The sequence below is a fragment of the Roseicyclus sediminis genome (genome assembly GCF_025515305.1).
GTDB lineage: Bacteria > Pseudomonadota > Alphaproteobacteria > Rhodobacterales > Rhodobacteraceae > Roseibacterium > Roseibacterium sediminis.
In genome coordinates this window covers 57,672-279,338 of the sequence record NZ_JAOPHT010000001.1, presented here as the reverse complement: position 1 = coordinate 279,338, position 221,667 = coordinate 57,672, and the positions used below count along the sequence as shown (strand labels likewise).

General features: G+C 67.8%; 230 protein-coding genes and 1 riboswitch. Of the genes, 126 read left to right on the top strand and 104 right to left on the bottom strand.

The window, feature by feature from the left end:
- The first annotated feature begins 15 nt into the window (after positions 1–15).
- Positions 16–375, top strand: coding sequence for a SpoIIAA family protein (locus tag N8I71_RS01390; RefSeq protein ID WP_262876132.1), 360 nt, complete (start codon positions 16–18; stop codon positions 373–375).
- 6 nt (positions 376–381) lie between these two features.
- Here N8I71_RS01390 and N8I71_RS01385 read toward each other — a convergent pair whose 3' ends face one another.
- The 11 genes from N8I71_RS01385 to N8I71_RS01335 all read right to left on the bottom strand — a co-directional run bounded on the left by N8I71_RS01385 (position 382) and on the right by N8I71_RS01335 (position 9,028).
- On the bottom strand, positions 382–1,209 hold the full coding sequence (locus tag N8I71_RS01385) for a F0F1 ATP synthase subunit gamma (RefSeq protein WP_262876131.1): 828 nt from the start codon (positions 1,207–1,209) through the stop codon (positions 382–384).
- Positions 1,209–2,735, bottom strand: a complete 1,527-nt coding sequence (locus N8I71_RS01380) for a F0F1 ATP synthase subunit alpha (RefSeq protein ID WP_262876130.1) — start codon at positions 2,733–2,735, stop codon at positions 1,209–1,211. Before N8I71_RS01380 ends, N8I71_RS01385 begins: the two co-directional genes overlap by 1 nt.
- Positions 2,725–3,465: a F0F1 ATP synthase subunit delta gene (locus tag N8I71_RS01375; protein WP_262876129.1), complete on the bottom strand. Its 741-nt coding sequence runs from the start codon at positions 3,463–3,465 to the stop codon at positions 2,725–2,727. The genes N8I71_RS01380 and N8I71_RS01375 overlap by 11 nt, the downstream gene beginning before the upstream one ends.
- 4 nt (positions 3,466–3,469) lie before the next feature.
- Entirely contained in the window at positions 3,470–3,718 is a 249-nt protein-coding gene (locus N8I71_RS01370) for a F0F1 ATP synthase subunit C (protein WP_262876128.1), read from the bottom strand.
- Positions 3,719–3,731: 13 nt separating this feature from the next.
- Positions 3,732–4,397 (bottom strand): F0F1 ATP synthase subunit A, encoded by a 666-nt coding sequence (gene atpB, locus N8I71_RS01365; RefSeq protein ID WP_262876127.1) that lies wholly within the window; start codon positions 4,395–4,397, stop codon positions 3,732–3,734.
- Between the two features lie 2 nt (positions 4,398–4,399).
- Positions 4,400–4,672 (bottom strand): N-ATPase subunit AtpR, encoded by a 273-nt coding sequence (locus N8I71_RS01360; protein WP_262876126.1) that lies wholly within the window; start codon positions 4,670–4,672, stop codon positions 4,400–4,402.
- Complete coding sequence (locus N8I71_RS01355; protein WP_262876125.1) at positions 4,669–4,956, bottom strand: AtpZ/AtpI family protein; 288 nt, start codon at positions 4,954–4,956, stop codon at positions 4,669–4,671. Before N8I71_RS01355 ends, N8I71_RS01360 begins: the two co-directional genes overlap by 4 nt.
- Positions 4,953–5,393 (bottom strand): F0F1 ATP synthase subunit epsilon, encoded by a 441-nt coding sequence (locus N8I71_RS01350; RefSeq protein WP_262876124.1) that lies wholly within the window; start codon positions 5,391–5,393, stop codon positions 4,953–4,955. The genes N8I71_RS01355 and N8I71_RS01350 overlap by 4 nt, the downstream gene beginning before the upstream one ends.
- Positions 5,394–5,401: 8 nt before the next feature.
- Positions 5,402–6,844, bottom strand: coding sequence for a F0F1 ATP synthase subunit beta (gene atpD, locus N8I71_RS01345; protein ID WP_262876123.1), 1,443 nt, complete (start codon positions 6,842–6,844; stop codon positions 5,402–5,404).
- A gap of 4 nt (positions 6,845–6,848) precedes the next feature.
- Entirely contained in the window at positions 6,849–7,724 is an 876-nt protein-coding gene (locus tag N8I71_RS01340) for a universal stress protein (RefSeq protein WP_262876122.1), read from the bottom strand.
- Positions 7,725–8,059: 335 nt separating this feature from the next.
- Positions 8,060–9,028: a LysR family transcriptional regulator gene (locus tag N8I71_RS01335; protein ID WP_262876121.1), complete on the bottom strand. Its 969-nt coding sequence runs from the start codon at positions 9,026–9,028 to the stop codon at positions 8,060–8,062.
- A gap of 154 nt (positions 9,029–9,182) precedes the next feature.
- Between N8I71_RS01335 and N8I71_RS01330 the strand changes: the two genes are divergently transcribed.
- The 11 genes from N8I71_RS01330 to N8I71_RS01280 all read left to right on the top strand — a co-directional run bounded on the left by N8I71_RS01330 (position 9,183) and on the right by N8I71_RS01280 (position 18,602).
- The gene (locus N8I71_RS01330; protein WP_262876120.1) at positions 9,183–9,947 is read left to right on the top strand and encodes a transporter substrate-binding domain-containing protein; all 765 of its coding nucleotides are present in this window, start codon (positions 9,183–9,185) and stop codon (positions 9,945–9,947) included.
- A gap of 66 nt (positions 9,948–10,013) precedes the next feature.
- A complete protein-coding gene (locus N8I71_RS01325; RefSeq protein ID WP_262876119.1) occupies positions 10,014–10,805 on the top strand; it encodes a creatininase family protein in 792 nt (263 codons plus the stop codon).
- A gap of 15 nt (positions 10,806–10,820) precedes the next feature.
- Positions 10,821–11,468 carry an amino acid ABC transporter permease gene (locus N8I71_RS01320; protein ID WP_262876118.1) on the top strand — a complete coding sequence of 216 codons (648 nt, stop codon included), beginning with the start codon at positions 10,821–10,823 and terminating at the stop codon, positions 11,466–11,468.
- Positions 11,469–11,493: 25 nt separating this feature from the next.
- Complete coding sequence (locus N8I71_RS01315) at positions 11,494–12,150, top strand: amino acid ABC transporter permease (protein ID WP_262876117.1); 657 nt, start codon at positions 11,494–11,496, stop codon at positions 12,148–12,150.
- Between the two features lie 20 nt (positions 12,151–12,170).
- Positions 12,171–12,944 (top strand): amino acid ABC transporter ATP-binding protein, encoded by a 774-nt coding sequence (locus N8I71_RS01310; RefSeq protein ID WP_316249076.1) that lies wholly within the window; start codon positions 12,171–12,173, stop codon positions 12,942–12,944.
- A gap of 6 nt (positions 12,945–12,950) precedes the next feature.
- The gene (locus N8I71_RS01305; RefSeq protein WP_262876116.1) at positions 12,951–14,285 is read left to right on the top strand and encodes an aminotransferase family protein; all 1,335 of its coding nucleotides are present in this window, start codon (positions 12,951–12,953) and stop codon (positions 14,283–14,285) included.
- Positions 14,282–14,782: a GNAT family N-acetyltransferase gene (locus N8I71_RS01300; protein WP_262876115.1), complete on the top strand. Its 501-nt coding sequence runs from the start codon at positions 14,282–14,284 to the stop codon at positions 14,780–14,782. The genes N8I71_RS01305 and N8I71_RS01300 overlap by 4 nt, the downstream gene beginning before the upstream one ends.
- On the top strand, positions 14,779–15,471 hold the full coding sequence (locus N8I71_RS01295; protein ID WP_262876114.1) for a CoA transferase subunit A: 693 nt from the start codon (positions 14,779–14,781) through the stop codon (positions 15,469–15,471). The genes N8I71_RS01300 and N8I71_RS01295 overlap by 4 nt, the downstream gene beginning before the upstream one ends.
- 7 nt (positions 15,472–15,478) lie before the next feature.
- Entirely contained in the window at positions 15,479–16,111 is a 633-nt protein-coding gene (locus tag N8I71_RS01290) for a CoA-transferase subunit beta (protein WP_262876113.1), read from the top strand.
- A gap of 5 nt (positions 16,112–16,116) precedes the next feature.
- Positions 16,117–17,412 (top strand): ArgE/DapE family deacylase, encoded by a 1,296-nt coding sequence (locus N8I71_RS01285; RefSeq protein WP_262876112.1) that lies wholly within the window; start codon positions 16,117–16,119, stop codon positions 17,410–17,412.
- A gap of 14 nt (positions 17,413–17,426) precedes the next feature.
- On the top strand, positions 17,427–18,602 hold the full coding sequence (locus N8I71_RS01280; protein ID WP_262876111.1) for an acetyl-CoA C-acyltransferase: 1,176 nt from the start codon (positions 17,427–17,429) through the stop codon (positions 18,600–18,602).
- A 299-nt stretch (positions 18,603–18,901) separates the two neighbouring features.
- On the opposite strand, the gene N8I71_RS01275 is transcribed toward N8I71_RS01280, so the two are convergent.
- The gene (locus N8I71_RS01275; RefSeq protein ID WP_262876110.1) at positions 18,902–20,242 is read right to left on the bottom strand and encodes an ATP-binding protein; all 1,341 of its coding nucleotides are present in this window, start codon (positions 20,240–20,242) and stop codon (positions 18,902–18,904) included.
- A complete protein-coding gene (locus N8I71_RS01270; protein ID WP_262876109.1) occupies positions 20,239–20,898 on the bottom strand; it encodes a response regulator transcription factor in 660 nt (219 codons plus the stop codon). Before N8I71_RS01270 ends, N8I71_RS01275 begins: the two co-directional genes overlap by 4 nt.
- 145 nt (positions 20,899–21,043) lie before the next feature.
- Here N8I71_RS01270 and N8I71_RS01265 point away from each other — a divergent pair, with 145 nt between their 5' ends.
- The 6 genes from N8I71_RS01265 to N8I71_RS01240 all read left to right on the top strand — a co-directional run bounded on the left by N8I71_RS01265 (position 21,044) and on the right by N8I71_RS01240 (position 26,297).
- Complete coding sequence (locus N8I71_RS01265; protein ID WP_262876108.1) at positions 21,044–21,373, top strand: PepSY domain-containing protein; 330 nt, start codon at positions 21,044–21,046, stop codon at positions 21,371–21,373.
- Entirely contained in the window at positions 21,366–22,037 is a 672-nt protein-coding gene (locus tag N8I71_RS01260; RefSeq protein ID WP_262876107.1) for a cytochrome b/b6 domain-containing protein, read from the top strand. The genes N8I71_RS01265 and N8I71_RS01260 overlap by 8 nt, the downstream gene beginning before the upstream one ends.
- Before the next feature lie 184 nt (positions 22,038–22,221).
- A complete protein-coding gene (locus N8I71_RS01255; RefSeq protein WP_262876106.1) occupies positions 22,222–22,608 on the top strand; it encodes a hypothetical protein in 387 nt (128 codons plus the stop codon).
- A 38-nt stretch (positions 22,609–22,646) separates the two neighbouring features.
- The gene (locus tag N8I71_RS01250) at positions 22,647–23,117 is read left to right on the top strand and encodes a DUF2271 domain-containing protein (RefSeq protein ID WP_262876105.1); all 471 of its coding nucleotides are present in this window, start codon (positions 22,647–22,649) and stop codon (positions 23,115–23,117) included.
- 11 nt (positions 23,118–23,128) lie between these two features.
- On the top strand, positions 23,129–25,336 hold the full coding sequence (locus N8I71_RS01245; RefSeq protein WP_262876104.1) for a PepSY domain-containing protein: 2,208 nt from the start codon (positions 23,129–23,131) through the stop codon (positions 25,334–25,336).
- Positions 25,317–26,297, top strand: coding sequence for an FAD:protein FMN transferase (locus N8I71_RS01240; protein ID WP_262876103.1), 981 nt, complete (start codon positions 25,317–25,319; stop codon positions 26,295–26,297). The genes N8I71_RS01245 and N8I71_RS01240 overlap by 20 nt, the downstream gene beginning before the upstream one ends.
- A gap of 799 nt (positions 26,298–27,096) precedes the next feature.
- Here N8I71_RS01240 and N8I71_RS01235 read toward each other — a convergent pair.
- Both N8I71_RS01235 and N8I71_RS01230 read right to left on the bottom strand, forming a co-directional pair.
- Entirely contained in the window at positions 27,097–27,912 is an 816-nt protein-coding gene (locus N8I71_RS01235) for a citryl-CoA lyase (protein WP_262876102.1), read from the bottom strand.
- Complete coding sequence (locus tag N8I71_RS01230; RefSeq protein ID WP_262876101.1) at positions 27,909–29,102, bottom strand: CaiB/BaiF CoA transferase family protein; 1,194 nt, start codon at positions 29,100–29,102, stop codon at positions 27,909–27,911. Before N8I71_RS01230 ends, N8I71_RS01235 begins: the two co-directional genes overlap by 4 nt.
- A gap of 106 nt (positions 29,103–29,208) precedes the next feature.
- Here N8I71_RS01230 and N8I71_RS01225 point away from each other — a divergent pair, with 106 nt between their 5' ends.
- Positions 29,209–29,910 (top strand): IclR family transcriptional regulator, encoded by a 702-nt coding sequence (locus N8I71_RS01225; protein WP_262876100.1) that lies wholly within the window; start codon positions 29,209–29,211, stop codon positions 29,908–29,910.
- Positions 29,911–29,925: 15 nt separating this feature from the next.
- Here the strand turns inward: N8I71_RS01225 and N8I71_RS01220 are convergent, their stop codons facing one another.
- The 4 genes from N8I71_RS01220 to N8I71_RS01205 all read right to left on the bottom strand — a co-directional run bounded on the left by N8I71_RS01220 (position 29,926) and on the right by N8I71_RS01205 (position 34,343).
- Positions 29,926–31,011, bottom strand: a complete 1,086-nt coding sequence (locus N8I71_RS01220; RefSeq protein ID WP_262876099.1) for a cellulase family glycosylhydrolase — start codon at positions 31,009–31,011, stop codon at positions 29,926–29,928.
- A gap of 74 nt (positions 31,012–31,085) precedes the next feature.
- A complete protein-coding gene (locus tag N8I71_RS01215; protein ID WP_262876098.1) occupies positions 31,086–32,372 on the bottom strand; it encodes an extracellular solute-binding protein in 1,287 nt (428 codons plus the stop codon).
- 40 nt (positions 32,373–32,412) lie between these two features.
- Positions 32,413–33,249: a carbohydrate ABC transporter permease gene (locus N8I71_RS01210; RefSeq protein WP_262876097.1), complete on the bottom strand. Its 837-nt coding sequence runs from the start codon at positions 33,247–33,249 to the stop codon at positions 32,413–32,415.
- Entirely contained in the window at positions 33,249–34,343 is a 1,095-nt protein-coding gene (locus N8I71_RS01205) for a carbohydrate ABC transporter permease (RefSeq protein ID WP_262876096.1), read from the bottom strand. The genes N8I71_RS01210 and N8I71_RS01205 overlap by 1 nt, the downstream gene beginning before the upstream one ends.
- A gap of 92 nt (positions 34,344–34,435) precedes the next feature.
- On the opposite strand from N8I71_RS01205, the gene N8I71_RS01200 reads away from it, so the two are divergent.
- Positions 34,436–35,494: a LacI family DNA-binding transcriptional regulator gene (locus N8I71_RS01200; RefSeq protein ID WP_262876095.1), complete on the top strand. Its 1,059-nt coding sequence runs from the start codon at positions 34,436–34,438 to the stop codon at positions 35,492–35,494.
- On the opposite strand, the gene N8I71_RS01195 is transcribed toward N8I71_RS01200, so the two are convergent.
- Positions 35,491–36,303 carry a hypothetical protein gene (locus N8I71_RS01195; protein WP_262876094.1) on the bottom strand — a complete coding sequence of 271 codons (813 nt, stop codon included), beginning with the start codon at positions 36,301–36,303 and terminating at the stop codon, positions 35,491–35,493. The two genes, N8I71_RS01200 and N8I71_RS01195, sit on opposite strands and share 4 nt — an antisense overlap.
- Before the next feature lie 93 nt (positions 36,304–36,396).
- Here N8I71_RS01195 and N8I71_RS01190 point away from each other — a divergent pair, with 93 nt between their 5' ends.
- The 12 genes from N8I71_RS01190 (at position 36,397) to N8I71_RS01135 (ending at position 49,975) form a co-directional block, all read left to right on the top strand.
- Positions 36,397–37,179 carry an IclR family transcriptional regulator gene (locus N8I71_RS01190; RefSeq protein WP_262876093.1) on the top strand — a complete coding sequence of 261 codons (783 nt, stop codon included), beginning with the start codon at positions 36,397–36,399 and terminating at the stop codon, positions 37,177–37,179.
- Positions 37,176–38,174 (top strand): thiamine pyrophosphate-dependent dehydrogenase E1 component subunit alpha, encoded by a 999-nt coding sequence (locus N8I71_RS01185; RefSeq protein ID WP_262876092.1) that lies wholly within the window; start codon positions 37,176–37,178, stop codon positions 38,172–38,174. The genes N8I71_RS01190 and N8I71_RS01185 overlap by 4 nt, the downstream gene beginning before the upstream one ends.
- A complete protein-coding gene (locus N8I71_RS01180) occupies positions 38,174–39,136 on the top strand; it encodes an alpha-ketoacid dehydrogenase subunit beta (RefSeq protein ID WP_262876091.1) in 963 nt (320 codons plus the stop codon). Before N8I71_RS01185 ends, N8I71_RS01180 begins: the two co-directional genes overlap by 1 nt.
- Positions 39,133–40,863 carry a thiamine pyrophosphate-binding protein gene (locus N8I71_RS01175; RefSeq protein ID WP_262876090.1) on the top strand — a complete coding sequence of 577 codons (1,731 nt, stop codon included), beginning with the start codon at positions 39,133–39,135 and terminating at the stop codon, positions 40,861–40,863. Before N8I71_RS01180 ends, N8I71_RS01175 begins: the two co-directional genes overlap by 4 nt.
- A complete protein-coding gene (locus N8I71_RS01170; protein WP_262876089.1) occupies positions 40,860–41,597 on the top strand; it encodes an SDR family NAD(P)-dependent oxidoreductase in 738 nt (245 codons plus the stop codon). Before N8I71_RS01175 ends, N8I71_RS01170 begins: the two co-directional genes overlap by 4 nt.
- A 125-nt stretch (positions 41,598–41,722) precedes the next feature.
- Complete coding sequence (locus N8I71_RS01165; RefSeq protein ID WP_262876088.1) at positions 41,723–42,751, top strand: TRAP transporter substrate-binding protein; 1,029 nt, start codon at positions 41,723–41,725, stop codon at positions 42,749–42,751.
- Between the two features lie 72 nt (positions 42,752–42,823).
- Entirely contained in the window at positions 42,824–43,360 is a 537-nt protein-coding gene (locus N8I71_RS01160; RefSeq protein WP_262876087.1) for a TRAP transporter small permease subunit, read from the top strand.
- Positions 43,360–44,724, top strand: a complete 1,365-nt coding sequence (locus tag N8I71_RS01155) for a TRAP transporter large permease (RefSeq protein ID WP_262876086.1) — start codon at positions 43,360–43,362, stop codon at positions 44,722–44,724. Before N8I71_RS01160 ends, N8I71_RS01155 begins: the two co-directional genes overlap by 1 nt.
- Positions 44,721–45,497, top strand: coding sequence for an SDR family NAD(P)-dependent oxidoreductase (locus N8I71_RS01150; RefSeq protein WP_262876085.1), 777 nt, complete (start codon positions 44,721–44,723; stop codon positions 45,495–45,497). Before N8I71_RS01155 ends, N8I71_RS01150 begins: the two co-directional genes overlap by 4 nt.
- 106 nt (positions 45,498–45,603) lie before the next feature.
- Positions 45,604–47,040: a glucuronate isomerase gene (gene uxaC, locus N8I71_RS01145; protein WP_262876084.1), complete on the top strand. Its 1,437-nt coding sequence runs from the start codon at positions 45,604–45,606 to the stop codon at positions 47,038–47,040.
- Positions 47,037–48,461, top strand: a complete 1,425-nt coding sequence (locus N8I71_RS01140; RefSeq protein ID WP_262876083.1) for a mannitol dehydrogenase family protein — start codon at positions 47,037–47,039, stop codon at positions 48,459–48,461. The genes uxaC and N8I71_RS01140 overlap by 4 nt, the downstream gene beginning before the upstream one ends.
- Positions 48,458–49,975 (top strand): UxaA family hydrolase, encoded by a 1,518-nt coding sequence (locus tag N8I71_RS01135; protein WP_262876082.1) that lies wholly within the window; start codon positions 48,458–48,460, stop codon positions 49,973–49,975. Before N8I71_RS01140 ends, N8I71_RS01135 begins: the two co-directional genes overlap by 4 nt.
- Before the next feature lie 12 nt (positions 49,976–49,987).
- Here N8I71_RS01135 and N8I71_RS01130 read toward each other — a convergent pair whose 3' ends face one another.
- From N8I71_RS01130 to N8I71_RS01110, 5 genes are all read right to left on the bottom strand, one after another.
- Positions 49,988–50,884 (bottom strand): sugar kinase, encoded by an 897-nt coding sequence (locus tag N8I71_RS01130; protein ID WP_262876081.1) that lies wholly within the window; start codon positions 50,882–50,884, stop codon positions 49,988–49,990.
- Positions 50,885–50,896: 12 nt separating this feature from the next.
- The gene (locus N8I71_RS01125; RefSeq protein WP_262876080.1) at positions 50,897–51,730 is read right to left on the bottom strand and encodes a BKACE family enzyme; all 834 of its coding nucleotides are present in this window, start codon (positions 51,728–51,730) and stop codon (positions 50,897–50,899) included.
- Positions 51,731–51,797: 67 nt separating this feature from the next.
- On the bottom strand, positions 51,798–52,850 hold the full coding sequence (locus tag N8I71_RS01120; protein WP_262876079.1) for a YeeE/YedE family protein: 1,053 nt from the start codon (positions 52,848–52,850) through the stop codon (positions 51,798–51,800).
- Between the two features lie 40 nt (positions 52,851–52,890).
- The gene (locus tag N8I71_RS01115; RefSeq protein WP_262876351.1) at positions 52,891–53,193 is read right to left on the bottom strand and encodes an ArsR/SmtB family transcription factor; all 303 of its coding nucleotides are present in this window, start codon (positions 53,191–53,193) and stop codon (positions 52,891–52,893) included.
- Between the two features lie 175 nt (positions 53,194–53,368).
- Complete coding sequence (locus tag N8I71_RS01110) at positions 53,369–53,707, bottom strand: thioredoxin family protein (protein WP_262876078.1); 339 nt, start codon at positions 53,705–53,707, stop codon at positions 53,369–53,371.
- A 98-nt stretch (positions 53,708–53,805) separates the two neighbouring features.
- Here N8I71_RS01110 and N8I71_RS01105 point away from each other — a divergent pair, with 98 nt between their 5' ends.
- From N8I71_RS01105 to N8I71_RS01045, 13 genes are all read left to right on the top strand, one after another.
- A complete protein-coding gene (locus N8I71_RS01105) occupies positions 53,806–54,546 on the top strand; it encodes a cytochrome c biogenesis CcdA family protein (RefSeq protein WP_262876077.1) in 741 nt (246 codons plus the stop codon).
- Positions 54,547–54,577: 31 nt separating this feature from the next.
- Positions 54,578–55,150 carry a thioredoxin family protein gene (locus N8I71_RS01100; protein WP_262876076.1) on the top strand — a complete coding sequence of 191 codons (573 nt, stop codon included), beginning with the start codon at positions 54,578–54,580 and terminating at the stop codon, positions 55,148–55,150.
- A gap of 141 nt (positions 55,151–55,291) precedes the next feature.
- Positions 55,292–55,753, top strand: coding sequence for a sulfur oxidation c-type cytochrome SoxX (gene soxX, locus N8I71_RS01095; protein ID WP_262876350.1), 462 nt, complete (start codon positions 55,292–55,294; stop codon positions 55,751–55,753).
- Positions 55,754–55,787: 34 nt separating this feature from the next.
- A complete protein-coding gene (gene soxY / locus N8I71_RS01090) occupies positions 55,788–56,210 on the top strand; it encodes a thiosulfate oxidation carrier protein SoxY (protein ID WP_262876075.1) in 423 nt (140 codons plus the stop codon).
- 21 nt (positions 56,211–56,231) lie between these two features.
- Positions 56,232–56,561, top strand: a complete 330-nt coding sequence (soxZ, locus tag N8I71_RS01085; protein WP_262876074.1) for a thiosulfate oxidation carrier complex protein SoxZ — start codon at positions 56,232–56,234, stop codon at positions 56,559–56,561.
- 55 nt (positions 56,562–56,616) lie between these two features.
- On the top strand, positions 56,617–57,480 hold the full coding sequence (gene soxA / locus N8I71_RS01080; protein WP_262876073.1) for a sulfur oxidation c-type cytochrome SoxA: 864 nt from the start codon (positions 56,617–56,619) through the stop codon (positions 57,478–57,480).
- Positions 57,481–57,566: 86 nt separating this feature from the next.
- A complete protein-coding gene (gene soxB, locus N8I71_RS01075) occupies positions 57,567–59,264 on the top strand; it encodes a thiosulfohydrolase SoxB (protein ID WP_262876072.1) in 1,698 nt (565 codons plus the stop codon).
- 37 nt (positions 59,265–59,301) lie between these two features.
- Positions 59,302–60,573, top strand: coding sequence for a sulfite dehydrogenase (gene soxC / locus N8I71_RS01070; protein WP_262876071.1), 1,272 nt, complete (start codon positions 59,302–59,304; stop codon positions 60,571–60,573).
- Between the two features lie 3 nt (positions 60,574–60,576).
- Positions 60,577–61,632, top strand: coding sequence for a c-type cytochrome (locus N8I71_RS01065; protein WP_262876070.1), 1,056 nt, complete (start codon positions 60,577–60,579; stop codon positions 61,630–61,632).
- A 1-nt stretch (position 61,633) separates the two neighbouring features.
- Positions 61,634–62,317 carry a c-type cytochrome gene (locus tag N8I71_RS01060; protein ID WP_262876069.1) on the top strand — a complete coding sequence of 228 codons (684 nt, stop codon included), beginning with the start codon at positions 61,634–61,636 and terminating at the stop codon, positions 62,315–62,317.
- A gap of 78 nt (positions 62,318–62,395) precedes the next feature.
- On the top strand, positions 62,396–63,661 hold the full coding sequence (locus tag N8I71_RS01055; RefSeq protein ID WP_262876068.1) for an NAD(P)/FAD-dependent oxidoreductase: 1,266 nt from the start codon (positions 62,396–62,398) through the stop codon (positions 63,659–63,661).
- A gap of 82 nt (positions 63,662–63,743) precedes the next feature.
- Entirely contained in the window at positions 63,744–64,184 is a 441-nt protein-coding gene (locus tag N8I71_RS01050) for a DUF302 domain-containing protein (protein ID WP_262876067.1), read from the top strand.
- A 98-nt stretch (positions 64,185–64,282) separates the two neighbouring features.
- Positions 64,283–65,347, top strand: coding sequence for a YeeE/YedE family protein (locus N8I71_RS01045; protein WP_262876066.1), 1,065 nt, complete (start codon positions 64,283–64,285; stop codon positions 65,345–65,347).
- Positions 65,348–65,357: 10 nt separating this feature from the next.
- Here N8I71_RS01045 and N8I71_RS01040 read toward each other — a convergent pair whose 3' ends face one another.
- The 12 genes from N8I71_RS01040 to N8I71_RS00985 all read right to left on the bottom strand — a co-directional run bounded on the left by N8I71_RS01040 (position 65,358) and on the right by N8I71_RS00985 (position 78,260).
- Positions 65,358–66,263: a hypothetical protein gene (locus tag N8I71_RS01040; protein WP_262876065.1), complete on the bottom strand. Its 906-nt coding sequence runs from the start codon at positions 66,261–66,263 to the stop codon at positions 65,358–65,360.
- Between the two features lie 92 nt (positions 66,264–66,355).
- Entirely contained in the window at positions 66,356–66,658 is a 303-nt protein-coding gene (locus N8I71_RS01035; RefSeq protein WP_262876064.1) for a Dabb family protein, read from the bottom strand.
- Positions 66,659–66,662: 4 nt separating this feature from the next.
- The gene (locus tag N8I71_RS01030) at positions 66,663–67,901 is read right to left on the bottom strand and encodes a glycerate kinase type-2 family protein (protein ID WP_262876063.1); all 1,239 of its coding nucleotides are present in this window, start codon (positions 67,899–67,901) and stop codon (positions 66,663–66,665) included.
- Position 67,902: 1 nt separating this feature from the next.
- On the bottom strand, positions 67,903–68,910 hold the full coding sequence (locus N8I71_RS01025; protein ID WP_262876062.1) for a LacI family DNA-binding transcriptional regulator: 1,008 nt from the start codon (positions 68,908–68,910) through the stop codon (positions 67,903–67,905).
- A gap of 9 nt (positions 68,911–68,919) precedes the next feature.
- Positions 68,920–70,083 (bottom strand): dihydrodipicolinate synthase family protein, encoded by a 1,164-nt coding sequence (locus N8I71_RS01020; RefSeq protein WP_262876061.1) that lies wholly within the window; start codon positions 70,081–70,083, stop codon positions 68,920–68,922.
- 3 nt (positions 70,084–70,086) lie between these two features.
- Positions 70,087–71,673, bottom strand: a complete 1,587-nt coding sequence (locus N8I71_RS01015; RefSeq protein WP_262876060.1) for a GMC family oxidoreductase — start codon at positions 71,671–71,673, stop codon at positions 70,087–70,089.
- A 10-nt stretch (positions 71,674–71,683) separates the two neighbouring features.
- Positions 71,684–72,439 carry a 3-ketoacyl-ACP reductase gene (locus N8I71_RS01010; RefSeq protein WP_262876059.1) on the bottom strand — a complete coding sequence of 252 codons (756 nt, stop codon included), beginning with the start codon at positions 72,437–72,439 and terminating at the stop codon, positions 71,684–71,686.
- The gene (locus N8I71_RS01005; protein WP_262876349.1) at positions 72,436–73,917 is read right to left on the bottom strand and encodes an FAD-dependent oxidoreductase; all 1,482 of its coding nucleotides are present in this window, start codon (positions 73,915–73,917) and stop codon (positions 72,436–72,438) included. Before N8I71_RS01005 ends, N8I71_RS01010 begins: the two co-directional genes overlap by 4 nt.
- Positions 73,918–74,020: 103 nt before the next feature.
- Positions 74,021–75,136, bottom strand: a complete 1,116-nt coding sequence (locus tag N8I71_RS01000; RefSeq protein WP_262876058.1) for an ABC transporter ATP-binding protein — start codon at positions 75,134–75,136, stop codon at positions 74,021–74,023.
- Positions 75,137–75,141: 5 nt separating this feature from the next.
- Positions 75,142–76,023, bottom strand: coding sequence for a carbohydrate ABC transporter permease (locus N8I71_RS00995; RefSeq protein WP_262876057.1), 882 nt, complete (start codon positions 76,021–76,023; stop codon positions 75,142–75,144).
- Positions 76,023–76,931 (bottom strand): carbohydrate ABC transporter permease, encoded by a 909-nt coding sequence (locus N8I71_RS00990; protein WP_262876056.1) that lies wholly within the window; start codon positions 76,929–76,931, stop codon positions 76,023–76,025. Before N8I71_RS00990 ends, N8I71_RS00995 begins: the two co-directional genes overlap by 1 nt.
- Before the next feature lie 87 nt (positions 76,932–77,018).
- The gene (locus N8I71_RS00985; RefSeq protein ID WP_406676061.1) at positions 77,019–78,260 is read right to left on the bottom strand and encodes an ABC transporter substrate-binding protein; all 1,242 of its coding nucleotides are present in this window, start codon (positions 78,258–78,260) and stop codon (positions 77,019–77,021) included.
- 245 nt (positions 78,261–78,505) lie between these two features.
- Between N8I71_RS00985 and N8I71_RS00980 the strand changes: the two genes are divergently transcribed.
- A complete protein-coding gene (locus N8I71_RS00980; protein WP_262876054.1) occupies positions 78,506–79,540 on the top strand; it encodes a LacI family DNA-binding transcriptional regulator in 1,035 nt (344 codons plus the stop codon).
- A gap of 2 nt (positions 79,541–79,542) precedes the next feature.
- Here N8I71_RS00980 and N8I71_RS00975 read toward each other — a convergent pair whose 3' ends face one another.
- The 4 genes from N8I71_RS00975 to N8I71_RS00960 are packed head-to-tail and all read right to left on the bottom strand — an operon-like array spanning position 79,543 to position 84,404.
- Positions 79,543–81,066, bottom strand: coding sequence for an aldehyde dehydrogenase family protein (locus N8I71_RS00975; RefSeq protein WP_262876053.1), 1,524 nt, complete (start codon positions 81,064–81,066; stop codon positions 79,543–79,545).
- A gap of 3 nt (positions 81,067–81,069) precedes the next feature.
- Positions 81,070–81,837 (bottom strand): enoyl-CoA hydratase/isomerase family protein, encoded by a 768-nt coding sequence (locus N8I71_RS00970; protein WP_262876052.1) that lies wholly within the window; start codon positions 81,835–81,837, stop codon positions 81,070–81,072.
- A complete protein-coding gene (locus N8I71_RS00965) occupies positions 81,834–83,405 on the bottom strand; it encodes an acyl CoA:acetate/3-ketoacid CoA transferase (RefSeq protein ID WP_262876051.1) in 1,572 nt (523 codons plus the stop codon). The genes N8I71_RS00970 and N8I71_RS00965 overlap by 4 nt, the downstream gene beginning before the upstream one ends.
- A gap of 3 nt (positions 83,406–83,408) precedes the next feature.
- Positions 83,409–84,404 (bottom strand): Gfo/Idh/MocA family protein, encoded by a 996-nt coding sequence (locus N8I71_RS00960; protein ID WP_262876050.1) that lies wholly within the window; start codon positions 84,402–84,404, stop codon positions 83,409–83,411.
- A gap of 218 nt (positions 84,405–84,622) precedes the next feature.
- Between N8I71_RS00960 and N8I71_RS00955 the strand changes: the two genes are divergently transcribed.
- The 15 genes from N8I71_RS00955 (at position 84,623) to N8I71_RS00880 (ending at position 97,279) form a co-directional block, all read left to right on the top strand.
- Positions 84,623–85,042, top strand: coding sequence for a hypothetical protein (locus N8I71_RS00955; RefSeq protein WP_262876049.1), 420 nt, complete (start codon positions 84,623–84,625; stop codon positions 85,040–85,042).
- Positions 85,023–85,673: a MotA/TolQ/ExbB proton channel family protein gene (locus N8I71_RS00950; protein WP_262876048.1), complete on the top strand. Its 651-nt coding sequence runs from the start codon at positions 85,023–85,025 to the stop codon at positions 85,671–85,673. Before N8I71_RS00955 ends, N8I71_RS00950 begins: the two co-directional genes overlap by 20 nt.
- A complete protein-coding gene (locus N8I71_RS00945) occupies positions 85,663–86,049 on the top strand; it encodes a biopolymer transporter ExbD (protein WP_262876047.1) in 387 nt (128 codons plus the stop codon). Before N8I71_RS00950 ends, N8I71_RS00945 begins: the two co-directional genes overlap by 11 nt.
- A 46-nt stretch (positions 86,050–86,095) precedes the next feature.
- On the top strand, positions 86,096–86,443 hold the full coding sequence (locus N8I71_RS00940; protein ID WP_262876046.1) for an ExbD/TolR family protein: 348 nt from the start codon (positions 86,096–86,098) through the stop codon (positions 86,441–86,443).
- The gene (locus N8I71_RS00935; protein WP_262876045.1) at positions 86,440–87,300 is read left to right on the top strand and encodes a TonB family protein; all 861 of its coding nucleotides are present in this window, start codon (positions 86,440–86,442) and stop codon (positions 87,298–87,300) included. The genes N8I71_RS00940 and N8I71_RS00935 overlap by 4 nt, the downstream gene beginning before the upstream one ends.
- Before the next feature lie 93 nt (positions 87,301–87,393).
- Positions 87,394–88,308, top strand: a complete 915-nt coding sequence (locus N8I71_RS00930; RefSeq protein ID WP_262876044.1) for an MBL fold metallo-hydrolase — start codon at positions 87,394–87,396, stop codon at positions 88,306–88,308.
- A 58-nt stretch (positions 88,309–88,366) separates the two neighbouring features.
- A complete protein-coding gene (locus N8I71_RS00925; protein ID WP_262876043.1) occupies positions 88,367–89,884 on the top strand; it encodes a class I adenylate-forming enzyme family protein in 1,518 nt (505 codons plus the stop codon).
- Entirely contained in the window at positions 89,881–90,684 is an 804-nt protein-coding gene (locus tag N8I71_RS00920) for a 3-hydroxybutyrate dehydrogenase (protein ID WP_262876042.1), read from the top strand. The genes N8I71_RS00925 and N8I71_RS00920 overlap by 4 nt, the downstream gene beginning before the upstream one ends.
- A gap of 100 nt (positions 90,685–90,784) precedes the next feature.
- A complete protein-coding gene (locus N8I71_RS00915; protein ID WP_262876041.1) occupies positions 90,785–91,588 on the top strand; it encodes a S49 family peptidase in 804 nt (267 codons plus the stop codon).
- A 182-nt stretch (positions 91,589–91,770) separates the two neighbouring features.
- Entirely contained in the window at positions 91,771–92,733 is a 963-nt protein-coding gene (locus N8I71_RS00905) for a calcium/sodium antiporter (RefSeq protein WP_262876039.1), read from the top strand.
- Positions 92,734–92,745: 12 nt separating this feature from the next.
- Positions 92,746–93,522, top strand: a complete 777-nt coding sequence (locus N8I71_RS00900; protein ID WP_262876038.1) for an SDR family oxidoreductase — start codon at positions 92,746–92,748, stop codon at positions 93,520–93,522.
- A 300-nt stretch (positions 93,523–93,822) separates the two neighbouring features.
- The gene (gene uvrC / locus N8I71_RS00895) at positions 93,823–95,691 is read left to right on the top strand and encodes an excinuclease ABC subunit UvrC (protein ID WP_262876037.1); all 1,869 of its coding nucleotides are present in this window, start codon (positions 93,823–93,825) and stop codon (positions 95,689–95,691) included.
- Positions 95,692–95,913: 222 nt separating this feature from the next.
- Positions 95,914–96,579, top strand: a complete 666-nt coding sequence (gene pgsA / locus N8I71_RS00890) for a CDP-diacylglycerol--glycerol-3-phosphate 3-phosphatidyltransferase (protein WP_262876036.1) — start codon at positions 95,914–95,916, stop codon at positions 96,577–96,579.
- A complete protein-coding gene (gene moaD, locus N8I71_RS00885; RefSeq protein ID WP_262876035.1) occupies positions 96,576–96,827 on the top strand; it encodes a molybdopterin converting factor subunit 1 in 252 nt (83 codons plus the stop codon). Before pgsA ends, moaD begins: the two co-directional genes overlap by 4 nt.
- Positions 96,828–96,832: 5 nt before the next feature.
- Positions 96,833–97,279 (top strand): molybdenum cofactor biosynthesis protein MoaE, encoded by a 447-nt coding sequence (locus tag N8I71_RS00880; protein ID WP_262876034.1) that lies wholly within the window; start codon positions 96,833–96,835, stop codon positions 97,277–97,279.
- 19 nt (positions 97,280–97,298) lie between these two features.
- Here the strand turns inward: N8I71_RS00880 and N8I71_RS00875 are convergent, their stop codons facing one another.
- From N8I71_RS00875 to ubiA, 3 genes are all read right to left on the bottom strand, one after another.
- Positions 97,299–97,631: a hypothetical protein gene (locus N8I71_RS00875; RefSeq protein ID WP_262876033.1), complete on the bottom strand. Its 333-nt coding sequence runs from the start codon at positions 97,629–97,631 to the stop codon at positions 97,299–97,301.
- 6 nt (positions 97,632–97,637) lie between these two features.
- Positions 97,638–99,575: an OmpA family protein gene (locus N8I71_RS00870; RefSeq protein WP_262876032.1), complete on the bottom strand. Its 1,938-nt coding sequence runs from the start codon at positions 99,573–99,575 to the stop codon at positions 97,638–97,640.
- A gap of 80 nt (positions 99,576–99,655) precedes the next feature.
- Positions 99,656–100,621: a 4-hydroxybenzoate octaprenyltransferase gene (gene ubiA / locus N8I71_RS00865; protein WP_262876031.1), complete on the bottom strand. Its 966-nt coding sequence runs from the start codon at positions 100,619–100,621 to the stop codon at positions 99,656–99,658.
- 12 nt (positions 100,622–100,633) lie between these two features.
- Between ubiA and N8I71_RS00860 the strand changes: the two genes are divergently transcribed.
- Genes N8I71_RS00860 through N8I71_RS00845 form a run of 4 tightly spaced genes read left to right on the top strand, consistent with a single transcriptional unit; the run spans position 100,634 to position 103,607 of the window.
- A complete protein-coding gene (locus N8I71_RS00860; RefSeq protein WP_262876030.1) occupies positions 100,634–101,362 on the top strand; it encodes a 16S rRNA (uracil(1498)-N(3))-methyltransferase in 729 nt (242 codons plus the stop codon).
- Positions 101,359–101,658 carry a hypothetical protein gene (locus N8I71_RS00855; protein ID WP_262876029.1) on the top strand — a complete coding sequence of 100 codons (300 nt, stop codon included), beginning with the start codon at positions 101,359–101,361 and terminating at the stop codon, positions 101,656–101,658. The genes N8I71_RS00860 and N8I71_RS00855 overlap by 4 nt, the downstream gene beginning before the upstream one ends.
- Positions 101,651–102,184, top strand: a complete 534-nt coding sequence (locus tag N8I71_RS00850; protein WP_262876028.1) for a hypothetical protein — start codon at positions 101,651–101,653, stop codon at positions 102,182–102,184. Before N8I71_RS00855 ends, N8I71_RS00850 begins: the two co-directional genes overlap by 8 nt.
- Before the next feature lie 52 nt (positions 102,185–102,236).
- Positions 102,237–103,607, top strand: coding sequence for a glutamate--cysteine ligase (locus tag N8I71_RS00845; RefSeq protein WP_262876027.1), 1,371 nt, complete (start codon positions 102,237–102,239; stop codon positions 103,605–103,607).
- A gap of 7 nt (positions 103,608–103,614) precedes the next feature.
- On the opposite strand, the gene N8I71_RS00840 is transcribed toward N8I71_RS00845, so the two are convergent.
- Positions 103,615–104,307, bottom strand: a complete 693-nt coding sequence (locus N8I71_RS00840; protein ID WP_262876026.1) for a DUF805 domain-containing protein — start codon at positions 104,305–104,307, stop codon at positions 103,615–103,617.
- Positions 104,308–104,516: 209 nt separating this feature from the next.
- Between N8I71_RS00840 and N8I71_RS00835 the strand changes: the two genes are divergently transcribed.
- Positions 104,517–104,780, top strand: coding sequence for a hypothetical protein (locus N8I71_RS00835; protein WP_262876025.1), 264 nt, complete (start codon positions 104,517–104,519; stop codon positions 104,778–104,780).
- Here the strand turns inward: N8I71_RS00835 and plsY are convergent.
- Genes plsY through N8I71_RS00805 form a run of 6 tightly spaced genes read right to left on the bottom strand, consistent with a single transcriptional unit; the run spans position 104,777 to position 109,169 of the window.
- Positions 104,777–105,388, bottom strand: coding sequence for a glycerol-3-phosphate 1-O-acyltransferase PlsY (plsY, locus tag N8I71_RS00830; RefSeq protein WP_262876024.1), 612 nt, complete (start codon positions 105,386–105,388; stop codon positions 104,777–104,779). The two genes, N8I71_RS00835 and plsY, sit on opposite strands and share 4 nt — an antisense overlap.
- On the bottom strand, positions 105,385–106,665 hold the full coding sequence (pyrC, locus tag N8I71_RS00825) for a dihydroorotase (RefSeq protein ID WP_262876023.1): 1,281 nt from the start codon (positions 106,663–106,665) through the stop codon (positions 105,385–105,387). The genes plsY and pyrC overlap by 4 nt, the downstream gene beginning before the upstream one ends.
- A complete protein-coding gene (locus N8I71_RS00820; protein WP_262876022.1) occupies positions 106,662–107,231 on the bottom strand; it encodes an aspartate carbamoyltransferase catalytic subunit in 570 nt (189 codons plus the stop codon). The genes pyrC and N8I71_RS00820 overlap by 4 nt, the downstream gene beginning before the upstream one ends.
- Positions 107,228–107,683, bottom strand: coding sequence for a hypothetical protein (locus tag N8I71_RS00815; protein ID WP_262876021.1), 456 nt, complete (start codon positions 107,681–107,683; stop codon positions 107,228–107,230). The genes N8I71_RS00820 and N8I71_RS00815 overlap by 4 nt, the downstream gene beginning before the upstream one ends.
- A complete protein-coding gene (locus N8I71_RS00810; RefSeq protein ID WP_262876020.1) occupies positions 107,683–108,207 on the bottom strand; it encodes a hypothetical protein in 525 nt (174 codons plus the stop codon). Before N8I71_RS00810 ends, N8I71_RS00815 begins: the two co-directional genes overlap by 1 nt.
- Positions 108,204–109,169, bottom strand: coding sequence for an aspartate carbamoyltransferase catalytic subunit (locus N8I71_RS00805; protein WP_262876019.1), 966 nt, complete (start codon positions 109,167–109,169; stop codon positions 108,204–108,206). The genes N8I71_RS00810 and N8I71_RS00805 overlap by 4 nt, the downstream gene beginning before the upstream one ends.
- Before the next feature lie 116 nt (positions 109,170–109,285).
- Between N8I71_RS00805 and N8I71_RS00800 the strand changes: the two genes are divergently transcribed.
- The 4 genes from N8I71_RS00800 (at position 109,286) to N8I71_RS00785 (ending at position 115,588) form a co-directional block, all read left to right on the top strand.
- The gene (locus tag N8I71_RS00800) at positions 109,286–110,098 is read left to right on the top strand and encodes a uracil-DNA glycosylase (protein ID WP_262876018.1); all 813 of its coding nucleotides are present in this window, start codon (positions 109,286–109,288) and stop codon (positions 110,096–110,098) included.
- Complete coding sequence (gene moaB / locus N8I71_RS00795) at positions 110,095–110,637, top strand: molybdenum cofactor biosynthesis protein B (RefSeq protein WP_262876017.1); 543 nt, start codon at positions 110,095–110,097, stop codon at positions 110,635–110,637. Before N8I71_RS00800 ends, moaB begins: the two co-directional genes overlap by 4 nt.
- Positions 110,638–110,733: 96 nt before the next feature.
- Entirely contained in the window at positions 110,734–112,200 is a 1,467-nt protein-coding gene (locus N8I71_RS00790) for an efflux RND transporter periplasmic adaptor subunit (RefSeq protein ID WP_262876016.1), read from the top strand.
- A 4-nt stretch (positions 112,201–112,204) separates the two neighbouring features.
- Entirely contained in the window at positions 112,205–115,588 is a 3,384-nt protein-coding gene (locus N8I71_RS00785; protein ID WP_262876015.1) for an efflux RND transporter permease subunit, read from the top strand.
- A 4-nt stretch (positions 115,589–115,592) separates the two neighbouring features.
- On the opposite strand, the gene N8I71_RS00780 is transcribed toward N8I71_RS00785, so the two are convergent.
- Positions 115,593–116,420 (bottom strand): protein-disulfide reductase DsbD domain-containing protein, encoded by an 828-nt coding sequence (locus tag N8I71_RS00780; protein WP_262876014.1) that lies wholly within the window; start codon positions 116,418–116,420, stop codon positions 115,593–115,595.
- Positions 116,421–116,517: 97 nt separating this feature from the next.
- On the opposite strand from N8I71_RS00780, the gene N8I71_RS00775 reads away from it, so the two are divergent.
- The gene (locus tag N8I71_RS00775) at positions 116,518–117,096 is read left to right on the top strand and encodes a YqgE/AlgH family protein (protein WP_262876013.1); all 579 of its coding nucleotides are present in this window, start codon (positions 116,518–116,520) and stop codon (positions 117,094–117,096) included.
- A 36-nt stretch (positions 117,097–117,132) separates the two neighbouring features.
- Here N8I71_RS00775 and N8I71_RS00770 read toward each other — a convergent pair whose 3' ends face one another.
- The gene (locus N8I71_RS00770) at positions 117,133–118,110 is read right to left on the bottom strand and encodes an L-threonylcarbamoyladenylate synthase (RefSeq protein ID WP_262876348.1); all 978 of its coding nucleotides are present in this window, start codon (positions 118,108–118,110) and stop codon (positions 117,133–117,135) included.
- A gap of 149 nt (positions 118,111–118,259) precedes the next feature.
- Here N8I71_RS00770 and N8I71_RS00765 point away from each other — a divergent pair, with 149 nt between their 5' ends.
- The 4 genes from N8I71_RS00765 (at position 118,260) to N8I71_RS00750 (ending at position 121,899) form a co-directional block, all read left to right on the top strand.
- Positions 118,260–119,954 (top strand): acyl-CoA dehydrogenase, encoded by a 1,695-nt coding sequence (locus tag N8I71_RS00765; protein ID WP_262876012.1) that lies wholly within the window; start codon positions 118,260–118,262, stop codon positions 119,952–119,954.
- A complete protein-coding gene (locus N8I71_RS00760) occupies positions 119,951–120,991 on the top strand; it encodes an MBL fold metallo-hydrolase (RefSeq protein ID WP_262876011.1) in 1,041 nt (346 codons plus the stop codon). Before N8I71_RS00765 ends, N8I71_RS00760 begins: the two co-directional genes overlap by 4 nt.
- A 99-nt stretch (positions 120,992–121,090) precedes the next feature.
- Positions 121,091–121,231, top strand: coding sequence for an aa3-type cytochrome c oxidase subunit IV (locus N8I71_RS00755; RefSeq protein ID WP_262876010.1), 141 nt, complete (start codon positions 121,091–121,093; stop codon positions 121,229–121,231).
- Positions 121,232–121,263: 32 nt separating this feature from the next.
- Positions 121,264–121,899 carry a hypothetical protein gene (locus N8I71_RS00750; RefSeq protein WP_262876009.1) on the top strand — a complete coding sequence of 212 codons (636 nt, stop codon included), beginning with the start codon at positions 121,264–121,266 and terminating at the stop codon, positions 121,897–121,899.
- A gap of 24 nt (positions 121,900–121,923) precedes the next feature.
- Here the strand turns inward: N8I71_RS00750 and N8I71_RS00745 are convergent, their stop codons facing one another.
- Positions 121,924–122,475, bottom strand: coding sequence for a DUF1285 domain-containing protein (locus tag N8I71_RS00745; protein ID WP_406676060.1), 552 nt, complete (start codon positions 122,473–122,475; stop codon positions 121,924–121,926).
- Between the two features lie 147 nt (positions 122,476–122,622).
- On the opposite strand from N8I71_RS00745, the gene N8I71_RS00740 reads away from it, so the two are divergent.
- From N8I71_RS00740 to N8I71_RS00725, 4 genes are all read left to right on the top strand, one after another.
- Complete coding sequence (locus N8I71_RS00740) at positions 122,623–123,630, top strand: AAA family ATPase (RefSeq protein WP_262876007.1); 1,008 nt, start codon at positions 122,623–122,625, stop codon at positions 123,628–123,630.
- The gene (locus N8I71_RS00735; RefSeq protein WP_262876006.1) at positions 123,627–124,520 is read left to right on the top strand and encodes a DUF58 domain-containing protein; all 894 of its coding nucleotides are present in this window, start codon (positions 123,627–123,629) and stop codon (positions 124,518–124,520) included. Before N8I71_RS00740 ends, N8I71_RS00735 begins: the two co-directional genes overlap by 4 nt.
- Before the next feature lie 61 nt (positions 124,521–124,581).
- On the top strand, positions 124,582–127,365 hold the full coding sequence (locus N8I71_RS00730) for a DUF4159 domain-containing protein (protein ID WP_262876005.1): 2,784 nt from the start codon (positions 124,582–124,584) through the stop codon (positions 127,363–127,365).
- A 2-nt stretch (positions 127,366–127,367) separates the two neighbouring features.
- On the top strand, positions 127,368–129,434 hold the full coding sequence (locus N8I71_RS00725) for a hypothetical protein (protein WP_262876004.1): 2,067 nt from the start codon (positions 127,368–127,370) through the stop codon (positions 129,432–129,434).
- 323 nt (positions 129,435–129,757) lie between these two features.
- On the opposite strand, the gene N8I71_RS00720 is transcribed toward N8I71_RS00725, so the two are convergent.
- The 3 genes from N8I71_RS00720 to N8I71_RS00710 are packed head-to-tail and all read right to left on the bottom strand — an operon-like array spanning position 129,758 to position 131,088.
- Positions 129,758–130,132 (bottom strand): hypothetical protein, encoded by a 375-nt coding sequence (locus N8I71_RS00720; RefSeq protein WP_262876003.1) that lies wholly within the window; start codon positions 130,130–130,132, stop codon positions 129,758–129,760.
- A gap of 58 nt (positions 130,133–130,190) precedes the next feature.
- A complete protein-coding gene (locus N8I71_RS00715) occupies positions 130,191–130,634 on the bottom strand; it encodes a hypothetical protein (RefSeq protein WP_262876002.1) in 444 nt (147 codons plus the stop codon).
- 43 nt (positions 130,635–130,677) lie between these two features.
- Complete coding sequence (locus N8I71_RS00710; RefSeq protein WP_262876001.1) at positions 130,678–131,088, bottom strand: CopD family protein; 411 nt, start codon at positions 131,086–131,088, stop codon at positions 130,678–130,680.
- A gap of 145 nt (positions 131,089–131,233) precedes the next feature.
- Between N8I71_RS00710 and N8I71_RS00705 the strand changes: the two genes are divergently transcribed.
- The 6 genes from N8I71_RS00705 to N8I71_RS00680 all read left to right on the top strand — a co-directional run bounded on the left by N8I71_RS00705 (position 131,234) and on the right by N8I71_RS00680 (position 137,118).
- On the top strand, positions 131,234–132,679 hold the full coding sequence (locus N8I71_RS00705; protein ID WP_262876000.1) for an FAD-linked oxidase C-terminal domain-containing protein: 1,446 nt from the start codon (positions 131,234–131,236) through the stop codon (positions 132,677–132,679).
- Between the two features lie 83 nt (positions 132,680–132,762).
- Complete coding sequence (locus tag N8I71_RS00700; protein WP_262876347.1) at positions 132,763–133,890, top strand: FAD-binding protein; 1,128 nt, start codon at positions 132,763–132,765, stop codon at positions 133,888–133,890.
- A gap of 1 nt (position 133,891) precedes the next feature.
- The gene (locus tag N8I71_RS00695) at positions 133,892–134,245 is read left to right on the top strand and encodes a hypothetical protein (RefSeq protein ID WP_262875999.1); all 354 of its coding nucleotides are present in this window, start codon (positions 133,892–133,894) and stop codon (positions 134,243–134,245) included.
- A 10-nt stretch (positions 134,246–134,255) separates the two neighbouring features.
- Positions 134,256–135,578, top strand: a complete 1,323-nt coding sequence (gene glcF, locus N8I71_RS00690; RefSeq protein ID WP_262875998.1) for a glycolate oxidase subunit GlcF — start codon at positions 134,256–134,258, stop codon at positions 135,576–135,578.
- A gap of 107 nt (positions 135,579–135,685) precedes the next feature.
- Positions 135,686–136,519, top strand: coding sequence for a trypsin-like serine peptidase (locus N8I71_RS00685; RefSeq protein ID WP_262875997.1), 834 nt, complete (start codon positions 135,686–135,688; stop codon positions 136,517–136,519).
- 137 nt (positions 136,520–136,656) lie between these two features.
- Complete coding sequence (locus tag N8I71_RS00680) at positions 136,657–137,118, top strand: Hsp20 family protein (protein WP_262875996.1); 462 nt, start codon at positions 136,657–136,659, stop codon at positions 137,116–137,118.
- A 51-nt stretch (positions 137,119–137,169) separates the two neighbouring features.
- Here the strand turns inward: N8I71_RS00680 and N8I71_RS00675 are convergent, their stop codons facing one another.
- Positions 137,170–138,333, bottom strand: coding sequence for an MFS transporter (locus N8I71_RS00675; RefSeq protein ID WP_262875995.1), 1,164 nt, complete (start codon positions 138,331–138,333; stop codon positions 137,170–137,172).
- 8 nt (positions 138,334–138,341) lie between these two features.
- Positions 138,342–139,211 (bottom strand): glycosyltransferase family 2 protein, encoded by an 870-nt coding sequence (locus tag N8I71_RS00670; RefSeq protein WP_262875994.1) that lies wholly within the window; start codon positions 139,209–139,211, stop codon positions 138,342–138,344.
- 169 nt (positions 139,212–139,380) lie between these two features.
- Between N8I71_RS00670 and miaB the strand changes: the two genes are divergently transcribed.
- The 6 genes from miaB (at position 139,381) to metK (ending at position 146,268) form a co-directional block, all read left to right on the top strand.
- Complete coding sequence (gene miaB / locus N8I71_RS00665) at positions 139,381–140,703, top strand: tRNA (N6-isopentenyl adenosine(37)-C2)-methylthiotransferase MiaB (protein ID WP_262875993.1); 1,323 nt, start codon at positions 139,381–139,383, stop codon at positions 140,701–140,703.
- Positions 140,704–140,843: 140 nt separating this feature from the next.
- Entirely contained in the window at positions 140,844–141,848 is a 1,005-nt protein-coding gene (locus tag N8I71_RS00660; RefSeq protein WP_262875992.1) for a PhoH family protein, read from the top strand.
- Positions 141,849–142,003: 155 nt separating this feature from the next.
- Positions 142,004–142,501 carry an rRNA maturation RNase YbeY gene (gene ybeY, locus N8I71_RS00655; protein WP_262875991.1) on the top strand — a complete coding sequence of 166 codons (498 nt, stop codon included), beginning with the start codon at positions 142,004–142,006 and terminating at the stop codon, positions 142,499–142,501.
- A gap of 47 nt (positions 142,502–142,548) precedes the next feature.
- Positions 142,549–143,448, top strand: a complete 900-nt coding sequence (locus N8I71_RS00650) for a hemolysin family protein (RefSeq protein WP_262875990.1) — start codon at positions 142,549–142,551, stop codon at positions 143,446–143,448.
- Positions 143,449–143,516: 68 nt separating this feature from the next.
- Complete coding sequence (gene lnt / locus N8I71_RS00645) at positions 143,517–145,019, top strand: apolipoprotein N-acyltransferase (protein WP_262875989.1); 1,503 nt, start codon at positions 143,517–143,519, stop codon at positions 145,017–145,019.
- 28 nt (positions 145,020–145,047) lie between these two features.
- Positions 145,048–145,096: riboswitch (SAM-SAH riboswitch) on the top strand.
- 5 nt (positions 145,097–145,101) lie between these two features.
- Positions 145,102–146,268, top strand: a complete 1,167-nt coding sequence (gene metK, locus N8I71_RS00640; protein ID WP_262875988.1) for a methionine adenosyltransferase — start codon at positions 145,102–145,104, stop codon at positions 146,266–146,268.
- A 21-nt stretch (positions 146,269–146,289) separates the two neighbouring features.
- Here metK and N8I71_RS00635 read toward each other — a convergent pair whose 3' ends face one another.
- Complete coding sequence (locus N8I71_RS00635) at positions 146,290–147,420, bottom strand: site-2 protease family protein (RefSeq protein WP_262875987.1); 1,131 nt, start codon at positions 147,418–147,420, stop codon at positions 146,290–146,292.
- Positions 147,421–147,603: 183 nt separating this feature from the next.
- Between N8I71_RS00635 and trmB the strand changes: the two genes are divergently transcribed.
- From trmB to N8I71_RS00585, 10 genes are all read left to right on the top strand, one after another.
- Positions 147,604–148,305, top strand: a complete 702-nt coding sequence (gene trmB / locus N8I71_RS00630) for a tRNA (guanine(46)-N(7))-methyltransferase TrmB (protein WP_262875986.1) — start codon at positions 147,604–147,606, stop codon at positions 148,303–148,305.
- 75 nt (positions 148,306–148,380) lie between these two features.
- On the top strand, positions 148,381–149,478 hold the full coding sequence (locus N8I71_RS00625) for an amidohydrolase family protein (protein ID WP_262875985.1): 1,098 nt from the start codon (positions 148,381–148,383) through the stop codon (positions 149,476–149,478).
- Positions 149,479–149,545: 67 nt separating this feature from the next.
- Positions 149,546–150,901, top strand: coding sequence for a 3-phosphoshikimate 1-carboxyvinyltransferase (aroA, locus tag N8I71_RS00620; RefSeq protein WP_262875984.1), 1,356 nt, complete (start codon positions 149,546–149,548; stop codon positions 150,899–150,901).
- Between the two features lie 66 nt (positions 150,902–150,967).
- Complete coding sequence (locus N8I71_RS00615) at positions 150,968–151,582, top strand: (d)CMP kinase (protein ID WP_262875983.1); 615 nt, start codon at positions 150,968–150,970, stop codon at positions 151,580–151,582.
- Positions 151,583–151,674: 92 nt separating this feature from the next.
- On the top strand, positions 151,675–152,208 hold the full coding sequence (locus N8I71_RS00610) for a type III secretion system chaperone family protein (RefSeq protein WP_262875982.1): 534 nt from the start codon (positions 151,675–151,677) through the stop codon (positions 152,206–152,208).
- Between the two features lie 208 nt (positions 152,209–152,416).
- Positions 152,417–154,102, top strand: a complete 1,686-nt coding sequence (gene rpsA / locus N8I71_RS00605) for a 30S ribosomal protein S1 (protein ID WP_262875981.1) — start codon at positions 152,417–152,419, stop codon at positions 154,100–154,102.
- A gap of 318 nt (positions 154,103–154,420) precedes the next feature.
- Positions 154,421–155,923, top strand: a complete 1,503-nt coding sequence (locus tag N8I71_RS00600; protein ID WP_262875980.1) for a winged helix-turn-helix domain-containing protein — start codon at positions 154,421–154,423, stop codon at positions 155,921–155,923.
- A 123-nt stretch (positions 155,924–156,046) separates the two neighbouring features.
- Positions 156,047–156,598, top strand: coding sequence for a GbsR/MarR family transcriptional regulator (locus N8I71_RS00595; protein WP_262875979.1), 552 nt, complete (start codon positions 156,047–156,049; stop codon positions 156,596–156,598).
- 12 nt (positions 156,599–156,610) lie between these two features.
- Entirely contained in the window at positions 156,611–158,047 is a 1,437-nt protein-coding gene (locus N8I71_RS00590; protein WP_262875978.1) for a cytochrome ubiquinol oxidase subunit I, read from the top strand.
- A gap of 4 nt (positions 158,048–158,051) precedes the next feature.
- Positions 158,052–159,065, top strand: coding sequence for a cytochrome d ubiquinol oxidase subunit II (locus N8I71_RS00585; RefSeq protein ID WP_262875977.1), 1,014 nt, complete (start codon positions 158,052–158,054; stop codon positions 159,063–159,065).
- Here the strand turns inward: N8I71_RS00585 and N8I71_RS00580 are convergent.
- Entirely contained in the window at positions 159,056–159,733 is a 678-nt protein-coding gene (locus tag N8I71_RS00580) for a methyltransferase domain-containing protein (RefSeq protein ID WP_262875976.1), read from the bottom strand. The genes N8I71_RS00585 and N8I71_RS00580 overlap by 10 nt on opposite strands.
- A gap of 64 nt (positions 159,734–159,797) precedes the next feature.
- The gene (locus tag N8I71_RS00575; RefSeq protein WP_262875975.1) at positions 159,798–160,607 is read right to left on the bottom strand and encodes a division plane positioning ATPase MipZ; all 810 of its coding nucleotides are present in this window, start codon (positions 160,605–160,607) and stop codon (positions 159,798–159,800) included.
- Between the two features lie 166 nt (positions 160,608–160,773).
- Between N8I71_RS00575 and N8I71_RS00570 the strand changes: the two genes are divergently transcribed.
- Positions 160,774–162,051, top strand: a complete 1,278-nt coding sequence (locus N8I71_RS00570; RefSeq protein WP_262875974.1) for a tetratricopeptide repeat protein — start codon at positions 160,774–160,776, stop codon at positions 162,049–162,051.
- A gap of 73 nt (positions 162,052–162,124) precedes the next feature.
- On the opposite strand, the gene rpmE is transcribed toward N8I71_RS00570, so the two are convergent.
- The 4 genes from rpmE to trmD all read right to left on the bottom strand — a co-directional run bounded on the left by rpmE (position 162,125) and on the right by trmD (position 164,068).
- Positions 162,125–162,346 (bottom strand): 50S ribosomal protein L31, encoded by a 222-nt coding sequence (gene rpmE, locus N8I71_RS00565; protein WP_262875973.1) that lies wholly within the window; start codon positions 162,344–162,346, stop codon positions 162,125–162,127.
- Positions 162,347–162,358: 12 nt separating this feature from the next.
- Positions 162,359–162,742 carry a 50S ribosomal protein L19 gene (gene rplS / locus N8I71_RS00560; protein WP_262875972.1) on the bottom strand — a complete coding sequence of 128 codons (384 nt, stop codon included), beginning with the start codon at positions 162,740–162,742 and terminating at the stop codon, positions 162,359–162,361.
- A 273-nt stretch (positions 162,743–163,015) separates the two neighbouring features.
- A complete protein-coding gene (locus N8I71_RS00555; RefSeq protein ID WP_262875971.1) occupies positions 163,016–163,207 on the bottom strand; it encodes a hypothetical protein in 192 nt (63 codons plus the stop codon).
- A gap of 27 nt (positions 163,208–163,234) precedes the next feature.
- Positions 163,235–164,068: a tRNA (guanosine(37)-N1)-methyltransferase TrmD gene (gene trmD / locus N8I71_RS00550; RefSeq protein WP_262875970.1), complete on the bottom strand. Its 834-nt coding sequence runs from the start codon at positions 164,066–164,068 to the stop codon at positions 163,235–163,237.
- 176 nt (positions 164,069–164,244) lie between these two features.
- On the opposite strand from trmD, the gene N8I71_RS00545 reads away from it, so the two are divergent.
- Positions 164,245–165,195, top strand: coding sequence for an ABC transporter ATP-binding protein (locus tag N8I71_RS00545; protein ID WP_262875969.1), 951 nt, complete (start codon positions 164,245–164,247; stop codon positions 165,193–165,195).
- Positions 165,192–165,953: an ABC transporter permease gene (locus N8I71_RS00540; protein ID WP_262875968.1), complete on the top strand. Its 762-nt coding sequence runs from the start codon at positions 165,192–165,194 to the stop codon at positions 165,951–165,953. Before N8I71_RS00545 ends, N8I71_RS00540 begins: the two co-directional genes overlap by 4 nt.
- Before the next feature lie 92 nt (positions 165,954–166,045).
- On the opposite strand, the gene rimM is transcribed toward N8I71_RS00540, so the two are convergent.
- The 11 genes from rimM to N8I71_RS00485 form a co-directional block, all read right to left on the bottom strand.
- On the bottom strand, positions 166,046–166,555 hold the full coding sequence (gene rimM, locus N8I71_RS00535; RefSeq protein ID WP_262875967.1) for a ribosome maturation factor RimM: 510 nt from the start codon (positions 166,553–166,555) through the stop codon (positions 166,046–166,048).
- On the bottom strand, positions 166,548–166,742 hold the full coding sequence (locus N8I71_RS00530) for a hypothetical protein (protein WP_262875966.1): 195 nt from the start codon (positions 166,740–166,742) through the stop codon (positions 166,548–166,550). Before N8I71_RS00530 ends, rimM begins: the two co-directional genes overlap by 8 nt.
- A 124-nt stretch (positions 166,743–166,866) precedes the next feature.
- Positions 166,867–167,289: a 30S ribosomal protein S16 gene (gene rpsP, locus N8I71_RS00525; protein WP_262875965.1), complete on the bottom strand. Its 423-nt coding sequence runs from the start codon at positions 167,287–167,289 to the stop codon at positions 166,867–166,869.
- A 39-nt stretch (positions 167,290–167,328) separates the two neighbouring features.
- Positions 167,329–167,625, bottom strand: a complete 297-nt coding sequence (locus N8I71_RS00520) for a chorismate mutase (RefSeq protein WP_262875964.1) — start codon at positions 167,623–167,625, stop codon at positions 167,329–167,331.
- Entirely contained in the window at positions 167,622–168,215 is a 594-nt protein-coding gene (locus tag N8I71_RS00515) for a GNAT family N-acetyltransferase (protein ID WP_262875963.1), read from the bottom strand. The genes N8I71_RS00520 and N8I71_RS00515 overlap by 4 nt, the downstream gene beginning before the upstream one ends.
- A complete protein-coding gene (locus N8I71_RS00510) occupies positions 168,212–168,760 on the bottom strand; it encodes a GNAT family N-acetyltransferase (protein ID WP_262875962.1) in 549 nt (182 codons plus the stop codon). Before N8I71_RS00510 ends, N8I71_RS00515 begins: the two co-directional genes overlap by 4 nt.
- On the bottom strand, positions 168,757–169,263 hold the full coding sequence (locus tag N8I71_RS00505; protein ID WP_262875961.1) for a GNAT family N-acetyltransferase: 507 nt from the start codon (positions 169,261–169,263) through the stop codon (positions 168,757–168,759). The genes N8I71_RS00510 and N8I71_RS00505 overlap by 4 nt, the downstream gene beginning before the upstream one ends.
- Complete coding sequence (locus N8I71_RS00500; RefSeq protein WP_262875960.1) at positions 169,260–169,727, bottom strand: GNAT family N-acetyltransferase; 468 nt, start codon at positions 169,725–169,727, stop codon at positions 169,260–169,262. The genes N8I71_RS00505 and N8I71_RS00500 overlap by 4 nt, the downstream gene beginning before the upstream one ends.
- Before the next feature lie 44 nt (positions 169,728–169,771).
- Positions 169,772–171,274 (bottom strand): signal recognition particle protein, encoded by a 1,503-nt coding sequence (ffh, locus tag N8I71_RS00495; RefSeq protein ID WP_262875959.1) that lies wholly within the window; start codon positions 171,272–171,274, stop codon positions 169,772–169,774.
- 234 nt (positions 171,275–171,508) lie between these two features.
- Positions 171,509–172,030, bottom strand: a complete 522-nt coding sequence (locus N8I71_RS00490; RefSeq protein ID WP_262875958.1) for a hypothetical protein — start codon at positions 172,028–172,030, stop codon at positions 171,509–171,511.
- 69 nt (positions 172,031–172,099) lie between these two features.
- Entirely contained in the window at positions 172,100–172,690 is a 591-nt protein-coding gene (locus N8I71_RS00485; protein WP_262875957.1) for an FMN-dependent NADH-azoreductase, read from the bottom strand.
- 206 nt (positions 172,691–172,896) lie between these two features.
- Between N8I71_RS00485 and N8I71_RS00480 the strand changes: the two genes are divergently transcribed.
- Positions 172,897–173,778 (top strand): LysR family transcriptional regulator, encoded by an 882-nt coding sequence (locus N8I71_RS00480; protein ID WP_262875956.1) that lies wholly within the window; start codon positions 172,897–172,899, stop codon positions 173,776–173,778.
- A 53-nt stretch (positions 173,779–173,831) separates the two neighbouring features.
- A complete protein-coding gene (locus N8I71_RS00475) occupies positions 173,832–174,677 on the top strand; it encodes a DMT family transporter (protein ID WP_454824043.1) in 846 nt (281 codons plus the stop codon).
- 26 nt (positions 174,678–174,703) lie between these two features.
- On the opposite strand, the gene N8I71_RS00470 is transcribed toward N8I71_RS00475, so the two are convergent.
- Complete coding sequence (locus N8I71_RS00470) at positions 174,704–175,045, bottom strand: ArsR/SmtB family transcription factor (protein WP_262875954.1); 342 nt, start codon at positions 175,043–175,045, stop codon at positions 174,704–174,706.
- A 229-nt stretch (positions 175,046–175,274) separates the two neighbouring features.
- Between N8I71_RS00470 and N8I71_RS00465 the strand changes: the two genes are divergently transcribed.
- The 5 genes from N8I71_RS00465 to N8I71_RS00445 all read left to right on the top strand — a co-directional run bounded on the left by N8I71_RS00465 (position 175,275) and on the right by N8I71_RS00445 (position 178,001).
- Positions 175,275–175,613 (top strand): AtpZ/AtpI family protein, encoded by a 339-nt coding sequence (locus N8I71_RS00465; RefSeq protein WP_262875953.1) that lies wholly within the window; start codon positions 175,275–175,277, stop codon positions 175,611–175,613.
- A gap of 121 nt (positions 175,614–175,734) precedes the next feature.
- Positions 175,735–176,469: a F0F1 ATP synthase subunit A gene (locus tag N8I71_RS00460; RefSeq protein WP_262876346.1), complete on the top strand. Its 735-nt coding sequence runs from the start codon at positions 175,735–175,737 to the stop codon at positions 176,467–176,469.
- 59 nt (positions 176,470–176,528) lie between these two features.
- On the top strand, positions 176,529–176,765 hold the full coding sequence (locus N8I71_RS00455) for a F0F1 ATP synthase subunit C (protein ID WP_011453893.1): 237 nt from the start codon (positions 176,529–176,531) through the stop codon (positions 176,763–176,765).
- Between the two features lie 86 nt (positions 176,766–176,851).
- A complete protein-coding gene (locus N8I71_RS00450; RefSeq protein WP_262875952.1) occupies positions 176,852–177,418 on the top strand; it encodes a F0F1 ATP synthase subunit B' in 567 nt (188 codons plus the stop codon).
- 4 nt (positions 177,419–177,422) lie between these two features.
- Complete coding sequence (locus N8I71_RS00445) at positions 177,423–178,001, top strand: F0F1 ATP synthase subunit B (protein ID WP_262875951.1); 579 nt, start codon at positions 177,423–177,425, stop codon at positions 177,999–178,001.
- A 57-nt stretch (positions 178,002–178,058) separates the two neighbouring features.
- On the opposite strand, the gene N8I71_RS00440 is transcribed toward N8I71_RS00445, so the two are convergent.
- The 10 genes from N8I71_RS00440 to N8I71_RS00395 all read right to left on the bottom strand — a co-directional run bounded on the left by N8I71_RS00440 (position 178,059) and on the right by N8I71_RS00395 (position 186,656).
- Positions 178,059–178,622, bottom strand: a complete 564-nt coding sequence (locus N8I71_RS00440; protein WP_262875950.1) for a hypothetical protein — start codon at positions 178,620–178,622, stop codon at positions 178,059–178,061.
- A gap of 84 nt (positions 178,623–178,706) precedes the next feature.
- Entirely contained in the window at positions 178,707–179,693 is a 987-nt protein-coding gene (locus N8I71_RS00435) for a P1 family peptidase (RefSeq protein WP_262876345.1), read from the bottom strand.
- Positions 179,693–180,058, bottom strand: coding sequence for a hypothetical protein (locus N8I71_RS00430; protein WP_262875949.1), 366 nt, complete (start codon positions 180,056–180,058; stop codon positions 179,693–179,695). The genes N8I71_RS00435 and N8I71_RS00430 overlap by 1 nt, the downstream gene beginning before the upstream one ends.
- On the bottom strand, positions 180,058–180,798 hold the full coding sequence (locus N8I71_RS00425; RefSeq protein WP_262875948.1) for a glucose 1-dehydrogenase: 741 nt from the start codon (positions 180,796–180,798) through the stop codon (positions 180,058–180,060). Before N8I71_RS00425 ends, N8I71_RS00430 begins: the two co-directional genes overlap by 1 nt.
- A complete protein-coding gene (locus tag N8I71_RS00420) occupies positions 180,788–181,231 on the bottom strand; it encodes an acyl-CoA thioesterase (RefSeq protein WP_262875947.1) in 444 nt (147 codons plus the stop codon). The genes N8I71_RS00425 and N8I71_RS00420 overlap by 11 nt, the downstream gene beginning before the upstream one ends.
- The gene (locus tag N8I71_RS00415) at positions 181,228–181,785 is read right to left on the bottom strand and encodes a hypothetical protein (RefSeq protein ID WP_262875946.1); all 558 of its coding nucleotides are present in this window, start codon (positions 181,783–181,785) and stop codon (positions 181,228–181,230) included. Before N8I71_RS00415 ends, N8I71_RS00420 begins: the two co-directional genes overlap by 4 nt.
- Before the next feature lie 73 nt (positions 181,786–181,858).
- A complete protein-coding gene (locus N8I71_RS00410; protein ID WP_262875945.1) occupies positions 181,859–183,304 on the bottom strand; it encodes an aldehyde dehydrogenase family protein in 1,446 nt (481 codons plus the stop codon).
- A 27-nt stretch (positions 183,305–183,331) separates the two neighbouring features.
- The gene (locus N8I71_RS00405; protein WP_262875944.1) at positions 183,332–184,897 is read right to left on the bottom strand and encodes an ABC transporter ATP-binding protein; all 1,566 of its coding nucleotides are present in this window, start codon (positions 184,895–184,897) and stop codon (positions 183,332–183,334) included.
- Positions 184,894–185,718: an ABC transporter permease gene (locus N8I71_RS00400; protein ID WP_262875943.1), complete on the bottom strand. Its 825-nt coding sequence runs from the start codon at positions 185,716–185,718 to the stop codon at positions 184,894–184,896. Before N8I71_RS00400 ends, N8I71_RS00405 begins: the two co-directional genes overlap by 4 nt.
- The gene (locus N8I71_RS00395; protein ID WP_262875942.1) at positions 185,715–186,656 is read right to left on the bottom strand and encodes an ABC transporter permease; all 942 of its coding nucleotides are present in this window, start codon (positions 186,654–186,656) and stop codon (positions 185,715–185,717) included. The genes N8I71_RS00400 and N8I71_RS00395 overlap by 4 nt, the downstream gene beginning before the upstream one ends.
- A gap of 161 nt (positions 186,657–186,817) precedes the next feature.
- Here N8I71_RS00395 and N8I71_RS00390 point away from each other — a divergent pair, with 161 nt between their 5' ends.
- From N8I71_RS00390 to N8I71_RS00380, 3 genes are all read left to right on the top strand, one after another.
- Positions 186,818–188,029, top strand: a complete 1,212-nt coding sequence (locus N8I71_RS00390; RefSeq protein WP_262875941.1) for an aminopeptidase P family protein — start codon at positions 186,818–186,820, stop codon at positions 188,027–188,029.
- Between the two features lie 127 nt (positions 188,030–188,156).
- Complete coding sequence (locus N8I71_RS00385; protein ID WP_262875940.1) at positions 188,157–188,753, top strand: VPLPA-CTERM sorting domain-containing protein; 597 nt, start codon at positions 188,157–188,159, stop codon at positions 188,751–188,753.
- Between the two features lie 191 nt (positions 188,754–188,944).
- Entirely contained in the window at positions 188,945–191,095 is a 2,151-nt protein-coding gene (locus N8I71_RS00380) for an esterase-like activity of phytase family protein (protein ID WP_262875939.1), read from the top strand.
- A 109-nt stretch (positions 191,096–191,204) separates the two neighbouring features.
- Here the strand turns inward: N8I71_RS00380 and N8I71_RS00375 are convergent, their stop codons facing one another.
- Positions 191,205–192,119, bottom strand: a complete 915-nt coding sequence (locus N8I71_RS00375) for a LysR family transcriptional regulator (RefSeq protein ID WP_262875938.1) — start codon at positions 192,117–192,119, stop codon at positions 191,205–191,207.
- Between the two features lie 102 nt (positions 192,120–192,221).
- Between N8I71_RS00375 and N8I71_RS00370 the strand changes: the two genes are divergently transcribed.
- A complete protein-coding gene (locus N8I71_RS00370) occupies positions 192,222–193,217 on the top strand; it encodes an NAD(P)-dependent alcohol dehydrogenase (protein WP_262875937.1) in 996 nt (331 codons plus the stop codon).
- 5 nt (positions 193,218–193,222) lie between these two features.
- On the opposite strand, the gene N8I71_RS00365 is transcribed toward N8I71_RS00370, so the two are convergent.
- Both N8I71_RS00365 and N8I71_RS00360 read right to left on the bottom strand, forming a co-directional pair.
- On the bottom strand, positions 193,223–194,131 hold the full coding sequence (locus N8I71_RS00365; protein ID WP_262875936.1) for a DMT family transporter: 909 nt from the start codon (positions 194,129–194,131) through the stop codon (positions 193,223–193,225).
- An 89-nt stretch (positions 194,132–194,220) separates the two neighbouring features.
- Positions 194,221–195,693 carry an ABC transporter substrate-binding protein gene (locus tag N8I71_RS00360; RefSeq protein ID WP_262875935.1) on the bottom strand — a complete coding sequence of 491 codons (1,473 nt, stop codon included), beginning with the start codon at positions 195,691–195,693 and terminating at the stop codon, positions 194,221–194,223.
- Between the two features lie 315 nt (positions 195,694–196,008).
- On the opposite strand from N8I71_RS00360, the gene N8I71_RS00355 reads away from it, so the two are divergent.
- Positions 196,009–196,206 carry a hypothetical protein gene (locus tag N8I71_RS00355; protein ID WP_262875934.1) on the top strand — a complete coding sequence of 66 codons (198 nt, stop codon included), beginning with the start codon at positions 196,009–196,011 and terminating at the stop codon, positions 196,204–196,206.
- A gap of 16 nt (positions 196,207–196,222) precedes the next feature.
- Here the strand turns inward: N8I71_RS00355 and N8I71_RS00350 are convergent, their stop codons facing one another.
- Positions 196,223–197,500, bottom strand: coding sequence for an acetylornithine deacetylase/succinyl-diaminopimelate desuccinylase family protein (locus N8I71_RS00350; protein ID WP_262875933.1), 1,278 nt, complete (start codon positions 197,498–197,500; stop codon positions 196,223–196,225).
- A gap of 122 nt (positions 197,501–197,622) precedes the next feature.
- Here N8I71_RS00350 and N8I71_RS00345 point away from each other — a divergent pair, with 122 nt between their 5' ends.
- Together N8I71_RS00345 and N8I71_RS00340 are read left to right on the top strand one after the other, a co-directional pair.
- The gene (locus N8I71_RS00345; protein WP_262875932.1) at positions 197,623–197,886 is read left to right on the top strand and encodes a hypothetical protein; all 264 of its coding nucleotides are present in this window, start codon (positions 197,623–197,625) and stop codon (positions 197,884–197,886) included.
- A gap of 11 nt (positions 197,887–197,897) precedes the next feature.
- Entirely contained in the window at positions 197,898–198,506 is a 609-nt protein-coding gene (locus N8I71_RS00340; RefSeq protein WP_262875931.1) for a DUF1523 family protein, read from the top strand.
- Between the two features lie 74 nt (positions 198,507–198,580).
- Here the strand turns inward: N8I71_RS00340 and N8I71_RS00335 are convergent, their stop codons facing one another.
- From N8I71_RS00335 to N8I71_RS00325, 3 genes are all read right to left on the bottom strand, one after another.
- The gene (locus N8I71_RS00335) at positions 198,581–200,935 is read right to left on the bottom strand and encodes an aldehyde dehydrogenase family protein (RefSeq protein ID WP_262875930.1); all 2,355 of its coding nucleotides are present in this window, start codon (positions 200,933–200,935) and stop codon (positions 198,581–198,583) included.
- Positions 200,936–201,041: 106 nt separating this feature from the next.
- Complete coding sequence (gene deoC, locus N8I71_RS00330) at positions 201,042–202,052, bottom strand: deoxyribose-phosphate aldolase (RefSeq protein WP_262875929.1); 1,011 nt, start codon at positions 202,050–202,052, stop codon at positions 201,042–201,044.
- 82 nt (positions 202,053–202,134) lie between these two features.
- On the bottom strand, positions 202,135–202,581 hold the full coding sequence (locus tag N8I71_RS00325; protein ID WP_262875928.1) for a DMT family transporter: 447 nt from the start codon (positions 202,579–202,581) through the stop codon (positions 202,135–202,137).
- A gap of 117 nt (positions 202,582–202,698) precedes the next feature.
- On the opposite strand from N8I71_RS00325, the gene rpe reads away from it, so the two are divergent.
- On the top strand, positions 202,699–203,379 hold the full coding sequence (gene rpe, locus N8I71_RS00320; RefSeq protein ID WP_262875926.1) for a ribulose-phosphate 3-epimerase: 681 nt from the start codon (positions 202,699–202,701) through the stop codon (positions 203,377–203,379).
- Between the two features lie 48 nt (positions 203,380–203,427).
- On the opposite strand, the gene N8I71_RS00315 is transcribed toward rpe, so the two are convergent.
- A complete protein-coding gene (locus tag N8I71_RS00315; protein WP_262875925.1) occupies positions 203,428–204,717 on the bottom strand; it encodes an NAD(P)H-dependent oxidoreductase in 1,290 nt (429 codons plus the stop codon).
- 128 nt (positions 204,718–204,845) lie between these two features.
- Here N8I71_RS00315 and N8I71_RS00310 point away from each other — a divergent pair, with 128 nt between their 5' ends.
- Positions 204,846–205,841, top strand: coding sequence for a zinc transporter ZntB (locus tag N8I71_RS00310; RefSeq protein WP_262875924.1), 996 nt, complete (start codon positions 204,846–204,848; stop codon positions 205,839–205,841).
- A gap of 96 nt (positions 205,842–205,937) precedes the next feature.
- Here N8I71_RS00310 and ccrA read toward each other — a convergent pair whose 3' ends face one another.
- On the bottom strand, positions 205,938–207,233 hold the full coding sequence (gene ccrA / locus N8I71_RS00305) for a crotonyl-CoA carboxylase/reductase (RefSeq protein WP_262875923.1): 1,296 nt from the start codon (positions 207,231–207,233) through the stop codon (positions 205,938–205,940).
- Positions 207,234–207,363: 130 nt separating this feature from the next.
- On the bottom strand, positions 207,364–208,782 hold the full coding sequence (locus N8I71_RS00300) for a 1-acyl-sn-glycerol-3-phosphate acyltransferase (RefSeq protein WP_262875922.1): 1,419 nt from the start codon (positions 208,780–208,782) through the stop codon (positions 207,364–207,366).
- Positions 208,783–208,845: 63 nt separating this feature from the next.
- Here N8I71_RS00300 and N8I71_RS00295 point away from each other — a divergent pair, with 63 nt between their 5' ends.
- The 5 genes from N8I71_RS00295 (at position 208,846) to N8I71_RS00275 (ending at position 213,695) form a co-directional block, all read left to right on the top strand.
- Positions 208,846–209,463 carry a class I SAM-dependent DNA methyltransferase gene (locus tag N8I71_RS00295; RefSeq protein WP_262875921.1) on the top strand — a complete coding sequence of 206 codons (618 nt, stop codon included), beginning with the start codon at positions 208,846–208,848 and terminating at the stop codon, positions 209,461–209,463.
- Positions 209,464–209,597: 134 nt separating this feature from the next.
- Positions 209,598–211,565: a protein meaA gene (locus N8I71_RS00290; RefSeq protein ID WP_262875920.1), complete on the top strand. Its 1,968-nt coding sequence runs from the start codon at positions 209,598–209,600 to the stop codon at positions 211,563–211,565.
- A gap of 124 nt (positions 211,566–211,689) precedes the next feature.
- Positions 211,690–211,995: an H-NS histone family protein gene (locus N8I71_RS00285; RefSeq protein WP_262875919.1), complete on the top strand. Its 306-nt coding sequence runs from the start codon at positions 211,690–211,692 to the stop codon at positions 211,993–211,995.
- A gap of 3 nt (positions 211,996–211,998) precedes the next feature.
- Entirely contained in the window at positions 211,999–212,718 is a 720-nt protein-coding gene (gene deoD, locus N8I71_RS00280; RefSeq protein ID WP_262875918.1) for a purine-nucleoside phosphorylase, read from the top strand.
- A complete protein-coding gene (locus tag N8I71_RS00275) occupies positions 212,715–213,695 on the top strand; it encodes an aldo/keto reductase (protein ID WP_262875917.1) in 981 nt (326 codons plus the stop codon). Before deoD ends, N8I71_RS00275 begins: the two co-directional genes overlap by 4 nt.
- Before the next feature lie 29 nt (positions 213,696–213,724).
- On the opposite strand, the gene N8I71_RS00270 is transcribed toward N8I71_RS00275, so the two are convergent.
- The 4 genes from N8I71_RS00270 to N8I71_RS00255 all read right to left on the bottom strand — a co-directional run bounded on the left by N8I71_RS00270 (position 213,725) and on the right by N8I71_RS00255 (position 219,124).
- Entirely contained in the window at positions 213,725–214,915 is a 1,191-nt protein-coding gene (locus N8I71_RS00270) for a type III PLP-dependent enzyme (RefSeq protein WP_262875916.1), read from the bottom strand.
- Between the two features lie 230 nt (positions 214,916–215,145).
- Entirely contained in the window at positions 215,146–216,003 is an 858-nt protein-coding gene (locus tag N8I71_RS00265; RefSeq protein WP_262875915.1) for an urea carboxylase-associated family protein, read from the bottom strand.
- Positions 215,966–217,369, bottom strand: a complete 1,404-nt coding sequence (gene creD, locus N8I71_RS00260; protein WP_262875914.1) for a cell envelope integrity protein CreD — start codon at positions 217,367–217,369, stop codon at positions 215,966–215,968. The genes N8I71_RS00265 and creD overlap by 38 nt, the downstream gene beginning before the upstream one ends.
- Before the next feature lie 120 nt (positions 217,370–217,489).
- The gene (locus N8I71_RS00255; RefSeq protein ID WP_262875913.1) at positions 217,490–219,124 is read right to left on the bottom strand and encodes an FAD-binding dehydrogenase; all 1,635 of its coding nucleotides are present in this window, start codon (positions 219,122–219,124) and stop codon (positions 217,490–217,492) included.
- 141 nt (positions 219,125–219,265) lie between these two features.
- Here N8I71_RS00255 and N8I71_RS00250 point away from each other — a divergent pair, with 141 nt between their 5' ends.
- Positions 219,266–220,237 carry an alpha/beta fold hydrolase gene (locus tag N8I71_RS00250; RefSeq protein ID WP_262875912.1) on the top strand — a complete coding sequence of 324 codons (972 nt, stop codon included), beginning with the start codon at positions 219,266–219,268 and terminating at the stop codon, positions 220,235–220,237.
- On the opposite strand, the gene N8I71_RS00245 is transcribed toward N8I71_RS00250, so the two are convergent.
- Positions 220,234–220,389 carry a hypothetical protein gene (locus tag N8I71_RS00245; RefSeq protein ID WP_262875911.1) on the bottom strand — a complete coding sequence of 52 codons (156 nt, stop codon included), beginning with the start codon at positions 220,387–220,389 and terminating at the stop codon, positions 220,234–220,236. The genes N8I71_RS00250 and N8I71_RS00245 overlap by 4 nt on opposite strands.
- Positions 220,390–220,496: 107 nt before the next feature.
- Positions 220,497–221,663: a WD40/YVTN/BNR-like repeat-containing protein gene (locus N8I71_RS00240; RefSeq protein WP_262875910.1), complete on the bottom strand. Its 1,167-nt coding sequence runs from the start codon at positions 221,661–221,663 to the stop codon at positions 220,497–220,499.
- Positions 221,664–221,667: the final 4 nt, after the last annotated feature.

Sequence of the window (221,667 nt, the reverse complement as noted above, 5' to 3'; positions counted from 1 at the left end):
GAGGAGGGGACCGCAATGCTGCAGATCATGGAGGGAAGCGAAGGAAAGGTTGTCGGCGTTCGCGCCGGGGGCAAGCTGACCGAGGCCGATTACAAGGACCTCCTGCCGAAGCTCCAGGAGAGGTTCAGCGAGTTCGGCAGGCTCAATGTCCTGTTCTACGCGGACGAGACTTTCGAGGGCTGGAACATGGAGGCGGCGTGGGAGGACGCGTCCTTCGGCTTCGCCCACATCGCGGATTTCGAGCGGCTGGCACTCGTGGGCGCGCCCGAGTGGGTGGTCTGGTGCGTGAAGCTGAGCGCCTTCCTGTTCAAGGGCGAGGTGCGGATCTTCGACGCGGGCGCGCTCGACGCCGCCTGGGCCTGGGTGCGCGGCTGACCCGGATCAGCCGTTGAAGATCGCCTCGGCACCGGTGACGACATCCAGCATGTCGGCTGTCATCTCCTCCTGACGCGCTACGTGGGCGTCGCGCCGCAGCCGCTCCAGCCTGTCGTCGATGTTGCGCGAAGCGGCGTCCATCGTCCGGAGCCGCGCGGCGTTCTCGCTGGCGAGACTGTCCATCAGGGCGTCGGCCACCTCGGCGAACAGGAACTCCGAGGCGAGCGCCTCCATCAGCCGCCGCGCGGGCAGGTGATGGAGTGGAACGTCCCCGTCCTTCGCCCGATCCTTGTGCGGCAGGGGAAGAACCCGCCGCACCTGCGGATCATAACCCGCGCCGCCCGTGTGATGTGCATGGACGATGCGCGCCGAAGACAGTCCGGCAAGCCGGTTGGAAACGCGGCGGGCCAACTGCGTCACGCCGGCGGCCCGGGAGGTCATCGCGTAAGCCCGATCGGGCGTGATGCCGCGTTCGGCCAGCGCGATCTCGCCGCGCCGTCCGACGACGATCAGACGCTCGTCCGGCCGCCGCTCGGCCATGGCGACATCGGCCAGCCGTTCGTTGAAGCCGCCGGCGAAGCCGTTCTGCGAGGTGATCACGAGAAGCAGGCCGGCCTCCTGCCGGTCTCGGGCCTCACGCATCTCGGGCCATGCCACGACCGGGGCGATCTCGCCGATCGCGCGCTCGACAACGGCGCGGAAGGCCTGCGTTCCGCCGAGAGCCTCCGTCGCCTCCCGCACGCGGGAGGCCGCCATGGACCGCAGCGCGCCGACAAGATCGCCCAGTTCTCCGAGGCTTGCCAGCCTGGCCTCGATGCGGGCGAGCTGTTCCATCAGTCGTCGGCCTCGGGCGCGAGCCCGGAAAGGCAATCCCGGATGAGCGTCAGAAGCTGTCCGCGCACCTCTTCGGAAAGTGCCCCGGTCTCGTCGATTGCCTGCGCCGCGCGCGGCAGCTCCTGCGGCAGCCGCTCGGCCAGACGCTTGCGGAAGTCCGGCATGACGGAGAGCGGCAGATCGTCGAGGCACCCTTCCGCGACCGCCAGCAACAGCGTGACCTGAAGCGACAGGGGCAGCGGCGCGTATTCCGGCTGCGCGAGGATCGACCGGAGCCGGCGGCCATGGGCGATCTTCTTCTCCGTGCGCTCGTCGACCATCGATCCGAAGCGGGTGAAGACCTCGAGCTCGAGGAACTGCGCGTAGTCGAGTTTCAGGGAATCCGCGAGCGACTTGATCGCCTTGGCCTGCGTCTTGCCGCCGACGCGGCTGACGCTCATGCCCACGTTCACGGCCGGCTTCTGGCCCTCGTAGAACAGCTTGGGTTCGAGATAGACCTGCCCGTCGGTGATCGAGATGAGGTTCGTCGGAATGAAGGCCGTGAGGTTGCCAGCCTGCGTCTCGGCGATGGGCAAGGCGGTGAGCGAGCCGCCGCCGTTCGCGTCCGAAAGCTTCGCGGCGCGTTCCAGAAGCCGGGCGTGGAGGTAGAAGACGTCGCCCGGATAGGCCTCGCGCCCCGGTGGATTGCGCAAGAGAAGCGACAGCTGGCGGTAGGTGATGGCATGCTTGGTCAGGTCATCGAGGATCAGGAGCGCGTGCTGCCCGCGGTCCCGGAAATACTCGGCGATGGAACAGGCTGCGTAGGGCGTGAGCCATTGCGCCCCCGGCGATGCGTCGGCCGAGCCCACCACGAAGACGCAGCGTTCCATCGCCCCATGCCTGCGGACGGCGTCCACGACCCGTGCCACGGTCGAGGCCTTCTGGCCGATCGCGGCATAGATACAGATCACGTCGCTGTCGCGCTGGTTGATGATCGTGTCGATCGCCAGCGTGGTCTTGCCCGTCTTGCGGTCGCCGATGATGAGCTGGCGTTGTCCGCGGCCCAGCGGGATCATCGCGTCGATGACGGTTATGCCGGTCAGGAGGGGCTCCGTCACGAGTTCGCGCTCGACGATGCCCGGCGCTGGGCGCTCCACCGGATCGTTCCGCTCCGCCTCGATGGGCGCGCCGCCGTCGAGAGGGGCGCCGATCGGTGAGACGACGCGCCCCAGAAGGCCGGGCCCCACAGGCACGCGCGCGATGTCGCCCGTGCCCTCCACCGCGCCGCCGGCCCGGATGCCTGCGCCCTCGGACAGAAGGATGCAGCCCAGCTCCGTCTCACCGATCCGGATGGCAAGCCCGAGAGTGCCGTCGTCAAAGCGGAGCAGTTCGTCGAGACGTGTCTTCGGCAGGCCGGAGACGTGTGCGACGCCGTCGCCCACCTCCTCCACCCGTCCGACCTGTCGCAGACGCGGGTGCAGATCCGCCTTTTCGAGGCGCCCCCTGGCCCGTGCGATGAAGGCCGCCGCGTCCCGGTCAAGCGTCATGTTCGCCTCCCGCCATGGCCATGGCCGCCGTGGCGAGGCGTCCGGCGACGGACGCGTCCAGCACACCATGCGGCAGGCGCAGGCGCAGGCCACCAAGAAGGTTCGGGTCGGTCTCGAAGGCAAGGTCCGGGCTTTCGCCCAACGCATCGGTAAGCGCCCCGCGCATCCGCTCGCGGATATCTTCGGAAAGCTCCGCCACGGTCACGACCGTCAACGTCCCGCCCGTGGCGAGATCCTGCCGCATCCGTTCGAGGTCGGTCGCCTCCCGGCGCGCAAGCTCGGCCTCAAGACAGGCGAGCGGATCGGCGGGCGCGCCCGACAGCGCCTTCTCCGCGAGGTCTCGCGCCAGTGCAGCGATCTCCTCCCGCAGATCGGCCACCGCGCGTTTCCTCGCCTCGTCGATCTCGCTGCGGACCTTGGCGCGGAGTTCCTCGGCATCCTTGCGCGCGTCGGCAAGCGTCTGCTCGCGCTCGCGCTGCATCGCCTCGTGCAATTCGGCCTCGCGGTTGCGCATCTGCTCGTCGAACTCCGCGAGCTTCCGCTGATACTCCGCGCGCAGAGTGTCGGCCTCATCGGCCTTTTTCTGCGCGTCTTCGGCAGCGGCCCGGTCCGAGGCTTCGCGGGCCTCGATCATGCGCCGGACCGGCCGGTAAAGGAACCGGCTCAGAAGCCAGACGACGACCAGGAAGTTGATCGTCTGTAGCGCCAGTGTCCACCAGTCGATTTCCATGGCCTCAGCCAGTGAACGGGTTTGCGTAGAGCAGCAGGAGCGCGATGACGAGGCAGTAGATCGCCATCGTCTCGATCATCGCCAGACCGACAAAGAGCGTCCGTGACAGGGTGCCGGCCGCCTCGGGCTGGCGCGCGATCGCCTCCATCGCGGCGGCGACGGCACGTCCCTCGCTGTAGGCGGGCATGATGGCGCCGAAGGATACGGCAACCACCGCGCCGATGATGCTCACGATCTCCAGATAATTGTCCATGGATGGTCCTTTCTCATGTGTCGACGGCACCGACCGCGGCGCCGATGTAGACGGTCGCGAGGACGGTGAAGATGTAGGCCTGGATGATTCCGATCAGCACGCCGAGCAGCAGGAACGGGATCGGCAGCAACAGCCCCGCCAGCAGCACGACAATCGCGATGACGAACTCGTGGCTCATCATGTTCCCGAAGAGCCGGATCATCAGCGAGAAGGTCCGGGTGAGTTCCGACAGGACGTTGAGAGGCAGGAGGAACGGATTGGGTTCCAGGTAATGGCGCAGATACTCGCGCAGACCCTTCGCCCTGATGCCAAAGTAGTGCACCGAGAGGAACACGATCAGGGCGAGTGCCGCCGGCGTCTCGATGTGACCTGTGGGCGGCGTCGCCCCGGGCAGGACGGCGGCGAGATTGGCCAGCACGATGAAGATGAAGAGTGAGCCGAGGAGCGGAAGAAACGGTCGCGGATCGCGCCCGAGGATATCCTCGATCTGGTCCGCGAGCGTGGTCACGAGGATCTCGAGTGCAGTGGCAAGCGCGCCGCCGCTCCGCACGAGGCGGAAGGCCGCGGCGAGACCCGCCCCGAGCAGGGCCATAATGACCCAGGTGGTCATCACCGCCCGGCTGATCGGTACGGGTCCGATCTGGAACAGGATATCGGGACTGAGCGGACTTCCTTCCATGCTCAGCCCCTGCCTGCGCGGCGTATGGCGATGCTCCGCGAGAGCAGGAACCCTGCTAGAACGGCCAGAAGCGGTCCGGCACCTTGAATCGCGGCCAGGCTCAGCACGGCAGCGGCCATGGAGAACCTGAGCAGCACCCAGGCGATTGCCCCGCGATTGGACGCGGATGGGTCGAGGGCCGCGACGGTGCGGGCGATGAGGTGCATGTAGACGGCCCCGAGGACCATGCCGCCGAGTAGCCAGGGCGCAAGCAGCGCGAGCGTGTCTGTCGTCATTCCTCGTTCATCCTCTTCCATGCCAGCCAGAAGCCGAGACAGGCCCCCAGAAATGTCAGCGCCCCGCTGAACGTGACGCCCGTGTCCAGCAACGCGTCGAGCCAGCGGCCCGCGAAAACGCCGATCAGCGTGGGCGTCACGATCAGCCAGCCCAGCGCGCCCACCATGGAAAGGTTCTTCCACAGCGGCCGTTCGCCCTCTCGTTCCCATTGTTCACGACGCGATTGCCGGCGTTCGACGGCATCCTCGATCATCCGGCGCCCCTCGTGGTTCGGCTCGGTCATGCCTCGCCCTCCGGCCCGGTCGGCTGCAGCGATGGCAGCGCGGAGCCATCGCGGCGCCCGGCTTCGAGGACGCGCTCGATCTGTCGCATCGTGGCCAGGTGCAGCCGCGTGTCGGAGATCCGTGAGATGTCCTCCATCTCGTCGGCCCGTTCGAGGTCACGGATCGCCTCTTCTCCGAGCGAGGCGAGATCGTCCCGGCTGAAAGCGCCGCGGGCGGCGATCTCCACCAGCGCGCCGTCATGGACGGTCAGGATGCCGCCCCGGACCAGGACGAAACCCTCCGACGCGTCGCCGCAATCCCAGGTCAAGACGGAGACCGGCAGCACCGTCAGAAAGTCGGCGTGACCCTCCATGATGCCGAAGGCGCCGGTCTCGTCCTCGGCCCGGACGTGGCGCACATCCCGGACATCGGCGACGATCGCGGTCGGTGTGGACACGAACAGCCTCATGCCACGTCGCCCTTGGTTTGCGCTTCTTCCTTGCGCCGCGCGTCTTCCAGCGTTCCGACCATGTAGAGGGAGCTTTCCTCCCAATCGTCGGTCTCGCCGCCGAGGATCGCCTCGCAACCGTCGAGCGTGTCCGAGAGATCGACCGACACACCCTTGTGGCCGGTGAATTGCGACGTCACGGCGAAAGGCTGTGTGAGAAAGCGGATCATGCGGCGTGCGCGGCCGACGGTCTTGCGGTCCGACGCGCTGAGCTCCTCGAGACCGAGGAGCGATATGATCTCCTGCAACTCGCGGTATTGTTCGATGACCCGGCGAACCTCCTCGGCGATGGCGTAGTGCCGCTCCCCGATCACGGCGGGGTCCTGTAGCGTCGAACTGGAGGCCAGCGGATCGACCGCCGGGTAAAGGCCCTCCGAGGCCATCTCGCGGCTGAGCACGATGGAACTGTCGAGATGGGTGAAGGTCTCGGCCACGGCGGGGTCGGTGAAGTCGTCGGCCGGCACGTAGACCGCCTGGATCGAGGTCACGGACGCGCCCCGCACCGAGGTGATCCGCTCCTGCAGCTCGGCGATCTCGCTGGCGAGCGTGGGCTGGTAGCCGACGCGTGACGGCAGGCGTCCCAGAAGTCCCGAGACCTCCGAGCCCGCCTGCACGAAGCGGAACACGTTGTCGATGAGGAAGAGAACGTCCTTGCCCGCCTCGTCCCGGAAATGTTCGGCGACCGTCAGAGCGCTCAGCGCCACGCGCCAGCGCGCGCCGGGCGGTTCGTTCATCTGGCCGAAGACCAGGACCGTGCGGTCGATCACGCCGGACTTCTTCAGGTCGAGCCATAGCTCGTGCCCCTCGCGCGAGCGTTCGCCCACCCCCGCGAAGACCGACAGGCCCTTGTACCGGTCGGCGATGGTGCGGATGAGTTCCATCACCAGAACCGTCTTGCCGACGCCCGCGCCGCCGAACATCGCCGCCTTCCCGCCCTGCGCCAGCGGCGCGAGGAGGTCTATCACCTTGATGCCGCTCAGAAAGACCTTTTGCTCGTTTTGCTGCGCCGAAAGGTTTGGCGACGGGTGGTGGATCGGGCGGCGCGGCACATCGGCGGCCAGTGCGGCACCATGATCGATCGGCCGGCCGACCACGTCGAGAAGCCGGCCGACCACGCTGTCGCCGACGGGCATCGTGATCGGGGCACCGGTGTCAACGACCTCGGTCCCGCATGCGAGCCCCGAGGTTTCCTGAATGGCGACGCAGCGCGCGGTGTGGCGGTCGGCATGATGCTGCACCTCGAGCGTCAGCCTGCGCGGCTCGGACCAGGCGACCTCGAGCGCCGTGTTGATGCGTGGCAGCTCTCCGTCGAAGCGCACATCCACGACCGAACCCGAGATCTGCGAGACCACGCCGCGGCGGGGCTCGCTCCTGGTGGGGTATGCTGGCTCCTGCGTCATCGGATCAGTGGGCCATCAGGACCGGCAGGCGGGCATGGCGGAGCACGAAGCGGGTGACACCGCCGATGAGCGCCTCGCGATAGCGCGCATGGCCATAGCCGCCCATGACGAGGAGATCCGCGCCGCCCGCGGCTGCGACATCGAGGAGCGTGGCCCCGACGCTCCGGAACCCGCGCGGCTCGATCATCGCTTCCGCCGACATGCCGTGCCATCCGACATGCGCGATCACGTCGGCCATGTCGGGCGTCTCGCCGGAGGTCTCTTCGGTGACGTGGAGAACGGTCGCGCCCGCGTCCACGTCCGCCAGCCCAATCAGGGCCGAGACGGCCCGCGCCGCGCCGCTCAGGCCGTCCCAGGCCACGAGCGGCCGCCGGAACCGCGCGACCGTGGCGCCTTCGGGCACATAGAGCACGGGGCGCCCCGATCGCAGAAGCGTCACCTCCAACAGGTTTTCGAACAGCGGGGTGTAGCGCGCGGATGACGCGGTGAAGAGTGTGAGATCTCCGCGGCGAGCGGCGGTCGGCAGGATGTCGATCGGCTCGCCCTTCAATGTCCTCCAGTCTGCCGATGCGGCAGGTTCGGGATTTGGCCGATGGGCCTTCGGAACACCGGCCTTCCGGCAGAGCGTGCCGAAGCGGCGGCGGTGGCGCTGGGCGTCCGCCCGACCGGTCGTGTCGATGCGCTGGCGCATCTGACGCTCCAGCGCATCCCGGTCTGTCGCGCCGAACCCCGCATATTCAAACGCCGCCTCCGGGTCGGGTCGGATGAACACCGCCTCCAGATGCGCCGAGAACGCCCGGGCAAGGGCGACCCCGACCGACAACTCGGCCGGACCCTGCCCATCGCCGACCACCGGCATCAGGATGGCGCGGGTCGTCATCGCGCAGAGACCGGTGTGATCGCGACGGTGCGGCTACCGATACGCACGCAGCTCCCCTTCCATTTTCAACTTGGTGAGACATTAGGCCCAAGGACGCGGCCAACCTTGATCTTCGTCAATCTCACAAGTCTGGGGGCTTTTCTCGACGCCGTTGCAGCTGTCCGCCGGGCCATTTTCCACCTGCAATTCAGGCCATTGGGCTCCGTCTGCCTGCGGCGTCCGGAAAAGCGTGCAGAGCGGTGAAATACCCACGGCGCGCTTTCCGCCACGCAAGCCAACGGGATTCCGTTTTCGATGGGGCCTGCGCATCCGCCCGCGGATTGTCGCGCCGCCGCTCACTCTCCGTAGGTGCGATCGGTGATCGGCGTGTCTTCAATCATGGAGTGGAACCGCTCGAGCAGCACGCCCTCGGCCGCCGTCGGCTTGCGCCGCGGATTGGACAGCAGGAAGATATCGATCACCGCGGCCGACCCCTTCGTCGGAACCCGGCGGAGAAGGCCCAGGGTCACATCGCGTTCAGCGACATGGACGGGAAGGGCGCCGATGCCGATATTGGCTATGATCATGCGCCGGACCTCCGGAAGGTTGGCCGATATGCCGCGCGGGCCCGGCGCCAGGTGCGCGCGCTCGCGCAGCTTCCGGACGCTATCCAGCGGCCCTCCCTCCTGCTCGGTCTGGAACGATACCGACCCCTCGCCGCGCATGTCGTCGAGTGTGACGACGTCCTTGCCGAACAGCCGGTTACGCTTTCCGCAATAGAGCGCGAAATGCTCGCGGAAGAGCACGCGTGCGTCGAGCGTCCTCGGCATCGATCCAAGCAGGCAGATGCCGAAGCTTGCACGGTTCTGCTCGATCAGCGCCACGACCTCTGCACTGTCGGCCACGACCACCGAAAACGTCACCTTGGGGTAATCCTGCGCGAAGGTGGCCAGCACGGCGTCGACGTGGGGAGAGACGACATGGCTGGTCGCCACGATACTGACGTGGCCGGTGAGTTCCGCCTCGCCGGCCTCGAGAAGCGAGGGGATCTGCGAGATCGAGCCGAAGACCGCGGTGCACTCCTGGTAAAGCGCCCGACCCGCCCGCGTAACGCGGAAACTGTTCGGGTTCCGAACGATCAGGCGATAGCCGACACTCTCTTCCAGCCGCTTCAGCGCGCTGGAAATCGTGGGCTGCTTGAGGCCCAGGACCGTGGCGGCCTTGGTGACACCGCCTTGCTGGACGATCACCATGAAGGTGCGCAGGAGGTTCCAGTCGAGGGTCCATGGGAAGCGTTGCTCGTAGGGCCGCATCATAAATCCCATCTATAATCGAAATTGGCATTATTTATTTGTCGGATGGTGGCGCCTGTGCAAGCTCTTTCTCCGGGCGAGGCGGCGTGACCCGGTCGGGCGCGTCAGGCCTCATCATGCCGACGTTTCCAGCGGGGAGATGCAGATGACGATGCGACGGACTTTCATGAAAACCGCAATGGCGATGGGGATCGCGGGGATGAGCCTTGGCGTGGCCTCGACGGCCGTTGCCGAGGAACTCGACACCATCCGCGAGGCGGGTGTGATCCGCATTGCGATGAGCGGGGCCTACCCGCCCTTCAACTTCGTCAACGACCAGAACCAGGTGGTGGGCTTCGACCCGGCCATCGGGACCGAGATCGCCCGGCGCATGGGACTTGAGGTCGAGATCGTCACCACCGCGTGGGACGGGATCATCGCGGGCCTTCTGACCAACCGTTACGACGCCATCGTGGGGTCCATGTCGATCACGCCCGAGCGTGACGAGGTTCTCGACTTCGTCGGCCCCTACTACACCACGAAGCGCGCCATCTTCACGCTGCCCGATTCCGGGATCACGAGCGTGAGCCAGATCAACGACGACGTGACGCTGGGCGTGACGCTGGGCGAGACGCACGAGGAGTGGGCGCGCGAGCAGGGCTACAACATCCGCACCTATCGTGGGCTTCCGGAACTGATCCTCGAACTGCAGAACGGTAGGGTCGATGCCATCGTGAACGACTCGATCGCGGCGATCCTCGCCATGGGCGAGCGGGACATCGACTACGTCATGCTGGACGACCTCGAGACGGACGTGATCGGGGCAGGCATCGCCATCCGCGAGGGCAATCCGATGCTCGCCGCCGAGATGCAGGCCGCGCTCGACGCCATGATGGAGGACGGTACCTACCTGGAAATCGCCGAGGAATGGGTCGGCGGCGACATCCGCTGATCCCGCCTTCATATGGCCCGCCGCAAACGCGCGGCGGGCCTTTTCCTCTGCTGACATGGCGGCCCGATGACCCCTCATTACGGCAAACTGACCTGGGAAGACGTGCGCGACGCCGACAAGGACCGGGTCGTGATCCTCAACGTCTCCGCGACCGAGGATCACGGGCCGCACATGCCTCTCGACACCGACACGGTGCTGGGCATGGCTGTGGCCAATGGCGTGGCCGAGGCCGCGCCGGACGAGGTCTTCGTGATGCCGCCGATCCCCTATGGATTCAACGAGCATCACAAGGATTTTCCGGGCGTGATCTGGATTCAGCCCGAGACGCTCATCGCCTTCGTCACCGATGTCACGAAGTCGTTGGCGCATCACGGGTTCCGGCGGATGCTGCTTCTGAACTCGCATGGCTCGAACCACCCGGTGCTCGACCTCGCCGCGCGCAAGACGGTGATCGAGACGGGGGTGATCTGTGTTTCGGCGTCCTACTGGAACCTCTGCGCCGACCGGATAAACGAGCACAGGAAGTCCGAGATCGGCGGCATTGCGCATGCCGGCGAGTTCGAGGCGGCGATGTATGCCCACCTGCATCCCGAGCATGTCGACCTCTCAAGGGCCGCGACCCAGAACCTGCACAATCCCGACAGCCGTTTCTTCAACCTCGATCTCGCCAAGGGCGGCGGCAAGGCCATGCTGATGCGCTGGTGGTCCGAGGTTTCGCCCGACGGCACCATGGGCGACCCGACCGTCGCCGATCCCGAGACCGGGCGGGAATTCCTGCGCGCGGCCATAGAGGAAACCACGGCGCTTGTCCGCGAGATCCGGGCGCTGCCGATCCTGGCGCGCAAGGACCATCACTGAGAGGGCGATCGGCGCATGGATTTCGACCTTATCCTCCGGGTCTATCCCTTCTTCATCGAAGCGGCCTGGGTCACCGTGCAGCTGTCGGTTCTGACCACGCTGCTGGGTCTGGCGTGCGGGACGCTGGGCGCAATGGCGCGGCTGTCGCGGCTCCGCGTCTTCCGCATGATCGGCGCGGTCTATGTCAGCGTGTTCCGTGGCACGCCCGCGCTGATTCAGCTCTTCATCCTCTATTTCGGGGGGCCGCAGTTCGGCCTTCATCTCGACGCGTTCACCGCCGGTGTCATCGGGCTGGGGGTCAATATCGGGGCCTACATGACCGAGACCATTCGGGGCGCGATCATCGCCATCGACAAGGGCCAGACCGAGGCCGCGCGCACCGTCGGTCTCAGCCGCTTCCAGACCATGCGTTACGTTATCCTGCCCCAGGCCGCGCGGCTGATGATCCGGCCCCTCGGCGTCAACATCAACGCGCTGATCAAGGGGACCGCGCTGGTCGCGGCGATCTCGGTCGTCGAGCTGACCTACACCGCGCAACGGTTCATCGGATCGACCTACAAACCCTTCGAGATGTTCATGATTTCGGGCGCCCTTTACATGATCATCATCTACGCCACGGGACGCGGCATCACCTGGCTGGACCGCAAGGCCCGGATCGTCTGACGACCCTGAGGATGGATCTGCCCACATGAACCTCGATTTCAGCGTGATCCCCGCCTACCTCGACGTGGTGCTGCTCGGTGCGGTCTGGACGATCGCAATCACGGTCGCGGCCGCCCTTCTCAGCTTCGTCGGCGGGATCATCCTTGCGGTTATCGCGCTTTACGCGCCCCTTGTCGTGCGCCTGCCGTTCCGGCTTTTTGCATGGCTCTTCATGGGCACGCCGCTTCTGCTCCAGCTGTTCCTGATCTATTTCGGCCTTGTGCAGATCGGTATCGACCTCCCGGCATTCGTGGCCGGCGTGGTGGGCCTGGGCCTGCATTTCGCGGTTTACAATTCCGAGCTGATCCAGACGAGCATTCTTGCCGTCGACCGCGGCCAGATGGAGGCGGCGCGCACACTTGGCCTCAGCCGGGGGCAGGCGCTGCGCAAGGTGGTGGTCCCGCAGGCGGTGCGTGACGTGATCCCGCCCATCGGCAACAACATGATCGCACTTCTGAAGGATTCCGCGCTGGTCTCCGTCATCGGGGTGTCGGAGCTGACGCTGTCGGCGCAGCTCGCGATCGGCCGCACCTACCGTCCGTTCGAGTTCTACCTTCTCGCCGCCGTGGTCTACTACGTCATCAACCTCGGCATGGAAGCCGTGCAGCGCCGGATCGAGCGCCGCATCGCGGCCGCCCGCTGATACCAGGAGGACCGCATCCCGTGACCGAGCCGAAACCCTTCGTCAATATCCGGAACGCGCAGAAAAGCTATGGCACGCTCGAGGTTCTGAAGGACATCAGCCTCCAGGTCGCGAGGGGCGAGATCGTGGCGATCATCGGCCCCTCGGGGTCGGGCAAGAGCACGCTTCTGCGCGCGATCAACGACCTCGATCCGCTGACCGGCGGCGAGGTGTGGCTGGAAGACACCCAGATCAACAAGAAGCTGCCGCACCGGCAGTACGAAAAGCACATAAACCAGGTGCGGCAGGACATCGGCATGGTGTTCCAGCACTTCAACCTCTTCCCCCACCTCTCGGTCCGCGAGAACGTGACGTTGGCGCCGAAGCTCCTGAAGGGGCTGTCGGACGACGCGGCGGAGGCGCTCGCGCGGGAACAGCTGGACAAGGTCGGGCTTCTCGACCGGATCGACTACTACCCCTCGCGGCTGTCGGGCGGGCAGAAACAGCGCGTCGCCATCGCCCGCGCGCTCGCCATGAAGCCCAAGGTCATGCTTTTCGACGAGGCGACCTCGGCGCTCGACCCCGAGCTTGTCGAGGAAGTGAACCTCGTGATGAAGAAACTCGCCGAGGAGCACATGACGATGATCATCGTCACCCACGAGATGGGTTTCGCCGAAACGGTTTGCGACCGCGTCATATTCATGGACAAGGGGGTCGTCGTGGAGGAAGGGCCGCCCTCGAAGATCTTTCGCAACCCCGACAACGAACGCACGCAGAACTTCCTGCGAAAACACCTGGCAAACGCCAACAGGTAGGCCCCGATGTCGAACCTTTTCTACCAGTCGCGCCAGCTCCGTCCGTTCCTCGACCGGGCCGAAGGCATCTACATGTACGACACCGAAGGCAGGCGCTACATCGACGGCTCGTCCGGGGCGATGGTGTCCAACATCGGCCACTCGAACCCGAACGTCCTGGCCGCGATGCGCGCGCAGATGGAGAAATCCACCTTCGGCTACCGGCTTCATTTCCGCACCGCGCCGTCCGAGGACCTGGCGGCGAAAACGGCGTCGCTCATGCCGCCAGGCCTCGACCGGGTGTTCTTCGTCTCGGGCGGCTCCGAGGCCGTGGAAAGCGCCATCAAGCTCGCGCGGCAATACGCGGTGACGCAGGGACAGGAGAGCCGCTGGAAGGTGATCTCGCGCTTCCCGTCGTATCACGGCTGCACGCTGGGCGCGCTTGCGTTGACCGGATACGATCCGCTGACGCGCCCCTTCGACCCGATGATGCGCGGGATGCCGAAGATCGCCGCGCCCACCGCCTATCTCGACCGCGACAACCTGAGCGACGAACAGCGCGGCCTGAAATACGCCGAGCTTCTGCGGGACGAGATCCTCGCGCAGGGGCCCGAGACGGTTCTGGCCTTCATCATGGAGCCCGTCGGCGGCGCCTCGACCGGCGCGCTGGTGGCGCCCGACAGCTATTACGGGCGCGTCCGGGAGATCTGCGACGAGTTCGGCATCCTGCTCATCTACGACGAGGTGATGACCGGCGCCGGGCGCACCGGCCGCTTTCTCGCCGCGGAGCACTGGGGCATCACGCCCGACCTCGTGGCCCTGTCCAAGGGGTTCGGCGGGGGCTACGCGCCGCTCGGCGCGATGGTGGCCCGCGGCGACATGGTGGAGGCGGTGCTGGACGCGGGCGGGTTCCTGCACGGCTTCACCTCCGCCGGCAACCCGCTGTCCTGTGCCGCAGGGCTTGCCGTCCTCCTCGAGATCGAGCGGCTGGACCTGGTGGGCAACGCCGCTCGGATGGGGGACATCCTGAAGGCGCGGCTGACCGCACTCATGGATCGCTTCGAGTTCATCGGCGACGTCCGGGGCAAGGGCCTGCTCCTCGCCTTCGAGATGATGGCCGATCGCGAAAGCAAGGCGCCCCTGCCCAAGGCGCTCAATGCCCATTCCCGCCTCGTGGAACTGGCTTATGAGCGGGGTCTGATCCTGTATTCGCGCCGAACCCGTGGCGGCTACGAGGGGGACCATTTCATCGTCGCCCCGCCGCTCATCATCACCGAGGCGCAGATCGACGAGATGATGGAGATCCTCGTCGCCGCGCTCGACGCCTTCGCGCAAGAGGCGGGGCTGGCGGTGCCGGCATGACGGACGGGGTCCGTATCCGCGCGGCGGTGCCCGGGGATGCCGGGGCGGTGGCGAGGATGCTCGCCGCGCTGGCGGACGAGCTTGGCTATGCCGGGCGCTTCGCCAGCACCGAGGCGACGATCGCGACCTATGGGCATGGGGAGCGGCCCCTGTTCGCGACCTTCATCGCCGAGGCCGAAACGCCGGTGGGCTTCGCGCTCAGCTTTCCGCATTTCTCGACCATGCGCGCCCTGCCGGGTGTCTACGTCCAGGACCTGTGGACCGCGCCGGAAGTGCGGGGCCAGGGCCTTGGCGCAGCGCTTCTGGCAGAGGTCGCCGAGGTCGCGGCCCGGGACTGGAATGCGGCCTACATGGCGCTCTCGGTTCATGCCCACAACGCCGCCGCCAACAGGTTCTACGCCGGTCTCGGCTTCGGGGAGGTCCCGGACGAGAGGGCGATGGTCCTCGATGGACCGGGTTTCGCGGCGCTGGCCGATCCGCGGAGGTTCATCCCGTGAAACTGCCCGACAAGACCTGCCCCATCGAGGAGGCGATCGCCCGGATCCCGGACGGTGCCACGGTCATGGTCGGCGGCTTCGGGGTTCCCGGCACGCCCTTCACACTGATCCGGGAGCTGGTGCGGCAGGGCCAGCGCGGCCTCACCGTCATCAAGAACGACGCCAACGAGCGCGGTCTCGGCATCGACCACCTGCTGGCCAATGGGCAGGTGGCGCGGCTGATCACGACCCATATCGGCCTCAACCCCCGCGCCATCGCGATGCTGAACGCGGAAGAGGTGGAGGTCGAGTTCAATGCCCAGGGGATCCTGGCCGAGCGGGTGCGGGCCGGCGGCGCGGGACTGGCGGCGATCCTCACGGATATCGGCCTCGACACGGAACTGGCGCAGGGCAAGCAGCAGATCGAGATCGGGGGCAAGACGAAACTGGTCGAGACCGCGCTTCGGGCCGATGTCGCCCTCATCCATGCCGACCGGTCGGACGTGTTCGGAAATCTCGCCTACGTCGCGACCGCGCGGAACTTCAACCCGTTGATGGCGATGGCCGCCGACCTTGTCATCGCCGAGGCGGAGACGGTCCTGCCCCTTGGCGGGCTGACCCCCGACGCCGTGCACACTCCCGGCCCGTTTGTGGATCATGTCGTGGGTCTGGCCGCGCTCAGCGAGGAATATGCCGTTGTCAGACGCTAGGAAAAGGATGGTCGCCCGCGCCGCGCGCGAGATCGTGCCGGGCATGGTCGTCAATCTCGGGATCGGGTTGCCGACGCAAGTGGTCGACCATCTGCCCGCCGATTTCCCGGTCTGCCTGCATACCGAGAACGGCCTTTCGGGGATCGGCCCGACGCTGCAACCGGGCGCCGCCGACCGCAACCTGATCGATGCGGGCGGCGCCTATGTCTCGACCGTTCCCGGCTCGGCCTTCTTCGACAGCGCGGTCAGCTTCGCGCTGGTGCGGTCGGGACGGCTCGACCTGACGATGCTGGGCGCCTTCGAAGTGGCCGCGACCGGGGACCTCGCGAACTGGAAGATCCCGGGCCGCTTCTCGCCGGGCGCAGGCGGCGGCATCGAGCTGGCGCAGAAGGCGCGGCGGGTCGTCGTCCTGACCAGCCATACCGACCGCGCGGGCAATCCCAAGCTCAAGGCCGCCTGCAGCCTGCCGCTCACCGCGCGCGGATGCGTGGCCCGGGTCTTCACGGACATGGCGGTGATCGACGTGGGTCCCGGCGGGTTCGTCCTGCGCGAACTGGCCGAAGGCGTCAGCCTGTCCGAGGTGACGGAGGCGACCGCCGCGCCACTTGCCTGCCCCGACGCCGATATCGCGAGGTTCTGAGGGCAATGACGGACGGCGAGACCGCAACGAGGATCCTCCGCGCCGTCGACGCGGCGTTCGACGCGCAAACCGGCTTTCTTGCGGAACTCACATCGCACGCCTCGACCCGGGGACGTGAACAGTCTGCGCAGGACTTCATGGCCGCCGAGATCGCCGCGCGCGGGCTTGTGGTGGACCGCTGGCAGATCGACCTCGACGAGATCCGCGGCCTGCCCGGTTTCTCGCCCGTGCTGGGACCCTATGACGATGCGATCAACGTGGTCGGAACCCACCGCAGCACCACCCGCAAGGGACGATCCCTGATCCTCAACGGCCATGTCGACGTGGTTCCGGAAGGCCCGCACGACATGTGGGACAGCCCGCCCTTCGCGCCGCGGATCGACGATGGCTGGATGTACGGGCGCGGCGCGGGCGACATGAAGGCGGGGCTCGCCGGGAACCTTTTTGCGCTCGACGCCCTGCGCGCCTGCGGGATGGCGCCGGCGGCCGATGTCTTCGTCCAGTCGGTGGTGGAGGAGGAATGCACCGGCAACGGCGCGCTCGCCTGCCTCGCGCGGGGCTACCGGGCCGATGCGGCGCTGATCCCCGAGCCTTTTCACGAATGCCTTGTCACGGCGCAGGTCGGCGTACTGTGGTTCCGCGTACACCTGCGGGGATTGCCGACGCATGTGGCCTATGCCGGGTCGGGCGCGAACGCGATCGAGGCGGCCATTCCCCTGATCGAGGCCCTGCATGGGCTTGAGGCGCGCTGGAACGCCGAGGATCGCCGCCACCCGGCCTATGCCCATGTTCCCCATCCGCTGAACCTCAACATCGGCCGGATCGAAGGCGGCGACTGGACCAGTTCGGTCCCCGCCTGGTGCGTGTTCGACGTGCGCATGGGCCTGTTCCCCGGCCAGGATATCGCCGGGGCCAAGGCCGAGATCGAGGATACGCTGGTCGAGGCCGCGCGGCAGAACGATTTCCTGCGCAACAGCCTGCCCGAGATCGTCTATCACGGCTTCGAGGCCGAGGGATACGCGCTGGCGGAGGATGACGGCCCTGCCGCCCGCGCGGCCATTGAGGCGCTCGACACGGCGCACCGAACGGTGACCGGCGCGACGCTCGACCACCTGTCGATCACCGCCACCACGGATGCGCGTTTCTTCGGCCTCTACGCCGATACGCCGGCCCTCGTCTACGGTCCCGAGGCCGAGGCGATCCACGGTTTCAATGAGCGCGTGTCACTCGAGAGCATGCGGCGCGTGACGCAGGCCACGGCGCTTTTCATCGCCGATTGGTGCGGTCTCGAAGCCATCTGACAAGGGAGCAGACCATGCGTGACGCGGTCATCGTCTCAACCGCCCGCACCCCGATCGGCAAGGCCTATCGCGGCGCGTTCAACAATCTCGAATGCCCCTCGCTGGGGGCGGCGGCGGTCCGGGCCGCAGTCGCGCGGGCCGGTCTCGACGGCCCCGAGATCGAGGAGGTCGTCTTCGGCTCCGCCCTGACGCAGGGCTCCTCCGGCGTGAACGTGGCCCGGCACATCGCCCTGGCGGCCGGGCTGCCGGTGAGTGTCGCGGCAGCGACGGTGGACAGGCAATGCGCATCGGGCCTCAATGCGCTGGCCATGGCCAGCCATATGGTGCGCAGTGAAGGGGTCGATGTCGCGCTGGCCGGGGGGATCGAGTCCATCTCGCTGGTGCAGAACGCCCATTGGAATGGCCATCGCTACCGGGATCCGTCCGTCGCGGACGCCTATTACCTTTCGATGATCGAAACCGCCGAGATCGTGGCTGAGCGCCACGGCGTCCCGCGAGAGATCCAGGATCACTACGCACTCCAGAGCCAGGCGCGGACCGCGGCGGCGCAGCACGCCGGGCGGTTCGACGAGGAAATCGTGCCCGTTGAGTGCCTGCGCGCAGTCACCGACAAGGCCAGCGGCGAGACACGTCTGGAGCCGGTGCGCATCGAAGCCGATGAATGCAACCGACCGGGAACGACGCCGGAGGGTCTCGCGGGCCTTTCCCCGGTGCTTGGCGAGGGCAAGACGGTCACGGCCGGCAACGCCTCGCAACTTTCGGACGGGGCCGCCGCACTCGTGGTGATGGAGGCCGGGACCGCCGCGCGCCGGGGTCTGGCTCCGCTCGGACGCCTCCGCGGCTTCGCCGTTGCGGGCATCGCCCCGGAGGAGATGGGACTAGGCCCGGTCGCGGCGATCCCCAGGCTTCTCGCGCGCCACGGGCTCAAGGTCGACGATATCGACCTGTGGGAGATCAACGAGGCCTTCGCCGCGCAACTCGTGCCCTGTCGCGATGCCCTGCGCATTCCCGACAACCGGCTCAACGTCAATGGCGGCGCGATCTCCATTGGCCATCCCTACGGAATGTCGGGGGCCCGGATGGCGGGGCATCTTCTGCTAGAAGGCCGCCGGCGCGGCGCGAAACTGGGCGTTGTCGGAATGTGCGTGGGCGGAGGGCAAGGAGCCTGCGGGCTGTTCGAGGTCTTCTGAACGACCGCCCCCGAGACTCGGATGTCGCCCGGACATTTCGATTTGCACAGGGTGTTTGCGACGCTTGCCCTCCGCGGCTCGAGGCCGTCCATTCTCTGCTTCAGGCCGGGATGATGAAGGCGCTCTTTGCATCCTTCGGCAGGTTCCGTGAGGAGCTGACCAGAGGGGTCAGGCTGCGCGGTGCGAATTCCGTCTTCGCGCATGAAGCTGTGCGGACCGTCATATGCCTTCCCCTATTCGAGTTCCCGGCCGGTCGAGGGTCGCCACACGATCACCAGGTGTGCCATCGCCCGGCAGGATCAGGCCGCGGAGGGCGTCATGGGCAATTGGAACCGCGCTTCGAATCCGTCCGGCGCACCCGGCCTCGGCGATGCCAATGTCAGCTCGCTCCCCGTGCGTTGCGCGATCGAGGCGACGATGGTGAGCCCGAGGCCGGTGCCGTCCGACTTCTGCGGGTCGCGCTGGAAACGGTCGGTCAGGCGGGCGAGACGATCCCTATCCACGACAGGCCCGCCGTTCGAGACGATCAGGACACCGCTCGGCGAAAGGGTAACCGCAACCTCACCGTGGGTGGCGCCATGCCGAAGCGCGTTCTCGACGAGGTTGCGGCAGACGATGCCGAGCGCGTCCGCGTCGATGGTCGACAGAACCGGGGTGTCGGGAAGGTCGAGCGCAATCGCCGGCGACTGCGGGCCGCGCGCCATGTCCTCCACGACGATGCGCAGGGCCGCGCGTGCGTCATACGGTGTTTCAGAAGTCAGGCGACCGCCCTCGGCCCGCGCCAGCTGCATCAGGCGTTCGGTCCGGCGCGTCAGCCGCTTGAGCGTCTCCTCGATATCCGTCGCACGCTGCGCGGCGGCCTTGTCCTGGGTTTCCGACCGCAGCCGTTGTGCCTGTGCGATGGCGCCCGCCAACGGCGTCCGCAGCTCGTGAGCCGCATTCGCCGCAAAGCTGCGCTCGGCCTCGAAAGCATCGCGCAGCCGGGTCAGAAGCCCGTTCAGCGTGGCTGCAAGCGGGGCGATTTCCCCCGGCATGTCGTCCGCGGGCACCTCTGACAGGTCTCGCGCTCCGCGCGCTTCGAGCCGGGTGCGGAACCGGCGGAGAGGGGTGAGGCTGAAGCGGACGGCGAGAATGATCGCCGCAAGCGCCAAGGGCAGCACGACCAACAGCGGCAGGCCGAGGCCCATCTGGATTTCGCGCGCGACCGATGTGCGGTGCGCCAGTGGCTCGGCCACCGTGATGCGGATTGTCCCCTGCAGCGCCGCGTCGCTGTAGATGCGATGGGTTGCGGTCTGGCCAAATCCCGGCCCGTCGTACGGAGGGAACACCGAAGGATGGGCCGCGTGGGATTGCAGCAGGATATGCCCCTCGGCGTCCCGCACGATGTAGGTGAAGAACTCGCGGTGTTCCCGGATCGGCGCGAGCCGCTGGGTCACGCCCTGGACTTCCCGTCCGACGATATCGGTCACGGCCAGGGGCAGGATGCGCTCAGCCGTCTCGCGCAGGGCGCTGTCGAAAACCTCGTCCATCTCGTTTCGGACGATCAGCGCCGTAACCGTCGCGGCGGCAAGCCAGAGGACCGTCAGCACGAGGCCGATTGACAGGCCGAGCCGTGCCTGAAGGCTGCCGGGCCCCCTCATGGCCTGCCCAGGCGGTAGCCCATGCCGCGTTCGGTCTCGATGACCGCGCTTCCCAGTTTCTTGCGCAGGCGGCTCACGTGGACCTCGATGGTGTTGCTTTCGACCTCGGCGTCGAAGGCATAGAGCTTCGCTTCCAGTTGCGCCTTGGACAGGAGCTGTCCGGGGCGCGCGAGGAAAGCCTCGAACAGCGCCCATTCGCGCGCCGTCAGCGCGACGGGCTTGCCGTCCCGATGCACGCTGCGCGCCGCCAGGTCGATATCCAGCGACCCATGGGTGACGATGGGGTTCGGGTTGCCGCTGTAGCGCCGGGCGACCGAGCCGATCCGGGCCGACAGTTCGGCGAGGTCGAAGGGCTTCACGAGGTAATCGTCGGCGCCCGCGTTCAACCCCTCGATCCGGTCCGAGACCTGGTCGAGTGCCGTCAGGATGATGACCGGCGTCACGTCGCCCCGCGCGCGCAGGACCTTGAGGAACCCGATGCCACGGCCGTCCGGCAGCATGAGGTCGAGCAGGATCAGATCGTAGGACGTCGCGCCCATTGCGTCGCCCGCCGCGTCCAGCCGCGTGACCCAGTCCACCGACTGGCCATCGGCCGCGATCTGGTCGCGCACGGCCGCGCCGAGCGTCGTGTCGTCCTCGATCAGCAGAATGCGCATGGTCGTCCCCGTTCTTTCCCGATGACCCTCCATGATCCGCCTGGCTGACGCGAAACTGAAGCCGCGGGCCAAGGCCTCTTCAGGCTGCCGTCAGCTTCGCCGCGCATGAAGTGCATCAAGAGGCGAGCGACGAGGAGTTTGGCCCATGAAGAAGACATTCACAATTCTCGGCTTTCTCGCGGTCTTCCCGGCCGGTGTCGCGCTGGCGGACGACGACTGCTTCGTGCCGATGGCCGATTGGCAGCCGCGCGATGCCGTCGCCCGGCTGGCCGAGGAGAACGGCTGGACGGTGCGCCGCATCAAGATCGACGACGGCTGCTACGAGATCGACGGCCGGGATGCCGAGGGGCGGCGGATCGAGGTGACGGTCCATCCGGCCACGCTGGAGGTGATCGAGTTCGAATACGAGGACGACCAGGACGATCGGCGCGAGCAGGATCGGGACCAGGATCGCGACGGAGGCGACAATGACTGACGCGAGCACGCATGACGCACCTGCGGCGAATGCCGGGCCGACCGGCAAGATCCGGGTCTGGGATCCGCTGGTCCGGGTGTTCCATTGGGGTCTCGTCGCGGCCTTCGCGACGGCCTGGCTGACCGCGGACGAGTTGCAGCCGGTCCACGAGGTCGCAGGCTACACCGTCGCCGGTCTGGTGGCTTTCCGGCTGGTCTGGGGTCTTGTCGGCGGCCGCTATGCGCGCTTCGCCCAGTTCCTGAAGGGGCCCGGCGAAACGCTTGCCTATCTCGGGGACATGGCCCGGGGGCGCGAACGGCGTTACCTCGGCCACAACCCGGCGGGTGCGGCGATGGTCGTGGCGCTGCTCGTCACGCTGTCGGGCACAGCCTTCACCGGATGGCTGATGGCGGAGCCGGAGCGGGTGGCGATGCTGCCCTCCATGCCTGCCATCGTGGCGCCCGCATGGGCCGACGACGACGGTGACGAGCGCGAATACGCCTCGGGGCAAGAGGTCGAGGGACCGCTGAAGGAAGTCCACGAGACCCTTGCCAACCTGATGCTGCTGCTGGCCGCGCTGCATGTGGGCGGGGTGGTGCTGGCCTCGTTCCGGCATCATGAGCACCTCGCCCGCGCCATGGTCACAGGTGACAAGCGCGGACCCGGTCCCGGCGACATCGCCTGACCGCCAAGACCCCCAAGACCGACGTCCCTTCGGTCCCGCCTGGCCCCACCTTCACGGGTGGGGCCTTTTTTTCTCCGACGAGGCCTTTTCCTGACAGCAAGCTGAAGCGGGAATCGCGCCGCCGTCAGGAAGCGCTCAGGTCGGGTCACCAGATAGTTCCCAGCAGACGAAAGGAGACCCTGCCATGAAAAAGACCCTGACCCTTCTCGTCGCGTCCACGGCGCTGACCGCCGCGATCGGTGTCCCCGCCTGGAGCGCGATGCTTTCCCCTTCCGACGGCGTACTCCGGCCCGTCGCCGCACTCTTCGATGACGCCCGGCAGACGATGCCGCTCGTTCTCGCAAGCGACGATGACGACGACGACGAGCGCGGCTGGCGCGATGGGGCGCGGCGCGGCCACGACGACGACGATGATGATGATGACGACTGTGATGATGATGACGACGACGATGACGACGACGATGACGATTGCCGCGGCGGCGCGCGCAATCCCGCGCCCGCCGGCACCGTCGCGCCGCCGCAGAACGGCCTCTTCGGGAACGGCGCTCCGCCGCAGGTTCAAATGAACTGAGCCGCCCCGAGGCACCCTTCCGAACAAGGATCCATCCGATGAAATCGCTACTCGCAACGCTTGCGCTCACGACAGCGCTGACGCTCCCCGGTCTCGCCATGGCACGGCCCGTGACGCTGACCACGACGCTTACCAACTACGGCGGCGACGGCGCCTATCTCGCGCTCTACGTCACCGACTCCTCGGGCACCTATGTCGGCAGTCTCTGGATGGCCGGCGACAAGTCCCGCTACTACGAGCACCTGAGCGACTGGTACCGCGCCACGGCTGGCGACCCCGCGCAGGTAAACGGCATCACCGGCGCCAGTGTCGGCGCCGGCCGCACGCTGGAGATCACGCTCGACCTTGCCGACACGCTTTTCGACGCGGGCTATACCCTGCACATCGACGCGGCGGTCGAGGACATGCGCGACAGCCCGAACGAGGTGGCGGTACCGTTGACGTCCGAGGGCGCCGGGACGCCGGTGCAGGGCCGCCGCTACATCGCCAGCTTCAGCTACGACATGTGAGGAGCTGGGCCATGATCCGTGCACTCCACCGCTGGCCGGGTCTTCTGGCCCTCGCGCTCCTGACCGTTCTCGCGCTGAGCGGCGCGGCGCTGTCGGTCTTCCCCGCGGCCGAGCGGCTCGCCGCGCCGCAGGCGGAGGAGGGGCTGACGGTCGCCGCGCTCGCGGACCGTATCCAGGCGGTCTATCCGGGCGTCGAGCAGATCCGCCGGTCGCCCTCGGGCCGGATCACCGCGTACTGGTTCGATCAGGGCACGCCGGGTGCGGCCGTGATCGATCCGGCGACGGGCGAGGGCGTGGCCTCGGCGGACCCGAACCAGGTCGAACGTTGGCTGACGAACCTGCACCGTTCTCTGTTCCTCGGGGATGGCGGGCGTATCGCCATGGCCGCCGGGGCCGCCGCCATGCTTGTCCTTTCGCTTTCGGGCGCGGCGCTTGTCGCGCGGCGGACGGGCGGCTGGCGGCGCTGGTTCGCTCCTCTGCGCGGTCCGCTCGCGGGGAGGCTGCACGTGGAGATTGCCCGGATCGCCGTGGTCGGCCTCGTCCTGTCCGCCACGACCGCCCTCTGGATGACGGCGTCCACCTTCGATCTGCTCCCCGACGGCGGCGCCACGCCGACCATCCCGGCCGAGGTGAGCGGGGAGACGGGGTTCCCACTCGATCAGATGGCGAGGTTGCAGCAGACCCCCGTCGCCGAGTTGCGCGAGTTGAGCTTTCCCTATCCCGGCGACACGACGGACGTCTTCACGCTGAAGACCGACCAGGGGACGGGATATCTCGATCAGGGCACGGGCGCGTTCCTGGCATGGGCTGACCTGACCGGCTGGGAGCGGGTATCGGAGACGATTTACATGCTGCACACGGGGCAGGGTGCGGCCGTGCTGGGGCTGGTGCTCGGGTTCATGGCGCTGGGCGTGCCGGCGATGGGCGCGACGGGTGTTCTGGTCTGGCTCGCCGGGCGGCGCGGTCGGCCGCGCATCCGGGGCAATCAGCCCGCCGGGCGCGCCGAGACGATCCTGCTCGTCGGTAGCGAGGGCGGCACCACCTGGGGCTTCGCCGCGACCCTTCACGCCGCGCTGACCGAGGCCGGCCAGACCGTGCATGTCGGCCCGATGTCGGGCTTCGCCCCGGAACGCTACACACGTGCCGAGCGGGTCATCATTCTCGCCGCGACCTATGGCGACGGGGCCGCGCCCGCCTCGGCGGCGGGGTTTCTCGACCGCCTGAGCGCCCTCGACAGCGTGCCGGACATCCCTCTGGCCGTGCTGGGCTTCGGGGACCGCAGCTTTCCCGCCTATTGCGCCTTCGCGAATGCCGTCGATCAAGCGGCCCGAGCGAAGGGCTGGCCCGAACTCACGCCGCTCGACACCATCGACCGCCAGTCGCCGCAGGACTTCGCCCGCTGGGGCCGCGCGCTCGGGACGGCTCTCGGCCTGAACCTCGAACTGTCGCACCAGCCCGTGCTGCCCAAGACCGAAACGCTGACCCTCATCTCGCGGCGGGACTACGGGGCCGAGGTGCAGGCAGGGGCATCGATCCTGCGTTTCGCGCTTCCGCGGGCGACGCTTTGGCAGCGGCTGCGAGGGGACAGGTTCGCGCGGTTCATGGCCGGTGACCTGATCGGCGTCCTGCCCGCGGGCAGCCCCGTGCCGCGGCTATATTCGCTCGCCTCCGGGCGGCGTGACGGCTTCGTCGAGATCGTGGTCAGGAAACATCCAGGCGGGCTTGCCTCCTCCCAACTGACGGCGCTTGAGCCGGGCGACACCATCGCCGCCTTCCTGCGCCGCAACCCCGGTTTCCGTCCGGGTCGGGGCCAGACGCCGCTGATCCTTATCGGCGCCGGGACAGGCATCGGGCCGCTCGCGGGTTTCGTGCGCGGCAACGCACGGCGGAGGCCTGTTCACCTGTTCTTCGGCATGCGCCATCCCGACAGCGACTTCTTCTACGGGAACGATTTCCCCGCCTGGCAGGAGGAGGGGCGTCTGACCCGGCTGGTCACCGCCGTCTCGCGCGGGGCGCGGCCCCACTACGTGCAGGACGCGTTGCGCGATGACGCGGCGCAGGTGGCGCGGCTGATCCGCGAAGGGGCGCGTGTCATGGTCTGCGGCGGGCGCGACATGGCTGCGGGCGTGACCGATGCACTTGCCGAGATCCTTGCACCCTCCGGGCTTACGCCCGCGGCGCTGAAGGCGGAGGGGCGGTATGTCGAAGATGTCTACTGATCTTGCGCGCATCGCCTTGAACGGCCCGACGATGGGAACGCGCTGGACGGCGCTGTTCCACGCAGAGCCGGGCGTCGACCCCGATCCGATCCGCGCGGCACTGCAGGCGGCCGTCGATGAAGTGGACGGACAGATGTCGACCTGGAAGCCCGACAGCGACCTGATGCGGCTCAACGCGGCGCCGGTGGGCCAATGGGTGGCGGTGCCCGAGCGCCTTCGACACGTCCTTGGCCTCGGTCTCGAGATCGGCCGCGCCTCGGGCGGTGCCTTCGACGTCGGCATGGGCGACGCGGTAACCGCCTGGGGCTTTGGGCCGGAGGCCGCCGCGCCCGATGGCATCCGTGCCGCGATGGAAGTGCCGCGCCGCCCGGCACATGAGGTGCTGGAGTTCGAGGGTATGAGGCTGCGCAAGACGGCGCCCGTCGCGCTCGATCTCAACGGCGTCGCCAAGGGCTACGGGGTCGACCGGCTGGCCGAGACCTTGCGCGACCACGGGATCGACGACGCCCTCGTCGGGATCGACGGGGAGCTCCGCGCCACAGGCCTCCGCCCGGACGGAGAGGCCTGGACCATCGCGGTGGAAGCCCCAGACACGGAGCGCCGGACGCCACACTCGGTCCTCGCGCTGCAGGACGCCGCCGTGGCCACCTCGGGCGACTACCGCCACTGGGTCGAGGTTCAGGGGCGCCGCCTGTCGCATACGATGGACCCAAGGCGCGGTGCGCCGCTGATCGCCTCGCCGGCCTCTGTCACCGTGGTGGCCCGCACCTGTGCCGAGGCCGATGCCTGGGCGACGGCGCTGATGGTGCTTGGCGCGGAGAGGGGCGCGGATCTGGCTCGGGAGCGCGGGATCGACGCGCTGTTTCTTCTGCGTGGTGATGACGGGAGGGCACGGGCTTCAGCTGTCGGCCACCTGTTTTCCGTGGCGCCCGGGGCAGGCGACCAGACCGGAGCAAGATGAGCGGCATGGGACGGCCCCGGGCCGATCGCCTGAAGTCCGCGATCCTTCTGTTGGCCATGACGGGTCTGGTCGCCGGAGTTGCGGCCCGATCTCGCGTCCCTCGTCCGGGCCGCCGGCGACATTCCCGCTCTGTCCATGTCGGCGGCGCTCGCCGCGGTGATGTAGTCGTGTGCCACCTTCCTCGAACCCTTCGCGGAGGGCCGCGCCCGGCGGATCTCCGGCAGGAGTTTCCCGACCACGTTCCTTCCATTTGCGCATGACGATCCGCGCCGCCACGTGCCGAGGTGCGTGTTCCCATGTCAACCAAGCGACGCGGGCCGCGGGTTTTCCGAACGACCCCGCGCTTTAGGGGAGGGCGATACAGTGATCGAGACCGTTGCCGGTTCTCGCCTCGAGGAGCGGTGGCTGTCTCGGCTGGGCTCAGTCCCATTGCCTCGCCGCACGTGACCTGCGAGGCGAAGGACCTGCATGTGTTGGGAAACCGAGGGCGGCGCGATGGCCGTTTGGACCGCCAGGCAGCCGACGGGGCGCGCCTCTGCAAGCATGGGGGGGCGCGTCTTCCGGCGATTGGAGGCGGCGATTGCCCGGAACCGAAACTGGTTCGGAAATCCCTGTTTTGTTTGGCCCCGCCGGCACTGTCAGGACAATACTTAGGTGAATGCCTATCAAATCAATGGTGAGCGCGACATCACAAGTTGCCGACCCACGAGCCGAATTTTTCCACGTGATCGAGGTTGCGACCGCCGACCTCCAGGACGCGGTTGCGTTCCTCGCTCCCTCTGCATGGCAGTGTCGGAGCTCATTCCTCGATCGGGTTCGGCCCGGTGTAGGTCCAGCGGTAGGCCGGTGGCGTCGGCCCCTTGTTGCGACCGCCTTGCTGCATCTGTTCCCAGGCATGCGCGACGATGCCCACCGAACGGGACAGGCAGAACAGACCGCGCGCCAGCGGCGCCGCGAAGCCGAGCTCGGCATAGATGACGGCGGTGGCCCCATCGATATTCATCGGCACCGGGCTGCCTTTGCGAGCGTTCAGCTCCGCCTGCAATGCCCGACCGATGGCGGCAAAGCGGCCGTCGACAACGCCGTCGCGCGCCGCTTCATCGACGAGGGACAGCAAGCGCGGCGCACGCGGGTCTTCGGGTTTATGGAACCGGTGGCCAAAACCGGGAATATAGCGGCTCCGCTTCGCCTGCCACTCATCGATGGCCTTTGGCACCGCCTCGCCAAGCGGCGTTCCGCAAGCGGTGTCGTCATCGATCGCCCGCAACATCTCGACCGTCTGTTCCCCGGCGCCGCCATGCACATCGTCGAGCATGTTGACCGCCGAGGAAATCGCGCCGTTCAGGCCGAGGCCACAGGTGACGGCCATGCGCGCGGCGGCGATGGATGGCGCCTGGGGCCCGTGATCGACGGCGGCGACGAGTGCGTGCTCAAGCAGACGCGCCTGTCCTTCGGATGGAAGGTCGCCCCGTGTCATCAGCCAGATCATCTGCGGGAATGTAACGGCGCCGACGAGTTCCTCGATGGTATGGCCGCGCAGCCGGATTTGCCCCGGCGCCATGTCGATGATGGCGGTGGACCACCAGTCCGAGACATCGCTTCCGTTCCCGCTCATATCGCGCCCCTTTCCCTCAGATCGTCGATCTCGTCCGGCCCGAGCCCCAAGCTGGTCCAGATTTCGGTCGCGTGCTGACCCAGTTCGGGCGGAGGGGTCGACACGCTCGGCGCCCGGCCGTCGAGTTTCACGCCGGTCGTCACCACCGCGATGTCGCGGCCGACGCCGGGAACCTTCTCGAAGCGTTCGAGAAATCCGCGTCCGGCGATCTGCTCGCTTTCGAGAACTTCGGGCACCGTCATCACCGCGCCCGCCGGCACGCCGATTGCGTTCAGTTCCCGCGCCCAGTCGTGCGCCGGCCGTGTTCGCAGCACGGTTTCCAACTCCTCCCTGAGCGCGTGGCGGTTCGCCTTGCGATCCTCGCGCGTTGCGTAGTCGGGATGCACCAGCAGGTCCTCGCGCCCGAGATGGCGGGCCAGCGCCTGCCATTGCTCGTCCTTGTTCGCGGCGATGTTGATGGGCCCGCCTGCGGCCTCGAACGTGCCGGACGGCGCGGAGGTCGGGTTCTCGTTCCCGTTCGCCTGGGGGGTGACGCCCGCGATGAGGTGGTTCGACACGACCCAGCCCATCGTCGCCAGAACGGATTCCAGCATGGACACGTCGATGAATCCTCCGCGCGGCCGGGCGTTTAGCGCGGCGGCGACTGCGAAGGCGGCGGTCATTCCACCCACGGTGTCGGCGATCGGATAGCCGACCCGTAGAGGCGCACTTTTGGCGTCTCCGGTGATCGACATGACGCCCGAGATGCCCTGGATGATCTGGTCGTATGCCGGCCGCTTCACCCAGGGCCCGTCCTGGCCGAAGCCCGAGATCGCGCAATAGACGAGGTCCCGTCGGACCTCGCGCAACACGCCGTAGCCGACGCCCAGCCGGTCCATCACGCCGGGGCGAAAGTTCTCGACGACAACATCGGCGGTTCCCACCAGGCGGAGGAACAGCGCGCGGCCCTCGGGGTGTTTCAGGTTCACCGTCACCGACTTCTTCCCGGCATTCTGCGCGAGAAAGGAGACGCCCATGTCCCGGGCATTCAATTCGGGGTCGGCCCCGAGTTGGCGGGCGAGATCGCCGCGGCCAACGGCCTCCACCTTGATCACCTCGGCGCCCAGATGCGCCAGCTGATGGCAACAGAAGGGTCCGGCAAGGACGTTGGTCAGATCAAGGACGCGGATGCCCGAGAGCGGATCCTGCATTGAGTGGCCTGTGTATTGCGTTCTGTTAGGTAGAACAATATTCTATTTAGTGAAACATCAGTGCCATTGGCGCTGCCCCGAGTCAACGCAAGCCGAGGCGGAACCCATGACCGAACCGAAAGGCGTCGAGGCGGTGGAGCGCGCGCTTGGCCTGCTCGAATGCTTCACGCCCGAGACCCCGACGCTCGCGCTTGCCGACCTGTCGCGCGCAAGCGGGCTCTACAAGAGCACGATCCTGCGCCTGGCGGTGTCGCTGCAGCGTTTCGGCTACCTCGTGCGTGGCGAGGATGGGCGCTTTCGGCTCGGGCCAGCTGCCTGGCGGCTGGGCGCGGTCTACCGCGAGGCCTTCGAGCTGGCGGATATCCTTCGGCCCGAGTTGCACCGGCTGGCCGCCCGCACGGGCGAAACTGCGTCGTGTTACGTGCGCGAAGGAGATCGGCGGGTCTGCCTCGTCCGGGAAGAGCCCGACCGCGCCATACGCCACGCGGTACGCGAAGGAACCATTCTGCCGCTCGACAAGGGCGCGGCCGGCCGTGTGCTTCTGGCCCATGGCGGCGGCGGGACGGAAGCCGATCGGGCCATCCGGGCCGCGGGCCATGCCGTTTCCCTGGGCGAGCGTGACCCGGAAGTGGCGTCCATCGCCGTGCCGCTTCTTGCCTCGACGGGGAAGGTCGACGCCGCGCTTGCGCTCTCGGGGCTGGTCACGCGGTTCGGCGAGGAACGGCAGCCGGCGCTCCTTGCCGCGTTGAAGGAGGCACAGGGCCGCCTTACGCCGTTCATCGTACCGGCCCCCGCAAACGGCCGCTGAGGGGGCAGGCGTAACTCAGAGGTTGCGCTGCCCCGATGTCACCGCGCGCAGCACTGCGATCTCTGCGGGGTCATACGCGGTCCCGTCGGTGTCGAGCAGGTCGTGAAACCACTCGCCAGTCTCTGTGGAGCCACCATGGGCCGCCACGAGGTCCTGCGGCCATGGCAGCCAGGTCTGGCTTCTTCCCCTGACGAGCCCCCACTGAATGCAACCCACGCCCCGCGCACGGAACAGCGCGAGCTGGTCGTCGATGCGGCTGCCGACCGGCCGCGCCATCCACTCGGTGCAGAGCATCGGCCGCCGGCGTGCGGCGAGCGTGTCGATGATCGCGGCGACCTTCGGTGTGGAGAGGTAGGCGTGGAAGGTCACGACATCCGAATTGTCGAGCGCGAACTGGTCGGCTGCCGTCTGGTATGAGGGGTCTTCCGAACCCACGGGCGCGGTGCTCCAGGCGCCGGCCGTGACAGGCTGCGCGGGGCCGATGGTGCGGGCTATGGCAAAGCTGTCCCGCAACAGCGCGAGGCTCCGCCCGGTGAAATCGGGAAGGTGCTCCGCCGCGCCCTCACGCCCGAAGATCATCCTGTTGCCAGGCTCGTTGTAGAGATCCCAAAGGAGCACGCGGGGGTCTTCGCGGAATTGCGCCAGGACATCCGTGAGATAGGCGCGGACCTGCGCGTCCTCGGTTTCGTCGGCGAGGCGGGCGCGGCCCGGGCTCGCCACGGCGCGGCTGTTGTGGACACCGGGCACCGGGTCGGGCTGTGGGCCATGGACCGGCTCCTCCCCGCCGAAGCCGCAATCGTCGAACGGGACGGGGATCGTGGAGATGCCGGCGCGGTGCGCCATGCCCATCACCCGGTCGAGCCTGTCGATCAGGCCGTCACGGTCATGTTTCCAAAGAAGGTAATGAAGGTTGATGCGGAAGGCGTTGAAACCGACGGCTGCGGCCCATCCCAGTTCCCGTTCGATGGTGGCCGGGTCGAAGCTGTCTCGGTGCCACATCTCGAGGAAGTTGACCGCCGTGGATGGCAGGTAGTTGAAGCCGCAGACCCAGGGCCGTTTCGCCCACCACGCCTGTGCCTCTGCCTCGGTCCAGCGGGACATGGCCTCGTCTTCCTCTGGCAATTCGGTCTCGGGACGCGCTCCGGCCCGGGGACGCCGGGCCGGAGCATCTCGGCTCAGCCGTCGAGCAGGTCCTGCACTTCGAGTTCGGCATCGGACAGCGCGTCGTCGAGCGACTTGCCGGTGAGCCAGATCGCCTGAAGCTCGCGGTTCAGGACGTCCTGGATCGCGCCATAGCTGTCCGAGGCGGGCGTGTCGCGCGCGATGGCGGCGGTTCCGGCATACTCGTCGCGGTGGGGCAGTCCGGCATAGGCGTCGGACGCGAGGACCGAGTTCCGCACCGCCATGTGGCCGGTCCGCGCCCAGTCGATGTTGTGGTCGTTGATGAAGGCGAGCACCCGCAGCGCGGCCTGGTAGGTTTCGGGATCGTCCCGCTGAAGCGAGGCGGGGATCGCCCACATGTGGCTGTCGGCCCAGGTCGCACCCTCATCGAAGAGGGTGGGGAAATCGGCGACGTAGTAGTCGGACAGAGCCACGTCGGGGTTGGCGGCCTCCGCGTCGTAGAAGTCGACGACCCAGGTGCCGTTCACCAGAACGGCCGCCTCGCCGTTCAGGAACGCCTGCTGGCTGTCGGCGTAGTTCAACTGGGGATCGGCATGGCCGGCATCGAAGAGTTGCGTGATCGCGGTGACGGCGTTGCGCGCGGCCTCGGTGTCGATGGTCGCGGTCCCGTCCTCGGTGAAGATGTTCTCGCCCTGCTGCCACATCAGGGCGAGGACCAGACGGACACCGATGGGGAACTGCGCGAAGTCGGCGGCGAGGTAGTCATGGCCGGTCGCTTCCTCGACCATCGCGGCATGGGCCAGCAGCTCTTCCGGCGAGGTCGGAAGGATCGGCGTTCCGTCATCGTTCACGAGGCCGGCGGCCTCCATGATCTCCATGTTGACGTGCCAGAGGTTGGCGTGGAAATCCATCGGCACGCCGTAGATGCCGCCCTCGTAACTGACCGCGTCGAGCGCGGCGGGTGCCCAGTCGTTCACGTCGATGCCGGCCGCCGCGAGATCGCCCGACAGTTCCGCCAATGCGCCGAGGCCCGCGAATTGCGGCACGCGGTGGCGATGCATGACGTGGATGTCCGGCGGCTCGCCGCCCGCATAGGCGGCGATGATCTGGTCATAGTAGTTGCCCCAGTCCGTTGGCAGGGTGTTGACGGAGATCCCGTCAAGTTCTGCGTCCGCCGCGTTGATGATCGACTGGATGATGCAGGCTTCGCCCACGCTTGTCGTCGTGTCGGTGCCCGCATCCTCGCAGGCGCCGAAGAACCGGCCGAGCGAGACCTCCTGCGCGGATGCCCCGGTCACGGCCATGGCGGCCAGAGCGGTGCCGATCAGAACATGTTTCATGTCTTTCCTCCCTTGGATTGGGGCGCGGTTCCGCCCCGGTTCAGCCCTTGGTCCCCCCGGCCGTCATGGCCTGGACCACGTAGCGTTGGAAAATCAGGAACAGGATCACGACCGGCGCCGAGGCGATGACGCCCGAGGCCATGACCCGGCCCAGCCCCTCGGACTGCGCGAAGTTCGACTGGATCGAGGCGAGGCCCAGAGTGATCGTGAAGCGCTCGGGCTCGCGCGCCGAGACGAGCGGCCAGAGATAGTCGTTCCAGGCATAGAGGAACGTCAGGATCGCGAGCGTCATCATCGCCGGCCGCGCCAGCGGCAGCATGATGTACCAGAAGATCTGCAACCACCCGACGCCGTCGATCCGCGCCGCTTCCTCGATGTCCTTCGGGATGGCGCGGAAAAACTGCATCATCAGGAAGACGCCGATCGGCACCGCCATGCGCGGCAGGATCAGCGCGTGGTACGAATTGTGCCAGCCGAAGTCGGCGAACATCGTGTAGAGCGGGATGAACACGGCCTGTTCCGGCACCATCAGCCCGATCAGGCACAGAAGCGTCACCGCCCCCTTTCCGGGAAACTCCAGCCGAGCAAGCGCGTATCCCGCCGTGGTCGAGACCGCGAGAACTCCCAGCGTCATGCCGCCGGCCACCACCATCGAGTTGAAGAACCAGCGCGGCGTCTGTCCGAAGCTGAAGAGCGCGGCGTAGTTCTCGGCGGTGAAGGGGATTGGGACGAGGCCGAAGGCCGTGGTCGAGGTCGTCCTTGCCAGCACGTCGTTGGGCTGGAACGACAGCGAGATCATCCAGATCGTCGGGATAAGCCACAGGAAGGCCGGAACCGATAACGCCAGGATCAGCCAGTAGTAGGAGCGGTTGAGCATCACTCCTCCTCCCGCCCGACGACGAACTGCACGACCGAGAAGGCGCCCATGATCACGAAGAGGAACACCGCCATGGCCGAGGCCTTCCCGAGCTCGCTGTCGCGGAAGGCGGTCTGGTAGATGTAGCGCACGAGGACCTGCGTGCTGTCGTTCGGCCCGCCTTGCGTCATCAAATGAGCCTGACCGAAGACCTGGAAATGCAGGATGATCTGAAGGACCACGACCAGCGTGACCGTCCGCTTCAGGTTCGGCAGGGTGATGTACCAGAAGGCCTTGATGCCGGTTGCATCATCGATGGCGGCCGCCTCGTAGATGTCCTTCGAAATGTCTTGGATGCCGGCTAGAAACAGGATCATCGCGATCCCGAGCGACCACCAGATCGTGGTGATGACGATGGCCGCCATGGCGAACTGCTCGTTCGTGAGCCAGGTCACGGGCGTGCCGCCGAGGGCCTCTGTCACGTTCGCGATCAGGCCCTGCCGGGGCGAGAACATGATCTGCCAGATCAGCGTGACGACCGTCACCGACAGGACCTGGCTGAGGAAAAACAGCGTCCGGAGCACGGCCTTCGCCCGGGTCTCGCCGTCGAGAGCCGCGGCGAGGATCAGGGCGGTGACCGTGACGCCGGGCACGGCCAGAGCGACGAAGAGGATCGTGTTGCCCACCGTCGGCCAGAACCTCCGGTCGTACCAGCGACCGTCCTCGCCGGGATGGAAGCCCGGCAGCAGGAAGAACAGCGCACCCGCGATCCCGAGCGCGAGCGCCGTCGACCGCGTCAGTCGTCCCGCCCTGTATCCCAAAAGGGCCAGCCCGATCCCGAGGACACCAACGGTTTGCATGACCGGGCTGGCAAAGAGTCCCCATTCCATGTTCCGCCCCCACATGGTGCGGACGTAATTCTCGGCGCCGACGAATTCCCTGGCGTCGGGGTTGAACGCCACGGCGAGAAGATTCCAGTCGTGCAGGCTGATCCAGACACCTCGGAAGAACGGGTAGACGAGAAAGGCCGCGTAGACTGCGAGGAATGGCAACAGAAGGATCGCCGCAGCCTGCGTCTGCGTGAGACCACGCTTCCCGCGTCTTTGGTTGGTCATCTGGCGCGCCCTCCCAAACGGGCCGATTCTGCGCTCATTGTGACTTGTGCTAATAAGTTTAGCAATATTTATTAGCTTCTCGGAGGTTCAGCATGGACAACGGGGCGCAGGACGGGCCGACACGCGTGACGATGAAGGAGGTCGCGCTCAGGGCAGGCGTGTCGCAGTCGACCGTGTCCTTCGTGCTGAACGGCAACGACGACATGCGCATCAGTGCCGAGACGCGGCGGCGTGTCCTGAAGGCGGTGGCCGAGCTCGGCTATCGTCCGCGCGGCGCGGGCCGGCCGCCGAAGGCCGCCGGCAGCCGGGTGATCGGCATCATGTTCGACGAGGTCGCCACCAGCCCCTTTGCCGCGATCTCGATCGAAGGGTTGCAGGAAGAGGCGTGGAAGGCGGGCGTTCTCGTCGAGGTCGTGATGACCGGCGGGGACCGGGGCTACGAGGCCGCGGTGCTGCGGAAATGGGCCGCCGACCGGGTCGAAGGTGTGGTCTACGCCTCGATCCTGACGCGCAGGGTCGAGCCGCCCGACGCGCTGTCGCGGCACCGCGCGGTATTGCTGAACTGCTATGACGCCGAGGGTCGTTTCGCGTCCGTCGTTCCGGCCGAGCGCAGGGGCGGGGAAACGGCGACACGTCTTCTTCTCGAGGCAGGGCACCGGCGCATCGCCTTCATCTCGGGCGAGAGCTGGATGGACGCGTCCGACCAACGGATGGAAGGCTACGAACGCGCCCTGCGCGCGGCGGGTCTCACCGTCGATCCGTCCCTGATCGAGGAGGGGAACTTCCTTCCCTCCGGCGGTCATGCCGCGACCCACAGGCTTTTGGATCGGACCCGGCCCGACGCGATCTTCTGTGCCAACGACCTGATGGCCGTTGGCTGTTACGAGGCCCTGAAGGAACGCGGCGAGACGGTCGGGCAGAGCATCGCCGTGATGGGCTACGACGACCAGGAGATCGCCCAGCACCTGAACCCGCCGTTGACGACGGTCCTGCTTCCGCATCGCGAAATGGGTCAGTGGTGCGCCGCCCACATCCTCGGGGCACCCGATGCCGGCGCGACCATGCTGCGGATGGAATGTCCGGCCGTTGTGCGCGGTTCGCACTTCGGGCGGTCCGGAGGGTCTTTCGCCGAGGTGCCGGGCGCCCGTTAGTCGGTTGCAACGGGCGGCAGGCCGGCGATCCAGTCGCGCAGTGGCAGTCCCACCTCGGCCCCGAGCGCGGCTGCGAGCCTGTTGCACGCCGAGATCCGGCCCGTCGCCAGCGCCGAGGCCGCCTCGCCGATCCGCGCGCTGTCATGCGCCACCGTCACGGCCGCGACGCCGCGTGCGTCGAGTGCCGGAAGCCGGGTGAAGCCGATCCCGTTCCGGCCCCCGCCCGCGTCGTTGAAGACCGCCACGCGCGCCTGCGCCTTCAGGGCCCTGGCCGGGTCGCCGCCGATCAATCCGCCGTGCGAGCCCGTGACGACGATCCCGCCCGCATCGCCGGGTCCGACGAGTGAGGCCGAGTCGAGCAGCCGTACGATGTGACGGTGGGGGCCGATGGTTTCCGTGCGTGCGGCCTCCTCCACCGGGGGGAGCACTGCGGCAGGGTTCACGGCATCCGCCAGTCTGGCCGCCGCGTCCGCGACACTCATGCCCGGTGTGACACCAAGGGCCATGGCAGTGGCGTTCGCAGTGCCGATCCGCCCCCGCTCCATCATGTCGCGCGCCGAGCCGATCTCGCAGCTCATGCAATCCGCGGCGGCGGCGGCCATGCCCACGCGATCCAGCGCCATGATCCCAGCGATGCCGGCACCGTCCAGCCCCTTGCCGGCGTCGTTCAGGATCACCGCCCTCAGGCCGGCCCGACTGGCGATCGCGGCAGGATAGAGGCCGCCATGGGAGCCGGACACGGCGATCTGACCGGCATGGTGCGGGGCCACGTCGGTGATCGAGTCGAGAAGGAGCGGCGCGCCTTTCATGGGCAGACGTCTATAGCCCTTGACGGAATCAAACAATCCAGTTTCACTAATCGGCAATAAGCGTTCCGATAATCGGAACAAAGGGGAGGAGACATGCCGAACGACGAGGCCGCCGTGGGGTCTATCGCCCGCGCCGCGCGTGTGCTCGACGCACTTGTCGACATGCCCGAAGGCGCCGCCCTGGCCGACGTCGTCGCCCGCACGTCCTTTTCCAAGACCACCGCGCATCGCGTCCTCGCGGCGCTTCAGGATGTCGACTACGTCGCGCAGGACCCCGAAGCCCGGACCTATCGTCTGGGGGCCCGGCTTGGCGCGCTCGCACGCTCGGCGGCGGCCATCGACATGGCCGGGATCGCCTATCGCGGGATGCGGCGGCTGGCCGAAGCGACGGGCGACACCGTCTTCCTTTCGGTGCCTGAGGGTCCCTCCGCCGTATGTGTCGCCCGAGAAGTCGGGGCCTATCCGATCCGGACGCTGACCCTCGACCGGGGCGACCGGCGGCCGCTCGGCGTCGGAGGGGGGGCGCTTGCGCTCTATTGCGCGATGCCGGCCTCGACCCGCGCCGCGGTCAATCGCGCCAACGCGGGCTGGCTTGCCGAATACGGATTCGATGCCGAACGGCTGGAGCGCGCGAAGGCGGAGTACGACCGCGTGGGCTATGCCATGAACGCCGGCGGCGTGGTCGCCGCGATGAGTGCCGTCGGCTTGCCGGTGGTGACGGCGGGCGGGCGTCTCGCCGCCGCGCTCGCGGTCGGCGCGATCAACGAGCGCATGGACCAGGCGCGGCTGGAGCAGGTGGTCCTGCCCGCGTTGCGGGAAGAGGCGGCGCGCCTTGCCGCACGACTGAGCGTACGCGAACCGGAGGCCGACACGTGACGCAACCGAACTACGACCGGACGCGGGGCCTTGCGCTCCTGACCATGATGGAACGCATTCGCGCCTTCGAAAGACAGGCCGAGCTTGCGGCGACCCGCGACCAGCTGGTGCTCGGCGCGATACATCTCTCCATCGGACAGGAGGCCTGCGCGGCAGGGATCATCGCGGCACTCCGGCGCGACGACCTGCTTCTATCCACCCATCGCGGTCACGGCCACACGCTCGCCAAGGGCGCCGATCCCACCGCGATGATGGAGGAGCTTCTGGGTCGCGCGGGCGGCTGCTGCGGCGGCAAGGGCGGCTCGATGCACATCGCGGATTTCGGGGTCGGCATGCTGGGCGCGAACGGCGTGGTTTCGGCCAATATCCCGATCGGTGCGGGGGCAGCCCACGGCATCAAGCTTCTGGGCGACGACAGGATCGTGGTCGACATCTTCGGCGACGGCGCGATCAACCGCGGCCCCTTCCTGGAAGGGCTCAACTGGGCCGCGGTCTTCGGCCTGCCGGTACTCTTCGTCTGCGAGGACAACGAATGGTCGGCGACGACCCGCACGTCGGACATGACGGCGGGCGAGGGGGCGGCTGCCCGGGCGAAGTCCTTCGGCATCCGCACCGAGGTCGTCGACGGCAACGACGTGGAGGCGGTTGCCGACATCGCGCGCGACCTCGTCGCCGCCATCCGCCGCGACCGCCAGCCCGCGTTCCTGCATGCCCGCACCTTCCGGCAGGGCGGCCACACCTATTTCGACCCCGCGACCTACCGCGCGAAGGAAGAGGCCGCGGCACGGATCGCCAGCGACGATCCCATCGCGCGGCAGCGCGAGATCCTGTTGGGCGCCGGCGTGGCCGAGGCGGATCTCGACCGGATTGCGTCCGACGCCTGGGCCGAGATGGAGGCCGCGCTTGCCGCCGCCGCCGCCGCGCCCTTCCCGGAAGACGGATCGGTCTTCGCGGACGTTCAGGACATCGGCTCGCCCGAGTTGGAGGCCTACTGATGGGTGTGATGACCTATGGCGGCGCGGCGCTCGAGGCGCTCCGGCAGGCGATGGCCGCGGACCCGACCGTGTGGTGCGTGGGCGAAGATCTCGGCCGCGGCGGCGTCTTCGGCCAGTACAAGGGCCTGCGCGAGGAGTTCGGACCGGACCGCGTGTCGGATGCCCCGATCTCGGAGGCCGCGATCATGGCCGCCGCCTTCGGCGCGGCGATGGTCGGCACACGCCCCGTGGTCGAGATGCGGTTCGCTGACTTCGCGCTCTGCGCCACGGACGAGCTGATCAACCAGATCGCCAAGGCGCGTTTCATGTTCGGCGGCCAGTCGCGCGCTCCCATGGTGATCCGCAAGCCGATGGGCATGTGGCGATCCTCGGCCGCGCAGCACTCGCAGTCGCTCGAAAGCTGGTATGCCCATATCCCCGGCCTCGTCGTCGCCGTGCCGTCGACGGCGCAGGACAATTTCTCGATGATGAAGGCGGCGATCGAGGCGGACGATCCCGTCGTCTACCTCGAGCACAAGAACATCTGGGCGAACGAGGGCGAGGTCGACCAGGCCGCGCCCTACCAATGGGGCACGGCGCGCGTGCGTCTGAAGGGTGGCGACGTCACCATCGTCAGCTGGTCCGACTGCGCCAACCGCGCGGAACAGGCGGGCCGGACCCTCGCCGCCGAGGGTATCGGCGCGGAGGTGATCGACCTGCGAAGCCTCTGGCCCTGGGACCGGACAGCGGTGATCGAGAGCGCGGCGCGGACCGGGCGGCTTCTCGTGGCGCATGAAAGCGTCGCGGTGGGCGGTTTCGGTGCCGAAGTCGTGGCGACCGTCGTGCAGGAGGCGGATCTCAAGGCCCGGCCCCGGCGGATCGGCGCGCCCCGCGCGCTCATCCCCTACGCGCCGAACCTCGAGGACCAGTTGAGGGTCACGGCCGACATGATCGCCGACGCCGCAAGGGAGCTATGCGCATGAGCACGAACGAGATGACCGGTGGCGAGGCCCTCGTGCGGATGCTTCTGGCGCACGGCGCCGGGCCGATGTTCGGGATGGGGGGCTTCCAGCTTCTGCCATTCTACGACGCGGCGCGGCGGCTTGGCCTGAACCATCACCTCATCAACGACGAACGCTGCGCGACGTTCGCGGCGGACGCCTATGCCAAGGTCTCGGGCCGCGTTGGCCTTGTCGACGCGACGCTTGGGCCGGGGGCGACGAACCTCGTGACGGGCCTCGTCGAGGCGCTGAACGCCGGCAGTCCGCTTGTCGCCATCGTCGGCGACGCGCAGCGCGACCATGCCGGCAAGAACATGACGCAGGAGACCGACCAGGTCGCCATCCTGCGCCCGGCGTGCAAGGAACTCATCCGCGTCGAGGCCGTGCACCGCATCCCCGAAGCGATCCGCCGCGCCTTCGCGGTCGCGACCTCCGGGCGACCGGGCCCCGTGGTCGTGGACGTGCCCGAGGACGTGGCCCACGGGCTTCACGGTTTCGCCGAGGACGACTTCGAAGCCGATCCGGCCCACCAGTCGGCCCCCGCGCTTCGATGCCGCCCCGATGCCGAGGCGCTGTCGCGTGCCGCAGCACTCCTGGCCGGTGCCGAACGTCCCCTGATGCTCTGCGGTGGCGGCGTGCATATCTCGCGCGCAACCGCGGAGGTCACGGCACTGGCCGAGGCCTGCGGCATACCGGTCGCGCACACGATGACCGGCAAGGGTGCGATCTCCTGCCAGTCGCCCCTGAACGCGGGGCTCTTCGGCCGCTACGACCGGATCGCGAACAAACTTATAGAAGAAAGCGACTGCCTGCTTGTCGTCGGCTGCAAGCTGGGCGAGATCGCGACGAAGCGGTTCACCGTGCCCGCCCCGGGAAAGACGCTGATCCATCTCGAGATCGTGGCCGAGGAAATGGGGCGCACCTACAAGCCGACCGTGAAGCTCTGGGGCGATGCGAAGGCCGGTCTCCAGGACTTGCGCCACGCGCTCGAAGGGACGGCGGCGCAGCAGCGCGAGATGCGGGCGCATTACCTGGCCCAGGTGCCCGCCCGGATGGAGTCCTGGCGCGAGGAGACCGTCGAGAAGCGGCTGTCGGACGAGACTCCGGTGCATATGGGCCGGCTCATCACGGAGTTGAACCGGCTCCTGCCGGAGGACGGTTATCTCATCGCGGACGGCGGGTTCGCCGCGCATTGGGGCGGGCTTCTCTTCGACACGCGCCGCGCCGGGCGGCATTTCGTGCCGGATCGCGGATTTGCCTCGATCGGCTACGGCCTTCCGGGGGCGATGGGCGCACAGCTTGCCGCGCCCGAGGCAGTGGTCGTGGGCCTTACCGGGGATGGCGGCTTCAACATGGTGCTGGGCGAACTGGAAACAGCGCGGCGCATGGGGCTCGGCATCACGGTCATCGTGGTGAACAACGCCGCCTCCGGCTACGTGAAGGCGCTTCAGCACCTGATGTACGGCCAGGGCGCCTACCAGTCCTCGGACCTTGCCGAGACGGATTATGCCGCCGTGGCCAACGCCATGGGCTGCCACGGGCAGCGGGTGGAACGGCCGGAGGACCTGGAGGCCGCGCTGCTCGCCGCCTTCGCCGAACGCGGCCGGCCCAGCGTCATCGACGTGATGGTGACGCGCGATCCTTCGCGGATGCTTCCGGCGGTCGACAGCCGCACGGTGCAGGTGAAGAAGGGGGACCGCGTGGCATGAGCCGGGGAACCGCCATCGTCACCGGAGGCGCCGGCACGCTGGGCCGGGCCATTGGCGACGCCCTGGCGGAGGCGGGACTGCGCGTGATCCTTGCCGATCTGCAACCGGTGGAGGCCACGGGGCGGGCGCAATCGGGCTATGTCACCGACATCACCGATGCCGAAGGCCGCCGCGCGCTGCTGGAGGCCGCAGGGGAGATATCGGTGCTGGTGAACTGCGCCGGAACCGGGCGGATCGTGCCGTTTCTCGATACCTCGGCGGATGTCTGGGACCGGATCATCGGCCTGAACCTGACCGCGGCCTTCCACATGAGCCGGGAGGCGGTGCAGGCGATGCGCGGCGGCGGGGCCATCGTCAACATCGCCTCGGTCTCGGCCTTCCGCGCGGGTTACGGACGTACGGCCTACGGCGTGTCGAAGGCGGGTCTGGTGCAGCTGACCCGGCAGATGGCCGTCGAACTCGCCCCGCGCGGCATCACCGTGAACGCCGTTGCGCCGGGGCCGGTGGAGGGGCCGCTCGCGCAGGGTTCTCACCCCGCGAGCCAGGTCGCCGACTACCTCGCGACGATCCCGCAGGGCCGCTATGCTCAGGCCGCCGAGGTGGCGGATGCCGTGGCGTTCCTCGCCGGGCCGCGTGCCCGGCACGTGACGGGACAATGCCTTGCGGTCGATGGCGGGTTTCTCGCCGCGGGCGTAGGCGTGAAGGACGCGCAGATGGCGCTTCAAGGCCAATAGGTTTCCCGGCCGGGAGGAGGGCCAGAGACTTCGGGAGAGCGAAACCAAGAAAAGAAAAAAGGAGGCCTTCGGGCAAATCCGGGCCAAGGCCCGACGAACGACATCACAGAAGGGAGGACGAAACCATGAAACTGACACCCCTCGCCGCCGCGGCGGTACTGGGCCTTTCGGCGACCGCCGTGCAGGCCAACGACGTAGAGATGCAGTCGATCTACCAGGGGACCCTGCCGCTCCTGGGCGACAGCGGCCAGAATATCGGGCCGCGCATTTCGGCACTGACGGGCGGATCGCTGAACCTGATCTTCCGCAACCCCGGCGAGATCGTGGGCGGCAACGAGATCTGGGATGCAATCTCCACCGGCGCAATCGAGGCCGCGTGGTATTCGCCCGGTTTCGCGGAAAGCGTCGTGCCGTCCGCCGCGCTCTTCACCGCGTTCCCGTTCGGGCCGGACGTCCGCGAATACACCGCTTGGTGGTACAATGGCGGAGGCTATGAGCTCTACAACGAGGTCATCGCGCCCTTCAACGTCCATGGCGAGCTCTGCGCGATCCTCTCGCCCGAGGCCTCGGGATGGTTCCGCGAGCCGATCGAAAGCGTCGAGGATCTGCAGGGTCTTCGGATGCGGATCTTCGGCCTCGGCGCCGCCGTGATGCAGGAGCTTGGCGTCCAGGCGCAGAACCTGCCGCCCGCCGACACGATGACGGCGCTGAACCTCGGCACGATCGACGCCGCCGAAATCAGCTTCCCGGCCATCGACAACGCTCTGGGCATGTACGAGCACGCCGGCCACTACTACTTCCCCGGCTGGCACCAGCAGACGTCGCTCATCGTATTCCTGATGAACGGCGACAGCTGGAACGGGCTCACCGACCAGGAACGCGCCGCCGTCCAGGAAGTCTGCGCCGCCAACGTCGCGCTGACGACCGCACAGGGCGAGGCGATCCAGCTCGAGCCGCTGGCGACCATGGTCAACGAGCATGGCGTGACGGTCCACCGCTGGTCCGACGAGATGCTGGCCGCCTTCGAAGGCGCCTGGGAGCGCGTCGTGGCACAGAAGGTGGCCGAGAGCGAAGAGTTCGCCCGGGTCTGGAACCACATCCAGGACTTCCGCGCGCAATACGCCGACTGGGCAGCGCTCGCCTACGTCGACTGATCGCGTGAAGCGACCAGGCCGGGACCGCTCAGGCGGTCCCGGCGGACCCAAGACCGCAAGGATTCGGCCGACATGACCACGCTTCTGCACATCGCGCGCGCCTTCGCGCTGCCTTGCCATCTCTTTGCCAAGGCGGCGGGGCTGATGCTCCTGATCCTGACCGCCGTCATCATGTACGACGTGATCGGACGGCGTTTCTTCAACACCGGGTCCTTCGTTGTCTCCGATCTCGAATGGCACCTGCACGGGGCGATCGCCGTGTTGTGCTTCGGATACGCCTATATCCGCGACGCCCATGTGCGGATCGACATCTTCGCCCACCGCATGAGCCGTAGGCTGAAGCTGGAACTGGAATTCTGGGCGATCCTCGTGTTCCTCATCCCTTTCATGTGCCTCCTGATCTGGTTCGGCTGGGATTTCGCGGCGCGCGCCTTCGAGAGGAACGAGGGGCCTGTCGGCGGCATGGGCCTGCCGAACCGCTGGATCATCAAGGCAGCGATCCCGCTCTCGGCCTTCCTGACGATCCTTGGCGCGCTGTCGGTGGCGCTGCGCATCCGCGTTGCGGTGGCGCGCCCCGACCTCGTCGACAGCCCGTTCGAGGCCGAGTGATGGAAGCGCTCATCGACATCCTTCCCGGCCTCATGTTCCTCGCGCTGATCGCGGGGCTGTTCTCGACGCTTCCCGTCGGCATCGTCCTGATGGGTGTCACGCTGATCTTCGGCGGGCTCGCGCTTGCCCTCGGCGAGATGCGTTTCGCGCAGGTCACGCTGATGCCCAACCGCATCTTCGGGGGCATCATCGAGAACCCGGTTCTCGTGGCCGCGCCCATGTTCATCTTCATGGGCCTGGTGATGGAGCGAACGCGGATCGCGGAGGACCTGCTTATCTCGTTACAGAAGCTCCTGCGCGCGGTGCCCGGTGGCCTTGCGCTCGCGGTGACGCTGATGGGCACGATCCTCGCCGCGGCGACGGGCATCATCGGGGCCTCGGTGGTCATGCTGACGGTGCTCGCGCTGCCGACGATGATCTCCAAGGGCTATTCCCCGTCGCTCGCGGCCGGCACGGTGGCGAGCGCCGGGACCCTCGGCATCCTGATACCGCCCTCTGTCATGCTCGTCTTCATGGGCGACCTCCTGACGCTGAACCTCGCCAAGCTCTTCGTCGCCGCCTTCATCCCGGGACTGGTCCTCGCGGGGGCCTACCTCGTCTACATCGTGGTGACCTCGGCGCTGAACCCGTCGAGCGCGCCCAAGGCGCCGCCGATCCCGCCGGAAGAACGCGCCGGCCTGATGCGGGAATTCCTGATCTCGCTCGCCCTGCCGCTCCTGATCATCGTGGCGGTTCTGGGCTCGATCATCGGCGGCTTTGCGACACCGACCGAGGCCTCGGGCGTCGGCGCCTTCGCGGCACTGCTTCTCGGGTTCATCCGCGGCCGTCTGAACTGGCCGACGCTGTCGGGCGCGATGGACGGATCGGTGCGCACCATCGCCATGCTGTTCTTCATCTTCGTCGGCGCCACCGCCTTCGCCTATGTCTTCCGCCACATCGGCGGCGAGCACTTCATCGTCGACACCGCGCGCAGCCTGGCGCTGGGCGACTGGGGGCTGCTGGCGATGATGATGGTCATGGTCTTCATCATGGGCTTCTTCTTCGACTGGATCGAGATCACGCTCATCGTGCTGCCGATCTTCGCGCCCATCGTTCAGATCATGGACCTCGGCGATCACGTGGCGCGCGCGGACCTGATCTACTGGTTCGCGGTGCTGGTGGCGGTGAACCTGCAGACCTCGTTCCTGACGCCGCCCTTCGGCTTCGCGCTCTTCTATCTGAAGGGCGCGGCGGGTGGAGCCGTGACAATGGCGCAGGTTTATCGCGGGATCATCCCCTTCGTCCTGTTGCAGGTCGGCGTCCTCGGCCTCCTGATCTGGCAGCCGTGGATCGTCCTGGCCCTGCCCGAGGCGGTGCTTCGGTGACGCGTTTCGCGGGGCGGCGCGTTCTGCTGGCCGGCGGCGGATCGATCGGGCCCGGTGTGGGCAACGGCAAGGCCGCCGCGATCCTCTATGCCCGGGAAGGGGCCGAGGTCTTCGTGATCGACCGCAACCCGGATGCGGCGGCCGAAACGGTGTCCATCATCGAGGCCGAAGGCGGCAGGGCGCTTGCCCACACCGCCGATCTCACCCGGCCGGAGGAGGCGCAGGGCGCCGTGACGCGGATGCTCGCCGGGGGCGGCATCGACGTTCTGCACTACAATCTCGGCACGAGCGTGAAGGGCGGCGTCGTCGAGACCGCGCCCGAGGACTGGACCCGCGTCTTCGACGTGAACCTCAACGCCGCCTATCACCTGTCGCGTGCCGTCCTTCCGGCGATGGAGGCCGAGGGGAAGGGCGCGCTTGTCTACGTTTCCTCGCTCGCGGGGCTCCGCTCGGGGCCGTATTCCTACGTTGCCTACGAGGCGTCGAAGGCGGCATTGCAGCGGATGGCGCAGTCCATCGCGCGTGTCTACGCGGAAAAGGGCATCCGCGCCAACGTCGTGCTTCCGGGACCGATCGACACGCCGCACGTGACCGCGATCGTCGCGCCCGACGCCGACCCGGAGGAGCTTGCCGCCGCACGTGCGCGGCTTGTGCCCATGGGCCGGCAGGGGACCCCCTGGGAAGTGGCGGAGGTTGCACTGTTTCTGGCCTCCGACGCGGCCTCGTTCGTCACCGGTGTCCTCCTGCCGGTGGACGGGGGCATGTCGCTCTGACGACGACGTCTGAGCGCCGGCCCTTGCGATGCCGGGGTCCACTGCCCCGACTTGACTTGGCATGGCCCGTGGGACCAGACCGGCAGCGGACACGGGGAGTTCCAGAATGCTGACGAGCGCGACGTTGCTGCTGGGTGACGAGGGCCGCGAGGCGGGTCTGGCGCGCGCGCTCTACCAAACGGTGCGCGGTCTGCCGATCATCAGCCCGCACGGTCATACCGATCCGGCGTGGTACGCCGCAAACGATCCCTTCCCCGATCCCGCGCGCCTGCTGATCGTGCCCGATCACTACATCTTCCGCATGCTCGTCAGCCAGGGCGTGCGGCTCGAGGATCTCGGCGTGCCGCGTCTCGACGGTGGCCCTGTCGAGGAGGATCCGCGCGCAATCTGGCGCCGTTTCGCGGAACGCTACTACCTCTTCCGGGGTACGCCCACGCGGCTCTGGCTGGACTACACGTTCCAGCACCTCTTCGGCATCGACGAGCCGCTCTGCGCCGATACCGCGGACACGCAGTACGACCACATCGAGGCGTGCTTGAAGCGCGATGAGTTCCGTCCCCGCGCGCTCTACGAGCGGTTCAACATCGAGGTCATCGCCACGACCGAGGGCGCGCTCGATCCGCTCGACCACCACAAGTCGATCAGGGCCAGCGGCTGGAACGGACGGGTTCTGACAACCTATCGTCCCGATGCGGTGATCGACCCGGACTTCGAGGGCTTCGCGGACGCACTGGACGCGCTGGGCGACCTGACCGGCTGCGACACCGGCACATGGGCCGGGTATCTCGACGCCCACCGCGCGCGCCGCGCCTATTTCCGCGAGGTCGGCGCGACGGCAACGGACCACGGGCTGTCCTCGGCCGAGACCGCGGACCTTTCGGCGCAGGAGGCCGCGGCACTGTTCGATCGCATCCGGACCGGGCGCGGCGATGGGAACGACGCGCGCGCCTTCCGGGCGCAGATGCTGACCGAGATGGCGAAGATGAGCGTCGAGGACGGGATGGTGATGCAGATCCATCCCGGGTCTTTCCGGAACCACAACATCGCGGTGTTCCACGCCTTCGGGCGGGACAGGGGCTTCGACATCCCGACGCGCACCGACTACGTCCATGCGCTCCGCCCGTTGCTGGAGGCCGTGGGGATGGAGCCCGGCCTTACGCTCATCCTCTTCACGCTCGACGAGACGTCCTACGCGAGGGAGCTTGCGCCTCTCGCCGGGGCCTATCCCTGCCTGCGGCTCGGGCCCGCCTGGTGGTTCCATGACAGCGCGGAGGGGATGCGCCGGTTCCGCGAGATGACGACCGAGACGGCGGGCTTCTACAACACCGTCGGGTTCAACGACGACACCCGCGCCTTCCCCTCGATCCCCGCGCGGCACGACATCGCCCGGCGCGTCGACTGCGCCTATCTCGCGCGGCTTGTCGGCGACCATCGCCTGCGCGAGGGCGAGGCCTTCACGCTGGCTCGCGAACTGACCGTCGACCTGCCGCGCCGTGCCTACAAGCTGGACCTTCCGGCGGAGCTGGGGACCGGCCAGACATGACGCGGCTTTCCCTCGGGACCCTTGCCGGAACACGTGCCCGGGTGCCTGCCTACGAGCGGGCCGCCGTCACGCCCGGCATCGTGCATCTGGGCCTCGGCAACTTCCATCGGGCGCACCAGGCGGTCTTCGTGGATGACTGCCTTTGCGCGGACCCCTCCTGGGGCATTCGCGGCGTTTCGCTCCGCCGGCCGGACATGGGCCGCGCCCTCACCCCGCAGGACGGCCTTTACACGCTTGCGGTGAAGGACGGGGACGGGACGCGGGCGCGGGTGGTCGGGTCGGTCCTCGACGTGCTGGTGGCGCCCGGGGCCAGGGACGCGGTGCTGGCGGCCCTGGCCGATCCCGCCATCCGCATCGTAAGCCTGACCGTCACCGAGAAGGGATATTGCCACGATCCGGCTTCGGGCGATCTCGACCCGGGCAATCCCGGCATCCGCAGCGATCTTGCCGATCCCTCGGCCCCCTCCACGGCGCCGGGATTGCTGGCCGAGGCGCTGCGGATGCGCCGGGCGGCCGGTGTCGCCCCCTTCACGGTCCTGTCCTGCGACAACCTTCCCTCGAACGGACGGACACTTGCACGGATCGTGGCGCAATATGCCGAGCTTCGGGACGCGGACCTCGCGCGTTTCATCGCGGGCGACGTGGCCTTCCCTTCGACCATGGTCGACCGGATCGTGCCCGCCACGACCGAGGCGGACCGGGCCGTGGTCGCCGCGCTTATCGGCCGCGAGGATGCCTGGCCCGTCTTGACCGAACCCTTCAGCCAATGGGTGATCGAGGATCGCTTTCCGACGGGCCGTCCCGATTTCGCCGCCGCCGGGGCGGAGCTCGTCGCGGATGTCGAGCCCTATGAGCGCATGAAGCTTCGCATGCTGAACGGCGCGCATTCGACGCTCGCGTATTTCGGCCAACTCCTCGGCCACGAGACGGTGGCGGATGCCATGGGCGATCCGGGCCTTGCCCGTCTGGTGGCGCGCGTGATGCGACAGGCGGCGGCAACGCTGTACTTGCCCGGCGGCGATCTTGCGCGCTATGCCGAAGCGCTCGAGGCGCGTTTCCGCAACCCTGCGCTGAAGCATCGGACGGGACAGATCGCCATGGATGGCAGCCAGAAGATACCCCAGCGCTTTCTCGATACGATCCGCCATGCGCGGGCCGCCGGCCTCGCATGGGACGCGCCCGCGCTCGGTGTCGCGGCGTGGATCGCCTGTCTGCGGCGGGGCCCGGTCGAGGACCCCATGGCCGAACGGTTTGCGGCGCTGGCCGGCGCACATCCCGATCCCGTGGCCTTTGCCCGCGCCGTGCTGGACCAGCGCGACGTCTTCGGTGACCTTGCGGAGGCGGAGTGGTTCGGCGGCGCCGTCACCGACGCCGTCGCCACCATCGCCGGCGCGGGTGCCGGCCGGGTGCTTGCAGCATGAGCGCGCTTGCAGACACGCTTCTGCTGCACCCCGGTGACACGGTGCGCATCGCCGTGCGACGCCTGGCCGAGGGGGCGGAGGCCGGGGGCCTCATCGCCCGCCAATCCGTACCATCAGGCCACAAGATCGCCGTCCGCGACGTGGCCGAAGGTGAGATTGTCCTGAAATACGGCCAACCCATCGGCATCGCCCGCGCGCACATCGCGGCCGGCGACTGGGTGCACGAGCACAACCTCGCCCCGATGCCGGAGCAAGCGGGCGAGATCCCGGAAACCGGGCAGGGCAAGATACGCATGGCCCCCGATCCCGCCCCCGTCTTCCAGGGATACCTCCGCGACAACGGTCGGACCGGCACGCGGAACTACATCGGCGTCCTGACCTCGGTGAACTGCTCGGCGTCGGTCGCCGACTTCATCGCGGAGGAGGCGCGGCGGCGCGGCCTTCTCGACGCCTATCCCAACGTCGACGGCATCGTGCCGCTGACCCATGGGACGGGCTGCGGGCTCGCGCCTTCCGGCGAAGGCTACGACATCCTCGAGCGCACGCTCTGGGGTCATGCCGCGCACCCGAACTTCGCGGGCATCCTGATGGTCGGGCTCGGCTGCGAGGTGTTCCGGACGGAAGGCATGCTCGACCGCTACGGGCTGCGCGACAGCGCGCGGTTCCGGCGCATGACGATCCAGGGCGAGGGCGGGACGCGGGCGACAGTGGAACGGGGCCTTTCGATCCTGGCGGAAATGTTGCCCACGGCGAACGAGGCGCGGCGCAGCCCGCGACCGGCGAGCGAGTTGGTCCTTGCCCTGCAATGCGGCGGATCGGATGCGTGGTCGGGTGTGACGGCGAACCCTGCGCTTGGCGTCGCGTCCGACATGCTGGTGGCGGCCGGAGGCACGTCGATCCTTGCCGAAACGCCCGAGATCTTCGGCGCCGAGGCCGGCCTGATGCGCCGCGCCGTCAGCCGCGAGGTGGCCGAGGCCCTGCGCGACCGCGTGGCATGGTGGGCGGACTACGCCGCGCGGCACGGGGCGCGGTTCGACAACAACCCGACGCCGGGCAATCGCAACGGTGGGCTGACGACGATCTCCGAGAAATCGCTCGGCGCGGTGGCCAAGGGCGGTCAGGCGCCGCTGTCGGGCGTCCTTCGCTATGCCGAACCCGCCGCGACGCGCGGATTTCTCTTCATGGACAGCCCCGGCTATGACCCTGTTTCCGTCACGGGGCAGGTCGCCTCGGGCGCGACCCTCGTCGCCTTCACCACCGGTCGAGGCTCGGCCTTCGGGAACCAGCCGGTGCCGTCGCTGAAGCTTGCCACCAATGCCCGACTGATGGCGAAGATGGGCGAGGACATGGACATCGGCTGTGGCGAGGTGCTGGAGGGAACCAGCCTCGAGGAGAAGGGCCGCGAGATCTTCGAGCGGCTCCTTGCCGTGGCCAGCGGATCGAGCACACGATCCGAAGATCTCGGCTACGGTCGCCGCGAGTTCGTGCCCTGGCAGATCGGGGCGGTGCTGTAGCCGCCTCGAAACTCAGTCCGGCAGAAGCGCTCCGGAATGCATGATGACCCGCCCGGCGAGGTCGTGCGCCGCGCGGGCGGCGTCAGGCTCGGCCAGGCCCTGAAGGCGCGCGGCGATGTAGGCCGCGTTGAAGCTGTCGCCGGCGCCGGTCGTATCGACGGGCGCGAGCGGCCGGGTGGGGCCGATGCGCCATGTTCCCTTGTCGCTGACAACCACCGCGGGGTCGGGACCCGCCTTCACGACGACCTCGCGTGCCCCGGCGGCGCGGTATCTTTCCACCACGGCGTCCGGGCTTCGGTCGAGCCCAAGCTGCCCCTCGTCCGGCCAGGTCGGCAAGGCAAGGCTCGCGGCGGTCGCGGCCTCTGCCAGGACGGCGCGCATCGTGGCCTCGTTCTCCCAAAGGCGGGGGCGGAGGTTGCTGTCGAAGGCGACGAGGCGGCCCGACGCCCGCGCCCCGGACAACAGCGACAGGAGCGTGCTCTGTCCCTCCGGCGGCAGTATGGCCAGCGTGATCCCCGAGAAGAAGACCGCGTCCGCCGCGGCGATGGCGTCGGCCAGCCTTGCGGCATCTTCCGCCAGCCGTCGGGCAGCCGACTGTCCGCGCCAGTAGGTGAAGCTCCGCTCGCCGTTCTCGACCCGGATCATGTAGAGGCCGGGGGTCGCGTCAGGCAGGCGGGTGACGGTGTCCGTGACGATTCCCTGGCTGTCCATGAAGGATACCATCGCGTCCGAGACCGGGTCCGTTCCGACGCAGGTCAGATAGGCGACCTCCCATTCCGGGGGCAGGGCGCGCCTTGCATGCCAGGCGGTATTGAAGGTGTCCCCGGCAAAGCCCTGCCGGAAAAGGCCACCCTCGGCCGGGGCGAGTTCCACCATGCATTCGCCGATGCAGAGAAGGCGTTTCGCCATGGGGACGCCGCCTCAGGCGGCCGCGCGCAGGCCGAGAAGCGCGCGCGCCTCGGCGGGCGTGGCGACAGGGCGCTCATGGGCGTCGCAGAGCTCGACCACCCGGCGCACCAGCGCCGCGTTCGACGGCGCCAGCGTGTCGCGGTCGAGGCGGATGTTGTCCTCGAGGCCGGTGCGCGCATGGCCGCCGTTCGCGACGCACCATTCGTTGACCACGATCTGGTTCCGCCCGATCCCGGCCGCGCACCACTCCGACCCCGGCAGAAGCCGCGCCATCGTGCGCAGGTAGTAGTCGAACACGTCCCGATCCGTCGGCATCGCGTTCTTCACGCCCATGACGAACTGCACGTATGGCTTCCTGGGCAGTCGGCCGTCGCGGTGCATCAGCGCGGCATGATGGATGTGACTGAGATCGAAGGCCTCGATCTCGGGAAGGATGTCGTAGCGGTCCATTTCGGCGGCCAGCCAATCGACCAGATCCGGCGGGTTCTCGTAGACGCGGGTCGGGAAGTTGTTCGATCCGACGGTGAGCGAGGCCATGTCGGGCCTGAGCGGCAGCATCCCGCCCCGTTCCCTCCCGGCGCCCGAGCGTCCGCCGGTGGAAAACTGGACGATCATGCCCGGGCAATGCGTCTCCAGCCCTTCCTTGAGCCGCGCGAATTTCTCGGGGTCCGCGCTGGGCGAGCCGTCGTCGTTGCGCACATGGGCATGACAGATCGCGGCCCCGGCCTCGAAGGCCTCCTGCGTGCTTTCGATCTGCTCCGCGACGGTGATGGGAACGGCGGGATTGTCGGACTTGCGGGGAACCGAACCGGTGATTGCCACGCAGATGATGCAGGGTTTCGTCATGGGTCTCGTCCGGTTGTGGCGGTTGTCGCAGTCGGTTTAGGACGCGGCCGGCCTGCAGGCAACGCGCTCAGACCGCTTCGAGGCCGGCGATGAGATGCCTGAGTCCGATCCACGCGCCGACCCAGATGCTTGCGGCGACGACGGGCGCGGTCACAGACAGCAGCGAGAGCGCGGACATGCCCTGACCGACACTACACCCGGCGGCGAGAACCGCGCCGAGGCCCATTGCCACCGCGCCCCCCATCTGCCGGCGCAACTCGCGCGGGTCCTCGCAGGCCTCCCAGCGGAAGCCGTCCTGGATCAGGCTGCCGATCACGCTTCCGACGATGACGCCGACCACGGAGCCCATGCCGAACTTGGGCGCGAGACCAGAGGAGAACATGGCATAGTGGATCGTCTCGCCGATGGGCGCGGTAAAGCTGTGCGAGGCGATGGGCCATGCCTCGAAACCGCTGGTCGCGACCCAGTAGGTTCCGAGGAAGCCCGAACTGATCGCCGCGCCGGCGACCATGCCCCAGAAGACCCGTACGCCTCGCTTGCCGCGGGTCTGGAAGCGGATCGAGGCCAGCAGCGCCGCCGCGCCGAGCGCGAGGCCCACGGAGGTATGCGACAGGCCTGTCAGCGCCTCGAGCTGGTGTGCGAGCCCATTGGGCACCGGCCCGGCGTCGTCGATGGGAAAGAGCATCGGGCGCAGGCCGCCGAGAACGCCGAAGATCGCCGCGCTGGCCGTGACGCCCATGACGATGGCGATCATCAGGGCGCGGATGTCTCCTCCCCCCAGACGCGCCAGCACGCCGTAGCCGCAATTCCCCGCCTGGGCCATGCCGTAGCCGAACAGGAGCCCGCCAAGGATGGCGCCGAGAAGAGAATAGCGGTGGCTGAGATAGAGCGTCTGGGAAAGGTCCACGAACCCAAGCGCCCCGGCGCCGAAATTCAGGATCAGCGCCGTTCCGAGCGCCGTGACCCACATCCACATGCGCCCGTAATCCCGGCCGTAGTGGACATCCTCGATCATGCCGAGCGTGCAGAGCTTGCCCAGCCGCGCGGCAAGTCCAAGCGCGAGGCCTCCGGCCGCGCCGATCAGAAGGACGGTTCCCTCTTCGCCGATGAGATCGAGCATGTTCCCTCCCTGACACCCGGTGCGCGGCGAGGCGGCATGCTCAGGTGCAGAACAACTCGTAGACTTGCTCGATGATCCGGCGCGCGCGGTCGTCTGTCAAACTGTAATAGATCTGCTTGCCGTCCCGCCGGGCGGTGATCAGTTTTTCCTGGCGGAGGCGGGCGAGTTGCTGAGACACGGCGGCCTGCCGGGACGAGAGCATCTGTTCGAGTTCGGTCACCGACTTCTCGCCGTGAGCGAGCGAACAGAGGATCATCAATCGCCCTTCGTGGCTCAGTGCTTTCAGGAAGTCCGACGCCCCTTGCGCGTTGTTCTTGACGCGCTTCCAAACCTCTTCTTCCATCGGCTTGCCCGGATCGGGCAGGATGGATCGGGCGTATGTATGGTCATCCGGCATGGTGGGGTCGGAGAAATTATGTCTGGTTTCCGTCTGCTGCACTACTTAGCCAATCCTCATGCGCCGCGCCACCTTTCGAAGGGAACGATGGCGGCTCTGTGGCATCTGACGAACTCCCTGCTCAACTTTCCGGCGTCGCGCGTTCGAGAATGCGCCCCAGAAGGCCCCAGAAGAAGTCCTCGCCGGGATACCCCTCGATACGGCCAAGCTCGATTCCGTTCTCGACGACGACGAAGGTCGGCGAATATCGGGCCGGCGATACCAGCGTCACACCTTCGGGTGGCTGGTCGCGGAGGTCGATGCGCACCAGGGGTGCCGCCATTCCCTCGGGAGTGATGGGGTATTCCCCGCCGACGTCCTCGGTCCACCGCGCGCACCAGACGCAACCGGGTTCCTCGAACATCAGGAGAATCATGTCCGCGCGCGCGGAGGTCGCCGAAATCGAGGCGAGCGCAACCATGAGCGGAATTGACAGGCGTGGTATCAACGAGGCGATTGACCAGCGCATCAACTTGTCAATAATATGAATTTGTGAATGTGTCGGCATCCGGAGGATCCATGTTCGACGTCAGCATGACCGGCGCGTTCCTTGCGGGGCTCCTGTCTTTTCTTTCGCCCTGCGTCCTGCCGATGGTACCATTCTACCTGAGTTATCTGGCCGGCGTAAGTGCGAACACCATGGCCGTGGATGGCGGTGTGTCTTCTGCCGTGCGCCGGAGGGCGATCATCGGCGCGCTGTTCTTCGCGGCGGGAATGCTCACGGTCTTCGTCAGCCTCGGCGCATCCGCTTCTGCCGTCGGGCAGCTTGTCCGGGATTGGTTCGACGTCCTGCGCTGGGTGGCCGCGGCGCTCATCATCGTGATGGGGCTGCACTTCCTCGGGATCTTCCGCATCGGCTTTCTCAATCGCCAGTGGCGCAGCGAGATGGGCGACACGAAGAACCTCGGCTTTGGCGGCGCCTACCTCATCGGTCTGGCTTTCGCCTTTGGCTGGACGCCCTGCGTGGGCCCGATCCTCGCCGCGATCCTGTTCACGGCCGCGGGCACGGACACCGCCAGTCAGGGGGCGCTGCTGCTCACGGCCTACGGCGTCGGCATGACGCTGCCCTTCGTGCTCGCGGCCGCTTTCGTCGGCCCGTTCATGGCCTTCATGTCCCGCTTCCGCCGGCACCTCGGCGTGGTCGAGAAGGTCACTGGCGCCGCGCTTGTGGTGTTCGGCGTTCTCATCGCAACCAACGCGATGAATTACATCGGGCAATGGATGCTGCAGAATTTCGAGGTGTTCCAGAGCATCGGCTGAGTCGCGGCCGGGGAACGAGAGGGAGGTAATGATGATCAGACGCTTTATGGCAATCGCCGCGGTCGCCGTTTGCATGACGGGGCCGGCGATGGCCGAGCTGGACGACAACGGGCTGCACGTCGCGCCCTGGCTGCACGAGACATTCAAGGACCTGCGCGAGGACCTCGCGGAGGCCACGGCGAACGGACAGCGATTCGCCGTCATCATCGAGCAGCGCGGCTGCATCTACTGCCGGGAAATGCACGAGGAGGTCTTCGTCGACCCCGAGATCCTGGAGATGCTGAACGACGACTACTTCTTCGTCCGCCTCGACATGTACGGCGGCACCGAGGTCACCGATTTCGACGGCGAGACCATGCGCGAGAGCGAAGTTGTCCGTCGCTGGCGCACGCTGTTCACGCCGACGATTCTTTTCTTCCCCGAAGAGGTGCCCGAAGGCATGACGGGACTTGAGGCGGCGGTGGCGACGATGCCCGGTGCCTTCAGCCGGGGAATGACCCGCAACATGATGACCTGGGTCCTGGGCGAAGGATACAACTCCGATGAGAGTTTCCAGGCGTATCACGCAAGGATTCTGCGCGAGTCCGGCGTGATATCGGAGTGAATTCCGAAGCTTCGTCAGGCTCTTCCCGGCATCATATGCAAAAAACAAAATGTATGGTTGAAATGATTGCCGTGATGAGTCTACGGTATACCAAGGGCCACAAACTCGCCCTAGGGAGGAACAACCTTGACGCGCCACTTGATGTTGGCGGCCGGCTTTGCTTTGGCCGCGACGACCCTTCATGCCGATGTCATCCTTCCGGATGACGTGGTGACGAACGAATACGGTGACATTGCTCAATCGCTGACCGGCGTGCCGGGAGACGCCGCGGCCGGACGCGATGTGATGGTGAACCGTGGTCTCGGCAACTGCATTGCCTGCCACCAGGTCACCGCGCTGGAAGATGAGCAGTTCCATGGCGAGGTCGGGCCGTCGCTCGACGGTGTCGGGGCCAGATGGGACGAGGCCGCGCTTCGCGGCATCGTTGCCAATGCGAAGATGGCCTTCCCGGACTCGATCATGCCGTCCTTCTACCGGGTGTCCGGCTTCACGCGCCCCGGAAACGCTTTCACGGGCCGGGCCGCCGAAGGCCCCCTCGAGCCGCTGCTTACGGCGCAGCAAGTCGAGGACGTCGTGGCCTATCTGATGACGCTGACAGAGTAGCGATCGGCTGCACTTGAACGAGGAGATGTAACTCATGGATCTATCACGCAGGCAGTTCGTCGGCACGGGTCTCGTGGCCGCCGCCGCCTTCTTCGGGCTTCCGAGCATCGTATCGGCCGCGACCCTGGAGGAGGCGATCGCAGCCTTCACCGGTGGCGCCGAGGCCGGTTCGGACGGGATCACCCTTATCGCGCCCGAGATCGCCGAGAACGGGAACACCGTTCCGATCGAGGTCGATGCACCCGGTGCGGAGGCCATCATGGTGCTCGCCGCAGGCAACCCGAACCCGGACGTCTGCACCTTCAACTTCGGTCCGCTGGCCGGCCGCCAGGGATGCGCGACCCGCATCCGTCTCGCCGGTGAGCAGGACGTCATCGCCATCGCGCGCATGCCCGACGGCACCTTCAAGCAGGCGCGCCAGAACGTGCGCGTCACCATCGGCGGCTGCGGCGGCTGAGCCCATCGGAGGATAGGACAAATGGCAGATAACGTTACCCCCCGCGTCCGCGTTCCCCGCGATGCATCGGCCGGAGATTCGGTCTCGGTCCGGACGCTCATCAGCCACCCGATGGAAAGCGGCCAGCGCCGTGACGGGGACGGCAACCTGATCCCGCGGTCGATCATCAACCGCTTCACCTGCGACTTCAACGGTCAGAACGTCATCGACGTGACGCTCGAGCCGGCGATTTCGACCAACCCCTATTTCCAGTTCGACGCGACCGTTCCGGAAAGCGGGACGTTCCAGTTCACGTGGTACGACGACGACGGCTCGGTCTACGAGGAGACCGCCGAGATCACGGTCACCTGAACCGGACCCGGAACCAACCGGGGCCCAGCCGTCGCAAGGGAGGAATAGTACGGCCATGAGGAAGACATCACTGTTCGGAGGCGCCGCCGTGGCGGCCGTGGCGATTGCCCTCGCGGGTGCCACGAGCGCCGATATCGGCGACGACGAGGAACTTATCGTCAACGGCGAGATCGAGATGATCATCGAGACAGCGGCCCCGGAGCATCTCCAGGACAGGCTCTCGACGATCTACTCGGGCTGGGTGTTCCGTTCCGACGAGACGCAGGCCATGCAGGCGGACGATTTCGACAATCCCGGCATGATCTTCGTCGACCAGGGTCTGGAGGCGTTCGAAACCGTAATGGGGACCGAGGGGCAGAGCTGCGCCTCGTGCCACGAGAATGCCGAAAGCCTGTCCGAGGTCCGCTCCACCTATCCCAAGTGGGACGAGGAGCGCGGGCTGGTTCAGACCGTGGAAATGCAGATCATCGAGTGCCAGACGGAGCGGATGGGCGCCGAGCCCTACGGCTACGACAGCCAGGATATGCGCAACATGACGGCGCTGATCTCGTCGGTCGGCCGTGGCATCCCGGTCAACGTCGCGATCGATGGTCCGGCGCAGGAAACGTGGGAGCAGGGCCGGGAAATCTACTACACCCGGTTCGGTCAGTTGGAACTCAGCTGCGCCAACTGCCACGAGGACAACTACGGCAACCTGATCCGGGCCGACCATCTCAGCCAGGGCCAGATCAACGGGTTCCCGACTTACCGTCTTCGGAACGCCGGACTTGTCTCGATCCACAACCGCTTCCGCGGCTGCATCCGGGACACCCGCGGCGAGACCTTCTCGGTCGGCAGCCCGGAGTTCGTGGCGCTCGAGCTCTACGTCGCCTCGCGCGGCAACGGCCTGACGGTCGAGGGACCCTCGGTCCGCAACTGACAAACCGAAAACCGCCCTGGTGCAAACCGGGGCGGTTTTGCACTTCCAAACATTCAAAATTCTGAATAACTCCTGAGGTTGAACCGATGATCTCCCGCCGCCACTTCGTTCAGGCCGCAATGGCGACCACGGCGCTCTATGGGGCGTCCGGTTTCGGGAACTGGTCGCGGCTCGCCGCGCAACAGGTGCTGAGCCAGGACGACCTGATCGGATCCAGCAATTTCGGCAACGTGACGCTGATCCACATCACCGACATCCATGCGCAGACGCAGCCGATCTACTTCCGCGAGCCGGAGTTCAACATCGGCGTCGGCGCGGCCGCGGGCCAGCCGCCGCATCTCGTCGGCGACGAATTCCGCGCGGCCTACGGGATCGAGCGCGGATCGGCCCTCGACTACGCGCTGACCTTCGACGATTTCACCTCGCTCGCCCGCACCTATGGCAGGATGGGCGGCCTCGACCGCATCGCGACGGTCGTCAAGGCGATCAAGGCCGAGCGTCCCGACGCGCTCCTGCTCGATGGCGGCGACACCTGGCAGGGCTCGCTGCCGGCGCTTCGCACCGCGGGGCAGGACATGGTCGACCTCTTCAACGCCCTGGGCGTCGAGGCGATGACCTCGCACTGGGAGTTCACGCTGGGTTCCGAACGGGTGCGCGAGATCGTCGAGGGTGGCGGCCTCAACCCCGCCTTCCTCGGCGCGAACATCTTCGACATCGAATGGGACGAGCCGGTCTTCGACGACTACCGGATGTTCGAGCGGGGCGGCACCCAGATCGCCGTCATCGGCCAGGCCTTCCCCTACATGCCCATCGCCAACCCTGGCTGGATGTTCCCCGAATACTCCTTCGGCCTCCGCCGCGAGCGTATCGCGGAAGTGGTCGAAGAAGTGCGGGCGGCCGGCGCCGAGGTCGTTGTCCTTCTCTCCCACAACGGCTTTGACGTGGATCGCCAGTTCGCCCGCGACATTCCCGGCATCGACGTGATCCTGACGGGTCACACCCACGATGCCCTGCCCGAGCCGCTGCAGGTCGGAAACACGTTCCTGATCGCCTCCGGCTCCCACGGGAAGTTCGTCAGCCGCGTGGATCTCGACGTCCGCGACGGCGGACTTCAGGGGATCGCGCATCGGCTGATCCCGATCTTCTCGGACGTCATCGCGCCCGACCCGGAGATGGCGGCGCTCGTCGCTCAGACCCGCGCTCCCTTCGAGGCGGAAATGTCCGAAGTCATCGGTACGTCCGGCTCGCTCCTTTTCCGGCGTGGCAACTTCAACGGCACCTGGGACGACGTGATCTGCAACGCGCTCATCTCGCAGCGGGACGCGCAGATCGCGCTTTCCCCCGGTTTCCGCTGGGGCGCGGCGATCCTCCCGGGCCAGGAGATCACGCGGGAAGACATCTACAACGTCACCGCCATGACCTACCCCAACGCCTACCGCACCGAGATGTCGGGCGAGATGTTGCACACGATCTTCGAGGACGTGGCCGCGAACATCTTCAACCCGGACGCCTACTACCAGCAGGGCGGCGACATGGTGCGGATCGGCGGCCTCGGCTACCGGATCGACATCCACCAGGACCAGGGCAGCCGCATCACCGACATGACGCTGCTTTCCACCGGCGAGGCGATCGAGCCCGACCGGAACTACGTGGTCGCCGGCTGGGCGTCCGTGAACGAAGGAACCGAGGGACCTCCGATCTGGGAGGTGGTGGAAAACCACATCCGCGCCGAAGGTACCGTCGAGATCCAACCCAACAACAGCGTGGATGTGGTCGGCGGCTGAGGCCGCCCCCGACACGCCAGAGACGAAAGGAAAGCCCATGTCCGACGACACGAATTTCTCATCGTCCCGCCGCAAGTTCCTCGGTGGCGCCGCAGTCGCCACGGGCGCACTGGCAACGGGCAAGCTTGTCCACGCGCAGGCGATGCCCGATCCGCTCATCACCGAGATGCAGCCGTGGCAGCAGTACCTCGGCGACGGTGTCGATGCGCGGCCCTACGGGATGCCGTCGCAATACGAGGCACACGTGGTGCGGCGCAACGTGCCCTGGCTTACGGCCGACAGTGTGAGTTCGGTCAACTTCACGCCGCTGCACGAGCTTGACGGGATCATCACGCCGAACGGCCTGTGCTTCGAGCGGCACCATGCCGGCATCGCGGAAATCGATCCGGGCATGCACCGGCTGATGATCAACGGCCTCGTGGACAACCCTCTGGTGTTCACGATGGAAGACCTGATGCGCTTCCCGCGGGAGAACCGCACCTACTTCCTCGAATGCGCGGCGAACACCGGCATGGAATGGCGCGGCGCGCAGCTGAACGGCTGCCAGTTCACGCACGGAATGATCCACAACGTTGTCTATACCGGCGTGCCGCTGCGGCTTCTTTTGGAAGAAGCGGGCGTGCGCACGAATGCCGCGTGGATCCTGCCCGAAGGCGCCGATGCCTCGGCGATGACGCGGTCGATCCCGCTGGAGAAGGCGCTCGACGACTGCCTTGTCGCCACGCACATGAACGGCGAGCGGCTGCGGCCCGAGCAGGGCTACCCGATCCGTCTGGTCGTGCCCGGTTGGGAGGGCAACATGTGGGTGAAGTGGCTGCGCCGGATCGAGGTCGGCGATCAGCCCTGGCATCACCGCGAGGAGACGTCGAAGTATACCGACCTGCTGGAGCACGGCGAAGCCCGGCGCTTCACCTGGGTGATGGACGCGAAGTCCGTCATCACGAACCCCAGCCCCCAGGCGCCGATCACCCATGGCCCGGGTCCGACCGTCATCACCGGTGTTGCGTGGTCGGGGCGTGGCACGATCCCCCGTGTGGACGTCACGCTGGACGGCGGCGCGAACTGGCACCAGGCGCGGATGTCCGGGCCGAGCTTGGACAAGTCGATGCACCGCTTCTACTACGAGTTCAACTGGGACGGCTCTCCGCTTCTGCTGCAGAGCCGGGCGCACGACTCAACGGGCTACGTGCAACCCACCAAGGAGCAGCTTCGCGAGATCCGCGGCGAGAACTCCATCTACCACAACAACGGAATTCAGACCTGGTTCGTCGACGAGAACGGCCAGGCGGAAAACGTGGAGGTCGGCTGAGCCATGAAGAAGATCGCATTTGCCGCTGGCGCACTGCTCGTCACGACCTCGATCGTCGCAATCGCACAGGAGGCCCCCGCGCCCTCCCGCGAGGGCGGCTACGGACTGGGGCGCACCGCCCTTCCCGAAGAGATCGCCGCATGGGACATTGATGTGCGTCCTGACGGCGTTGGCCTTCCGGTCGGCTCGGGCGATGTCTGGACCGGAGAGGAACTGTTCGTCGACTATTGCTCGGTCTGCCATGGCGACTTCGGTGAGGCGGTTGGCCGCTGGCCGGTGCTGGCGGGTGGCTTCGGCACGCTCGACGGAGAGGACCCTGTGAAGACCATCGGCTCCTACTGGCCGTATCTCTCGACCGTCTGGGACTACGTGCACCGGGCGATGCCCTACGGCGCGGCGCAGTCCCTGACCGACGACGAGGTCTACGCGATCACGGCTTACCTCCTCTACGTCAACAACCTTGTCGAGGACGACTTCGAGCTGTCGAACGAAAACTTCTCCGAGGTCGTGATGCCGAACGAGCAGGCGTTCTTCATGGACGACCGCGATGCCGTGGAACTTCCGCTGTTCAGCCAGGACCCCTGCATGACCGACTGCGCCGAGACGGTGGAGATCACCATGCGCGCCGCGGTCCTGGACGTGACCCCGGACACCGAAGAGGACAACGCCGTCGAGGAGGTCTCGGCACCCGCCGAGGCCGCGCCTCAGGAAACCGCGCCCGCGGGGCCCGACCCGGCGCTGGTCGCCCAGGGCGAGCAGGTCTTCCGTGCATGCGCCGCCTGCCACCAGATCGGCGAAGGCGCCGTGAACCGTGTGGGTCCGCATCTGAACGGTGTCTTTGGGCAGCCGGTCGCCGCGCACGAAGACTTCCGCTATTCCCCGGCGTTGCGCGGTGCTGGGGACTCGGGCATGATCTGGGACGAGGAGACGCTGGCCGGCTATCTCGCTGATCCGCGTGGCTTTATCCGCGGCAACCGGATGGCGTTCCAGGGCCTGCGGTCGGAGGAGGAGATCGCCGCCGTGATTGCCTATATCCAGGCCACCGGGGTCTCGAACTGACATGGGCCCGGGCCTGCGCATCTCCGCGCTGGCCCTCGCCCTCGGCGTATCGGCCGGGGGCGCTGTGGCTGAGGGCGACGCCGCGCGCGGCGAGACGCTCTACCGGCCCTGCATGGCCTGTCACATGATCGGGGAGGGGGCGATCCACCGGATCGGCCCGCATCTCAACGGAATTGTCGGGCGCGGCATCGGCTCCGCCGAAGGCTTCTCGTTCTCCGATGCGCTGCAAGAGGCCGCGGCACGCGGGGACGCGTGGGACGAAGACGCGCTGGACAGCTTCCTGGCAAATCCGCGCGGCTACCTGCCCGGGACGGCGATGGTGTTCCGCGGCATCCGCTCGGCCGAGGACCGGGCCGACCTCATCGCCTATCTTGCAGAAGAAGGTAACGCCCCTGCCGTGGCCGCCGCCGCTGCGACCTCGCCGGCGGTGTTGGCGATTCTCGAGATCGAGGGCGACGTGGCCTACGGGCAATACCTCTCGTCCGAATGCACCTCCTGCCATATCGGTGAAGGCGGGAACGACATCCCCTCGATCCAGGGGCTGCCGCCGCAGATCTTCATCGCGGCGCTGGACGCCTACCGGACCGGACACCGGCACCACCAGGTGATGAATACCCTCGCCTCCCGTCTCGGCGACGAGGAGATCGCGGCGCTTGCGGCATATTTTGAATCTATCGCGCAATAGGGGCGATCCAATTACCGGAATCCGCTATCCTCTTCGCACGAACAGGCGCGAAACGCGCAGTCAGGGAGGAGAGTAACGATGAGTTTCAACAGACGGACATTCCTGGGAACGGCCGCGGCGCTGTCGGCGACGCTCGCAGCGCCGATGATCGCCCGGGCGCAGGCCCGGCCCCGTGTCGTGGTGGTCGGTGGCGGTGCCGGTGGCGCCACTGCGGCCCGCTACATCGCGCGCGACAGCCAGGGTGCGATCGACGTCACGCTGATCGAGCCGACGCGGGCCTACTACACCTGTTTCTTCTCGAACCTTTATCTGGGTGGCTTCTACGAGTTCGACGATCTCGGCCACACCTATGGCAACCTCGCCTCGAGCTACGGGATCAACGTGGTCCACGACTGGGCCACCGGTGTCGACAGGGACGCCAAGACCGTGAGCCTCGCCGGCGGCGGGTCGGTTCCCTATGACCGGCTGGTGCTGAGCCCGGGCATCGACTTCATCGAGGACAGCGTTCCGGGCTGGTCGCTCGCCGCCCAGAACAAGATGCCCCATTCCTACAAGGGCGGCAGCCAGACCCAGCTCCTGAAGGCGCAGATCGAGGCGATGCCCGAGGGCGGCACCTTCGCGATGGTCGCCCCGCCGAACCCCTATCGCTGCCCGCCGGGACCCTACGAGCGGATCTCGATGGTCGCGCACATGCTGAAGAACATCAATCCGACGGCAAAGATCCTTGTCGCCGACCCGAAAGAGAACTTCTCGAAACAGGGGCTCTTCGAGGATGGATGGGAACGGCATTATCCGGGAATGATCACCCGCATCGGTCCCGATTTCGGCGGTGGCAATGTCGAGGTCGACCCCGAAGCGATGACCATCACGATCGACGGCATGGTCGAGAATGTCGATGTCTGCAACGTCATCCCGGCGCAGCGCGCGGGCACCATCGCCTTCGCCGCAGGCATCACCGACGGGAACTGGGCACCGGTGTCTGCCTACGACCTTTCGAGCCGGATCGACCCCGAGATCCACGTCCTCGGCGATAGCGCCGAGCAGGGCGCGATGCCCAAATCCGGCTTCTCGGCCAACAGCCAGGCGAAGGTCTGCGCCAACGCGATCATCGCGGCGCTGACCGATGCGCGCGCCTTCCCGCCGCGCTTCGCCAATACCTGCTGGTCGCTCATCGACACCGATGACGGCGTGAAGGTCGGCGCGACCTACGAAGCCTCGGACGAGGGGATCGTCTCGACCTCCAGCTTCATCAGCCAGGTGGACGAAACCGCCGAAGTCCGGGCCGAAACCTACCGCGAGAGCCTCGGCTGGTACGACGCCATCGTGGACGACATGTTCGGGTGATCCGAACCTCGACCCGGGGGGCGGTCCTGCTTCCCCCCGGGCTGCAACTGACGGCCAATATCTTCTAGAAGGACCTCAGGCCATGAAGACCAAGATCGCTTCCCTCCTTTTCAGTGCGTCCGTGGCGCTTGCAGGAACGGCCCATGCCCAGGACGTGATCACCTACAACTTCGACGGCAGCTTCGGGGATGCGACCTTCGCCGTCGAAAACGCCATCGTCGACCGGGGCCTCGTCATCGACTACGTCAGCCATGTCGGCGAGATGCTGGCGCGCACCGGCGCCGATGTCGGATCGTCCGCGATGATCTTCGATAATGCAGACATCTTCCTCTTCTGCTCGGCGGCCGTGTCCCGCCGCGTGATGGAGGCGGATCCGATGAACATCGTGCATTGTCCCTATTCGATCTTCGTGGAGGAGCGGGACGGTGGCGTGACGATCGGCCACCGCGCCTATCCCGATGGGCCGATGCAGGAGGTCGAGGCATTGCTCGACTCGATCATCCTCGACGCGATGGGGCGCTGATCGGCAACGGTCCCGCGCGGCCTGCAACTTGACCTGCATCAACGCGGGCCGAGGGCATCGCTCCTAAGCGTTTTCGAAACGCTTTCGAGGGACGTCACGTGATCGAAACCCTGCTCGAGACTTACGGCGACGGCATGGTGCTGTTGCTCGCGGGTCTGCTGACCGGCCTTGTCTTCGGCGTTGCGGCCCAGCGGTCGCAATTCTGCCTGCGCGCATCGACGGTGGAACTTTCGCGGGGCCAGATCGGGCCGCGCATGTCGATCTGGCTCATCGTTTTCGCGACTGCCGTTGCGGCCACCCAGGGCGCGATCATGGCCGGTTGGCTCGATGTCGCCGACGCGCGGCAATTGTCGGGTGCCGGGAGCATGTCGGGGGCGATCATCGGCGGGCTGATGTTCGGGATCGGGATGGTCTTGGCCCGAGGGTGCGCAAGCCGTCTTCTTGTCCTCTCGGCGACCGGCAACCTCCGGGCGCTTGTTACCGGTCTCGTCCTGACGCTGGTCGCGCAATCGGCGCTGAGCGGCGTGCTTGCGCCGCTCCGCGAGGGGATCTCGCAGCTGTGGCTCATCAACGGGCCGGAACGGGACCTGATGCAGGGCCTCGGTCTGTCTCGGGTCGCGGTCTTCGTCATGGCGTTGGCGGGCCTCGCTGCGTCGCTCGCGCTGGCGCATGCCCGGGGGGTCCGTCCGATGGCGGCCCTGGCCGGTGTCGGCGTGGGCCTGTCGATCACGCTCGGCTGGTTCCTGACCTACACGATCGCCCAGGCCTCCTTCGAGATCGTGTCCATCTCGAGCGTCACGTTCACCGGCCCGGCGACCGACACGCTCATGGCGCTGGTGACAGAGCGCAGCGTGCCGCTCTCGTTCGGGATCGGCCTCGTGCCCGGCGTTTTCATGGGCGCGGGACTGGCGGCCATTCTGGCGGCCGAATGGAAGATCCAGCGCTTCGGCGCGGACACACCCATGGAACGCTACATCGTGGGCGCGGTTCTGATGGGGTTCGGCGCGATGCTGGCTGGCGGCTGCGCCGTGGGCGCGGCGGTGTCAGGCGGCTCGATCATGTCCCTGACGGCCTGGGTCGCGGGCGCGTCGATCTGGGCGGGCGGCATGGCGACCTCGGTCCTGTTGGATCGGGTGTCTCCGGCGAATCCTGCGGCGGCCTGACCAACGGACCTCAGGAAAGCAGTTCGGCGTCGCGGAAGGCGGCCTGCGCCGCTGCGTGGTGCCGTGCGGGAAGCCTGTCCCAGAAGTCCTCGATCAGTGCCGGCCATTGTGGCGCCTTCACGAGAAATCGATAGCGGTGATAGTGCAGCACATGCGCATCGGGCGTCGCGGAATAATCCTTTCGCCGGGTCAGCGCGTAGTTCCACGAATGCGTCAGCACCTCGGTCCGATAGCCGAACCGGGCCAAGGCCAGCGGCAGGCTGATCTGGTCGAGCCAGGGCCGCTTGCCGCCCACCGGGCAATCGTGATCGACGGCCAGCGCCGTCTCGATCCAGCGATCGGCGAAACGCGTCTCACCTGTCGCGGCGCGGTCCGGAAACGCCACGAAACCGGCGTTGTAATAGGGCACGAACTCCCGCCCGCGCCCGCGCAGGAGGCGCACACGTTCTTCCGGCATCGGCAGGCCGAAATGGGCATAGGCCCGTTCCCAGCGGTCGTCGTCGGCGCCCCAGGTCGGCACGCCTTCGGGCGCGGCGGCGACGGTATCCGGCGGCAATTGGGCCATCTCCAGCAGTGGGCGAAGCACGACCATGTCCGTGTCCAGGAACACCGCGCGCGACGTCTCGCGCCGGTCGGAGGCCGCGACCATCTTGTTGCCGTGCGGGTAGGGCGCCCGCCAGTCCGGCGGCGGCGGAAGCGGGCGAAGCTCCACTCCGCAGGCGTCATAGAGATCGCGCGTCAGGGGCGAGACATTGGCCATTCGCCCCGGCGTGACATAGGCGTAGAGATGCGGGGCCGGACCGCCCTCATGGGCACGGGCGAGCGAGCCGGCCAGGAGCCAGCTCTGCATTTCCAGCCTATCCCCGTCGGCGACGAAGAGGATCGACAGGTCGGCCTGACCTTCGGAGGGTCCCATCGCGCTGCCCCGGCGCTCCGCCTTGTTCTGCCCGTTCGTCCCACCTTGCCCTGAAACGTACTGCGTTTCCAGACACGCCGGAGGGGCGCGGTTCAGACCTCGAGATCGGAGACGAAGATGCCGTCATGACCGCCGCGGCTGTTCTCGACCAGCATGCCGCCCGCGCGGACGTGGTCGGGATGCGCCTCGTAGGCGAGGTGCACGTCGCGGTTCTCGAAGAACACGGCAAAGCCGTAGGTGTAGCGCGCCGATTTCCCCTCGAAGTCGCGGTTGGGTCCGTGGTGGAAGCCCGACATGCCCGGGATCGACAGCCCTGCGAGGATCTCGCATGCCTCGCGGATGCGGGCCTCGGCCTCGGGCGAGGCGGGGTCGAACAGGACGGTATGGATCAGCATTGGCTCACTCCGGGGGCTGGATCAGGATCGCGCGGAAATCGTTCACGTTGGTAAGGGTCGGGCCGGTCACGACCTGCGCGCCTATCTTGTAAAAGAATGAATGGGCGTCGTTGATGTCGAGCGCCGCTTGCGGGTCGACGCCTGCGTCGCGGGCGGCCTTGAGCGTGCCCGGCCCGATCACGGCACCGGCCACTTCGGCCGCGCCGTCGACTCCGTCGGTGTCGCAGGCGATGGCGTGGATGCCGGGCGCGCCGTCCAGCGCGAGGGCCAGGGCCAGCGCGTATTCCGCGTTCGGCCCACCGACCCCGTCGCCGCGCCGGGTCACGGTCAGTTCGCCACCCGAGAGGATGACGTGGGGCCCCCTGGCCTTCCTCGCGATCTCCGCATGGGCGCGCGCGACCTCGCGTGCCTCGCCTTCGATCGCGTCGCCGAGGATCTCGACGGTGTAGCCTTGAGCTTCCGCCGTCTCGGCCGCGGCGGCGAGCGACTGCGACGGTGCGGCGACGATCAGGTTCTCGACGAGTGACAGGCGCGGATCATCGGGTGTCACGGGGTCCCCGCCGCCGTCGAGGAAGCTCGCGATGGACGCGGGCGGTGTCACGCCCCAACGCTCCAGCGCTGCGCGCGCGCGGGCGGCATCGCCGCTGTGGCCGACGGTCGGACCGCTTGCGATATCGCCGGGCCGGTCGCCGGGGACATCGGAAATCATCAGGGCCAGCATGCGTGCCGGGTAGGCAGCGACGGCCAGACGCCCCCCCTTCACCGCAGAGATCTCCTTGCGGATGCCATTGATCTCCCCGATCGGCGCACCGGAGGCCAGCAGCGCCTGTGTCAGCGCCTGTTTCTCGGCCAGCGTGATCCCGTCCGCCGGTCGGATCAGCAGTGCCGATCCCCCGCCCGAGATCAGCGCGAGCACGAAATCCTCCTCGCCGCACGTGGCCAGCAGGTCCAGCATCCGTCCCGTCGCCGCCACGCCCGCCGCGTCCGGCACAGGATGCGCGGCCTCGACGATCTCGATGCCCCGGCAGGGACGCGCATAGCCGTAACGCGTGATGACCAGGCCTTCACAGGGCCCCCATTCTGCCTCGACGGCCTCGGCCATCCGCGCGCTCGCCTTGCCCGCGCCGATCACGACGACCCGGCCTTCGGGCTTCGGCGGCAGGAACCGCGCAAGGCTGCGCATCGGGTCGGCGACCTCGACGGCACGCGCGAACATCTCTCGGAGGAGGTCTTCGGGGCTCATGTCAGTTCCCAAGGCTGGAGGCGCGAGGGACGAGGTGCACCGCCGCGCGTTGTTCGGGCGGCGGTATCTGCCCGTCCGAAAGCCATCCGAGCAATGCCGCCGCCGTGTCCCGCGCAAAGACCGCGATATCGCAGGAGACCGATGAGAGTTGCGGCCAACTCAGGGCGCATTCCTCGATGTCGTCGAAACCTATGAGGCGCATGTCGGAACCCACCACGACGCCTTCGCGCGCGAGCCCCGCCAGCATCCCCAGCGCCACCAGGTCGTTGAAGCAGAGCGCCGCGTCGCAGTCGGGATGCTCGGCGCGGATCCGCCTGGCGGCCTCCAGTCCGAAGGCGCGCGAGGTGCGGCCCGGCAGGCGCAACGGCTCCATCCCGGCTTCGGCGAGCGCAGCGGAATAGCCCGCCATCCGCTCCTGCGTGATGGACCGCTCATCCTGCCCGCCGACAAAAGCGATCCGCCGCGTGCCAAGGCCGATCAGGTGCCGGGTCGCCTCGGCGCTGCCGTGGGCGTAGTCGAAGCTGGAAAAGGGGAAGAGATCGGTGCGCTCGTCCATCTTCCGCAAGACCTGCAGGGTCGGGATGCCGGCGCGTGCAAGCGGATCGAAGGTTGCCCCCGCCTCGCCATGGGCGGGACAGATCACGACGGCGTCGACGCCATGCTCGATCATCGACCCCATGAGTTTCGCCTGCAATGCGGTGTTCTCGTCGGAATTCGAGATGACGGTGGCATATCCTGCGGCGGCCAGCGCCATCTGGAGGGACGCCGCGAATTCCGTGAAGAACGGGTTGCGCAGGTCGTTGATGACGAGGCCCACGAGGCCCACGGACGAGCCGCGAAGCGTCGCCGCGGCGCGGTTGTAGACGTAGCCCAGTTCTCGCATCGCATCGCGCACCAGGTTCGCCGTTTCCGCGCGGACCTGCGGGCTGCCTTGAAGGACCAGCGAGACGGTCGACTTCGACACGCCCGCGCGGGCGGCGACGTCGGTGATGGTGGGGCGGCGCTTCATGTTCCCTTGCTAGCCGTCGATCCCGTGAAGCGCCAGCAACGTGCGCATCCGCGCCTTGGCAAGGTCGGGGTCGCGCAGGAGGCGGGCCCGGTCGGCGAGGCGGAAGACCTCGGCGTAATGCGTGATCTCGCGCGAGGACTGGAAACCGCCGGGCATCACGAAATGGGTCTGCGTCCCGTTCAGCCAGGACAAAAACGCGATGCCCGCCTTGTAGAACCGGGTCGGCGCCTTGAAGATCTCGCGGCTGAGGGGAACCGTGGGCGCCAAAAGCGCGTGGTAGGTTTCGGGGTCGCCCTTCGCCAGCGCCTCGAGCGCCTGGCTTGCGGCGGGCGCGATGGCGGCGAAAATACCGAGAAGCGCGTGGGAGTGATGCGTGCCATCCCCCTCGATCAGCGGCGCGTAGTTGAAATCGTCACCGGTGTAGAGGCGGACGCCCTCGGGCAGGCGGGCGCGGAACGCCTCTTCATGCGCCTGATCGAGAAGCGAAATCTTGATCCCGTCCACCTTGTCTGCATTGCGCGCGATGAGGTCGAGCACGAAGTCCGAGGCGTCGTCCACGTTTTCGGTGCCCCAGTACCCTTTCAGCGCCGGATCGAACATGTCGCCAAGCCAATGCAGGATTACGGGCCCGGCCGCCTGCGCCAGCAGCGTGTCGTAGACGCGGGCATAGGTCTTGGCCGTCGCACCGATGGCGGGCAACGCACGGGTGGCCATGAGGATGATCTGCCCGCCTGCGGCCTCGATCGCCTCCATCTGTTCCGCATAGGCGGCGATGATCGTCTCGGCCCCGGTCAGGTCCACCGGGTCGCGCTGGTCCGTGCCTGCCCCGCAGGCAACGCGGGGCTTCAGAGGGTGCGCTCGGGCGGCCTGCATCGTCCTCTGGATCAACTCCAGTGCCGTCGGCCAGTCCACGCCCATGCCCCGCTGCGCCGTATCCATCGCCTCGGCGAGCCCAAGGCCCTGGTCCCAGAGCCCCTGCCTGAACGCCAGTGTCGCGTCCCAGTCGACGGCGGGCCGCGTGTCCCATGGGGACCGTTCGGCCAGCGGATCGGAGATCACGTGCGCGGCGGCGAATGCGGTGCGGGTCAGCGCAACCTCAGGCGCGCGGGGCACCAGCGGCTCCCTGGTCAGGCGATAGGCTTCCAGCGTTCCGGCATAGGTTGGGAGGCGCATGGGTTAGGCTCCGTGATCGGCCTTGATCATGTCGGCGGCCTTCTCGCCGATCATGATTGCCGCCGCGTTGGTGTTGGACGAGATCACATTGGGCATGATCGAGTTGTCGACGACCCGCAGCCGCCCGATCCCGTTGAAGCGCAGGTGGGGATCGACAACCGCGCCCGCATCGACGCCCATCCGGCAGGTCCCCGCACAATGATGCGAGGTCTTGGAGTGCTCGCAGATGAAGGCAAAGTACTCTTCGTCGGTCTTCACGTCAGGACCCGGCAGACGCTCGGCCTTGATGAAGGGCTTGAGAGGTTCTTGTGCAAGAATCTGCTGGGTCAGCTTCAGGCCGCGGATCGACATCTCCCGGTCGCGCGGATCGGCGCAGTAGTTGGGGTCGATCAGCGGCGCCTTCGCGGGATCGTCACTGGCCAGCCGCACCGTGCCGCGCGACCGGGGCCGCAGGTAGCATGAATTGAGCGTCACCCCGCCGTCGGGCATCGCGGCCACGCCGGCCTCGATCCCCGTGCCGAGACCGAGGTGGAATTGCAGGTCGGGCGACCGCGCGTCGGGATCGGCATACCAGAAGCCCCCCGTCTCGAAGAGGCTGGACGCCACGGGGCCGGTGCGGCTGAGGAGATACTGAAGCCCGGCAAGCGCCGAGAGGTGCAGCTTGGCGTAACGGTCGTAGGTATGCGGCCCAGACACCTCGCAGATGCAGTAGAGGTCGAGGTGATCCTGGAGGTTCTCGCCGACGTTCGGCTGGTCGAGAACCACCTCGATCCCGAGGTCGTGCAGGTGATCGGCGGGCCCGATCCCGGACAGTTGCAACAGGCGCGGGGTGCCGATGGCGCCGGAGGACAGGATCACTTCCGCGGCTGCCGTCAGCCGCGTGCCATCCATGAGCGTCACGCCGGTCGCGCGCCCGTTCTCCACGTCCAGCCGCCGAACCTGTGCGCCGTATTTCACGGTCAGGTTCGCGCGCCCCCGGTTCGGCGCGAGATAGGCCATCGCGGCCGAGGATCGCCGCGCGTTCCTCTGGGTGAGCTGGTAGTAGGCGACGCCGCCCTGGCTTTCGCCGTTCACGTCCATGTTGCGCGGGATGCCGAGCGCCTGCGCTGCCTCGAAATAGGCCTCGCAGATCGGCAGGGGCGCGGCGGGTTTCGAAACGCCCAGCGGCCCCCCCTTGCCATGCCAGCGGTTGTTCCAGGTGTCGTTGTCCTCGGCCTTGCGGAAGTAGGGCAGGACGTCCTCGTATCCCCAGCCCTCGCAGCCCATCTGCCGCCATTCGTCATAGTCGAGCGGGTTGCCGCGCGTGTAGATCTGCGCGTTGATCGCCGATCCGCCGCCGATCACCTTGGCCTGCGTGTAGGTGAAGACCTTGCCGCCCATGTGCCGCTGCGGGACCGTGCTCCAGCCCCATGAGGCCACGCCCTTCGTCATCTTCGCGAAGCCCGCCGGCACGTGAAAGAGCGGGTTCCAGTCCCGCCCCCCGGCCTCCAGAAGGCAGACCGAGACGGCGGGGTTCTCGCTCAGCCGCGCGGCGAGAACGCTTCCGGCACTGCCGCCGCCGATGATGATGAAGTCGTAGCCCTCGGCCATGGAAACCCCTCTAGAGCCGGTGGATGGACAGGCCGCCGTCGACGGGGATGACGGCGCCGGTGGCGAAGTCGAAATCCCCGCGCGCCAGCGGCACGGCGATGCGCCCGATATCGGCGGGTTCGCCCCAGCGTCCGGCGGGCACGAGGCCGCCGGTGATGCGCGTGTCGTAGCGGTCGGCGACGGGCGCGGTCATCGGCGTACGGATGATGCCGGGGCGGATTTCGAAGACACCGATCCCCTCGGGCGCGAGGCGGGCGGCGAGCGCCTTGACCATCATCGCGGCGCCTGCCTTGGAGATGCAGTATTCCGTGCGGTCCGGCGATACGATCTCGGCGCTGACCGAGGTCACCACCTGGATGGACCGGTAGGGATCGGCTGGAAGGCGCAGCATTCGACGCGCGCATTCCTGTATAAGAAAGAACGCGCCACGCAGGTTGATCTCCATGCAGCGGTCGAAACTCTCGGGCGTCATATCGAGGAGATCGCCGCGTGTCATGGGCGGAACGCCGGCGTTGGACACCAACGTCGTGACAGGCCCGAGGGCCGCCTCCAACGCGTCCATCGCCGCGCCGACGCCCTCGATCCGCGCAAGGTCGTGGGTCACATGCACCGCGCCCGGCATCGCCACCAACGCGTCGCGCACCGCGGGATCGTCCGCGCCGCGCTCGGACATCAGCGCGACGCGCCAGCCCGCGGCGTGGAGCGCCTTCGCGATGCCAAGCCCGATGCCCTGCTGCCCGCCCGTGACCAGCGCCGTTCCCGTCATGCCGCCGCCTCCGCCGTCCGTTCCGCCACCTCGTGCGCCACGCGCAGCGCATGGGCCGCTATTGTCAGCGAGGGGTTCACCGCCGCCGAGGTCGGCAGAACGCTCGCATCCGCGATCCAGAGGTTCGCGTGGTCATGCGACCGGCCCCATGGGGTCACGACGCTGTTGCCCGGGTCTTTGCCCATCCGTGCCGTGCCGCACTGGTGAGAGGGCGTGCGTCGGTCGAAGGCTTTCGACAGGATTACCGGGAACCCGGCACGGCGAAGGCCGGCCTTCAGTTCGACCAGCAGCGTCTCGTGCGCGCTCCAGTTGGACCGGGTCCAGTTCAGGACGATCTCGCCGTCCCTCAGCGTCACGCGGCTATCGGGATCGGGCAGGTCCTCGGACATCACATAGAAGTCGATGGCCCTGTCCGAGATGACCTGCGCCAGCCAGCGCGGCAGCCCCGTCTGAGCCGCGAGGATCGGCCCGGAGACCCGGCCCAGAAGCTGCACGTTGCCGAGCGGCTCACCGTTCGGACCGCCACCGGAGTACCAGTCGTTCAGGTACAGCGTCTTCTGGTAGACCGACCGGTTCCGCCGCGCCGAGAGCGCCAGCAGCGCCGAGCAATTGTGGTTCATGAAGTTCCGCCCCACCTGGTCTGAGCGGTTGGCAAGCCCGGAGGGATGGCTGTCGGTAGCTGAACGCAGCAGGATCGCGGCGCTGTGGACGGCGCCGGCGGCCAGCACCACCTGCCGGGCTGCGATGCGCCCTGCACTCGTGAGCGCGGCGGTGATCCGGCCCGACGCGTCCGCCTCCAGCCGGTCCACCGTGACGCCCGTGCGCAACTCCACGTTCGGGTGCTTCAGCGCCTCGGCCAGTCCGACGCTTTCGGCATCCATCTTGGCGCCGGTGGTGTCCGGGAAGGCATCCCACGGCGTCGCGGCACGGGCCAGCCATTGTTCGATGTCCACCCCGAGCGGGAGGGAGGCAGGGTGCAGGCCCGCGCGTTTCAGGCGGCGGCGGAGGTCCGCGATTTCGGGCTCGTCAGGGACGGGGGGGAACGGATAGGGCCCCGAATGCGGCGGCTCGGTCGGATCTTCGCCTATGGCACCCCGCACGCGGTAGAGCGTCTCGGCCTGCTGGTACCAGGGCTCGATCTCGTCATAGGAAATCGGCCAGCCGGGCGCGGTTCCTCCCATATGCCGCCGGGCCGCGAAATCCTCGGCGCGGTAGCGCATGAGGACCGCGCCATAGAACTTCGTGTTTCCGCCGACGCAGGCGTAGTTGCCGGGATTGAAGCGCGCTCCCTCCGGGGTCAACCAGGTCTCCATGGGCCGGAAATGGCCGCGGGCGAAGATCGCCTCGGGGTCGCGTGCCTCGGACGTGTCTTCCAGCCGCTCGCCCCGCTCGAGAATCAGGATGCGCCGACCCGACGGAGCGAGCGCCGCCGCCGTCGTCGCCCCGCCCATGCCGGAGCCCACGATAAGGACGTCCACCTCGCTCAAGCCCTCGTTCCTCCCCGCGATCGATCTTTTGGATCGTTCCAATTTTCATGGATAGCAAAAGAAACGCCCCCCGAAAAGGGGGGCGTCGCGCGCTTCAGGCGATACGATCTTCCGTCTTCGGGTCGAACAGAACGGCCTTGTCCATGTTCACGGCGAAGTCGAAGACATGGCCGGGATGCACGTCCGCATCCGCGCGCATCCGCGCGATGCAGTCCTTGCCCGAAACCGTCATCGTCACGAAGGTGTCCGACCCTGCCGGCTCGGTCACGGTGACCATGTTCGGCAGCGCCTGCACGTTCCGCGCATTTCGGTCCGCACCTTCCGGATCGGTGATCGCCTCCGGCCTGATGCCTAGGTGCACGGGCATGTCCTTGTAGCTGGCATATGCCGCCGGGGCGTTCTCGATCCTGAGGGCGAGGTCGTGCCCCGCGTGATCGGTGATAACCGCATGGAGCGCACCGTTCTGTTCCACCAACCGCGCGGGCAGGACGTTCATCGCGGGGCTGCCCATGAAGGTGGCCACGAACAGGTTCGCGGGGCTGTCGTAGATTTCCTTTGGTGTGCCGAGCTGCTGCACATATCCGTCATACATGACCGCGATCCGGGTCGAGAGCGTCATGGCCTCGATCTGGTCGTGGGTCACGTAGACGATCGTCGTGCCAAGCTTCTGGTGGAGTTTCTTGATCTCGGTGCGCATGTCGACGCGCAGCTTGGCGTCGAGGTTCGAGAGCGGTTCGTCGAACAGGAACACGTCCGGGTTCCGCACCAGGGCCCGGCCCATGGCGACGCGTTGACGCTGGCCGCCCGACAGCTGCCCGGGCTTGCGCGCCAGCAGGTTCTCGATCTGCAGAAGCTCGGCGACCTCCTTCATCTTCCGCTCGCGCTCGGGCTTGGGCGTGCCGTGCATCTCAAGCCCGAAGGTGATGTTCTGGCCCACCGTCATGTTGGGGTAGAGAGCGTAGGACTGGAACACCATGGCGATGTTCCGCTTGGAGGGGTGGACGCCGTTCACGACCCGGTCCCGGATCTTGATCTCGCCGGAGGTGATCCCCTCCAGCCCCGCGATCATGTTCAGGAGCGTGGACTTGCCGCAACCGGAGGGTCCGACGAGGACGAGGAACTCGCCCTCCTCCACCGAGATGTCCACACGGTGCAGCACTTCGACGGCGCCGTAGGACTTGGTGACGTTGTCGATGTCGAGGAAACCCATGGTGTCTATCCTTTGACCGAGCCAGCCATGAGGCCGCGCACGAAGTAGCGACCGGCGACGATGTAGACGAGAAGCGTGGGGGCGGCGGCCATGATGGCGCCGGCGAAATGCACGTTGTATTCGCGCACGCCCGTGGACGAGTTGACCAGGTTGTTGAGCGCGACCGTCATCGGCGCGGCATCCCCGCTGGCGAAGCTCGCGCCGAAGAGGAAGTCGTTCCAGATGTTGGTGAACTGCCAGATGAAGCTGACCGCGATGATCGGCCCGGACGATGGCAGCATGATGCGCCAGAAGATCTGGAAGAAACCGGCCCCGTCGATCTGTGCGGCGCGCACCAGTTCCGTGGGGAAGGCCGCGTAGTAGTTGCGGAAGTAGAGCGTGGTGAACCCGATCCCGTAGACGAAGTGCACCAGGATCAGGCCCGGCGTCGTTCCCGCGATCTGCAGGATGCCGAGGATGCGGGCCATCGGGATCAGGACGATCTGGAACGGGATGAAGCAGGAAAACAGCAAAAGCCCGAAGATCAGCGTGTCGCCCCGGAACCGCCACTTGGTCAGGACGTAGCCGTTGAGCGCGCCCACCACCGTCGACATTACCACGGCGGGCACCGCCATCATGATCGAGTTCATGAAGTAGGGTCGCAGGCCCGTGGGCTGCACGCCGATCTGCGCGGTGGACCACGCGCTGAGCCAGGGCTCGATCGTCCATTGCCGGGGCAGGGCGATCATGCCGCCGCCCGTGATCTCCTCAAGCGGCTTCAGCGAGTTCAGAAGCATGATGAGGAAAGGCAGCAGGTAGAACAGCGCGAAGAGCAGAAGGAAAAGGTAGACGAACACCCGCGCCGCGTTCGAGGAGCGGACGGCGTTTTCGGTCGATGCGGCGGCCATCACTTCTTCTCCTTCAGTTCGGCGTAGAGATACGGGATCATGATCGCCGCGATGGTCATCAGCATGATCACCGCCGAAGAGGCGCCGATCCCCATCTGGTTCCGCGTGAAGGTGTAGGAATACATGAAGGTCGCTGGCAGCGCCGTGGCATTGCCGGGCCCGCCGCCCGTCAGCGCGATGACGAGGTCATAGCTCTTGATCGCAAGGTGGCTGAGGATGACGAAGGCCGACAGGAACGCGGGGCGCAACTGTGGCAGGATGATCCGCCGGTAAAGCTGAAAGTTCGACGCGCCGTCCATCTGGGCGGCCTTCAGGATCTCGTTGTCGATCCCGCGCAGGCCCGCGAGGAACATCGCCATGACGAAGCCAGAGGATTGCCAGACCGCGGCGATGACGACGGTGTAGATCGCCATTTCGCGGTCCTTGATCCAGTCGAAACTGAAATTCTCGAAGCCCCAGAGATGCATCGTGTTCTCGATGCCGATGCCTGGGTCGAGGAACCACTTCCACGCCGTGCCGGTCACGATGAACGACAGCGCCATGGGATAAAGGAAGATGGGCCTCAGGACGCCTTCGCCGCGGATCTTCTGGTCGAGGAAGATGGCGAGGAGCAGCCCGATGATCGTAGAGATCACGATGTAGAGCGAGGCGAAGATCGCGAGGTTCTTGATCGCGACGTTCCATTCGCGGATGCGGAACAGCCGGTCGTAGTTGTCCCAGCCGACCCAGCCGAAGGACGGAAGCATCCGGCTGTCGGTGAAGCTGAGGTAAATGGTGAAGGCGATGAAGCCGTAGACGAAGATCACCATGATCGCGAAGGACGGCGCCAGCACGATCTTCGGCAGCCAGTTCTGAAGTCGCGTGCGGAAATCCGCTCCGGACCCGGCGAAACCGTCGGTTGCGGCCATGCCACCCTCCCCTTGTTCGGTGATGTCCGGGCGTCCCGCCCGGAAGGTGGGGCCGGCCCCGCAAGGGCCGGCCCGCAAGGCGCCCTTTTACTGGGCGATCTCGACCGCGGTGACGAGTTCGGCTGCCGCCGTCTCGGCGTCGTACTCACCGTTGAAGTGCGCGGTGATCACGTCGTACATCGCGTTCTGAACCGACGGCGGGTTGGCGTGGCCGTGGGCCATGGAGCCGAACAGCGTGCCGCCCGCCGAGGCTGCGGCAAGCTGGGCCATGCCCATCTGGCCACAAGCGTCGAACTGATCGCTGGGGATGTCGGTGCGCGCGGGCACCGAACCCTTAACGAGGTTGAAGGCGATCTGGAACTCGGGGCTCATCACGGCCGAGGCCATGGCGAGTTGCGCCTCCTGGGCCGCCGGGTCCGACACGTTGAACATGGCGAACTCGTCGGAGTTGAAGGTGACGGTGCCTTCGGTGCCGGGCACGCGGAAGCACTGGAATTCCTGTCCCGCGGTCTGGCCCGCGTTCACGAATTCACCCTTCGCCCAGTCGCCCATGATCTGGAACAGCGCTTCGCCGTTGATCACCATGGCCGACGCGAGGTTCCAGTCGCGGCCCGAGAAGTTGTCGTCCACGAAACCGCGCAGCGTCTCCATGCGCTGGAACGCCTCGACCATTTGGTCCGAACCCAGCGCCTCGGGGTCGAGATCGACCATCGACGCCTGGTAGAACTCCGGCCCGCCGACGCCCATCACCATCGATTCGAAGACGGTGGCGTCCTGCCATGCCTGCCCGCCATGAGCGAGCGCGGTGTAGCCGGCGTCCTGCGCGGCCTGCATTGCGGCCACGAATTCGTCCCAGGTGGTCGGCTGGGAAATGCCCAGCTCTTCCATCAGCGCCGTATTGGCCCAGACCCAGTTGGTCGAGTGCACGTTCACCGGCGCAGCGACCCAGTGGCCGTCATACCGGGCGAAACGCTGCAGCGCCTCGGGCACCACGGCCTCCCAGCCCTGCTCGTCGGCGAGGGTATCGAGGTTGGCAAGCGCGCCTTCGGCGGCCCAGTCCTGGATCGCGAAGCCGAGCATCTGGACGGCGGTCGGCGGGTCGCCGGCGGTGACGCGGGCGCGAAGGACGGTCATGGCGTCCGAGCCGCCGCCGCCTGCGACGGGCATGTCGGTCCAGCTGACGCCCTGGCCCTCGAGGTCCTGCTTGAGGACGTTGAGTGCAGCGGCTTCGCCGCCCGAGGTCCACCAGTGCAGCACCTCGACGCCCTGCGCCGACGCGACGGACGTCGAGAGCGCGAGAGCGGCCGCACCCATCTGAAGTTTCCGCATCAAGGTCATGATATTCCTCCCTGTTGACCAAGGTCCGGTTTGGACTGTGGAATTGAAACGTTATAAATCGGGGCAAAGTCAACCCTGAATTGATGGGCGCCCTGCATCCGATCCCAGTGGATATCCCTGTAAAAAAACCGATTTTCTGCAGTGCGGCGATGCAGATGCGGCGAGGCAGGGGTATTGAAACGTTTGCAAAACGCTGCAAGATGACTCGTGTTGCAACCATGGGGCGACCAAGGCGTATGACGCGCGACACCGGATCCGGACAGGCCCTTGCCGGCACTGTGAAACCGACGCTGCGCACCATAGCGCAGGCGACGGGTTTCTCCGTCGCGACGGTGTCCCGCGCGCTGGCCGACGATCCGCGAATCGCCGCGCGCACCCGCGCCACCGTGGCCGAGGCGGCGAAGCGGCTGGGCTATATCCCCGACCGTGCCGCGCGGCGCCTTCGCACGGGCCGCACGCAGGTCGTGACGCTTCTGCTCAATACCGAGCACGAGTTTCTCGGCTTTACCCACGAGTTTCTCTCGGGAATCACCGAGGCGCTGCGCGGTACGGGCTACGCCGTGACCGTGGTGCCGGATGACCCCGGCGACAACCGGCTGGCCCCCGTGCGGACGATCCTTCGCAACAACCTCGCCGACGGAATTCTGTTTACGCGGACCGAGTGTTTCGACCCGCGTGTCCGCCTGCTGATGGAGGCCGGGTTCCCCTTCGTGAGCCATGGGCGAACGGAATTCACGACGCCCCATCCTTTCGTCGATTTCGACAACGAGGCTTTCGCGCGGGCCGCCGTGGCGCGGCTGGTCGCCAAGGGACGCCGGCGGCTCAGCATGATCCTGCCCGACGAGAAATTCACGTTCTGCCAGCATCTGCGCTACGGCTTCCTGTCGGCCGCGCGGGAGGCCGGGGTCTGCCACGAGGTCGTGGCAGGCGTCACGCTCGACTCCGACCGGGAGCGGATGGCCGTGGCGCTGAAGCAGGCGCTCGCCGGGCCCGAGGCGCCCGACGGGTTCGTCTGCGTGGGCGAGGTCACGGCGCTGGTGACCATGGCCGCGCTGACGGACACCGGAATGACGCCCGGCATCGACGCCGACATCATCGCCAAGCGCGCTTCGCCGATCTTCGACAACATCCGCCCGCGGATCGACACTGTCTTCGAGGACCTTCGCGCCACGGGCAACGCCATGGGACAGATGCTGCTCCGGCGCATGGAAGGTGCACCGCCCGAGGACCTTCAGGTCCTTTTCACGCCCGGTGAGGTGACGGGCGCCTGACCTCATGCCGCGACCCAGGGGCGGCGGGTGGCGCCGATGCGCATCTGCACGGTCTTGGCCTCGAGGAATTCCTCCAGCCCGTAGCGGCCGAGCTCGCGCCCCTGTCCCGACTGCTTGACGCCACCGAAAGGCAGTTCGGCGAAGCCGTCCATCCAGGTGTTGGTCCAGACCGTCCCCGCATGCACCCGCCGCGCGAAGTCGAGGCAGGTCGAGATGTCCCGGCTCCAGACCCCCGCCGACAGGCCGTAGCTTGCGCCATTGGCCAGCGCGATGGCCTCGTCGGCTTCGCGGAAGGTCAGGACCGAGAGGACAGGGCCGAAGACTTCCTCGGTCGCGATCGGCATCGAGGACGTGACACCGGTGACGATGGTCGGTTGGTAAAACAGCCCCGACAGCCCCTCGGGGGCGAGCGCCGCGCCGCCCAGGGCCACGCCCGCGCCCGAGGCCTGCGCATCCTTCACGTAGCCATGGATCTTGGCCATGTGCTCGGGCGAGATGATCGCGCCGACCTGTGTGCGGGGATCGAGCGGGTCGCCGAACGGCACCTTCCGGGACAGCGCCACGATCTTGTCGACAAGCGCCTGCGCCACGTCCTGATGCACGATGATCCGGCTGCCGGAGTTGCAGCATTCGCCGGCGTTGAAATAGACGCCGAAGGTGATCGCGTCGGCCGCCTGGTCGAGGTCGGCGTCGGGAAAGATCACCTGCGGGTTCTTGCCGCCGAGTTCGAGGCTGACCTTCTTCAGCGTCCCGCTCGCCGCCGCGACGATGCGTTTGCCCACGGCGGTGGAGCCGGTGAAGGAGACCATGTCGACGCACGGATGCGTGGACAGCGTCGCGCCGACTGGATCGCCGTAACCCAGCACGATGTTCACGACACCTGCGGGCAGCCCTGCTTCCTGCAGGAGTTCGCCCAGGATGACCGTGGTCGAGGGCGTCAGTTCCGAGGGTTTCACCACCGCCGTGCAGCCGGCGGCGAGCGCGAAGGGCAGCTTTTGGCTGACAATCAGGAACGGGAAGTTCCAGGGGCAGATGATGCCCGCCACGCCGATGGGTTCCTTGAGGACAAGGCCAAGCATGTCCGGGCCGAGCGAATTGTGGCTGTCGCCGTGCATCGTGCGGGCGAGCGCCGCGGCATAGCGCCAGAGGTCGGCCGCGCCCGCGATCTCGCCCTGCGCCTGGGTGATGGGTTTTCCCGATTCGAGGGTTTCGAGGAGGGCAATCCGGTCGAGGTTCCGCTCGATCAGGTCGGCGACCTTCAGGAGGATCGTCGCCCGGTCCTTGCCTGAACAGCGCGGCCAGTCGCCCGCGTCGAAGGCCTCCCGCGCCGCGGCGACCCCGGCCTCGACCTCCGCTTGCCCGCCTCTCGCGGCGACGCTCACGAGCACGCCGTGCGCGGGCGAATGCCGCTCGGACACCTTGCCGTCCGCGCTGTCGCGCCATGCGCCGCCGATCAGGTGCCGGGCATGGAATGGCGCTGCGGGAAGGGTGGCGCCGCTTGATGGGATAAGGGTCAGCTCCGTCATGTCTCAGCGTCCCTTGAAGTCCGGTTTGCGTTTTCCGGAGAAGGCGGCGACACCCTCCGCCTTGTCCTCGGTCGCCGCGACCATACCGCCGCCGAGCGCCTCGATCATCGCGGCGCGGTCTTCGCCCACCGCGGCGTGGATCTGATACTTCGCCACCTCGTGCGCGCGGGGCGCGGCCTTCAGAAGGCCTTCGGCGATCTCCCGCGCGGCGGCCAGCGGATCGTCCGCCACCTCCGCGACGTAACCCAGGGCCATCGCCCGATCCGCCGAAAGGCGGCGTCCGAAGAGCGCCATTTCCTTCAGCACGGGCTCGGGGATGAGGCGGGCCAGCCGCTGCGTCCCCGACCAGCCGGGCACGATGCCGACCTGCGCCTCGGGCAGCGCGAGCGTCGCCCCGGGCGCCATCACCCGGATGTCGCAGGCCGTGGCCAGTTCCAGCCCGCCGCCGAAGGCGTGGCCCTGCATCGCGGCGATGGTCGGCTTCGACAGCCGCGCCAGCCGGTCGAACACACGGTGCCCCAGCCGCACCCAGTTCCGCGCGAAATCGGTGGGGGACAGCGCGCCCCAGCCGATGATGTCGGCCCCGGCGCAGAACGCGCGCTCCCCCTCCGCCGAGACGATCACGCCGCGGATCGACAGATCCGCCTCGATGGTCTCGCAATGCGCGTCCAGCTGCCGCAGCATCTCGGGCGTGAAGGCATTGAGTTTGCCAGGGTTGTTCAGGTGGACCCGCGCGAACGGACCCTCGATGTGCAGATCGACCGTGCTCACAGGCTCAACCCCATTGGTGCGTCGCGCAAAAGCGACTTCGGCATCTCAACCGCATTCTCGGCCACGCGGACGCGGCCCTCGCTTGCCGCCACGATGTCCCGCTCGGGCACGATGCCCGGCGTGATCTCGGTGGCGACGAGGCCGGTTTCCGTCAGCCGCATGACGCAGCGCTCGGTGACGTAGAGCACGTCCTGACCGGTCCGAAGCGCGCGGCTCCCGGCGAAGGTCACATGCTCCACCGCGGGCACCATCTTGGTGAACTTGCCGGGCGTGGCGACGCGCAACCCGTCATCTGTCAGCTCCAGCGTGGCCCCGGCTTCGAAATAGCCCGAGAAGACGATCTTTTTCGCATGGGCCGTGATGTCCACGAACCCGCCGCAACCGGCCGTGAGGTAGGGCTTCTTACCGAGCTTGGAGACGTTGACGTTGCCCTCCACGTCCACCTCGAGGAAGGACAGGAACGACATGTCGAACCCGCCGCCCTGGAAGTAGGTGAACTGGTTGGGCGAGGGCATGAAGGCATCGGCGTTCGATGCGCAGCCGAAGGCGAAGCCGGTCAGCGGCATGCCGCCCACCGCGCCCTGCTCGATGGCCCAGGTCACCGCCTTCGCATGGCCTTCTTCCAGAAGAATGCGCGGCACCATCGCCGAGATGCCGAAGCCGAGATTGGCGGTCATGCCCCGGCGAAGCTCCATCGCGGCGCGGCGGGCGATCACCTTCTCGACGCCGTGCTCGGCCAGCGAGAAGCTGTCCCACGGCCGCATGATCTCGCCCGAGATGGCGGGGTCGTAGTCCGTCCCGGTCGTCTGCTTCTGGTCGGGGGCCAGAACGATCAGGTCCACAAGGTGCCCGGGCACATGCACGTCATGCGGACGGAGCGACCCTGCGGCCGTCATCCTCTTGACCTGCGCGATGACGAGGCCGCCGTGGTTGCGCGTCGCGATGGCCTGGTCGAGCGCGCCCAGATAGGCGCCCTCGTGCTCGTAGGTCAGGTTTCCGGTCTCGTCGGCGGTCGTCGCGCGGATGATCGCGACGTCCGGCACGATGTTGGGGAAATGGAGCCAGGTGTCGCCGCCGAACTCCACGCGGGAGACGATGGGCCGCGCGGCGGCGCGCGCATTCATCGCGCAGCCTTCACGGATCGGGTCGACGAAGGTTTCAAGGCCGACCTTCGTCAGGACGCCGGGCCGCCGCGCGGCCACGTCGCGGTGCATGTCGAACATGATGCCGGAAGGCACGTTGTAGGCGGCGACGCGGTCCTCGGTGACCATGCGCCAGATCTCCGGCATCGGCAGCGAGGAAGGGCCGGAGGGATAGGACCCCGCGATGATGGTGGCGAGACATCCGTCCTTCGCGATGTGATCCACCCCTTTCACGCCGTACATGTCGCCCGCCGCGATCGGGTGAAGCGTGGTGAGATTCCGCGGATGCCCCTCGGCGTCGAAACGCGCGCCGATGGCGGCGAGCATCGCATCGGGGCAGCCGAGCGCGGAGGAGGAGGAGACCGTGACCACCGCGTCGTCGGGAATGCGCGCGGCGGCTTCGGACAGGCTGACGAGCTTGCCCATGGCTCAGATGTCTCCGTAGTCGACCGCCGTGCGGCGGCCCGACTTGGCGGCCTCGGCCACGGCGGCAGCGACGGCGAGCGACTTCACCCCGTCGACACCGTCCGCGGCGGGACGTCCCTTGCCCGCGACGGCATCCTGGAACAGCGCGACTGAGCGGACGTAGAGGTTGTGGTCTGAGAAGGTCACGTTCTCTTCCCCGGCCTCGGTCACCAGCGTGACGGTTCCGGTCGGGCGCTGCGTCATGACGCCGGTGGCGCGGATCGAACCCTGCGTCCCGTGCACCTCGATCCCGGTTCCGGCGAAGCGGTGCGTGAAGCTCTCGTGTGTCATCACCGTCGCGCCGGACGGCATTTCCCAGACCGACATGACGCTGTCCTCGACACCCGAAGCCATGGCCGAGGCGGTCTGGATCGCCACGACCTCTGCCGGGTCCTCGCCGAGGTGGAAGCGCACCGTGTCCGCGTCGTGGACCACGATATCGGGGATAACGCCGCCGCCCGCCGCGGGGTTGTCGATGCGCCAGCCCTGAAGGTGCGGCGGCAGGTAAACCGCGTGCATGACGCGCATCGACAGGACCTCGCCGATCCGCCCCGAGGAAATGAGGTCGCGGATCGCCTGGTGGCTGCCGGCGTTCCGGAGGTGATGATTCGTTCCGAAGGTCAGGCCGGCATCCCCGGCGGCCTTCACCATCGTCACGGCGTCGGAGACGGTCATCGCCAGCGGCTTTTCGCACAGGACATGTTTCCCGGCCGCGATTGCCGCCATGGCCTGGGCAAAATGCTTCTCGTTCGTGGTGGAGATGTAGACCGCGTCGATGTCGCCCGCGAGGAGCGCGTCGAGATCGGCGAAGCCGTCGGGAATGCCGTTGTCGTCGGCATAGCTGCGGGCGCGTTCGGCCGAGGAACTGAGAACGGATGCGATCTCTCCGCCATTGGCGCGGATCGCTCCCATCATGTGCGACGCGGCGATGTTGCTCGCCCCGATCAGTCCCCAACGCATGTGCACCTCCCGCGCGATTTCTGGATCGTTCCAAATCTTCTGGAACGATCCAATCCCAGAGTCAAGCTGCCACTTTTCCGCATTTGCGGCGGCGTGTGCATGGGCTGCGCGGAAATCGTCCATCGACGTTCCGGACGCCGTTGCGTAAGCCTGACTGCCGGGAAATCAGGGCGCGGCTGGTCAGGGCGATGCCGCGCCGTAACCGACGGAGGAACGGCATGAGCAGGCGGACACTGACCTGTGCGATTCTGGCGTTGGGTTTGGTCGCGCCAGGCTTGGGCCTCGCGCAGTCGAACGAGGGGCAGCGCCTCGCGCTCGAGCTCAACCGCGTCGATCCGGTCGACGGCGCCTGTCGCCTGACCTTTCTCGCGGAAAACGCGTTGGGAGAGGAAATCGCGGCGCTCAGTCTCGAGACCGTGCTGATCGACACCTCCGGCGTGGTCGAACGCCTCACCCTGTTCGATTTCGGCGCGCTGCCGATGGACGTACCGCGCGTGCGGCAATTCGATGTTCCCGGGCTCGCCTGCGAGGCGCTGGGCAGGGTCCTGATCAACGGCGTGTCGGAATGTGGCGGTGTCGGCAATTGCGCCGAAAGGCTTCAGCTGTCGACCCGTACCGATGTCGAGCTTCTCGGGTAACGCGATGCAGGATCGTCTTCTCGCGCTTCTTGACCTGGGCGGGCCGGTGGTGGCCCTGCTGCTGCTCCTGTCGATCCTGGCGTTGAGCGCGATCCTGTACAAGATCTGGCAGTTCCGGGCCGAGGGCGTCGGTCGCCATGCCGAGATCGCCCGAGCCATCGCCGCCCATGATGCGGGCGATGCGAAGGGCGCGGCGCGTCACCTCGCGGTGAGCCGCAGTCATCTCGCCCCGCTGCTTGCCGCGGCCATCGGCGCAGGTCCGGACGCCAAGCCGAGGATCGCGGCAGAGGCCGAATCCCGCCTGGCCCGGATAGAGCGCGGCTTTCGTCTTCTCGACAGCATCGCGCAGATCGCGCCGCTGCTGGGCCTTTTCGGCACCGTTCTCGGCATGATCGATGCCTTCCGCGCCTTGCAGGATGCCGGGGCTTCGGTCGATCCCTCGGCGCTCGCCGGCGGGATCTGGGTGGCGCTCCTGACGACGGCGGGGGGGCTTGCCATCGCCATGCCAACCTCGCTCGCGCTGACCTGGTTCGAAAGCCGGGCGGAGGCCGACAGGGTGCAGGCCGACCTTGCCATCGAGGCGCTGACGGGACCTCGGGCGCGCGCCCCGGAGCGGACCGATGCGACCTGAGCGGGCGAGGAGGCGACGCAGGGCCATCGCGCTCACGCCGCTGATCGACGTGATCTTCATCCTGCTCCTGTTCTTCCTGCTGACCTCGACCTTCACCCGCTATGGCGAACTTCCCGTCTCGGCGGCGTCGGCGGGTACGGGCGAGGGCGAAGCATCGCCGGTCTTCCTGGGCCTCGGCGTCGAGACGCTGGCCCTCAACGGCACTCCGCAATCCCTGGAGGCGCTGGCCGAAGCCTTGGCTGGCCTTAGGCCCGATCCCGAGGCCTCGCTGCCGGTTCTCGTCGCCATCGAGCCTGGCGTGACGTCGCAGCGGCTGGTCGACCTGCTGTCCCGCCTTCGCCCACTGGACTGGGCCTCCGTGACCGTGCTGGATTGATCCCATGGCCTTGTCCCGCCGCGAAAGACGCCGCCGCGCCGAACCGATGATCGCGCTTATCAATGTGGTCTTCCTGCTGCTGGTCTTCCTCTTGATCGCGGGAACCATGGCCGCGCCGCTTCCGGGCGGTCTCCGCCTCGTGGAGGCCGACGCACTGGAGGCGCGCAGCCCCCCGGATGCGGCGGTGGTGCTGGAGGACGGGACGCTTCTCTACCGGGGCGCGCCGGTGACGATGCAGGACTATGCCGCCTTTCGGCTGGCCGAGGGCGGCGACGTGCTGCGCCTCGTGCCCGACCGGAACCTTCCGGCGCAACGGCTGGTGGATCTCGTCGACGCGCTGCGGCAGGCGGGGGCGTCCGAGGTGCGCATCGTCGCGGAAAGGACGGTCCGGTGACGGTGCGCCGAGGATGGGCCGCAGGCGGGGCGATCGCCGTGTCGCTCGCCGTCCATGGCGCGGTGCTTGCCGGGCTTTCGCCGCCCGAAGGCGCGGCGCGCGGCGCGACGGGAACCGCGGAGATCGCCATGCTTGGCACCAGCTTCGAGGATCGGGCGGCGGGGCGGATTGCCCCCGTGGCCCCTCCCGTCGAAGCGGTTTCGGCGACGACGCCCTCGACCCGCGTCCCACCCCTGCCGTCGACGCCTGTTGCCGGAACCCTCGCGCCTGTCGCACCCGTCGCTGTTCCCGCGTCTTCCTCTCTGGCTCCAGCGCCCGAGGTCCCCGCTGTTCCGGCGCTGGCCTCGGTGGTGCCCCAGGAGACGCGGACCGCCCGCGACGCCCCGATCGCGCGGGCACCCGGCGACGACACTCCGCGCCCGCAGGCTCGCCCGGAGCCGCCACGCCCCTCGGATCCTCCCCCCGCGGCCGGGACACCGCCGCCGGACACCGGCCCCGACACGCGCGCGGCGCGCGCCGGTGCGCCTTCTGGCAATGCCGGCGGAACCGCGTCCGGGGCCACGGGCGCCGGAGGTGGAGGAGAGGCGGCCAATCCCCGCGAGATCGCCCGATATGCACAGCGCGTGAACCGCCATCTCGCCCGCATGCGCCGCCCGAACAGCAGCTTCCCCGGCTCTGCCGTCGTCAGCTTCACGATCGCGCCGGGCGGGGGGCTCGCCGCCATCTCGATTTCGCAATCCTCGGGTGACGCGGCCTTCGATGCGCTCGCGCTCGACCATGTGCGCCGCGCGGTTCCCTTTCCGGCCCCTCCGGTCGGGGCCGAGACCCGGTTCGCCGTCGCCATCCGAGGGCGTTGAAGCCGCGCGGGGAGGTTTCCTTTGCCTCCTTGCCGTCATATCATGATATCTGAATGTGAGCGCCCGCAGCGTCGGGCGATGGGAGGATCGACCATGCCGAATTTCACACGCCGCGCCTGTCTTGCCATCGGCGCCGCCGCCGCACTGATGCCGCGCGCAGGTTTCACCGCCGAGCGGCTGAGCCTGGGAGACGCCGAGCTTGTCACGCTCAGCGACGGCAACCTCGTGCTGCCGTCCGATTTCATCTTCGGTCCGGCCCCGCAGGAGGACCTGGCCCGTCTCGTCCCCGAGTTCGGGATCGACCTTTCGCAGCCATTGACGCCGCCCTGCAACGTCACGCTGCTCCGGACCGGTGACCGGACGATCCTGTTCGATTGCGGCGCCGGGCCCGCCTTCCAGGACAGCGCCGGGCGGCTTCTCGACGCGCTCGGATCCGAGGGGCTCGGTCCCGAGGACATCACCGACATCGTCTTCACCCACGCGCATCCCGATCACCTCTGGGGCGTGCTCGACGACTTCGACGAGCCCCTGTTCCTGAACGCGGCCCACCGGATCGGCCGGATCGAGCGCGACTACTGGATGGCCCCCGAGACCGTGAACACGATCGGCGAGGCGCGGGCCAGTTTCGCCGCGGGGGCGATCCGCCGGCTTGCGGTGATCGAGGACATCCTCGAGACCTTCGAGGACGGAGACGAGGTCCTTCCGGGCGTCGCCGCCGTCCTCACGCCGGGACACACGCCGGGGCACATGGCGTTCGAGATCGCGTCGGGGGGAACCTCGGCCATGGTGATCGGCGATGCCGTCGGCAACGATCACGTCGCCATGGCGCGGCCCGCGTGGCCTACGGGCGCCGACCAGGACACGGAGACGGGCGTCGCCACGCGTGTCCGGCTGCTGGAGCGGCTGGCCGCCGAAGGGATCGCGGCGGTCGGCTTCCACATGTCCGGCGGCGGCATCGGTCGCGTCGAGGCGGCGAGCGAAGGCTATCGCTTCGTCACCGACATCTGACCTCGCCCCTTGCCGCAACGGGCCTCGCGTGGTGATCTGATCGCGGGAGGGTCGCGGCATGAACATGGCGATCTGGCTGGACCGCACGGCGCAGGCGATGGGCGACCGGCCCGCGCTCTACCTCGGACCGGAGGTGGTGGCAGACTACGCCGCGTTCGCCCGCAGAGCCGCCGGTCTTGCCGCCGCGCTCGCGGACCTGAGCGTGACACCGGGCGACAAGGTGGGGATCTTCGCATGGAATGTCCCGGACTACCTCGCCTGCCTGTTCGGCATATGGCGTGCGGGGGCGGTCGCGGTCCCGGTGAATGCCAAGCTTCATCCCAAGGAAGCGGCGTGGATTCTCTCCAACGCCTCCGCGCGTCTGTGCTTCGTGACGGACGATCTGGCCGCCGGGCTGGAAGAAGAAAGCGCGCTGCCCCTTGTGCCGCTCCAGAGCGCCGCCTTCGAACGGCTCTGCGAGTCGGCCCCCGCCCCGCTCGTCCCGCGCAGCGAGGCGGACCTCGCCTGGCTCTTCTACACCTCCGGCACCACCGGCAAGCCCAAGGGCGTGGAGATCACCCATGCCATGCTGGCCGCGATGTCCCTCTGCTACCCGATCGATGTCGACCCGGTGACGGCACAGGACGCCGCGCTCTATGCCGCACCGATGAGCCATGGCGCCGGCCTCTACGCGCTGATCCACGTCCGGATGGGGGCCGGGCATATCGTTCCGGCCTCGGGCGGTTTCGATACCGGTGAAGTCATGGACCTCTCGGCCTCCCACGGCTCGACCTCGATGTTCATGGCGCCGACCATGGTCCGGCGGCTGACCGATGCGGCCAAGGCGTCCGGGCGGAGGGGCGAGGGCATCCGCACCATCGTCTATGGTGGCGGCCCGATGTACTCGGCCGACATCGAGGAAGCCGTCGACTGGTTCGGTCCGAAATTCGTGCAGATCTACGGGCAGGGCGAGTGCCCCATGGCGATCACGTCGCTCACCCGTGCCGAGGTCGCGGACCGAAGTCATCCCCGCTGGCGCGAACGCGTCGCCTCGGTCGGCCGCGCGCAGAGCCTCGTGGAAGTCGCCATCGGCGACGCGGAAGGGCAACCGCTTCCGCCCGGCGAGACCGGGGAGATCATGGTGCGCGGCGCGCCGGTGATGCCGGGGTACTGGAAGAACCCCGAGGCGACGGCGAAGACGCTGGTCGGCGGCTGGCTGATGACGGGCGACGTTGGGCGGCTCGACGAGGACGGATACCTCACGCTCGCCGATCGCTCCAAGGACGTGATCATCTCGGGCGGCACCAACATCTATCCGCGCGAGGTGGAGGAGGTGTTGCTGACCCACGCCTCGGTGCACGAGGTCTCGGTCGTCGGCCGGCCCTCGGCCGAGTGGGGCGAGGACGTGGTGGCCTTCGTCGTCGCCGCGCCGGGCGCCGAGGTGGATGCGGCCGCGCTCGATGCGCATTGCCTGGGGAGCATGGCCCGGTTCAAGCGACCCAAGGCGTATTTCGCGGTGCCCGATCTGCCCAGGAACAATTACGGCAAGGTCCTCAAGACCGCGCTGCGCGAGAGGCTGAAGGGAGAGGAGACATGACGGATCTTTCGGGAAAGACCGCACTCGTAACGGGTTCGGTGCAGGGGATCGGCCTTGCCATCGCCGAGGCGCTGGCCGGTGCGGGCGCGCGGATCGCCGTCCACGGCCTTGCCGGCGACGCGCAGATCGAGGAGGTCTGCCACCATCTGCGCGACAAGGGTGCGCCGCAGGCCGAGTTCTTCGATGGCGATTTGCGCGATGCCGACCGGATCGAGGGGCTGATGAAGGCCGTTGCCGCGTGGGGCGGGGCCGACATTCTCGTGAACAACGCCGGCATTCAGTACACCGCGCCGCTGGCCGAGATGCCGCGTGCTAAGTGGGACGCGATCCTCGCCGTCAACCTGTCGGCGGCCTTCCACACGATGCAGGCCGCCTTGCCCGGCATGGCCGAGCGCGGCTACGGGCGGGTCATCAACATAGCCTCCGTGCACGGCCTCGTCGCCTCGAAGGACAAGGCGCCATACGTCGCCGCGAAGTTCGGGCTGGTGGGCCTCAGCCGGGTCGCGGCTCTTGAATACGCGGCGGCCGGCGACAAGGCGAAGGGCGGTGTGACCGTCAACTGCATCTGTCCGGGCTGGACCGAGACCGCCATCATCGAGCCCCAGATCGAGGCGCGCGCCAGGCTGCATGGCGGTGACCGCGATCTCGGTGTCGCGGAACTTCTGGCGGAGAAGCAGCCATCGCTGCGCACCTCCGATCCCGCCGAGATCGGCGCGCTCGCGCTGTGGCTCTGCGCGCCGGTGGCCCACAACGTCACCGGCACGGCGATCCCGATCGACGGGGGCTGGACCGCGCAATAGGTGCCGGACCCGCGCCGGATCGCGCGTCGCCGCCACACTTTCCGGCAATTCCGCGTGCCGCGTCTTGTTGCGCCGTGGCCCCAACTCTACATCGCGCCACATGAAGCGCTTCATTCCCTTCGTGAAGTCCGACCCGTTCGTGGCTGTCGTGCGCCTTCAGGGCGCGATAATGGCCAATCCGCGAGGCGCCGGGCTGAGCGATCAGGCCATGGCACCCGCCATCGAACGCGCGTTCCGCAAGGGCAAGCCCGCCGCCGTCGCGCTGGCGATCAACTCCCCCGGCGGCAGCCCTGTGCAATCCTCGCTCATCGCGGCACGCATCCGCAGGCTGGCCGAGGAGAAGGACGTCCCGGTCCATGCCTTCGTCGAGGATGTCGCCGCCTCGGGGGGATACTGGCTGGCTTGTGCGGCGGATCAGATCTGGGCGGACACGTCCTCGATCCTGGGCTCCATCGGCGTCATCTCCGCGAGCTTCGGCTTTCACGAGGCCATTTCGAAGATCGGGGTCGAGCGCCGTGTGCATACCGCGGGCGCCTCCAAATCCATCCTCGACCCGTTCCGCCCCGAAAAGGAGGAGGACGTGGCCCGCCTGAAGGCGCTTCAGTCCGACATCCACGCGGCCTTCATCGACCATGTGAAGACCCGCCGCGGCGACAGGCTGACCGATGACCCGGAGATGTTCACCGGGGCCTTCTGGACCGGGACGAAGTCGGTCGAACTGGGCCTCGCCGACGGGATCGCCCACCTCGTGCCCAAGATGAAGGACCTGTACGGCGCCAAGACCCGGTTCGCCGTCTACGGCCCGCGCCGGAGCCTTTTCGGCCGCTTCGGCATCGCGGTGACCAACAGTCTGGCGGACGGCATCGAGGAGCGCGCGGCCTACGCGCGGTTCGGCCTCTCGTGATGCTCAAGATCGTCACGCTGTTCCTGGCCTTCATGGCGGTCCTGGCCATGTTCGGACGCCTGCGGCTGCCCGGGACGAAACGCGGAAAAGACCTCCCCAAGCCTCGGTTGTGCAAGACTTGCGGGCGCTACAACCTCCGTGGCGGGCCCTGTCCGCATTGCACCGAAGGACAAGGCTGAGGCATGGGACTGGAATTCGCGCTGGCGGGGCTTGGCCTCGTCATCCTCCTTCTGGCCGGCGATGTGCTCGTGAAGGGAGCGGTCAACCTCAGCCTTCGCCTCGGCATTCCCGCGCTGATCGTCTCGCTGACCATCGTCGCCTTCGGCACGTCCGCCCCCGAACTTCTGATCTCCATCAAGTCGATCCTCGACGGCGTGCCGGGCCTCGCGCTTGGCAACGTGGTGGGCTCGAACACCGCGAACGTTCTTCTTGTCCTCGGGATTCCGGCGATCATCTCGGGCCTCCACGCGGCGAGCGACACGCGCCGAAGCTATGTCATCATGATGATCGGGACGCTCCTCTTCATCGCGCTGGCCTTCGCCGGGCCCTTCACCCTTTGGCACGGCCTCATCCTCCTGTCGCTTCTTGCCTATGTGCTCTTCGACGCCGCGCGGGCCGCGAACGCCCACCGGGCCGGGGCCAACGGCGCAGCTCCGCCCCCCGTCGCGGAGGAAGCGTTGGAGGAGGCCGACCCCGACATGCCCTGGTGGAAGATCGGCCTCTATCTCGCGCTCGGGCTCGTGGGCCTTCCGCTCGGTGCCGATCTCCTGGTGGACAGCTCGATCGCCATCGCATCCGCATACGGGGTCAGCGAGACGGTGATCGGCCTGACTCTCGTGGCCGTCGGCACCTCGCTGCCGGAACTGGCCACAACGGTCATGGCCGCCATCCGCAACCACGCGGACGTGGCGCTCGGCAACGTCATCGGGTCGAACATGTTCAACCTGCTCGCGATCATCGGTGTTTCGTCGCTGGTGGGGCCGATCCCGGTGGATCCGGGCATCCTGTCCTTCGACATCTGGGTGATGCTGGCCGCGTCGGCCGTCATTGCGCCGTTCGTCTTCTGGCGCTGGTCCATGGGGCGGGGTGTTGGCCTGCTCTTTACCGCGCTCTACGCGGGCTATATCACGCTACTCCTTCACTGATCGGGGGTTGTCATGACGGCTTTGGTAACTGGGGCGGCCAGGCGCCTGGGCCGCGCAATGGCGCTGAGGCTGGCCGAGCGGGGGCATGACGTCGCCGTGCATTATTCGGGGAGCGCCGAAGAGGCCGCAGAAACCGCCCGCGCGATCCGTGCGATGGGGCGCCGCGCCGTGACGCTCCGCGCCGACCTGACGGTCGAGGATGAGATGCAGCGCCTTCTGCCGCAGGCCGCCGAGGCGCTGGGCGCGCCGATCTCCGTGCTGGTGAACAACGCCTCGATCTTCGAGTACGACAACATCGAGACCGCGACCCGCGCGAGTTGGGACAGGCACCTCGAATCCAACCTTCGTGCGCCCTTCGTCCTCACCCAGGCGCTGGCCGCCCAGGTGCCCCGGGCGGCGCCCGACGAGAACGGGGAGCCGCAGGCCCAGGGCCTCGTCGTCAACATGATCGACCAGCGCGTGCACAAGCTGACGCCCGAGTTCATGAGCTACACGATCGCCAAGATGGGCCTTTGGGCCTTCACGCGCACCGCGGCGCAGGCGCTCGCGCCTGATGTAAGGGTAAACGCGATCGGTCCGGGTCCGACCCTGCAGGGCGCGCGGCAATCGGCCGACCATTTCGCGCGCCAGAGGGCGGCGACGGTGCTCCGGCGCGGGGCGGACGCCGACGGCATCTGCGACGCGCTCGACTACCTGCTCAAGGCCCGTGCCGTCACGGGCCAGCTGATCTGCGTCGACGGCGGTCAGCACCTCGCCTGGCAGACGCCGGACGTGCTGGGCGTGGAATAGGGCGCCGCCTGACGCGCGGTCCACTTCTCCACCGCGACGTCTCAGGTAACAAACGTGTTAACGTTCCGTTACACCAACGCAAAAGGTGTCAACATCGCAATAAAAATCACAATGAAAACAATGGTTTAATTGTTGGCCTAAAAATTGGGCAATTCTCAGAACTGGGCCGAAAACAAAGGAAAATTCCGTCGCCCCAGCATTTCTCCGCAAGGTTATCCACATGTTTGGGGGATTTCTGATGCCTTGAAGTCGCCCAAGTTACATTGCAGCCGCCAAGAGAATCGACTTGAACCGCTGAACATGCCCGACGGGACCGAAAAGACTGCCGCAACCGGCCACGAGGTGATCCAGGGATACCTCAGGACGCTCGACAATTCGCCGGGCGTCTATCGCATGCTCGATGCGCAGAGCCGGGTTCTCTACGTCGGCAAGGCGCGGGCCCTGAAGAAGCGGGTTTCGAACTACGCCAAGCCCGCCGGTCACAGCCCGCGCATCGCCCGCATGATCCGCGAGACCGCGTCGATGATGTTCCTCACGACGCGGACCGAGACCGAGGCGCTCCTGCTCGAGCAGAACCTCATCAAGCAGCTGAAGCCGCGCTACAACGTGCTCCTGCGCGACGACAAAAGCTTTCCGAACATCCTCGTCAGCCGGGAACACGCCTTCCCTCAGATCAAGAAGCACCGCGGCGCCAAGACCGAGAAGGGCGCGTATTTCGGACCCTTCGCAAGCGCGGGCGCCGTGAACCGGACATTGAACCAGCTTCAGAAGGTCTTCCTGCTGCGCAACTGCTCGGACGCGACCTTCGAGAGCCGCACGCGGCCCTGCCTTCTCTACCAGATCAAGCGCTGCAGCGGCCCCTGCGTCGGCTATATCTCGGAGGCCGACTACGCCGCCTCCGTCGCCGACGCGGTGCGGTTCCTGAAGGGCGACACGACCGACCTGCAGGCGCAGCTTGCCGCCCAGATGACCGAGGCCTCGCAGGCCATGGAGTTCGAGCGCGCCGCAGCGCTCCGCGACCGTATCCGCGCGCTGACCTCGGTCCAGTCGTCGCAGGGCGTGAACCCGCGGGGCGTGACCGAGGCGGACGTCATCGCGCTGCACATGGAGGGGGGACAGGCCTGCGTGCAGGTCTTCTTCATCCGCGCCAACCAGAACTGGGGGAACCGGGACTACTACCCGCGAGTCGGTCCCGACATCGACGAGCCCGAAGTGCTGGAGGCCTTTCTCGGCCAGTTCTATGACCAGAATGATCCGCCACGGCAGATCCTCCTGTCGCATCCGGTGGAAAACGCCGACCTGATGTCCGATGCGCTGGCCCAGAAACTCGGGCGCAAGGTCGAACTCGTCGTGCCGCAGCGGGGCGAGAAGGCGGAGCTTGTCGACAGCGCAATGAGGAACGCACGCGAAAGCCTCGCCCGGCGCATGGCGGAAGGGCAGGCGCAGGCGAAGCTTCTCGACGGCCTCGCCGAGGCCTTCGACCTCGATGCGCCTCCGGCCCGCATAGAGGTCTACGATAACTCCCACATCATGGGGACCAACGCCGTCGGCGCGATGATCGTGGCGGGGCCCGAAGGCTTCGTGAAATCCCAGTACAGGAAGTTCAACATCCGGGGCGAGGACCTGACGCCGGGCGACGATTTCGGGATGATGAAGGAGGTCCTGACCCGCCGTTTCCAGCGTCTCCTGAAGGAGGACCCGGACCGCGAAGGCGAAGCCTGGCCCGACCTCCTGCTGATCGATGGCGGGGCGGGGCAGGTCTCGGCGGTGAAGGAGATCCTCGACGACCTCGGTATCGAGGACGTGCCCTTCATCGGCGTGGCCAAGGGGATCGACCGCGACCAGGGCAAGGAAGAGTTCCACCGCCCGGGACAGCGGCCATTCGCCCTGAACCGAAACGATCCGGTGCTCTACTTCGTGCAAAGGCTGCGGGACGAGGCGCACCGCTTCGCCATCGGTGCGCATCGGCAGAAGCGGGCGAAGGCGGTCTCGGCCACGCCGCTCGACGACATCCCCGGCGTCGGCGCCACGCGCAAACGCGCGCTTCTCGCGCATTTCGGCTCGGCCAAGGCGGTGAGCCGCGCCGACCTCGCCGACCTCAAGGCGGTGGAGGGGGTCAGCGAGGGGCTGGCGCAGAAGATCTACGACTACTTCCACGAGCGCGGGTAGGATCGCCGCACCCGGCGTCGGCACGAAGGAAGAAGCCTTGGCCTGGGGCATGATGCCCCTGGCCAAGGCTGGCGCCTCCGGCGGGAGTTTTTTGCCAGGATGAAGGGGCACGGCTGGCGCATTCCGTCCGCGGGGCCCTGCGCCGGTTCGTGCCGGGGCCAGATGCCGAGGTTTCGCAATACAGGCATTCCATCAGGCCCTCGGGCGGGATACACCCGCCTCATGCGCTGGACCGTGCCCAACATCCTGACCGTCGTGCGCCTGATCGCGGCGCCGCTTGTCGGTCTTGTCTTCCTGCTCCTGCCGCGACCGGCGGCGGACTGGGCAGCGCTTCTGCTGTTCCTCTTCGCCTCGCTGACCGATTACCTGGACGGCTGGCTCGCGCGGAAGTGGGGACAGATCAGCCGTTTCGGCGCCATGCTGGACCCGATCGCGGACAAGGCGATGGTGGTGATCGCGCTCGCCGTGCTCCTGGGGTTGCACGGCATCTCGGACTGGACGCTGATCCCGGTGTCGGCGATCCTGTTCCGCGAGGTCTTCGTTTCGGGCCTGCGCGAGTTCCTCGGCGAGACCGCGGGGCTGCTGAAGGTCACGAAGCTCGCAAAGTGGAAGACGACCGTGCAGATGGTGGCCATCGCGCTCCTGTTCGGCTGGGGCCTCTTCGACCACTATTTCATCATGCAGACTTTCGGCATGTCGCCCGAGATCGTGACCGGGATCCTGACGGGCGAGATCGCCGACGACGTCGGTCTGATCTGGAAATACTACGGCCTGATCGCGGTATCCTATGGCGGGCTGGTCCTGCTCTGGATCGCGGCGGGGCTGACATTGGTGACGGGTTGGGACTATTTTCGGAAGGCGATGCCTTATCTGAGGGAGAGCCCATGAAACTCGACATCCGCTATTTCGCATGGCTGCGCGAACGGCTGGGCACCGGTCACGAGACGGTCGAGACCGACGCGGGCACCGTCGCCGAACTGATCGAGGAGCTGCGCGGCCGCGACGAGGGTTATGCCCATGCCTTTTCCGATACCGGCGCCATCCGGGCCGCCGTCGACGAGGACCTGGTGGAGTTCGATGCCGACATCTCGCGGGCGCGAGAAGTGGCCTTTTTCCCGCCGATGACCGGAGGCTGAGCGCCGTGGATCCCGTCCGGGTGCAGGAAGCGCCCTTCGACATGGGGGCCGAGCTCAATGCGTTCGCCACGACCGTCGGCGGGGCGGGCGCGGTCGTGAGTTTCTCCGGCATCACGCGCGACGTGGCCAGTGGCGATCTCCAGGCCATGGAGATCGAGCACTATGCCGGCATGACCGAAAAGGCGTTGGAGCGGATTCGCGCCGAGGCGATGGCGCGCTTCGGGCTGACGGACGCGATGATCCTGCACCGCTACGGGCGTCTTGCACCTGGCGATCCCATCATGATGGTCGCGACCGCCTCCCGGCACCGCGCGGATGCCTTCGCCGGGGCGGAGTTCCTGATGGATTATCTCAAGTCCCGCGCGCCCTTCTGGAAGAAGGAAGTCACGCGTAGCGGTGCCGAATGGGTCGCGGCGCGGGACGAGGACGAGGACGCGCTTTCGCGCTGGTAGGGTTGCCCGCGCGCCGCCCTCAGGCCTGTCCCTGGCTCATCTGGTCGATGTAGCTGCGCAGTTCCTCGGTCTCGGCGCGGGCCTCACGCAGACCTTCCATCGCCGCGCGCAGTTCGGCCTCGGTCTGGCTCAGCTGACTGGTGAGTTCCGTCTCGCGGCTCTGCAGGTAGGCGATGGCCTGGTCGCGGGTTTCCTCGGCGTCGTGCAGCGCGCGCGCGAGCGCCTCCATCTCCCCGAGATCGGCGCTGGACACGCGGCTGAACCGAGCGACGAGCCAGTGCGCGAGCCAGCCGAGGCCGAAGGCGACGAACAGGATGATCGCGATGGCGATGATGAACTGCAGCCGATCCATGTCCGCCTATTCCTCTTCCGGGCCGGCCGCCGTGGCGGCTTCGGCGATACTGTCGGGCCTGGGCTGCGGGCGCAGGCGGAAAGCCTCGGCACGGGCCTCGGCGGCCTCCGCCTGGGCTTCCACCACGGTCTGCGCGTCGACCTCTTCCTGAAGGCGGAACTCGATCCGCCGGTTAAGCTCGCGTCCTTCCTCGGTGTCGTTGTCGGCGATCGGCCGGGTTTCGCCGTAGCCGCGCGCCGTCAGGTTGGAGATCAGGACACCACGGGCCAGAAGGCCGTTCAGAACCGCGTCGGCGCGACTCTGGCTGAGACCGAGGTTCATCTCCTCGCGGCCCTGGCTGTCGGTATGGCCGCCGATCTCCATGGGGACGTGCATGCAGTCGGGCAGGATCGCCGCGATCCGGTCGAGGATCTCGCCCGCCTCGTCGCTGATTTCCACGGAACCGGGGTCGAACACGATCTTCGCGTCCGCCTGGACCGCTTCGATCGCGGCGACGCATTCCTCGGGGGTAGGCATGGACGCGACCGGGTCGAGTTCCTCGTCGTAGGTGATGTCGATCTGGAAATCGGCGCCTGCGCCCAGCTCGTCCGAGAGCTCGCGCGTCAGTTCCGAGCGGAGTCCCTGGTCGCCCGTGCGCCCCGTGAGGCGGAGGGTTTCAGGCTCCAGCGTCAGCTGGCCCTCGTGCAGGCGCGACAGGGCGCGCAAGCCCGCCATCGCACGGACGCCCCAGCCCTGCGGCAGGTCCGTCACCGAGCGGGCGGCAAGGTCGGTGCGCTCGCGCCCGAACAGCGAGATCGCGAAGGCCTCCACCGACTGGCCGACCGCGCCCTGGGGCAGCCGGCCGCGCAGCCGCACGCCGTCTTCGGCGTCGAGCGTCGCGAAGAATCGGGCAGGGCCGGCCTCGTTCCGGGTCGTCTCGGGAATGACACCCTGCAGGGTGAACACCTCGGGCAGCGCCGCGTCGAGCTCGCCGATGACCCGGTCGAACTCGTCCTGGCCGGTGCCTTCGGACGCGATCAGCGTGACGTCCGCATCGCTGATGTCCAGCGTGCCACCGCCGAGTTCGGTCAGCGCCACGAGACCGGTTTCGACCGCCTGCGCCCAGCTGGGGCTGGGAACGCCAAGGCCGATGTGACACTCCACGCCGTTCGTGGCGCCGGCCCGCCGCGCGGCGGCGACGATCCGTTCCTGCGCGCGCTGCGTGTCGGCCGAGCAGGTCTCGAAGCGCAGCCCGGTGGCGTCGAGAACGGCGCGCACCTGGAACGGGGAGATCACGGGGCGCGGCGCCGAGATATCGAGGACGACCTCGACGCCGGCGGGCCTTGCGCCTTCCAGCTCCGCGATCAGGGCGGCCTGCTGCTCGGGACTGTCGCTGATGGCCTGCACCTCCACCCGGTCGGCGTAAACCGTGACCTTGGACCGGGGCAGCCGCTCGAGCGCGCGGAAACCGAAGCCGAGCGCCGAGATCCACGTATCGGGCGCGGGGTAGTCGGCCGTCTCGACCATGTCCGTCACTTCGGCGCCATCCGCGATCCCCTCGATCGCGGCCGCCACTTCCTCGCCCCCGTTCACGCCCGGGACGAGGCCGATGATCTGGATGCCGTCGCCGTTCCTCAGCATGTCGAGCGAGAAACGCGGCGCTGGTGCGGCGTCGGTGACCTGGATGTCGACCTCGTTCACGACCCGGTCGGCGTCAACGACCGAGCCCGCACGGGATTCGGCCATGAAACGGCTGGCCTCGTCGGGCGCGGTGCCGCGAAGAAAGACCTGCAGGCCGTCGGCCTCGACTTCGGCCCAGTCAAAGCCCTCCTCCGCCAGGACCTCTCGGACCGCCTCGGTCGAGCGGCGCTCGATCGTGATCGCGGCCGCCACGGCAACCGCGAGGGCGAGCGCGCCGGCGAGGGCGAAGGAAAGGATGGCGACGAAGAAGGGTGTGCGGATCATGCGGCAGACTTCGGTCCGGGCCCGGAGGGGGCTGGCGCGGGGTTAACGCGTTGTGGGCCGGTGTTCAATTGCACGGGACCTCACAGAATCGCGGCGGCGGCGAAAAACAGCGCAGGCAGAAGGCCGGTATCCCGGTTCGCGCGAAAGAGCCGCAGGCAGGTGTCCGCGTCATCTATGTCGAGGCGCCCGAGTTGCCACGCCATGTGCCAACCCATCGCCCAGACACCGGCCAGCGCCACCGCGAGGGCCAGCACGTTGCCCCCCGGAACCAGCGCGGCGAGCACGCCGAGCGAGATCAGCGTCACGGTCGCCACGAGAAACCGCCGCAGCCAGGCGCCCGTGTTCTCGCCGAAGAGACGCGCCGTTGAACGGATGCCGATCAGCGCGTCGTCCTCCTTGTCCTGGTGCGCGTAGATCGTGTCGTAGAAGAGCGTCCAGGATATGCCGCCCAGATAGAGAAGCACCGCGGGCCAGCCGAGCGACCCGGTATGCGCCGTCCAGGCCAGCAGAGCGCCCCAGTTGAAGGCGATGCCCAGGAAGACCTGCGGCCACCACGTGAAGCGTTTCGCGAACGGATAGATCGCGACGGGCAGGAGCGAGATGATCCCCAGCGCGATGGCCGCGCCGTTGAACGTGATGAGGATGCAGAAGGCGATCAGCGACTGGATCACGAGCCAGGCCAGGGCCTGTTTCGTCGAGACCTGGCCGGAGGGAATCGGCCGTGACTTGGTACGCGCCACGGCGGCGTCGAAGTCCCGGTCGGTGATGTCGTTCCAGGTGCAGCCAGCGCCCCGCATCAGGAAGGCGCCGATGCCGCATCCGACGACGATCCACAGATCGAGCAGGCCCGGGCCCTGCGGGTCCGCCGCCGCCGCCAGCATCACGCCCCACCAGCACGGCAGCAGCAGCAGCCATGTCCCGATCGGACGGTCCGCCCGGCTGAGCCTGAGGTAGGGGCGCGCGAAGGGCGGGGCGAGCGTGTCGACCCAATTGCCCGACACGGCGTCCGCCACCTGCCCCTCTGGCCTTCCGCCCGTGTCGCTCATAGATTTCGCCTCATGTCACGTCCCAAGATACGGCTCCATGTAGAGCATCCCCTGTCCCAGGGGCAAACCGTCGACCTGTCGCGGGAACAGGCGAACTACCTCTTTGCCGTCATGCGGCTGGGAGAGGGCGACGAGGTCGCGTTGTTCAACGGGCATGACGGCGAGTGGCGCGCCGTGGTGACGGAATGCGGGCGACGCGGCGGAACGCTCGAGATCGCCGAGCAGACCGCACCGCAGCAGGATCCGCCCGACCTCTGGCTGCTGTTCGCACCGATCAAGAAGACCCGGACCGATTTCATCGTCGAGAAGGCGGCTGAACTCGGGGCTGCGCGGATCATTCCGGTGCAGACCGAGCACACCAACGCCGAGCGCATCCGGCGCGACCGTCTGCAGGCCCATGCCATCGAGGCCGCCGAGCAATGCGGCGGCACCTTCGTGCCCGGCGTGGAGGAGCTTCACCGCCTGTCGGACGTTCTGGACAATTGGCCCGAGGATCGAAGGCTCGTCTTCGCCGACGAGGCGCTCGTCGGTGCGAAACGGGCGCTCGCCGAGGCGCCCCAGGCGACGAAATGGGCGATCCTGACCGGGCCCGAGGGCGGCTTTTCCGAGGCCGAGCGGACACGGCTTCTGAGCCTGCCCTTCGTCACGCCGATCTCGCTCGGCCCCCGCATCCTGCGCGCCGACACGGCGGCGGTCGCGGCGCTGGCGCTGTGGCAGGCGGAGCGGGGAGACTGGCGGTGAGACGCGTCGGTGCCGGCGACCGGCAGGCGATCGCGCTCGACCTTGCCCATGACACCCCCCTTGCCCTCGTCGATGGCGCGACCCCGCTGGACATGACAGGCTTCACGGCATGGCGTTCCGACATCGTTCCGGCCAGTGCGGTCTTCACGCATACGGACGGGTGCAACCGGGGGGCCGCCCGCCGCGCGGTCGCCCTTCACCCCGCCGGGGTCCGTGTCTGCGAGGTGCCCGGCCTGGCTCGGACGGGGACCTCGGCGCTGGTGCCCTTCCCTCGCGCGGAGGGCGCGCGTGGCTGAGTTCCTGCGCCCCGAAGTCGCGGCGATGCTTCGCCGTTGGCGCGAACCCCTGGTCGCGCTCGTCGTGATCGCGGCGGGCCTCTGGATCGCGGCGCGGCCGGGTCCGATCGTGCAGGGTTTCGGCTGGGTGCTCGCGGGCCTGGGTGCCATGGCGCTGATCCCAGCGATCCGGCGCGCCCGCTTCGCCGCTTCGGGGGAGGCACCCGGCGTCGTGCAGGTGGACGAACGCCGTATCGTCTACATGGGTCCGACCCATGGCGGTGCCATCGCGCTGGACGAGCTGGAGCACCTGTCGCTCCGCCGGCTGGAGGACGGGCGCGCCGCCTGGATTCTCGCCGAGAGCGGCGCACTTCTCATGATCCCGGTCGAGGCGCGCGGGGCCGAGGCGCTGTTCGATGCGTTCACCGCGCTGCCCGGTCTTTCGGCGCAGGCGATCCTGGCGGCACGCGACATGCCGCAGGCCGGCACGACCCGTCTGTGGACCCGCGCACAGGACAGGGCGCGGATCGGACACTTGACACGGTAGGGCCAGCGGGCCACCTCTGCGCCCCGAACACCCAGAAAGGCCGGAGCGCGGCATGTCCATACCCCAGTCCGGCGGCGGCCCGATCGAGCGGCCCGAACAGCTTGCGGAATACCTCGCGGACGGGTGCAAGCCGCCCGAGGATTGGCGCATCGGCACCGAGCACGAGAAGTTCGGCTATTGCCGCGATACGCTGCGGCCGCTGCCCTATGACGGCCCACGCTCGATCCGGGCGGTTCTGGAGGGCCTGCAGCAGCGCTTCGGCTGGGACCCGATCTTCGAGGGCGACAACATCATCGGCCTTCAGAAGGACGGTGCGAACGTCAGTCTCGAGCCCGGCGGACAGCTGGAGCTGTCTGGCGCGCCCCTGGAGACGATCCACCAGACCTGCGACGAGGTGAACGAGCACCTGCGCGAGGTGCGCGAGGTCGCAGACCGCATCGGTGTCGGCTTCATCGGTCTTGGCGCCGCTCCGATCTGGCATCACGAGGACATGCCGGTAATGCCCAAGGGGCGCTACCGGCTGATGACGGATTACATGGACAGGGTCGGCACGCTCGGGAAGACGATGATGTACCGGACCTGCACCGTGCAGGTGAACCTGGACTTCTCGTCCGAGGCGGACATGGTCAAGAAGCTGCGCGTGGCGCTCGCGCTGCAGCCTGTGGCGACCGCGCTCTTCGCCAATTCGCCCTTCATCGACGGTGCGCCGAACGGTCACAAGTCCTGGCGCAGCCGCGTCTGGCGCGACCTCGATGCTTCGCGGACGGGCATGTTGCCCTTCGTCTTCGAGGAGGGGATGGGGTTCCAGCGCTACGTCGACTACGCGCTCGATGTGCCGATGTATTTCGTCTATCGCGACGGCCGGTACATCGACGCGCTCGGCCAGTCGTTCCGGGATTTCCTGAAGGGCCGGTTGCCGGCGCTGCCGGGCGAGGTGCCGACCCTCAGCGACTGGGCCGATCACCTCACCACGATCTTCCCCGAGGCACGGATCAAGAAGTTCATCGAGATGCGCGGCGCCGATGGCGGGCCGTGGCGGCGGCTCTGCGCGCTGCCGGCATTCTGGGTCGGCCTGACCTATGACCAGGGCGCACTCGATGCCGCGTGGGATCTCGTGAAGGGATGGGACGCCGAGACCCGCGAAGAGCTGCGCGTCGCGGCCTCGGTCCATGCGCTCGATGCGCGGGTCGGGCGGATCGACATGCATGCGCTGGCCCGTGACGTGCTGGCCATCGCCGAAGAGGGTCTGAAGGCCCGCGCCCGCCCCGGTGCCGGTGGGCTCATTCCTGACGAGACGCATTTCCTCGCGGCGCTGAAGGACAGCGTCGAGACCGGAAAGGTTCCGGCCGACGAACTGCTCGAGCACTACAGGACCGACTGGGCGGGCGATCTGAGCCGGATCTACGCGGAATACAGCTACTGACGAAAACTCAGACGCGGCGCGCCTTGTTGCGTTCGATCGCGGGCAAGACGCGCGCGCGGTAGTAATCCTGGAACTCGGCCTTGCGCCGATCGGCAACCTGGCGTCCCAGTTCTTCGTCCATTTCCTTCACCAGCGCCGGGTGGGTCGTCTCGGGCCGCTTCCTGTTCGGGATCGGGTCTGGCCCGAAACGGTTGTTGCCGTAGGTTCCGGGCAGGCAAAGGACGATAAGGAACCAGATGGACGCGAGCATTGGCAGCGTCGACACCATCAGAAGTATTGCGGGAGAGGGTGCGCCGCCGCCCGCGAAGACCGCGAGAAAGCCAAGTCCGATCCCGGCGACGAGGGCGAGCAGGATCGGCTTGAACATCCACCAGCCGCTGCGACCGGTGTCGTGCAGGCGCCGGACCGTCACGGCAAGCTGCGGGATCATGTAAAGGAACAGATAGCCGGCGAAGAAATAGGCCGACCAGCGCCAGACCTGGTCCTCGTACTGCTTGATGAGCGTTTCCATCGCAGCCGGGTTGCCCATCGCCGCCCCGAATTCGGGCTGCATGAACAGCCAGTAGGCCGCTACCCCCTGGAAAACGAGCGATGCGAGAAAGATGAAGAGCGCATACCACCAGTACTCCGCCCGCCGTGCCCGGCCGGAGAAGTTGAACATGTTGGCGTAGACCGAACCGACGGCCCTGAACATACCCATGCCGATACGCGCCCCGTACACTGTTTGCCCGATGCGGGAAGAAAAGCCGCAGAGTATGGCCAATCCGTGGCAACGGCGGGACTGGGAGAGGGAAATCCTCGAATGTGCGCCGGACCTGCGCGGTTTTCCGGAAATCCACCGTTGATCGGATCGGCGTCGGCCCGTTCAATCGGGCGCACGTGTGAACCGCTTGGAAAGGGACAGCACCCATGCGCGATTTCTTCATCAACGCCTTCGAGAAGCTCGTCGGTGTCATCATCGTTCTTATGCTTCTGTTCGTCATCGTCGCGGCGGGTTTCGTTGCCTTCGCCCCGGCCACACCCGACCAGCCCACCGGCATCCTTCCGGGTCTCGCCGTGCTGATCGGCGGTCTCGTCTATGTCGTATTCGTCGGTGGCGCGCTCTATCTCGGGCTCGGCATCTATCAGAACACCAAGCGCATGGCCGACGCGATGGACCAGCGGCAGCCCTAGGTCTTGCGGCCGATCCGGGGTTCCGTGCCTGACCTCAGCCGCGCGATGTTCTCGTGGTGCCTCAGGAGGATGAGCGCCGCGAGCAGCACGCAGAGCACGGTCGCCTCCGGGCGTCCGAGGAGGTAGGCCCAGACCGGCGAAAGGACCGCCGCAACCAGCGCCGCAAGCGAGGAATAGCGGGTGATCGCGGCCACGAGAAGCCATGTGAGGCAGGCCGCGATCCCCGCCGGCCAAGAAAGCGCAAGGAGTGTGCCGAGGAAGGTCGCCACGCCCTTGCCGCCCCGGAACCCCAGAAAGACCGGGAAGCAGTGCCCGAAGAATGCCGCAAGGCCTGCGACCTGCGCCGCGTCCTCCTCGAACAGCGCGCGCGCGATCAGAACCGCGATCCCGCCCTTGCCGGCGTCGAGCACCAGCGTCAGGAACGCGGCAAGCTTGTTGCCCGTCCTGAGCACGTTCGTCGCGCCGATATTGCCCGAGCCGATCTGCCTGAGATCGCCCAGTCCGAAGACCCGCGCCATGACGATGCCGAAAGGCACGGAGCCCAGCAGATAGGCACCGAGCGCCACGAGCGCGAGCGCACCTGCGCCGGATTCGACGACCGGGATCATGCAGTTTCGTCCTTCCTGTCATAGACGCGCGCGCCGCCCACCCAGGTTCCCTCGACGCGCCCTTGAAGCAGGGCGCCGTCGAAGGGCGTATTCTTGGATTTCGACCGCAGGGTCGTCCGGTCGAGGCGGAAGGGCGTGTCGGGGTCGAACAGCACGAGGTCGGCGGGCGCGCCTTCCGAAAGCCGTCCGCCCGGCAGTCCGAACCGCCGCGCCGGGTTCAGGGCCATCGCGGCAAAGAGCTGCGGCAGTGTCAGCGCCCCCGCGTGCCACAGCCTCAGCGCGGCGGGAAGCAGCGTCTCCAGCCCCACCGCACCGCTGGCCGCCGCTTCGAAGGGCAGGCGCTTCGATTCCTCGTCCTGCGGCGTGTGCATGGAGCAGATCACGTCGATCGTGCCGTCGGCGACGGCTTCGACCATGGCGAGGCGATCCTCTTCGGAGCGCAGCGGCGGCTTGAGCTTGAAGAAGGTGCGGAAGTCACCGACGTCGAGTTCGTTGAGCGTCAGATGGTGGATCGACACGCCCGCCGTGACATCCAGCCCGGCCGCCTTGGCACGTTGCAGCGCCGGCAGGGCGGCGGCGGTCGAGACCTGGTCGGCATGGTATCGGACGCCCGTCATCTCGACGAGCGCGAGGTCGCGTTCGAGGCCCATGCGCTCGGCCATCGGCGGGGCGGCGGGCAGACCCTTGAGCGCGGCGAATTTCCCGCTCGTCACGGCGGCACCCCGGCTCAGGCCCGGATCCTGCGGGTGGCCGAGGATCAGGGCTCCAAGGCCGCGCGCATAGGTCATGCAGCGCGACAGGACGCGCGTGTCGACGGTCACCGCGTCGCCATCGGTGAAGGCCACGGCGCCCGCATCCAGAAGAAAGCCGATCTCGGCCATCTCCTGGCCCTGGCGCCCCCGGGTCAGCGCCGCCATCTGCCGGACGCGGACGCGTGCCTCGTCCCGCGCGCGGCGGGTGACGTATTCCAGCACCTCGGGCGTGTCGATCGGCGTCAGCGTATCGGGCCGCGCGATCATCGTCGTGACCCCGCCCGCGGCGGCGGCAAGGCCCGCGGTCCGCAGGCTCTCCTTGTGGCGCTCGCCGGGTTCGCCCACCTTCACGCCCACGTCGACGATCCCCGGTGCGAGGCAGAGACCGCCGCAGTCGATCCCGCCCTGCCGAGGTCCGGTCCCCGTCTCGGCGATCATTCCGCCCTCGATCCGGAGCCAGCCGAGGGCTTCGGTCCCCGCCTCCGGGTCGATCAGCCGGGCATTGTGCAGAAGCGCGTTGGTCATGCCGTATCCGTCCTAACGATGCCGGCGCGCAATCCGCGCATCTGCCGGTAGATCTCGCGCGCGTTCGCGATCCGGTGGAAGCCGACGCGACCGGGCGAGGTCTGCGTGCGCTGGCGCCGCCCGGGCGGCGGTTCCGCGAAAAGGATGCTGCCGGGGGCGCCGTCCTCGAGAACGAGGAATGGCATCGCGGCGATCGGGTAGCTCGCCAGTCGCTTCTGGCCGAAGACGCTGGTCGCGATGAAGGCGGTGCGGTCGGTCAGCGTGTACCACGTCACGCTGCGCAGGTAGGCATCGATCACGACATGCCCGCCCAGCATGTAGAGGCCGATAGCGAGGAAAGGCAGTCCGAACAGCGGGAACATGCTGAACGGAAACGGAAAACCCCCGCCGGCGGTGATGCCCGTCGCGGTGGCCATCCAGAACAGCGAGAAGGCGGTGAAGATCACGCCCATGGGCGTCGTCTGGGTCAGCGCGTCGGCCCAGGCGATGCCGCTTTCGGGCTGACCCTGCCAGAGGATGCTTTCGCCCGGTTCCAGGATACCGTCCCAGCCTGCGCCTTGCGTCATCGGCCGCCCCCGGTTCGGGCGCGTTCGATCGCGGCGATCACGGCCTTGGTGTCAGGCTGGTATTTCAGAAGGTGCTTGTCACCGGTGACGGTGACGACCTGCACCGCCGAGAACAGACTGCGCACGGCCGCGATGTTGCCGAGCGCGATGGCCCGCGTTCCCGGTCCGAGGAGCCGCGCATCGGTCAGCTGCCAAGACATCCTCGTCTCGTCCGAGGCTAGGTAGAGGGCGCGCACCGCGATGGCGAGAAGGCCTCCGACCGCGCCGGTCCAGACGTGCGGGTTCCCCATCGCCCAGAGGATCGCCATGCCGGCGGCCATGGCGATGGCCGCGAGCCACGCATGTTCCCGCCAGTAGGTCGCCCGGTCGCCCCGGAACGTCTCGATCACGCGCTCGCCGGGTTCCAGCGGGGTGGTCGGCGCGAAGTGCGTCTGGGTCGAGGTCGGGTCCATCACAACCCCACGAGGACGTAGAGAACCAGGACGATGCCGACGACGAGGGCAATGATCGCCACCATGGACATCGGGCCGCGCTGCCGGGATGACGCGGCCTCCGGTGGCGCGGTCTCGGCCGGCCTCGGCGCGATCCCGGCGGGGGGAAGGTCCGCCACGTGGTCTGGTTGCGCCAGTCTGAGCGTGGCGATCGCCGACAGGTTCGGGCCGGGTCGGGGGGCGCCGTCCATCGCGGCCTCCGGCACCAGCAGGACCGATCCCTCCAGCGCATCGAGCCGGGCCCGGACGTCCTGGGCGATGGCCGTTTCGGGAACGAAGGCCATCGTCAGGTAATCCGACAGGTGCATGTCGCCGAGATCCTTCAGCGGAAAGAATTCGACCTCGTCGGTGTCGAGCGCGCCGAGACCGAGCCAATCGGCCAGTGGCGGCAGGTCGGGCGCTTCGCCCATTGCGCGTGTCAGGTGCGTATGGCGCAGATCGCTCTCGCCATTCACGGCGAAGACGTGGAGCAGCGGCGCGGTCATGCCCAGACCTCGCCCGCGGCCGCCGCCTCCCGTGTCGCCCGAAGGTTCCGTGCCAGGAGGTCCATCGCCGCCATGCGCACGGCGACGCCCATCTCCACCTGTTCCTGGATGACCGAGCGATTGATGTCGTCGGCCAGCGTCCCGTCGATTTCCACGCCGCGGTTCATCGGTCCCGGGTGCATCACGATGGCGTCGGGCTTCGCCGCCCTCAGCTTCGCCGCATCGAGGCCGAAGCGGTGGTAGTACTCGCGCTCGGACGGGATGAAAGCGCCGTCCATCCGCTCCTTCTGCAGCCGAAGCATCATGACCACGTCGCAGTCCTTCAGCCCCTCTGCCATGTCGTCGTAGACCTCGACGCCCCAGTCGGCGGCAGCAGAGGGCATGAGGGTCGCGGGCCCGATCAGGCGAAGCCGGTTTTCCAGCTTGCCGAGCAGGTGAATGTTCGAACGCGCCACGCGGCTGTGGGCGATGTCGCCGCAGATGGCGATCGTCAGGCGGTGAAGCCGCCCCTTCTCGCGCCGTATGGTCAGGGCGTCGAGAAGGGCCTGCGTCGGGTGTTCGTGCCGGCCGTCGCCCGCGTTCAGCACCGCGCAGTTCACCTTCTGAGCCAGAAGGTCCACGGCGCCCGAATGGGGATGGCGGACGACGATCAGGTCGGGATGCATCGCGTTCAGCGTCATCGCGGTGTCGATCAGGGTCTCGCCCTTTTTGATCGACGACGCCTGCATCGCCATGTTCATCACGTCCGCCCCGAGCCGTTTGCCCGCGATCTCAAAGCTCGCCTGAGTTCGCGTCGAGGCCTCGAAGAACATGTTGATCTGGGTGAGCCCCTCGAGCACGCGGTCATGCTTCCTGCTGCCGCGTTCGGCATCGGCATAACGGTCCGCAAGATCGAGGATCGTGCGGATTTCCTCGGGGTGCAGGGGCTCGATGCCCAGAAGATGCTGCTGCCGGAAGGTCATGGCCACTTCCCGTTTCCGCCTGCTCGCTTATAGGCAGGCGGCAACGGCGGCGGCAAGGCTGGCGCATCGCGTCGCCGCCCCTTCCCCTCAAGGCACCGGGGCCCTAGCTTCGCGTCATGGACGCAACCGAGTCGCAGGACGCGCTGGCACATCTCGCCTGGCAGGTGGAACTCGGCGCCGACGAGGCCATTCTCGACGCGCCTGTGAACCGCTTCGAGCTGCCGCAGGCCGCTGCCAAACCGTCGCCCGCCGCCCCTCCCGCGCCCGCCGCTCGGGTCGCGACACCCGCACCGGCCGAAAGGGACGAAGGGCAGGCGGCGCTGGCCGCGATCGACGATGCAAGACGCCGGGCCGAGGGGGCCGGGACGCTCGAAGCGCTGCGCGAGGCGCTGGCGGGGTTCCAGGGCTGCGACCTCCGGCACGGCGCGCGCAATCTGGTATTCGCCGATGGCGACCCGCGGGCGCGTGTCATGATCGTCGGCGAGGCTCCGGGCCGGGAGGAGGACCTGGAGGGCAAACCATTCGTCGGCCGCGCCGGGCAACTGCTCGACGCCATGTTCGGCGCGATCGGCCTGTCGCGAACCGCCGTGGACCCGGCCCATGGCCTATACATCACCAACATGCTGCCCTGGCGCCCGCCGCAGAACCGCGATCCGACGCCCGAAGAGATCTCGATGCTCCAGCCCTTCGTGCGGCGTCACGTCGAACTCGCCGATCCCGAGGTGCTGGTCCTGATGGGCAACTGGGCCTGCGTGGGCCTGCTTGGCCGCAAGGGCATCATGCGGATGCGCGGCAACTGGGAAGACGTGCTCGGCCGTCCCGCGCTGCCGATGTTCCATCCCGCCTTCCTCCTGCGCCAACCGGGGGAGAAGGCGAAGGCCTGGGCGGACCTCCTGTCGCTGAAGGCGCGCCTGAGGGGAGACACATGAGCCGTATCGACGAGACCCGACCCTTCCACCCCGTCCGCATCGCCGTTCTCGCGGTGTCGGACACGCGCAGCCTTGCCGAGGACAAGTCGGGCGACGTGCTGGTGGAGCGTCTGACCGGGGCGGGGCATACGCTCGCCGCACGGCACATCCTGCCGGACGAGCGGGACCGAATCGCCGAGCAGTTGCGCGCATGGATCGCCGACCCCGGTATCGACGTCATCCTGACCACCGGCGGTACCGGCCTCACGGGGCGCGACGTGACCGTCGAGGCGCATCGCGACGTCTACGAAAAGGAGATCGAGGCCTTCGCCACGGTCTTCACCATGGTCTCGATGCAGAAGATAGGCACCTCGGCGGTGCAGTCGCGCGCGACCGGGGGCGTGGCGGGCGGCACCTACCTCTTTGCGCTGCCCGGATCCTCGGGGGCATGCAAGGACGCCTGGGACGAAATCCTTAAGTGGCAGCTCGACTATCGCCATCGGCCATGCAACTTCGTCGAGATCATGCCGCGCCTGGACGAACACCTGCGACGGAAGTGAGGTCGCGCCTCGTGTAACGGTTGCGCCATGTCCCTTGGACGTTCCGCGCGAGGGACCTAGATTCCGCTGCAACCGCAAAGCGAAAGTGCCTGAGCCATGCGATTCTTCCGCCGTGCCCTCGTGGGCCTGTTCCTGGTGTCCGTCACCATAGGCCTTCTTGCGCTGGCGGGCGGCACCGTCTGGTCCGCGTTGCAGTCGCGACTGGCGGAGGATGGCAGGGCTCCGCCGGCCCGCGAACGGGTCTTCAGCGCAGAGGTCCTGACGCTGACCCCCGGTACGGAGACACCGGTCTTGACGGCCTTCGGCGAGATCCGATCCCGCAGGGCGCTGGAGTTGCGCGCGCCGGCCGAGGGGCGGGTCGTGGAACTGTCCGACGCGTTCGAGGAGGGCGGGGCGGTCCAGGCGGGGCAGGTCCTGCTGCGGATCGACCCGGCGGATGCCGAAGCGGTGCTGGCGACGGCGCAGACCGACCTGCGCGATGCCGAGAACGAACTGGCCGAGGCGCTGCGCGCGCAAGATCTCGCAACGGAGGACGTGGCCGCCGCGCGGCGCCAGGCCGACCTGCGCATCCGTGCCTTCGAGCGGCAGCGCGACCTGCTCGACCGCGGAGTGGGCAGCGCCGCGGCGGTGGAGGATGCCGAGCTTGCCGCCGCCACCGCCGAGCAGGCCGTCCTGTCGCGCCGCCAGGCCGAGGCGAGCGCCGTGGCCCGCGTGGCCGAGGCCGAGACGGCGCTGGAGCGGATGCGGATCGCGCTGGCCGAAGCGCGCCGCAGCCTCGCCGAGACCGAGCTGACCGCAGCCTTCGACGGCGTGCTGGCGGAGGTCGACGTGGCCGCCGGCCGCCTCGTCAGCCGCAACGAGAGGCTCGCGCGCCTGATCGACGCCGATGCGCTGGAGGTCTCGTTCCGGATCTCGACCGCGCAATACGCCCGGCTCCTTGAAGAGGACGGAAGCCTGCCGCAGGCGCCGGTGCGCGTCGTGCTCGATGTCTTCGGCCTCGATCTCAGCGCAGATGCCGTTCTAACGCGCGAGTCGGGGTCCGTCGGCGAGGGGCAGTCGGGCCGTCTGCTCTTTGCCCGGATCGACGATGCACGCGGCCTGCGGGTCGGGGACTTCGTTCGCGTCGAGGTGGAGGAACCGCCGCTTGCCGGTGTCGCCCGTCTTCCTGCTCCCGCGCTCGGGTCCGACGGGCGCGTGCTGGTTCTGGGCGAGGACAACCGGCTGGAAGCGGCCGAGGTCGCCCTGATGCGGCGTCAGGGCGACGAGGTGCTCGTGAGCGTTCCGCCCGAGCTTGCCGGCCGCGAGATCGTCGCCACCCGCACGCCCGTCCTCGGCGAGGGCATCCGCGTGAACCCGTTCCGTCGCGACGGCGCGGGCCAGGCGGAAGCTGAGGCGCCCGCGACCATCGCACTCGACCCCGAGCGGCGTGCCCGGCTGATCGCGTTCGTGGAGAACAACAGCTTCATCCCCGAGGATGTGCGCACCCGGATGATCCGTCAACTGAACGAGCCCGAGGTCCCCGCCCAGATGGTGGCGCGGATCGAAGCCCGGATGGGGAGCTAGGCCCGTGATCCGCCCGCTTCCCCAGAGTGCCGCCGGCATCCTCGGCTATTTCACGCGTCACCGCACCGCCGCGAACCTCCTGCTGGTCCTGATGCTGGCCGCGGGTTTCACCGCCTTTCCGCAGATGCGGGCGCAGTTCTTCCCCGACGTGATCTCGGACGAGATCGATATCTCGGTGCAATGGGACGGCGCGGGCGCCGAGGACGTGGACGAGGCCATCGTCGCGGTACTCGAACCCGCGCTTCTTGCCGTGCCCGGCGTCGCCGGAAGCTCGGCCACCAGCCGCGAGGGACGCGCCTCGATCGCGCTGGAATTCGAACCCGGCTGGGACATGGCCCGCGCCGCCGACGAGGTGCAGGTCGCCATCGATGCCGTGACCGACCTGCCGGAGGGGGCCGAGACGCCCACGGTGCGCCGCGGCGCGTGGTGGGACCGGGTCACCGACGTCGTCATCACCGGACCCGTCGCGCCGGAACAACTCGGCCGCTTCGCCGACGAGATGGTGGCGCGGCTCTTCGATGCGGGGGTCACGCGCGCGACGATCCAGGGCGTCGCGGCGCCCGAAATCGTCGTCGAGGTGCCGTCCGCCTCGCTGATCCGGTACGACATCACCATGGCGGAGATCGCCTCGGTGATCGCAGCCGCCGCCGACACCGCGCCTGCGGGCGACATCGACGCGGCGGGCGCGCGCGTGCGCACCGGTTCGGCCACCCGCAGCGCCGAGGGCATCGCCGCCCTGACGCTCCGCACGAACGATGACGGCTCGGCCCTCTCTGTGGGCGACGTGGCGCGTATCGTGGTCGGCGGCGCCGACCGGGAGCGCGCCTATTTCGTTGGAGAGAACCCGGCCATCGCCATCCGGGTCGACCGATCCGAGGACGGTGACGCGATCGCCATCCAGGCCCAGGTCGAGGAAATCGCCGCCGAGATGGAGGCGACGCTGCCCGAGGGTACGACGATCGACCTGATCCGCACCCGGGCCGAGGCGATTTCCGGGCGGCTGAACATCCTCATGGACAACGCGCTTCTGGGTCTCGCCCTGGTCGTGGGCCTTCTGTTCCTGTTCCTGAACGCACGCACCGCATTCTGGGTGGCGGCGGGCATTCCCGTGGCACTGACGGCCGCCATCGCGCTGATGTGGGTGTCGGGCCTGACACTCAACATGATCTCGCTCTTCGCGCTCATCATCACGCTCGGCATCGTGGTGGACGACGCCATCGTCGTGGGCGAACACGCAGATTACCGCGCGAGAAAACTCGGGGAGGACCCGGTGACGGCGGCCGAGAACGCCGCCCGCCGCATGGCCGCGCCGGTCTTCTCGGCGACGATCACCACGGTTCTGGCCTTCGCGGGCCTCGTCGCCGTCGGCGGACGGTTCGGCGAGCTGATCGCGGACATCCCCTTCACGGTGATCGTCGTCCTCCTGGCGAGCCTCGTGGAATGCTTCTTCATCCTGCCGAATCACATGGCGCATGCGCTGGCGCATTCCGCCAAGGATCATTGGTACGACATGCCCTCGCGCGTGGTGAACCGAGGCTTCGACTGGGTGCGCGACCGGCTGTTCCGTCCGCTCATGGCCTGGGTGATCTGGGCGCGCTACCCGGTGCTGGCCGCCATGATCCTGGTTCTGGCTAGCCAGGTCGCCGTCTTCCTGCGCGGGGACGTGACGTGGCGTTTCTTCAACGCCCCCGAAATCAGCTCGGTGTCCGGCAACTTCGCCATGCTCGACGGTGCCACGCGCGCCGACAGCATCGAGATGGTGCGCGAAATGCAGCGCGCGACCGAGGCCGTGGCCGCGCGGCTTGAGGCCGAGCACGGGGTGAACCCGGTCGCCTATGTCGTGGCCGAGATCGGCGGGAACACCGGCGGCGGCCTTTCGGGCGCCGACGACAAGGATGCGGACCTGCTGGGCTCCATCGCGATCGAGCTGATCGACGCCGACCTGCGGCCCTATTCCTCCTTCGCCTTCGTGGCCGAGCTGCAGGACGAGGTGCGCAACCTGCCCCTGACCGAGACGGTGAGCTTCCGCGGCTGGCGTGGCGGGCCGGGGGGCGATGCCATCGACGTGCAGATCTTCGGCGCCGATACCGCCACGCTGAAGGCCGCGGCCGAGGCCGTGACAACGGCGCTTGTCGTGCATCCCGAGGTCTCGGGCCTGGAGGATTCCATGGCCTACGACCGGGAGGAGCTGAGCCTCGAGCTTACTCCTCAGGGCGAGGCGCTGGGCTTCTCCATCGACACGCTGGGCCGCGTTCTGCGCGACCGGCTGGGCGGGATCGAGGCCGCGACCTTCCCCGACGGCCCGCGGACCGCGTCGATCCGGGTGGAGCTTCCTGCGGGCGAGCTGACGGCGGATTTCCTCGACCGGACGCTCCTGCGCGCCTCGGGCGGGGATTACGTGCCGCTCGCGGATATCGTCACCGTCACCGCGCGACAGGGTTTCTCCACCATCGACCGCGAGAACGGCATCCGCCTGATCTCGGTCACCGGTGATCTCAGCGAGGACGATCCGGCCCGTGCCGAGGCGATCATGCAGGAACTGCGCGAGGTCACACTACCCGCGATCGAGGCCGATTTCGGTGTCGCGACCCAGCTCTCCGGTCTGGCCGAGCAGGAGCGAGACTTCCTCGGCGACGCGCTGACCGGCTTCACGCTTTGCCTGCTGGGGATCTACCTCGTGCTGGCGTGGATCTTCGCCAGCTGGACGCGGCCGATGGTCGTGATGGCGATCATTCCCTTCGGCCTCGTCGGCACGATCTACGGGCACTGGCTCTGGGATGTGCCGCTGTCGATGTTCACGGTCGTCGGCCTGATCGGGATGACCGGGATCATCATCAACGATTCCATCGTGCTTGTGACGACCATCGACGAATACGCCGAGGGCAGGGGCCTGATTCCGGCGATCATCGACGGCACCTGCGACAGGCTGCGGCCCGTTCTCTTGACCACACTCACCACCGTTCTCGGCCTCGCGCCGCTTCTCTACGAGGGGTCGTCGGATGCGCAGTTCCTCAAGCCCACGGTCATCACGCTGGTCTACGGGCTGGGCTTCGGCATGGTGATCGTGCTGCTCGTGGTGCCCGCGATCCTCGCCATGCAGCAGGACGCGGGCCACCAGGTCCGGGCGCTCCGCCGCGGCCTCCAGTCCTTCGGGCGGGGGCGTGGGCTGGCACTCGGGCTTGCCGGTCTGGTGGCGGCGACCGTCGCGGCCTTCGCGGCAACCGTCGGTGCGCAGATCTTCACGGGGCAGATGCTGGGACCGCTGGCGGCGATTGGCGAGGGTTCTACCGCGATGGCGGCCGGCCTCTTCGTGGCTGCGGTCGCGGTCCTGTGCATCCTGGCCTGGGTTCTGAGCGCGGCCTACACGGCGCTGCGCCGTCCCGCCTGAGCGTTCAGCCCCGGCAGCGGTCGAGCTCGACGGCCATCGCGGTCCCGATGACGGTGATCCGCAGATCGCTCCGATCAAGCGCGAAGGGCCCGTGATCGGGAGGAACGATGTCCGCCACGGCGGTGATCGTCCCGCCATCGCGCCGGGTCGCGGCCTCCGAGACCCAGATCTCGGGATCGCGGTGCTCAAGGACGAGCGTCTCGTCGTTGCCGGTCGATGGAACCTGCGCCGTGACGGTCACGCGCAGCCCGTCCGAGATCGGCTCCACCTCGCAGCGGGCGTCGCCCGCCCCTGCCTCGACGGCCGTCATGGGGCGGTCCGACAACGCGAGGCCGATTTCGTGGTCCCGTCCGGTGTCGGGCAGAAGGTCACCCGAGATGTCGAGCGTCACGGGCATGCAGACGTCGAGGCAGACGCCCATCTCGACCCGGCCTTCCAGCCGGTGGGTGCCATCGTCGTCCACAACGAACTCCACCGGAAGCACCACGTCGTCGCGGTAGCCGATCGAGCGCATGCCGTTTGTGAAGAACACCTCCGGTCGCGGCCAGTGGATCGCCATGCCGGTGATCCCCTCGGCCGAGCGCAGGCGCAGGACCGTGGGCACGCCGCCCTCGCCGGGCGCGCGCCAGTAGGTTTTCCACCCCGGCGCAAGCGAGATGCGGATGCCCGCCATATGGTGCCCGTTCTCCATCCGCCAGCCTTCCAGAAAGGAGATCTGCACGACGCTGTCGGCGCTCCGCCCTTCGAATTGTGCGGATGCCGGAAGCGGCGAGAGCGCGAGCGCGGTGGCTGCGAGGGCGGCGAAACCGATGTGGGACAAGGTCTTGGACATGCAGCGGAGCTAGTCAGTGTCACCTGAAATGAAAAGTCACGTTTTGGCGACAGGGCGCCGACTTGATTGGAATCCGCAACACCCCCATGCTCGGCCCATGACCGCAGCCACCGTCCCCGAGAACCTGACAGGCAAACTCCTGATCGCGATGCCGGCGATGGGCGATGCGCGTTTCGCCGGCAGCGTGGTGTTCCTCTGTGCCCATTCTCCCGAGGGTGCGATGGGGCTCATCGTGAACAAGCGCGTGGACGAGGTCACCTTCGCCGAGATGCTCGACCAGCTCGAGATCGAGAACCCGGGCGCGGTACGCGATGTCCCGGTCTGCTACGGAGGGCCCGTGGAACTGCGCCGAGGTTTCGTGCTGCATTCCTCGGACTACCAGGCGCGGGGAGAGGACGGTCTGGTGGTGGACGGACGCTTCTCGATGACCGCGACGCTCGATGTGCTGGAGGACATCGCGCAGGAACGCGGCCCGCGGCAGGCGCTTCTGGCGCTTGGCTATTCGGGCTGGGGACCGGGGCAACTCGAGGCCGAGATCGCCCAGAACGGCTGGCTTACCGCCGAGGCGGCGCCGGAGCTTGTCTTCGGCGCTTCGATGGAGGGCAAGTGGGAGGCTGCGCTGAAGTCGCTTGGCGTTCATCCCCTGATGCTGTCGTCCGAGGCCGGCCACGCCTGAGGCCCGTGGGGAGCGTGGCGACACCCGCGCCGGTGCTCACGCGTCGGGCTGATCCGCACCTTCTCTCACCGCGGCGCGGCGCAACCGGTCGTTGATCGCCCGCCCGAGGCCCGTTTCGGGCACCTCCGTCACCCGGATCGCGGCCGCGCCGCGCGCTGCCGCGAGGGCATCCGCCTCGTGCAGGGCCGCGAAAAGGCGCGACGCCGCCTCGACGAGATCGCCCGTCGCGGACAGGGTGACGTCCGCCGCGCCCGGCCCGAAGCCGATCGTCACCTCGCCTGCCCGTGGCCTGCCTCCGATCAGGAGGGGCGTTCCCGGCGCGTAGTGCCGTTCCATCTGCCCCGGGGCCTCGATCCGACCGGGCGTCAGGTCGGGAACGCTTGGCCCCGCGACCGCCTCGACCGCCTCGCGCGGAAGGCCCCCCTCGCGCAGGAGGCGGAGGCCCCCCGGTTCGGGTGCGAGGATCGTGGACTCGACGCCGACCGTGCAGGGACCCGCATCCAGCACGGCATCGACCGCGTCGCCCAGCCCGTCGATGACGTGTTGTGCGGTCGTCGCGCTGATACGTCCCGAAGGGTTGGCCGAAGGTGCCGCCACGGGGCGCCCCAGCTCCCTCAGCACGGCCTGCATCGCCGGGTGGGCCGGCACCCGCACCGCAACCGTCGGGAGGCCGGCCGAGACGAGAGGCGACAGCCCCGCCCCGTCCCTCAGCGGCAGCACGAGTGTCATCGGTCCGGGCCAGAAGGCACCGGCCAGCGCCTCGGCCGTCCCGGGCATTTCCGCGATGCGCCGGACGGCCGCCACGTCGGGGACATGCACGATCAACGGATTGAAGGCGGGCCGCCCCTTCGCGGCGAAGATGCGCGCGACGGCCCGCCCGTCCGTCGCATCCGCGGCGAGGCCGTAGACGGTCTCGGTCGGCACCGCGACGAGGCCGCCCGCTGCGAGCAGTTCGGCCGCGCGCGCGATGCCGGCCGCGTCGGCGGCGAGAATCTCTGGACCTGCCCGGGACATCCGTGACGTAACGTTGAGGTTGATCGGCACCCGCCCCGCCCCCTAGCTCTCGCATCCGACAGCAGAGAACGGGCCGGGACGGGGCAGGGGTAGCGCGAAACGGGCGCCTTTGGCAAACATCGTCCCTGTCCAGCCCAGGGGAGGGGTCCATGCCGTATCGCGCGCCGGTGTCAGAGATCGTGTTCTGCCTCGAAAAGATCGTTGGCTATGATCGTGTTGCCGCCACGGAGCGCTTCTCCGAGGCGACGCCCGAAACCGTTGCCGCCATGCTGACCGAGGCGGGGCGGATCTGCGAGGAAGTCCTCGCGCCGCTGAACCGCGCGGGCGACCTGCACCCGGCGCGGCTGGAGAACGGGATCGTGCGCACATCGCCCGGTTTCGGCGATGGCTGGCGCGCAATCGCCGAGGCGGGGTTCGTGGCGCTTGCCGCCGACCCGGACAATGGCGGGCTCGGCATGCCCATGGCCCTGACCAGCGGCGTCAACGAGATGATCGCGTCCGCCTGCCTCGCCCTGCAACTCGCGCCCCTGATGAGCCAGGGGCAGATCGAGGCGCTGGAACACCATGCCAGCGACGAGCTGAAGGCGATCTACCTGCCGAAGCTCATCTCGGGCGACTGGAACGCCACGATGAACCTGACCGAACCGCAGGCGGGTTCCGATGTGGGTGCGCTGCGGACCCGGGCCGAGCCCAATGGCGACGGCACCTACGCGATCACCGGCCAGAAGATCTACATCTCCTGGGGCGACAACGACTTTACCGAGAACACGGTGCATCTCGTGCTTGCGCGACTGCCCGGTGCGCCGGAAGGGACGAGGGGGATCAGCCTGTTCCTCGTGCCCAAGCGCCTGCCCGATGCCGCTGGAAACGCGGGCGTCGCCAACGCGTTGAAGGTCGTGTCGCTGGAGCACAAGATGGGCCTGCATGGCAGCCCCACCTGCGTGATGCAGTACGACGGCGCGACCGGCTGGATGGTCGGCGCCGAGGGCGGTGGCATGGCGGCGATGTTCACGATGATGAACAACGCCCGCCTTGGTGTCGGTGTCCATGCCTTCGCCGTTGGCGAGGCCGCGTATCAGCACGCGCTGGACTATGCGGCGGGCCGCGTGCAGGGCCGGCCGATGGTGGCGGGCGGAACCGGAACGATCCTTGACCATGCCGATGTGCGGCGGATGCTGACCGGCATGAGGGCCGAGCTGTTCGCCGCGCGCGCGATGTCCCTCGACCTCGCCGTTGCCATCGACATGGCCCATGCGACCGGCGACGCGGCATGGGCGGCACGGGCGGCCTTCCTGACGCCCATCGTCAAGACCTACGGCAGCGAAACGGGAATCTCTGTCGCCGACACGGGCATCCAGGTCCATGGCGGGATGGGCTTCATCGAGGAGACGGGCGCGGCGCAGTTCGCCCGCGACGTGCGTGTGACGGCAATCTACGAAGGAACGACCGGCATCCAGGGAATGGACCTCGTGGGCCGCAAGTTCGCCGATGGCGGCGACGCGGCCTTCGCGATCCTCGACGAGGTTGCGGGAACGGCGGAAGTGGCCGGAAACGCGACGCTCGCCGAAACGGCCGAGGCGGTTCGCGCAGCGACGCAGCGGATGCTGGCGCTCGATCTCAACGATCGTTTCGCGGGCGCCGTGCCGTTCGCGCGCGCCTTCGCGCTGACGCTTGGCGGCCACTACCACCTCCGCGCGGCGATGGCGGAGCCGGGTGGTCCCCGCGCGCGGCTGGCGCAGAGCTATCTCGCACGGCAGATGGCGGCGGTGCCGGGCCTTCTATCGGAGGCAACCGCGGGTGCGGGCGATCTCTACGCCCTTTCACCGGACGACCTCGCGGCATGATTTCCTACCCGCACGAAACCCATCCCGCGCCGGGGTCGGCCGTCGAGGTCGCGCCCGACATTCTCTGGCTGCGTCTTCCGCTACCGATGGCGATCAACCATGTGAACGTCTACGCGCTCCGGGATGTGGATGGCTGGACGCTGGTCGATACCGGCGTGAATGCCCGCCGCTGCCGTGAAGCCTGGGAGGCGGCGCTGGCCGGGCCGCTTGCCGGCCATCCGGTCGTCCGTGTCCTCGTGACCCATCACCATCCCGACCACGTGGGCCTCGCCGGCTGGTTCCAGGCGCAGGGGGCCGAGCTTCTGATGACGCGGACGGCGTGGCTCTTTGCGCGCATGCTGACGCTCGACGTGCAGACGGTCGCGACACCCGAGCAGATCGCCTTCTGGCAGGGCGCGGGAATGGTGCCCGACCTCCTCGAGAAACGGCGGGCCGAGCGGCCGTTCAACTTCGCGGACATCGTGGCGCCCATGCCTCTGGGCTTCACCCGGCTCGAGGAGGGTCAGGTCCTTCGGCTGGCGGGGCGCGACTGGACCATCCGTTTCGGCCACGGCCATGCCCCGGACCACGCGACGCTCTGGTCCCATGACGGGGATATCGTCATCGGCGGCGATCAGCTTCTGCCGTCGATCTCCCCCAATCTCGGTGTCTACGCGACCGAGCCGATGGCCGACCCCGTCGCCGACTGGATCACGGCCTGTCAGCGGCTTCGGCCCTTCGCCACCGAGCGCCAGCTCATCCTGCCCGGACACAAGTTGCCGTTCACGGGTCTGCCCGACCGGCTTCGCCAGATGATCGAGAATCACGAAGGCGCGCTCGACCGGTTGCGCAGGCATCTCGCGCATGGCGCGCACACGGCGGCCGAGTGCTTTGCGCCGCTTTACAAGCGCGAGATCGACGAGGGGACATACGGGCTCGCGTTGGTGGAGGCCGTGGCCCACCTCAACCACCTCCTGAACCGGGGCGAGGTCACCCGGATCAGGCGGCAGGACGGCGCTTGGCTCTGGTCGCTTGCATCCGATCGGCCACACCCCTGACACCGCGCCGCACCGCAGGACCGTCCTCAGGGCTGACAGGCCACGCCAAATCGGCTATCGCAGCATCCGACAGACAGGACACCCCAAGGGAGCGAACCCATGGCCGATAACGACTACAAGCGCGGCGAGATGGACATCAGCCAGCAGGAAAAGACCTTTTTCGGGTTCATGCGCTGGACGGTCAACATCGCGATCGTCTGCATCCTGATCATCCTGTTCCTCGCCATTTTCGCCACCTGAGGCGCGGGCGGATGCGAGCCGTGTTCCGCCGCATGATCCGGCCCCTCGCCGCGATCGGCCTCGTGGCCGTTCTCGGTGCCTGCGCGGCCGAGCCCGTGTGGGCCCCCGACGAGGCCGTGTCGCAGGCGCGCTACGTGCCCGACGGACCGGCCCGGGTCACGCTGCTGACGATGATATCGAACCGGAATGGTTCGGGCGGCCATTCGGCTCTGCTGATCGACGGACCCGAGCGCGTCCTGTTCGATCCGGCCGGCAGCTGGCGGCACCCGCTCGCCCCCGAGCGCAACGACGTCATCTACGGGATGACGCCGACGCTTTACGGGTTCTACATCGATTATCACGCCCGCGAGACCTATCACGTCGTCGTGCAGGAGGTGGATATCACCCCCGGCCAGGCCGTCGCCCTCATCGAGGCGGTGGAGGCCTATGGCCCGGTTCCGTCGGCCCAGTGCTCGGCGGCCGTGTCGTCGGTTCTGATGCGCACGCCGGGGTTCCAGTCGATGTCGCGCAACCTGTTCCCGACCCGCACGATGCAGCAGTTCTCGCAGATACCGGGCGTTCGGGAAAGCCGCGTCTATGACGATGATTCCGACGACAACTACGAGCTTCTGAACGCGCAGGCCGCCGCCGCCGCGAGCCGCGAACTGGCCCAGGCCGAAGCCAACTGAGCCGGCGTCCGCGCGGGTGCGGTCTCAGACCTGCAGCTCGGCGACGGGGATGATCGGAAAGAATTCTCCGGCCGACCAGACACCGAACCAGTCGGTGCCGCCGACCTTGTGAGCCTCGCCTAGGTCGACGAGCCGATAGAAGTTCTTGCGGTCGATGAGGGCCTCCAGCCCGGCACGCACGTGGACATAGGGACTGGGCTCGCCGCTGTCGTCGCGGACGACGCGGATGGCGTGATCCCGGTCGGCCACGACGACGTCGCCGACATTCGTGGTGAAGGTGACGACCTGGTCCGGGCCGGCGCCCCGGGCCTCCAGATCGACGGCGACAAAGGGGGCGTCCTCCACGCGAATCCCCACCTTCTCCACCGGCGTGACGAGGAAATAGGCATCCCCCTCGCGTTTCAGGATCGTTGAAAAAAGCCGCACAAGCGGCTTGCGGCCGATCGGGGTGCCTTCGTGGAACCATGTGCCGTCGCGCCGGATCTCCATGTCGATATCGCCGCAGAACGGCGGGTCCCAAAGGTGAACGGGCGGAAGTTTCCCCGCTTTCTCAGCGGTGCGCGCGGCTGAGATCAGGCTGTCGGCGCCAGGGGTTGGGGCGGCTTTGGCTCGGTCCGTCACGATGATGTGTCCCTCATTTCTGCAGGGTGGCCTTTTGCCATTTGTGGTCGGCGGAATAGGTCTGTTACCTGATACTAGATATGCATCATGCGGAGCTTTGCCATGTCCGAGAGCGAGACCCTTGTGGCCGAAATCGAAGCCCTGGGCGGGAAACTCGCCGAGGCGCGGGCGGCGATCGCCACCCGGATCATCGGCCAGGAGGAGGTCGTGACGCTGACGCTGGCGGCGATGCTGTCGGGGGGGCACGCCCTCCTGATGGGGCTTCCGGGGCTCGGCAAGACGCTGCTGGTCGACACGCTTTCGACGGTCATGGGCCTCGACGCGCATCGCATCCAGTTCACGCCAGACCTGATGCCGGCCGACATCCTCGGCTCCGAGGTGCTGGAAACCGGCGCCGATGGCGCGCGCAGCTTCCGCTTCATCGAAGGGCCGATCTTCTGCCGCCTCCTGATGGCCGACGAGATCAACCGCGCGTCGCCCAGGACCCAGTCGGCACTTCTGCAGGCGATGCAGGAGCGTGAGGTGACGATCGCCGGTCAGCACCGCCCGCTTCCCGCGCCGTTCCATGTGCTCGCCACCCAGAACCCGATCGAGCAGGAGGGCACCTATCCGCTGCCCGAGGCGCAGCTCGACCGTTTCCTCGTACAGATCGACGTGCCCTATCCCGACCGCGAGACGGAACGCGGCATCCTCATCGCCACCACCGGCCTGGAGCAGGCCAAGGCGTCCCAGGTCTTCGACCCCGAGACGCTGATGGCCGCTCAGCGGGTCGTGCGGCAGATGCCGGTGGGCGAGGCGGTCGTCGAGGCCATCCTCGATCTCGTGCGCGCCTGCCGCCCCGAAGGCGAGGATGCGTCCGAGGCCGTGCGCCGCTCCGTCGCCTGGGGACCCGGGCCGCGCGCGGCACAGGCGCTGATGCTGACGGTCAGGGCGCGCGCGCTGCTGGACGGGCGGCTCGCGCCCTCGGTCGAGGATGTGGCCGCGCTGGCACGCCCGGTGCTTACGCACCGCATGGCGCTGACCTTCGCGGCCCGTGCCGAAGGGGCCGAGCTTTCGCAGGTCATCGACGAGGTCACCGCACGGGTCACGCGGGTCGAGGCGGCCGCTTGAGCCAGTCCGCGCTCCATACGCCCGAAACGCTTCGCTCGCGGTCCGAGACCCTAGCGGCGGCGCTGCCGGCCCTGATGGCGGATGCGCAGCATCTGAGCTCGACGGTGCTCTTGGGCACCCACGGGCGCAAGCGTGCGGGCACGGGCGACGAGTTCTGGCAATACCGCCCGGCCGAGGCCGGCGACGCCCTGCGCGCCATCGACTGGCGCCGTTCGGCCCGGTCGGACGGGCATTTCGTGCGCCAGACCGAATGGCAGGCGGCGCAGTCGGTCATGATCGGCGTGGACGACGCCGCCTCGATGACCTTCACCGGGTCTTCGAAACGGCCCTCGAAGCTGCGCCGTGCGCAGACGCTGGCCATGGCGATCTCGATCCTCGCGGTGCACGGCGGCGAACGGGTCGGCCTGACGCATCTGAACGAGCCTCCGCGCGGCGGACGTGCGCAGCTTCTGCGCATGGCGCAGGCGCTGATGGACGGCCACGAGGAAGGCGACTACGGCGCGCCCCGGCCGAGGGTTCTTCCGGTAGGAAGCCGCGCCGTGTTCTTCTCGGATTTCCTCGGCGACCCGACGCCGATCGAGCAGGTGCTGGGCCGCGCCGCCGATCGGGGCGTGAAGGGAGCGCTCGTGCAGGTACTCGATCCCGACGAGGAGGCGTTTCCCTATGACGGGCGCACGGTCTTCGAATCGATGTCGGGCGCGATCCGCTTCGAGACGCTGAAGGCGAAATCCCTGCGCGAGGAATATCTGGCACGGCTGGCCGAACGGAAGGACCGCCTGGCCCAGGCTGCGCGGCGCACCGGCTGGCGCTTTCACGTGCACCACACCGACCAGCCGGCGGAACCGTCGCTCCTTTGGCTCTACGGCGCGCTCCAGAAGGTGCGGTCATGACGGGGTGCCGGAAAACGCGGGTTTCGCCGATGAAACCATGCCAGCGTGGTGAGGGCCTGCGATGATCGCGAACCTTGCCTTCAGCACGCCGCTTCTTCTGGTCGCGCTCGTCGCCCTGCCGATCCTGTGGTGGCTGCTGCGCGCCGTGCCCCCGGCCCCGATCCGCCGCCGGTTCCCGGGCGTGGCTCTTCTCCTCGGTCTGCGCGACGATGACAGCCAGACGGACAAGACGCCCTGGTGGCTCCTCCTGCTCCGCATGCTCGCGGTCGCCGCGGCGATCATCGGTTTCGCGGGCCCGGTGCTGAACCCGCAGGCCGAGCGCGCGGGAGACGGGCCGCTCCTGATCGTGATGGATGCGTCCTGGGCCTCGGCACGGGACTGGTCCGCGCGGATCGAGCGGGTGGAAATCCTGCTCGACGAAGCGGGCCGGGCGGGGCGCCCGGTGGCGCTCGTGGCGTTGACCGACCTGCCGGGCGGTGAGATTTCCTTCCAGTCAGCCAATGCCTGGACCCCGCGCCTGCCGTCGCTGCAGCCCGCGCCCTACGCGCCCGATTTCGCCGCCGCCGCCCAGTGGGCCGAGACGCTCGACACGGAGGCGGCCGTATTCTGGGTCTCCGACGGGCTGGAGCATGCGGGGCGCGGCGACCTGCTCGACGCGTTCGAAGCGATCGGTCCGGTATCCGTTTTCCAGGGCGCGCGCGATGTCATCGCGCTCGGGCCGCCACGCTTCGAGGACGGGACGATCCGGACGCCGCTCCAGCGGCAGGGTGGAACGGCCCCGCGTGAAGTGACCGTGGTCGCCCATGGCCTCGACCCGGCGGGCATCCCGCGCGATCTCGCGCGCGAGGTCGTGGCCTTCCCCGCGGGCGAGGCGACGACCGAGGCCGTCTTCGACCTGCCCCCCGAACTGCGCAACCGGATCACCCGTTTCGAGGTCGCCGGCGAGCGCTCGGCCGGGGCCGTGGCGCTGACCGACGACGCGTTGCAGCGCCGGGAGGTCGCCCTGATCGATGCGCATGGAGAGGGCGAGGCACAAGCGCTGCTGTCGCCGCTCCACTACCTTCGCCAGGCACTCGCCCCGACGGCGGACCTCATGGAAGGCGGGCTGAGCGACATGCTGCTCGCCAGCCCCGACGCCGTGATCCTCGCAGATGTCGCGACGCTCTCGCCCGACGAGGAAGCGGCGCTCATCGAGTGGGTCGAGACAGGCGGGCTCCTCGTGCGCTTCGCCGGGCCCCGGCTGGCCGCGTCTGACGTGGCCCGGGACAGTGCCGGACCGCTCATGCCGGTTCGCCTTCGGGCGGGCGGGCGCAGCGTGGGTGGCGCGATGTCCTGGGGTGAGCCGAAACAGCTGCGCCCCTTCGAGGAAGGTTCGCCTTTCGCCGGTCTCGCCATCCCCGAGGACGTGACGGTGACGAGCCAGGTCATGGCGCAGCCCGATCCGCAGCTGTCCGAGCGCACCATCGCCTCGCTGACCGACGGAACGCCGCTCGTCACCCGCGCCCCGCTCGGGCAGGGGAGCGTCGTGCTGTTCCATGTCACCGCCAACGCCGAGTGGTCGACGCTGCCGCTGTCCGGTCTCTTCGTGCAGATGCTCGAGCGTCTGGCCGTCTCGACGCGCCCGGCCACGCCCGATGCCGCTGACGTGGAGGGCGTCATTTGGGTGCCCGAGGACGTGCTCGACGGCTTCGGCACATTGCGCGACGCGGGCATCCGTCCCGGCGTGCCCGGCGACAGGCTCGTCGAGGCGCCGCTCTCCGCCGATCTGCTTCCGGGCCTGTATGCGGGTGGCGCACAGCGATTGGCCCGCAACGTGATGACGGCAGACACCGTTCTGACCCCCGCCGTCTGGCCCGCCGCGATCCCGGTCGAGGGCATGGCCGTCGTCGAGCCGACGGACCTGATGGCGGCCTTCCTCGCCGGGGCGCTGGCGCTTCTGCTGGTCGACGCCATCGCCGCGCTCTGGCTGGCCGGGCGGCTTTCGGGTGCGCTCGGCCGCGCCGCGGCGATCGTTCTCGCCGCGAGCCTTCTGGCGACGCCGCAGCCGGCCTCCGCGCAGGAAAGCGATCCCGCCAGCCTTTCGCCCGAAGACGAACTGGCGCTTCTGGCCACGACGGAGGTGACGCTCGCCTATGTGGTGACGGGCGACGCCGAGCTCGACCGCATATCGAGGGCCGGTCTTCAGGGCCTCAGCAACACGCTCTGGTCGCGCACCTCGGTGGAGCCCGCGCCGCCCATCGGCGTGAACCTCGAGACCGACGAGCTTGCGTTCTTCCCGATGCTCTACTGGCCGGTTTCCGTGAACCAGCCGATGCCATCGACCGAGGCATACAGGCGGCTCAACGACTACCTGCGTTCGGGCGGCATGATCGTCTTCGACACGCGCGACGCCAATGTCGGCGGCTTCGGCTCTGGCACACCGGAGGGCCGCCGTCTGCGCCTGCTGGCCGCGCCGCTCGATATCCCGCCGCTGGAGCCGATTCCACCGGACCACGTGCTGACGCGGACCTTCTACCTGCTGCAGGACTTCCCCGGCCGCCACATCAGCCGCGACGTCTGGGTCGAGGCCGCGCCGCCCGATGCCGAACAGATCGAGGGGATGCCGTTCCGCAACCTCAATGACGGGGTGACGCCGGTGCTGATCGGTGGCAACGACTGGGCCGCGGCCTGGGCGGTGGACGAGAGTGGCCGTCCGCTTCTGCCCGTGGGGCGCGGCATGACCGGCGACCGCCAGCGCGAGATCGCGCTCCGCTTCGGGGTGAACCTCGTGATGCATGTGCTGTCGGGCAACTACAAGTCCGACCAGGTGCATGTGCCGGCGCTTCTCGAACGGTTGGGGCAGTGACGATGGCGCGCCAGATCCTTCTCGACCCGCTCCTGTCGCTCCCGCTGATCTACGCGCTCGCGGTGGTCACCGTGCTGATCGTCGGTCTTTCCATCTGGCGGGGTCTCGCGGGCTGGCCCTTCCGGCTGGCCGCCGGCGCTGTTTTGCTGGCCGCGCTGCTCAACCCCTCTCTCCAGAACGAGGAGCGCGAGCCACTTTCGGACATCGTCCTTCTCGTGATCGACGACAGCGCGAGCCAACGGCTTTCCGACCGGGGCGACCAGACGGCGGAGGCACTGGCCGAGCTGGAGGCCGAGGTCGCGGCACTGGGTATGGAGCTGCGCACCGCCACGGTGCGCGACGCGCCCGACAATGCCGGAACGCTCCTCATGGGTGAGTTGACGCGGATGATGGCGGAGGAGCCGCGTGCGCGCATTGCAGGGGCAATCCTCCTGACCGACGGGCAGCTCCATGATGCGGAACTCGTGCCCGACATGCCCGCCCCGATCCATGCGCTGCTGACCGGGCGCGCCGATGACTGGGACCGCCGCCTCGTGATCGAGAACGCCCCCGCCTTCGCCATCATAGGCGAGGAATTCCAGCTGCGCCTCCGGCTGGAGGACCAGGGCGCGGTGCCCACGGACCTTGCCGGGCGCTCGGAAATCCTCATCGCCATCGACGGGGACGAACCCCAGAGCTTCACGGTGCCGGTGGGCGAGACGCTCAACCTGCCCCTGACGCTGAGCCATGCGGGCCAGAACGTGATCCAGTTCATCGTGCCCGAGGCCGACGGAGAGCTGACCGACCGGAACAACGCCGCCGTGGTGCAGATCAACGGGATCCGCGACCGGCTGCGCGTGCTCCTCGTCTCGGGCGAGCCTCATCCGGGGCAGAGGACCTGGCGGAACCTGCTCAAGTCCGACCCCTCGGTGGACCTCGTGCACTTCACCATCCTGCGGCCGCCGGACAAGCAGGACGGTGTGCCCGTCTCCGAGCTGTCGCTCATCGCCTTTCCGACGCGAGAGTTGTTCATGGAAGCGGTGGATGAGTTCGATCTCATCATCTTCGACCGCTACCAGCGGCGCGGCATCCTGCCGATGCTCTATATCGACAACATCCGCCAATACGTCCTGAACGGCGGCGCGCTTCTGCTGGCCGCTGGCCCGGATTTCGCCTCGGCCGCGTCGCTCTACCGGACGCCCTTGTCCGAGATCCTGCCCGGGCGCCCCACCGCGCGCGTGATCGAGCAGCCCTACCTGCCCGCGATCTCGGATCTCGGGCAGCGGCACCCCGTAACCGCGGGGCTGGAGGCCGAGCATACGCCGCTGGCGGGTTCGGACGCGCCCTGGGGCCGATGGTTCCGGCAGATCGAACTGACCGAGCAGGGCGGCCAGACGGTGATGACCGGGGTGAACGATGCGCCGCTTCTGATGCTGAACCGCGTGGGCGAGGGGCGCGTGGCTCTGCTTGCCTCAGATCACGCCTGGCTCTGGGACCGTGGCTATGAAGGCGGGGGGCCGCAGCTGGAAATGCTGCGCAGGCTTGCCCACTGGATGATGGGCGAACCGGACCTGGAGGAGGAAGCGCTGATCGCGCGGGCGGACGGGCAGACCGTGAGCGTCACCCGCCGGACGCTGGCCGATACGGCCGCCGACGTCACCGTGACCTATCCCGACGGGACGGAAGGCATCCTGACGCTGGAAGAGACCGCGCCGGGGCGTTTCACGGCCGATATCGAGGGCGCCGAGCAGGGCCTCTACCGAATGACGGACGGGACCCTGGAAACCGTGATCGCACTTGGTCCGGCCGCCCCGCGTGAATTCGAGGAGACGATCGCGAGCGGCGACCGCCTGATCCCGGCCACGGAGCCGTTCTCGGGCGCCGTCATGCGCCTCGAGGACGGCTTTCCCGACATCCGCCGGGTCGCGGAAGGGCGCAACGCAAGCGGCCGCGGCTGGATCGGGTTCACGACGCGCGAGGCTTACCTGACGACGGACGTGACCGTGACGCCGCTGGTCTCGGCCTGGCTGTTCCTGCTGGTCGCCGCGGCTCTGATGCTGGGCGCGTGGCTCCGCGAAGGGCGCCGCTGAGAGGGCTCAGACGAAGCGTTCGCCACCGCAGGTCGGGCAGCGGACGGTCTTTCGCCCGAAACAGCCGTCGCAGCGGCCCATGATCGGGCGTCCCTCGATGTCGGCCCCTTTCAGGACGGTGCCTGATCCGCCGCAGACCCCGCAGGGCGCGTCGCCGGTGGCACGGCAGCGGCTGCAGCGGCGTTTCTCGTATGCGTCCGGTGCGCGACGACTCGTTCGGTAATTCTGATGCATGGCGATGACCAATGCGCGGTTTTTTCCAATGCGGCGATGCTATCGCGGGAATCTGGCAACCTTTGGGCAATGCACGGGCGCGGCAGCGCCTAGTCGATCGCATCGATGGGAACCGCCACGGGACCATGCACGGCATCGTCCCAACCCGTCACGCTGGTCCGCGTTCGGATGAAGACCTCGGTGGTGCCCGCAGGCAGCGTCACGCCGCCGAGCGAGCGGGTGAAGGGCTGTTCCTCGACATGCGGGTGCAGCAGGACACGCGTGCCGATGATGGCGCCCCCTTCCGTCTCCATCCGCCAGCCGTCGGCGTAATCGTCCCAGCCGGTATCGCCATGCCGGATCGCGACGGCGACGGTCCAATCATCTCCACCATGGACGAGGGTCACATCCTCCACCAGGGCGGGGTCGGCGCTGGCGGCCGCCGCGGCAAGGCAAAGGGTGGCTGGAAGAATGATACGATCCATGCACCCAGCCTAAGGCCATGGAGGCGTCCTGTCGGCTCACAAGCTGTTGAGGCGCAGCTCAACCCGGCGGCGGCATGACCGTCAGCATGGAGCCTGCACTCCAGTTCACCGCCTCGAAGCAGATCTGCGACCCCGCACCGCCGCACCATCCTCCGTCGCGCGCCACGAGCAGGATCGTCAGTCCGTCCCAATCGATCATGCGCCAGCCTTCGGCCTGAAACTCCCAGCTCTCGTCGCCGACCACGGCATGCAGGCTGCAGCCGCCCGAGCCGCAATACATGCTGGCCGCCGAGGAGCAGGTGAAACGCGACGTGTCCACCAGCCTGTCGAGAGGCTCCTGTCCGTCGAGGTCGACTTCGACCACGGCGTCCGCCGCATCGAAGACGCCGTTCTCGAAACCGGAGCAGTCGGCGGCTGCGGCCGCGAGGATATCGTCCACGGGATCTGCCGTGGCGGCCAGGCCGGGCAGGCTCAGGACAAGGGCGGCGATCACGGTGCGCATGGCGTCTCTCCTCCGGGGTTTGGCCTCGGGCGCCAGTGTGCCCTCAGAACGGCTTGAAAACCACCAGGATCAGGACGCCGATCGCGAAGAGCACGCTGAGCTCGTTGAACACCCTCAGCCAGAGGTCGCTTTCCTCGAACACGCCCTTTTTCGCGCGAAGCACGAGGCGTCCGGTCCATCCGTAATGCAGCGCGAGGATGCTCACGATCCCGAGCTTGGCCCAGGCCCAACCGGGAAAGCTCCACCACCAGAAAAGCCAAAGACCGCTGAGAATCGCGACCACGCCGAGACCGAGGGAGAAGCGGTAGACACGTACCGTCAGGTCCCCCGCGGGCCCGAATTCACCTGTCTTCGCGTATTCGCGTTTCCAGAAGATAAGGCCGCGCGGGGCCACGAAGATCCCCGTCATCCAGCCCAGAACGGCCAGCAAATGCAGCACCTTGACCCATTCCATGTCGCCTGACCTGACGGCAAACTGTAGGCTCCGCAAGAGGCGATTTTGCCTCGGGGGTGCGGGGTGTGGCGTCTTTTCGTTTGCCTCGACTCTTAAATTGGTTATGTTTCTTTACCAATCAGGCGGCTTCTGGGAGGAGGACCCGATGGAAATGCCCGTGCCGGACAGCGAGGTTCTGTCCCGAAAGCCCCGCATCGTCGCGCGCCTGCAGGAGGTGCTGCCCGCCTCGGCCGTGATTCACGACGAGGCAGAGACGCGCGCCTACGAGTGCGACGCGCTGACCGCCTACAAGTGTCCGCCGCTCGCCGTGGTCCTTCCCTCCTCGACCGAGGAGGTCGCGGCCGTCCTGAAGGTCTGCCATGCCGAGGGCGTGCCGGTCGTCCCCCGCGGCTCCGGCACCTCGCTTGCAGGTGGCGCGCTGCCAACGGCCGACAGCGTCATCGTCGGCGTCTCGCGGCTGAACCGGGTGCTCGAGACCGACTACGACAACCGCATCATCCGCGTGCAGTCGGGCCGCACCAACCTCAGCGTGACGGGCGCCGTGGAGCAGGAGGATTTCTTCTACGCCCCCGACCCTTCGAGCCAGCTCGCCTGCGCCATCGCGGGCAACATCGCGATGAACTCGGGCGGAGCGCATTGCCTGAAATACGGGGTGACGACGAACAACCTCCTCGGCGTGACCATGGTCACGATGGAGGGCGAGATCCTCGAGATCGGCGGCGCGCATCTCGACGCGCCGGGCTACGACCTGCTTGGCGTGATCTGCGGCTCGGAAGGGCAGCTCGGGATCGTGACCGAGGCGACGCTGCGCATCTTGCGGAAACCGGAAGGCGCGCGGCCCGTCCTGATGGGCTTCGACTCGAACGAGGTGGCCGGCGCCTGCGTCTCCGACATCATAAAGGCGGGCGTCCTGCCCGTCGCGATCGAATTCATGGACCGCCCCTGCATCGAGGCGACGGAAGCCTTCGCCAAGGCCGGCTATCCGATGTGCGAGGCGCTCCTGATCGTGGAGGTGGAGGGGAGCCCCGCCGAGATTGACGAACAGCTTGGCGTCATCCTGCAGATCGCCCGCCGCCACAACCCGGTGGAGCTGCGCGAGGCGCAGTCCGAGGACGAGGCGAAACGCATCTGGCTCGGCCGGAAATCGGCCTTCGGCGCGATGGGACAGATCAACGACTACATGTGCCTCGACGGGACGATCCCCGTCAGCGCCCTGCCGCTTGTGCTCCGCCGGATCGGGGAAATGTCGAAGGATTACGGCCTCGACGTCGCAAACGTGTTCCACGCGGGCGACGGCAACATGCACCCGCTGATCCTTTTCGACGCCAACAAGCCCGGCGATCTCGAAAAATGCGAGGCCTTCGGGGCGGATATCCTGAAGCTCTGCGTCGAGGTCGGCGGCTGCCTGACTGGCGAGCATGGCGTCGGGATCGAGAAGCGCGACCTGATGACGGCGCAGTTCGAACCGCAGGATCTCGAGATCCAGATGAAGGTGAAGGACGTGTTCGATCCCGAATGGCTTCTGAACCCCGCCAAGGTCTTCCCGCTCGCCGCCTCGGCGTCGCGGCGGGAAGGGGCTTTCGCCGCCTGACGGCGCCGACCCGTGCGAGGGGGCTGGCCCCCTCGCGCTCCCCCATGCGTATTTGAGGAAAGATGAAGGAGCGCGGGCCCGTGCTGACGCCGACCACCGAGACAGAATTGAGCGAGGCCGTCGCCTCCGCCACGGGGCCGCTGCGCATCGAAGGCGGCGGGACGCGGCCTGTGGGCCGCCCCGTGGAGGGTGAGGTCCTGTCGGTCGGCGGGCTGAGCGGTGTCGAGCTGTACGAGCCGGGCGCGCTGACGATCGTGGTGCGCGCCGGAACGCCGCTCGCCGAGGTCGAGGCGGTTCTGGCGTCCGAGAACCAGCGCCTGCCCTTCGAGCCGATGGATCACCGGGTGCTTCTCGGCACCGGGGGCGAGCCGACGATCGGCGGCGTCGTGGCGGCCAACGTTTCGGGGCCGCGGCGCATCCAGGCCGGGGCCTGCCGCGACAGCCTGATCGGGGTGCGGTTCGTCGACGGGACCGGGACCATCCTGAAGAACGGCGGCCGGGTGATGAAGAACGTCACCGGCTACGACCTCGTGAAACTGCTGGCGGGCAGCCGGGGAACGCTGGGCGTGCTCACGGAGGTGGCCTTCAAGGTCCTGCCGGCGACCGAGACGCAGGCCTGCGTGGTGATCGACGGTCTGGGCGACCTGCAGGCGGTGGAGGCGATGGCGGTGGCGCTGGGCTCCCCCTTCGAGGTGACGGGCGCCGCGCATCTTCCGGCGGGTCCCGAGGGTGTGCCGCTGACGATGCTGCGGCTCGAGGGGTTCGCGGCGAGCGTGGCCTACCGCACCGGGCGACTCCTGGACCTTCTCAAGCCCTTCGGCGCCGTCCGGGCCGAGGTGGATCCGGTGCAGGTGGGAGAGGCCTGGCTCGGGATTCGCGACGTCCTGCCCTTCGCGGGGTCGGCTGACGATGTCTGGCGCCTTTCGGTCAGGCCGACGGACGCGCCGGGGATCGCCGCACTGACCGGGGGCGAGGTGTTCTACGACTGGGGCGGCGGGCTGATCTGGGCACGGGTTCCCCAAGGCACGGACCTGCGCGCGCGTCTCGGCGCCTACGCGGGCCACGCGACGCTTGTGCGCGCCTCGGCCGAGACGCGGGCGCGCATCGCCCCGTTCCAGCCCGAACCCGCGCCGATCGCGGCACTGTCGGAAGGGCTGCGGCGCAAGTTCGACCCGCGCGGCATCCTCAACCCCGGTCTGATGGCGGCCTGAGATGGCGGCGGTGCTGATCGAGGCCCTGCCCGTGGCGCTGGTTGCAGGTGCGCTCTTCGCCGGGCTGGCGTTGATGACGAACCGGCCGCGGGGAGCGGCGCTGGCGCAGGGGGCGCTTGTCCTGGCGGCGGCGCTCATCTTCGCAGCCATCGTCATCGGCGGCGACGTCCTCGGCTTGCCGGGGCAGCGGGTCGGCGGCTTCGGTGTCGGACTTCTCGCGGCGGCGGCTTCGGGCATGCTCTACCACCTCTACCTTGGCCGGTTCGAGAACGTCTGGGCGGCGCGGGTGGTCTTTACCCTCGTGTTTCTCGCGGCATCGGCACTCTTCGGCCTCGTCATCCTTCCCTTGATCTGAAAGCGCGGACATGCAGACCACCTTCACCCCCGAGCAGCTCAAGGACCCTGCGATCCAGCGATCGAACGAGGTTCTGCGCACCTGCGTGCATTGCGGGTTCTGCACGGCGACCTGCCCCACCTACCAGGTTCTGGGGGACGAGCTCGACAGTCCGCGGGGGCGGATCTACCTCATCAAGGACATGCTGGAGAAGGGTCGGCCGGCCGACGAGAAGACCGTCAGGCACATCGACCGTTGCCTCTCCTGCCTCGCCTGCATGACGACCTGTCCCTCGGGTGTGCATTACATGCACCTCGTCGACCATGCGCGGGAATACATCGAGGAGACTTACAAACGGCCCCTGTTCGAGCGGATGCTGCGCTGGACGCTGGCGCGGATCCTGCCCTATCCGACGCGGTTCCGGATCGCGCTGCTCGGGGCCAAGATCGGGCGGCCCTTCGCCTTCCTGATGCCCGACGCGCGGCTCAAGGCGATGCTCGCGATGGCGCCGAAGACGATCCCGCCGGTCAGCCGCAACGACGATCCGCAGGTCTTCCCGGCGGAAGGCGAGCGGAAGATGCGTGTGGCGCTGATGACGGGCTGCGCGCAGCGGGCGCTCAATACCGACATCAACGATGCGACCATCCGGCTGCTGACGCGGCTCGGCTGCGATGTCGTGATCGCGGAGGGGCAGGGCTGTTGCGGGGCGCTGACGCATCACATGGGCAAGACCGCCGAGAGCCACGCGACGGCGGCCAGGAATATCGGGGCCTGGACGCGCGAGATGAAGGCCGAGGGGCTGGATGCCATCGTCATCAACACGAGCGGGTGCGGGACGACCGTGAAGGATTACGGCCACATGTTCCGGACGGAAAGCCTTGCCGAGGAGGCGAAGGCGGTGGCCGCCATCGCGATGGACGTCTCCGAGGTCCTGATGAAGCTCGACCTGCCGGAGGGGGAGGCGAAGGGGTTGAAGATCGCCTATCACGCGGCCTGCTCGCTCCAGCACGGGCAGCAGATCAAGACCTATCCCAAGGACCTCCTGAAGCGCGCGGGCTTCAAGGTGGTGGAGCCGGCCGACAGCCATCTCTGCTGCGGGTCTGCGGGCACCTACAACCTGATGCAGCCGGAGATTTCCGGGCAGCTCAAGGCGCGCAAGGTCGAGACGCTTGAGGCGACGCGGCCCGACATCATCGCGGCGGGCAACATCGGCTGCATGATGCAGATCGGGTCGGGCACCGAGGTGCCGATCGTGCATACCGTCGAATTGCTCGACTGGGCCACGGGCGGTCCGCGTCCGCCAGCGCTCGACGCGCCGGGCAAGCGCGAGGTGCCGGTGCCGGTCCTGCGCTGAGGTCGGCGCAGGGGCGCGGCAATGGCCGTCGGGGGCCCACAAACGGGCCCGATTTGTGCCATCCCGGCAAGTTAGCCTATCCGGCGACACCCATGCCCGGAGGGTTCATGCGACGTCTTTTCCTGACCGTTCTCGCGGTGATTCTCGCCGGCCCGGTGCTGTCTCAGGACCTGCCGAGCCAGCAGAGGGCGGCCGGGCTCGACCTGCTCCGCCCACTGACCAGCGCCGATGACGCGCAGCCCTGGACCGGGGTGGGGCGGCTGGACACCGGAGTTTCCTTCTGCACCGCGACCCTCATCACCGACCGCCTCGTGCTGACGGCGGCGCATTGCCTCCATCATCCCGAGACGATGGAGCGTTTCCCCGACCGGTCGCTCACCTTCCTCGCGGGCCTTCGCAACGGGCGGGCCGAGGCGATGCGCGGCGTCCGGCAAAGTGTCGTGCCGGCCGGCTACGTGCCCCGCTCCGATCCGGACCTCGAGGGGATCGGGCAGGACATCGCGCTTCTGGAGCTCGACCTGCCGGTGCGCTCCAACCGCATCGCGCCCATTCCGACGGGACGCCGTGCCGTGCGGGGGCTGGAGGTGACGGTGGTCTCCTACGGCGCGCGGCGCGAAGCCCACGCCTCGATCGAGGAAGGCTGCCGCGTGCTGGAAGGGGCGGAAGATGTGCGCGTCCTTTCGTGCCGCGTGGTGCAGGGCAGCTCCGGCTCGCCGGTCATGCGGATCGTGGACGGCGTGCCCGAGGTCGTCGCGGTGATCTCGGCCAGCGCGACGGACCGGCAGGGTGCGGAACTGTCCATGGCAGTGGCGCTCGACCGTCATGTGGCGGCCTTGCTCGGGCAGCTCGACGGTGGCACCGAGGCGCATGGATCGCGGTTTGGCACGCTGTCCGGCGATGGCGGGCGGTCGCAGATCGGGGCGCGGTTCATCCGGCCCTGAAGGGGGTTGAAACCGCCGAATTCCTTTCCCACCTCAGGACTGCGCCGGGGCCGGTTCCGGACCGGCGCGATCAATTGGACGGTGCCCGACGCACGGGGCCGTTCCGCTCATCGTTGTCGCTCAATGGAGGATGACCCATGCGAACCTACGATTTTTCCCCGCTCTACCGTGCCACGGTCGGTTTCGACCGGATGGCGGACCTTCTGGACCGCGTCCTGACCCAGGACAGCGCGCCCTCGACCTACCCGCCCTACAACATCGAGAAGATCGACGAGAATGCCTATCGCATCTCGATCGCCGTCGCGGGCTTTGCCGAGACCGAGCTTGCGGTCGAGCAGCGCGAGGCCGAACTGGTCATCGCCGCCCGCAAGGAGAAGGACGAGACGCAGCGCACCTACCTGCATCGCGGTATCGCCACGCGCGCCTTCGAGAAGCGGTTCCAACTGGCCGATCATGTCCGGGTGACCGGTGCGGTCCATGAAAACGGCATGCTGCATATCGATCTCGTGCGCGAAGTGCCCGAGGCTCTGAAGCCGCGCCGGATCGAGATCGCCACGACCGGCCCCAAGGCCATCGAGGCCGAGCGCGCCGAAGCCTGATACGGACCATCTTTTACGGATTGCGGGGCGGCCCCATGTGGGCCGCCCTTTTCATGTCCTCAGGCGGGACAGAAGGACCGCACCCGCGCCTTGCGCCATGATGCACAACGCGAGGACGGGCAGGTAGCCGCCCGCATCGGCAAGCATCGCGGCGACGAAGGGCGCGGCCGCAAAGGCAAAGAGCGAAGGGCGAACGACGGCGCCCTGCACCGCGCCGAAGTTCCGGGAGCCGAGCGTCTCGCGGATCACCACGGGACGCAGGATGCTGACGATCCCGGTGCACATTCCGTGCAGGAGCGCGAAGGCGAAAACGATCGCGGGAAGGGCGCCTGCCCCGAAGAGGAGCGATGCGGCAAGGCCCATCCCCCCGAAGGCGAGGATCGACAGTGTACGCGCCGCGGTCCTCGCCCCGCCCAGGGTCAGGGCGATGCGGCCGGCCACCTGCGCCGGTCCGATCATGGAGGCCGCGAGGACCGCCGATGCCGTTCCGACTCCCACGGCCGTCAGCAGTGGCAGGAGGTGGCTGACCACGATCCCGACCGCCAGCGCCGACAGCGCAAAGCCGAGCGTCACGGGCCAGAAGCCGGGGCGTCTCCATGCCTCTGGCGCCTGTGTCGCATCGGGGAGCGCGCGGCCCGCCCCTTCCCGTTCGAGGCGCCGCGCGGCGAAGGTCGCAAGCGGCAGGTTCACGGCGAGCACGAGGCCGATCAGCACCCAGACGGCGAGGCGCCATCCCGACAGGTCCGACAACCAAGCCGTCAGCGGGTAGGCCAGCGTCGAGGCGAAACCCGCGACCAGCGTGATCGCCGTGATCCCCGCCCGCGCCGTCTCGTCCCGGCCGCGCACCACCAGCGCGAAGGCCGCGTCATAAAGCGTGAGGCTCATGGCAAGGCCCATCACCGCCCAGACCGCATAGAACTGCCACAGGTGCTGCACCTGGGTCAGCGCCGCGAGGCAGAGCGCCCCCAGCACCGCGCCGGTCGGCATGGACAAGGGGGCGAGTCCCCGGTCAATCAGTCCGCCAACGCGACCCGAGGCCAGGCCCTGGATCGCCAGCGCCAGCGAGAAGGCGCCCATGACCTGCCCCGAGGACCAGCCGAACTCGTCCTGCCAATGCAGGACCAGCGCCGGAAAGACATAGAAGATCGATGCCCAGATCAGGGTCTGTGCCACCATCAGCGCCAGGATCGGCGGATCGGTGAGGGCGGCGCGCATCTAGCGTCTCAGAACCACTGCCCCGGCTCCATCAGGCCAAGCTCCATCAGTTGCAGCGACGACCAGTTGAACCGCTCGGACTTGTACCAGCGGAAATCGTCGATGTCGTGCCGCGAGCCCGGGTTGGTCCGCAGCGCCTTTGCCACCCGGAACGAACAGATCGCGCCCGTGAGCGAATGGTGCCAGGGGCAGGCGTAGGTGTTCATTTCCTCGTCGTTCAGCGTGTGGTCCGGCCGCAATTCCAGCCCCGGCCTGGCCCGGAACAGGCCGATCCGGTCGATGCGCCGCTTGGCCGGGGTCACGTGTTCCTCGAAGCGCCAGCGCAGCCCGCCGTAGAAGTCGAGTTGCCGCTCCATCACCTCATCGGGCTCGCGCCTGCGGGTCTCGGCGTAGTAGCCCGAACTGTCGAACAGCGCGGCATCGAGCGAGACGGCGTCCGGGTGGCGCGTCAGGTCGCCGGCGTAGAGGTCGATCACGAAGGTCAGGACGGCGTTGCGTCGCTCCTCCATGACCCAGGTCGTCATTTCTCCGACGGTCCGGTCCTCGCAGAACGGGTAGAACAGGTATTCGCCGTTGTAGCAGTAGTGGATCCACTGCCCCGGCACCTTGGCGATCAGCGCGTTGACGGCATCCCGTGCCGCTTCGGGGCGCCGCCCGCGGTCGACGATGACGTGGACGGGAACTCCCTCCCGCGCGACGAGCGCCTCGGCACCGATGTCGGGCGAGGCCACGAGATAGACGGCGCGGAACCCGAGGCCGAGGAGGTGGTCGAGCGTGCTCTGAACTTCCGTCCGATCCTCGCAGACAAGCACGGCGAAGGGCCCCTTGCCGGGATCGGTGCGGTCGGCCGCGAACTCCTCGAGACTGGCGTAGCGCATGTGCTGCCCTGTCTGCTCCTGCCTTCTTTGCCCGTTTTGCCCAGACTGAACCCGGTCCGGTGGTTTTGCAATCGGTGCCGCGCCTTGATCGGGCCGGCGTCATTGAACCGGCGCCGCGCGTGGGATACATGGCCCCGGTCGACGATTTTCCCAGACCAGCGGGCGCGCCATGACCGGGACGAAGAAGCTCTACGTCAAGACCTATGGCTGTCAGATGAACGTCTACGACAGTGAACGCATGGCCGAGGCGCTGGGCGCGGACGGCTACGAGCAGGTAGACACGCCCGAGGGCGCGGACATGATCCTGCTCAACACCTGCCATATCCGCGAGAAGGCGGCGGAGAAGGTCTATTCCGAGCTTGGCCGGCTGAAGCCGCTGCGCGAGGCGAACCCGGATCTCAAGATCGGTGTCGCGGGCTGCGTCGCGCAGGCCGAGGGCGAGGAAATCATGCGCCGCCAGCCGATGGTCGACCTCGTCGTGGGGCCGCAGACATATCACCGGCTGCCGAAGATGATGGAGGCGCTCGGCCGGGGCGAGAAGGCGCTCGACACCGATTTTCCCGAAGAGGACAAGTTCGCCCACCTGCCCAAGGACCGGCGGGCGAAGCGCGGTCCGACGGCTTTCCTGACCGTGCAGGAGGGATGCGACAAGTTCTGCTCCTTCTGTGTCGTGCCCTATACGCGCGGCGCCGAGGTTTCGCGCCCGGTGGAGCGCCTCCTGCGCGAGGCTCGCGACCTCGTGGAGCGTGGCGTGCGGGAGATCACGCTGCTCGGCCAGAACGTGAATGCCTATCACGGAGCCGGACCCGAGGGCGGCGAATGGGGCCTCGCCCGCCTGATCCGGACGATGGCGGCGATCGACGGGCTGGAGCGTATCCGCTTCACCACTTCGCACCCCAACGACATGGAGGACGACCTGATCGCGGCGCATGGCGATTGCGACAAGCTCATGCCCTACCTCCACCTGCCGGTGCAGTCGGGCTCGGACCGGATCCTGAAGGCGATGAACCGCAAGCATACCGCCGGGGGCTACATCCGGCTGATCGAGCGCATCCGCGCCGCCAGGCCCGACCTCGCGTTGTCCGGCGACTTCATCGTTGGCTTCCCCGGCGAGACCGAGGCCGATTTCCAGGCGACGCTCGATCTCGTGGCGGAGGTCGGCTACGCCAGTGCCTACTCGTTCAAGTACTCTCCCCGCCCCGGAACACCCGCGGCCGAGCGCGCGCAGGTCGATCCCGCCGAGGCGGACGACCGGCTGCAACGCCTCCAGGCGCTGATCACCTCGCAGCAGCGCGCGGCCCAGGACGCCATGGTCGGGCGGCGAGTTTCGGTCCTCTTCGAGAAGCCGGGGCGGATGCCCGGCCAGGTCGTGGGCAAGTCGGAATACCTGCACGCCGTCCATGTGCAGGGCGACGCGGACCTGATCGGACGCATCGCGGCGGTCGACGTGGTGGAGAGCGGCCCGAACTCGCTTGCGGGCCTGCTGGTCTGAGCGGCGGCCTCGCGTCATCCGGCACGGAGCGGGGTACAGCATCACGAATTCTTCGTGACAAGTGACACAACCTGTTGCGTTGTGGCCTGTCCCTTGCCAACATCCCTTCCAGAGCACGCCTCGAACACCGGGAGCACAACTTGGCGATTACCACTCTGCCGCACCCCGCCGCCGAGCCGCCTGTCGAACTGCTGCTGCAATTCCCCGATAACCGTCTCCTGATCGAGCTTTGCGGCGAATTCGACCGCAACCTCGCCCAGATCGAGCATCTCCTGTCCGTCCACATTCTCCGGCGCGGCAACGAACTGGCGCTCCTTGGCGAGGCGCGGGCAGAGGCAGCGCAGGTTCTGGAGCGCCTCTATGCCAGGCTCGAATCGGGGCGCAGCATCGAACCCGGCGACATCGACGCCGCCGTTCGCCTTGGCGGCACGGGCGAGGAAACCGGCGCGCGCGACGGCGACCAGATGGAGATGTTCGGCGCCGGACCGCTGGAGATCGGCACCCGCAAGAAGACGGTGGAGCCGCGCACGGCGGCGCAGCAGGACTACGTGCGGAACCTCTATGGCCACGAACTCGCCTTCGGCATCGGCCCGGCAGGCACCGGCAAGACCTATCTCGCCGTGGCCGTCGCGGTGAACCAGATGATCAACGGCCACGTCGACAAGATCATCCTCTCGCGCCCCGCCGTCGAGGCCGGCGAGCGGCTCGGCTTTCTTCCCGGCGACATGAAGGAGAAGGTCGATCCCTACATGCAGCCGCTCTACGACGCGCTGAACGATTTCCTGCCGGCCAAACAGCTGCAGAAGCTGATCGAGGAAAAGACCATCGAGATCGCGCCGCTGGCCTTCATGCGGGGCCGCACCCTGTCGAATGCCTACGTGGTCCTCGACGAGGCGCAGAACGCGACCGGCATGCAGATGAAGATGTTCCTCACGCGCCTGGGGCAGGGGAGCCGCATGGTCATCACCGGCGACCGGAGCCAGGTCGACCTGCCCAAGGGAATGCCCTCCGGCCTGATCGAGGCCGAGCGCATCCTCGCAGGCGTCAAGGGCATCAGCTTCAACTACTTCACGGCAAAGGACGTGGTCCGCCATCCGATGGTGGCCCGCGTCATCGAGGCCTACGACGCCGATGCCCAACGCTGAGGTGGCCCGGTACATCCTTGCAAGGATGTACCGCAGCCTCTTGCAAGAGGCTTGCCAGAGCCTTGCAAGGCTCTGGCGCATTCCTTTCAAGGAATGCGCGCCGCGGCGCCGGGCGCACGATTGACCGCGCCGCGCGCTCGGGGCACATGCGCATCATGGAAATCGACATTCTCATCGAGGCGCCGGGTTGGTCGGAAACCGGCCTCGAGACGCTCGCCGCCGACGCCTTCGCCGCAACGCTGGCCGAGCTGGGGCTCGATCCCGGGCGCTGTGCCGTCAGCCTTCTCGCCTGCGACGACGCGCGCATCGCGGGGCTGAACGCCGAGTTCCGGGGCAAGCCGACGCCCACGAACGTGCTGTCATGGCCGGCGGAGGAACGCGGGGCCGATTCCCCGGGCGGGATGCCCCGCCTGCCTGGTCCCGGCGGCGCCGGCCCGCCCGAGGAGCTCGGCGATATCGCGCTGGCGCTGGAAACCTGCGTCCGCGAGGCGGAGGAGGCGGGCCGCCCGCTCGAGCATCATCTCGCCCATCTTCTGGTCCACGGGCTGCTGCATCTGTTGGGTTTCGACCACGAAACCGATGCCGATGCCACGCTGATGGAAGGATTGGAAACCCGCGTCCTTGCAAGACTGGGGGTCCCTGACCCATATTGACGTCAACGGGTGTTCTGGGCCCGGTTGTACGTGTTTGGAAAGGAGCGATGAGCTCGAACCCCGATCCCTCGTCTGCCGCGGCGCAAGGCGCGCAAACGGACGAGGACGAGATACCGGGTCACAGGCCCGGTTTCCTGGCGCGGCTTTTCGGCGCGCCTCCCCCTGCAGAGGACCAGGACACGGCCAATGGAACGGCCCATCCCGCGGCGGAAACGCGTGCGGGTGGCCCGCGTCCGTTCGGCATTTCGAACCTGCGGCACATGCGGGTCGAGGACGTGGCCATCCCCCGTGCGGAGATCGTGTCGGTCTCCTGCGAGGTATCGCTCGCCGAGCTTGTGGAGACATTCCGCGAAAGCGGCCTGACGCGGCTTCCCGTCTATGACGGAACGCTCGACGTGCCGGTCGGTCTCGTGCACCTCAAGGACGTGGCGCTGCGCTACGGTTTCCAGAAGGACCCGAGCGGGTTCTCGCTGCGCACGACGCTGCGCCCGCTTCTCTATGCGCCGCCATCCATGCCGATCGGTGTCCTTCTGACCAAGATGCAGACCGACCGGACGCACATGGCGCTCGTGATCGACGAGTATGGCGGTGTCGACGGTCTGGTGACCATCGAGGACCTGATCGAACAGGTGATCGGCGAGATCGAGGACGAGCACGACGTCGAGGAGGCGCGGCCCTGGCAGCGCGAGGGCGAACATGCGTGGCTCGCCATGGCGCGCGCGCCGCTCGACGAGTTCGAGGCCGAGATCGGCATCGACCTGTCCGGCATCGACGACGAGGAGGAGGTCGACACGCTCGGCGGTCTCGTCTTCCTGCTCACGGGTCGCGTGCCCGCGCGCGGCGAGGTCGTGCCCCATCCTTCGGGCGTGGAGTTCGAGGTCATCGACGCCGACCCGCGCCGGATCAAGCGGCTCCGCGTCCGCGCGCCGAAGCGCGACGCATCCTGATGCCCAAGCCGCCGACCGGCGCAGCCGGGCCATCGCCGCCTCTGGCGGGGTTGGTCCGGGGTCAGGCGATGGCGCTCGCCATCTCCGGCGGGGCGATCGCCGCCCTGGGGCAGGCGCCTTTCGACATATGGCCCGCGACACCCTTGGGGCTTGCGCTCGTGGCGCTGTCGCTGGTGTCCGCGCCGGGTCCGAAGGCCGCGGCGTGGCGGGGCCTTGCCGCAGGCACGGCGCATTTCGCCGTCGCGCTCCACTGGATCGTGGAGCCCTTCTTCGTCGATGCGGCACGGCACGGCTGGATGGCCCCCTTCGCGCTCGTCTTCTTCGCGGTCGGTCTCGCGCTGTTCTGGGCTGCGCCCGCGGCCCTGACGGCCTGTGTCGCGCGCGGCAGGGCCCCGGCACACCGCGCCATCGCGCAGGCCGCGCTCTTTCTTGCGCTGCTCGCCCTGTCCGAGGCAGCGCGCGGTGTGGTCCTGACCGGATTTCCCTGGGCGCAGCCGGGTCATGCCCTGATCGACACGGACTACCTGATGGCCGCGGCCTGGGCCGGGCCGCAGGGCCTGACGCTGATCGTTGTGGCGACGGCTGCCATGATCGCCTCGCTGATCGTGCATGCGGGACGCGCGCCGCTTGCGGCGGCGGGAGCGTTGACCGCGTTCGTCCTGCCGCTGCTGCTGCCCACGCCGTCGGGGCCGGTGGCGGGGCCGGGCGCCCCGGTCGTGCGGCTGGTACAACCCAATGCACCCCAGGACCTCAAGTGGCGCGAGGACATGATCCCCGTCTTCTGGGAGCGCGGCCTCGCGCTGACCGCGGCCGCGCCCGATCCCTCGCTCGGGGCCCCCGGCCTCGTGGTCTGGCCCGAGACAAGCCTTCCGGTCCTGCTCGACCGCTCCGACGCGGCCCGGTCACGGCTGGCCGCCGCGGCGGGCGAGGCTCAGGTGATCGTCGGCGGCAACCGTTACGAGGGGCTGAGGCCGCGCAACACGCTCGCCCAGCTCGCCCCGGGCGGTGCCATCGTTGCGGTCTACGACAAGCACCACCTGGTTCCCTTCGGTGAATACCTGCCGTTCGAAGAGGTGTTCGACCGCCTGGACCTCGCGGCCCTCGCCGCCGTGGTGCCGGGTGGATATACGTCCGGGCCCGGACCCGCGCTTCTCGATCTCGGGGAGGCTTTCGGCCGCGTCTTCCCAATGATCTGCTACGAGGCGATCTTTCCCGGCTACATCCGCGATGTCGGTGACCGGCCGGACTGGTTGCTGCACATCACCAACGATGCATGGTTCGGAACGTTCTCGGGGCCATGGCAGCATCTCGCCCTGGCGCGCCTGCGTGCCGCCGAACAGGGGCTGCCGGTCCTGCGCGCGGCCAACACCGGGGTCTCGGCGGTGATCGACGCCCGCGGGCAGGTCGTGTCCGCGCTTGGCCTGGGCGAGGCGGGGCATCTCGATGCCGCCCTGCCGCCCGCACTTCCGCCGACGCTTTACGCGCGGACCGGCGACTGGCCTGCGCTCCTGGTCACGTTTCTCGTGGCGCTCGGCGCGGCGATCCATGTCCGGCGCGAAGAGGCCCATTGAACAAGGCCCGGCAAGGGCGTAAGGCTGCGCGACCCCACAACGGCTTCCTGGCGTGGGGCATTGCATTGAATGGAGCACCCTCATGGCCCGCGACAACTACATCTTCACCTCCGAATCCGTTTCGGAGGGTCACCCGGACAAGGTTTGCGACCGGATTTCCGACGCCGTCCTCGATGCCTTCATCGCCGAGGAACCGGAGGCGCGCGTCGCCTGCGAGACCTTCGCCACGACCGGAATGGTCGTCATCGGCGGCGAGGTCGGGCTGTCCGACAAGAACCGCCTCAAGACCTTCATGGGCATGATCGGCGAGATCGCGCGGGATTGCATCAAGGACATCGGCTACGAGCAGGACAAGTTCCACTGGAACACCTGCCATGTGCTGAACTTCCTGCACGAGCAGTCGGCCCACATCGCGCAGGGCGTCGACAAGGACGGCGCGGGCGACCAGGGGATCATGTTCGGCTATGCCGTGGACGAGACGCCCGAGTTGATGCCTGCGCCGATCCAGTATTCGCACGCCATCCTCCGCCGCCTCGCCGAGGTCCGGAAGTCCGGCAAGGAGCCGACGCTCGGCCCTGACGCGAAAAGCCAGCTTACCGTCCGCTACGAGGGCGGAAAGCCGGTCGAGGTGACCTCGATCGTGCTGTCGACGCAGCATCTCGACGAGGACATGACCTCGGACGACGTGCGCGCCGTGGTGGAACCCTACATCCGCGAGGTTCTTCCCTCGGGCTGGATCACCGAGGCCACCAACTGGTGGGTCAACCCGACCGGCAAGTTCGTCATCGGCGGCCCCGACGGCGACGCGGGCCTGACCGGGCGCAAGATCATCGTGGACACCTATGGCGGCGCCGCGCCGCACGGTGGCGGCGCGTTCTCGGGCAAGGATCCGACCAAGGTCGACCGCTCGGCCGCCTACGCGGCGCGCTATCTCGCCAAGAACATCGTCGCGGCGGGTCTGGCCAAGCGTTGCACGCTTCAGGTCTCCTACGCCATCGGCGTGGCCGAGCCGCTGTCGGTCTACGCCGACACGCATGGCACGGGCGAGGTGTCGGAGGAGCAGATCGAGAAGGCCGTGCGCGAGGTCATGGACCTCACGCCGCGCGGCATCCGCACGCACCTGGCGCTGAACCGCCCGATCTACCAGCGCACGGCGGCCTATGGGCATTTCGGGCGCACGCCCGAGGCCGACGGCGGCTTCTCCTGGGAGAAGACGGACCTCGTCGAGGCCCTCAAGGCCGCGGTCTGAAGAAGCGATACGGCGCGGGCCTCAGCGGCCCGCGCCAAGCTCCTCGATCACGCGGATCTCGGCCAGGAGGTCGCTGAGGCTGAGGATGCCGAGAAGCCGGTCGCCCTCGGCCACGAGGAACTTGCGGCGGCTCGATTTCGCCATCGCTTCCAGCGCGGCCTCCGCCGTCATCGACGGGGCGACGTGCGTCTCCGCCGACAGCGGGACCAGAACGTCCTTCGCTTCCTTCTCGTCCCAGGCCTCCCGCGGGATCTCGCGCAGGGAAGCCGCCTCGACATGGCCGAGCAGGCGCCCGCCCTCCACCACAGGCACGAAGCTGACGCCTCGGGTCATCATCACGCGGTCGGCGACGTCGCGCAGGGTCGCGGATGGATGCACGACATGGGCATGGGTCGTCATGAGGTCGGCCACCCGCCTCCCGCTCAGGCCCCGGTGCAGGAGCATCTGCTGATAGGTTCCCCGGCTCGCGTTCAGGACGAAAAGGCCGATGAGACCGGTCCAGATGCCGCCAAGCCCGCCACCCGACAGGACCGAGAACAGGCCGAGACCCATCAGCCCGAGCGCCAGGACGGTGCCCGCCTGGCTGGCGGTGCGGGTGGCCGACATCATGTCCCCCGACCTGCGCCAGAGCACTGCGCGCAGGACCCTTCCGCCGTCGAGCGGGAAGGCCGGGATCAGGTTGAAGGTGGCGAGGATCAGGTTGATCATCGACAGGTAACCCAGGATCAGCGCAAGCGGTCCGGGCAGGGCCGCGTCCAGCAGCAGGGCGAGGAGCCCGAAGGCGCCGGCCAGCGCGAAGCTCATGGCCGGACCCGCGACCGCGATCCAGAACTCCGAGACCGCGCTCCGCGGCTCCTCCTCCAGCTCGGCCACGCCGCCGAACAGGAACAGCGTGATCCGTCCGACCGGCAGGCCATAGCGGCGTGCGACCAGCGAATGGGCCAACTCGTGCAGGATCAGGCTCGCGAAAAGGCCCAGCATCGCGATGATGGCGAGGATCAGCGAGGCGCCGGGTTCGATCCCGGGCGCGACGGCCGGGAAGTATCCCTGCGACAGGCTCCAGACGATCAGGGCGGCGATGACGAGCCAGCTCGCATCGACGCGGATCTCGAAGCCGAAGATTTCGAACAGGCGGACCGAATGGCCGAACATGGGGTGCTCCCTCGCATTTTCCGGACAGAGGCTGGCAGGCTCCTGGCCCCCGCGCCTTGACCCTGCGCAAACCGGAACTCTTCGAGGGATCTATGCAGCAGCCGCCCGAACGGAAGCCCCATGGGGGATTGAGGCGCGTGGAGGCCCGCGCTAGACGGGCGGCCCCGACAGGACCGAGACGCCATGACCACGCCCGACCGCCCGCATCGCAATTTCTATGGCCGCCGACGGGGCAAGCACCTGCGCGAAAGCCAGGAGGCGTATCTGGAGCAGGACCTCGCGGCGCTTTCTCCGGGTCCCGTGGACTGGGACGCGAACCCCGATCGCACGCCCCTCGACCTTGCGGCGATCTTCGACGGGCGCGAGGTGTGGCTGGAGGTGGGCTTCGGCGGGGGTGAGCACATGGTGCACCAGGCCGAGCGCAACCCGGGTGTCGGGATCATCGGCTGCGAGCCCTACATCAACGGCGTCGCCATGCTTCTGGGCAAGATCCGCAGGGCAGGCGTCACGAACCTCCGTGTCCATCCCGGCGACGCGCGCGATCTGTTCGACGTGCTGCCCGATGCCTCGATCGGGAAGGCCTTCCTGCTCTATCCCGATCCCTGGCCGAAGAAGAAGCACCACCGCCGCCGCTTCGTCACGTCCGAGCACCTGGACCCGCTGGCCCGCGTGCTGAAGCCCGGCGCCGAGTTCCGCGTGGCGACCGACATTCCCGACTACGTGCGCCAGACGCTGGAGGAGGTTCCGCGCCACGGGTTCGACTGGCTGGCCGAGGGTCCGTCGGACTGGCGCGAACCGTGGGAGGACTGGATATCCACCCGCTACGAGCAGAAGGCGCTGCGCGAGGGCCGCGTGCCGCACTACCTGACCTTCCGCCGGCGCTAGCGGGGTCGGGAAAGCCCGAATATCGGCGCAATGCTGGGGCATGCTAGCCTGACCGCGAACCGGGGAGGCCGCGCCATGTCCGACATCCGCATCACCAACGTCCACGTCCATACCTTCACGCAGAACCACGTGCCCCGGTGCTATCCGCATCCGCTGCTCGTGCCGTTCAAGGCGATCCCGGGCCTTCTGCGGGCCCTTGCCGCGGTCGTGCGCATCTTTTCCAAGGACAAGGCCGACACGCTCGACCGGCTCTACCGGTTCCAGCAGGAGGCCGGCGCATGGCGTCAGTCCGAGATCTTCGAGCAGGTTCGCCGCCATTACCCGCGCAACACGCGCTTCGTTGTCCTGCCGATGGACATGGAGCCGACAGGCCACGGCGCGGTCCGAAAGGACCTTCGGTCGCAGCACGAGGAACTGGCGGACCTTGCCGCCGCCCATCCCGACAACGTGATCCCCTTCGCCACGCTGCATCCCGACGGCGAGGACCGCGTGGCCGAGGTCGTCCACGCGCTCGACACGCTGAAGTTCAAGGGACTGAAACTCTATCCCCGGATGGGCTTCCCGCCCGATCACCCGGTCCTGATGAACGAGGTCTACCCGCTGCTCGACGCGCGGAACCTGCCCGTGATGACCCATTGCTCGCGCGGGGGTGTCATGGGGCGCGGCGTCGTGCCGGCAGAGGCCGACCGTTTCACCCGGCCGCAGGCCTTCGACAAGGTGTGGGAGCGGTTCCCGAACCTGCGCGTGTGCTTCGCCCATTTCGGAGGGCAGGAGGACTGGCGCACCTATGTCGAGGAAGGCTATGACCCCGAAGACGAGGGCGCGCTGGAACGGAACTGGCAGCGGCTGATCCGGCACCGGATCGGGCTCGGCACCTTCCCGTCGATGTGGACGGACATCTCCTACACGCTGTTCCACTTCGAGGATTTCGTGCCCTTTCTGCGCCTCTTCCTCACCGGCGAGGACGACGAGGTGAAGCGGCTGCGCGCCCGCGTCCTCTTCGGCTCGGACTTCTACATGACCCGGCAGGAACGGCTGTCGGAGCGCGCCGTGTGCTTCCGCCTGCGCAACGCGCTGGGCGAGGACGTCTTCCGCCGCATCGCCGTCGACAATCCCGAAATCTGGCTGGGCGAGAAGGACGACGACCAGGCGCATCTCTTCTCCGCCCCCTGAAGGGGAGTGGACGCCGCCCCCGCCCCCGTCTATCACCCGCGCGGTGCAAGACAGGGGAGGGCGGCGCATGTCCGGCCACGGCGATCCGGTTCCGATGACGGCCCGCAAGGGCGGCGCGCTGAAGGGCGTGGCGGATGTGCCGGGCGACAAGTCGATCTCGCACCGGTCGCTGATCCTCGGCGCGCTTTCGGTGGGCGAGACGCGGATCGCGGGGCTTCTCGAAGGGCAGGACGTTCTCGATACCGCCCGCGCGATGCAGGCCTTCGGGGCCGAGGTGATCCACGAGGGCGAGGGCGCCTGGCGCGTCCATGGCGTTGGCGTGGGCGGCTTCGGCGAGCCCGAGGACGTGATCGACTGCGGAAATTCGGGCACCGGCGTGCGCCTCATCATGGGAGCGATGGCGACGACGCCGATCACCGCGACCTTCACGGGCGACGCGAGCCTGCGCAAACGCCCAATGGCGCGCGTCACCGACCCGCTTGCGCTCTTCGGGACGCAGGCCGTGGGCCGGGCGGGCGGGCGCCTTCCGATGACGCTGGTCGGTGCCGCCGACCCGCTGCCGGTGCGCTACACGCTGCCCGTCCCCTCGGCGCAGGTGAAATCCGCGGTGCTTCTCGCGGGGCTGAACGCCCCCGGCGAGACGGTGGTGATCGAGGCCGAGGCGACCCGCGACCATACCGAGCGGATGCTGGCTGGCTTCGGCGCCGAGGTCTCGACCGAGGTCACGGAGGAAGGCCGCGTCATCACGCTCCGGGGCCGTCCCGAGTTGCGCCCTCAGGACATCGTCGTGCCGCGCGATCCCTCATCGGCCGCGTTCCCGGTCTGCGCGGCGCTGATCACCGAGGGCTCGGACGTGCTTGTGCCGAACATCGGCCTCAACCCGACGCGCGCGGGCCTTTTCACCACGCTGCGCGAGATGGGCGCCGTTCTGACCTACGAGAACGAGCGGGAGGAGGGGGGCGAACCCGTCGCCGACCTGCGCGCCCGCTTCTCGCCCGACATGAAGGGCATCGACGTGCCGCCCGAGCGCGCGGCCAGCATGATCGACGAATACCCGATCCTGTCCGTTGTCGCGGCCTGTGCCGAGGGGCGCACGGTCATGCGCGGCGTCAAGGAGCTGCGCGTGAAGGAAAGCGACCGGATCGCCGCCATGGCGGATGGCCTGCGCGCCTGTGGCGTGACGGTCGAGGACGGGCCCGACTGGTGGATCGTCGAGGGGCGCGGTCCGGGCGGTGTCCCCGGCGGTGCGACCTGCGCCACCCATCTCGACCACCGCATCGCGATGAGCTTCCTCTGCCTCGGGCTTGCGTCGCAGAAACCGGTGGGCGTGGACGATGCGGGGCCGATCGTGACCTCTTTCCCGATCTTCGAGTCGTTGATGCGAGGCCTCGGCGCGCATCTCGACAGGGCGAACCGGACCTGAGCGGCCGCGCGGGTCGGCCGCCTTGCGGCCTTGCCGTCCGGGGCGGGCTCTGGTTGAACGGGGCACATGAGTTTCACTGTCGCCATCGATGGTCCCGCCGCGAGCGGGAAGGGTACGATCAGCCGCGCGGTCGCGGCCCATTTCGGGCTCGGGCATCTCGATACCGGGCTGCTTTACCGCGCGGTCGGCAAGCGGATGCTGGACGGCGAGGCGCCCGCGGAGGCTGCGGCCACCCTCACGGCCGACCACCTGGCTGACCCCGACAGCCTGCGCGGTCCCGATGTGGCGCAGGCCGCCTCGAAGGTCGCCGCCATCCCCGAGGTGCGCGCCGCGCTGGTGGATTTTCAGCGCGCCTATGCCCGGCGGGCGGGCGGCGCGGTCCTCGACGGGCGCGACATCGGCACGGTGATCTGCCCGAATGCGGAGGCGAAGCTGTTCGTCACGGCCAGCCCCGAGGTGCGGGCGGGGCGGCGGCACGCCGAACTCCTGGAACGCGGGCTGGAGACCACATACGAGGCGGTCCTTGCCGATGTGCAGGAGCGTGACGCCCGCGACGCAGGGCGCAGCGCGGCGCCCATGGCCATGGCCGATGATGCCGTCCTCATCGACACGAGTACGCTCTCGATCGAGGAGGCGGTGGCGGCCGCGATTGCGGCGGTGGAGGCGCGGCGGCGCCGCTGACGTCTTTGTGTCGGAGCGTGTGCGATCCTGATTTCGGCCTTGCCGAGATGCATGGCAGGATCGCCTCGTGCCATTGCCGATAGGGCCTTCCGATGCTGTGCCGCGCCGTCCCGATCCTGCTTCTTTCCGCCTGCCTGACCGCTGCCCCGCTGCATGCCCAGTCGACCGAGGGGCCGCCTCGCGCCGATCCCATGACGCCCGTCCACATGGCCGAGATCTTCGCCGAGATCGATCCGGAAGTTGTGGCGGGGCCGGGCGGAATGCAGTTCACGCTCGACGACGTGCCGGTGACGGTGATTTACGACCTCCTCGCCAACCGGATGCGCGCGCTGGTCCCCGTGGCTTCGAGCGAGGGGCTGACCGAGGCGCAGATGCTGCGGCTGCTGCAGGCCAATTTCGACACCGCGCTCGATGCCCGCTACGCCGTGGCCCAGGGCCGGGTCTGGGCGGTCTTCATCCATCCGTTTGCGGAACTCGACCGGCGGCAACTGATCTCGGGCGTGGCGCAGGCGGTGGCGCTTGCCCAGAGCTACGGGACCACGTTTTCCTCCACGGGCATGCTGTTCGGGCGCGGGGACAGCGGGCAGAGGCTGCAGGAGTTGCTGGAGCCCGACATCGACCTTTGACCGTCCCTGGGCGTGCGCCCCTTGCCAGCGGGGGGCGCAGCCGCTATAGCCGCCCCGTCAAGTCGGCGGGCAACGCCGCGATCGAGCAGGGCCGGAACCTCCGGCCCTGATTTCGTTCGCGGGGCAGACGCCAAGGACCAACCCAACGAAAGACCGGCGGAGACAACCGCCCGGCCAGTGAAAGCGACGAAAAGGAAACTGAAACCGCATGTGCTCTAAGGCAACCATGGAGGAATTCGAAGCCCTCCTGAACGAAAGCTTCGAAATCGACACGCCCGACGAGGGGTCTGTCGTCAAGGGCAAGGTCATCGCCATCGAGGCGGGCCAGGCCATCGTCGATGTCGGCTACAAGATGGAAGGTCGGATCGACCTCAAGGAATTCGCAAACCCGGGTGAGGCCCCCGAGATCGCCATCGGCGACGAGGTGGACGTCTACCTGCGCAGCGTCGAGAATGCCCGCGGCGAAGCCGTCATCTCCCACGAGATGGCCAAGCGCGAAGCAGCATGGGACCGTCTCGAGAAGGCCTATGCCAGCGAAGAGCGCGTCGACGGCGCAATCTTCGGCCGCGTCAAGGGCGGCTTCACCGTCGACCTCGGCGGTGCCGTGGCCTTCCTGCCCGGCTCCCAGGTCGATGTGCGCCCCGTGCGCGACGCGGGCCCCCTCATGGGCCTCAAGCAGCCGTTCCAGATCCTCAAGATGGACCGCCGCCGCGGCAACATCGTGGTGTCGCGCCGCGCGATCCTCGAAGAATCCCGCGCCGAGCAGCGCGCCGAGGTCATCGGCAAGCTGAACGAGGGCGATGTCGTGGACGGTGTGGTCAAGAACATCACCGAATACGGCGCCTTCGTCGATCTCGGCGGTGTCGACGGCCTTCTGCACGTCACCGACATGGCCTGGCGCCGCGTCAACGACCCCAAGGAGATCCTGTCGATCGGCGAGACCGTCAAGGTCCAGGTCATCAAGGTCAACAAGGACACGCACCGCATCAGCCTCGGCATGAAGCAGCTGCAGGAAGATCCGTGGGATGCCGTGGAGCGGAAGTACCCGCTCGACAGCGTCCACACCGGCCGCGTGACCAACATCACCGACTACGGCGCATTCGTTGAGCTGGAGCCGGGTGTTGAGGGCCTCGTGCACGTCTCGGAAATGTCCTGGACGAAGAAGAACGTCCATCCCGGCAAGATCGTCTCCACCTCCCAGGAGGTCGAGGTCATGGTGCTGGAGATCGACACCCAGAAGCGCCGCGTTTCGCTGGGTCTCAAGCAGACCATGCGCAACCCGTGGGAAGTCTTCGAGGAGACGCACCCCGTCGGCACGCAGGTCGAGGGCGAGGTCAAGAACATCACCGAGTTCGGCCTGTTCATCGGTCTCGACAACGACATCGACGGCATGGTGCACCTGTCCGACCTGACCTGGGAAGGCCGGGGCGAGGACGTCATCCAGAACTACCGCAAGGGCGACGTCGTCAAGGCGGTCGTCACCGAGGTAGACACCGACAAGGAGCGCATCTCGCTCTCCATCAAGGCGGTCGAAGGCGACCCCTTCGCCGATGCGATCGATGGCGTGAAGCGCGGCTCGATCATCACGGTCGAGGTCACCGCGATCGAGGATGGCGGCATCGAGGTCGAGTACAACGGCATGAAGTCCTTCATCCGTCGCTCCGACCTCAGCCGTGACCGTTCCGAGCAGCGCCCCGAGCGCTTCGGCGTGGGTGACAAGGTCGACGTGCGCGTGACGAACGTGGATGCCAAGTCCCGCCGCCTCGGCCTGTCGATCAAGGCCCGCGAGATCGCAGAAGAGAAGGAAGCGGTCGAGCAGTACGGCTCCTCCGATAGCGGCGCCTCGCTTGGCGACATTCTCGGCGCGGCGCTCAAGAAGGGCGACGACGACTGAGACGCGGCGAAAGCCGTCGGAAAACAAGCGAAGGCCCCGCCCCATCGGCGGGGCCTTCGTCGTTCCGGCAGGGTATGATCGTCGGGGAAGCTGTGGATGATATTGCCTTGTCACCTGCCTGAAGCACGACCGTTACAACCCGCGGTCATGGTCCGACCAGCGGGCGGGCCCGTCCCCCATACGTCCCACCCGCCCGCGAACGTCCCCCAAGGGCCCCGTGCCGTGTGCGCGGGGCCCAAGGTGCGACCCGGCTCCGTTTGACAGCCGTGGACCTGCCGTGCATCGCTTGGCCGGTGTAATCCAGGGGGCGCCCGACAGGTGACGTTCGAGATCATCGCAGACCAGCGCATCCTGCGGCTAGATGGCGCCGAAGTGCCGCTCGGGGCGCGTGCCTTCGACGTTCTGGTGCACCTTCACGACAATGCCGACCGCGTCGTGTCCAAGGCCGAATTGCTCGATGCCGTCTGGTCGGGGATCATGGTCGAGGAGGGGAACCTCAGCGTGCAGATCGCGGCGTTGCGCAAGGTCATCGGGAAGGAAGCGATCAAGACCGTGCCCGGCATCGGCTATCGCCTGACGCTCGGACCCACGCCCGCGGCGGCGCAGCCGGTGCTGGGGCCGGAAGTGCCGTCCATCCCCTCGCTCGCCGTTCTGCCCTTCGCCAACCTCACCGGGAGCGGCGATCGCGACTACCTCGTCGACGGGATCGTCAACGAGATCATCTCGGCGCTCAGCCGTGTTTCCGGAATCTTCGTGATCTCGTCGACCTCGAGCTTCACCTACAAGGGCCGCGCAATCGACCTGTCGGAGGTCGGAACCGAGCTTGGCGTGCGCTACGTGATGGAGGGATCGATCCAGCAGGCGGGCGACCGGTTGCGCATCTTCACCAGTCTCGTCGAGGCCGAGACCGCGCATACCATCTGGCAGGAGCGTTTCGACGGGCGTATCGACGAGATCTTCGAATTGCAGGACGAGGTCGCCGCCAGCGTCGCGGGCGCGCTGGAGCCTAAGATGATCTGGAACGAGGCCGCCCGGACCCGGCTGAAGCCCACCGACAGCCTGACCGCCTACGACCTGTGCCTGCGCGCAGCTCCGCTGGTGCACCGGCAGGATTCGCTGGCCAATCTCGAGGAAGGGCTCGCCCTCCTGCGGCAGGCGTTGGAGCGCGACCCGAACTACACCCATGCAAAGGCGCTGGTCTGCCTTGCCCATACCGGCTCGGTCGCCGCGCGCTGGTGGACCTTCGAACAGGCGGGCGTGGTCAAGGACCTCGCCAAGCAGGTCCTGAACGAGGCACAGGACGACCCCCTGGCGCTGGCCTATGCGGGCCACTACCTCGCCTATGTCCACAACATGATGCCGGAGGGTCTGACCGCGCTTCTGCGGGCGGAGAAGCTGAACCCCAACTCCGCCATGGTCGCGATGCTTCTGGGTTGGGTCCACAACTACCGCAACGAGAACGAGGATGCGATCCGCTGCCTCAGGCGCGCCATGCGGCTGAGCCCGCTGCATCCCCAGATCGGGGTGATGACCGCCGGGATCGGCAACGCCCTGATGCAGATGGGCCGGTTCGAGGAGGCGGCGCTGTCGTTTGAGCAAAGCCTGTCCGAATACCCGGAATTCGCAACATCCATGATGGGGCTGATGGCTGCCTACTGGAGACTTGGCCGATCCGATGACTGCGCCCGGATCGCCGAACTCTACCGCGAGAAGGCCCCCGATTTCTCGGTCAGCTACTTCCTGAAACATCGCCCGCAGGACGCGAAGGAATACACGGACGCCGTCATCGGCGCTCTCAGGGCCACCGGGTTTCCCGAATAGATCCGTCGGCAGCCCGGAACCGGGCCAACCTGTCGCACCTTGCCGCGCTTGCCCTTCCCGGACAGGGCTTTACCTAAATTTCAGAAATTTCTGAAATCTCTGCGCGAACAGGATCTCGGAACCATGACACTTACACCGCTCCAGCAGGAATTCGTCCTGCATTTCGGAGAGATGGGCAGCCGGTGGGGCATCAACCGCACCGTGGGGCAGATCTATGCGCTGCTGTTCCTCTCCCGCGAGCCGCTGAACGCGGAAACGATCACCGATGCGCTCGGGATCAGCCGGTCGAACACGTCGATGGGCCTGAAGGAACTGCAAAGCTGGAACCTCGTCAGGCTCAAGCATTTCCCCGGCGACCGGCGGGACTATTTCACAACTCCGGATGACCTGTGGGAGATCGTGCGCACGCTCGTGGCCGAGCGGAAGAAGCGCGAGATCGACCCGACGCTGACCAAGCTCCGCGAACTGGAGATGCAGGGTCCGGCCGGCGACGACTACGCCGAGGCCCGCATCTCCGAACTGCGCGAGCTGATCGAGATGATGACCGGCTTCTACGCCGAGATGGAGAAGCTCGAGACCGAACGGCTGGTCAAGCTCATGACGCTTGGCAGCCGTATCGCGGGGCTGATCGACAGGACGGGCGGGATGATCCCGTCGCTCACGAAACGCAAGTAGGTAACGATTCCGATGGAAACGCTCGACACACTCCTCCTCAGCCGCATCCAGTTCGCGGCGAATATCTCGTTCCACATCCTGTTCCCGACGATCACCATCGCGCTGGGCTGGGTGTTGTTCTTCTTCCGCGTCCGCTTCGCGCAGACGAAGGACGACAAGTGGATGGCGGCCTACAGGTTCTGGGTGAAGGTCTTCGCCCTCAGCTTCGCCATGGGCGTCGTCTCGGGCATCACCATGTCGTTCCAGTTCGGCACCAACTGGCCGGGCTTCATGGAGACGGTGGGCAACATCGCCGGGCCGCTTCTGGCCTACGAGGTGCTGACCGCCTTCTTCCTGGAGGCGGTGTTCATCGGCATCATGCTGTTCGGGTTCTCCCGCGTGCCGGGCTGGCTGCACATGCTGGCGACGTTCCTCGTGGCCTTCGGCACGTCCATGTCGGCCTTCTGGATCATCGTCCTGAACAGCTGGATGCACACGCCGCAGGGCTTTGAGATGATCGATGGGCAGGCCTTCGCGACCGATTGGTGGGCGATCATCTTCAACCCGTCGATGCCCTACCGCTTCGCGCACATGATGCTGGCGAGCTTCCTGACGGTGGGCTTCCTGGTCGCGGGCGTCTCGGCCTTCCGCTGGCTGATCGGCGACCGCTCGCGCGAGGTTCGGGCGATGCTGAAGACCGGTGTGTCGATCGGTGCGCTGCTGATCCCGGTGCAGATCTTCATGGGCGACCTGCACGGGCTCAACACGAAGGAATACCAGCCGGCCAAGGTCGCCGCGATGGAAGGGCTGTGGGAGACGCGGGAAGGCGCGCCCCTGGTCCTCTTCGGAATCCCCGACGAGGAGGCGCGGACCAATCACTACGCCCTGGAGATCCCCGGCCTCGCATCCCTCATCCTGACTCATGAGTGGGACGGTGAGCTGACCGGCCTGAACGACTTCGTGGCCGAGGACGGCAGCGTGCTGCACCCGCCCGTCGCCCCCGTCTTCTGGTCCTTCCGCGTGATGGTGGGCACGGGTGTCGCAATGTTGCTGCTCAGCTGGGCGTCGGTGTGGTTCATGTGGCGCCGTCGCGCGCGCCACGAGGGGCGGATCGCCGGCCATTGGCTCGCCGTGGAGGGCCTGCCGAAGCCGATCCTCTGGGCGCTGGTGCCGATGGCCTTCTCGGGCTGGGTCGCCACCCTGGCGGGCTGGTACACGACCGAGATCGGGCGTCAGCCATGGCTGGTGCAGGGCGTGATGACGACCGAGATGGCCGTGGCCGACGTTCCCGCGCCGATGGTGATGGGCACGCTCGTGACCTATCTCGCGATCTACGCGGCGCTTCTCTTCGCCTATATCGGCGTCATCGCCTACCTTGCACGCAAGGCCGCGCAGGGGGACGACGGACGCGCAAATGACATGAGCCATTCCGGCAAGGCCGGTGTCATGGCCATCAACCCGGCGGAGTGATCCCATGTTGCCCGATTTCGCCAACCCCGCCGACTGGCTGCCCTGGGCCTTCGCCTCGCTGATGGGCCTGTCTATCCTGATCTACGTGGTGCTCGACGGCTTCGACCTCGGTGTCGGGATCCTGTTCCCGCTGGCGACACCCGAAGAACAGGACCGCATGATCGGCTCGATCGGGCCGTTCTGGGACGCCAACGAAACCTGGCTGGTGCTGGCGGTGGGCCTTCTGCTCGTGGCCTTCCCGCAGGCGCACGGGATGATCCTGTCGACGCTCTATTTGCCGGTCTTCGTGATGCTTGTTGGCCTGATCCTGCGCGGGGTCGCCTTCGAGTTCCGCGCCAAGGCGCGGGATCATCACAAGCGGCTGTGGAACCGCCTGTTTTTCACCGGCTCCCTGATGACCGCGCTGGCGCAGGGGTTCATGCTGGGCCTCTACATCATGGGGCTGGAGCAGACCTGGGCCACCCTCGCCTTCGCCACGCTGACGGCGGTGTTCCTCGCCGTCGGCTACAGCTTCATCGGCTCGGCCTGGTTGATCCACAAGACGGAAGGCGCGCTGCAATGGAAGGCTGTGCGGTGGGGTCGTGAAAGCCTCTGGGGCGTCATCCTCGGGATCGGTGCCGTGTCGCTGGCGACGCCGCTCGTCTCCACGCGGATCTTCGACAAGTGGCTGACGGTGCCCGAGATCTTCTACCTCGCGCCGCTGCCGATCGTCTCGGGCCTTCTGATCCTGTGGCTCTGGCGGATGCTGCGGCAGATGCCCTTTCCGGGCGACCGCCGGTCATGGCTGCCTTTCGCGGTGGCCACGGCGCTTTTCGCGCTGGCCTATCTCGGCATGGCCTACAGCTTCTACCCCTACGTGGTGCCGGAACGGCTGACGATCTACGAGGCGGCGGCAGCCCCTGAAAGCCTGATCATCATCCTGGTCGGCGCCTGCATCGTCGTGCCGGTCATCGCCGGCTACTCGGTGCTGGCCTACACGATCTTCCGGGGCAAGGCGACGGAGCTGCGCTACGACTGAGCGCGCTCCAGCACGAAGACCCAGGCGCGGTGGCGGTTGTTCTGCTTCTTGCCGACCTCGAGGATGTCAGCCAGCGCATATTCCCTCCGGCCCCATGTGAAGAACAGGTAGGGCATGGCCATGGGATGCGCGCCGAACGGGTCCATCTCGCCGGCGCCCTGCGCGGAATGGGCCATCGTGTGCTCGATGTAGATCCGCCCTTTGGGGGTGAGTTGCCTGGCCCAGGACGACAACGCTCGTTGCGGCTCCATCGCCTGGTCGAGAGAGTTGGTGTAGACGAAATCGAACTTGCCGGCCCAATCGGGGTTCTCGTCCTGGAAGTCCCAGACATGCATGTTGGGGAAATCGGTCGCGGTCTCGGAGATGTCGGTCCCGATCACGTCGCCCTGCAACTCGCGGCGGAACCATTCGACCTCGTAGCCGTTGCGCGCGCCGTGGCAGACGCCCGTCGCGCCGAGGCCATGCGCCCTGAGATCGGCCGCAATGGCGCCGAGCGTCTTCTCGTCGGCCCAGACGCTCGAAAGCTTGCGCTTGTTGTGCTGGATCTGGACGTCCCGATACTGAGCGTAGCCGCCCGAATATTCGTGCTGATAGACCATCTCGGCGTGACGGGCCTTGATGACCCTGAGGCCGAAGGGACGGACGATCCGGTCAAGAATCCTGCGCATTGGGGGCGGGCCCTTCGTTCATTGGGGGGCTGACATTTCGCCCGAGCAATACGGTGCAAGCCGTCTAGAAGTCCACGGTCACGCCCGGCAGGTTCAGCGCACGCATCAGTTCGCGCAACTCCTGGCGGGCGGCGAGGTTCGAGACGTTGAGCCGCTCGACGCCGAGTTCCCGCAGATCGAGGAGCGTCATGCCGGTGGGAAAAAGCTCGCGGAAAATGACCCGCTCGGAGAAACCGGGCGCGACGCGGAAGCCGATGCGCTTCGACAGGTCTTCAAGCGCGCGGCCCACCTTGCGCTTGTTATGCATCTCCTGAGCGCCGACGCGGTTGCGCACCACGATCCAGTCCATGGCCTTCAGCCCGGCCTTCGCGCGCAGTTGCCGGGCGTGCCAGACCATCTCGGAATAGACGCTCGGGCCGCGGATCTCGTAGGTCTCGGGGTCGATGCGCGCCAGAAGATCGAAGTCGACGAAACTGTCGTTCATCGGCGTGATCAGCGTGTCGGCGAGGCTGTGGGCCACCTGGCTGAGGCGCGTGTGACTGCCGGGGCAGTCGATCACGATGAAGTCGCAGGTCGCCTCGTGCTCGGCCACGGCGGCCGAAAGGCGGCGGTCGTAGATATTCTCGCCCTCGCCAAGCGTCGCGGGATCGATCGCGGGCAACTCCATGAGGATGGGACAGGCGGTTTCCATCCGCCGCTTGGCGATGGTGTTCTGCCGGTTCTCCACGTAGCGTCCGAGGCTGCGCTGGCGCAGATCGAGGTCGAGCGCCCCGACAACGTGGCCAAGCCGGGCCAGTGCGGTCGCCACGTGCATGGCGGTGGTCGATTTCCCCGATCCGCCCTTCTCGTTGCCGAGGACGATGATATGCGCCACTGCCCGTTCCTCTGAATCGATTGGTGGCCGACCCTCATTTCGTGGGGCGGGCTCGTCTGGCCGCAATATACGGGACCGTCGCCGGCTTGTTAAGCGCCAAAGGCGTGCGGTGCTTGTCGTATGGCCGATGGCGTGGGAGCCTCGGGTTTCTTCGGGAGAGGCCGTGATGCTGGAAGATCGATTGGGAAACAGGCTGACCACCGCGTCGCAGGCGGCGCGCGATGCCTATGTCGAGGGCGTGGATCACATCCTCGCGGCGACTTGGGGTGCCGCCGATGCCTTCGGTCGCGCGATCTCGGCCGATCCGGACTTCGCGCTGGCCCAGGCCGGCCTTGCGCGCGCCCTGATGTACGAGGGCGACATGGGCAGCGCCCGTGCGACGCTCGCGAGGGCCCGGGAACTTGTCGGTGGCGCCACGCCCCGTGAGGCCTCGCACGTCGCGATCTTCGGGCTGCTCCTGCAGGGCCTTGCAGGCGAGGCGCGCGCGGCTGTCCGCGCCCATGTCGCGGAGTACCCGCGCGACGCTCTGGCGGCGCAGGTCTGCACCAACATCTTCGGCCTCATCGGCATGTCGGGTGAACCCGGACGGGAGGCGGCGCAGCTTGCCTATACCACCCATCTCATGTCGCATTACGGCGACGACTGGTGGCTTCTGTCGGTTCATGCGCAGGCGCTTTGCGAGGTCGGACGCCTCGACGAGGCCATGGCGGTGATGGAGCGTTCGCTGGCGCTGAACCCGGCCAACGCCAACGCGTCGCATTTCAAGGCGCACACGCTTTACGAGGCCGGAGAGACGGCAGCTGGACGCGCTTATCTCGCGACATGGGTTCAGGGCTATGACCGCCGCGCGCTGCTGCACGGGCACCTGAACTGGCACCGCGCGCTCTGGGCGCTTGAACAGGGCGACGAGGCGGAGATGTGGGGCCTCTTCGAGGACGGCATCGCACCGGGGAGTGGGGCGTCCCTGCCGATCAACGTCCTGACCGACAGTGCCGCGCTCCTGTGGAGGGCGGAACTGGCGGGGATGGAGGTGGATCCGTCCCGCTGGACCTCACTCAGCCACTATGCGCTGCAGTTTTTTCCGGACCCGGGGCAGAGCTTTGCCGACATCCACGCCGCGCTTGCCCACGCGATGGCGGGCGACGGTGCGGCCCTTGCCCGGATCGCCGGCGCGGAGCGCGGTTTCGCGGCCGACCTCGTGCGGCCCGTCGCCGACGCCTGGGGCGCGGCCGCGCGGCAGGACTGGCAGCTTGCGCTCGACACGCTCGCGCCCGTCATGGCGGACCACGCGCGGCTTGGCGGCAGCCGGGCGCAGCGCGACCTCCTGGAACTGAGCTACGTGGCGATGTTGCTGAAGCTTGGCCGCGGCGACGAGGCGCACCGCACGCTGCGGACACGGCGGCCCGTTTTCGCCGCCAGCCCGCCGCTTGCGGATTACGCCTGAAGGGCGGGTTCGGCCCAAACGAAGAACGCCGCCCGGTCGGGGCGGCGTTCCACTATAGGGCTCTGGGTTCGGCTCAGAAGCCGAGGCCCTCGTATTTCTTCTTGAACTTCGACACGCGGCCGCCCTGGTCCATGAGGCGGGTGCCGCCACCGGTCCATGCGGGGTGCACCGTGGGGTCGATGTCGAGGGACATGGTGTCCCCTTCCTTGCCCCAGGTCGAGCGCATCTGCACCACGTCGCCGTTGGTCATCTTGACGTCGATGACGTGATAATCGGGATGGATGTCCTTTTTCACGGCAGTCGCTCCTTACGCTTCGGCGCCCGACTTGGGCTTGTAGGTCGAATCCTCGGCGATCCGGGCCGATTTGCCCCGGCGCGCGCGCAGGTAATACAGCTTGGCGCGGCGCACCTTGCCGCGGCGAACGACCTCGATCGACTCGATGTTGGTCGAATGGAGGGGGAACACGCGCTCCACGCCCTCGCCGAAGGAGATCTTGCGCACCGTGAACGAGCCGGCGATGCCGGTGCCGTTCTTGCGGCTGATGCAGACGCCTTCGTAGTTCTGCACGCGGCTGCGGGTGCCCTCGGTCACCTTGTAGCCCACGCGGATCGTGTCGCCGGCCTTGAAGTCCGGGATATCCTTGGCCAGAGCTGCAATCTGCTCGGCCTCGAGTTGTGCGATCAGGTTCATCTGATCCGCTCCTATCGCTGGCCCGCGGTTTGGTCCGCGGAGATGTCTTGCCGTCCGAGAGCTCCGATCTTCGTCCGGGTCCGCCTTGCCCGCCTGTCGCGGGGCGCCCGTCGGAGGTCGCTCGACTATTGCTTCGCGTTCGATCCTGTCCGGTCACCGCGCCGAAGAAGACGCTTCAAAACAGGAAGCCCGCAGGAGGGACTCCGGCGGGACAGGGCGGGCTATACGGCGGTGTGCAGCCGGGATCAAGCCCTCATGGCCGCTGACCAAGGGCTATTTGGTCAGCCGTCCACCCGCAATCGCGCCGGGATCTGCCACCGTCATGGCCACGTGCCGGGGCTGACCGAGGCCCGGGCGTCGGAAGACGGCCTCGGACGGGGCATTGCAGGGCTGAACGCCGGTGAAGACCCGTGCAACGCCAGGGCGGCGGTGCATCTCGCGGATCGCCCTGGCTCCGGCAACCATGGCACGGGCGACCTGCGCATGAAACGGCTATCCGGCGCCGTTTTCCGTCAGCTTGCGCCAGAGATCGGGGCGGCGCTCGCGGGTGAGTTCCTCGGCCTGACTGCGCCGCCATTTCTCGACCGCGCCATGATTGCCCGACAGCAGCACCTCGGGGATGACCTGGCCACGCCATTCTCGCGGCTGTGTGTATTGCGGATGCTCCAGAAGCCCGTGGGAAAAACTCTCCTCCTCGGTGGAGGCGGCATTGCCGAGCACGCCGGGGATGAGCCGCACGGTGGCGTCGAGCACGGCTTGCGCGGCGATCTCACCACCCGTGAGAACGAAGTCGCCGAGGCTGATCTCCTCCAGCTCGAAATGGTCGATGACGCGCTGATCGACGCCTTCGAAGCGCCCGCACAGAAGCGTCATGCCCTCGGCCGCGGCGAAACGTCGGGCATGGGCTTGCGTGAAGGGCGCGCCGCGCGGGCTGAGGTAGACGCGGGGCCAGCGGGCGGGGTCGTCTGGTGTGCCGGTCGCTGCCATGTCGAGGGCACGGCCTAGAACGTCGGCGCGCATCACGAGACCCGCGCCGCCGCCCGCGGGCGTGTCGTCGACCTGCCGGTGCTTGCCGATGCCGAAAGGGCGCAGGTCGATCGGCTCCAGCGCCCAGAGCCCCTGCTGCAGCGCACGGCCCGTGAGCGAGGCGCCGAGGACGCCGGGAAAGGTCTCGGGGAAGAGCGTCAGGACCTTCGCGCACCACGCGCCCTTCAGGCGCAGCGGTTCGTCCATCAGGGAACGCGGCTTGAGGCTCGGCGAGATGGCGAGGCGGGCATGGGAGCGGCCGGGCGCATCGCCGGGCTTTTGTGGGGGCTGTGCGGACATGGGCGAGGATTAGCGGTCGTGCCGCGCCAAGGCAACGGGATCGGCGAGCCCACCGGATCTGAGCGGCCGGCGAGACGAGGCCGCGGGCCGGATGGCGCGACGGCCCGATTGGACAAAGGGGTTGTTCCCGGGGGCGCCGTGGTTATCTCTCATCCCTCTGGAAGGAGAAGATCCCCATGCCGCAACCGATGTCCCGGCCGATCCTGTCGGTCGACGGATTGTCAAAGGTGTACGAGGGCGGGTTCACCGCGCTCGATGCCGTGTCGCTCGAGATCCGCGAAGGCGAGATCCTCGCGCTTCTCGGTCCGAACGGCGCCGGCAAGACGACGCTCATCGGCTCGGTCTGCGGATTGATCCAGCCGAGCGGGGGCCGCGTGCTCGTGGACGGGCATGACACGCTGACGGATTATCGTGCCGCGCGACGCCTGATCGGTCTGGTGCCGCAGGAGATCAACCTCGAGCCCTTCGAGAAGGTGATCAGCACGGTGCGATTCTCTCGCGGTCTGTTCGGGAAACGCCGGAACGAGGCGCTGATCGAGCGGATCCTGCGGCAACTGTCGCTGTGGGACAAGCGCGACAGCCCGATCCGGGCGCTGTCGGGCGGCATGAAGCGGCGTGTCCTGATCGCCAAGGCGCTGGCGCATGAACCCCGGATCCTGTTCCTCGACGAACCGTCGGCCGGCGTCGACGTCGAACTCCGCCGCGACATGTGGGAGGTGGTGCGCAACCTCAAACGCGACGGCGTGACGATCATCCTGACCACCCACTACCTCGAAGAGGCCGAGGCGATGGCCGACCGGATCGGGGTCATCAACAAGGGTCAGATCCTCCTGGTCGAGGACAAGGACGCGCTGATGAAGCGGTTGGGCAAGAAGGAACTGGTCATCGAGCTGCGCGAGCCGGTCCCCGCGGTGCCCGAGGCGCTGCGCCACTACGGCCTGCGCCCCACCGGGAACGGTCACCGCCTGGTCTACACCTACGACACCCATGGTGAACGCACCGGGATCACCCGGCTTCTGGCCGATATCCAGGCGGCCGGACTGCACCTGTGCGACGTCGAGACCCGCGAAAGCACGCTGGAGGAGATCTTCGTGGACCTGGTTGCCGAGGAAAGGGCCGCGCCATGAACCTTCGCGCGATCGCCGCGATCTACCGGTTCGAGATGGGCCGGACCTTCCGCACGCTGGGCCAGTCGGTCCTCTCGCCGGTCCTGACCACGTCGCTCTATTTCGTCGTGTTCGGCACCGCCATCGGCAGCCGGATCGACGAGATCGATGGCGTCAGCTACGGCGCCTTCATCGTGCCGGGGCTGATCATGCTGACGGTGCTGCAGCAGGCAGTGTCGAACGCGTCCTTCGGGATCTATTTCCCGAAGTTCATCGGCACGATCTACGAGCTGCTTTCGGCGCCGGTGTCCTTCCTCGAAGTGACCGCGGGCTACGTTCTGGCGGCGGCGACCAAGGCGCTGGCGATCGGCCTGATCATCCTGGGGACGTCCTTCCTCTTCGTCGAGATCACGATCCAGCATCCGGTCTGGATGGCGGCCTTCCTGGTCCTGACCTGCCTCACCTTCGCGCTTTTCGGATTCATCATCGGGATCTGGGCGCAGAACTTCGAGCAGCTGCAGCTGGTGCCGCTTCTCGTGATCACGCCGCTCGTGTTCCTGGGCGGGGCCTTCTATTCGATCACGATGCTGCCGGATGCCTGGCAGGCGATCAGCCTGTTCAACCCGGTGGTCTACCTGATCTCGGGTTTCCGCTGGGCCTTCTTCGGGCTGGCGGACGTGCCGGTGGGCTGGTCGCTCGTGGCGATCTCGGGGTTCCTGCTGGTCTGTCTCGCCGTGATCGCGTGGATCTTCCGCACGGGATGGCGGTTGCGCCCCTGACGGGTTTCGCCGCGCTGCGCGCGCCGATCCGTGCGAGGGGGCTGTCCGCCCCCTCGCGCTCCCCCGAGCGTATTTTTCGAAAGATGAAGGGGTCAGGTCTCGAAGAGGCCTTCGGGCGGGTCGATGACGAGGCGGCCGGCGGCCAGATCGACGGTGGGCACGATGGCGTTCGTGAAGGGGACGAGGACGGAGCCCTTGAGCGGCGCGCCCCGGAGTTCGAGGATATCGCCCGCGCCGTGGTTCAGGACTGCGGCGACGCGGCCGAGCGGCGCGCCGCCCGTGTCGAAGGCCTGAAGGCCGACGAGATCGGCGTAGTAGAACTCATCGTCGGGCAGCGAGGGCAGCGCCTCGCGCGGGGCATAGAGGCGGATCCCTCGCAGCGCATCGGCCTGTTCCTTCGTGGCGACCCCGGAGAGGCGGGCCGAGAGGCCGCCCTTCACCGTGCCGGTGAGCGTGATGTCGAAGCGGCGGGTGCCATCCTCGGTCGAGAGCGGGCCGTAGGAGGCCAGATCCTCGGCCACGGCGCAGAAGCTCTTGAGCCGCACGTCGCCGCGCACGCCGAAGGCGCCCGCGATCGCGCCGACACAGACCCGGTCAGCCATGGGCGGTCTCCTGCGACTGGGGAAGGACGGAGGCGGGTGCGCGTTCGACGGTGAGCGCGACCCAGAGGAGGAAGGCGAAAAGCCCCGCGAGCGCGAGCAGGACGAGGCCGACGAGCCGGGCCGGACCGTCGCCTGCGAGCAGGAACCAGAGCCCCACGGCACCGAAGCCGATGACCGCGAGGATCATGGTCGCGCGCCCCCCGGTTTGCGAGGTGGGCACGCTGCGCTGCGCGTCGGCGTCGTGTCCCGGGACATTCGGTTATCTCGCGTCGTGGAGGACGGGGCGCCCCTGAGGGGCGCCCCTGCCGTAATCACTCGGCGGTCTCTTCCGATGCTGCCTCTTCGGCAGGGGCCTCGGCGGGCTCCTCGGCGGGGGCTGCAGCCGCTTCTGCGGCTTCGGCGGCCTTCGCGGCCTTCTCCTCGGCGCGTTCCTTGGCCTTCGCGCCCGGTTCGCCCTTCTTGAGGTTGGCGCGCTCCTTCTTCTCGATCACGCCGGCGGCCTCGAGGAAACGGCTCACGCGGTCGGTCGGCTGGGCGCCCTGCTCGAGCCAGTGCTTCACCCGGTCGATGTCCATCTTGATGCGGTCCTCGCTGTCCTTGGGCAGGAGCGGGTTGTAGGTGCCGAGCTTCTCGATGAAGCGGCCGTCGCGGGGCATGCGGCTGTCGGCGGCCACGATGCGGTAGAACGGACGCTTCTTTGAGCCGCCACGGGCCAGTCGGATCTTCATTGCCATCGGGTCATCTCCTTTGAATGGCGGGGTGAGGCATGGGCCTCAGGATTGGTGCCGCTCGTGGTGACGAATGACTTCGTCGATCACGAAACGGAGCAGTTTCTTGGCGAATTCCGGGTCGAGGTCGGCCCGGATCGCCAGGTCTTCGAGCCGTGCGATCTGCTGCGCCTCGCGCGCGGGATCGGACGGGGGAAGGTCGTGCTCGGCCTTGAGTTTCCCCACGGCCTGGGTGTGCTTGAAGCGCTCGCCGAGCGTGTAGATCAGGATCGCGTCGAGCCGATCGATCGACTCGCGATGACCCTTGAGGATCTCGGCGGCGCGGGCGGTCGTGTCGCTCATGGGCGGTCCTCCGAAAGGGGGTAGCGAAAGACCCGGACAGGGTGGTCGAAGGCGGCCTCGGCGTCCGTGTCGCGGGCAGCGCCAAGGCGGGCGGCGACGGCGCCGGAGCGCGGGTTGTCGTGGTCGACGTAGCTCACCAGCGTGTCGAAGCCGAAGCCTTCCCTCGCGAAGGAGAGGGTGGCGCGGGCGGCCTCGGTGGCGATGCCTCGGCCCTCGGCCGCCTCGGTAAGGAGATAGCCGAGCTCGGGCTCGGCATCGCCGGGCTCGAGGCCGACAAGGACGAAGCCCAGCACCTCGCCCGGCGCTTTCCGCTCGGCGATGGTCCAGAGGCCATGGCCATGCAACATCCAGCCCGCGACGTAGTTGGTGAAGTCGGCCCAGGCCTCCTCGCGGTCGAGCGGTCCGCCGAGGGCGGCGGCGCGCCCGGAGCCGAATATCGCGGCATAGGCGTCGAAATCGGCGACGCGGGGGGCGCGCAGCACAATGCGTTCGGTCATCAGTTCGGGCACCGTCGCCGCCACGGAGGCGGCCACCGCGGCGGCGGCCCCCTTGGGGTTCTGTTCGTGCCGGGGAACGTCGGGGCGGATCATGCGGCCAGCACCTCCGCAGGCGAGGGGTGGCGCCAGACCTCGATCGGAGCGTCGCGGTCGGGCCGCGCGGCAGAGGGATCGATGATGCAACCGAGGCGGCGGGCGAGAGCCAGGGAGCGTTCGTTGCGCGCGTCGATGTAGCTGACCGCCGTGGACCAGCCGAGACCGGCATAGGCATGACGGCGGAGTTCCGTCACCGCCTCGAAGGCGTACCCCTTGCCCTCGGCCTCCGGTGTCCAGATCGTCCAGCCCAGTTCTTCCTCGGGCCAGTCTCCGGGGAACCACGGACCGGCCGATCCGATGGGCCGGCCACTGGCCGTCTCGACCATCACGAAGGTGCCGTAGCCGCGCAGGTGCCAGTGGCCCGACAAGACCGCCAGCACCCGCCATGCCTGCCCGATGTCCTTGTCCGCGCCGCCGCCGATGAAGCGGGCGCGGTCGGACATGACGAAGGGCGCGAAGGCTTCGAAATCGGAGGCTTCCGGTGCGCGCAGGGTCAGGCGCGAGGTGGTCAGGACGGGCGTGTCGGCAAGGCGTGCGGTCATGCGGCCCTCCGATGGCGGAAGACGAGGTCTTCGGGATCGGGCCGGGGCGCATCGGCATCCAGCGTCGCGCCGAGGCGTCGGGCCACGGCCTGCGAGGCGACGTTGGCGGCGTCCATGTAGCTGACGAGGCTTTCGACCGGCAGCGTCCGAAAGGCCCAGTCGCGCAGTGCGGCCGCGCCTTCCGTGGCATAGCCCTCGCCCTCATGCCCGTCGTAGAGGAACCAGCCGAGCTCCGTCTCCGGGAAAAGGGGGCCTGCGTTGAGACCGACCTGTCCCACGGTCTCGCCTGTCGACGCCTGGTCCACCATCAGCGCGCCGTGGCCGAACAGTGCCCAGCAGGCGGCATCGTGGCAGAACATTCCCCATGCGGCGCGGGTATCGAACGGCCCGCCCATGTAGGCCGCGCGCGGGCTTTCCATCAGCCTGGCATAGGCCGGGAAGTCCCCTTCGCGCATCGGGCGGAGCGTCAGCCGCTTCGTGGTCAGGGTGGGGGCAAGGCTCATGCGGACCCCCAGTGGCGATAGACAAGGCAGGTCTTGGGGCTTGCGCCTTCCGGAAGGACCGCTTCGTCATCTCGCACGGCACCAAGGCGTTCGGCGACCGCGATGGATCTCACCCCGGTGGACGCGATGTAGCTGACGAGCGAGGCCAGGCGGTCGCGTGCCCAGTCGCGCGCGGCGCGGGCCGCCTCGGTCGCGTAGCCCCGCCCCTCGAACCCGTCGTAGAGCGCCCAGCCCATCTCGGGCTCGGGATAGTAGGAGGGATGCGAGAACCCGGCGACGCCGACGGGCCTGCCGTCGCGCCGTTCGATCACCCAGTGGCCGAGACCGTCGAGACACCAGCCGAAGAACTCCACTGCGAAGAGGTGCCAGACCTTTCGCGGGGTGCGGTCGGTCAGGTGGCTGCGGTCCGACAGCATGAACGCCTCGTAGGCCGCGAAATCCTCGCGGGCAGGCGCGCGGAGCACCAGGCGGCTCGTTTCGAGCCGGGGGATATGAAACTCCGCCGCCGTCACTTCTTCTTGCCGAACCCGCCGAGGCCGGGGGGCAGCGTGCCGCCGCCAAGACCCGGAAGGCCACCCATGCCCATCTGCCGGGCGGCCTTTTCCATTGCCGCGGGGTCCATGGACGCCGGGTCCATGTCCTGCAGCGACTGGGGCGTCCCCTTGCCCATCAGGGCGCCGAGGCCGCCGCGCAGGAGGCCCTTCTTGCCCATCTTGCCGAGCTTCTTCATGGCGTCGGCCATCTGGCGCTGCATCTTGAGGAGCTTGTTGAGGTCGGCGACGTCCTGCCCTGCACCGGCCGCGATCCGTTTCTTCCGGCTGGCCTGAAGGATCTCGGGGCGCGCGCGCTCCTTCTTGGTCATGGAGTTGATCAGCGCGATCTGGCGCTTGATCACGGTGTCGTCGAAGCCGGCATCGTCGAGCTGCTTCTGCATCTTGGCCATGCCGGGCATCATGCCCATCATGCCCTGCATGCCGCCCATCTTCATCATCTGCTCGAGCTGGCCCTTCAGGTCGTTCATGTTGAACTGACCTTTCTGGAAGCGCTTCATCATGCGCTCGGCCTGTTCGGCCTCGAGCGTTTCCTGCGCCTTCTCCACCAGCGCCACGATGTCGCCCATGCCGAGGATGCGGCCGGCGATGCGTGCGGGTTCGAAGGTCTCGAGCGCGTCCATCTTCTCGCCGAGGCCGACGAAGCGGATCGGCTTGCCGGTGATCGCGCGCATGGAGAGCGCCGCGCCGCCGCGCCCGTCGCCGTCCATCCGGGTCAGGACGACGCCGGTGACGCCGATCTTGTCGTCGAACTCCTGCGCGACGTTGACGGCGTCCTGGCCGGTCAGGCCGTCGACGACGAGAAGCGTCTCGCGCGGCTTGGCCACGTCGCGGACGGCGGCGGCCTGCGCGATCAGGTCCTGGTCGATGTGCAGCCGACCCGCCGTGTCGAGCATGTAGACGTCGTAGCCGCCGAGGCTCGCCTGGGTCTTGGCGCGCCTGGCGATCGCGACCGGGTCCTCGCCCTTCACGATCGGCAGGGTGTCGACGCCGATCTGCTGACCGAGGATGGCGAGCTGTTCCATCGCCGCGGGACGGTTGGTGTCGAGGGACGCCATCAGCACGCGCTTGCCCTCGCGCTCCTTCAGGCGCTTGGCGAGTTTCGCGGTGGTGGTCGTCTTGCCCGAGCCCTGCAGGCCGACCATCAGGATCGGCGCGGGCGGATTGTCGATCTTGAGGCGGCCGGGGTCCTCGTCGCCGGTCAGGACGTGCTGCAGCTCGTCGTGCACGATCTTGATGACCTGCTGGCCGGGCGTGACCGATTTCGTCACCGCCGAGCCGGTCGCCTTCTTCTCGACCGCCTTGATGAACTGCCGCGCCACGGGGAGCGACACGTCGGCTTCGAGAAGTGCGACGCGGACTTCGCGCATGGCCGTGCGCACGTCGTCCTCGCTCAGCGCACCTTGCTTGGTGAGCCGGTCGAAGACGCCGCCGAGGCGTTCGGAAAGGTTCTCGAACATGGGCAGTTGCCCCTTCTGTCAGTCCCGGTTGCCCCCTTCAGGTAGGGAGCGTGCCGGAAATGCGCTACAGCCCCCGTGGGCGAAACCTCGCTGACGGGGGGCGATCCTGCGATCCACAGGACCGGGAAGCTGGCGCTTTCCGGCTATTGCGCCCGCGTCTACGCGCGCGGACAGGGCGGAGTCAAGCGTTGGCGGCGCTCCAGGCCGGGGGCGGCACGCTCGCGGCTTGATGGATCACTCGCACATCGCGGTCAGTTCGGTGACCTCGCCCGACAGCATGTCATGCCCATGCGCCTGTAGCGAGAAGGCCCTGCGCAGGTCGAGGCGGTCCCAGTCCTCCTGCGTCGTGGGGGGCGACGGGTCGGGGCGGCTTCCGGATGGTCCGAAGAGCGTCAGGGCCATCGGCCCCTCGAAGGGAATGCCCGCCACCGTCAGCCCCTCGACATGATGGGCGTAGATGCCCATCAGGTCGGCGGTCGGACCACGGGACGTGGTCATGAGCGTCCAGATCGGCCCTGATATGCCGCTTCCGAGTGTCATGGTTCCGCTCGCCAGCCAGGCGGTCGTCCCGCCTTCCTGGCGGAAACTCTGGCCTAGGGCGGTGTATTCCGCGTGGCCCTGCAACTCGTCGTCGGGGCGGATGTCCCCCACCCCCTGCGTGACGCGGATCGTGAAATCCAGCGTGCAGGTCTGGGCCGTGGCGAGGCCCGGCCCAAGGCAAGCGAGGAGAAGAAAAAGGATCGTCCGTGCCCACATGGCGCCCGAGAATATCAGGAAGACCGTGGCAGGGAAGGGGGCGACGGGCGCGCGCCGCCCCGGAAGGCTTCAGGCGGCCTTCGGCAGGGCATCGACCTGTGCCATCGCCTGCTTCATCGTCGCCTCGGCATCGATCATCAGCCGGTCGGCGGTGACGAATTCCACCTCGGTGATCCCGATGAAGCCCAGCACGTGGCGGACGAAGCCTGTGGCGAAGTCGATCTCGGAGCCGGCCTCGGTCCCTCCGGACGCGACGGCGACGATGGCGCGCTTGCCTTCGAGCAGACCCTTCGGGCCTTCCGCCGAATACCGAAAGGTCACGCCCGCGCGCGCCACGAGGTCGACCCAGGCCTTGAACGCGGCGGGAACGCCGAAGTTGTAGATCGGCAGGCCGATGACGAGCGTGTCCGCGGCCCTGAGTTCGGCCACCAGCCGGTCGGACAGCGCAAGGCGTTCGCGCTGGGCCGGAGTGCGCGCGTCATCCGGCGTCTGGGCGGCCGACACCCATGCCTCGTCGATCAACGGAAGCCCGAACGCCAGATCGCGGTTGACGACCTCCGCGCCGGGATCGATGCGGTCAATGATCCGGTCGACGAGATCGCGGGAGACGGAGCCGGTGCGACGGGCCGAAGCGTCGATGCGAAGGATGCGGTAGGTCATGGCGGTTCCTTTCGGAGAGGAGTGCGGAATTTGTGTCCCTCTGACTTACTGAGTGCGAAAATTGAATAAAGGCGATTTCGGAGACCCTATTAAGTGCGAATTTGCACATAAATAAGACTTGCTGCCTGCCGATGGTGCCCCCTTGCGCCCGCGAACAGGAACGTGGAGGTTTGCCGGGCATCTGTGAGCTGACGCACCGGGGACACATGGATAACTGGGACGAGATCCGCACCGCCTTCCAGGTTGCCCGCCTCGGCACCGTATCCGGCGCGGCGGAAGTGCTGGGCGTGCACCACGCCACCGTGATCCGGCACATCGACGCGCTTGAGGCGCAGCTCGGCGCCAAACTTTTCCAGCGGCATGCGCGGGGCTACACCGCCACGGAGGCCGGGCAGGACCTTCTCTCCGTCGCCTCCGTCGCGGACGACCAGTTCACGCAGCTCGCCGGCCGTATCCGGGGGCGGGGCGACGAGGTCACCGGCGACCTGATCGTGACGTCGCTCGGGTCGCTCAGCGAGCTTCTCGTGCCCACCATCGCCGCCTTCCAGGAGCGTCACCCGGAATTGCGCGTGCGCCTGATCTCGGATGCGCGCCTGTTCCGCCTGGAATACGGCGAGGCGCATGTCGCCATCCGCGCCGGAAAGCTGCCCGACCAGCCCGACAACGTGGTGCAGCCCTTCTTCACCCAGACGCTGCGGCTCGTGGCCAGCGCCGAGTATCTCGACGCGCACGGGCCTCTCACGGATGAGACGCTGGAGCAGCATCGTTTCATCGGTCCCAACGAGGAAACGCCGCGCGCGCCCTATTACCGCTGGCTGCTCGATACCGTGCCCGACAGAAACGTCGTGTTCCGCGCCTCGGACATGCGCGCGGTCAAGGAGGCGATCCTCGCCGGCATCGGCATCGGCTTCATCGCCGGATGGGACCGGTACCGGACCGACGACCTCATCGACATGCTGCCCCCGCTCGAGGAGTGGTCGGCGAAGATCTGGCTCGTCACGCACATGGACCTTCACCGCACGGCGAAGGTCCAGAGTTTCGTCCGGCACCTCAAGAACGAGGTCAAGACCTGGCCGGTCGACCGGTGAGTGCCGCCGGGACGGGGTCCGATGCGTCCGAGGCGACGCGCGGGCACCTGGCCATGCTCGCCTTCTCGGCCCTGATCGCGGGGAGCTTCTCGCTTGGCGGGCAGATCGCCGGCGAAATCGATCCCGCCGCACTGAACGCCGTGCGTTTCGTCCTCGCCGCCGCGGTGGTCTATGGCGTGCTGCGCGGCCGGGGTGGAGTGTCGCGCGCGGCGCTTGTCGCCCCCTGGCGCTATCTTCTCCTCGGCGGCCTCTTCGCGATCTACTTCGTGACCATGTTCGAGGGGCTCAAGACCGCGCCGCCGGTCTCGGCCTCGGCGGTCTTCACCCTGACCCCGGTGATGAGCGCGGCCTTTGGCTGGTTCCTGCTGCGACAGGGGATGACACCGCGCATCGCGCTCGGCCTCGCGCTCGGCGCTGCGGGCGCGGTCTGGGTCATCTTCCGGGCAGACGTTTCCGCGATCCTGGCCTTCGAGATCGGCACGGGCGAGGCCATCTTCTTCTGGGGCTGCGTCGCGCATGCGGCCTACACGCCGCTTGTGCGCTTGCTGAACCGGGGCGAGCCGGTGCTCGTGTTCACCTTCCTGACGCTTTCGGCCTGCGCGCTGGTGCTGCTGGTCTGGGGCGGGGGGGCGATCCTCGCGACAGACTGGGCGGGTCTCAGGCCGCTGGTCTGGGTCACGCTGCTCTACATCGCGCTCATCGCCAGTTCGACGACAGGTTTCCTCGTGCAATTCGCCTCCATGCGCCTGCCCTCGTCGAAGGTCATGGCCTATACCTACCTCACGCCGAGCTGGGTCCTGATCTGGGAACTGGCGCTCGGCCAGCCGGTGCCGCCCGCGATGGTCCTTCTGGGCGTCGGTCTGAGCGTGTCGGCGCTGGCGTTGCTGCTGAGGGCGTGAGGCTGAGGCCGGGCAGATTGCCCGCGCTACGGATCGGGGCCGAACTCGCGTTCCAGGAACGCCTCGAACGCGTCGAGGTTCACCGGCTCGAACTGGCCGAAGCCCTGCATCCAGACCGAGGCGCGCTTCAGCGCGTCGGGTTCCAGCTTGCACCACTTCACCCGGCCGCGCTTCTCCTGGCTGATGAGGCCCGAGGCGGCGAGGATCGCCAGGTGCTTGGAAATCGCGGCGAGCGACATCTCGAAGGGCTCGGCGACGTCTGTCACCGCCATGTCGTCTTCCAGGAGCATCGACAGGATCGCGCGCCGCGTTGGGTCGGCCAGCGCGGCGAAGACGGCGTCGAGACCCGGTTCGGGGGCGGGGATCATGATGCCGCATAGCTCTGTGCCGTGCCGATCGTCAACCGATCGGTTGAATATGAGAGAAAGCGTGAATCCGGCGTACAGGCCGTGCCCCGCGCAGTTGCCCCTTTTGTCGCATCCGGAAAATGTAATTAACTTCAACATGATAGATGCGCGCCGCATCGCGGCGATCCGCGTTGACTCCGCAGCGCGCCCCGCCTAGCTTCCGCCCGACTTCGATGGGGACCCCCAACCGGTGGCAGACCGACCCGAAAGCGACCGCCTCAAGGCGCTGGAGGAGAAGCTGGAGAAGGCGCGGAAACGCGCCGAACCGGAAAAGGCCCACATGGAAGAGCACTACTCGCAGGCACAGCTGGCCTGGCGGATGGTGATCGAGCTGGTGGCCGGTCTCGGCATCGGCTTCGGCATTGGTTTCGGGCTCGACGCCGTTCTCGGCACACGGCCCTGGCTGATGGTGATCTTCACGCTGCTCGGCTTCATCGCCGGGGTGAAGACGATGATCCGCTCCGCCGAAGAGGTGCAGCGAAAGCAGATGGAAGCGGCCTCGGAGGCCGCGGGCGATCAGGAGAGGTAACGGCGTGGCGACCGAAAGCACCAATACGCAAGGCAAGAGCGGCTCGGGCCGCGTGGTCTTCTTCGTGCTGATCGCGATCGCGGCAGTCCTGTTCGTGCTCGGCCTCGTGGACGAGTACACGATGGACGGCCCGAACATCCACCCGATGGACCAGTTCATCGTGAGCCCGCTGTTCGGCGATGGCCCGATCCGGTTCTACACGCCGACGAACGTGACGCTGTGGATGGCGCTGGCCGTCGCGTCGGTCGCGGCGCTCATGGTCATGGGCACCGGCGGCCGCGCCGTCATCCCGTCGCGCAGCCAGTCGATGGCAGAGCTCGCCTACGGGTTCGTGCGCAAGATGGTCGAGGACGTGGCGGGCAAGGACGCGCTGCCGTTCTTCCCCTACATCTTCACGCTCTTCCTCTTCATTCTGTTCGCGAACTTCCTCGGGCTGATCCCGATGAGCTTCACGACGACCTCGCACATCGCGGTCACCGCGATCCTCGCCGCCGCGGTGTTCCTCACCGTGACGCTGGTGGGTTTCATCAAGAACGGCGCAGGGTTCCTCAGCCTGTTCTGGGTCTCTTCGGCGCCGCTCGCGCTGCGGCCCGTCCTCGCGGTCATCGAGATCATCTCGTACTTCGTCCGGCCCGTCAGCCACTCCATCCGTCTTGCCGGCAACCTGATGGCCGGCCACGCGGTTCTCAAGGTGTTCGCAGGCTTCGCGGGCGCAATGGGTATGGCGGGCATCGCGCCGATCCTCGGCGTGGTCGCGATCTACGGGCTCGAGGTGCTGGTGTCGGCCATCCAGGCCTACGTCTTCACCATCCTCACCTGCGTCTATCTGAAAGACGCGCTGCATCCGCATCATTGACGGCGGGCAATCTGCCCGTCCGACGACATCTAGAACTTCCAACGTAAGGAGACAGGATCATGGAAGGCGATATCGCACAAATGGGTCAGTTCATCGGCGCAGGCCTCGCCGCCATCGGTTCCGGCGCCGCCGCAATCGGTGTGGGCCACGTGGCCGGCAACTTCCTCGCCGGCGCGCTGCGCAACCCCTCGGCCGCTGCTGGCCAGACCGCGACCCTCTTCATCGGCATCGCATTCGCGGAAGCGCTGGGCATCTTCGCCTTCCTCGTCGCGCTCCTGCTGATGTTCGCCGTCTGAGCCGAGCCTCGAGAGACCATCCTTACGTCCGGGGCTCGCGGCTGACGCGGGCCTCGGTGTAAACCCGGTTCCAGGAGGACGCTTCAATGGCCGAAGAAGCCACACACGGCGCGGCGGATGCCGCACATGCCGCAGCGGATGCCGCCCATGGCGGCGGACCGGGCATGCCGCAGCTCGATTTCTCGACGTTCCCGAACCAGATCTTCTGGCTGATCGTCACGCTGGTGGCGATCTACTTCATCCTCGACAAGGTCGCGCTGCCGCGTATCGCCTCCGTTCTCGCAGAACGGCAGGGCACGCTGACGAACGACCTCGCCGCCGCCGAGGACCTGAAGCGTCAGGCCGTCGAGGCCGAGGAAGCCTATAACAAGGCGCTCGCCGAAGCCCGCGCGGAAGCGCAGCGCATCGCCGAGGAGACCCGGGCCGAGATCCAGATCGGTCTGGCCGAAGCCACGGCGAAAGCCGACGAGCAGATCGGCGCGAAGGCCGCCGAAAGCGAAGCCCGGATCGGCGAGATCCAGGCCTCCGCGACCCAGTCGGTCGAGGACGTGGCGCGCTCTGTCGCAGGTGACGTGGTGAACGCCATTCTGCCGGGCCAGTCGGTCGACGCCGACGCGGTGGCCAAGGCCGTCGCCAACCGGATGAGGGGATAAGCCCATGCGTGCCGTCATCGTGCTGACCGCTGCCATCGCCGCCGCGCTTCCGGCAACTGCCGCCGAGCCGGGCTATGCGCCGGGCTACGACTTCACGTCGCTCTTCAACACCGACTTCGTGGTGCTGATCGGCTTCATCCTCTTCGTCTCGATCCTGTTCTACTTCAACGTGCCCGCGTTGCTGGGCGGCATGCTCGACAAGCGCGCCGAAGGGATCAAGTCGGAGCTCGACGAGGCGCGCGCACTTCGCGAGGAGGCGCAGACCCTGCTTGCCTCCTACGAGCGAAAGCAGCGCGAGGTGGCCGAACAGTCCGAGCGCATCGTGAACCAGGCCCGTGCCGATGCCGAGGCCGCGGCCGAGGCCGCGAAGGCAGAGCTGGAACGCTCGATCGCGCGCCGTCTTGTTGCGGCGGAGGATCAGATCGCCAGCGCCGAGGCCAAGGCCGTCCGTGCGATCCGCGACCGGGCCGTCGAGGTGGCCGTCGGCGCCGCGGGCGAGCTGATCGCCAGCCGGATGGCTGCCGCGGATGCCAACGCTCTGATCGATTCGTCCATCGAACAGGTTCAGGCCCGCCTGAACTGACGGTGACGCCGATCCCGAAACAGACGCCCCGGTGCCTCGCGCCGGGGCGTTTTTCTTTCAGCGGCCGAAATCGGCCAGCGCGTCGAAATCGATCTGTTCGAGATGCGCCGACATGGTCGCCACGCTGACGCCCGACGCCTGGATCAGGACGCGCCCGCCGATCAGGCCGGCAAGCTCTCCGTCCGCATCGAGGAAGCTTTCGCCGCCGATCCGTGCGATCCGCCCCATGGTCTGCATCAGCGCGGGATTGCCAAGCATGCCGGCCATGGCGCCGACCATCGGGTTGTCCGCGACCATGACGATCGTGAACTCGCCTTCCGGGCCGGTATAGACGGCCTCGGCCGCGCTGCCGCCGCCCATGAAGCCCAGACCCTGCGCCGCGTCGTCGGACAATTCCCGCGTCCAGCCATCCAGCGCGGCGGGAAGGAAGGCCGCGAGCCCCTCCGACTGCAGATCGTTCAGGAGCTGCGTGGCATAGGCGATCTCGGCCAGCGCGTCCTGGATCTCGCCACCTTCGTAGGCGGCAATCGCCGCGTTCAGCGCGTCGGTGATGTCGTCTGCCAGCGCCGGGGCGGGCAGCAGCGCCGCGGCGAGTACGGCGGCGGGGATGAGGCGTTGCATGCGATGTCTCCTTCTTCACGGACCCGGGGCCAGCCTAACCGCCGTGACGCCGTCCATGAAGTCGGGATTCCCGCCCCCCCTGCCTCAGCCGAAGCGGCCGCGCCAGGTCGGTTTGACGTCGTCGGGCGCATCGATCGCATGATAGACGCCGCGCGCGATGGCCCGCGACAGGCAGAGCGCGCCGAGATGGCCCAGCCACATGAGATCCGTCGGGCTAGAGAGGTCCCGCGCGCCGGTCGAGACGCCGAAGACGACGTCGCCGTCCATCGGCGCATGGGAGGGCCGGACCGCGCGGGCGATGCCGTCATGGGCCATGACCGCCAGCCGCGCGGCCTGCGCCTTCGACAGCCTCGCGTCGGTTGCGACGATGGCGATGACCGTGGCCTCGCGGTCGCTTTGCGTGACCTTGGTCGGGGCAAGGCGGGTCGGATCGGCGATCCCTTGTCCGAGGCCCCCGAACTCATCGCCGAACTCGCACCCGGAGGCGTGAAACTGGGGCCCGTCGCCGACTGTGACCTGACCCACCGCGTTCACCACGACGAGCGCGCCGACGGTGTAGCCGTTCCACATGGCAGAGACCGAGCCCAGTCCGCCCTTGAGGTCGGCCACCGTCGCCCCGGTCCCGGCCCCGGCTGTCCCGAGTGCGAAGGTCTCCGACGCGGCGTCGAAGGCGTTGCGGCCAAGGGCGGGGTAGGGCGAGGTGGTCCAACCCTTGTCGCCCCCGTTGGCGAGGTCGAAGATTATGGCTGCGGGCACGATGGGCACGGTCATGCCATGAACGGCGAAGCCACGGCCAATGGCGCGCAGCCCGTCCGAGACGCCCTGCGCGGCGTCGAGGCCAAAGGCGCTCCCGCCCGAGAGGACCAGCGCATCGACCCGTTCCACCGTCCGGTCCGGGGCGAGGAGGTCGGTCTCCCGGGTGCCGGGTGCGCCGCCCATGACATGGACGGAGGCGGTGAAGGGGTCTGCCGCCGTCAGAACGGTGACGCCGGTCTTCACCGTCTCGTCCGCGGCATTGCCGACGAGAAGCCCCGCGACATCGGTGATGAGGTTTTTCGGCCCCGGGCGGATCATGGCATGGCCCCGGTTCCGGTTCCCAGAAGGCGCCGCACCGTGCCGCGCAGGTTCCCGAGGGAACGCAGGCGGTCCGAGGCAAGGGGCGGAGGGTCAAGCCCCTCGAAGGCGCTGGGAAGGATCAGGACAAATGTGTCGTCATCACCTGCCAGCCCGCTGAGCCGCGAAATCGCGCTTTCGTCGAAATGCTGCGCGAGGCGTGTCGCGCCGCCCTTTCGCGGGATCACCTCCACGTGGTCGAGGTCGAGGCCCGGCGCGACATCGCCCAGATGCGCGAAGACAAGCGGCTGCGCCGCCGGAAACGGCCCGAAACGCCCCGAAAGGACCGTGATCTCGGCGGGCAGGCTGCGCAGGTCCGCCATCAGATGCAGCGGCCCCCGTCGACCTCGAGTGCCACCCCGGTGATCATCGACGCCGCGTCCGAGCAGAGGAACGCCGCCGCCTCGCCCATGTCCTGCGGGGTGGAGAAACGCCCGATCGGAATCGTGGACAGGAACTTCGCCCGCATCTCGGGGGTGTCCTCGCCCATGAAGGATTTCAGAAGCGGCGTCTCCCCAGCCACGGGGCAGAGCGCGTTGACGCGGATGCCGGCGGGCGCAAGCTCCACCGCCATCGTCTTGGTCGCGGTGATCATCCAGCCCTTGGAGGCGTTGTACCAGTTGAGCCGTGGCCGGGGCGACAGGCCCGCGGTGGACGCGATGTTGAGGATCGCCCCTGCGCCGGCCGCCTTCATCCCCGGCACGATCTCCCGCGCGGTCAGGTAGACGGACTTCACGTTCACCGCGAGGACGCGGTCGAAGTCGGCCTCGCTCACGTCTTCCATCGGCGCGGGCATGTGAGTGATGCCCGCGTTGTTCACGAGGATGTCGATCCGCCCCCATGCGTCCATCGCGGCGGCCGTCATGGCCGCGACCGAGGCACCGTCCGCCACGTCCACGCCTTGTGCGATGCCGCCGATTTCATCCGCGACGGCCTGTGCCGCCGCCTCGTTGATATCGGCGACCATGACCCTGGCGCCCTCCCGCGCCATGACGCGCGCGATCCCGGCGCCGAAGCCCGAGCCTCCGCCCGTGACGATGGCGGTCTTCCCCTCAAGCGGCATTCGTCTTGTCCTCCTTCAGTGCCTCGAGCCTTTCGCGAACGTCCTGCGGGATCGGCGCCGCGCGGCGGGCGGCGAGATCGAGGCAGACGGCCTTGAACAGCGTCTCGAAGGCCAGCACCCCGTCACCCGCGCGATAAAGCCGGTGGTGGAACGTAGCCGATTTCGTCCCGATCTCGCGCACGGTGCTGCGCAGGAAGATCACGTCGCCGGCCATGACCTCGGCGCGGAAATCGCTTTCGAGATGGACGACGGCGAAGGAAAGGCGGCGGCCGCTCTCCATGTCGGTCCGGGTCAGGCCGAGATCGGATTGCAGCGAGAACATGCCGTCGGAACAGGCCTGCAGGTAGCGCGAGACGTTCATGTGGCCGAGGAAATCGCAGTCGCCCGGATCGACGGCGCGCCGGAAGGTCTCGATGCCCGGCAGGTCGGTCATGCCGGGCGTCCCGCGCCGTGCCGCGCGTGGTCGATCATCTTCGCCCTCCGCATCGGCCAGAAGGAAACGAGGAGGCCGAGGGCTCCGGCAGCGTAGGAGGCGTCGTGCATGAAGCCAGCGCGCAGGAAGTCCGAACGGACGAGACCCTCGGGGATCGCGACGTAGGGGTCGAGAATGCCCGTCGTATCCGCCACGATCCCGCCGACAAGCCCGAGCAGCGCCGCGAGCGTCGCCAGCACGAGGACGAGGCCGATCGCGCCGATCCCTGCGGCGAGATAGCTTTCGGTCCGGGGCACGGTCAGAAACCCGTAGAGGAAGGCCGGAAGCGCCACGAGCGGGCCCATCCACCAGCTGGCGAGAATGCCCACCTGTGCCGCACCGAAGCGCGGCGAGGTGCCGGGATCGATCCCGAATTGCGGGAGCTTCAGGGCCTCGAAATAGCTCGGGCCGACGGTATAGCTCAGCTGGTTGTGCAGCGCCCCGAAGAGCGCGGCGGCAAGGGCAGCCAGCGCCAGCAGGAGGACGAGGACGGGCAGTTTTCCGAAGCGGGTCACGAGGTCTGGAGTCCGGACAAGGGTATCTGGTGAAGCCTAGCGGCGCCGCGCGCGGCGCGAAAGCCCCGATCCCTCAGCCATGGCGCGCCGCGACCGTCTTGAGGCTGGAGAAGCCGTAAAGGGCCTCGAACCCCTTCTCGCGCCCGTGCCCCGAATGGCCCGTGCCGCCGAACGGCAATTCCACGCCACCCCCTGCGCCGTAGTTGTTGAGAAAAACCTGCCCCGCGCGCAGCCGCTTCGCCAGCCGCATCTGCCGCCCGCCATCGCAGGACCAGACGCTCGCCACAAGGCCATAGGGCGTGCCGTTGGCGATGGATGCGGCCTCCTCCTCGTCGTCGAAGGGGAGAAGGACCTGGACGGGGCCGAAGATCTCTTCCTGTGCCAGCCGGTCGTCGGGCGCGAGACCGGCGAGAAGCACGGGGGCCACGTAGTGCCCGCCGCCGGGGGCATCTTCATCGATGCGCCCCTCGGCCACGCGCTGCCCCTGGCCCGCGAGGTCGAGATAGCCTGTCACGATTTCCTTTTGCCGGGCCGAGATGAGCGGCCCGAGGTCTCGGTCGGCCATGGCGGGGGCCGCGACCTTGGCGCGGTAGGCCGCGGCCATGCGGTCGGTCACTTCCTCGAAGCGGCGACGCTCCACGAGGATGCGGGAAGAGGCCGAGCAGGTCTGGCCCGCATTCTGCAGGCCGGCGTTGACGAGGAAGGGCAAGGCGGCGTCGAGATCGGCATCGGCGAAGACGAGTTGAGGTGACTTGCCGCCGAGTTCCAACGTCACCGGCACCACGTTCCGGGCGGCCGCGGCCTGCACCAGCCGCCCGGTCCCGACCGAGCCGGTGAAGGAGACATGCCCGATCCCCGGATGCGAAGACAGCGCGGCGCCCGCCTCTGCACCGAGCCCCGGCACCACGTTCAGCGCGCCGGGCGGAAAGCCCGCCATCCGCGCGAGATCGGCGAAGGCGAGCGCTGTCAGACAGGCCTCCTCCGCCGGTTTCAGGACGCAGGCGTTGCCCATGGCAAGCGCCGCGCCGACCGAACGGCCGATGATCTGCATCGGGTAGTTCCAGGGCACGATATGGCCGGTGACGCCGATGGGTTCCCGCAGCGTGTAGACGGTGTAGCCATCGAGATACGGGATGGTCTCGCCCATCACCTTGTCCGCCGCGCCGCCGTAGAATTCGCAGTAGCGGGCGAGTGCGATGACGTCGGCGCGCGCCTGGGTAAGCGGCTTGCCGACATCCGTCGCCTCCATCTCGGCGAGCGCGTCCGTGTGTTCGAGCACCAGCGTGCCGAGGCGCGACAGGAGCCGCCCGCGTTCCGCCGCCGTCAGTCGCCCCCAATCACCGGACAAGGCCGCGCGCGCCGCCTCGACCGCGGCGTCGATGTCTTCCGACGTTCCCCGCGCGATGCGGCCGATCTCGCCACCGGTCGATGGGTCCTGCAGCGGCAGCGTGGCATTCGACGCGCAGGGCATCCATCGGCCGGCGATGAAGATCTTGTCGGTGTCGAACCAGGGTTTCATGTGCCTCGCGCCTCCCTTGCGCTTCGGTCAGGATGCCAGGTCCAGCCGCGGCGCGGCAGCCAGAAGCGCCCTCGTGTACTCGTGTTGCGGGTCGTTGAAGACGGCCTCCGTCTCGCCAGTCTCGACGAAGCGGCCGTCCTGCATAACCATCACCCGGTCCGTGATCGCGCGCACCACCGTCAGGTCATGCGACACGAAGAGATAGGACAGCCCGAAGCCGTCCTGGAGCTCGGCCAGGAGGTCGAGGATGCGGGCCCGGACAGACACGTCCAGCGCCGACACCGCCTCGTCCAGCAGGATGATCCGGGGCCGGGTGATGAGCGCGCGGGCGATGGCGATGCGCTGCCTCTGCCCGCCGGAGAACTCGTGGGGGTACTTCGCCATGTCGTCGGGCGAGAGATGCACGGCCGTCAGCGCCTCGGCCACGCGGTCGTGCCGCTCGGACCCGCGCGGGGGCGCGTCGAGCAGGTGGAAGGGCTCGGCCACGATGCGATCGACCTTCCAACGGGGGTTGAAGCTGCCATAGGGGTCCTGGAAGACCACCTGTATCCCGGCGCGCATCTCTCGTGGCATCTGCGGGACGATCGAACGGCCGAAGAGGCGGATGTCGCCGCCCTGCACCGGGTCTAGGCCGAGGATCGCGCGTGTCAGAGTGGACTTGCCGCAGCCCGATTCGCCCACGAGGCCGAGCGACTCCCCTTCGTGGAGCGTGAAGGAGACGCCATCGACCGCGACGATGGGCGGGCCGCGGCGGAACCCCTCGCGCCGACCGGGGTATTCGCGGCGCACGTCCTCCACCTGCAGGAGCGGGTCGGGCCGTTGGGCGGCCGCGCGTTCCGGGACGTGGGAGGAAGCCGCCAGCAGCGCGCGGGTATAGGGGTGGTTCCGCTCGGCCATCACCTGTGCGGTCGGCCCGGTTTCCACGATCTCGCCCTGCCGCATCACGGCGATCCTGTCGGCCATGCCCGCGACGACGCCGAGGTCATGCGTGATGAGCAGAAGGCCCATCCCCTCCTCCTCCACCAGCGCCGACAGGAGGTCGAGGATCTGCGCCTGCGTGGTGACGTCGAGCGCGGTCGTGGGTTCATCCGCGATGAGAAGGCGCGGGTGGAGCGCGATGGCCGCGGCGATGCAGACGCGCTGCCGCTGGCCGCCGGATAGCTCGTGGGGATAGGCGTCCATGCCGATATGCGAAAGCCCGACGCGGTCGAGCCGGTCGCGCGCGATTTCCAGGGCGGCCCGAGGCTCGGCCGCGCCGTGGATCGTCAACGTCTCGGCCACCTGGTCGCCGATGGTGCGCACTGGGTTCAGCGCCGTCATCGGTTCCTGGAAGATCATGCCGATATCGTTGCCGCGCACCCGGCACCAGTCGGGTTCCGAGTTCCGCATCAGGTCGCGCCCGTCGATCAGGATCTCGCCCCCGGCCTCCGCGCCCTCGGGCAGGAGGCCCATGAGCGCCAGTGCCGTCATCGACTTGCCCGAGCCGCTTTCGCCGACGAGGCCGAAGACCTCGCCCGGTGCGATCTGCAGGCTCACCCCACGCAGGATCGGGGTGCCGTGAATGGCCACGGAGAGGTTCTCGACCCCGATCATGCCCGCCTCCGCCTGAGCCGTGGGTCGAGCGCATCGCGCAGCCCGTCGCCCATCAGGTTCAGCCCCAGCACCATCAGCACGATGGCGAGCCCCGGCAGGATGGCGAGCATCGGGTGGCTGTAGATCATCGTCTGCGCCTCTGCCAGCATGCGGCCCCAGCTGGGCACCGGCGGCTGCGCGCCGAGGCCGACATAGCTCAGCGCCGCTTCGGCGAGGATGCCGAGCGAGAACTGGATCGTCGCCTGCACGATCAGGAGGTTCAGGATGTTGGGCAGGATGTGCTCCACCGAGATGCGCACCCGGCCCTTCCCGGCGGTGCGGGCGGCGAGAATGTAGTCGAGCGTCCAGAGCGGCAGCGCGCCGCCGCGCGCCACGCGCGCGAAGACGGGGATATTGAAGATCCCGATGGCGAGGATCGCGTTCGTCGCCGATGGCCCGTAGCGCGCGGTGATCAGGATGGCGATCACCAGCGAGGGGAAGGCGAAGATCAGGTCGTTGCCGCGCATGATGATCTCGTCGAGCAGGCTCCCGCGCGTGGCGGCGGCGGCAAGCCCCAGGGGCACGCCGAGCGCGATCCCGATACCCACCGCGATCAGCGCCACGGCGATGGAGGTCTGCGCGCCCACCATCAGCATCGAGGCGAGGTCGCGGCCGAGCTGGTCGGTGCCGAGAACGTACTGTGCGCTGGGCGGCTGGAGGCGCTCGGATATGGACACGCCCGTGACGGAATGCGGTGTCCAGACAAGGCTGAGCGCGGCTATGGCGAGGAACGCCGCCGATAGCGCCGCGCCGATCAGGAGGGCAGGGGGAAGCCGCCTCATCGCCGCCTGAGCCTCGGGTCGACCAGCGCATAGGCGACATCGACGAGGAAGGTCACGAGGATCACGGCGAAGACCAGAAGCATCGTCACGGACTCGACCACCACGAGATCGCGTTGCGTGATGCCCTGGAAGATCAGCCGGCCAAGGCCGGGCAGGAAGAACACGTTCTCGATAATGATGGCGCCGGCCAGCAGGAAGGAGAACTGCAGCCCGATGATCGTCAGCACGGGGATCAGCGCGTTCTTCAAAGCGTGGCGCAGCACGGCCTGCCGGCGGGAAAGGCCCTTGGCGCGCGCGGTGCGGATATAGTCCTGCTCGAGCGTCTCGATCAGCGCCGAGCGCATTACGCGGGCGAGGATCGAGGCCTGGGGCAGGGCCAGCGCGACGGCGGGCAGCGTCAGGGACTTGATCGCCAGGAGCGGATCGTCCCAGCCGGCGAAACCGCCCGCCGAGAACCATTGCAGCGTGACCGCGAAGAGCAGGACGAGCAGCATGGCGAACCAGAAGTTCGGCACCGCGATGCCGAGTTGCGTGCCGCCCATGATCGCCACGTCGAGCACCCCGCCCCGGTTCGCCGCCGCGAGGATGCCGACCGGGAATGCGATCAGCGTCGACAGCGTCAGCGCGTAGATGGCAAGCGGCAGGGACACCCAGAGCCGGTCGAGCACCAGTTCGGCCACCGGCACGCGGTAGGTGTAGGACACTCCGAAATCGCCGGTCAGCATGCCGCCGACCCACGCGAGGTAGCGATCGAACTTCGAACCGTCGAGGCCGAGTTCGGTGCGCAGTGCCGCCAGGGTCTCGTCCGTCGCGTTGAGGCCGAGCATGTAGCTTGCCGGATCTCCGGGGATCACCTCGATCAACGCAAAGATCACGACGCTCGCGACCACGAGGCTGAGGCCGAGGGACAGGGCGCGGGTGGCGAGGTAGCGCAGCATGGCGCGACGGTAGCCGCGCCCTTACACGCTGGCCAGAGGGGACTTGCCGGGCGTGCGCGGGCGTGGCTAGATCATGAACGGCCGGGGCGATGGCGTCGCCCCGAATACGGCCTGACCGCCCTGTACGCCGGGGCCTCCATTCGACAGGAGGGCCCGTGCCCATGCACGCCACCGAACGCCCGCAATTCTTCCGCTTCCACAACGGGGACAAGGTCCCTCTGCCGTTCTCCCGGGCCGAATACGAGGCCCGGCTGATGGGCCTCAGGACCATCATGGACGCCCACGGCGTGGCTGCCGCCGTCCTGACATCCATGCACAACGTCGCCTACTACTCGGGCTTTCTATACTGTTCGTTCGGTCGGCCCTACGCCCTGGTGGTCACGGCCTCGGATGCCGTCGTCATCTCCGCCGGGATCGACGCGGGCCAGCCCTGGCGGCGTTCGGCGTGGGACGGGATCACCTACACCGACTGGGAGCGCGACAATTTCTGGCGCGCTGTGGCCCATGTCTCGGGCACAGGCAAGACAGTTGGGGTCGAGGAAGACCACCTGACGATGGCGCAGATGGGCAAGCTGCGCGTGTTCCTGCGCCCGGGAACGACGGTGGACATCGCACAGGCGACGATGCGTCAACGCATGGTGAAATCCGAAGCCGAGCGCGACCTCATCCGCGCAGGCGCCGCCGTGGCCGATATCGGCGGCTATGCCATCCGCGATGCCATCGCCGAGGGCGTCCGCGAGATCGACGTGGCGATTGCCGGCCGCGACGCGATGGAGAAAGAGATCGCGCGCCGCTTCCCCGATGCCGAGTATCGGGACACCTGGGTATGGTTCCAGTCGGGGTTGAACACGGACGGCGCGCACAACCCCGTGACGGCGCGGCAGCTCAGGCAGGGAGACATCCTGAGCCTGAACACCTTCCCGATGATCTCGGGCTACTACACCGCGCTCGAGCGAACCCTCTTTCTGGGCGAGCCCGATGCCGCCTCGCGCAGGATCTGGGAGGCCAACGTCGCCGCGCACGAGCTGGGCATCTCGCTGATCCGGCCGGGCGTCTCCTGCGCCGAGATCACGCACCGGATCAACGATTTCTTCGCAGGGCGCGACCTCCTGCAATACCGCAGCTTCGGCTACGGCCATTCCTTCGGTGTGCTCAGTCACTACTACGGGCGGGAGGCCGGGCTCGAACTGCGCGAGGACATCGACACGGTGCTTGAACCGGGGATGGTGATCTCCATGGAACCGATGATGACAATCCCTGCAAACATGCCCGGGGCGGGCGGTTACAGGGAGCATGATATCCTCATCGTAACCCCCGAAGGTGCCGAAAACATAACGGGTTTTCCTTTTGGGGCTTCCCACAACATCCTGTAGATCCTTCTGATGGGAACTCCACGGGGTGTGGCTGGAATGCCAATGCTTGGGCCCATGAGCGGATTTTTGCATTGCAGCATTCCGGGTTCTTTGGCATAGAGGGGGCGGGCATGTACTGGGGGTTAAATTGTACCAGAAATTTTTCCGTAGAATTGCGGGCATTGCTGCCGCCGCAGGGCTGAGCGCACTCGTTCTGTCGGTGCCGGCATCCGCATCGAGCGTCGGTTTCACCGAAGGTCTTCGTGATCTCGTCGCGGGAACCGTCGCGATCGGCGATGCCGGTTCGCGGCCGTCCGCCGCGTTCGACGCGGGCAACGTCGCGCCGGGTCACAGCATCAACATCTTCGGCCACATCGACGGCGACATCGACACCTACCACTTCGACGCCGACCACGCCTTCACGGTGTCGTTCATCGGCAACGGCCTTCAGAGCGCCGGCGGCTCGCCGACGTTCGTGGGCTTCGTCCTGTGGAAGCACATGGGGTCGTACTCGCTTGCCGGTGGCAATGTCTACGCGACCGGCACCCCCGCCGGACGCGAGGTCCTTTACGGAAGCTTCGGCCCCGGTTCCTACCTGCTGAAGGTCTACGGGAACTTTGGCCAACAGGCTCCGGCCCTTTACGACGTGCAGGTCGCTGCCGTGCCGCTTCCGGCGGCGGGGCTTCTCCTGCTCGGCGGGCTGGGGGCGCTCGGCTTCGCCGCACGGCGTCGCAAGGGCGCATGAATATTTGATAAAATAAATTTGGTCGTGGAAAAGACCGGCTCGTTTGAGCCGGTCTTTTTCGTCGTGGCATCTGCGCTCCGGCGCCGTGCCATCCCGTCCTCCGGTTTCATCGAACCTACATGAAACCGTTACGCAGGCTTCACGCGACTGCGCCACAGCACGGGCGTACACAAACCCGTGGGGAGCCTCGAATGACGCCTCGTTTCGTAACGCTGACGTCCGCCCTTGCCCTGCTCGCCGGCCCGGCGCTGGCGCAGGACATGAACTTCAACCGCATCGCCTCGTTCATGGTCGGGCAGAACGCGCCCGAAGCCGAGGAGAGCTCGGCCGAGATCATCGCCGTCACCGAGGACGGCATGACGCTGGTCTATACCGACAGCCCGGCGGGCGTCGTCGGCTTCATCGACATCACGGACCCGGCAAATCCCACGGCTCTCGGCGCGATCGCGATGCCCGAGGGGGAGCCGACCTCGGTCGCCGTGCGCGGCATGACCGCCTATGTCGGCGAGAACACGAGCCCCAGCTTCACCGAGCCGTCGGGCGTGTTGCATGCCATCGACGTCGCGAACCGCAGCGTCAGCGCCTCCTGCGACCTCGGCGGCCAGCCGGACGCCGTGGCCATCGCGCCCGACGGCAGCTTCATCGCCGTGGCCATCGAGAATGAACGTGACGAGGATGCGGGCGATGGCCGCGTCCCGCAGATGCCCGCCGGTTTCGTGGCCATCATCCCGCTTTCGGCGGGTGACATGGACTGCGACGGAATGATCCGCGCGGACGTCACGGGCCTCGCCGACATCGCGCCAGAGGATCCGGAGCCCGAGTTCGTCTCGATCAACGGCGAGGGCGAGATCGTCGTCACGTTGCAGGAGAACAACCACATCATCGTCCTGGCGTCCGACGGCTCCGTCCTCGACCACTTCTCGGCCGGAGAGGTTGCCTTGACGGGCATCGATACGGAGGAAGAGGGCGCGCTGACCTTCGACAGCGAACTGACCTGGCCGCGGGAGCCTGACTCGGTCGCCTGGATCGACGACACGCATTTCGCGATCGCCAACGAGGGCGACATGGACGGCGGCACGCGCGGCTGGACGATCTTCAGCCAGGACGGTGAGGTGGTCTACGAGTCCGGCACATCCTTCGAATACGCCATCGTCGAGATCGGCCACTATCCCGAGGAGCGCTCCGGCAACAAGGGTGTCGAGCCCGAGTCCATCACCGTGGGCACCTTTGGCGGGACGCCGATGATCTTCGTCGGGGCCGAGCGTGCCTCGATCGTGGGTGTCTACGATGCAACGGACCTCGCGAACCCGGTTCTGCGCCAGCTTCTGCCGTCCGGCATCGGACCGGAGGGCTACGTCACGATCCCGTCGCGCAACCTGCTGGTCTCCGCGAACGAGACCGACCTCGGCGAGGACGGGCTCGCACGCGCGCATGTCATGATCTTCGAGTATCAGGAGGCGCCCGCAGTCTATCCGCACCTCACCTCCGCGGGCATGGATGAACTGACCGGATGGGCGGCCATCTCGGGGCAGGTCATGGCCGACGACGGAACGATCTACGCCGTCTCCGACAGTTTCCTCGGGATGCAGCCGACGATCTACCACATCGACGTCAGCCAGACGCCAGCCCGCATCGTCGACGCCATCCGCGTGACGCGCGAGGGGCAGCCCGCCCAACTTCTGGACATGGAGGGCATCGCGCTCGACGGTGACGGCGGCTTCTGGATCGCGTCCGAGGGCCGGTCCGACCGCCTGGTGCCGCACGCGATCTACCACGTGGGCGCCGATGGGGCGATCGAGGACTACATCGCGCTGCCGAACGAGCTTCTGGCGGTCGAGATCCGCTTCGGCTTCGAGGGGATCACGCGGGTCGGCGACATGCTGTACCTCGCCGTGCAGAGGCCCTGGCGTGACGATCCGGCGAACCATGCGAAGGTTCTCGGCTACAACCTCGAGACCGAGGAATGGTCGGTCATCCACTATCCCCTGACCGAGCCCGCGACGGGCTGGGTCGGCCTCTCCGAAATCGTGGCGCACGGCGACTGGGTCTATTTCGTCGAGCGCGACAACCAGGTTGGGGAAAACGCGGTGACGAAGCTCATCACCCGCGTGCCGCTTGCGGCGATGGAGGGGATGGTTGCCCTCGGCGAGACGCCGGCGGTGCTGGAACCGGAGGTGGTCGTGGATCTTCTTCCCTACCTCACCTCGACCGGCGGCTACGTGCTCGACAAGGTCGAGGGTCTGGCGATCGCGCCGGATGGGACAATGTGGGTCTCGACCGACAACGACGGGGTGGACGACCATTCCGGCGAGACGATGTTCTTCGCGATTTCGCCCATGTGATTGGACGCGGTCGATAATTTCGAAGCTGGCATTTCAAGAGTATCGCCCCCCGCGCGGTTTCGTGCGGGGGGCTTTTCCTTGCTGGAAGGCTGACTGCGGCGGGGCGCGGTCACTCCGGGTGGACAGTGTCGCGCCGCCCTTGGCTGCCGCGTCCGATGCGCGAAAACCCCTCGGCCAGGTGGTCGAAGACGAGCCGCACGCGGCGCGAGGTGTGAAGATCGCGATGTGCGGCAAGCCAGATCGGGAACCGCACCAGAGGCGGGGCCTCGGGCTGTGCCCTGACCAGAACCGGATCCGGGTCCCCGGCCCAGGTCGGCAATACCGCGACACCCAGCCCGGCCCGTGCGATCGCCCTCTGCGTATGGGAGTCTTCGCTGAAAAAGGCGAAGTTCTCGGCCGGGACGTCGACGCCGCGCTCGGCCAGCATGGACCTGTACTGATCGCCGATCAGGTATCCGATGAACGGCAGTGCCGTCAGTTCCCCGCGTGCCAGCAGATCCGGTGTCGCATAAAGCGCGGCCTCGTCCTCGGCCACGAGTTTCGCCGTCAGGTCCGGCTGGTCGGGCCGAACGTGGCGGATGGCGATGTCCGCTTCCCGTCGCATCAGGTCGCTCAGCGCATTGGACGCCACGACCTGGATCTGCAGCGCGGGCGCCTCCTCGCGAATGCGCCCCAGGATCGGCGGCAGCAACTCGCTCGCGTAGAGGTTCGAGGCCGTGATCGTGACCGCGCCGGCGATCTCCTGGCTCTGGCCGGTGGCGGCAAGGGCCGCGGCATGGGCGGCCTCGGCCATCGTGCGCAGGTGGTCGATGAGCGACAGGCCGGCCTCTGTCAGTTCCATTCGCTTGCCCGCGCGGGTGAAGAGCGTGACGCCCAGTTCTTCCTCGAGCGCGGTGACCTGGCGGCCGAGCGTCGGCTGGGTCAGCCCCAGCGCGCGCGCGGCCGCGGACAGCGATCCCGTTTCCGCCGTCGCCGCGACGGCGCGGGCCCGGTTCCAGTCGAAGGTGAGGCTTTTCCAATCCATGCATCATCGTATGGCAACCCTGCCAATTTCGTCAATTTCTTCAGGCAAGCTGCATGGGTATATCCAGCCCGACCCGAAGCCGCACCCGAAGGAGGGGAAAAGATGAAAGCAGCGCTCTACACCGAATACGGCGGTCCTGAAGTGGTCCGCATCGGCGACATCCCCCGCCCCCGGCCAGGCAAGGGCGAGATCCTCGTCCGCGTCGGCGCCGCCGGTGTCACGACCGCCGACTGGCGCCTGCGGGCCGCCGCATTCCCGGGGCTCTTCACGGCGCTCGCCGGCCGGTTGATGTTCGGCATCTTCGGCCCGCGCAATCCCGTTCTCGGCGGCGAGTTCGCGGGCACCGTGGCGGAGGTCGGTGCTGAGGTCACCGGCTTCGCACCGGGAGACCGGGTTTTCGGTTTCGCGATGCGGGGCGCCCATGCCGAATACATGACGATGCCTGCAAGGGGCGCGGTCCTGCAGACGCCCGAGGGGCTTTCGGACACCGAGGCGGCTTCCTTGCCCTTTGGCAGCCTCTGCGCGCTGGAGTTCCTGGATCGTTTCGCGGGCGTGAAGCCGGGCGAACGCGTGCTGATCCTCGGTGCTTCGGGCGGCGTCGGTGTCCATGCCGTGCAGGTGGCGGCCGCGCTCGGGGCGCATGTCACCGGCGTCGCCTCCGCCGCCCGCGAGGGGCTTGTCCGTGGGCTCGGGGCGGCGGAATTCGTGGATTATCGCACCACGCCACCGGCCTCCCTGACCGGGCCATACGACGTGATCTTCGACACCGTGGGCGCGCTCGGCTACCCGGAGGCGGCACCTATGCTGGCCATGGGCGGGCGTTTCGTGCCGTTGAACTTCGGCCTTGCCGACATGGGGCAGATGCGCCGCGCCCGGCGCAATGGCCACAGGGTGATCCTGAAGGTGAGTGGCGACAGCCGCGGAGGCCTGGAACGGATCACCGCCATGCTCGCCGAGGGGAAGCTGCGTCCCGTCATCGACAGGGAATATCCCTTCTCCGAGATACGTGCGGCCCATGAACATGTCGAAAGCCGCAGCCGCAAGGGCTCGGTCGTGCTCAGGATCGCTGACCGGAAGCATCTTCGGGCCGCGGCCTGATCGCCTCAATCACCGAGCGGGCGCCGGGCCAGCCGGCGCTCGCGCCAGACGATCATGAGCCCGCCCGCGATGATCAGGAGCGCGCCGGGCCATAGATCGTCGAGCGGCGCCTCGCCGAAGAATACCCAGCCAAGCAGGAGCGCGGTCGGTATTCCGAAATAGGAAAACGGCGCGAGGTTCGAGGGTTCCGTCATCCGGTAGGCGATGACAAGGCACAGGACCGCCGTTCCCCCGAAAGCCCCCATCGCCGCGATCCATCCGAGATCGGCCGCAGAGGCGATGGGTGTGAAGCCCCCCGTGGCCAAGGTCAGGGTCAGCGCGCCCATGGCCGCGATCGCCGCCGATTGCAGGTTCACCAGCGCGCTCGGCACGTCCTCGTCCAGAAGTCGGGACATCACGCCCGAGACGCCATAGAGCATTGCGGCGATCAGCGGCAGGATCGCGTCCGTGCTGAACCCGTCACGACCGGGCCCCATGACCATGACGACACCGGCAAAGCCGATCAGCGCGGCGGCCCAGCGAAACGGCCCCACGCGCTCGCCCAGGATCGGAGCGGAGAGCGCGACGATGAAGAGGGCATTGGAATAGGTGATCGTCGTTGCCGTGGCGAAGGCGAGCCGCCCGAGCGCGAGGTAGAAGCAGAACTGTGCTACCGTCACGGCCAGACCGCGGATCACCGGGATGTACCACTGCCGCATCCGCCAGGGCCGTCCGGCACGGTGCCAGGACCGCGTCGACCACAGGGCGATCAGGCCGGGGACAATGCCGAAGAGATTGCGCCACGCCGAAAGCTCCGCCGCGCCGTAGCGGGACGACAGGTACTTGATGACAAGGCCCATCAGATCGAAGAGCAGGATCGCGACGAGGCTGATCAGGATCGCGGGAAGGACGCGGTCGGTCGGTCTTGCTGCCATTCAGGGGAACCGTGCCGGGCATTCGGGCCCGCAGGACACGAACCCGATGCGGGGCCCGCCCGGTGAGGTCCGGGCGGGCGCATGGTACGTCATTCGGTCCAGTGCACCGCTGTCAGGTCATTGGCCTGCGTCGGCGAGTTCTCCCAAAGCCCTTCGATCGCGGCATTCGCGACCCCGGTCTTGGCGAGCTGGAAGAGGAACCCGTTGACGTAGTCTTCCGAGATGGCCGTCTGCATCCGTGCCAGGATCTCCGACCGGGCGGCCGGGTCCGTCGTGACCTCCAGTTCGGCGTTCATCGCCTGGAACTCCGGGCTGTCGTACTGGAAGTAGTATTCGGGGTTGGCGTAGATGTTGATGTCGAAGGGTTCGGTATGGCTGACGATCGTCAGGTCGAAATCGTGACCCCGGAACACCCGCTCCAGCCAGTCGGCCCATTCCATGTTGGTGATCTCGGTCTCGATCCCGACGTCGCGGAGCTGTGCCGCGATGATCTCGCCCCCGCGCCGTGCATAAGAGGGCGGCGGCAGCATCAGGCGCAGCGTCAGCCCCTCGGCGCCGGCCTCGGCCAGCAGTGCGCGGGCGGCGTCGGGATCGTAGGCCGAGTTGGCGGTGAGATCGACGTAGTCGGGGTTGTGGGGCGCGAAATGGGTCCCGATCGGCGTGCCGTAGCCGAACATCGCACCGTCGATGATATCCTGCCGGTTGATCGCATGCGTGATCGCCTGCCGGATGCGGATGTCGTCAAGCGGCGAGCCTGCGTTGTTCATGGCGAGGATCGTTTCGCCTTCGGTCGAGCCCACGACGACGCGGAACCGCGGATCGGCTTCGAACTGAACCAGCGTTTCGGGCGCCGGGAAGTTGGGGAAGGCGTCGACATCGCCCGACATCATCGCCGCGAAGGCGGCATTCGGGTCTGAGATGAACCGGAAGGTCGCGGCCTCGAGTGCAACCGGTTCGCCCCAGTATTCTTCGTTGCGAACGAGCTCGACCCGGTCGCCCTCGACCCACTCGGAAAAGCGGAACGGTCCCGTGCCCACGGGGTTCGTGGCGTTCGTGTCCGCGCTCTCGGGGGCCACGATCACCGCGTCGCCCCACGCCATCTTGAACAGGAACGCCCCGTCCGGCGCCGTGAGCGTGACGCGCACCGTGGTGTCGTCGACCGCCTCGACGTTTTCGATGCCCGCAAAAAGCGGCTTCTGCGCGTTCGTCGAATCCTCCGCCCGCGCCCGATCAAGAGAGAAGACCACGTCGTCGGCGGTCATCGTCGTCCCGTCGTGGAAGGTTACACCTTCGCGAAGCGTGAATGTGTAGGTGAGGCCGTCCTCGGAAATCTCCCAGCTTTCCGCGAGGCCGGGAATCACCGAGCCATCGGGCGCGAAACGGGTCAGGCCTTCGAAGACATTGGCGTAGACCACCTCGTCGATCGCGGCAGCCGCGCCGCCCGTCGGGTCAAGGTTCGGTGGCTCCAACACCATGCCGATACTGATGTCGGCCTGTTGCGCCAGCGCCGCGCTGGAGCCGAGTAGGAGCGCGAGTGCGCCGAGGCGTAGCGAACGAGTCATGGCAGAAGTCTCTCCCCGTGGTCTGCTTTTCCGCCATATTGGCGTGTTCGCAGGAAAAAAGCGCGCCGAAAATGCACTCGCGTGGCGGAAACGGAATGCCGGAACCGCCGCGGGAGGCAAGGGTTCGTTGCACGCGAATCGATCAGCGCGCCCGGACGCGCCGGGCAGTTTGTCTCGCGGACGTCACAACACGCTTCCAGCCAGGCGCGAATCGGACCACCCTTGCGCAGGTGTCGGCCCTGCGTCGGCCTACCAGCGGCGCGCAGTCTGGGGCGCGCGGCCGTCGGGACAGAGTGCAGCCGTGGGGGACCCGTGATGGAGAGACTCGAGCCCGAGGAAATCCTCGCCATTTCGTCAGACAAGATCGGATCGTTCATCAGGGCGCAGGCCAGCGCGCGAAGCCTCAGCCCGCTGGTGCGCAAGTTGAACGATGACCTGATGGGGGCCGATCCCAGCGCCAGCGAGATCGCGGCGCGCGCACTTCGGCATCTGGGCTTCATCGACCGCGCCTGAGCGGCGGACGGCCACCTCAGGCCAGCAACTCCCGCAGCGTCAGGGCCATGACCTTGGCGGCATCCGCCATATCGTCGATTCCCACCCATTCGTCCGGCTGGTGCGCAAGGTCGAGGATGCCCGGCCCATAGGCGATGCAGTTCTTCAGCCGCCCGATCCTGTCGATGTGCTTCTGGTCGTAGGTTCCGGGCGACACCACGAATTCGGCATGGCGATCCAGAACGCGCGTGATCGCGGCCTCCACGGTGCGCACGATCGGCGCATCCCGGTCGGTCATTGTCGGCTGCACCTCGAAGAGGTCGCGAATCTCGTAGCGAAGCTCGGGCCGCGCGGCGCGCACGCGCTCCATCAGGGCCCCGATCTCGGATTTCACCTCGGCGATGTCCTCCTCGATGAGGAAGCGCCGGTCGATGGTGATGCGGCAACGGTCGGGAACGCAGGGCGCCGGAAGGCCGGTATAGTCCTCGTCCTGTTCGGGCTCGCCGCCATGGATCGCGTTGATGTTGAGCGTCGAGGCCTTCGCCCCGTCGGGGACAACGGGCATCGCCGTACGCTTTCCGGCGAGAAGCGGAAAGAGCGTCGCTTCCATCTCGGCCAGAACGGCGCCCATGTGGCGCACGGCGCAGTCGCCGAGAAAAGGCATGGAGCCATGCGCGATCCTGCCCTGCGTCTCGATCTCGGCCCACCAGACGCCTCGGTGGCCAAGGCAGATCCGGTCCTTGTTGAGCGGTTCGGGAATGATCACGTGCTGAACGCGGGCGGGGTCGAAATACCCCTGCTCGGCGAGATAGGCGACACCGCCGTAGCCGCCCGATTCCTCGTCCGCCGTCGCGCTGATCTCGATCGCGCCGCGGAAATCCGGACAGACAGCCAGAAAGGCCTCTGCCGCGATGACGGAGGCCGCGATGCCGCCCTTCATGTCGCAGGTGCCACGGCCATAGACCCGTCCGTCCCGAACCTCGCCGCCGAAGGGATCGACGGTCCAGCCATGGCCTGTCTCGACCACGTCGTGATGGCCGTTGAAATGCACGCAGTCGCCGGGTGCCGTCCCTTCGCGCCGGGCCACGAGGTTCCAGCGGGGATACCTGTCGCTGTCTGCGGGCGCGCCATAAGCCCGGATCATCTCCACCGTGAATCCGCTCGCCTCGAGCCGTGCCGAAAGAAGTTCGCAGATATCGCGGTAGTGCAGGCCGGGAGGGTTCAGCGTCGGGATGCGGACCATGTCCTGCGTGAGTGCGACGAGATCGTCCCTCCGGGCCTCGATGGCCTCGATCAGTGCGGCGTCAATGTCCATGGCGCCAGACTGCGCCGGGTTGCCGCCCCCCGCAAGCCCTGCCATTTGCTGCCGTTTTGTCCTATATCGGTGAGCAGGGCCGTCAGGTCCGAGACCTCAGGCCCCGTCGAAGGACTGGAGAGATGATGCTCAATCTCGGACGCATGGCCGTCTTCCTCCTCATCGGGCTGACCGTCGTCTATGTCAGCGTCTATTTCTACTGGCGCTCCGGCATCCGGATGCGCCTGGAGGAAGACTGGGTCATGGAAGGCCGGCCCGGCGATCGCGACGGATGGGTCGAGGACCGTCTCGCCCCACGCGCCGCGCGGATCCGGCGGTGGCTGGTGTTTCTCGTCTATGTCCTTCCGCTCGCCGCGTTGTCGGTCTACGTCTACCTAACCAACTGAAGGCATGCCCCATGCGCTGGCCACGGATCATCTTCATCAGCATCCTCGCGCTCCTGATCGGGGCCTTCCTGCATTACACGCTGCCGCAGCGGGACATCGTGCGCATCGTGAACGTGGAAAGCCGCCTGACGGAGGTCGGCGGGCTGAACGGTTGGTTCTACGCCCAGCGTGACAGCGGCACGGCGCAGAGCACGGGGATGCGCGACATCCGCCTGATCTCCACGATCCGGCCCGATGGGCGCCCACTCGTCTATCGCAACGAGGATACCGGGCTTCTTTGGCCCCCCTATTTCAAGTTCGACAGCGAGGATCTTCAGGCGGAGGCCGCGAACCTCGCCTCGACCGAGGCGACGCCGCAATGGGTGGCCATCACGCATTACGGCTGGCGCTCGAACCTTTTGTCGATCTACCCGAATGCCGTGACGGTGCGGCCCGTGGCGGGGCCGGACGTGTCGTTGTTCCCGTGGCTCAATATCGTGATCCTTCTTGGGATCGCCCTGGTCATCTTCTTCGCATGGCGCATCTGGGAGCGGTTCGAGGACCGCGTGATCGAGCCGATGGTCGACTGGTTCGCGGTGCGCTGGGCGAAGATGAAGGACTGGGCGGCGGGACGGCGCTGAAGCGAAAGACTTGCAAGTCTTTCGCCGGGAGAATTGCAATTCTCCCCTGCATCTTCTTGCAAGAAGATGCCGCGTCACTCGCCGTAGGGCACCCAGATCGTCTTGACCTCCGTGGCGGCTTCGAGAAAGCGCCGTCCGCCGCCCGCGGACCCGAACCAGTCGGGGTTTCCACCGTGGTTCACCCATGTCCGCTTGAGGTTCCCTGCCGAGGCCGCCTCGATCTTCTTCGCATCGACGCGCCCCGAAAAGGACCAGAGCGCGTCGACGTCGAGATGCGTGGCGAGTGTCTGGCCAAGATCTTCCGGCTCCCCGGTCACGATATTCACGACGCCGCCGGGAACGTCCGACGTGTCGAGCACTTGGTAGAGGTCCGTCGCCGCGAGCGGGTAGGGCCATGATGGCACGAGCACCACCCGGTTCCCCATCGCAATGGCAGGCGCGATGAGAGAGATCGCGCCGAGCAGCGGCGCATCCTCGGGCGCGAGAAGCCCGATGACGCCCACGGGTTCGCGCATGGCAAGCGCCACGCCGCGGATCGGCACGGATTTCGCGACGCCGTCGAACTTGTCGGCCCAGGCCCCGTAGGAAAACAGCCGGTCGACCGAAGCCGCGACCTCGGCATGCGCGGCAGCGGCGGTCGCGCCGGTCATGTCCCGCAGCCGCCCGGCGAATTCATCCGCACGGGCCGAGAGATTCTCGGCAATGTAGTAGAGGATCTGCGCGCGCAGGTGCCCCGTGGCCTTCGACCAGCCGGGGGCCCCGCGCGCGGCCTCGACGGCGTTGCGGATGTCCTTGCGGTTGCCGATGCCGGCATGGCCGAGAAGCTTGCCGCGCCGGCCGAAAACGGGGTGGGAATAACCGCCGTCGGGCCGGACCTGCTTGCCGCCGACATACATCTTCGCGGTACGGTCGAGGCCCGGGGCCTCCACCGTGTCGGATGCCGGGACAGGTTCGACGGGCTTCACCGCCTTCAGGGCGACCATGGGTTTCAGGTAGGCCTGCATCCCCTCCCAACCGCCTTCGCGGCCGAACCCGCTCTCGCGGACCCCTCCGAATGGCGCGGCGGCGTCGAAGAGGTTGGTCGCGTTGACCCAGACTACGCCCGCCGCCAGCTTCGGCGCGATGTCGAGGGCGAGGTTGAGGTTCTCGGTCCATACCGTCGCAGCGAGGCCGTAGCGCGTGTTGTTGGCGAGTTGCACCGCCTCGGCCGGTGTCCGGAACGTGCCCGAGACGAGGACGGGGCCGAAGATCTCTTCCTGCATGAGCAGTGCCGCGGGGGAGAGGCCGGTGATCAGCGTCGGCGGGTAGAAGCACCCGGTCTGCGGCATGTCCACGGCGGCGCGGTAGACCTCGCCTTCCGTGTTGGCGTCCACCAGCCGCGTGATCGTCGCGTGTTGCACCGGGTCCACGACGGCTCCGACGTCGATGCACTTGTCGAGCGGGTCGCCGACGCGGAGCTTGTCCATCCGCGCCTTGAGGCGGGCGTGAAAATCGTCGGCAATACCTTCCTGCACCAGCAGGCGGGAGCCCGCACAGCAGACCTGCCCCTGGTTGAACCAGATGGCGTCGACCAGTCCCTCGATCGCGCTGTCGATGTCGGCGTCGTCAAAGACGATGTAGGGGGACTTGCCCCCCAGCTCGAGGGTGAGGGACTTGCCGGTCCCCGCCGTCGCCTCGCGGATGCGGCGGCCCACGGCGGTCGAGCCGGTGAAGGCGATCTTGGCGATGCCCGGATGATCGACGATGGCCTGCCCCGTCGCACCGTCGCCCGTGACGATGTTGACGACGCCCCTGGGTAGCCCCGCCTCGCGACAGATGTCGGCGAAGAGGAGCGCGGTCAGCGAGGTGTATTCGGCAGGCTTCAGCACCACCGTGTTCCCGGCGGCGAGCGCGGGCGCGATCTTCCACGCCAGCATCAGGAGCGGGAAGTTCCACGGGATGATCTGGCCGCAGACGCCGAGGGGCGCGTGGCCGGGGAGTTCTTCTGCAAGAAGCTGGGCGAGGCCCGCGTGGTAGTAGAAATGCCGCTGTGCAAGCGGCACGTCGATGTCGCGCGCCTCACGGATCGGCTTGCCGTTGTCGAGGGACTCGAGCACCGCGAAGAGGCGGGAATGCTTCTGGAGGAGGCGGGCCAGTGCGTAGAGGTATTTCGCCCGGGCATGGCCAGAAAGCTTCGCCCATTTCGGAAAGGCGCGGGTGGCGGCCTTCACCGCCGCGTCCACATCTCCGGCCGAGCCTTGGGACACCTCGGCCAGCACCTCGCCGCGGGCGGGGTTCTTCGTCGGGAAGGTCTCGCCGGGCGCGGTGAACCGCCCGTCGATGAAATGGCCGAAGGCCGGGCCGCGCGCGGCGATCCAGGCGCGTGCCTCGGCGTCGCCTTCCGGGGCGGGGCCATAGTCCATCGTGTCGAAGATCTCGCGGGTGGTCATCGTGATCGCCCTTCCTCGCCTGGTTGCTGGACTACGCCAGTTCTCCGGTCCGAATGACCCGGGTTGTTCGAGCCGTTTTCATTCAGGCAAACGCGCGCCGTGCCGCTCATGAAACCGGGTGCCTGTAGCTGGCCGAATAGGCGCCCGTCACGTGATGCTCCAGCTGCCGTTCGATATCGCCCAGAAGGCTCGATGCGCCGAAGCGGAACAGGTCCGGCTGCAGCCAGCGGTCGCCCAATTCCTCCTTCATCATCGTCATGTAGACGAGCGCGTCCTTGGCCTTGGAGATCCCGCCCGCGGGTTTGTAGCCGACCTTGAAGCCCGTCGCGGCCTCGTAGGCGCGGATCGCGCGGACCATGGTCAGCGTCACGGGGAGCGTGGCGTTCACGTTCTCCTTGCCCGTCGAGGTCTTGATGAAGTCCGCCCCCGCCATCATGCAGACAAGCGAGGCGCGAGCGACGTTGCGGAGTGTCCCGAGCTCTCCCGTGGCGAGGATCGCCTTCACATGCGCGTCGCCGCAGGCCGCCCGGAACTCGGCCATCTCGTCGTAGAGCGCCTGCCAGTCGCCGGTCAGGACGTGGCGGCGGGAGATGACGATGTCGATTTCCTTCGCGCCGGCCTTCACGCTTTCGCCGATCTCCTTCACGCGCAGAGCATAAGGAGAGAGCCCGGCGGGGAATCCCGTGGAAACGGCGGCGACCGGGATGCCGGAGCCTTCCAGCGCCTCGACCGCAGCGGGAACCATCTCGTGGTACACGCAGACCGCGCCGGTCGTGATGTGCGGCAGGCCGAGCGCTTCGAGGATGTCGGCGCGCACCGGTTGGCGCGCCTTGGCGCAGAGGCGGCGGACACGTCCCTCGGTGTCGTCGCCGGACAGCGTGGTGAGGTCGATCAGCGTGATCGCGCGGGCGAGCCAGGCGGCCTGGTAGTCCTTTTTGACCGTGCGGCGACCGGGCAGAGACGCCGCGCGTCGTTCGATGGCGCTCGTGTTGGCCTGGACCCGCGCGACCCAGTCGAGGTCAAGCGGCATGCCGGCGTTGCGCGGCAGGTGCACCTGCGGAAGCTGCCCCGGCCTGTCGGTTCCGAGGCGGTCGGTTGCGGTTTGCGGCTGGCTCATCGAAGGGGCCTGTCCTCGGGGGTCCGGACATCAGCGTCTCATGCGGGCGGGGCAAAGGCAAGCTTGACCAAACGGTCAAAAATCAGACGCGCGACAAGACCAGTCCCACGGCGACGAAGGCCACCGCGAGCAGGCGGGTCCAGCCGATTTCCCTCACCTGGAGGCCGAATCCGCCGACCGCGTCGATCACCAGTGCAGCGGTCAGTTGCCCGAGGATCAGCGCGGCCACCATCGTGACGGCGCCGAGAGTGCCGACCGTTGCCAGCGCGCTCCAGACATAGATTGCGCCGAACGCGCCACCGGCCCAGGCCCACCACGGCGCGTTGGCCAGCGCGCTGCCGTCGGGCAGGCCCGCGCGGAACAGCGCGATCGAAGACAGGATCGCCATGCCGACCGCGAAGGAAATCGCCGCCGCCGCGACGGAATCGCCCGTGTGAGCGGCCAGGCGCGCGTTGATCGGCGCCTGGAGTGTGCTGGCCGCGCCACCAAGTGCGGCGAGCGCGAGTGCCGCGATGATCTGAACGTTCATGATGAACCCTTCCCTGTCGCACGTAGCGTGACCCTCCGCGACCGCAGCGGCAAGGGGGCGTGACAGGGCAGGGCCGAGCGGCTAACAGGCGGCAGACACCGGGAAGGGGATGCCAAAATGCCGTTCGACCGCTCCGTGAAGATCGCGCCGTCGATCCTGTCGGCCGATTTCGCCAATTTCGGTGCCGAGATCCGCGCGATCGAGGACCAGGGCGCGGACTGGGTGCACGTGGACGTGATGGACGGGCATTTCGTGCCCAACCTCACCTTCGGCCCGCCCGCGGTGAAGGCGTTCCGTCGCCATGTGACGACGGTGATGGATGTCCACCTGATGATCGCTCCGGTCGATCCCTACATCGACGCCTTTGCCGAGGCCGGGGCCGATATCCTGACCGCGCATGTCGAGGCAGGGCCGCATATCCACCGGACGCTGCAGGCGATCCGGGCAGCCGGGATGAAGGCGGGGGTCGCGCTGAACCCCGGCACGCCGGCGGAGGCGGTGGAGCATCTGCTGGATCTTGCCGACCTCGTCTGCGTCATGACCGTGAACCCCGGTTTCGGTGGGCAGAAGTTCATCGACATGACCGGAAAGGTCCGGCGCCTGCGCGAGATGATCGGCGACCGGCCCGTGCATATCGAAATCGATGGCGGGGTCGACCCGCAGACGGCGCCCCTTGTGGTGCGGGCGGGCGCGGACGTGCTCGTTGCGGGTTCGGCGGTGTTCAAGGGCGGGTCGGTGGACGCGCCCGAGGTCTACGGCGACAACATCCGCGCGATCCGGGCCGCGGCCGCCGCGTAGGCCGGGCCCTTGGCCCAGAGGCCGCGGATAACGGGCGGATAGACCGCCCTAAACACCGATCAGCCTCCGGTATTCATCGGCCAGGGGATCGCCTGCGAGTGTCACGTCGCCCAGCCGCAGCATCTCGCCCGCGCGCACGTCGCGCGCCAGCGTCACGCCATGCGCAAGGCCCATCGGCAGGGCATCGCCGGCGGCGGTGAGCGGAAGCGCCTTGCCCCAGACCGTATGGCCGCCCTCGCCGTCGAGGCGTTCGCCCGCCGTCAGGTTTCGCTTGGCCACGCAAGCGACGGTGCCGCGCATCGCCTCGGCCCGGCCGGTGGGCTCCTTCCTGAGAGCCGCGCTCAGAACCGATACCGAGAGCTCAAGCCCGATCAGGTGGAAGGGCTTGTACATCGCCGCGTAGCGCCCGGTCGCGTCGGTCGGCAGGCCGTATTGCCGGAAACAGGCGGCCGCATAGTCGTTGGGCGCCTCCAGCACAACGTAGACGCCCCAGCGAAGGTCCCGGAACACCGGCCGCCCGTCACGTTCGAGCGAGGAGATGACCTCGACCATGCCGGAACCTTCGAGTTGCCCGCCCACATCGCGCGGGCGCAGCACATGGGCAAGGTCGTCCACCCCGCAAGGCGGAAATGCCAATCCATCCGACGGAACCGACAGGCCGCAGGCATTTGCGATCGCGACCATCTCGATGGCCGATTTCGTCCCGTCGAGGAAGGAGTTGAACATCTGCGGATTCATCCCCGCCGCTTTCGCGGCCTCGGGGTCGAGTCCGTAATGGGACCAGACATCATCGGGCGTGACGGCATGGTAGGCGGGGAGATACTTGGTTCCCTTGCCGGCGGCGGCGATTTTGAAGCCCGTTGCGCGCGCCCAGTCGACCATCTCGGCCACGAGCGCGGGCTGGTCGCCATAGGCCATGGAGTAGACCACGCCCGCCTTGTCCGCCTCGGCCGAGAGCAGGGGGCCGATGAGGGCGTCCGCCTCCACGTTCACCATCACGACATGCTTTCCGCCGGCAAAGGCCGCGCGCGCATGGGCGATCCCGGCCCTCGGGTTCCCGGTCGCCTCGATCACGACATCGACGTCGTCCCGCGACGCCAGCGCACGGCCATCCTCGAGGAAGGTCGTGGCCGCGATACGGTCGTCGTCCCAGCCCACATTGGCGCAGGCGGTCCTCGCGCCCTCCACGTCGAGGTCCGCGATTGCGGTCACGTCGAGGCCCCGGATCGTGGGCACCTGCGAAAGGAACATCGATCCGAACTTGCCCGCCCCGATCAGCCCCGCCCGTACCGGACGGCCCCTTTGTCCGGCCTCGGCCGCCAGATGAGCCAGTCGCATATGTGTGCCCTCCTCTCGTTTCGCCCGAGCCTAGGGCGGCAATCGCCGCGCCGCCAGTGCCGCCGCGTGGGCTTGCCCCGCTGCGGCCGCTTCGCCATGCTTGCGACCGGTGGCATGAGGTGCGCGCCATGAACGTTCAGACGATGGGAGAGCCGTCCGCGCCCGAGGCCGTCGCCTTCCGGCTGGACGGACGCGGCGGCGCGACCGAGACGGAACCCGGCGACCGGGACGGGGCAGCGCCGGGCGGCTTTTTCTGGCTGCAGCTGCCCGTCGGGGCGCCCGAAACCCCGGACAGACTCCGCGCCGCCGGTCTCGATGAATACGCCGTGGAGGCGCTTACCGCCGAAGAGACCCGTCCGCGCTGCACGGTCCACGAGGATGGCGTCGTGTTGATCCTGCGTGGCGTGAACCTGCATCCCGACTCCGAGCCCGAGGACATGATCTCGGTCCGGCTCTGGGTGACCGGGGACCGTGTGATCGGCGCGACGCGCCGCCCGCTCTACGCCATCGGCGATCTCGTGGCCGCCTGCCGCCGCGGTCAGGCGCCGCACAGCCCCGGCGATTTCGTGGCCAAGCTCGCGCTCCGCCTCGCCGACCGCGCCGAGCCCGCGGTCGCCGACCTCAACGACATCATGGACGACATCGAGGAGGCGGCGATGGACCCGGACGCGGAAATCCCGCGCGCTCCGCTTTCGTCCGCCCGCCGCTCGTCGATCCTCCTGCGCCGCCACCTCGTGCCGCAGCGCGACGCGCTGAGCACCCTCGAGATCGAGGACCTGCCCTGGCTCGCCGACCGCGACCGGTCGAGGCTCCGCGAAGCCGCCGACCGGGTCACGCGGCTGGGCGAGGAACTCGACGCCCTTCGTGACCGGGCGCAGCTTCTTCACGACCAGGTCATGGATCAGCGCGCCGAGCGGCTGAACCAGCGGATGCTCCTTCTTTCGGTCGTGGCCTCGATCTTCTTGCCGCTGAGCCTGCTGACGGGCCTGCTGGGGATCAACGTGGGGGGCATCCCCGGCGCGGGGCGTCCATGGGCCTTCTGGGTCGTCGCCGGATCAATCGTCGTCATCGGCCTCGCGCTGTGGTGGTGGTTCAGCCGGATGGGCCTGCTGAAGCGGCGCTGAACCCGCGAAACGCGAAACGCCCCGCCCGGGGTGAGGCCGGGTCGGGGCGTCGTGAACGGCCTCGGGGCGCAGGCCCGGGGCCGTAGTCTTTGCGTGTCAGCCGGCCGTCGGTCCCGCCTCGAGCACCTCTTCCAGCGTGCGAAGCCCGGTGCGCGGAGCCTGGACCAGCACGGCCATGTTCCCGGGCTTGTGCTCGTTGCGCAGCATCTTCATGTGCGCCAGCGGCAGCTCCTCCCACGGGAAGACCTCGGACATGCAGGGATCGAGGCGCCGGTCCAGCATCAGTTTGTTGGCGGCGGCGGCCTGTTTCAGGTGGGCGAAGTGGCTGCCCTGCAGGCGCTTCTGGTGCGACCACATGTGGCGCACGTCGAAGGTGCAGTTGTAGCCGCTGGTGCCCGCGCAGATCACGACCATGCCGCCCCGCTTCACCACGAAGGTGGAGACGGGGAAGGTCGCCTCGCCGGGGTGTTCGAAGACCATGTCGACGTTCACGCCCTTGCCGGTGATGTCCCAGATCGCCTTGCCGAAGCGGCGCACCTCGGCGAACCACTCCTTGTATTCCTCGGTCCCGACCTCGGGCAGCCGGCCCCAGCAGTTGAAGTCCTTGCGGTTGATCACGCCCTTGGCGCCGAGATCCATGACGAACTCGCGCTTGTCCTCGTCGGAGATCACGCCGATCGCGTTCGCGCCCGCGGTGTTGATCAATTGGATCGCGAAGGAACCGAGGCCGCCCGACGCGCCCCAGACCAGCACGTTCTGACCGGGCTTCAGGTCATGCGGCTCATGGCCGAACAGCATCCGGTAGGCGGTGGCGAGCGTCAGGGTGTAGCAGGCGGACTCTTCCCAGGTCAGGTGCTTGGGTCGCGGCATCAACTGCTGCGACTGCACGCGGGTGAACTGCGCGAAGGAACCGTCGGCCGTCTCGTAGCCCCAGATACGCTGGCTGGGCGAGAGCATCGGGTCGCCGCCGTTGCACTCCTCGTCATCGCCGTCGTCCTGGTTGCAGTGGACCACGACCTCGTCGCCGACCTTCCAGCGCGTGACCTTGTCGCCCACGGCCCAGACGATGCCGGCCGCATCCGAGCCGATGATGGCATAGGGCGCCTTGTGCTGCAGGAAGACCGAAACGGGCTTGCCGAGGCAGGCCCAGACGCCGTTGTAGTTCACGCCCGCCGCCATCACGAGGACGAGGACGTCATGGCTGTCGAGCTTGGGGGTATCGACCACCTCGACCTTCAGCGCCTCGGTCGGTTCGCCGTGCCGCTCCTGACGCAGGATCCAGCCGTACATCTGCGCGGGCACATGGCCGAGGGGCGGGATTTCTCCCATCTCGTAGAGATCCTTCTTCGGCGCGTCGTATTCCGCGATCGGAGAATGCTGATCGAGTGCCATGTTCGGGCCTCCGTGGTCTTGCCGATGTCCAGGTCCGATGCCGCGATGCGGAATCGCCCGATGCTCCTGCAGCGAGACATAGGAGGCGTCGCGCAACAAAGCAAACGAGAAAATGCGTATTTGCGAAATATTATGTCGCAGCGGTTGCTGCGGACGGCAGCTCGGCAAGGTTCCCGGGCTGTGGATGGTCGAGCAGATGCGCCACGGACGCCGCGTAGAAATCCACGAGTTGCCGCCCTTCCTTCGTCAGCGTCAGCGACCCGTCCGCACCGATCGACAGGAGCTTTCGTTCGGTGAAGGTCCTGAGGCCGGCCGCCAGGGTGTAGTCCTCGTCCTCTCGCGGCACGAGGACGGTCACGCCGCGCGACTGCGCCTCCGCGATCACGGCCCGGGCGCGGGCATCGAGTTCGGCTTCGGTCCGCGCGCCGCCTGCGATCACATGCGCCACGAGCGAGACCGGCGTCACCGGCATGACATGCGCGATCCGCGCCATCAGCTCGGTGCCGAGTGCCGCCGCCGGATCGATGTGGGGGTGGCTGAGGTACTCCGTCAGGCTGAGGGGATCGCCGAAGCTGACCGCGGCATAGCCGTAGCGGTGGAAGCGGCCTGTCATGCGCAGCCATGTCTGCCGCCGGAGATAACGCCAGATCGGCCTGAGGGAGAACCGGAACGCCCGCGTCCCGTTCTCCTGCGCCGCGATCAGGGTCCGGTCCTCCATCACGCGGTCGTAGTTCAACGCGACCGGAACGAAGACCACGTCGCGGGAATGCCCCGCCACGAACCCGTCGAGGATGTAGGAGATCAGCCCCAGCTTCGGCTTGCCGAGGGCGCCCGTGCGGCTGAGCCCCCCTTCCGGGAAAACCGCCTGCGTCACGCCCGCCTCGGTGGCCATCTGCACGTAGCGTGCGAGGACCTTGCGGTAGAGCGCGCTGTTGTGACGCCGCCGGATGAAGTAGCCGCCCATTGCCCGAACGAGCGACCGCAGCGGCCAGACCCGCGCCCATTCGCCCACGGCATAGGCAAGGGCCGAACGCTCGGCCGCGAGCCAGGTGACGAGCACGTAGTCCATGTTCGACCGGTGGTTCATCACGAAGATCACCGTGGCGCTTTCCGGGATCGCGGCCAGCGCGGCGTCGTTCGGGTGGGCCAGCCGCACCCGGTAGAGCGACTGGCTGAGTATGCGCGCGGCGCGGATGGCAAAGGAGAAATAGGTGAAGGCGGAAAAGCCCGGCACGATCTCGCGCGCGTAGCGTTCCGCCTTCTGAAAGGCCACGTCCTCGCGGACGCCGTTTTCCTTTGCGTGCTCCGCGATGGCGCGGGCGACTTCCGGGTCGTAGATCAGTCTTCGCACCGTATCCATGCGACGGGCGAGCTTGAACGGCTGGATCGGCCGCTCCAGCCGTTCGTTGAGGCGCCCGACCGCGTTCTCCAGCCGCCGCCGGAAATACCAGCGGACGGAGGGGAACAGGAAATGGGATGCGAACGTGACCGCTGCAAACAGCAGGATCAGCACGAATAGCCAGACCGGTAGTTCGACGGTGCGAAACATCGGCGAAACTTGTCAGGATTCCGCGGATGGCACAATCTGGCGTGAACCATGGAGGATCGGCGCATGTCGGACGAGGAACTGGAACGTGCCTACGCACTGAACTCGCCGGATGAGGCGCGCGCGCTCTATGAAAGCTGGGCCGGCACCTACGACACGGATTTCGTGGACCGGATGGGCTATGCCTCGCCCCGCCGCGCGGCGGAAATCTACCTCGCCGAGGGCGCCGACGAGCCCTGTCTCGATGTCGGCGCAGGCACGGGCGCGGTGGCCGAGCACCTCCGCGGCATCATGGTCGATGCGCTGGACCTTTCGGCCGAAATGCTGGGGGTCGCCGCGGGCAAGGGGCTCTATCGTCAGACGATCGAGGCCGATCTGAACGCGCCGCTCGATCTTCCCGACGCGGCCTATGGCGGCATGGTTTCGGCTGGAACCTTCACGCATGGCCATGTCGGGCCGGGCTGCTTGCCGGAACTTCTGCGCATTGTGCGCCCCGGTAGCCTTTTCGTGTTCACGGTCCTGCCCGGCGTCTATGACGGGATGGGCTTTGGCACGGCGCTGGCGCGGCTGCAGGCCGGTGGGCGGATCTCGCCCCTGCGCTTCGCCGATATCGCGATCTTCGAGAATGCCGGGCATGCGCATGCGGGCGACCGCAGCCTGGTGGTGATCTTTCGCAAGACCTGAAGCGCGGACCCCTGCACCTCGCTGCGGCGGCAAGGTGATTTGCCGCAACGCGGCGAATTGACAGGGACACAATGTTTTCCATATACCCCGCCTGACGAAATGAAATTGCCGAAATGCGATTCAGGAGGCTGCCGGTGACCGTACGCGAGAAAGACAAGCCCTGGCTCATCCGCACCTATGCCGGCCATTCCACGGCCAAGGCCTCGAATGCGCTTTATCGCGGCAACCTCGCAAAGGGGCAGACCGGCCTTTCGGTCGCCTTCGACCTGCCGACGCAGACCGGCTACGACAGCGACCATGAGCTTGCGCGCGGCGAAGTCGGCAAGGTCGGCGTGCCGATCAGCCATCTGGGCGACATGCGGACGCTGTTCGACGATATCCCGCTCGAGCAGATGAACACCTCGATGACGATCAACGCCACGGCTCCCTGGCTTCTCGCGCTCTATATCGCGGTGGCCGAGGAGCAGGGGGCGGATGTCGCGAAGCTGCAGGGCACGGTCCAGAACGACCTGATGAAGGAATACCTGTCGCGCGGGACCTATATCTGCCCGCCGAAGCCCTCGCTCCGGATGATCGCGGACGTCGCGGAATACTGCTATTCCAACGTGCCGAAATGGAACCCGATGAACGTGTGTTCCTATCACCTGCAGGAGGCGGGCGCCACGCCCGAGCAGGAACTGGCCTTCGCGCTCGCCACGGCCACGGCCGTCCTCGACGAATTGCGCCCCCGCGTGCCCGAGGACGATTTCCCGGTTCTCGTCGGCCGCATCTCGTTCTTCGTGAACGCCGGCATCCGCTTCGTCACCGAGATGTGCAAGATGCGCGCCTTCGTCGATCTCTGGGACGAGATCTGCGAGACGCGCTATGGCGTGAGCGACCCGAAATACCGCCGTTTCCGCTATGGCGTGCAGGTGAATTCCCTCGGTCTGACCGAGCAGCAGCCCGAGAACAACGTCTACCGCATCCTGATCGAGATGCTGGCGGTGACGCTGTCGAAGAAGGCGCGCGCCCGGGCCGTGCAGCTTCCCGCGTGGAACGAGGCGCTGGGCCTGCCGCGCCCCTGGGATCAGCAATGGTCGATGCGGATGCAGCAGATCATGGCTTACGAGACCGATCTCCTGGAGTATGGCGACCTCTTCGACGGCAACCCGGTGGTGGATGCGAAGGTCGAGGAGTTGAAGGACGGCGCGCGGGCCGAGCTTGCCAACCTGGATTCCATGGGCGGGGCGATCGCGGCGATCGACTACATGAAGTCGCGGCTGGTGGAGAGCAACGCCGACCGCGTCAACGCGATCGAACGCGGCGAGACCGTGGTCGTCGGCGTGAACAAGTATACAGCGTCCGAGCCCTCGCCGCTGATGGGGGAGGACGGTGGGATCATGGTGGTCGATCCGGCGGTCGAGGAGGACCAGATCGCCCGCCTGAAGGCCTGGCGCGAGGCCCGGGACGAAGGCGCCGCGCGCGCCGCGCTGTCCGATCTTCGCGCCGCGGCCGCCGAGGGGCGGAACGTCATGCCCGCCTCCATCGCCGCCGCGAAGGCCGGCGTCACGACCGGGGAATGGGCGGGCGTGATGCGCGCCGTCCACGGCGAGTATCGCGGACCCACCGGTGTCTCGAAATCCGTGTCCAACAAGACCGAAGGGCTCGACGACATCCGCGCCGCGGTCGATGCCGTCTCGGACCGGCTGGGCCGCCGCCTGAAGTTCCTCGTCGGCAAACCCGGCCTCGACGGCCACTCGAACGGCGCCGAACAGATCGCATTCCGCGCGAGGGACTGCGGCATGGACATCTCCTACGAAGGGATCCGCCTGACGCCCGCCGAAATCGTCGCCGCCGCGAAAGAGAACGAGGCCCATGTCATCGGCCTCTCGATCCTGTCGGGAAGCCACGTGCCCCTCATCGCCGAGGTAATGGAGCGGCTGCGGGCCGAAGGGCTCGGGCATGTGCCCGTTATGGTCGGGGGGATCATCCCCGACGAGGATGCCCGGACGCTCTTGGGATACGGGGTCGCACGTGTCTACACGCCGAAGGATTTCGAATTGAATCGCATCATGATGGATATCGTGGCGCTGGCAGATCCGGAATCGATCGCCGCCGAATAGGCGGATTCATGCGTTGAGTAGCCGACGCTGGCCGTTTTTGACGGCGCCCCTTGAATTTTTTCCGATCACCTGCAAATCATGCCGGCGTCGCGAAAGGCGACGACGACGGCAAGGAAAAAAGCAAATGGCCATCAATCTCGAAAAAATGTCGCTTGAAGAGTTGAAGGACCTTGGAAAGCAGGTGGAATCTGCAATCAAGGGTTTCGAGAAGCGTCGGAAAAAAGAAGCGCTGATCGCGGCGCAGAAGGCGGCGCAGGAACACGGTTTCTCTCTCGAAGATATCCTTAGTGAAAAAAGCGGCTCCAAAGGCATGCCGAAATACGCGAATCCGGCGAACCCGGATCAGACCTGGACCGGGCGCGGTCGGCAGCCTGCCTGGGTGAAGGACGCCCTCGCCAAGGGCAAGAAGATCGACGATCTCGCGATCTGAACGATGACGGTCCACATTGGCGCCGCGCCGGGCGAAATCGCGGATACCGTGCTGATGCCGGGGGATCCCCTACGGGCGAAATGGGTGGCCGAAACGTTTCTGAAAGACCCCGTCTGCGTCAATGAGGTTCGGGGCATGCTGGGTTACACCGGCACCTGGACCGACGCGGACGGGGAAAGTCACAGGGTGACGATCCACGGATCGGGAATGGGCATGCCCAGCCTCTCGATCTACGTGAACGAACTGATCCGGGATTACGGGGCAAAGACGATCATCCGAATCGGCTCGGCCGGTGCGATGCAGGAAAGCGTTGCCGTGCGCGACGTGGTTCTTGCCATGACGGCCTCGACCATGTCGACGCCGTCGCGCGGGTTCTTCCGCGACCTCCAATTCGCGCCATGTGCCGATTTCGGATTGCTGTCGGCTGCGCACCGGGTCGCGCAGACAAGGCAGATCCCCGTTCATGTCGGCGGCATCTATTCCTCGGACGTTTTCTACGATGAACGCCCCGACCTGAACGAGCAGATGATGCGCCATGGCGTTCTCGCGGTCGAGATGGAGACGGCCGAGCTTTACACCCTCGCGGCGCGCTACGGTGCAAGGGCCCTCGCCGTCCTGACGATATCGGACCACCTCGTGACCGGCGAGGCGTTGCCTTCCGGGGACCGGCAGTCCAGTTTCTCGGACATGGTGGAAATCGCGCTCGGGGCAGCCTTCGGATGAGACTTAAACGTTTGCTTGCCGGCCGGACAGTCGGCGCGGTCGGGCTCGGCTGCATGAGTTTCGGCGGCATTTACGGCGCCACCGACGAGGAGGAGAGCTTTGCCTGTCTCGCGGAAGCCCTCGCGCTCGGCATCGACCACTGGGATGTCGCCGAGATCTACGGCATGGGCATTTCCGAGAGCATCATGGGCCGTTTTCTCGCCGAGACGCGGGCGGATGTGACCATCGCCACGAAGGCGGGCATCTATCCGCAGCCGGTGCGGCACTTCCGGAACGACGCCGAGGCGCTGCGCCGGTCCCTCGAGGGTTCGCTGGAGCGGCTGGGACGGGACCGGGTGGAGCTGTTCTACGTTCACCGCCGCGAGGCCGAGCGCCCCGTGGAAGAGGTGATGGAGACACTCGTGGGCTTCATCGAAGAGGGCCTCATCGGGGCGATCGGTTTCTCCGAGATCGCGCCCGAAACGCTGCGCCGGGCCCACGCGGTCCATCCGGTCGCCGCGGTGCAGTCCGAATACTCGCTCTGGTCGCGGGACCCCGAGGCGGGGGTCTTGCAGGCCTGCGAGGAACTCGGCGCGACCTTCGTCGCCTTCTCGCCGCTTGGGCGAGGCATTTTCGCCGACCCGTTCCCCGATCTCGAAGCCTTTCCGCCGGGCGACTTCCGCTCGGCCAACCCGCGCTTCACCGAGCCGAACTACAGCGCGAACAAGGCGGCGATCGAGCCGTTCAGCGCCTGGTGCCGGGAGCGGGGCTGGACGACCTCGGCGGTCGCCATCGCCTGGACCCTGCACCAGGGCGAGCATGTCCTGCCGATCCCCGGCACGCGCAGCGCGGTGCATCTGCGCGATCTCGCGCAGGCGGCCGAGATCGCGCTCGGCCCGGTCGAGCTGTCGGAGATCGCCGCGATCCTGCCGCGCGGGTTCGCGGCGGGCGCACGGTATTCCGAGGCGCAGTCAGCGGGCGTGGAGGTCTACGGCTAGGGCGCCTCTCGCGAGGCGCCCTGCGGGACTTACATCACGACCACATCGAGCGGCGGGAAGCCGTTGAAGCCGACCGAGGAGTAGCTCGACGTGTAGGCGCCGCAGTTGCGGATGATGATCCGGTCGCCCGCCTTCAGGCCGAGGGGCATCGCGACCGGGCGCTTTTCGTAGAGCACGTCGGCGCTGTCGCAGGAGGGGCCTGCGAGAATGCAGGGCCCCGTGCCCTCGTGGTCGCGGTCGGTGGCGAACTGGTAGCGGATCGCCTCGTCCATCGTTTCGGCGAGGCCCGAGAACTTGCCGATGTCGAGATAGACCCAGCGGCAGAGATCGTCATCGGACTTGCGCGAGACGAGCAGCACTTCGGCGGCGATCATTCCCGCCTCTGCGACAAGGCCTCGGCCGGGCTCGGCCATGACGCGAGGCACGCCGGGGAAGCGGGCCGCGACACGGTCCATCACCGCCGCTGCATAGAGCGTCGGGTGCGGGATGTCCTCGCCGTAGAACGCGGGGAAGCCACCGCCGATGTTCAGCAGGTCGAGGGCGAAGCCCGCGTCCCGCGCCTCGATCCAGATCGCCGCGACCTGGTCGAGCGTGCTTTCCCACATCGCCGGGTCGCGGGTCTGCGAGCCGACGTGGAACGACAGGCCGACAGGACGCAGGCCAAGCTCGCGGGCGAGGCCCATCAACGCCAGCGCCTTGTCACGCGACGTGCCGAACTTGCGGGTCAGCGGCCAGTCGGCGCCGGAGGCCTCGACGATCAGGCGGATATAGACTTCGGCACCGGGCGCATGCGCGGCGATCTTCTCCAGCTCTTCCTCGGCGTCGGCGGCATAAAGCGTGATGCCCGACGCATGCGCGAAGGCGATGTCGGCGGGCCGCTTGACGGTGTTGCCGAAGGAGATCGTCTCGGGCCGAGCGCCGAGCGACAGGCAAAGCTCGATCTCGCCGCGCGAGGCCGCGTCGAAGTGGGAGCCGAGGTTGACGAGACGTTCGATGATCTCGCGTGCCGGGTTCGCCTTGACCGCATAATGGATGTCGGCGCGGCCGAGGCCCGCCTTGAGCGCGGTGTACTGCGCCTCGACTGCGTCGATGTCGAGCACCAGCGTCGGGCGCCCGAACTCGTGCGCGCGAATGTAATCCTCGATGCGGGTCGAGGTGCGGGTGACGGGCTGATATGAGACGGCGAGAGCCGCCGAGAAGTCGGCGAACGTAGCGTTCATGGTCATCTCCAACAGACGTGGCCCTCTTCGGGGCCGGCACATTCCAGAGGAGACGTTACCGTCGCTACGTAACTGCGATGGTTCGGGGCCGGTATCCGGCAGTCCTACCACCCGTGACAGAGGCGCGTGCGTTGGCGTCTATGCGGCGCCATTTGGGGCAAGTGCCGCAGCCGATCAAGTAAAAATTTCAGCGGGGGCGAAAAAATACCGTTTGCGGCCGTTCCGGCGACTCAGAGGCCATGACTGCGGTCGTAGCCGCTGACGGCCGGCGCAGTATATCCCGGAGTAAGCGCGCAATCGAACATCTCGACCAGAAGCGGAAAGCATGGGGCGCTGTCCGACGAATGCTCGGCCCCGCAATCGCCGCCCGGACAGGCCGAGAGCGCGCCGAGGAGGTCGATCTCGGCGAGGAAGGCGATGCGATCGCCGGGACGCACGGGACTTGCCTTCATGAAATACTGGCCCGTGTCGCGGGTGAAGCCCGTGCACATGAAGACGTTCAGGACGTCGTGGACGTGGCGCTCGGCCTCGTGCAGCGGCAGGCCGGTTTCCGCGGCGAGCGCGCGGGTCAGGTTCGAATGGCAGCAATGGTGATATTGCCCGCCGGCCAGCAGGTTGTGCGTGTAGGGATCGCAGCGCGTGCCGATCACGTCATGGACGGACCCGCCGAAGGCGTCGATCCCGTACCAGCCGAGCGTGTCTTCCACGATCGTCGCCATGGGGCGGAGCGTCGGGAACGAACTCCAGAGCCTGTCGCCGGTGGTCACATGCGTTCCGTGCAGCGCGCGCGTCTTGCCGGAGTAGAACCGCTCCGAAAGGTCGCCCGCGTTCCAGAGGTTCAGGTCGCCCACCTGCGGGCCATCGACACTCACGATGCGGAAGACCTGCCCGGCCTTCACGCGAAAGGTGCGCGCTTCGCGCGGCGGCACGAGGACCTCGCCGGTTTTCTCCAGACCGTCCAGCGCGCGGGCCATCACGTCCGGTGCGGGTCGGGGCAGCGTCCCGGTCGGATAGCAGATGACGGGAGGCACGGCGCGGCGCGCCTCGGCGTCAGGCGGGGGGCGGGGGCGTGCCTTCCGGCTCTCCATTCTGCGGCTCCTTCGGCTTGCCGAACCAGGGCCGGCGCGGGCCCGCCGTGGCCGGCCCGTACCAGTCCTCGTTCCGGGTCGCGATCATGGTGAGCGCCAGCGCGAAGAACGCAAGGGTCGATCCGGCCAGAAGCGCGTAATCGGCCGAGCGCAGGATCAGGTAGAGAACCGCGTAGATGATGCCCAGCATCGCCGCCAGAACGAGGGTCCTCCGCCCGAGTTTCAGACCGACCGCGCCGAACAGCGTCAGCAGAGCGGTCGTCGCCCCGGCCGACAGGGCATAGGCCGCGCCGAAGCCGATCTGTTCGGCATAGGAGACCATGAGCAGCACGAAGACGGACTGCGCGAGGCCGATCAGGATGTACTGGACGGGATGCGTCGGCTTGCCTGTCCGCCCCTCGATCAGCAGCACCGTCAGGAAGGTGAGCGCGATGAAGAGGATGCCGTAGCGCGCGGCGCGCCATGCCTTCTGATAGAAGTCGTTGGGCTGGAAATACCGCACACCGAAGGCCGAGGTCGCGCGCGCGGTGAGGTCGGTATCGCTTCGCGCCGCCTGTGGCAGGGGCCGGGCCAGATGCGGGATCGTCCAGGTGGCCGAAAAGCCCGCGTCGGAAATCTCGGAGTCATCGGGCAGGAAGGCGCCGAAAAAGCTGGGGTGCGGCCAGTCGGATGTGATTGTCACGCGCGAGGTCCTGCCCATCGGCGTGGCGCTGAGTTCGGCCGCGCCGTTGAACCCGAGCGTCAGGTCATAGGCCCCGATCTCGCGCGGATCGCCGAGCGCGGCGGCGATGCCGGGCTGCCCGTCGGCGCGGGGTTCGAGCGGGATGGCCCGTCCGTCGGCCAGAAGCTCGGCGTTGCCCCTGAGCGCACGGTTCGCCGTCACGGTGACCCGCAGGCTGGCCGCGTCCCACAGGATCCGTTCGCCGGGCCGGAGTTGGCCCGATGCGGCATCGGTGTCGAAGTCGAAGGCGATCCTGGCCTCTGCGCCGTAGACCGGAACGTCGAAGATCCCTCGCGAGCGGATGTCGCTCTCTGTCTCCAGCGTCAGCTCGAAGGTCTCGGGCAGGAGGATCACGGGCGCCATGGCGCGGATCTCGGTCACCATGCGCGTTTCCGCCCGGAGCTGGCCGGTGGCCGGATCGTTCACCTCGACAGTCTCCGGCACCTGCACCGGGCCCTCCACCGGCAGGATCAGGACCGGGCCGGACAGAAGCTGGCTGCCGCCCCACTCCTCGCCAACCTCGCGGATCGTCTGCTCGCTCAGCCGCGTGCGGTCGTCGATGATGGCCGAGACGAACCAGAGCGGGATGAACATGAGGAGGGCGAGAAGCCCGACGATGAGAAACCGGGTGCCGGTGCCGCGCATGAATGGTCCTTCCTCGGGGCGATGCGCGCGGAGACTGGCGCGCTGAATGGTCGGGGACAATGGAGGGAAACCGGCAGGGGCCATGAGTTCCGCCATGCCACCGCAAGGTGCCTGCGCCCCCTAGACCGCATCGCCCGCGACCCTGCCCGAGAAGATGCAGCCGCCGAGGAAGGTGCCCTCGAGCGCGTTGTACCCGTGATAGCCGCCGCCGCCGAAGCCCGCGACCTCGCCTGCGGCGTAGAGACCGGGGAATGGCGTCCCGTCGGAGCGCAAGGCCCGTCCCGTGAGATCGGTGTGCAGCCCCCCGAGCGACTTCCGGGTCAGAACGTTGAGCCGCACCGCGATGAGCGGTCCGTGCGCGGGGTCGAGGATGCGGTGCGGTTTCGCGGTCCGGATCAGCCGGTCGCCGACATAGGCGCGCGCGCCCCGGATCGCGGTGACCTGCGCGTCCTTCGCCACCTTGTTGGTGATCTGGGCATCCCGCGCCTCGATCTGGGCCAGAATCCGGGTGGGATCGAGCGGGGTGTCGGGCGTGATCCGGTTCATCCCCGCGACCAGCGACCTGAGGTCATCCGCAACGACGAAGTCCTCGCCGTTCTCCTTGAATGCCTCGACCGCCGCCGTCGCCCCCTTGCCGAGGCGCTCGCGCAGCACCGAGGACCACTTGCCGGAGGTGAGGTCGGGGTTCTGCTCGGACCCTGAAAGGGCGAATTCCTTCTCGATGATCGACTGGGTCAGCACGAACCACGAATGGCCGTGCCCCGTCGCGAGGATCCGTTTCAGCGTGGCGAGCGTGTCGAAGCCGGGGAAACACGGGGACTCCATCCGCGTGCCGTGCGCGTCGAACCACATCGAGGAGGGACCCGGCAGGATGCGGATGCCGTGGTTGGGCCAGATCGGATCCCAGTTCCGCAGACCTTCGCAATAGTGCCACATGCGGTCACGGTTGATGACGGCGGCCCCGGCGGCCTCGGCTGCGGCCTGCATCTGTCCGTCGACGTAGTGCGGCACGCCCGAGACCATGCGCGCCGGCGGCGGGCCGAGGCGATCCTCCGGCCATGCGGCGCGGACGAGGTCGTGGTTTCCGCCGATCCCGCCCGAGGCGACGACGACCGACGGGGCGCGGAGCGTGAAGTCGCCGGCAAGGGTCCGGTTCGTGGAGGCGCCGCGCGGGGCCTCGTCGGGTGCCAGCACCTCGCCCGACACGCCTGTGACCGCGCCGCCCTCGACGATCAGCGCCGTGACCCGCTGCCGGAAGTGTAGCGTGATGCGTGGATGGGCGCGCACCCGGTCCGCGTAGGGTTTCACGACGCCGGTCCCGGTGCCCCAGGTGATGTGGAAGCGCGGAACGGAATTGCCGTGGCCATCGGCCAGCGTACCGCCCCGCTCGGCCCAGCCGACGACGGGGAACCAGCGCATGCCCAGCCCCTGCAGGTAGCCCCGCATCGGCCCGGCGGCAAAGTCGAGGTAGGCCTCTGCCCAGGCGCGGGGATTGGCGTCCTCCGTCCGGTCGAAGCGGGCGGAGCCGAGCCAGTCCTGCCCGGCGAGCGCGCGGCTGTCCTTCAGGCCAAGCCGCCGCTGCTCGGGCGTGTCGACCATGAACAGACCGCCGAGGCTCCACCATGCCTGCCCGCCGAGAGACTGCGGCCCCTCCATGTCGAGGAGCGCGACACGCCGCCCGCGTTCGGCTGCATGCCACGCGGCGACGAGCCCCGCGAGGCCCCCGCCGATCACGATCACGTCCGCATCCGCCATCCGCGTCCTCCCTCGGCTTCACAGGCTAGCAGCGGTGTTTCCGGCTGTCTTCGGGGCCGTCGCGTCACGTGCTTGACGCATGTCATGGCAGGAAAGACGGGGTCGGTCTCCAATCCGGCAGTCCGAGGAGAGGGCCGGGATATGGGACGCACGAGACGACGGGTTCTGATCGGCCTCGGCGCCGTGGCCGCTGCGGGAGCGATGGGCGTCGCCGTGCCCTTCCGCCGCGACATGGCGCGGTTCGAGGCGCGGGCCGCCGCCACGCTGTCGCGCATGGTCGAAACCCGGCACGGCCCCATCGAGGTTGCCGAAGCCGGCGAGGGGCCGCCCTTTCTCATGCTCCACGGCACCGGGGGCGGCTTTGACCAGGGGCTGCTTGCGGCACGGCGGCTGGTCGGTCTCGGTCACAGGGTCATCGCGCCGTCGCGCTTCGGCTACCTGCGTACGCCCCTTCCCGAGGGTGCGGGGCCGAAGATGGAGGCCGAAGCCTTCGCCGACATGCTCGATGCGCTGGGCGTGGAACGTGTCGCGGTCGCCGGCGGCTCGGCCGGCGCGATCCCGGCGCTCGCCTTCGCCGAGTTGTTTCCCGGGCGCACCGCCGCGCTTTTCCCGGTGGTGCCCGCGTTGATGATCCCCGGCCGTGCCGAGGTCGCGCCATGGAGTCCGCTCGCCGAATGGGCGGTGATGCGTGCGCTGCGCTCCGACCTCCTGTTCTGGGGTATTTCGCGCCTGATGCGGGACCGTCTGATCGGCACGCTCCTGGCCACCGATCCTGCGCTGGTCGCGGCGGCGTCCGCCGAGGAGCAGGCCCGCGTCGGCGCGATGATCGAGAGCATTCTGCCCGTGAGCGACCGCGCCGCCGGGCTGATCTACGATAACGTGCAGACCAACCGGATGCATGACCTCGACTTCGCCGGGATCGCCGCGCCGACGCTGACGCTCTCGTGCGAAGACGACCGGTTCCTGACCGCCGAGAATGCGCGTTTCCTCGCGTCCGCGATCCCCGGCGCGGAAGCGGTGATCTATCCCGATGGCGGTCATCTCTGGGTCGGGCGCGACGCCGATCTCTTCGGCCGGATCGACGCGCGTCTCAGGGGGATCGGCTGGCGCTAGGCCGCGGTGGGAATGTCCACGTAGTCAGGCCCCGCGGGGGCAAGGATGGGCTCGGGCGTGTAGTAGGCCCAGGCCTCATCGAGGATGCGCAGCGCTTCGGCGGCGCGACGGCGATTGGCGATGCGGGCGGGTGTGGTCGTCTGTTCGGGCATATCGGCCTCTCTTCGGCTCTGCCCTCCCTCGCGCTCGAGATAACCACGGCGGGCACCGCGTGCACCCGCCCTTGACGCAAGCCTGCCATGACCCCGGCGCAGGCGCTTCAGTGTCTGTCGAAGGCTTCGATCCCAAGGATGGTCGGCAAGTGCCGCGCGATCTCGTCCCAGGTGTCGCCACCGTCGATGGAGGCGAAAACCGAACCCGTGTTGGTGCCGAAATAGACCCCGGTCGCGATCTGCCGGTCCGTCGTCATCGCCTGCCTGAGCACGGTGAAGTAGCAGTTCTTCTCCGGCAGCCCGCTGTGCTGCGCGGCCCATGTCTCGCCGCCATCGGTGGAGATCCAGACCGCCGCGGAGGCGCCGGGCGGGTAGCGCCCCTGCATGTCGCCGTTCAGCGGCACCACCCAGATCGTCTCGGGGTCGTGCGGATGCACCGCGATGGGAAAGCCGAAGGTCGAGGGCAGGCCCGATGTGATGTCGTCCCATGTGTGCCCGCCGTCGCGGCTCCGGTACACGCCGTGATGGTTCTGCTGGTATAGAAGCTCGGAGCCCGAATGCGGATCGGCGCCGCGGACCATGTTGTGGACGCAATGACCCGTCTCGCCGTTCCGGGGGGCGGCAGGGTGATCGTGATGGCCGCAGGCCCCCGCGTTCGAGAGGCGGTTGCGCCGCTCCCAGGTCTTGCCAGCGTCCGATGTGGCGAAGACGCCGGCCGCCGAGATCGCGATCCAGAATTTCTCCGGGTCGTCCGGGTCTGACACGAGCGTGTGCAGCGTCAGGCCCGCCGCGCCTGGGTTCCAGGCCTCCCGGTCGGCGAAGCCGGCCAGCGCGCCATTCATCTCCCAGGTCGTGCCGCCATCCCCGGACACCAGCAACTGGGCGGGCTTGGTCCCTGCGAAGAGCTTGCCATGCGCGTGATGCAACGCCCAGACGGACTGCAGGCTGTCGCCGAAGGGGGCGGGGGTGTCTTGCCATCCGATCATCGCGGCGAAGTCGGCGTCCTCGGCCGCCCATCGGTCCATCTGCCCTGTCGAGAGCCTGGACAGCGTCCATGTGGCGCCGCCATCGTCCGATCGCCAGATACCGGCGCCATGCCAGTCCCCGCCACCGCCTGCCCAGATCGTGCCGCTCTCGGCATCGGCTGTCATGTGGTTGATCGGCCAGCCGTCGCAATGCGGGCCCGAGACTTCCCAATGCCTCCGCTCGGCATCTGCGGTCAGGATGAATGCGCCTTTCGTGGTTCCCACGAGCAGGCTGGTGGTTCCAGACATGACG

Excerpts from the sequence above, each read along its gene's own strand:
- N8I71_RS01390 (WP_262876132.1), top strand. The coding sequence starts at position 16 with ATGCTGCAGATCATGGAGGGAAGCGAAGGAAAGGTTGTCGGCGTTCGC.
- N8I71_RS01385 (WP_262876131.1), bottom strand. The coding sequence starts at position 1,209 with ATGGAACAGCTCGCCCGCATCGAGGCCAGGCTGGCAAGCCTCGGAGAA.
- N8I71_RS01380 (WP_262876130.1), bottom strand. The coding sequence starts at position 2,735 with ATGACGCTTGACCGGGACGCGGCGGCCTTCATCGCACGGGCCAGGGGG.
- N8I71_RS01375 (WP_262876129.1), bottom strand. The coding sequence starts at position 3,465 with ATGGAAATCGACTGGTGGACACTGGCGCTACAGACGATCAACTTCCTG.
- N8I71_RS01370 (WP_262876128.1), bottom strand. The coding sequence starts at position 3,718 with ATGGACAATTATCTGGAGATCGTGAGCATCATCGGCGCGGTGGTTGCC.
- atpB (WP_262876127.1), bottom strand. The coding sequence starts at position 4,397 with ATGGAAGGAAGTCCGCTCAGTCCCGATATCCTGTTCCAGATCGGACCC.
- N8I71_RS01360 (WP_262876126.1), bottom strand. The coding sequence starts at position 4,672 with ATGACGACAGACACGCTCGCGCTGCTTGCGCCCTGGCTACTCGGCGGC.
- N8I71_RS01355 (WP_262876125.1), bottom strand. The coding sequence starts at position 4,956 with ATGACCGAGCCGAACCACGAGGGGCGCCGGATGATCGAGGATGCCGTC.
- atpD (WP_262876123.1), bottom strand. The coding sequence starts at position 6,844 with ATGACGCAGGAGCCAGCATACCCCACCAGGAGCGAGCCCCGCCGCGGC.
- N8I71_RS01340 (WP_262876122.1), bottom strand. The coding sequence starts at position 7,724 with ATGACGACCCGCGCCATCCTGATGCCGGTGGTCGGCGATGGGCAGGGT.
- N8I71_RS01335 (WP_262876121.1), bottom strand. The coding sequence starts at position 9,028 with ATGGGATTTATGATGCGGCCCTACGAGCAACGCTTCCCATGGACCCTC.
- N8I71_RS01330 (WP_262876120.1), top strand. The coding sequence starts at position 9,183 with ATGAAAACCGCAATGGCGATGGGGATCGCGGGGATGAGCCTTGGCGTG.
- N8I71_RS01325 (WP_262876119.1), top strand. The coding sequence starts at position 10,014 with ATGACCCCTCATTACGGCAAACTGACCTGGGAAGACGTGCGCGACGCC.
- N8I71_RS01320 (WP_262876118.1), top strand. The coding sequence starts at position 10,821 with ATGGATTTCGACCTTATCCTCCGGGTCTATCCCTTCTTCATCGAAGCG.
- N8I71_RS01315 (WP_262876117.1), top strand. The coding sequence starts at position 11,494 with ATGAACCTCGATTTCAGCGTGATCCCCGCCTACCTCGACGTGGTGCTG.
- N8I71_RS01305 (WP_262876116.1), top strand. The coding sequence starts at position 12,951 with ATGTCGAACCTTTTCTACCAGTCGCGCCAGCTCCGTCCGTTCCTCGAC.
- N8I71_RS01300 (WP_262876115.1), top strand. The coding sequence starts at position 14,282 with ATGACGGACGGGGTCCGTATCCGCGCGGCGGTGCCCGGGGATGCCGGG.
- N8I71_RS01290 (WP_262876113.1), top strand. The coding sequence starts at position 15,479 with ATGGTCGCCCGCGCCGCGCGCGAGATCGTGCCGGGCATGGTCGTCAAT.
- N8I71_RS01285 (WP_262876112.1), top strand. The coding sequence starts at position 16,117 with ATGACGGACGGCGAGACCGCAACGAGGATCCTCCGCGCCGTCGACGCG.
- N8I71_RS01280 (WP_262876111.1), top strand. The coding sequence starts at position 17,427 with ATGCGTGACGCGGTCATCGTCTCAACCGCCCGCACCCCGATCGGCAAG.
- N8I71_RS01275 (WP_262876110.1), bottom strand. The coding sequence starts at position 20,242 with ATGAGGGGGCCCGGCAGCCTTCAGGCACGGCTCGGCCTGTCAATCGGC.
- N8I71_RS01270 (WP_262876109.1), bottom strand. The coding sequence starts at position 20,898 with ATGCGCATTCTGCTGATCGAGGACGACACGACGCTCGGCGCGGCCGTG.
- N8I71_RS01265 (WP_262876108.1), top strand. The coding sequence starts at position 21,044 with ATGAAGAAGACATTCACAATTCTCGGCTTTCTCGCGGTCTTCCCGGCC.
- N8I71_RS01260 (WP_262876107.1), top strand. The coding sequence starts at position 21,366 with ATGACTGACGCGAGCACGCATGACGCACCTGCGGCGAATGCCGGGCCG.
- N8I71_RS01255 (WP_262876106.1), top strand. The coding sequence starts at position 22,222 with ATGAAAAAGACCCTGACCCTTCTCGTCGCGTCCACGGCGCTGACCGCC.
- N8I71_RS01250 (WP_262876105.1), top strand. The coding sequence starts at position 22,647 with ATGAAATCGCTACTCGCAACGCTTGCGCTCACGACAGCGCTGACGCTC.
- N8I71_RS01245 (WP_262876104.1), top strand. The coding sequence starts at position 23,129 with ATGATCCGTGCACTCCACCGCTGGCCGGGTCTTCTGGCCCTCGCGCTC.
- N8I71_RS01240 (WP_262876103.1), top strand. The coding sequence starts at position 25,317 with ATGTCGAAGATGTCTACTGATCTTGCGCGCATCGCCTTGAACGGCCCG.
- N8I71_RS01235 (WP_262876102.1), bottom strand. The coding sequence starts at position 27,912 with ATGAGCGGGAACGGAAGCGATGTCTCGGACTGGTGGTCCACCGCCATC.
- N8I71_RS01230 (WP_262876101.1), bottom strand. The coding sequence starts at position 29,102 with ATGCAGGATCCGCTCTCGGGCATCCGCGTCCTTGATCTGACCAACGTC.
- N8I71_RS01225 (WP_262876100.1), top strand. The coding sequence starts at position 29,209 with ATGACCGAACCGAAAGGCGTCGAGGCGGTGGAGCGCGCGCTTGGCCTG.
- N8I71_RS01220 (WP_262876099.1), bottom strand. The coding sequence starts at position 31,011 with ATGTCCCGCTGGACCGAGGCAGAGGCACAGGCGTGGTGGGCGAAACGG.
- N8I71_RS01215 (WP_262876098.1), bottom strand. The coding sequence starts at position 32,372 with ATGAAACATGTTCTGATCGGCACCGCTCTGGCCGCCATGGCCGTGACC.
- N8I71_RS01210 (WP_262876097.1), bottom strand. The coding sequence starts at position 33,249 with ATGCTCAACCGCTCCTACTACTGGCTGATCCTGGCGTTATCGGTTCCG.
- N8I71_RS01205 (WP_262876096.1), bottom strand. The coding sequence starts at position 34,343 with ATGACCAACCAAAGACGCGGGAAGCGTGGTCTCACGCAGACGCAGGCT.
- N8I71_RS01200 (WP_262876095.1), top strand. The coding sequence starts at position 34,436 with ATGGACAACGGGGCGCAGGACGGGCCGACACGCGTGACGATGAAGGAG.
- N8I71_RS01195 (WP_262876094.1), bottom strand. The coding sequence starts at position 36,303 with ATGAAAGGCGCGCCGCTCCTTCTCGACTCGATCACCGACGTGGCCCCG.
- N8I71_RS01190 (WP_262876093.1), top strand. The coding sequence starts at position 36,397 with ATGCCGAACGACGAGGCCGCCGTGGGGTCTATCGCCCGCGCCGCGCGT.
- N8I71_RS01180 (WP_262876091.1), top strand. The coding sequence starts at position 38,174 with ATGGGTGTGATGACCTATGGCGGCGCGGCGCTCGAGGCGCTCCGGCAG.
- N8I71_RS01175 (WP_262876090.1), top strand. The coding sequence starts at position 39,133 with ATGAGCACGAACGAGATGACCGGTGGCGAGGCCCTCGTGCGGATGCTT.
- N8I71_RS01170 (WP_262876089.1), top strand. The coding sequence starts at position 40,860 with ATGAGCCGGGGAACCGCCATCGTCACCGGAGGCGCCGGCACGCTGGGC.
- N8I71_RS01165 (WP_262876088.1), top strand. The coding sequence starts at position 41,723 with ATGAAACTGACACCCCTCGCCGCCGCGGCGGTACTGGGCCTTTCGGCG.
- N8I71_RS01160 (WP_262876087.1), top strand. The coding sequence starts at position 42,824 with ATGACCACGCTTCTGCACATCGCGCGCGCCTTCGCGCTGCCTTGCCAT.
- N8I71_RS01155 (WP_262876086.1), top strand. The coding sequence starts at position 43,360 with ATGGAAGCGCTCATCGACATCCTTCCCGGCCTCATGTTCCTCGCGCTG.
- uxaC (WP_262876084.1), top strand. The coding sequence starts at position 45,604 with ATGCTGACGAGCGCGACGTTGCTGCTGGGTGACGAGGGCCGCGAGGCG.
- N8I71_RS01140 (WP_262876083.1), top strand. The coding sequence starts at position 47,037 with ATGACGCGGCTTTCCCTCGGGACCCTTGCCGGAACACGTGCCCGGGTG.
- N8I71_RS01135 (WP_262876082.1), top strand. The coding sequence starts at position 48,458 with ATGAGCGCGCTTGCAGACACGCTTCTGCTGCACCCCGGTGACACGGTG.
- N8I71_RS01130 (WP_262876081.1), bottom strand. The coding sequence starts at position 50,884 with ATGGCGAAACGCCTTCTCTGCATCGGCGAATGCATGGTGGAACTCGCC.
- N8I71_RS01125 (WP_262876080.1), bottom strand. The coding sequence starts at position 51,730 with ATGACGAAACCCTGCATCATCTGCGTGGCAATCACCGGTTCGGTTCCC.
- N8I71_RS01120 (WP_262876079.1), bottom strand. The coding sequence starts at position 52,850 with ATGCTCGATCTCATCGGCGAAGAGGGAACCGTCCTTCTGATCGGCGCG.
- N8I71_RS01115 (WP_262876351.1), bottom strand. The coding sequence starts at position 53,193 with ATGGAAGAAGAGGTTTGGAAGCGCGTCAAGAACAACGCGCAAGGGGCG.
- N8I71_RS01110 (WP_262876078.1), bottom strand. The coding sequence starts at position 53,707 with ATGGTTGCGCTCGCCTCGATTTCGGCGACCTCCGCGCGCGCGGACATG.
- N8I71_RS01105 (WP_262876077.1), top strand. The coding sequence starts at position 53,806 with ATGTTCGACGTCAGCATGACCGGCGCGTTCCTTGCGGGGCTCCTGTCT.
- N8I71_RS01100 (WP_262876076.1), top strand. The coding sequence starts at position 54,578 with ATGATCAGACGCTTTATGGCAATCGCCGCGGTCGCCGTTTGCATGACG.
- soxX (WP_262876350.1), top strand. The coding sequence starts at position 55,292 with ATGTTGGCGGCCGGCTTTGCTTTGGCCGCGACGACCCTTCATGCCGAT.
- soxY (WP_262876075.1), top strand. The coding sequence starts at position 55,788 with ATGGATCTATCACGCAGGCAGTTCGTCGGCACGGGTCTCGTGGCCGCC.
- soxZ (WP_262876074.1), top strand. The coding sequence starts at position 56,232 with ATGGCAGATAACGTTACCCCCCGCGTCCGCGTTCCCCGCGATGCATCG.
- soxA (WP_262876073.1), top strand. The coding sequence starts at position 56,617 with ATGAGGAAGACATCACTGTTCGGAGGCGCCGCCGTGGCGGCCGTGGCG.
- soxB (WP_262876072.1), top strand. The coding sequence starts at position 57,567 with ATGATCTCCCGCCGCCACTTCGTTCAGGCCGCAATGGCGACCACGGCG.
- soxC (WP_262876071.1), top strand. The coding sequence starts at position 59,302 with ATGTCCGACGACACGAATTTCTCATCGTCCCGCCGCAAGTTCCTCGGT.
- N8I71_RS01065 (WP_262876070.1), top strand. The coding sequence starts at position 60,577 with ATGAAGAAGATCGCATTTGCCGCTGGCGCACTGCTCGTCACGACCTCG.
- N8I71_RS01060 (WP_262876069.1), top strand. The coding sequence starts at position 61,634 with ATGGGCCCGGGCCTGCGCATCTCCGCGCTGGCCCTCGCCCTCGGCGTA.
- N8I71_RS01055 (WP_262876068.1), top strand. The coding sequence starts at position 62,396 with ATGAGTTTCAACAGACGGACATTCCTGGGAACGGCCGCGGCGCTGTCG.
- N8I71_RS01050 (WP_262876067.1), top strand. The coding sequence starts at position 63,744 with ATGAAGACCAAGATCGCTTCCCTCCTTTTCAGTGCGTCCGTGGCGCTT.
- N8I71_RS01040 (WP_262876065.1), bottom strand. The coding sequence starts at position 66,263 with ATGGGACCCTCCGAAGGTCAGGCCGACCTGTCGATCCTCTTCGTCGCC.
- N8I71_RS01035 (WP_262876064.1), bottom strand. The coding sequence starts at position 66,658 with ATGCTGATCCATACCGTCCTGTTCGACCCCGCCTCGCCCGAGGCCGAG.
- N8I71_RS01030 (WP_262876063.1), bottom strand. The coding sequence starts at position 67,901 with ATGAGCCCCGAAGACCTCCTCCGAGAGATGTTCGCGCGTGCCGTCGAG.
- N8I71_RS01025 (WP_262876062.1), bottom strand. The coding sequence starts at position 68,910 with ATGAAGCGCCGCCCCACCATCACCGACGTCGCCGCCCGCGCGGGCGTG.
- N8I71_RS01020 (WP_262876061.1), bottom strand. The coding sequence starts at position 70,083 with ATGCGCCTCCCAACCTATGCCGGAACGCTGGAAGCCTATCGCCTGACC.
- N8I71_RS01015 (WP_262876060.1), bottom strand. The coding sequence starts at position 71,673 with ATGGCCGAGGGCTACGACTTCATCATCATCGGCGGCGGCAGTGCCGGA.
- N8I71_RS01010 (WP_262876059.1), bottom strand. The coding sequence starts at position 72,439 with ATGACGGGAACGGCGCTGGTCACGGGCGGGCAGCAGGGCATCGGGCTT.
- N8I71_RS01000 (WP_262876058.1), bottom strand. The coding sequence starts at position 75,136 with ATGGGTTTCCTCGACATCGACAACGTCACCAAGTCCTACGGCGCCGTC.
- N8I71_RS00995 (WP_262876057.1), bottom strand. The coding sequence starts at position 76,023 with ATGGCCGCCGCATCGACCGAAAACGCCGTCCGCTCCTCGAACGCGGCG.
- N8I71_RS00990 (WP_262876056.1), bottom strand. The coding sequence starts at position 76,931 with ATGGCCGCAACCGACGGTTTCGCCGGGTCCGGAGCGGATTTCCGCACG.
- N8I71_RS00985 (WP_406676061.1), bottom strand. The coding sequence starts at position 78,260 with ATGCGGAAACTTCAGATGGGTGCGGCCGCTCTCGCGCTCTCGACGTCC.
- N8I71_RS00980 (WP_262876054.1), top strand. The coding sequence starts at position 78,506 with ATGACGCGCGACACCGGATCCGGACAGGCCCTTGCCGGCACTGTGAAA.
- N8I71_RS00975 (WP_262876053.1), bottom strand. The coding sequence starts at position 81,066 with ATGACGGAGCTGACCCTTATCCCATCAAGCGGCGCCACCCTTCCCGCA.
- N8I71_RS00965 (WP_262876051.1), bottom strand. The coding sequence starts at position 83,405 with ATGGGCAAGCTCGTCAGCCTGTCCGAAGCCGCCGCGCGCATTCCCGAC.
- N8I71_RS00960 (WP_262876050.1), bottom strand. The coding sequence starts at position 84,404 with ATGCGTTGGGGACTGATCGGGGCGAGCAACATCGCCGCGTCGCACATG.
- N8I71_RS00955 (WP_262876049.1), top strand. The coding sequence starts at position 84,623 with ATGAGCAGGCGGACACTGACCTGTGCGATTCTGGCGTTGGGTTTGGTC.
- N8I71_RS00950 (WP_262876048.1), top strand. The coding sequence starts at position 85,023 with ATGTCGAGCTTCTCGGGTAACGCGATGCAGGATCGTCTTCTCGCGCTT.
- N8I71_RS00945 (WP_262876047.1), top strand. The coding sequence starts at position 85,663 with ATGCGACCTGAGCGGGCGAGGAGGCGACGCAGGGCCATCGCGCTCACG.
- N8I71_RS00940 (WP_262876046.1), top strand. The coding sequence starts at position 86,096 with ATGATCGCGCTTATCAATGTGGTCTTCCTGCTGCTGGTCTTCCTCTTG.
- N8I71_RS00930 (WP_262876044.1), top strand. The coding sequence starts at position 87,394 with ATGCCGAATTTCACACGCCGCGCCTGTCTTGCCATCGGCGCCGCCGCC.
- N8I71_RS00925 (WP_262876043.1), top strand. The coding sequence starts at position 88,367 with ATGAACATGGCGATCTGGCTGGACCGCACGGCGCAGGCGATGGGCGAC.
- N8I71_RS00920 (WP_262876042.1), top strand. The coding sequence starts at position 89,881 with ATGACGGATCTTTCGGGAAAGACCGCACTCGTAACGGGTTCGGTGCAG.
- N8I71_RS00915 (WP_262876041.1), top strand. The coding sequence starts at position 90,785 with ATGAAGCGCTTCATTCCCTTCGTGAAGTCCGACCCGTTCGTGGCTGTC.
- N8I71_RS00905 (WP_262876039.1), top strand. The coding sequence starts at position 91,771 with ATGGGACTGGAATTCGCGCTGGCGGGGCTTGGCCTCGTCATCCTCCTT.
- N8I71_RS00900 (WP_262876038.1), top strand. The coding sequence starts at position 92,746 with ATGACGGCTTTGGTAACTGGGGCGGCCAGGCGCCTGGGCCGCGCAATG.
- uvrC (WP_262876037.1), top strand. The coding sequence starts at position 93,823 with ATGCCCGACGGGACCGAAAAGACTGCCGCAACCGGCCACGAGGTGATC.
- pgsA (WP_262876036.1), top strand. The coding sequence starts at position 95,914 with ATGCGCTGGACCGTGCCCAACATCCTGACCGTCGTGCGCCTGATCGCG.
- moaD (WP_262876035.1), top strand. The coding sequence starts at position 96,576 with ATGAAACTCGACATCCGCTATTTCGCATGGCTGCGCGAACGGCTGGGC.
- N8I71_RS00875 (WP_262876033.1), bottom strand. The coding sequence starts at position 97,631 with ATGGATCGGCTGCAGTTCATCATCGCCATCGCGATCATCCTGTTCGTC.
- N8I71_RS00870 (WP_262876032.1), bottom strand. The coding sequence starts at position 99,575 with ATGATCCGCACACCCTTCTTCGTCGCCATCCTTTCCTTCGCCCTCGCC.
- ubiA (WP_262876031.1), bottom strand. The coding sequence starts at position 100,621 with ATGAGCGACACGGGCGGAAGGCCAGAGGGGCAGGTGGCGGACGCCGTG.
- N8I71_RS00860 (WP_262876030.1), top strand. The coding sequence starts at position 100,634 with ATGTCACGTCCCAAGATACGGCTCCATGTAGAGCATCCCCTGTCCCAG.
- N8I71_RS00845 (WP_262876027.1), top strand. The coding sequence starts at position 102,237 with ATGTCCATACCCCAGTCCGGCGGCGGCCCGATCGAGCGGCCCGAACAG.
- N8I71_RS00840 (WP_262876026.1), bottom strand. The coding sequence starts at position 104,307 with ATGGGTATGTTCAGGGCCGTCGGTTCGGTCTACGCCAACATGTTCAAC.
- N8I71_RS00835 (WP_262876025.1), top strand. The coding sequence starts at position 104,517 with ATGCGCGATTTCTTCATCAACGCCTTCGAGAAGCTCGTCGGTGTCATC.
- plsY (WP_262876024.1), bottom strand. The coding sequence starts at position 105,388 with ATGATCCCGGTCGTCGAATCCGGCGCAGGTGCGCTCGCGCTCGTGGCG.
- pyrC (WP_262876023.1), bottom strand. The coding sequence starts at position 106,665 with ATGACCAACGCGCTTCTGCACAATGCCCGGCTGATCGACCCGGAGGCG.
- N8I71_RS00820 (WP_262876022.1), bottom strand. The coding sequence starts at position 107,231 with ATGACGCAAGGCGCAGGCTGGGACGGTATCCTGGAACCGGGCGAAAGC.
- N8I71_RS00815 (WP_262876021.1), bottom strand. The coding sequence starts at position 107,683 with ATGGACCCGACCTCGACCCAGACGCACTTCGCGCCGACCACCCCGCTG.
- N8I71_RS00810 (WP_262876020.1), bottom strand. The coding sequence starts at position 108,207 with ATGACCGCGCCGCTGCTCCACGTCTTCGCCGTGAATGGCGAGAGCGAT.
- N8I71_RS00805 (WP_262876019.1), bottom strand. The coding sequence starts at position 109,169 with ATGACCTTCCGGCAGCAGCATCTTCTGGGCATCGAGCCCCTGCACCCC.
- N8I71_RS00800 (WP_262876018.1), top strand. The coding sequence starts at position 109,286 with ATGGACGCAACCGAGTCGCAGGACGCGCTGGCACATCTCGCCTGGCAG.
- moaB (WP_262876017.1), top strand. The coding sequence starts at position 110,095 with ATGAGCCGTATCGACGAGACCCGACCCTTCCACCCCGTCCGCATCGCC.
- N8I71_RS00790 (WP_262876016.1), top strand. The coding sequence starts at position 110,734 with ATGCGATTCTTCCGCCGTGCCCTCGTGGGCCTGTTCCTGGTGTCCGTC.
- N8I71_RS00780 (WP_262876014.1), bottom strand. The coding sequence starts at position 116,420 with ATGTCCAAGACCTTGTCCCACATCGGTTTCGCCGCCCTCGCAGCCACC.
- N8I71_RS00775 (WP_262876013.1), top strand. The coding sequence starts at position 116,518 with ATGACCGCAGCCACCGTCCCCGAGAACCTGACAGGCAAACTCCTGATC.
- N8I71_RS00770 (WP_262876348.1), bottom strand. The coding sequence starts at position 118,110 with ATGTCCCGGGCAGGTCCAGAGATTCTCGCCGCCGACGCGGCCGGCATC.
- N8I71_RS00765 (WP_262876012.1), top strand. The coding sequence starts at position 118,260 with ATGCCGTATCGCGCGCCGGTGTCAGAGATCGTGTTCTGCCTCGAAAAG.
- N8I71_RS00760 (WP_262876011.1), top strand. The coding sequence starts at position 119,951 with ATGATTTCCTACCCGCACGAAACCCATCCCGCGCCGGGGTCGGCCGTC.
- N8I71_RS00755 (WP_262876010.1), top strand. The coding sequence starts at position 121,091 with ATGGCCGATAACGACTACAAGCGCGGCGAGATGGACATCAGCCAGCAG.
- N8I71_RS00750 (WP_262876009.1), top strand. The coding sequence starts at position 121,264 with ATGATCCGGCCCCTCGCCGCGATCGGCCTCGTGGCCGTTCTCGGTGCC.
- N8I71_RS00740 (WP_262876007.1), top strand. The coding sequence starts at position 122,623 with ATGTCCGAGAGCGAGACCCTTGTGGCCGAAATCGAAGCCCTGGGCGGG.
- N8I71_RS00730 (WP_262876005.1), top strand. The coding sequence starts at position 124,582 with ATGATCGCGAACCTTGCCTTCAGCACGCCGCTTCTTCTGGTCGCGCTC.
- N8I71_RS00725 (WP_262876004.1), top strand. The coding sequence starts at position 127,368 with ATGGCGCGCCAGATCCTTCTCGACCCGCTCCTGTCGCTCCCGCTGATC.
- N8I71_RS00720 (WP_262876003.1), bottom strand. The coding sequence starts at position 130,132 with ATGGATCGTATCATTCTTCCAGCCACCCTTTGCCTTGCCGCGGCGGCC.
- N8I71_RS00715 (WP_262876002.1), bottom strand. The coding sequence starts at position 130,634 with ATGCGCACCGTGATCGCCGCCCTTGTCCTGAGCCTGCCCGGCCTGGCC.
- N8I71_RS00710 (WP_262876001.1), bottom strand. The coding sequence starts at position 131,088 with ATGGAATGGGTCAAGGTGCTGCATTTGCTGGCCGTTCTGGGCTGGATG.
- N8I71_RS00705 (WP_262876000.1), top strand. The coding sequence starts at position 131,234 with ATGGAAATGCCCGTGCCGGACAGCGAGGTTCTGTCCCGAAAGCCCCGC.
- N8I71_RS00695 (WP_262875999.1), top strand. The coding sequence starts at position 133,892 with ATGGCGGCGGTGCTGATCGAGGCCCTGCCCGTGGCGCTGGTTGCAGGT.
- glcF (WP_262875998.1), top strand. The coding sequence starts at position 134,256 with ATGCAGACCACCTTCACCCCCGAGCAGCTCAAGGACCCTGCGATCCAG.
- N8I71_RS00685 (WP_262875997.1), top strand. The coding sequence starts at position 135,686 with ATGCGACGTCTTTTCCTGACCGTTCTCGCGGTGATTCTCGCCGGCCCG.
- N8I71_RS00680 (WP_262875996.1), top strand. The coding sequence starts at position 136,657 with ATGCGAACCTACGATTTTTCCCCGCTCTACCGTGCCACGGTCGGTTTC.
- N8I71_RS00675 (WP_262875995.1), bottom strand. The coding sequence starts at position 138,333 with ATGCGCGCCGCCCTCACCGATCCGCCGATCCTGGCGCTGATGGTGGCA.
- N8I71_RS00670 (WP_262875994.1), bottom strand. The coding sequence starts at position 139,211 with ATGCGCTACGCCAGTCTCGAGGAGTTCGCGGCCGACCGCACCGATCCC.
- miaB (WP_262875993.1), top strand. The coding sequence starts at position 139,381 with ATGACCGGGACGAAGAAGCTCTACGTCAAGACCTATGGCTGTCAGATG.
- ybeY (WP_262875991.1), top strand. The coding sequence starts at position 142,004 with ATGGAAATCGACATTCTCATCGAGGCGCCGGGTTGGTCGGAAACCGGC.
- N8I71_RS00650 (WP_262875990.1), top strand. The coding sequence starts at position 142,549 with ATGAGCTCGAACCCCGATCCCTCGTCTGCCGCGGCGCAAGGCGCGCAA.
- lnt (WP_262875989.1), top strand. The coding sequence starts at position 143,517 with ATGGCGCTCGCCATCTCCGGCGGGGCGATCGCCGCCCTGGGGCAGGCG.
- metK (WP_262875988.1), top strand. The coding sequence starts at position 145,102 with ATGGCCCGCGACAACTACATCTTCACCTCCGAATCCGTTTCGGAGGGT.
- N8I71_RS00635 (WP_262875987.1), bottom strand. The coding sequence starts at position 147,420 with ATGTTCGGCCATTCGGTCCGCCTGTTCGAAATCTTCGGCTTCGAGATC.
- trmB (WP_262875986.1), top strand. The coding sequence starts at position 147,604 with ATGACCACGCCCGACCGCCCGCATCGCAATTTCTATGGCCGCCGACGG.
- N8I71_RS00625 (WP_262875985.1), top strand. The coding sequence starts at position 148,381 with ATGTCCGACATCCGCATCACCAACGTCCACGTCCATACCTTCACGCAG.
- aroA (WP_262875984.1), top strand. The coding sequence starts at position 149,546 with ATGTCCGGCCACGGCGATCCGGTTCCGATGACGGCCCGCAAGGGCGGC.
- N8I71_RS00615 (WP_262875983.1), top strand. The coding sequence starts at position 150,968 with ATGAGTTTCACTGTCGCCATCGATGGTCCCGCCGCGAGCGGGAAGGGT.
- N8I71_RS00610 (WP_262875982.1), top strand. The coding sequence starts at position 151,675 with ATGCTGTGCCGCGCCGTCCCGATCCTGCTTCTTTCCGCCTGCCTGACC.
- rpsA (WP_262875981.1), top strand. The coding sequence starts at position 152,417 with ATGTGCTCTAAGGCAACCATGGAGGAATTCGAAGCCCTCCTGAACGAA.
- N8I71_RS00595 (WP_262875979.1), top strand. The coding sequence starts at position 156,047 with ATGACACTTACACCGCTCCAGCAGGAATTCGTCCTGCATTTCGGAGAG.
- N8I71_RS00590 (WP_262875978.1), top strand. The coding sequence starts at position 156,611 with ATGGAAACGCTCGACACACTCCTCCTCAGCCGCATCCAGTTCGCGGCG.
- N8I71_RS00585 (WP_262875977.1), top strand. The coding sequence starts at position 158,052 with ATGTTGCCCGATTTCGCCAACCCCGCCGACTGGCTGCCCTGGGCCTTC.
- N8I71_RS00580 (WP_262875976.1), bottom strand. The coding sequence starts at position 159,733 with ATGCGCAGGATTCTTGACCGGATCGTCCGTCCCTTCGGCCTCAGGGTC.
- N8I71_RS00570 (WP_262875974.1), top strand. The coding sequence starts at position 160,774 with ATGCTGGAAGATCGATTGGGAAACAGGCTGACCACCGCGTCGCAGGCG.
- rplS (WP_262875972.1), bottom strand. The coding sequence starts at position 162,742 with ATGAACCTGATCGCACAACTCGAGGCCGAGCAGATTGCAGCTCTGGCC.
- N8I71_RS00555 (WP_262875971.1), bottom strand. The coding sequence starts at position 163,207 with ATGGTTGCCGGAGCCAGGGCGATCCGCGAGATGCACCGCCGCCCTGGC.
- trmD (WP_262875970.1), bottom strand. The coding sequence starts at position 164,068 with ATGTCCGCACAGCCCCCACAAAAGCCCGGCGATGCGCCCGGCCGCTCC.
- N8I71_RS00545 (WP_262875969.1), top strand. The coding sequence starts at position 164,245 with ATGCCGCAACCGATGTCCCGGCCGATCCTGTCGGTCGACGGATTGTCA.
- N8I71_RS00540 (WP_262875968.1), top strand. The coding sequence starts at position 165,192 with ATGAACCTTCGCGCGATCGCCGCGATCTACCGGTTCGAGATGGGCCGG.
- rimM (WP_262875967.1), bottom strand. The coding sequence starts at position 166,555 with ATGGCTGACCGGGTCTGTGTCGGCGCGATCGCGGGCGCCTTCGGCGTG.
- N8I71_RS00530 (WP_262875966.1), bottom strand. The coding sequence starts at position 166,742 with ATGATCCTCGCGGTCATCGGCTTCGGTGCCGTGGGGCTCTGGTTCCTG.
- rpsP (WP_262875965.1), bottom strand. The coding sequence starts at position 167,289 with ATGGCAATGAAGATCCGACTGGCCCGTGGCGGCTCAAAGAAGCGTCCG.
- N8I71_RS00520 (WP_262875964.1), bottom strand. The coding sequence starts at position 167,625 with ATGAGCGACACGACCGCCCGCGCCGCCGAGATCCTCAAGGGTCATCGC.
- N8I71_RS00515 (WP_262875963.1), bottom strand. The coding sequence starts at position 168,215 with ATGATCCGCCCCGACGTTCCCCGGCACGAACAGAACCCCAAGGGGGCC.
- N8I71_RS00510 (WP_262875962.1), bottom strand. The coding sequence starts at position 168,760 with ATGACCGCACGCCTTGCCGACACGCCCGTCCTGACCACCTCGCGCCTG.
- N8I71_RS00505 (WP_262875961.1), bottom strand. The coding sequence starts at position 169,263 with ATGAGCCTTGCCCCCACCCTGACCACGAAGCGGCTGACGCTCCGCCCG.
- ffh (WP_262875959.1), bottom strand. The coding sequence starts at position 171,274 with ATGTTCGAGAACCTTTCCGAACGCCTCGGCGGCGTCTTCGACCGGCTC.
- N8I71_RS00490 (WP_262875958.1), bottom strand. The coding sequence starts at position 172,030 with ATGTGGGCACGGACGATCCTTTTTCTTCTCCTCGCTTGCCTTGGGCCG.
- N8I71_RS00485 (WP_262875957.1), bottom strand. The coding sequence starts at position 172,690 with ATGACCTACCGCATCCTTCGCATCGACGCTTCGGCCCGTCGCACCGGC.
- N8I71_RS00480 (WP_262875956.1), top strand. The coding sequence starts at position 172,897 with ATGGATAACTGGGACGAGATCCGCACCGCCTTCCAGGTTGCCCGCCTC.
- N8I71_RS00475 (WP_454824043.1), top strand. The coding sequence starts at position 173,832 with ATGCTCGCCTTCTCGGCCCTGATCGCGGGGAGCTTCTCGCTTGGCGGG.
- N8I71_RS00470 (WP_262875954.1), bottom strand. The coding sequence starts at position 175,045 with ATGATCCCCGCCCCCGAACCGGGTCTCGACGCCGTCTTCGCCGCGCTG.
- N8I71_RS00460 (WP_262876346.1), top strand. The coding sequence starts at position 175,735 with ATGGACGGCCCGAACATCCACCCGATGGACCAGTTCATCGTGAGCCCG.
- N8I71_RS00455 (WP_011453893.1), top strand. The coding sequence starts at position 176,529 with ATGGAAGGCGATATCGCACAAATGGGTCAGTTCATCGGCGCAGGCCTC.
- N8I71_RS00450 (WP_262875952.1), top strand. The coding sequence starts at position 176,852 with ATGGCCGAAGAAGCCACACACGGCGCGGCGGATGCCGCACATGCCGCA.
- N8I71_RS00445 (WP_262875951.1), top strand. The coding sequence starts at position 177,423 with ATGCGTGCCGTCATCGTGCTGACCGCTGCCATCGCCGCCGCGCTTCCG.
- N8I71_RS00440 (WP_262875950.1), bottom strand. The coding sequence starts at position 178,622 with ATGCAACGCCTCATCCCCGCCGCCGTACTCGCCGCGGCGCTGCTGCCC.
- N8I71_RS00430 (WP_262875949.1), bottom strand. The coding sequence starts at position 180,058 with ATGGCGGACCTGCGCAGCCTGCCCGCCGAGATCACGGTCCTTTCGGGG.
- N8I71_RS00425 (WP_262875948.1), bottom strand. The coding sequence starts at position 180,798 with ATGCCGCTTGAGGGGAAGACCGCCATCGTCACGGGCGGAGGCTCGGGC.
- N8I71_RS00420 (WP_262875947.1), bottom strand. The coding sequence starts at position 181,231 with ATGACCGACCTGCCGGGCATCGAGACCTTCCGGCGCGCCGTCGATCCG.
- N8I71_RS00410 (WP_262875945.1), bottom strand. The coding sequence starts at position 183,304 with ATGAAACCCTGGTTCGACACCGACAAGATCTTCATCGCCGGCCGATGG.
- N8I71_RS00405 (WP_262875944.1), bottom strand. The coding sequence starts at position 184,897 with ATGATCGGGGTCGAGAACCTCTCCGTGGCCATTCACGGCACCCCGATC.
- N8I71_RS00400 (WP_262875943.1), bottom strand. The coding sequence starts at position 185,718 with ATGAGGCGGCTTCCCCCTGCCCTCCTGATCGGCGCGGCGCTATCGGCG.
- N8I71_RS00395 (WP_262875942.1), bottom strand. The coding sequence starts at position 186,656 with ATGCTGCGCTACCTCGCCACCCGCGCCCTGTCCCTCGGCCTCAGCCTC.
- N8I71_RS00390 (WP_262875941.1), top strand. The coding sequence starts at position 186,818 with ATGCACGCCACCGAACGCCCGCAATTCTTCCGCTTCCACAACGGGGAC.
- N8I71_RS00380 (WP_262875939.1), top strand. The coding sequence starts at position 188,945 with ATGACGCCTCGTTTCGTAACGCTGACGTCCGCCCTTGCCCTGCTCGCC.
- N8I71_RS00375 (WP_262875938.1), bottom strand. The coding sequence starts at position 192,119 with ATGGATTGGAAAAGCCTCACCTTCGACTGGAACCGGGCCCGCGCCGTC.
- N8I71_RS00370 (WP_262875937.1), top strand. The coding sequence starts at position 192,222 with ATGAAAGCAGCGCTCTACACCGAATACGGCGGTCCTGAAGTGGTCCGC.
- N8I71_RS00365 (WP_262875936.1), bottom strand. The coding sequence starts at position 194,131 with ATGGCAGCAAGACCGACCGACCGCGTCCTTCCCGCGATCCTGATCAGC.
- N8I71_RS00360 (WP_262875935.1), bottom strand. The coding sequence starts at position 195,693 with ATGACTCGTTCGCTACGCCTCGGCGCACTCGCGCTCCTACTCGGCTCC.
- N8I71_RS00355 (WP_262875934.1), top strand. The coding sequence starts at position 196,009 with ATGGAGAGACTCGAGCCCGAGGAAATCCTCGCCATTTCGTCAGACAAG.
- N8I71_RS00350 (WP_262875933.1), bottom strand. The coding sequence starts at position 197,500 with ATGGACATTGACGCCGCACTGATCGAGGCCATCGAGGCCCGGAGGGAC.
- N8I71_RS00345 (WP_262875932.1), top strand. The coding sequence starts at position 197,623 with ATGATGCTCAATCTCGGACGCATGGCCGTCTTCCTCCTCATCGGGCTG.
- N8I71_RS00340 (WP_262875931.1), top strand. The coding sequence starts at position 197,898 with ATGCGCTGGCCACGGATCATCTTCATCAGCATCCTCGCGCTCCTGATC.
- N8I71_RS00335 (WP_262875930.1), bottom strand. The coding sequence starts at position 200,935 with ATGACCACCCGCGAGATCTTCGACACGATGGACTATGGCCCCGCCCCG.
- deoC (WP_262875929.1), bottom strand. The coding sequence starts at position 202,052 with ATGAGCCAGCCGCAAACCGCAACCGACCGCCTCGGAACCGACAGGCCG.
- N8I71_RS00325 (WP_262875928.1), bottom strand. The coding sequence starts at position 202,581 with ATGAACGTTCAGATCATCGCGGCACTCGCGCTCGCCGCACTTGGTGGC.
- rpe (WP_262875926.1), top strand. The coding sequence starts at position 202,699 with ATGCCGTTCGACCGCTCCGTGAAGATCGCGCCGTCGATCCTGTCGGCC.
- N8I71_RS00315 (WP_262875925.1), bottom strand. The coding sequence starts at position 204,717 with ATGCGACTGGCTCATCTGGCGGCCGAGGCCGGACAAAGGGGCCGTCCG.
- N8I71_RS00310 (WP_262875924.1), top strand. The coding sequence starts at position 204,846 with ATGAACGTTCAGACGATGGGAGAGCCGTCCGCGCCCGAGGCCGTCGCC.
- ccrA (WP_262875923.1), bottom strand. The coding sequence starts at position 207,233 with ATGGCACTCGATCAGCATTCTCCGATCGCGGAATACGACGCGCCGAAG.
- N8I71_RS00300 (WP_262875922.1), bottom strand. The coding sequence starts at position 208,782 with ATGTTTCGCACCGTCGAACTACCGGTCTGGCTATTCGTGCTGATCCTG.
- N8I71_RS00295 (WP_262875921.1), top strand. The coding sequence starts at position 208,846 with ATGTCGGACGAGGAACTGGAACGTGCCTACGCACTGAACTCGCCGGAT.
- N8I71_RS00285 (WP_262875919.1), top strand. The coding sequence starts at position 211,690 with ATGGCCATCAATCTCGAAAAAATGTCGCTTGAAGAGTTGAAGGACCTT.
- deoD (WP_262875918.1), top strand. The coding sequence starts at position 211,999 with ATGACGGTCCACATTGGCGCCGCGCCGGGCGAAATCGCGGATACCGTG.
- N8I71_RS00275 (WP_262875917.1), top strand. The coding sequence starts at position 212,715 with ATGAGACTTAAACGTTTGCTTGCCGGCCGGACAGTCGGCGCGGTCGGG.
- N8I71_RS00270 (WP_262875916.1), bottom strand. The coding sequence starts at position 214,915 with ATGAACGCTACGTTCGCCGACTTCTCGGCGGCTCTCGCCGTCTCATAT.
- N8I71_RS00265 (WP_262875915.1), bottom strand. The coding sequence starts at position 216,003 with ATGGAGAGCCGGAAGGCACGCCCCCGCCCCCCGCCTGACGCCGAGGCG.
- creD (WP_262875914.1), bottom strand. The coding sequence starts at position 217,369 with ATGCGCGGCACCGGCACCCGGTTTCTCATCGTCGGGCTTCTCGCCCTC.
- N8I71_RS00255 (WP_262875913.1), bottom strand. The coding sequence starts at position 219,124 with ATGGCGGATGCGGACGTGATCGTGATCGGCGGGGGCCTCGCGGGGCTC.
- N8I71_RS00250 (WP_262875912.1), top strand. The coding sequence starts at position 219,266 with ATGGGACGCACGAGACGACGGGTTCTGATCGGCCTCGGCGCCGTGGCC.
- N8I71_RS00245 (WP_262875911.1), bottom strand. The coding sequence starts at position 220,389 with ATGCCCGAACAGACGACCACACCCGCCCGCATCGCCAATCGCCGTCGC.
- N8I71_RS00240 (WP_262875910.1), bottom strand. The coding sequence starts at position 221,663 with ATGTCTGGAACCACCAGCCTGCTCGTGGGAACCACGAAAGGCGCATTC.